This is a genomic window from Arthrobacter sp. TmtSoilC48, from assembly GCF_059739425.1.
This window is the reverse complement of sequence record NZ_AP046049.1, coordinates 1,762,035-1,989,597: the sequence shown is the minus strand read 5'-3', so window position 1 is coordinate 1,989,597 and position 227,563 is coordinate 1,762,035. Positions and strand designations below refer to the sequence as shown.

The window sequence follows — 227,563 nt, the reverse complement described above, 5'->3', positions numbered from 1 at the left end:
AACCACCCAGACGATCTGGAGGAGGACAAACATGACGACGACGGTTCCCCTGTATGCCTTGGACCTGGACAGCAGCGCCGCACCGAGGGCAAGCGGGAAAAGAGGAAGCAACATCCGGAAAGTACTGGTCTGGGGATGCAGGAATACCAGCAAATAACCCATGTAGCAGGCGCACCAAAGTCGCATTTCCGTTCCCAGTGCGCGAACAGGCTTTGAAATCATCAGCAGCACGAACAAGCCGACGAAAACGAAGGGCGCCAACACGCCAAGAACCGGACCGAACAGCATCCGTCCGGTATCGAACCACGGCTTGAAGGGCACCAGATCGTGTCCTCGCCAGGCAGTTTCCGTCCGCGTGTAGGCGCTGGGATCCCCCGTGACTGCCCAGGCTATGGCTGGCCAGGCCAGGGCTCCGAGTCCGGTTGCCAGCACCAGGGCGCCCAGGGACAGGAGTTCCGGCGCGGACGAAGCCATTGCCCGGGGCTGGTCATCATTTTCTGATGGCCTGAAGTGCTGCCAGAGCCGCCAGACCAGGAGGAGGCCCAGCATGGCAGCGAAGGGGACTCCCGTGGGCCTGGACAAACACATCAACAGCACTACAGGTATGGCTGTCACGTAGCGTCGCCGGACCACCAGAAGCAATGAGCCGGACAGCAGCAGGAGGTTCAGGGATTCTGCGTAGGGCACCTGGAGAATTGGGGAGACCGGGAATGCGGACACGAAGATGACGCCCCACATCGCAGTGCGCCGGCTGGCTGCTTCCCTGAATAGTTTGAAGATCACCAAGGCAGCACCGAGGCCCGCAACCATGGCTATGGCAGTGAGGGCCTGCAGAGTCCCGAGTCCCGTAATGGCGGAGAGTCCCCGTCCAAGAAACGGGAACAGGGCATAAAAGGCCCAGGCGTTCTCCTTGACTACCCCGTTTGCATCCACCGGGAGCACGGAGGGGTAGCCGTTGTCCGCTGCCTGGGAATACCAGCGCGCATCCCAGATAGTGATGAAGTTCCAGTAGTCGGGGGCGGGCGGGAACCAAGGATTCACTCCCTGATGAACGGCAGCCGCCATAAAGATGCAGGCACTGACCACCCGGGCCACGACAAAAACCAACGAAACCTGCAGCCACCACGGCCACTGTGCCATCCGGGCTCCCGCGGCGGAGATACCGCGCGACAGGCGGGCAGTAGGTCCCTCCCCGCCAAAACGGATACGTGGAGTTGTACTCACGGCGTGGTCCGCTGGGCGCCGCCATTCTCAAGCTTTGATTGGACCAACGCGCTGAGTCTCTCGATCTCACGGTCCTTGGCCACCAGTTGGTCCCGTAACTCATCAAGGACCTGGTCCACCTGGTCCATGCGGTAACCACGCAGCCCCAGCGCAAAGCGCACGGCGTCGATGTCTGTGGCTGCGGCCTTCTCCGGGAGCAGCACCGGAGGCAAGTTGGGCACCGGGTCATCCAGGCCCGCTCCGACGGAGCCGCCACGGATGATGGCGGCCCCAAAATACAATGCGGCACCAATGAGGACAATCGCGACAAACACCAGGAAAAAGCTCACAGCCACCATCGTGCCAGAAACAGCCGCCTACTCCGGGCGCTGGTTTCCATTGGTGGTGGCCGGAAGCGGAGCACCGTGCAAGACGCGGTGGACGGCATCGGCAGGGTCATCCACCAGTTGGATCAGGTCCAGGTCCTTTTCAGACACCATCCCTTCAGCAACCAAAGTGTCCCGGATCCACTCAATCATTGGACCCCAGAAGCGGACACCCAGCAGCACGATCGGGAACGATGTCACCTTTCGTGTCTGTACCAGGACCATTGCCTCGAACAGCTCGTCCAAGGTTCCAAGTCCGCCGGGCAAGACGACGAAGCCCTGGGCGTATTTCACGAACATGGTCTTGCGGGCGAAGAAGTACCGGAAGTTGATGCCCAGGTCCACCCACTGGTTCAAGCCCTGCTCGAACGGCAACTCAATGCCCAGCCCGACGGATACGCCGTTGCCCTCAACAGCACCCTTGTTGGCGGCTTCCATGGAGCCCGGACCGCCGCCGGTGATCACTGCGACCCCGGCTTCGGCGAGCTTGCGTCCTACATCCACTGCCATCTCGTAGTACTCGGTTCCCGGTTTGGTGCGGGCAGAACCGAAAACACTGACCGCCGGGCCAATATCGGCCAATGCGCCAAAGCCCTCAACGAATTCGCTCTGAATCCTCAGGACGCGCCAGGGATCGGTGTGGATGAATTGCCCGGCACCGCTCGTGTCCAGCAAATGCTGATCGGACATTCCCGTGTCTGCCTGTTTGCGTCGCAGTTCCAAAGGACCCTTGTGCTTGGCCGGTGGAATCTCCGAAGGCAGGGGCACATGGACGCCCGCGACGTGGCCATTCGCGTCGGGGCCGGGAATCGGGTGCTGGCTAATGCTCATTGCCCAAGGCTAGCGCGGATGAATGCAAGCGAAGACGCTACGACGCGGTTCTTGCATTGCAGTCTGGTATATCGCTGGAGGGCAGGTTTCTGTTCAGTCACGATCTGGAGGAACTTGCCGTGACCGTGGTCATAATTGTGTCTTTGTTCGCTAGATTCGTCCTATGACTACTCAAGTGTCCGGCGATGCGCTCGTCTCCCTGAACAGCGTCAACAAACACTACGGTCAATTGCACGTTCTCAAAGACATCAACCTCCAGGTTAGGAAGGGTGAAGTCGTCGTGGTCATCGGGCCGTCCGGCTCCGGAAAGTCCACGTTGTGCCGTGCCATCAACCGTTTGGAAACGATCGACGACGGCGACATCGCGATCGACGGGAAGAAGCTCCCGGAAGAAGGCAAAGAACTCGCCCACCTGCGTGCAGACGTGGGGATGGTCTTCCAGTCCTTCAACCTGTTCGCCCACAAGACGATCCTTGAGAACGTCACGCTGGGACCGATCAAGGTGAAGGGCGTCGCCAAGGGCACGGCGGAAAGGGAGGCCATGGCCCTCCTGGAACGTGTCGGCGTCGGCCACCAGGCTCCCAAGCTCCCCGCGCAGCTCTCCGGTGGCCAGCAACAGCGTGTGGCCATTGCCCGCGCACTTGCCATGAAGCCCAAGGTGATGTTGTTCGACGAGCCAACCTCGGCTCTGGACCCCGAAATGATCAACGAGGTCCTGGACGTCATGATCCAGTTGGCAAAGGAAGGCATGACAATGATCGTGGTTACCCACGAGATGGGCTTTGCCCGCAAGGCAGCCGACCGCGTCGTGTTCATGGCCGATGGCCAGATCGTGGAAGATTCAACACCCGAGGAATTCTTCACCAATCCGCAGAGCAACCGCGCCAAGGACTTCCTGTCCAAGCTTCTGACCCACTAGCTCCCTGCTGACCCGCATCCAGGCCCGCACGGACCGCACCCAGGCCGTACGACGGCCAACCAATGAAAGGAATGTCATGAAGAAGGCTTTTATTACCCGGAGGAAATCTCTCCTGGTGGCCGCTTCGGCTGCACTGGCCCTCTCGCTGAGCGCCTGTGGTGGAGGCAGTGGCACCACCACTCCGCCTGTTGCCTCGGCGAGCTTCGAGGCCGGTACCACGATGGCGAAGTTGAACCAGGCCAAGAAGATCACCATTGGTACCAAGTTTGACCAGCCGCTGTTCGGCCAGAAGGGCCTTGACGGCAAGCCTGTCGGCTTCGACGTCGAAATCGGCAAGGCCATCGCCGCCAAGCTCGGCATTGAACCTGACAAGATCGAATGGGTGGAAACTGTTTCCGCCAACCGTGAACCGTTCATCGAGCAGGGCCGCGTTGACATCGTCATTGCCACCTACACGATCAACGATGCTCGCAAGCAGAAGGTCGCCTTCGCGGGTCCGTACTACGAAGCCGGCCAGGCTTTGTTGGTGAACAAGGACGACAACTCCATCACCAAGCCCGAAGACGTCAAGGGCAAGAAGGTCTGCTCCGTTACGGGTTCCACGCCAGCCAAGACCATCGTTGAAAAGTACGGCGCCGAACTGGTTCCGGCCGCAAACTACACCGCTTGCCTGGAGCCGTTGCGCAACAAGCAGGTTGTCGCCGTCACCACGGACAACGTGATCCTCGCCGGTTACGTTGACAAGGAACCGGACGCCTTCAAGCTCGCATCGGACGAAACCTTCACGAAAGAGCCTTACGGCATCGGCCTGAAGAAGGACGACACGGTCTTCCGCAACTGGATCAATGACCAGTTGGAGGAATTCGCCAAGGACGGCACCTACAAGAAGGCCTGGGAAGCAACAGCAGGAAAGGTCATCAAGACCGCTCCTGAGCTGCCCAAGATCGACCGTTACTAGTCGGAAGCCGGTGGCTGCCGTCGTCCCCCTGGCGGGGAGGGCGGCAGCCACCGACCTTTAGGATTCAATCCCTTTCCGCCGCAGCCGAAGGAAGCCAATGGACGCCATCTTCGAAAGCCTCCCCCAATATTGGGACGGATTTCTCCGAACCCTGTTTCTAGCCGTCGTGTCCGGCGTGATCGCACTGGTTGCAGGCACCCTCCTCGCCGCGATGCGTGTCTCGCCCGTGGCAGCCTTACGGGGCTTCAGCACGTTCTACGTGGAAGTCGCCAGAAACACCCCACTCACAATTATTTTCTTTTTCTCAGCAATCGTGCTTCCGCGGCTTGGCGTTAAGTTCGAACAGTTTGAAGTCGCCGCCATCATCGCTTTGAGCAGCTACACGGCAGCGTTTGTTGCTGAAGCTGTACGATCCGGCGTCAACAGCGTCCCGGTGGGACAAGCCGAAGCAGCCCGCAGCATCGGCATGACGTTCACGCAGGTTTTGGGCCTGGTGGTCCTGCCACAGGCCGTTCGCACCGTAGTACCCCCGCTGATCAATATCATGATTGCCCTGGTAAAGAACTCATCCGTCGCGGGTGCATTCTTCGTCCTGGAGCTCTTCGGCTACGGCCTGCAGTTGTCAAACAGCCATGGTGACGCAGTCATGTGGATCTTGATCGGTGTGGCGTTCTTCTACCTGCTGATCACAGTGCCCCTGGGCTTGTTGGCCCACTTCGTCGAGAAAAAGGTGGCGATTGCCCGATGACTTCGGTTCTCTATGACGTACCAGGCCCCAAGGCCCGCCGCGTTTCCCTCATTGGTTCGGTTGTCGGTTCCATCATCATCGCCGGTGGCGTGGTGGGAGCCATCGTCATCCTGTCTTCGCAGGGCATCTTCAACGCCTCCCGTTGGGAAGTCTTTGTTAACGAATCTGCCAAGGATGTTTGGACGCAGCTCGGCTACGGCGTCCTTGCCACCCTGCAGGCAGCCGGCGTTGCAGCCGTCATTGCCTTCCCCCTCGGAGTCGCACTGTGTTTGCTCCGTATTTCGCTGATCTCGTGGATCCGGGTGCCCACGCAAGTGGTCCTTGAGTTCCTCCGCGGCATGCCAGTGGTGCTCATGATCCTCTTCGTGCTGCTGGTGTTCGCCACCAGCCCCTTCGTAGCAGTTGTCAGCGGCCTGGTCCTCTACAACGCGGCGATCTTCGCCGAAATTCTGAGGGCAGGCATACAGTCACTTCCGAAGGGACAACGCGAAGCAGGTTTGGCCATTGGCCTGCGCAGCTTCCAGTCCAGGATGAGCATCGAATTCCCCCAGGCAATCCGCCGCATGCTCCCCTCACTCATTGCACAGTTGGTCGTCCTCCTCAAGGACACCTCGCTTGGCTACATCGTGGCCTACGAGGAACTGCTGCGTAAGGTGAAGCTGATCTCGGACCTGGAACCCAGCCTGTTGTTCTCCGCCTTCTTCGTTGGCGCCGCGATCTACATCCTGATCAACCTGTCAGTTTCCCGACTTGCGATCTGGATCGAAAGGCGCGGTTCCAAGAAGGCCGCAGGAGGTATGGCTTCGGCCATCAAGACCGTTGACCTTGAGGTAAACGTCCCGGGATCTGAAGCGAAGTAGAACCGGAAACATTCCTTTAGTCATGAAAAGAAGGTCCGCAGCCGTTCATTCGGCTGCGGACCTTCTTTTTCATGTGCTTGCAGAGTGCATTTGGACCTTAGCGAACCAGCCACGTCCGGAGTACACGAAGGCATTCCCGGACGGCACCGGCGTCGACGTGTTCATTGTCCTTATGTGCCAGCAACGGATCCCCGGGTCCGAAGTTCACGGCCGGGATGCCCAGCTCACTGAAACGCGCGACGTCGGTCCAACCGTATTTGGGCTTTGGTTCCGCGCCTACTGCGGCCACGAAAGACGCAGCTGCGGGGTGGTTCAGTCCGGGCCGGGCGCCGGCAGCAGCGTCCGTGCGGACGACGTCGAATCCCTCAAGGAGCTCCCGCACGTGGGCCTCAGCCTGGTCCGGCGTCTTGTCCGGAGCGAAGCGGTAGTTGATCTCTACGACGCAGCGGTCCGGGATGACGTTGCCTGCCGTGCCGCCATTGATCCTGACCGCATTGAGGCTCTCCCGGTAGTCGAGGCCGTCGACGTTGATGGTCCGGGGCTCGTAGGCTGCGAGGCGGGCGAGGATTGGTGCAGCAGCGTGGATGGCGTTGCTTCCCATCCATGCGCGGGCGGAGTGTGCGGCTTCGCCGATGGTGGTCGCTTCGAACCGGCTGGTTCCGTTGCAGCCCCCTTCAACAGTGCCGTGCGTGGGCTCGAGGAGAATGGCGAAGTCCCCCAGGAGCAGGTCGCCATGGTTGCGGACCAGCCTGCCCAGGCCACTCTTGACTGCCTCCACTTCCTCGTGGTCGTAGAAGACAAAGGTGACATCCTTGTCCGGCTCCTTGCCGTCGTCGAACAGGGTCGCCGCGAGTGCGAGCTGCACGGCAACGCCGCCCTTCATGTCGGTAGTCCCGCGGCCATAAAGCACACCCTCCCCGGGGATGCCCGACTCCCACGTCGCCGGAACGGTGCCCAACGAGCCTTCCACCGTGGGCAGCGGCACAGTGTCCAAATGTCCAGCGAGGATGACGCGCTCGGAGCGGCCAAGTTCGGTTCGGGCAATGATGGCGTCGCCGTCGCGCACCACGGTGTATTCGGGGATGGCGCGCAGACCGGCCTCGACGAGATCGGCGAGCTTAGTCTCGTTGCCGGAGACACTGTTGATATCTATGAGCGCGGCGGTCAGCAAGGCGACGTCCTGGCGCAGGTCCAGGAGGGCGGGGGCAGGGTTAAGGGTCACCACTCCACCTTAACGCTCCAGGCCGCTGTGTTTCGGGCAACAAATGCGACCTACCCCGGGGTGAGACGGGTTTCAGCCGTGCCATGGGCGGTCGATACACTGGGGCCATGACTGAAACTGCTTCCTCTGCTGTGCCCGCAAACCACCGATCAGCCTACGGATTCGGCCTCGCCACCATCGCAACCTCGCCTTCAGGGGAAGCAACCGTGCTGGATGTCTGGTACCCGGCGCCTGCCCTGGGCGTAGCCGCTGAAACCCTTCGCGACGTCGAGAATGCCGATCCCGCACTCACCGCCCTGGCCGACGATGGCAAAGACGCCGATCGCGGTACCGAGCAAAAAGTGGTCTTCGCCCAGATCGACCTCGACGCCGCGCCGGCCGACACCGCCGATGCTTACCTGCGTCTTCACCTCCTTTCGCACCGCTTGGTCAAGCCCAACAGCATCAATCTGGATGGCGTCTTCGGCAAGCTCCCCAACGTCGTATGGACCAACTTCGGTCCAGCCGCCGTCGAAGGTTTTGAAATGACGCGTGCGCGCCTGCGTAAGCGCGGCAACGTCGTGGTTTACGGGGTTGACAAGTTCCCGCGCATGGTTGACTACGTGGTCCCCACAGGCGTGCGGATCGCCGACGCTGACCGCGTCCGTTTGGGTGCGCACCTCGCTGAGGGCACCACTGTGATGCATGAAGGCTTCGTGAACTTCAACGCCGGAACCCTCGGCACGTCCATGGTGGAAGGCCGCATCTCCGCTGGAGTGGTGGCCGGTGACGGCACGGACGTCGGCGGCGGCGCCTCCATCATGGGTACGCTCTCCGGCGGAGGCAAAGAAAAGATTGCCTTGGGCGAGCGCGTTCTGCTTGGTGCAAACTCCGGCGTCGGCATCAGCATCGGCGACGATTCCGTGGTGGAAGCCGGCCTCTACGTCACCGCCGGCACCCGCGTCCGTGTGCCTGGTCCCAAGGATGAGAACGGCGAAGATACCAGCAAGATCATCAAAGCCGTCGAGCTTTCCGGTGTTCCCAACCTGCTGTTCCGCCGCAACTCCACAACCGGTGGCGTGGAAGTCCTGCCCCGCAAGGGCCAGACCGTGGAGTTGAACGAGGCACTCCACGCCAACTAGCAGAAGACAAGCAATGCGCCGGTTCCGCCGCGCCATTGTTGCGGTGCTTGCGCTGGCCCTCGTGGCCGGTGCCATCTACGCGATAGTTGCCATACTGCAGCGCTCCGAGACCCTGGTCTCGGAGCGCTGCCTCGCCGTCATGGGTTCCGAAAGCTACGAGTTGGCTACCGACCAGGCGGCCAACGCCTCGCTCATCACGGCTATCTCCGTACAGCGCGGACTTCCACCAAGGGCTGCAAGCATCGCCCTCGCCACCGCGATGCAGGAATCCAAGCTACGGAACATCAATTATGGTGACGATGCAGGACCTGATTCCCGCGGGTTGTTCCAACAGAGGCCATCGCAAGGCTGGGGAACCGAGGCACAGGTCATGGACCCCGCCTATGCGACAAACGCCTTCTATAACGGCCTCATCAAAATTCCCGGTTACGAGACCATGGAAATTACCCAGGCAGCCCAGCAGGTCCAGCGCTCCGCGTTCCCCCGGGCATACGCCCAGCACGAGAACATGGGGCGCGCCTTCGCTTCCGCCCTCACCGGTCATTCCGAATCCGCGCTGACCTGTGAACTCCGGATGCCTGAAGCAGCTGGTGACCCTGCCGCCGTCGTACAAGAACTGACGACGGCGTTCGGCCCCCAGCGCGCCACAGTCCAGGGCCGCTCGGTGCAACTGGATATCACCGGCACGCAAGCGTGGGCAGTTGCCCATTGGGCAGTGGCCAATGCCAAGTCCCTCTCCATCACGCAAGTGGATGTTGGCGGCCAGACGTGGAACAGGGAAAAACGCAGCGGATGGATTGCATCGGCGGCACCGTCTGAGTCAGTGACCATCACGGTCTCGGCACCCACTACCTAATTGGTACATAGGGGGTGCAAAGCCGCTACTTAAGCCAGAATCTCCACCACAGGCTGGACATAACTGCGGAAGACATCGGGCTCGGACAGCAGCTTGTGGCTCATGATCATGGTGCTGGGCTCCAAATACCAGGCACGGGGTTCGTTGAGCGGCAACTCGATGATGGTGAGATCAAAGTCCCGCGAACTACGCCCGACTTCCAAAAGCCGGTCCTCCACCATCTCGTTCAGGACTCCCGTGACCCCGTTGGCTTCACGCTCCGCCTCGATCTTGGCGTATTCATCGATCCTGTCCGTTGCCCATCCCAAAGCTGAGCCAAAGTGTGCCTGCAGGACACGCTGGAGGGCAGGCGAATTGCCGAAGGCCTTGAAACTGGGTGGCGCGAGCTCAAGTGCGGGGTCGGGATAGGTCTTCACGAGCTTTTCCCACCAGGCCTCCCACTCGGTTTTCAGGGCGTTGATTCCGCCCACATCCGAAGTGAGGTGACTATGGTCGGCATGGCGGACCTTGGGAGCAGCGTGCGACAGCAACGGCTTTCCGGCACCGTCGAGTCCAGCTACATCGCGCAAGTACAGGGCGATGAGCATCGGCCCGGACGTGTCCATGGTGATGCGCCATCCCGGGCCGCCTGACTCATGCATCCGAATTCCTCCCTTGGCAGGTTCCCGACATGTCCCAGTCTATTCCCGTTGGCTTGCTACGGTAACGGTGCGGGACGCACTGCTTGTCGGGCGGCACATTGGTCTTCCTGCGGACATTCGCGGGGAGGCCGAGACAGTCAATGGCGTGGCTGGACTGCCTATGGCGTGGCCGGTCAGTCTATGGCGTGGCCGGCGCCGGAGCGAAAGCCGCGAGATGAGCCGTGAGGACGTCACTGCACATCTCGGCCGTCATCCATTCCGGCTGGAGCAGGGCGTGCATGCAAAGGCCGTCCATGGTGGCCAGGAGCCGCTCAGCCTCTGTGACGAGGCTTTGCCGGGCTGCGGCCTCGCCGGGGCTCAGCAGCATGATGAGGCGTCCCACAATGGCAGCGACTGCGCGGTGGCTACGTTCGGCCTCGGCAGCCAGGGCGGGTTTGATTCGCGCAGCGTGGCGGAAGGCCATCCAAACGCAGGCGTCCATAGCGAGCTCTTCGTCCAAGGGAAGGAACTGACCCAAGAGGTTCAACACCGCGGCGTGCTGCCCGGCGCTGCCCGGGCTTTCGCTTTCAACGGCAAGAAAAGCTGACTCCAGCCGGGCGCTGATGCGGTCGATGACGGAGGCAAAGGAGAACGCGAGAAGATCGTCGCTGCTGGCAAAATAGTGCCGCACTGAGCCGACGGCCAGACCGGCTTCGTCAGCTACTTCACGAAGGGATGCCCGCTCCAAACCGTCGCTTGCGATGATCCTGAAGACAGCTTGGACAACTTCCTGGCGCCGGACTTCGGCATCAACAATTTTGGGCACCAGTATTTTTTAGCACGAACGTGCTTCAACAACGCTCAACACTGAGCGGCGTGGCTCCGATTTCCGATAGCGTAGACACCATGAAAATTCTTGTCACGGGTGGCACCGGCTACATCGGTTCACACACCGTTCTGTCCCTTCAGGAAGCCGGCCATGACGTCGTCGTGCTCGATAACCTCGTGAACTCCAGCGAAGAGTCCCTGCGTCGGGTTTCCGAGCTCACTGGAAAGACAGCGGCCTTCCACAAGGTCGACCTGGTGGACGAGCCCGCCGTCGAGGCCGTCTTCGACCAGCACCAGATCGACGCCGTGATCCATTTCGCAGGACTCAAAGCCGTGGGCGAATCCGTTCAGGAGCCATTGGCGTACTACTACAACAACATCGTGGGCACGCTGAACCTGCTCCGGGCCATGGACAAGCACAACGTCCGTTCCATCGTGTTCAGCTCCTCCGCAACCGTCTATGGCGAGCACAATCCCATCCCCTACATCGAGAAGATGGAAATCGGGGCCAACAACCCGTACGGCCGCACCAAGGAACAGATCGAGGACATCCTCTCGGACCTGGGCAATGCGGACGACCGCTGGCATATCGCACTGCTGCGCTACTTCAACCCGGTTGGCGCGCACCCGTCCGGACGCATCGGCGAGGACCCCCAGGGCATCCCCAACAACCTTGTCCCCTTCATCGCCCAGGTTGCCGTGGGACGCCGCGAGAAGCTGATGGTTTTCGGCGGCGACTATGACACCCCCGATGGAACAGCCCAGCGCGACTACATCCACGTCGTGGATCTCGCCGAAGGTCACGTAGCGGCACTGAACTTCATCGCTGACCGGGCGGGAGTCCGCCGCTGGAACCTTGGCTCGGGCCGCGGTTCGTCCGTTCTGGAGGTCCTGCGTTCATTCGAGAAGGCCGTAGGCCGGCCGATTCCATACGAGATCACCGACCGCCGGGCCGGTGACCTCCCCGCCTTCTGGGCTGATGCTTCTTCCGCCCTCGCAGACCTCGGATGGTCCACCACGAAGACTGTGGACCAGATGTGCGAGGACCACTGGCGCTGGCAGAAGAACAACCCCTACGGGTACAACGCTTCCTAATAGCAACGCGGGGTCACTTAGGGCCCATTTCGGCCTGCTTTATGGGCCCTAAGTGACCCCGCGTTGCTTTATCACAGGCGGAACCAACGACGGCGGCCGCCCACCTCGCGCGAGGTGGGCGGCCGCCGTCGTGATTGACGCTGTTGCCGTATCAGTTGGCCGGGTAGTTGCGCTCCGGCTCCCCTGTGTAGAGCTGCCGCGGGCGGCCGATCTTGGTCTGGGGATCGTTGATCATTTCGCGCCACTGGGCAATCCAGCCCGGGAGGCGGCCGATGGCGAAGAGGACAGTGAACATCTTCTCCGGGAAACCCATCGCCTTGTAGATCAGGCCAGTGTAGAAGTCCACGTTCGGGTACAGCTTGCGCTGGATGAAGTAGTCATCAGCCAGGGCCTTCTCTTCAAGGCGCATGGCGATGTCCAGCAGTTCGTCGTTGCCGCCGAGCTTGCCCAGGACCTCGTGGGCCGTTGCCTTGATGATCTTGGCACGGGGATCGTAGTTCTTGTAGACACGGTGACCGAAGCCCATGAGGCGGACGCCGTCTTCTTTGTTCTTGACCTTTTCCATGTAGTCCTCGGGCTTGATGCCCTCGGCCTGGATCTGGCGCAGCATCTTCAGCACGGCTTCATTGGCGCCGCCGTGGGCGGGACCGAAGAGGGCGTTGATGCCAGCGGATACCGAGGCGAAGAGGTTCGCGTTGGAGGAACCTACCAAGCGGACGGTGGAGGTGGAACAGTTCTGCTCGTGGTCAGCGTGCAGGATGAGCAGCAGGTCAAGGGCCTTGACCACAACAGGGTCCAGCTCGTACTGCTCGGCCGGGAGGCCGAAGCTCAGGCGCAGGAAGTTTTCCACGAGGTTCATGGAGTTATCCGGGTAGAGCATCGGCTGGCCAATGGACTTCTTGTGGGCGTAAGCGGCAATAACTGGCAGCTTGGCCATGAGGCGGATGGTGGAAACTTCCACATGCTCCGCGTTGAAGGGATCCAGCGAGTCCTGATAGAACGTGGACAACGCCGAAACAGCCGAGGAAAGCACCGGCATGGGGTGGGCGTCGCGCGGGAATCCGCCGAAGAAGCCCTTCAGTTCCTCATGCAGGAGCGTGTGGTGGCGGATGCGCTGATCGAAGGCTTCCAGCTCCGTGGGAGTGGGAAGGTTGCCGTAGATCAGCAAGTAGGAAACTTCCAGGAAGCTCGAGTGCTGGGCGAGCTGCTCGATCGGGTACCCGCGGTAGCGCAGGATGCCCGCGTCGCCATCGATGTACGTGATGGCCGAGGTGGTGGCCGCTGTGTTCATGAAGCCGGGGTCATAGGCAACGGCGCCCGTCTGCTTCAGCAGCTTGGAAACGTCATAACCTTCGTTTCCTTCTACAACCTGGATGCGCGGCAGTTCAAGTTCGCCGCCGGCATGGCGCAGTGTCGCGCTGGTGGTCTCAGTCATGGAGTCCCCTTCATGAGGCCTCTGGGCCTCTATAGAACGCTTGTCCAACCAACTTCTGGTGACGCCGTTTTCGGCCCCACTGTTGCAGGGCTCCAACGACCGCAGTGCTTTCTTATTGAAGGCCACCATTGATAGTCAGTTAAAAAGCTACCGCCAGTAACCCCCCGGAACTAATCCGTTCCGTCCGGTTACCGGCGGAATGACGCGGCTTGTGGCACAAGTCACAGCATTGTTATGAGCTTGCGCTTAACCTCTCCGCGGCTGCGTCAATGCGTTCATCGCTGCCGGTTAGTGCCACCCGGATGAAGCCGTTACCGGCGTCACCGTAGAAGACACCGGGACCTACGACGATTCCCAGCTCAGCAAAACGGGCCACCGTATCCCACGTAGCTTCCCCGGCCGTAGACCATAGATAGAGGCCGGCATTGGACTCATGGATCTGCAATCCGAACTTCTCAAGAGCCGGAACGATCCTCTCCCGACGTCCGCGGTAGAGATCCTTCTGTGCAAGGACGTGGTTCGAATCGCCCAAAGCGACGCGCATCGCTTCCTGCACCGGATAGGGCACGATCATTCCTGCGTGCTTCCGGCTGTTAACAAGGTTGGCCATAATCGCGGAGTCGCCAGCCACGAAAGCAGCCCGGTAGCCGGCCAAGTTGGACTGTTTGCTCAACGAATAGACGCACAGCAGGCCATCCGTGGAACCACCGGAAACCCGTGGGTCCAGGATGCTCGGGACAGCTTCTCCCCCACGCTGAACATCCCATTCGCCCCAGCCAAGCTCGGCGTAGCATTCGTCGGAGGCTACAACGGCGCCGACTTCGCGTGCCTGGCCCACGATCTCCCGGAGCGATTCGACACTCCGGACGCTGCCCGTGGGATTGCCCGGCGAATTGATCCACACCAGGCGAACCCTTGCGCGCGTGGCGGCATCCAGTTCGTCCAGGCTGTCAGCCGCCACGGCAGTGGCTCCTGCCAGCATCGCACCGATGTCATATGTGGGGTAGGCAACGGTAGGCCTGACTACGACGTCCCCGTTGCCAAGGCCCAGCAGGAAAGGCAACCAGGCGACGAGTTCCTTGGAACCCACCGTGGGCATAACGTCCTTCGGATCCAGGTTGACCACTCCGCGGCGGGCGGCAAACCAGTCCACGACAGCCTGCCTCAAGGCTTCCGTGCCATGCACCGTTGGGTAACCGTGCGCATCCGACGCCGCTGCCAGCGCATCCCGGATCAGGCCGGGAGTGGGGTCGACCGGTGTTCCGATGGACAGGTTGACTGCTCCCCCGGGATGCTTGGCGGCCGTGGCGACATACGGTGCCATGGCCTCCCACGGGTAGTCGGGCAGGTTAAGGCCAAAGGCCGGTGCCGCGGAAATCAAGGAAGCAACCGCCCTTAGTGGTCTTGGTTCTGCGGGGGCAGGGCGGCAATGAACGGGTGGTCCTTGCCAGTGTTGCCGATCTTCGCAGCGCCGCCCGGGGAACCGAGGTCGTCAAAGAATTCGACGTTGGCCTTGTAGTAGTCGGCCCACTCTTCCGGGGTGTCATCCTCGTAGTAGATGGCTTCCACGGGGCATACGGGTTCGCAGGCACCACAGTCGACGCATTCATCGGGGTGGATGTAGAGGGAACGCTCACCTTCGTAAATGCAGTCGACAGGGCATTCTTCGATACATGCCTTGTCCTTGACATCTACACACGGCTGCGCGATTACGTACGTCACGTCCCAGACCTCTCCACGGTTTGTCCCGGCCACAGCCGGGGTAATACGGCCGGCAGCATGCCGGACACTCAACTTCTGAGCCTATTATCCAACAGTGCTATGACGCCAACCTAGCCCGCGTCTTAGTATGAAACGGTGACTCCCCCGCATTTGCCACCCAGACAATTTCTGCTCAAGGCCCAGCCGGGCATCCGGGTGGTGGTGCGCTACAGGATCGAAGACGGGCTGACGGATGCACTGGGGTACCTGGTGACCACCACGGAAAGCAGCTGCACCGTACGAACGCGGACCTCCGACGTCGAAATTCCGCTGGGGTTGGTCATCGCGGCGAAGGAAGTTCCTCCTCCTCCACCGCGGCGCGGGCAGCGTTAGCGGCTGAGTGCCAGACGCTGCGTATTAGCAGCGCCGCGCCAGCGTATCCGTAGCCGGCTGGCCACCACAAGCATGATCAACGTGACCGCGGCAATGCCAAACACCCAGATGTTGCCCATGGCGTCGCCCAGCAACAACTGTTTGCTGGGTCCTCCGGACGACAACGCACCGACGGCAGCATAGGCCACTACGCCAGCTACCGCCGTCGGAATAACTGAAACCGACCATGCCGCCAACCACAACTGGACGGACGCAAGCAGCAACAGCGCTGCGCCGACGCCCCAGGGGACGTCGACGCCGGAGAGCACCACGGTTTGCCGGTGCAGTGCCGTGCCTGCCGCAGCAACAAAAAGAGCCGCCGGCACGGCCGTGGCGATGCCACGGGCCGCACTGGCGACTCCTTTGTTCATTCTGGTACAGCCGGATTCGTCCGGGCTGGACTATGCCTTGGCGCGGGCGCGGTTGGCCTTGGCGCGCTCGTTCGAATCCAGGATGACCTTACGGATACGGATGTCCTCCGGCGTCACCTCGACACACTCGTCCTCACGGGCGAATTCGAGGGATTCCTCAAGGGTCAGATCGCGCGGCGGCGTCAGGTTCTCGAAGGTGTCCGAGGAAGCAGCACGCATGTTGGTGAGCTTCTTTTCCTTGGTGATATTGACGTCCATGTCGTCGGCGCGTGAGTTCTCGCCCACGATCATGCCTTCGTAAACCTCAGAGGTGGGCTTCACGAAGAAGGAACCGCGCTCCTGCAGGTTGATCATGGCAAACGGGGTGACGACACCGGCGCGGTCGGCAACCATCGAACCGTTGGTGCGGTATTCGATGGGACCGGCCCACGGCTCGTAGCCTTCGGAGATGGACGCCGCGATGCCCGCACCGCGGGTGTCGGTGAGGAACTTGGTGCGGAAGCCGATGAGGCCACGGGCCGGGACGATGAATTCCATGCGGCACCAGCCGGTGCCGTGGTTGGCCATGTTGGTCATACGGCCCTTGCGGGCTGCCATGAGCTGGGTCACGGCACCGAGGTATTCTTCGGGGACGTCGATGGTCATGTGTTCCATCGGCTCGTGGATCTTGCCGTCGATGGTCTTGGTGACTACCTGCGGCTTGCCAACTGTCAGCTCGAAGCCTTCGCGACGCATCTGCTCAACGAGGATTGCCAGGGCGAGTTCGCCACGGCCCTGTACTTCCCAGGCGTCGGGACGCTCGGTGGGGAGAACCTTGATGGAGACGTTACCGATCAGTTCCTTGTCCAGGCGGTCCTTCACCTGGCGGGCGGTGACCTTGGCGCCCTTGACCTTGCCGGCCAGCGGCGAGGTGTTGATACCGATGGTCATGGAGATCGCCGGGTCGTCCACCGTGATCAGCGGCAGCGGCTGCGGGTTCTCGGCGTCCGTAAGCGTTTCACCGATGGTGATTTCCTCGATGCCTGCGACAGCAACAATCTCACCCGGACCGGCCGACTCGGTAGGAACGCGGGTCAGTGCCTTGGTGGCCAGGAGTTCGGTGATCTTGACGTTCTTGAGTTCACCGTTGGCGCGGGCCCAGGCAACGGTCTGGCCCTTGCGGAGCGTGCCGTTGTAGATGCGGAGCAAGGCGAGGCGGCCAAGGAACGGCGAAGCGTCCAGGTTGGTCACGTGCGCCTGGAGCACTCCATCCGGGTTGTAGGTGGGAGCAGGGATGTGCTCGATGATGGTCTTGAAGAGCGGCTCAAGGTCCTCATTCTCCGGGGCGGAGCCGTTGTCCGGCTGGTCCAGGGAGGCGCGGCCAACCTTGGCGGCAGCGTAGACAACCGGAACCTCAAGGACCTTGTCCAGGTCCAGGTCCGGAACTTCATCGGCAAGGTCCGAAGCCAGGCCCAGGAGCAGGTCCATGGACTCGTGGACAACCTCATCGATGCGAGCGTCGGGACGGTCCGTCTTGTTGACCAGGAGGATCACCGGAAGGTGCGCGGCAAGGGCCTTGCGGAGCACGAAGCGGGTCTGGGGCAGCGGACCCTCGGAGGAGTCGACCAGAAGGACGACGCCGTCGACCATGGAAAGGCCGCGCTCTACCTCGCCACCGAAGTCGGCGTGGCCGGGGGTGTCGATGACGTTGATGGTGATGGTTTCGCCGTTGGACGACGGGCCGTTGTAAGCAACCGTGGTGTTCTTGGCGAGGATCGTGATGCCCTTTTCGCGCTCAAGGTCACCGGAGTCCATGACGCGGTCCTCAACCTCACCGTGGGAAGCGAAGGAGTTGGTCTGCTTGAGCATGGCGTCGACCAGGGTGGTCTTGCCGTGGTCAACGTGTGCGACGATCGCGACGTTGCGCAGATCGCTCCGCGACGCAGTGTTGGTGATGGTTTCAGACATGCGTTGATGACTCGTTTCAGTGGTGAAGTCAGTTGTTTGTATCCGCGCGCATACCTGATCACCTGATCGGAACACACAACGAAAAGACCCCGGGACACAGGGCACCTACAGCAAGTCTAAACGCAGTTGCATTTATCAGCCTAAAAAGCAAGCCATTTAGGCCCAAATTGTGGCGTCCATCACAGCACATCACGCTTTAGTAACCGGCAGTCAAGATGCTGGATTTTCTGTTTCCTTTGCCCCATGATTGCTGCAGAACCAGTGCCATACGGAGACCAACGATGCGCAAAGCCTCGGCCGCGTTCCGCCTGCTCGCACCCTTGATCGCCGTTGGCGTTCTGGTGGTCGGCTGCGGACCAAACCAAGCAACCCCACCATCCACCCCCTCGCGCTCAGCCGCGCCCGTTCCTGCCGAGACGTCCGCCGCGGACAAACCCCGTACGATAGCGCCCACCCCGGGTGCCCTGGACCTGCCAGTGGGTTCGCTCTACAGGAATCCGTCGAACAACCGCGACGAAGTGGTCCTGGCCGACGTACGCCACACGGCCGTGTTGATTGGCGATTCACAAGCCATGCCCAAGGACTCATGGCCGCAAAGGGGAATTTCCGCGCTTGGATACAAATTGCACGTGGTGGGCATGGGCGGCACGGGATTCGTTGCCTCCAACGGCAAAACGGGCAATTACATCGACGCCCTCCAGCGCGGGGACTGGTTGTTGCCCTATGGAGATCCGCCACTGATCGTGGTCCAGGGTGGCGGCAACGACGCCTCACAAAGGGCCACCGATGCCCAGATCACCAGTAACGCCGAACGGCTCCTCGCTGCGCTCAGGAAGCGCTATCCGGGGGCACGTCTGGCGATGATCGGGACGTTGGCCCGGGGAGCCGAGAATGGTGGCGGCCGCCGGTCCGAGGTGGACGCACTCCTTGGCCGGATCGCCGCCAAGCAAGCGATCCCGTTTGTCAGCGCGGGCGACTGGCTGACCCGCTACGATGCCGTTGCAGACCTCCAGGACGGCGTCCACATGAAGCCGTCCGGCCACGCGAAGTTGGGCAGTGTTCTGGCGCGGGAATTGACCGCGCTCGGCCTCACAGCCCGCCCGGACACCGCCGCGTCGGTGTCAGCCGGATAGGGCACCGTTGTGGGGCCGACTCCTTAACGGCAAGAGCCGGTGGTTCCCACATGTGGGTACCACCGGCTCTTGCTGTTCTCTCGTCGGCGGAGAGTACGACGGCGGTCAGGCCACCGCGGGCGGCAGCAGCAGCGAACCGCCAGGAATGGCATCCAGCAAGGCCTGCGTGTAAGCCTCGCGCGGGTTGTCGAAGACATCGTCCGTGCTGCCCGTCTCAACAAGCTTGCCCTTTTCCATCACGCAGACGTGGTCCGCGATCTGGCGGACCACGGCGAGGTCGTGAGTGATGAAAAGGTAGGTCAGGCCCAGGTTGTCCTGGAGGTCTGCCAGGAGGTTCAGCACCTGGGCCTGGACCAGGACGTCCAGTGCCGAAACGGCCTCATCGCAGATGATCACTTCGGGATCCAAGGCCAAGGCCCGGGCAATGGCAATGCGTTGCCGCTGCCCACCGGAAAGCTCGTTCGGATACCTCTGCATCATGGACTGGGGCAAAGCCACCTGGTCCAGCAGTTCGCGGACCTTCTTTTCGCGACTGGCCTTGGTACCGATCTTATGGGTCCGCAGCGGCTCTTCAATAGTCCGGAAGATGTTGTACATCGGATCCAATGAGCCGTAGGGATCTTGGAAAATCGGCTGCACCCGGCGACGGAATTTGAACAGGTCTTTACTGTTCAACGTTGACGTGTCCACACCGTCGAAAATGATCTTGCCCGAGGTGGGTTCCAACAGATTTAGCACCATCTGGGCCACGGTCGACTTTCCGGATCCCGACTCGCCCACGATTGCCGTGGTTGTCCCACGGCGCACGGAAAACGATACCGAGTCCACGGCCTTGAAGTCCGTCGTCTTGCCAATACCGCCACGAAGCTTGAAGACCTTGGTCAGGTCCTCAACCTTCAGCACTTCCTCCGGGAGCGCTGATTCCACGATCACCGGCTCGGTGGGTGCCAACAGGTCGTCGGATTCAACACCCTGCTCCTTGGCAACCTGGATGCGACGTGATGCGAGGGAAGGCGCTGAAGCTACCAAACGCTTGGTGTAAGGGTGCCTCGGATTGCGCAGCAGTTCCAGCGAAGGCCCGGACTCAACGACCTGGCCCTTGTACATCACCACGACTTTGTCAGCCCGCTCGGCCGCCAGACCGAGATCGTGGGTAATAAGCAGTACTGCGGTCCCCAACTCGGACGTCATCTTGTCCAAGTGATCCAGAATTTGGCGCTGGACCGTGACGTCGAGGGCCGACGTCGGCTCATCCGCGATCAGCAGGCGCGGCTGGCAGGACAGGCCAATGGCGATGAGGGCGCGCTGGCGCATACCGCCTGAAAACTCGTGCGGGTACTGCTTGGCCCGACCCGCCGCGTCAGGCAAGCCAGCCTCAGACAGCACTTTGGCGATGTCGTCCGGCCCGGAGGGAAGACCGTTGGCCTTCAGTGTCTCCTTGACCTGAAACCCGATCTTCCACACTGGGTTGAGGTTGGACATCGGATCCTGGGGCACCATGCCGATGGAATTGCCGCGAAGCTCGATCATGCGCTTTTCGCTGGCGTGGGCGATATCTTCGCCGTCGAAGAGGATCTCTCCGGCGGCTACGCGACCATTGCCCGGAAGCAACCCAATAGCGGCGAGGGCGGAGGTGGATTTACCTGAACCGGACTCCCCCACGATCGCCACGGTCTCCCCTGGCATGACGGTGAAATGCGCGTTTCTGACGGCGTTCACCTCACCGTTGCTCGTGGCGAAGTTAATGGCCAGATTCCTGATCTCCAGCAACGGACGGTCAGAGCCGGCTGGTTCTTCCTTGATGTGAACTGAAGAGTTCATTGCTTGGCCTTTCATCGTTTGCGCGCCTTCGGATCCAGGGCATCACGAAGGGCGTCGCCCAGCATGATGAAACTCAGGACTGTGGTCGAAAGTGCAATAGCCGGGTACAGCAACGGCATGGGGTTGGACCTCAACGATGCCTGTGCTGTCTGGATGTCGTTACCCCACGACATAACGCTCGGGGGCAGACCGATTCCCAGGAATGACAGGGTGGATTCGGCCACAATGAATGTACCCAGCGAGATGGTGGCCACCACAATGATCGGAGCCAAGGAGTTGGGCAGAACGTGGCGGAGCAACGACCGGAAGCGCGAAACACCCAGGGACCTGGCAGCCATCACGAAGTCTGCGTTTCGTACCTCGATCACAGCGCCCCTGGTGATGCGGGCTATTTGCGGCCACCCGAAAGTGATCAAAATGAGGATCAGCGTCCACACAGTCCGGTTGGCCCGGAACACGGGGAGCTGCATCATGACAATTGCGCCAAGGATCAGCGGCAGAGCAAAGAAGATGTCTGTCAGTCGCGCCAAAAGGGCATCAGCCCAGCCACCGTAGTAGCCGGCAAGGGCACCGATGGTTCCACCGAAAATGACAACTCCGAGAGTAGTGAACAGGCCAACGGTGACAGAAGATCGTGTTCCGAAAATGACACGGGCATAAACATCGCAACCCTGTTTGTTGAAGCCCAAGGGATGTCCATTGACCGGTCCGCCGTTCGAGTTGGCAAGCTGGCAGGCTTCGCCGGAGGGATCGATCGGTGAGAACAGCCCGGGGAACAGGGAGACCACAACAACAGCCAGGATCATGATGGCCGAAATGATGAAGAGCGGCTGCTTGCGAAGGTTCTTCCAGGCCTCTCCCCAAAGGCTGGAGGGCGCCTGGTCCTCTTTCACCTTATCGGTGGCTTGCAGTGGCGTCTCTTCGAGGTCAGCAACGAAGTGCTCGATGTGACGCGGGGCTGTGTCCTGCCCCGTCAGGTTGTTATCAGGAGTCATAGCGGATCCTCGGGTCAAGCCAGGCATACAGAAGGTCAACAATCAGGTTCGAGACACAGTAGACAAGGACCAGAACTGTGACGATTGATACCACGGTAGGTCCTTCCCCGGAGAGAACTGCCCGGTACAACCTGTTGCCGACACCGGGGACGTTGAAGATGCCCTCAGTAACGATAGCGCCACCCATGAGGGCGCCAAGGTCGGCCCCAAGGAACGTGACCACCGGGATCAAGGAATTCCGCAGGATGTGGACATTGACGACCCGGAAGCGTGTGAGCCCCTTGGCCGTGGCCGTCCGAACGTAATCGGCGTTCATGTTCTCGATGACGCTGGTCCTGGTTAGCCGGAGGACGTAGGCGAAGGACGCCAGGCCGAGGACGATCGCCGGAAGAATGAGGTCTTGAACGGTCGCAGCTGAACTGACGGTGGGTTTGGCCCACCCCAACTGGACGCCGATGAAGAACTGAAGAAGGAAGCCGAGAACGAAGATCGGGATACCGATGACGATCAGGGACGCGATCAGTACAGTTCCGTCAAAAAGCTTGCCCTTGCGGAGTCCGGCAACTAGACCGAAAGCGATACCGAAGACGCCTTCAAAGATGAGCGCCATGATGGCCAGGCGGGCCGTTACGGGGAACACCTCGCCAAGGACCGCGGCAATGGGCCGGCCGGAGAAGTCCTGGCCGAGATCAAAAGTAAAGATGCTCTTGAGGTATAGCAGGTATTGCACAATAAACGGCTGGTCCAGGTTGTATTGGGCCCGGAGTTTTGCCGCTACTGCTTCATTGACGGGTTTGTCCCCAAAGAGCGCAGCAATAGGGTCACCCGGGAGGCTGAACACCAGGAAGTACACAAGGAGGGTTGCTCCAAGGAACACGGGAATCAGCTGGAGGAATCGTTTCAGGATGTATGTGGCCATTAGCGCGATACCTCCCTAACAGCGGGCACCCGATCCAGGGGTGCAGCGGAGTTGTTCATCGAAGAACCTTTTCGATCGATGTGCAGGCTTTCCCGGTCAAGGTCCGAGAATGTCTGCACAAGGACGCCCAACCGGAGTTGGGCGTCGTTGATGTGAAACGCGATGAGGCGGCGGCAGCGCTCAATGAGCGCCCCCGCCGCCGATCGTCATTTACTTGCCAGTGATGTTGTAGTAAAGCGGGACGCCGTCCCAGCCGTAGTCAACATTCGTGACGCCTGTGCTCCAGCCGCCCTGCGACACCTGGTACCACAGCGGGATGGCCGGCAGGTCCTGGAGGAGGATTTCCTGCGCCTTGTTCATGGCCTTGTTACCCTCAGCAACCGAAGGAGCGGAGAGACCGTCAGAGATTGCCTTGTCGAAGGTCGGGTTCTCATAACGGGCATCGTTCGAGCCAGCACCGGTCTTGTAGATCGGGCCCAGGAAGTTGTACAGCGACGGGTAGTCTGCCTGCCAACCTGCACGGATCGCGCCGGTCAACTTACCGGAAGTGGCGAGGTCGCGGGCTTCCTTGAAGGTAGCGAACGGAAGTCCCTCTGTCTTGATGCCGAGGTTGTTCTTCAGCTGGTTGGTAACGGCCTCCACCCATGCCTTGTGACCACCCTTGTCAGCGTTGTACGCGATGGTGAAGACAGTGTTGGGATCCCACTTCTGGATGGCGTCAGCCTTGGCCCAGAGGTCCTTGGCCTTGGCGGCGTCGAACTTGAGGTTGTCCGAACCCGGGATGCTGTCGCTGTAACCATCCAGGACGGGAGCCGTGAAGTCCTTCGCCGGCTGACGGCCACCGCTGAAGATCACCTTGGTGATCTCTTCACGGTTCATGGCCATGGAGATGGCCTGACGGCGCAGCTTGCCCGCTTCACCACTCCACTCCGGGAGGTACTCCGGGATGGCGATGGTCTGGTTGCCGGCGTACGGCTTTTCGATGAAGCGATCGCCGAGGTCCGTCTTGAAGTTCGCGAGGGCACTGGTTGGGATCGTCTGGAGGATGTCCAGGTTGTTGCCCAGGAGGTCCTGGTAAGCGGCATCATCGTTCTGGAAGATCTTGAACGTCACACCACCGTTCTTGGCCTTGCGCGGACCGTTGTAGTCCGCGTTCGGAACAAGCTGGATCTGTACGTTGTGCTGCCAGCCATTCTCTGCCATCTTGTACGGGCCGTTGCCTACCGGCTTTTCGCCGTAGGTCTTCGGGTCTGCAAGTGCTGCGGCAGGGACCGGCATGAAGGCGGTGTAGCCAAGTCGCAGCGGCCAGTCGGACTCGGGCTGCTTGAGCTCAACGGTGAACGTGGTGTCGTCCACAACCTTCAGGCCGGACATGGTGTCGACCGTCGAACCCTTGGCGCTGGTCTCGTCGTAGCCCTTGATGCTCTCAAAGAATGTTGCGCTCAACTGAGCGTTCTTTGCTGCTGCACCGTAGTTCCAGGAGTCAACAAAGGTCTTGGCCGTGATGGCTTCCCCGTTGGTGAACTTCTGGTCCTTCTTGATCTTGATGGTGAAGTTCTTGGCGTCAGGCGCCTCGATTGACTCAGCCAATTCGTTGACCGGCTTGCCGGAGGGGTCGTAGCTGACAAGGCCGGAGAAGATCAGCGTGGCGACCTTTCCGCCGCCAACCTCGTTGATGTCCGCAGGCATCAGCGACCGCTGCGGCTCTGAACCGTCAGCGATGATGACCTTGTTGGGGTTTCCGGATGCACCGGAGTCATTGTTGCCGCCGCCGCCGCAACCGGTCATTGCGAGGGCGATTACCGCCGCTACGCCTAGAGCTTTGGAAGTGCGCGAGAAACGCATTCCGCCTCCTATGAGTCGTGGAGTTGATCAGGGGAAATTCGTGATGACCCCCAGGCGCAGACACAGTTTCCTACTGTGACGTTGCCTACATGTGTGTGTAAGCCTACCCACATTGTGTCCGGATGTTGGGACTCGCTGGCCAAACTGTAACCGTTCCGCAACCTCTACATGCCTAAATCGACAGGGATTTCAAGTCAAAAGCTACTGGGTGGTAATATTCGCTGTCTGACAGCAGGACAAGCTGTTTTTCGGCACAAAAAAGGGCCTCGGTTCATGTTCTGAACCGAGACCCTTTACAACATCGCTGCCCAGGGCAGCATCCTGGTTTAGACGTTGAAGCGGAACTCCACCACGTCGCCGTCGGCCATAACGTACTCTTTGCCTTCGATGCGGACCTTGCCGCGGGACTTTGCCTCGGCCATGGAGCCGGCGTCAATGAGGTCGTCGAAGGAGACAACCTCGGCTTTGATGAAGCCACGCTGGAAGTCAGAGTGGATCACGCCCGCGGCCTGGGGCGCGGTGTCACCTTGGCGAATGGTCCATGCACGGGTTTCCTTGGGGCCGGCCGTGAGGTAGGTCTGCAGGCCAAGGGTGTGGAAACCAACGCGTGCCAGCTGGTCCAGGCCGGATTCGCTCTGGCCGTTCATTTCCAGCATTTCGCGGGCTTCTTCCTCGTCCAGTTCAACGAGGTCGGATTCGAGCTTGGCATCGAGGAATACAGCATCTGCGGGAGCAACCAGGGCACGCAATTCATCCTGCTTTTCCTGGTCACCAAGGATGCCTTCATCGGCATTGAAGACGTAGATGAAGGGCTTTGCAGTGAGAAGTCCGAGCTCCTTGAGGTGCCCCATCTCCAGCTTGTCGCTCTTGATTGAGCTAAAAATTGTGTCGCCGCGCTCCAGAACTGCCTGGGCAGCCTTGATGACGGCCAGTTCGGCTGCTTCGCGCTTCTTGATCTTGACTTCTTTTTCGATACGCGGGATCGCGTTTTCGATGGTCTGAAGGTCTGCCAGGATCAGCTCGGTGTTGATGGTCTCCATGTCGGAGCGCGGATCAACCTTGCCGTCTACGTGGATGACATCGGGGTCGTCGAAGACACGCACAACCTGCGCGATTGCCTGGGCTTCGCGGATATTGGCGAGGAACTTGTTGCCCAGGCCCTCGCCCTCGGATGCGCCCTTCACGATGCCGGCGATGTCCACAAAGGACACAGGAGCGGGAAGCAACTTCTGGGAACCAAAGATCTCCGCCAGCTTGGCCAGACGGGGATCCGGCAGGTTAACCACACCGACGTTCGGTTCGATCGTTGCGAACGGATAGTTCGCAGCAAGCACCTGGTTGCGGGTCAGTGCGTTGAAAAGAGTTGATTTGCCGACGTTGGGCAGTCCGACGATGCCAATAGTAAGAGCCACGAGCATTTATTCTACCCGTTGCCGCGATAACCATGCTTGTTCGCTCCTGAAGACAACACCGTCAACTGACCTTCGCTAAAACTGTCGGACCCCTATGACAGGGTTGCCTCATGGATGGATTTGGATTTGTTTTGGCATTGCTCATGCTGCTCATCGGGGCCGCAGTGGGACTCAGCAGTGCGTATGTAGTCTTTCGACGCCGGACGGCCGGCTTGGAGGAGGACTTCGACGCCGTTTCATCGCGCCTTTCGGACGTGACGGCCCAGCTTGCAGCCGCCGACGCCGAACGCCGGCTTCTGTTCGCACAGAACCGGGAGCTGAGCGAATCAAGGACCTCAGACGGCAGCGTGTTGCGCGCCCTGGGGCCCGTGGCCGAAAAGCTCACTGCCGTACAGCAGCAGGTCTCGCTCCTGGAACGCGACCGAGTGGAGCAATATGGCCAACTCGCACAGCAACTCCAAGACGCCAGGCTCTCCGACGAACAGCTTTTACGGTCCACGCATGCCCTTGCGTCCGCACTCCGGTCCAACAGTGCCCGCGGACAATGGGGCGAGGTTCAGTTGCGCAGGGTTGTCGAAGCCTCTGGAATGCTCCGTCACGTGGACTTCCACGAGCAAGTGCACTCCGGCCGGAGCGAGAACACGCTGCGCCCGGACCTGGTGGTGCAGTTGCCAGGCGGCAAGCAACTCGTGGTGGATGCCAAGGTCCCGCTGGCTTCCTACCTGGCGGCGCAGGAACAAGTGCACGGCGAAGGCTCCATGGGTGAGTCAGTCGGGCCAGCGGCCAATCATGATTCCAAGACGCTCCTGGCACAGCACGCCAAGGCACTCAAAGCCCACATCGATGCCCTCGCAGCCAAGAAGTACTGGGACATTCCGGGCAACTCCCCGGAGCTCGTCATCTGTTTCCTCCCCGCGGAGTCGATTTTGGCTTCAGCCCTTGAGGCTGATCCGGCGTTGTTGGAGCATGCCCTTTCCCGGAACGTCGTCCTGGCCTCGCCGGGGACACTGCTGGCGGTTCTCAAGTCGGTGGCATTCACATGGCGGCAGGATGTCTTGACGGACAGCGCCCACGAACTCTTGGAACTGGCCAAACAGCTCTACGAACGCATGGGCACGCTGGGCGAGAATGTCGGGAAACTCGGAAGTTCCTTGAAGACATCGGTGGACCGCTATAACGCGATGGTCGGCACACTGGAGGCACGTGTACTCCCTACTGCCCGCAAACTCAACACTATGGACGACGCCGGACTGGCCACTCCCCTGTCCGTCGAAGCAGTGCCCCGGGCCTTGGCTGCGCCCGAACTGCTCGCGGTGGACTCCCTGGATGCTGCAGCCCAAGAGGAGTCTGCAGCTTAAAGGGACAGGCCCGCTGTGGCAGCTTCCGAAAGGGTGGCTGCCACAACGGGCCTGCTAAGTACATTCAGGATACGTACATTCAGGATAAGTACGTTCAGGACGTAGGGCGGTTCCCGCGGCCACCGAGGGCCCGGGTCACGTCGCCAGCCTCCTTGAGGGTAGCCCGCAATTCCTTCGGCAAAGAGAAGAGAAGGTCCTCCTCGGCCGTGACGACTTCCTGGACTTCGCCATAGCCGTAGTCCGCCAAAAGCCGGAGGACGTCCTGAACGAGCACTTCCGGGACGGAAGCCCCGGAGGTAACACCTACCGTGGCGACGCCCTCGAACCAGCTTTCATCCACCTCGTTCGCGAAGTCCACGCGGTAGGAGGTCCGTGCCCCATACTCAAGTGCCACTTCAACGAGGCGCACCGAGTTGGACGAGTTGGCCGAACCCACCACAATGACCAGGTCAGCCTGGGGAGCGATCTTCTTGATGGCCACCTGGCGGTTGGTGGTGGCATAGCAGATATCGTCGCTGGGCGGATCCTGCAACGTGGGGAACCGGTCCTTGAGCAGGCGGACGGTCTCCATGGTCTCGTCCACACTCAGGGTGGTCTGCGAGAGCCAGATGGTCTTCTCCGGATTCCGCACGGTGACTCTGTCTACCTCGTGGGGGCCGTTGATGATCTGGATGTGCTCGGGGGCCTCGCCGGCTGTTCCTTCGACTTCCTCGTGGCCTTCGTGGCCAATCAGCAGGATGTCGTAGTCCTCCTTGGCGAAGCGCACGGCTTCACGGTGAACCTTGGTGACCAGCGGGCACGTCGCGTCGATGGTGCGAAGACCGCGGTCTTCGGCGGACTGGACTACAGCAGGGGAAACGCCATGTGCCGAGAAAATCACCAAGGCGCCTTCAGGAACCTCATCCGTTTCTTCGACGAAAATGGCGCCTTGCTCTTCGAGGGAGCTCACTACATGCACATTGTGGACAATCTGCTTGCGGACATATACGGGTGGTCCGTAGTGTTCCAGGGCTTTCTCAACAGCAATGACAGCCCTGTCCACGCCGGCACAATAGCCACGCGGAGCCGCCAGTAGAACCTTCTTGGGTCCAGTAACCGGGGCCGCCGCCTGAATCTCTTCCGGTGATCGCCGTCTGCGGGGCACCGTGGGCATCGGAATGGAAACTGCTGTGCTGGTCATCCCTCCATGCTACCGGCCCGGCCCCTGGCCGCTCGCAGAAGGTGATCTCCGTCTCGCGGACAGAATCCAGGCGATGACGCCCAGTGCCAGGAATGCACCTGACACCACAGCAGCGATGATAATCCATTCACCGAAGCCCGTCCGCACGGCCGAAAAGAACTCCTGCTCGAACAGTTCTGCAACACCGTTGCCACTGGAGAGGCTTCCCATCAGTCCGCCAGCCAGATCCACCGTCGCCGACCACAGCGCAGCAAGCACCAACCCGCCAAGTCCGAGGGAGACCATCACCAGGGAGCGGCGACGCGCAGCAGCGAGGGCCAACAGGACCGAAACAACAGCACCGACGGCGGCAAGCCACCAGAGCGGGGCAAAGGCCGCCACCCGATCAACCAATTGCTTTTGGGATGGTTCACCCATGGTCACCAAACTTTCCGCCGGGACCTCAATCTGTAGTCCGCTGGCGGAGGATAGACGGTCGCGGATAAGCCTGATGAGTGGGCCAATGTCCAGGAGCAGTGCTGTATGGGACACCGTCTCCTCCGGCTGCTTCCCTCCTCCGAAGTTCAACCGATGACTGTTCCTGGCCGTTTCTTCCCATGCTTTGGGGTACTCAGGCCATGACTGCATTCCGGATGCAGCTTCCCCGAGGGCATCCGCCGCCACCGATTTCAGTGGTTCCGGAAGATTTACGGAGGATTCGAAGTTCCCCGCTGCGGCTGTAGCAAGCCGGCTTTGGAACTCGGGATCCCTGCCCAGCGCGCTGGCCAGGTGGACGAAGCCGTCCTCCTGGACCACGTTGACGTCCGCCCAAGCGGCCGGAACTGCGACGGCCGTGAGCAACAAGGCGAGGACCACTGCCACCGCGGAAATGAAACTGCGCAAAAGTCATCCTCGGGGGTAAGGGGCCAGTGCCACCATCCTAGGTCTGTCCACAGGATAGGAAAAATGTCGGGGTCCACTGCTAAAGCTATGGATAGAGTTGGAAGGCCGGCCCGGTACTGATTGCGTGCGGGACCGATTGGCCGCGACCACGGCCGCACAGCTAGCGAGGATATACACATGCAGGTAAACGCACGGATCACCCATGGCAGCTGACGCGAGCCCGGAATCAACGCTGCCCGGTACCGCTGCGGAGACCAGCCCCGACAACCCCTGGCCCCTGCAGTTGCTATCCAGGAAGCTAAAGGCCCACATCGAGCGTGCGCCCGCGGCGTGGATCGAAGGCCAGGTCATCGAACTCAACCGGCGTGGCGGGAACGCCTTCCTGACACTCCGTGACGTCGATGCTGAGATTTCACTGCCGGCATCCGTATGGTCCACGGTCCTGGATCGCCAGAAGATACCCCTTGAACGTGGTTCCCGGGTGGTCGCCCTGGTCAAGGCCGACTTCTGGGTCAAGACCGGGCGCCTGAACATGTCCGTCAAGGACATCCGGCCCGTGGGCCTGGGTGATCTCCTTGCCAGGATCGAGCGGCTGCGCCAGGCCCTTGCCGCAGAAGGCCTGTTCGCCGACTCCCGCAAACGGAAGTTGCCCCTCCTCCCCCACCGCATCGGGCTCATTACAGGGCGGGATTCGGATGCCAAGAAGGACGTCCTCCGTAATGCGGCACTCCGCTGGCCGGCCGTTGAATTCGACGTTCGCGAGGTAGCTGTCCAAGGCAATACGGCCGTTGCACAGATCCTTGCCGCGCTCCGTTCGTTGGATGCCGATCCACACATCGACGTCATCGTCCTCGCCAGAGGTGGGGGCGCCTTGGAAGATCTTCTGCCGTTCAGCAATGAGGACCTGATCAGGGCAGTGGCAGCGGCAACAACGCCGGTGGTCAGCGCCATTGGCCACGAAGCGGATCGTCCCATCCTGGACGACGTGGCTGATCTGAGGGCATCGACACCCACCGACGCCGCGAAACGCATCGTTCCTGATGTCAGTGAGGAACTCGCCATGGTCCGCCAGGCCCGGGACCATCTTCGCCGGAGCATTGGCAGAATGGTGGACAGGGAGACGGACCGGCTTCACGCCTTGAGGTCGCGGCCCGTCCTGGCAACGCCGGACACCATGGTCGCAGCAAGATCAGAGGAGATCACCCGGCTTCAGCGAAGGTCGCATGCAGCCGTCAGCACAGCGGTGGTCCGGGCGCTTGACCAGGTCCACCACCTGCGTGCCCAGGTGCGGGCATTATCTCCGCAGAAGACCCTGGACCGCGGCTACGCCGTTGTCCAGATCGTCGGTGAAGACCAAGCCGGACACACAGTGGTCAGCAGCCCGGCACAGACTCCCGAAGGCACGCCCCTGGCCATCAGAGTGGCAGAAGGCCGGTTCAGGGCTGTCTCCAGCGGCCAAGCACAACTCGCCGAGCGCTGATTTCGCGGCAGCTGCACGGCACAAACACTCACCATCGAATGCGAAGGACCACCATGACAGAGAACAATCCCACAGCACCTTCAACGGATTCCCTGGATTCCCTCAGCTACGAGGAAGCCCGCGAACAACTTATGGCAGTGGTCAGCCGGTTGGAAGCAGGCGGAGCCAGCCTTGAGGAATCGCTGGCGCTCTGGGAGCGGGGCGAGGCGTTGGCAAAGCGTTGCGAGGACTGGCTTGAGGGCGCCCGCAAACGGCTGGCAACAGCCAGGGACGCTACCAACGACGCCGGGGCTGCCGCCGGCACAGACCAGCCGCGATGACGGTTCCCTGAAGCTCAGGATTCCTCAACAAGGGCACGTTCCGTCGCGACGTCGAAGTCCGCCTTTGGCCATTCCAGGGACAAGCCCTCCAAGGCGTCCAAAAGCAACTGCTGGACGGCGATCCGGGCGTACCACTTCTTGTTCGCCGGAACAACGTGCCATGGGGCGACGTCAGTGGACGTCTTCGCAAAGGCCATGTTGTAGGCATCCATGTAGTCATCCCAGAACGCCCGCTCCGCGAGATCGCCCCGGCTGTATTTCCAGTGCTTGCCGGGATCATCGAGCCGCGCCAGCAGGCGCTTCTTCTGCTCATCCTCGCTGATGTTGAGCATGACCTTAACGATGGTGGTTCCCTGTTGGGCCAGCCTGGACTCGAAATCGTTGATAGCGGCGTAGCGCCGTTCCAATTCCGCGGAGTCCGCCCATGCGTGGACGCGGTGGATCAGGACGTCCTCATAATGTGAGCGGTCAAAGACTCCCACCATCCCAGCAGCGGGTGACTCTTTCTCGATCCGCCACAGAAAGTCGTGCGACTTTTCCTCATCAGTGGGTGCCTTGAATGCCTTCAGCTGGACACCCTGGGGATCCATTGCGCCCACGACGTGGCTGACGATGCCTCCCTTGCCGGCAGTGTCCATGGCCTGAAGTATCAGCAGGAGCCGCTTGTTGCTCCCGAACTTCCCCTCTGCGAAGAGCTTTTCCTGAAGTTCTGCAAGCCTGGCGTCCTGTGCAGCCAACAAGGACTTGCCGTCGGCCTTTGTTCCGGCGTAGCCAGGCGTGGCCTGGGGATCCACGCCGGCCAACGAAAAACCCGGCCCAACCTTCAGCACCTTGGCTGGACTCTCGGCGAACTCCACTGCAACGGGCATGGCTTGCCTTTCTGCCTGACGCGACCTCGTGACGCGGCCATGCACCACAGGCTAGTTCCCGGGGTACCTCGACAGGAAGTCCGCCATGCGGCCAATTGCCTCTTCAATGTCCTTGACGTTGGGCAATGTCACCATCCGGAAGTGGTCCGGCCGCACCCAGTTGAAGGCACGTCCGTGGGAAACCAGGATCTTCTGCTCCTTCAGCAGGTCCAGGACGAACTTCTCGTCATCCCGGATGTGGTAAACCTCTGGATCCAGCCTGGGGAACAGGTAGAGGGCACCCCTGGCCTGCTGCGTGCTGACACCCGGGATCGCGTTCAGGAGGTCATACGCTTTGTTGCGCTGCTCCAGGAGCCTGCCACCGGGAAGGATGAGATCGTTGATGCTCTGGTAGCCGCCAAGCGCTGTTTGTATGGCGTGCTGTGCCGGGACGTTGGCGCACAACCGCATATTGGCCAGCAGGTTGATGCCTTCAAGGTAATCGGCAGCATCCTTCTTGGGACCGGAAATGGCCATCCATCCGGCGCGGTAGCCACAAACGCGGTAGGCCTTGGACAAGCCACTGAACGTCAGGCACAGGACGTCGTCGCCGGTCAGTCCGGCAAGGTTCACGTGGACAGCGTCTTCGTAGAGGATTTTCTCGTAGATTTCATCGGCAAACAGGACCAGGCCATGCTTCTCGGCCAAAGCAACGATCTGCTTGAGCGTGTCCTCGGGGTAGACGGCGCCCGTGGGGTTGTTCGGATTGATGACCACGATGCCCTTGGTCCGCGGCGTGATCTTGGACTCCAGGTCCTCCAGATCAGGTTGCCATCCCGACTCCTCGTCACAGAGGTAGTGGACGGGCCGGCCGCCGGCCAGGGCAACGGAAGCCGTCCACAGGGGGTAGTCCGGCGTGGGAATCAGCACTTCATCGCCATCTTCGAGAAGGGCCATGAGGGACATGGTGATGAGTTCGCTGACCCCATTGCCGAGGTAGATGTCATCAACGTGGATGTTCTGGATTCCGCGGGTCTGGTAGTACTGCGAGACGGCCGTCCGGGCCGAGAATATGCCGCGTGAGTCGCTGTAGCCCTGGGCATTGGGCAGGTGGCGGATCATGTCCACCAAAATGGCGTCAGGCGCTTCAAAGCCGAAGGGAGCCGGGTTTCCGATGTTCAGTTTGAGGATCCGGTGACCCTCTGCCTCCATCTGCTGGGCGGCCTGAAGAATCGGTCCACGGATGTCGTAAAGGACATTATGAAGCTTGGTGGACTGCTTGAAATTCGCCATTCATCAAATATGCCACACCGGTGATGGACTTCAGTTGAGACTTAACTCACAGATACGACGACGGCGGTGACAGACCCGCACGGGTCCGCCACCGCCGTCGTACGCGGTTTACGTCAGGCGCTACTTAACGATGCCCTTGTCTTTCAGCCATGCGGCCGCGGCATCTTTGGGGCTTTGCTTCTGGTCCCCGCTGACTGCCCGGTTAAGGTCCACAAGGTCATCGGTGGTCAGGATCCTGGACACATTGTTGAGCGCGTCCTTGGCCTTGTCCGTCATTTTGGCCTTGTTGTAGAGCGGCAATACCTGCTGGGCCTTGAAGTTGTTCTTGGGGTCTTCCAGAACCACGAGGTCGTTGTCGGCGATGGATGGTGTGGTGGTGTAGATGTCGGCCACCTGGACTTTGTCCTCCAACAGTGCCTGGAGCGTCAGGTTCCCGCCGCCGTCGTTGAATGGCTGCAGGCCCTTGAGCTCGCAGTTGTAGTTCTTCTTCAGCCCGGGGAAGCCGTAAGCACGGGTCTCGAATGTTGCGGGGGCCGCCATCGTGAAGTCCTTGCAGACCTTGGCGAGGTCCTCGATGGACTTGAGCTGGTACTTTTCGGCAGTGGCCTTGGTGACCACCATGGCATCCTTGGACTCCGCCTTTGCCGGATCAAGCACCGCCAGTCCCTCCGGAAGCTTGCCAGGAAGCGCCTTGTACACGTCCTCAGCCGAGACCTCCGTGGCCTCTGGATCAACGTAGGAGAGCAGGTTCCCGGAGTAGTCCGGGACGAGGTCCACGGACCCGTCCTGGACAGCCTTGAAGTAGATTTCGCGCGAGCCGATGTTCGGCTTGGTAGTGGCCGTAACACCGGCCGCGTTCAGGGCGCCCGCATAGACCTCGCCAATCACCTGGCTCTCTGGAAAGTCGGCCGATCCAACCACAAGGGGCCCACTGGATCCGCTGGATCCACCGGGAGCAGAAGTGGACGGGGTGGCCAAAGGGCTGCCGCCGCACGCGCTCAAGGCGAGGGCCACACCGACGCCGGCCGCGAGGCCGCCGAGTCCACGGCGCGTAAGGGTCATGGGAACGGAATTTTTCATGGTGTACCTCCTTGAACGGCAGCCGCGGCGGGAGCTGCGGCTGTGAGATCGTCGGCCGCCGTGTGGCGTCCGCTTGAGTCGAGGGTGAGGCCGGGCGGGAGGACCAGCCTCTGCAAGGCGGCCAGAACGAGGTCCACCGCAATGGCAAGGGCAGCGATCAGCAGCGATCCACCAAGCATCCGCGGAAAGTCCTGCAGGACAAGCCCATCGAATAAATACCGTCCCAGGCCACCCAGCGGCAAGTACGCAACTACCGAAACGGTTGCAATCACTTGCAAAACAGCTGTCCGGATGCCACCGAACATCACCAGGAGCCCGTTGGGGAGCTCAACACGGAACAGGATCTGAAGCTCCGTCATGCCCATGGCCCGGGCTCCGTCCACCACCGTGGCATCCACGCTGGAGATGCCCGCATATGTCCCCGCAAGCAATGGTGGAACCGTTAGGATCACCAGGGCCCACACCGGCGGCATCAAACCGCTGCCGGCCAACAAGGCAAAGAGGACCAGCAGACCCAGAGTGGGCAGGGCCCGCAGGGCGCCCGCAATGGCCACGGCAACCACCCTGCCGCGTCCCGTGTGGCCAATGTAAAGACCCACAGGTACTGCAATGGCCGCAGCGATGAGGAGCACCAGCCCGCTGTACTGCAGATGCTCGGACAGCCGCGTGGGGATGCCTCCGCTTCCCGTCCAATGAATGGGATCCGTCAACCACGCAATGGTGTCCGTAAAAACGTTGCTCATGCCGATGCACCCGGATCCGGCCGTACTGGGGCGTGGGGCAGGTGTGGTCCGGTTTTCGGTTCAGTGAGCAAGGCGGTGCCGTTCTTGCGTTCGCCCGTGCCGCCGCCTGCCGCCCGTGTCCACGGCGTCAGGAGACGCTCCAGCACCACAAGGACTGCATCCATCAGCAAGGCCAGGATAAGGATGGCGATGATGCCAACCACTACTTCGGTAACGAAGGTCCTCTGCAAGCCATCAGTGAAAAGGATTCCGAGATTGCCGACTCCCAGCAGGGCAGCAACGCTGACCAGCGAGATGTTGCTGACTGACACGACGCGGAGCCCGGCGAAAAGAACCGGCAGTGACAGCGGGAGGTCCACCTGGAAGAAACGGGCCGAGGGCTTGAAGCCCATGGCCACGGCAGCGTTGCGGAGATCGTCGTCAACAGAGTCGAACGCATCCATGGCGGCACGGACCAGCAAGGCCACCGCATAGATCGTCAGGGCGACGACAACGTTGAGGGGATCCAGGATCCGTGTTCCCAGGATGGTGGGCAGGATGATGAAAAGCGCCAGGGACGGGATGGTGTAGAGCAAGGACGTCGCCGTGGCCACCACAGACCTCAGGGTACTGTTCCGCCGGGCGAGCTGCGCCAGGGGAATTGAGATCACCAGCCCAAGCAGCATCGGGATGAGTGCGAGCACAAGGTGCTGGCCGGCCAAGCCGAGAACCAGGCCAATGTTCGCCAGGAACCACTCCATCAGGTGGCGTCCTCCCTGTGGCGGCGGACTTCCTCGATCAGGGCAAGGACTTCCGGCGCCTTCAAGACCCCGGCTACCCTGCCGTCGTCGTCCACGGCAACGCCCAAACCCGATGGCGAGGACAACGCCGAATCCAGCGCCCGGCGCAAAGTGTCTCCCTTATGGAAGAGGGAACCTCCGGGGACCAGCCCGGCACCGTCCCGGGGTGAGGACCACCCGAGGGGACGTGATTCGTCGTCCACCACCAGCGCCCACTCCCCCGAACGGCGTCCGGCGTTTTGGCCCTCGGTTTGTCCCACCATGGTGACGGGGTGGAGTCTCACGGAGTCGGCGACGTCGAAGGCAAGGTGGCGGAAACCACGGTCCCTGCCCACGAAGGAGGCCACGAAATCGTTGGCCGGTGCCCGCAGGATTTCTTCAGGGGCGGCATACTGGGCAAGCTTGCCGCCAACAGCAAAGACTGCCACTTTGTCGCCCAGCACCGTGGCCTCGTCAATATCATGCGTGACAAACACGATGGTTTTAGCCAGCTCGCGCTGCAGGCGCAGGAGTTCCTGCTGGAGTTCGTCGCGTACCACCGGGTCCACGGCGCTGAAGGGCTCGTCCATCAGAAGCACAGGCGGGTCGGCTGCGAGCGCGCGTGCCACTCCCACGCGCTGCTGCTGACCGCCTGACAGCTGCGAGGGATACCGTTTGCCGAGCACCGAAGCCAGCCCAACGACGTCGAGAAGTTCTGCGGCACGTTTGCGCGCATCCGCTTTGGATACGCCGTTAAGCCGCGGAACCGTAGCGATGTTATCCAAAACGGACCGGTGCGGGAGCAGCCCGGAGGACTGCATGACATAGCCCATGGAGCGGCGAAGCTGTGCTGCGGGCACTGTGGAGACATCCTTGCCTGCCACCGTGATGGTGCCCGAACTTGGTTCCACCATGCGGTTGATCATGCGCAGGGACGTCGTTTTGCCACAGCCCGACGGACCGACGAGGACGGTGATGGCCCCCTTGTCGATGGACATGGTCAGGTTGTCGACGGCCGGCTGGCCGCCTTGGTATTGCTTGGTCACGCTCTGGAACTCAATCATGGCTTCTGCCATACCCGGGCCTATCTTCGGCGGACGATCTTCACCCAGCGTAGCCAGCACCACCGACGATGTCAGCGACGCCACGTATTCCGTAATGAATCGGCAATGTTCAGCGTTTGCGTCGTTTGCCGCCCTTTGCTGCGCGTTCCTGGGCTTGATCGTGCCGGTGTCTTTCCGCGGCACGCTGTCCCCTGTCCGCCGACATCACCTTTTGATGCCATTCGCGCTGATAGGCCCGCCTGGCTGCGGCATCGTGTTTCCGGTTCAGGGCCGCCAGTTCGCGTTGCAGTTTGAGGTAGCTGCCCCACCGGCGCTCGTCCAGGGTTCCGTCGGCGAGCGCCTCCAACACGGCGCACCCCGGCTCGGCTTGGTGGGAGCAATCGGCGAAGCGGCATCCGGCGAACAGCCCCTCAAGGTCGCCGAACATCTCCTCCATTCCGTCTTCGGCGTCGAACAGCCCAAAGCCACGGACACCTGGAGTGTCCATGAGCACGGCACCGCCTGCCAAGGGGACCAGTTCCCGGGAGGTAGTGGTATGCCGCCCCTTGCCGTCACCGGCACGCACCTCACCCGTTGCCTGGAGATCGCGTCCGGCGAGGGCGTTGATGAGCGTGGATTTGCCGGCACCCGAAGGGCCGAGCAGCACCAGCGTAGCCCCATCCGGGATGTGCTGCCTGAGGTCCTCAATGCCGTCGCCCTGCTCTGCTGACGTGGTGACCACCTCCACGCCGGCAGCCTGGAGGATGACTTCACCTACGACGTCGTCTGCCAGGTCCGCCAGGTCGGCTTTGGTAATGACGACCAGCGGAGTTGCGCCGGAATCCCATGCGGCCACGAGCGTCCGCTCCAGCCGGTTATGGGTAAGAGGCCGGTCCACGGGAACCACTACCGCCACGATGTCGATGTTGCTGCCCAGGATTTGTTCTTCGGAGGATGCCTCGAAAGCGCGCTTTCGGCTCAGGGCCGAATGCCGGGGAAGAACCTCGACGACGGATGGCTCACCGGCGCTGTTATGCCCCAGCCACACCCAGTCACCAGTGGCGGGCACCAAACCATGCCCGGGATAGGGAAGATGGAGCAGGCCACTGCTCGAGGCTACGAGCACACGGTTCCTGTCGAGGCGGACTACCCGTGCCGGAGCGTTGTGGCTGGTGTGGCCGTCCGTAGCCGGGTTGGCGCGGAAGAGTTCAGCGGTGCTTTCGGTATAGCCGTAGTCTGTTGGGCCTTGGAGACGGTGGCCGTCGGCTGCGTCGCTGAAACTGTTTTTTGGGTCGCTTGAAGAAGCGTAAGTATTCACGTTTGGTACCTCTGCTGAGGCCCGGCCGCCTAGCCTTGGCTGGCTGATGCCGGGACAGGAATGGTGGTGTGATGACGGTGCGCCGCGCGTGGGTGCGGGGCGCGCAGGATTATGGCAATCATCAGTTCCACCTCCTCAGCATCCGGGCCGGCAGCTGGCGGGCCGGCAACGTTCTACAGCGTAGCCAAGCCACTGGGCCTTTGGCTAGGTCTTTTGGGAGGCCTTTAGTCGAGCTTCCCGTCGGCTGGCCGCTCATTGTGCAGACGTATTGCCACGTCCACCAGGGAGACCCGGTTGAGTTTGCCGATATCTTCCAGGGGAATCCACGCCGCATGGGTAGTGCTGCCATCCACCTCGTGCGTCAGCTCGCCACCGACGATCGTGGCCTCGTAGACCAGCCGGAGCGCCTGGAAGTCCCGTAGCGTACCGTCCTGCCTGGCTTCCGCGGGCCAGTGTCCGACGTCGATGCCGAGCATGCGATCGATGCGGGCCTCATAACCGGTTTCTTCATAGACCTCACGGCGGCATCCGTCCACGGGATGCTCCGCAAGGTCCAGTCCGCCACCCGGCAGAGTCCAGCCTTCTTTGCCGTCCTGCTTCCAGTAGGCGAGAAGAATCCGGTCCTCCTGAATGATGATGGCGTAAGCGGCGGGGCGGGTGTCGAACTCCAGGGTCATGGTGCCAGCTTAGTAGGCAGCTACTTCCCAGCCGGTCTGCACTAAGGCAATTCGGCCGCCATGATCGGCCCGGCTTCTTCCGGGCCGAGGTCCGGTCCTTCGCGGAGCTCGACGACGGTCCCCGCTTCGGCGAGCTCCAGCACCTTGATGCTGTTGAGGCCACGCTTCACTAGAGGCGCCGGGGCATACAGGGTTACCTGGGGCCCTTTGTCCCAGTACCGGCCCAACAGGAAGCCGTTGAGCCAGACGAAGCCCTTTCCGGAACCAGGGAGCGCAATATATGTATCCGCCGGTTCCGCAACCAAGAACTCCGCTCCGGATAGTCCCTCGAGCTCCTCTGCCGCCCATTCAGCCAACGGTACTGGCGTTTGCGTCCAGTGGAAGGTGTAGCGCTGGTTGATCAGGACACCGCCCTGGATTCCTTTGCCATGCCCGGTCAGGGGACCGTAGTTGATGCGGCCCAGGTTCTCCACGAGGATCTCCAGCTTGGCCGGGACGCCGGTTCCGGTGACAGCCAACCCTTCGGCCCCGTTCACATCGTCGAGGACCCCGGCAAACTGACCATCCACCCAGATGTAGGCACGGTCATTCAACCCTGTGATTTTGAGGCGGCTCTCTACTGGGGCCCCGGGGCGTCCCGGGAGAGTCGCCTCGGCCGCATAAAGGACCATGCCGGCGTCGAGTCCCAACTGTTCAAAAGTGAGCGGTTTGACGCTGGTAACCGGCTTGCCCGAATCGCGGACGAGCTCCAACAGGTCCCGGCCTTCCGTCAGGGCCAGGGACTGCGCTGGAAGGACCGGGGCGTCCGTGAGCAACCCGGCAGGCAGTTCAGGAAGGTCCTCGATGCCCTGGGCGCGGTAGAACTCCTTCCTGAAGGCATGGAACTTTGGCGTTAATGCTCCGTTCTCGGCAATGGGGGCATCGGAGTCGTAGCTGGTGACCGTCGGCTGGAGCATGGTGCCATCGTGGTTGCTGCCGGATCCCAGGCCAAAGTTGGTGCCTCCATGTGCCATGTAGACGCACACCGATCCACCAGCATCGAGCATTTTCCGTGCTTCCGCCGCGGCGTCGTGGGCGTCGCGGCGGTGGTGGTGTTCGCCCCAGTGGTCAAACCAACCACCCCAGAATTCGACATTGAAGAACGGCTCGTCCGGTCGGCGCCTCTGCCATGTTGCGATAGCCTCGTCACCCCGGCTTCCCAACGTGGCTGTCGCCCAGGTCCCCTCGACGGAGCCGCCGTCGAGGAAGTAGTCAGTGCCGCCGTCGGCGGTGAACAGCAGCTCAGTGATCCCGCGCTCCTCCAAAGCACGGCGGTTCCAGCGGATGTACTCGTGGTCGTCGCCGTAGCTGCCATATTCGTTCTCAATCTGGACGGCGACGACCGGGCCGCCCGCAGATGCCTGCCGTGAGGCGATCTGCGGGAGAAGGTGATCGAACCACTCCTCGATCGCGGCCGTAAACTGTGGATCCATGCACCGCAGGCCGATCCCGGGGATTCCGGTGAGCCAGGCCGGGAAGCCGCCGTTGTCCCACTCCGCGCAAATGTAGGGGCCTGGCCGGACAATGACGTCCAAACCTTCCTCCGCGGCGAGATCGATGAAACGGCCAATGTCCCGCCAGCCTGTAAAGTCCGGCGCCTCTTCGCGCTTAGGCTGGTGGAAGTTCCAGGCGACGTAGGTGTCAACAGTGTTGGCGCCCATGGCCTTCAGCCGACGTAGGCGGTCCTGCCACAAATCGGGGTGAACCCGGAAGTAGTGGATGGCTCCCGCAAGGATGCGATACGGTTCACCCGAACGGTAGAGGACGGCGTCGTGGTAGCTCAAAAGGGCGTTGTTCACACGGAACAGATTAGCTCAATTTCCAACATTTATGCACAGGTGATGAACACATGACCAATCTTGATACTTCGCCGGCGGAACAAGTCTGCCCCGCCGCCCATGAAGGACAAGGCCCGTGCGTGCAGTTATGGCCCGAGCGTGAAGTTCCGCTGGGCGGCGTCCGTGCCATGAACGTGTTCCGCACCTTGCCCCAGCGCGGTTTGCCCACCGTTGGCGCTTGGTGCTTCCTGGACAGTTTTGGGCCGGACCGTGTGGCAATGAGCGTTCTCCCCCACCCCCACTGCGGTCTCCAGACGGTAACATGGCCGCTGGAAGGGGCCGTTAGGCACCGCGACAGCGTGGGAAGCGATGTTGTGGTCAAACCCGGTGAACTGAACATCATGACCGCCGGCCACGGAATCTCGCATTCGGAATTCTCGGTCCTGCCTGCGGCTACGGTGGCCGGAACGGATGACGGGATTCCCATGTCGCGGGGACTCCAGTTGTGGGTTGCACTCCCCGACGAGCACCGGCACCGCGAACCCTCCTTCGAGCAACACAGCGAGCTTCCAGTCGCTGTTGGCGAAGGCTACACGGCAACCGTGATGGTGGGTGAATTCGCTGGCCAGCGCTCACCCGCCACGATGTTCAGTCCCATCGTTGGTGCGGACATCACCGGCGCAGGTACGCTCCAGCTTCCGCTTCGACCCGAGTTTGAGCATGCAGTGTTGGTGCTGGACGGCCACCTGGTCATCGACGGCGAAGACATCGAACCAGGCCCCTTGGCCTATCTGGGTGCCGGCAGGAACAACCTGATCGTGGGGGCCCAACCGGATACCCGTTTCATGCTTTTGGGTGGCGAACCGTTCGGGGAAGACCTCTTGATGTGGTGGAACTTCGTGGGACGCACTCATGAAGAAGTGGAAAAAGCGCGTTTAGAATGGGAAGCCGAAGGCCTGCTGGACGACGACGCCGCCGCCACGTCACGCTTCGGATTGGTCCAGGGCCATGGTCCTGACGCAGGACCGGAAGCCGGACGCATCCCCGCGCCGCCACTTCCGGGCGTTAAGCTCCGGCCCCGTACCAGGGGCTGAGTCAAGCGTTACGCCCGCTGCTCGGCCACAAGCCGGGGGACGCCGAACACAGGGTCCTGTTGGAGAATCCGGACATCGACGATGCCCCGCTCGGCCAGCCGCGCCTTGAATGATTCCTGCAGGCGGCGGACGTTCATGCCCAGTCCACTGCCCAGAATCACGGGACCGTCCAAGCCCAGTTGTCGAACGACCTGCTCGGCCAGGTCAGCCAGGTCCTTGCCCGCCTGGTCCACCAGCTTGGCGCTGGCTTCATCACCGGCGTCCGCAGCCTCGACGACCAGGCGCGCTTGTTGCGCCCAATAACGGCGACCGGTTTCCGGGGAGTGGAACAAGGCGATCAGTTTGCCAGGCTCCTCCACACCACAGGAGTCCAGCAAGGCACGACTCAGGGTGTCCGGCTCAAGTCCCTGGTTCATCCGCCGCAAGCTGTGGCGCACGGCTTCGCGGCCCAGCCAGTAGCCGCTTCCCTCGTCGCCCAGAAGATAACCCCAGCCTCCGGCGCGGGCTTCCTCACCGGCCGCGTTCCGTCCCCACGCGGCAGAACCGGTTCCGGCAATCACCGCGACGCCCGTGCTTGCTCCCCCAGCCGCCAGAAGCAGCCTGGAATCGTGAACCACGGTGATGCGCGCCCCGGGGACGTGTGGGGAGATCAAGTCGGCGAGCGCTTGCGCGTCCTCATCGGTATCAATTCCTCCGGCGCCCGCGTAAACCTGGTCAATGTCACCGCCGCCGATCTTTCCGAAGAGTTCGGCGAGATTTGCCATGGCCTGCTCGCGGCTCACATTCTGCACATTGGAGCTTCCGGCGCTTTCGTCCAGGACGGGAACGCCATCTTCGAACCTCACGCCGCGCGTTTTCGTTCCGCCGATATCCAGCCCGATCACGGTTCCGGTGAGTGCCTGCGGGGACGCGTGGGAATGCATGGCAGAGTCAAGATTGTTCACCGTGAAAGACTAGCTTGGAGCGCCCCGAGGAGAAACTGCACATGTCGCATTCCCTGTTTGATACGCCTTTCATTGCAGCGCCCATGGCTGGTGGAACGTCCACTCCCGCACTCGTGCAGGCAGTCCAGGCCGGCGGAGGCTTGGGTTTTCTGGCGGCCGGCTACAAAAGTCCCGAGGCCATGGCAGCCGAGATCGCAACAGCGCGTGCCATGGGCATCCGGTTCGGAATGAACGTTTTTGTACCGGACACGGTGCAACTCTCCCCGTCCGCCGGGGCGCGCGCGAGGCTGGAGGCGTACCGGACGGAACTTGAAGCAGAGGGCGCCCGCTACGGCGTGGCAATCCCAGCCCTCCGATTTGACGACGACGACGCCTGGCAGGACAAAATCGACGCGCTGATCGCGGATCCTGTGGAGTTCGTCAGCTTCGTCTTCGGGCTTCCGGGACGCTCTGTGGTCAAGGCCCTGCAGAAGGCCGGAACTGCTGTCATCTCCAGTGTGACCAGTGTCGCCGAGGCCCTTGCAGCCGCGGAAGAAGGCCCGGATGCCCTTGCGGTGCAGCACAGTTCCGCAGGAGCACACAGCGCGACGTTCTTGGCAGCCGACCCAGGAGAAAACAGCACGACGGCGGGTCTCATCGCCGAGGTGCGTACCGCCGTCGACCTTCCGCTGATTGCGGCCGGTGCGGTGAGCGACGGTACAGCGCTTCGCGAAGTCCTGGCTGCTGGTGCGTCAGCCGCGCAAGTTGGTACGGCGCTGGTACGAACGGAGGAAAGCGGAGCCCGGCAACCGCATAAAGATGCCCTGGGCGACCCGCGCTTTACGGAGACGGCCAGGACCCGGGCCTTTACGGGACGATACGCCCGTTCACTGGTCAACGCGTTCGTTCGCGATCACGCGGACGCGCCAGAGGGTTATCCGGCAATCCACCACCTGACGGCGCCGATCCGGGCAGCAGCATCGGCGGCGGGTGATCCTGACCGCCTCAATCTGTGGGCAGGCACTGGTTGGCGATCAGCAAAGGAAGGATCCGCAGCGGATGTTGTCAGGGGTTTCCTGAGCGGGCTCTGACAAGCTCGGCCAGCAATGCTTCGCCCTCCGTTACCACCAGCTCACGGAACAGCCTGACGGCGTCGGGTTCGAAGGTGCGCTCCCGCCATGCCATGCCGATTTGCCGGAACGCAAGGTCGGATTCGATGGGAACTTCCACAAGTCCCAACTCGGCCCCTGGCAGGAACTGGCCAGTTCCGGAGCCGGGCCCGGCGGGAGGCAGGATGCAGAAGCCCAGCCCGGCCGCCACCAGCCCCCTGGCAGTGTGGGATTCCTGGACTTCAAAGGCGGTCCGCGGACGGAAGCCCGCTTCGCGCAACAGCGCTTCGCCCAAGGCCCGGAGCCCGACGCCAGCCGGCAGCGTCACATAAGGGTCATGCCGCAGCTCGGACAGGTGCACGCTGGGGCGGCCCGCGAGTGGGTGCCGATAATGCAGCACCACACGCAGTGGCTCCCTGTAGAGGGGCAGGGAGTGGATTCCCCTGCCTTCCGGGGCGATCGGTGCAGTGAGGGCGAAATCTGTATCGCCCCTGGCTAGTTCGTCCAGGCAGTCGTCGCGCGGACCCTGCCGTAGCTCGAAGACCGTATGCGGATGCCTGCCACGGTATGCGCTGATGAGCAGGGGCAGAGTCGCTTCACCGAACGTGTGCTGGAACGAGATGCCGATGCGTCCCCTCACCACGTCCGATTCGTGCCTTACCCTGTCCAATCCGGCTTGGAAGTCTTCCAACGCTGCTTCGATGTAGGGCAGCAACGTCCTTGCCGCCGGAGTCAGGCGGATACCACGCCCATCACGAACAAGAAGATCCATCCCCACAATCGCGCTTGCCCTCGCCACTGCACGACTCACCGTGGACTGGGGAACGCCGAGGAGCTCGGCCGTCTCCGTCATATGCTCCGTCCGGCCCAGTTCTGCCAGGACGGGAAGCAGCGGCAGGAGCTGCACAAGCTGTTGGTGATCCGGTTCCATGTGCCTGCCGTTCCGCTCCAGCATCAGTAGGACAATCATGCAGTTATGCATGAATCATAAGCGAATGATGCATTGGATCACCCAATCCAGGAAGCCTAATCTGGGCCAGTGACTAAAACAGCCGTGAGCGTTACACCATGGGAAGGACACGCCAAGGGTTCCCGTGGCTATCGACGCGTGCTTGCCGCGTTGGCCTTGGCCGGGGTTGCGACGTTCGCCCAGCTGTACTCAACCCAGGCAGTCCTGCCACTGATGGCCGCCGACCTCCAAATCTCCGCAGCTGAAGCCGCACTGAGTATCTCGCTGGCCACCGTGGGACTTGCCGTGAGCGTCCTGCCGTGGTCCTTCGTCGCAGACAGGATCGGCCGGGTTCGCGCAATGGCCATCGGCATCGGAGCTGCGACGGTACTGGGGCTCGTTGTTCCACTGGCACCGACTGTTCCACTGGTCCTGGGACTACGGACTCTTGAAGGCATGGCCCTGGGCGGAATCCCAGCCATAGCCATCGCATATCTGAACGAAGAAGTCACAAAAATCCACACGGCACTGGCGGCCGGAAGCTACGTTGCCGGAACCACGCTCGGCGGACTTGCCGGACGCTTGGTCGCGGGTCCAGTGGGAGAACTCTGGGGGTGGCGGGCAGCCGCGCTGGCAGTGTCCCTGCTGGCCACCGTCTCGGCGGTACTGTTCGTGGTGCTGGTTCCCAAACAGCGACGCTTCATGCCCGCGCCGGCCAGAGGATTCCGAGGAGCCTTGCGCACGCTGGGGACCCATTCCAGAAACCCCAAACTGTTCTCCCTTTACCTTCAGGCATTCCTGCTCATGGGCGGATTTGTCGCGGTCTACAACTACCTCGGGTTCAGGCTCCACGCGGAACCATTCGGGCTTCCCACCACGGTGGTGAGCCTCATTTTCCTGGCCTATCTGTCCGGAACCGTAAGCTCCCGGTGGGCGGCCGGACTCACCACGCGCTTCGGGCGGCGCAACGTCCTGCTCTTTGGGATTGTCATTATGATCACGGGCCTCGCCCTGACGTTGGCAGAGAACCTCGTGGCAACGTTGATCGGCCTCGTGGTGTTTACTGGAGGCTTTTTCGCAGCCCACAGCGTGGGCTCCGGCTGGACCGGTGCCATCGCCACAACAGGCCGCGCCCAAGCGGCATCACTCTATAACCTCTCCTACTACTTGGGGTCCAGTGTCATCGGCTGGGCGGGAGGCCTGGCTTTCCAGGCGTTCGGGTGGCCGGCTTTGGCCTGGAGCGTCATGGCGCTTGCCTTCACGACGGCGGTAATCACCGCCGTCGTGCATCGCTCACCGACCCCGCAAGAATAATCCACGCTGTACCGGGTCGACCCTAGGCAAATATTCGGGAACAACGGGCGGGAACGAATGGATGGCCGGGATTTCAATGATTATGATGAATGAAAGGCAATTTCAGGAGGATCCGTGAGCAACCCCGCGAAGAATGTTCGGCCACATTCAGGCAGCGCCGAGCCGCTGGACGCTATTGATGAACGAATCCTCGCCGCCCTGGTAGAGGACGCCCGCATCTCCAACAAACAATTGGCGGAACTCGTGGGAATCGCTCCCTCCACTGCTCTGATGCGGACCAGGGCCCTGTCCGAACGCGGGATCATCGAAGGCTTTGAGGCGATCCTCAGCCTGCCGGCGATCGGCCGCTCGGTGCAGGCGCTCATTGCTGTCCGTCTCCGCGCCCATGATAGGGATCAGATCGACCGCTTCACCGCACGCGTCCCTAAGCTGCCGGCAGTGATCTCCACCTTCCACACCACAGGCTCCGTGGATTATCTTCTGCATATTGCCGTCGCCAACACCGACGACCTCCGCAACTGGCTGCTCGATAACCTCGCTACTGATCCAGTGGTCGGACACACGGAAACCACCATGGTCTTCCAGCACATCCCCGGCAACCGAGGTCCGCTTCCCGAGTAGCCCGGCTCAGGCGCGCAGGGCGCCCCGGACTGATGCCGCAGCGAGCGCCAGCGCCGCAACCCCGCATAGCACCGTAAAACCAACGACGGCGGTCTGCAAGCCCAACGCCGACACCGCCAGTCCCAAGCCAATCACCGGAACCGCGCTTCCCAGATAGGTGACGACGTACACCGTACTGATGACCTGCGCATGCCGGGCCGCCTCTACCTTCCCGGCGACGTCGTTGAACACCTGACGGAACGCGATGCCCTGCCCTGCACCGGCGGTCACGCTGGCGGCCACCAGCACCAACGGGCTCGACCAAGCGGCGGCAGCTCCCACCAGGACTATGGAGACGCCCAACACCGCCAGGGCAACGGGGACCAGGTAGCGTCCGCGTACTCCCACCAACTGGCTGAGCGCCGATGCGCCCAAGGTCACCCCCGCCATCAGCCCGACAAGGGGCCTGGAATCGGCATGCACCACCGTTGCGAAATATCCCGGAGCCAGCGACAAACAGAAGCCAAAGACTGCGAAGCTTAGGAAGCCCACCGCGGATGCCATCCAAAAGGCACCGCGTGCATGACTGGAAATAGCGGGCTTTCGTGGAGCGAGAACCTTCAGCGCCGGCTTTCCCTCAGCGGGGGCAATCGCGGGCCTTGCCTTGAGTAGCCACAGTGGAATGAGTGCGGCGAGAAGCACCCCGGAGTGGATGTAGTAGGGCGTTCGAGTAGGGTCCGGAAGCAGCGACAGGAGACCACCGATTGCGGGTCCGGCAGCCACGCCACCAGCCGAGGAGAGCAACGTGAAGCGCGAAGCCCAGTCAGGCCTCTGGGGCAACAGTTCACGCAGGGCTGCGGAGCTGGCCCCGGTGGCCAGCCCTACTGCCACGCCTTGGAAGGCCCTGCCGAGGGACAGCATGCCAAGGCTGTCCGCACTCGCGAAGATGATGCCACCCAGCAATCCCATGACGACGGCAAGCACCAGTGCCGCCCGCCTTCCAATGTGATCGGACCAGTGCCCCGCCACCATGAGAACCACAACCAGCGCCACAACGTAGCTGGCAAAGGCAACCGTGACGTCCAAGGGGGACATCCCCAGCCTGGCCTGCAGCAAAGGATAGAGAGGTGTGGCCAGGTTTGCGCCCACCAGCAGGGTGAAGATCACGATGCCGGCCAGCACCAACCTTGCAGTGGTGGTGGCATCCCAACTCCAGGCTCCGGCTTTGGCCGGACGCATGCGGAGTTCGCTCAAGACAGTCATTTCCGTGCCCTTGATTCGGGGCTGCGCGCGGGTCCTTGTGGGATGGAGGGCGCAGCCAGGTTTCGGTAGCAACAGATTGCCGTAGACCTGCGCTCGATGAAGCAGAAACGTGGGAAAATTGAGCAAAATAGTCAAACTATTGTTGTCTCAGTGAGCCGGAGTGACCATTTGAATACCTTGGACCCCATGGACTTGAAGATCCTGCTGGAACTCATCAAGGATCCCCGCATCCAAATCGCCGAGCTCAGCGACTCACTCGGCATCGCCCGCAATACTGCGCAGAGCCGCTTTAAGCGGCTGCTTCGGTCCGGGGTCCTTCAGGCAGCAGGCCGTGAAGTGGACCTGGAAAAGGTGGGGTACGACGTCGTAGCTTTCATCACCATCGAAGTGACGCACCGCGAACTCGATGGCGTCATCGGTGCCCTGCGGCTGATTCCACAAGTGCTGGAGGTCCACGAAATCTCCGGACGTGGAGATCTCTGGTGCCGCGTGGTGGCAACCGATACACATAACCTGCAATCCGCGCTGAGGTCCGTCCTGCGTACCAAGGGCGTCATCCGAACAGAAACTGTCCTGGCGCTCCACACACATATCCCCTACCGCACGGAGCCTTTGATGGAAAGGTTGGCCGGTTCCACCAACACGCGGTCAGCATGAGCGTTTGAACGCGGTTCCAGGGGTCGCAGCCGTTTAGGCTTTTGACCATGGATTGGCTCTCACACATATTGCAGATCAACTGGCTCGCTGTTCTCCTGGCCTTCATTTCAAGCATGGTGATCGGCTTCGTTTGGTACATGCCGGCCGTCCTTGGGCGCAGGTGGATGCAAGCGATCGGCAAAACCGAAGAGGACCTTAAGAACATCGATGGTGGAGCCGGCATCTGGATTCCCATGATGCTTGCCGCCGCGCTCACCAGCATTCTGCTGGCCATCCTGATCAGTGCCCTGGAGCTCAACACGTTCCTGGCAGGTGGCTTCTTCGCCCTCATCCTGGCTTTGGTCTTCCGTGCCGGAGGACATGTCATCCACAATGGTTTCGCGGGGCGTCCCTCGGAGGTGACCGTTATTGATGCGGGGCACGATATCCTCGCCATGACCGTTGCCGGCGCCATCATCGGTGCCATGCAGTAGCGTTCACTCGTGACCATCATTGATAACGCCGTCTATGTAGAAGGCGTACGCACAGCCACCCCACGTAACCTTGAGCAGACTTTCGAGACACTCTCGGAGCAAGGTGGCATGGCGTGGATCGGTCTCTACCGGCCCACCCGGGACGAAATGACCGCTGTCGCCCATGAGTTCGGCCTCCACGAGCTCGCTGTGGAAGACGCCGTTTCAGCACACCAGCGGCCCAAACTGGAGCGCTACGACAACAACCTCTTCACAGTCCTGCGACCCGCCCGCTATCTGGACGCTTCCGAGACGGTGGAGTTCGGCGAGCTGCACATCTTTACAGGTCCCAATTTCGTAGTGACCATCCGCCATGCCGAGACCGGCGGAGTTGCGCGTGTCCGCCACCGTTTGGAGCAGCGGCCGGACCTCCTGCGGCATGGACCGGAAGCGGTACTCTACGCCCTCCTGGACCAGGTGGTGGACGATTATGCACCTGTCGTTGCCGGGCTCGAGAACGACATCGACGAAATTGAGGACCAGCTCTTCAGCGGCGATACAGCAGTGTCCAGGCGGATCTATGAACTTGCCCGTGAAGTCATTCAATTCCAAAGGGCCATCCAGCCTCTTCCGGACATCATGGTGCTGCTGGAGAAGGGCTTCGAGAAATACGGCGTGGACATCGAGCTCCAGCGCTCCCTCCGTGACGTAGAGGACCACGTCCAGCGCGTCATCTCCAGGGTGAACTCCTTCAGGGATCTCCTGCAGAACGCCCTGACCCTCGACGGCACCCTGACAGCGAACCGCCAGAACGAGGCGAGCGCTGCCCAGAACGAACAGGTCAAGAAGATTTCCTCGTGGGCCGCCATTCTGTTCGCGCCCTCCTTTGTGGCAGGCGTTTACGGCATGAACTTCGACCACATGCCGGAGCTGCACTGGGACTTCGGCTATCCGATGGCCATCGGACTCATGTTCGGAGCAGCACTGCTCATGTATCTCATCTTCAAGCGGAAGGGCTGGCTGTGACGCCCCCATTCCTCCCGCAACCGGGGAGCCTCCCGCAACGTGGAAGACTCCCGCAACGAAGAAGACAGGGCAACCGGGAAACTGTCCTGGCGCTCGTGGAGGGCATCACGCACGACGCCGGACGGCTGGGTTTCCAGCTTGAGCCCAGCCAGCATGAAGCAGCGCAGCGGTTGGCGTCCTTTGGTGCAGAGGTAACTGCCCGCCGTCGAGCGCGTCAGCGAAGGACGCCGCGAAGTATCTATCTTCACGGACCTGTGGGTCGCGGCAAAACGTGGCTCATGGACAGTTTCCACGACAGGCTCCGCGCCCGGAAACGTCGCGTCCACTTTCATGATTTCTTCCGAGGGCTCCACGCCGGGACCCGCCGTTCCGGTTCCGCGGATGGAACAGCCATCCAGCACTCGGTGGATGTGCTCCTGGCGGACATCGACGTCCTGTTCTTCGATGAGTTCCATGTCCATGACGTTGGGGATGGGATGTTTATCGCGCGATTGCTGCGAACCGCGGCGCAGCGCCGGATTCCCTTGGTGGTGACGTCCAACTACGCCCCGGACGATTTACTGCCCAATCCGCTGTGGCACGACCATTTTGTGCCCACCATCGAAGCCATCAAAGAGATGATGGATATTGTGGAGGTCAATGGCCCCGCCGATTTCCGGCGGTTTCCTGCAGCAGGTTCCCAACCCAGCGCCGCGCCCAAAGCCTTTAGCTCTGGCCGGATCATCACACCGGGGACGCCCAAACAACTGGGACGGTTGGGGCTCTTCCGGCCATCGGTATCCCAAAGCCGCGTCCTGACCCCAACAACGCAGCCGATCGTGGTCAAGAACGCTGACCGGGACCTGCTCTGGGTGGGGTTTCCGGAATTGTGCGCAGGGCTGACCTCCACTGCGGACTTCCTGGCCTTGGCGCACAGTTTCAAGACCTGGGTGATCGACGACGTTCCCTCCCCTACCGGGGGCGACCCTGCTTCCGCGCCCGCATGGCAGCGGTTCAGCAATGCCATGGATGTGCTTCACGATCAGGACATCACACTGTTCCTGATCGGCGCCGGACCCCTGGACTGGGACGCGGAGCCCTCCGGCAGCGTCCCTCCCGTGGACCTGGCCCGCATTGCCAGCCGCCTGTCCCTGCTAGGCAGGTCCGACCCTGACGATGCCCTGGCAATCGAAGAGGCCGCCGGAAGCTGAGCTTCGGGCGGCCCCTTGGTTTTTTGCAGCTAGATCGCGCCGCCGGCAGCAGACGGTGCACTGGAATCATGCCCGCCATCGCCAACGCTCTCACGCGCAACGTAATTCTCGATATCGAAGAGGTTCTCCGCCCGCTCCGTGATGTTGAGAAGCGTGGTCATGGAGGCAACTTCCTCAACCTGTTCCTTCAGGAACCACAGCATGAACTGCTCGCCCAAGGCGTCGCCCTCAGCACGGGCCGCGCGGAACATCTCCTCGATGTTGCGCGTAACTTCCCTTTCCTGCTCAAGGGCCAAAGCGATAGGTTCCTTGGCGTTGGTGAAGTTGTTGCGGACCGGGGCGATGCCCGGGATCTCGACGGGCACGTTGCGGTCCAGCATGTACTGGACCATCATCATGGCGTGATTGCGCTCCTCGAGGGACTGGCGGTAAAAATGCCGGGCAAGCTGCGGCAAGTCCTGACCGTCAAAATACACGGCTACTGCAATGTATTGCTGGGAGGCCGCAAACTCATTGGCGACCTGAACGGACAACAGCTCATTGAATGTCTTGTTAGCCATGGCACCGATCCTACAGCCGGGCCAAGACAGCCAGACAGTCTTCTTTAAGCCAGCAGCAGAGCGAACCAAACACCGGCCGCGGCAGCCGCGACGCTAACGGCCATGGAACCCAACCCGTTGACGAGCGCCAGCCCCATCCGCCCACTCTGCACCAGCCTGATGGTCTCCAGACTTGCCGTGCTAAACGTCGTATAGCCGCCCAGGAAACCAGTGCCGAGGATGAGTTGAAGGGATTCAGGCGCCTGCCCTTCCATCACCAGACCTGCCAGGAACCCCAGGAGCAAGGAACCGGAAACATTGATGAAAATGGTGGCCCATGGCAGGGCAGTACGTACGCGTGCCCGGATGAGCCCGTCCAGCATGAACCTAACAGCCGCGCCCAGTCCTCCCGCGAGGGCCAACAGGATGACTGTCATTTCGTACGCCTGTGATGCCATGCGGCGAACCAGATTCCCGCCATGGTTGCGAGCGCCCCACCCAGCAGGCTCAGGCCCAGATAACCCAGGGCAGCAGTCGTGTCACCTGAGGTGAACAGGTGCACCGCATCCAAGGCGAGCGTGCTGTACGTGGTGTAGGCACCCAGGAAGCCCGTACCCAAGGCGAGGCGCAACGCCCGGCGACGGCCGACGTCGGGCCCCCTCCTGGCAAGTCCCTCCAGCAAAGCGCCCAGGGCCAAAGCGCCGGAAAGGTTGATCAGAAGGGTGGGCAACGGCCAGGATCCTGGCGAAGGAATCATAAGTCCGAGGCCGTAGCGGGCGAGTGCCCCGAACACGCCACCCGCGGCCACAATTCCGATGAACCCCCAGTGAAGATGGACGGGACGCCTGGCGTCAGTCGTCATCATCCACCGGTACCCGTGGCTCCACGGGTACAACCAACACAGGGCGATCCTGGCGGTGGAAGAGCTGACGGGCAATGGAGCCCGCCGTCAGCTCTTTAATGGCCGAACCGAGCTTGCGGTCCCTGGAGCCCACCACAATCATGGACGCGCCGATATCTTCGGCCTCACGGGCCAACGCCCGTGCCGGTTCGCCTGCCAGGGAAACGATGGACCAGCTCAAGTCAGCTTCGGCCAACTGGGTGGCAATAACTGTCCGCAAGGATTCCGGGACGTTCTCGGCATCATCGTCCACGCCGTCGGGATCAATCGGAGCAGACGGCCCGCCCGTGGTTCCATCCACGGGATAAACGGTCACATCAACGAAGGCGCACACCAGCGGCAGCCCGGCGCTAAGCGCCACCTCGGCGGCACGCTCTACGACGACGGGACGCTGCCCGGGCATGACGCCTACCAGGATGGGGCCGATGAGGCCTTTGGGTACTGGGGTCCCCGTCATCGTAAAGCGCCTCCCGTCAGACTTTCTTCACAACGCTGGACTTGAGCTGCATGGGGCCGAACCCGTCCACCTTGCAATCAATATCGTGATCCCCCACGCCGTCGACCAGCCGGATGTTCCGCACTTTGGTGCCGACCTTGATGGCCGTGGCGCTGCCCTTCACTTTGAGGTCCTTGACCACCGTGACGGTGTCGCCGTCACTCAGGATGTTGCCCACCGCGTCCTTAATGACATTCCCCTGCTCGTCGCTCCCGCTCATTGGTGACCATTCGTGGGCACATTCAGGGCAAACCAACAGCGCGCCCATCTGGTAGCTGTATTCACTGGAGCATTCGGGGCACGGAGGCAGAGAGTCGTTCACAGGGTAATTCTAAGGGGGCATCCACCGCTGGCCGGCCCTTCCAACCACGGCCCGGAAGCCTACCCCGGCACAAGGACATTAAGAAAGGCGCGGCAGAATCTGTTGCCCCATGTCAGATCGACACATAGGCTCAATAATGTGAGTGGCGGGGACGGTGATCCGACAAGCGGTACCGACCAGCTACCCGTGAAGGAAAACAAGCATGGCTACAGGCACAGTGAAATGGTTCAACGCTGAAAAGGGCTTCGGATTTATTGCCCCGGACGACGGTGGACCGGATGTATTCGCCCACTATTCAGCAATCACGTCCAGCGGATACCGTTCCCTGGACGAGAACCAGAAGGTCCAGTTCGACATCACCCAGGGCCCCAAGGGACCTCAGGCGGAGAACATCCAGCCCCTCTAAACTCCCACAAAAGAAACCGGCCAGGCATGTTGTGCCTGGCCGGTTTTGTTGTTGCCGGAATCCGTGGAGCTAAGGAGATTCGAACTCCTGACCTCTTCGATGCGAACGAAGCGCTCTACCAACTGAGCTATAGCCCCTGGGCACGGCGTCTACGGCCGGGCCAGTGTCCTTAGGCTACAAAGTTTCCGAGCGCTTTTCCAACCACGACACGAACGTTTCAGTGCCATATCTTTGCTCGGGCATAAGGTTGAGTCCCGCACGCAGGTAGGCGCCCATGGCGCCCGGGAGCGGGACTTCCAGAACCTTGCCTCGCGCGCCGGTAATGGCTTTCCATGACTCCGCCATGTCCTTCATGGCCAGCACTTCGGGCCCGCCAACGGTCCTGACGCGATGCCGCTCGGGAGAAGGCACCTCCAGCGCAGCTTCCAGCAATGCAGCGGCGGCTTCCTTGGGTGAAATCGTTTGGAAGCGCACTCCCTTGAATGCCGGAATCAACCGCACTTTTGCACCTGCAGCAAAGATCATTTCCACCAGGCTGTGGAATTGTGTGGCTCTGATAACCACCGTTTCCAGTTTGGCCCTCGCATAGACCCGTTCCTTGTCTGCCTTGGAAACGTAGAAGGAATACGTGCTCTGGTCACAGTTGATAATCGACAAGGCCACAGCCTTGCGCACCCCTGCCCGGTGAGCCGCGTCAAGAAGACGAGCGCCGCCGTCGGCGAATTCCTTTTGGGCCTTCCCGAACCGGCCTTCAAGGCAATCAATAACGACGTCGGCACCCGCCACCGCGGCCGCCAAACCATCACCCGTAGTGACGTCGCCGGCAAAGTAGGCCGCGCCGTCGTGATGCTTCTCCGAACCGGGAGGCGGCACGTGGCGACTCAGGGCGGAAACCGTGTGCCCGGCGTCGAGCGCCTGGCGAACAACTTCACGGCCGACCTGGCCAGTGCCACCTGCAACACAGAGCGCGGTCATGCCGGGCTATGCGCGGCGACGCTGCAGGACATCGTCCAGATTGCTCAGGGCACTCTGTCCCTTCGATGCAGTACGCACCTGCGCAACTGCTGCGGCCTCCGTCTGCTCAACACTTTGCTTTAGCACCGGCTTGCCCACAGGCTTGGGAGCTTCAGGAAGATCCAGGGGCTCCGGAGCGGGGCGCGGCGCCTTGGCGGCACCAACGTAAGTGGGCTTGGGAACCTCAACCGGTTCCCAGCTGGCATCTTCGGAACCAGCGGACTTGTCGCCAACAGAGTTGTTGCCGTCGGACTTGTCACCAGCTGACTTGTCCCCAGCTGCCAAGGCAACAGCCAGGGCAGCCTGGCGTAGTTCCACGGCAGAGAGACGTGCGGCCTCGGACTTTCCGGCCTCGGCGTCGAAAACCCGTGTTTCCTTGGCTTCGACAGGCGGTTCCTTAGGCAGGTACCGCGCGGGTGTCTGGATGGGCACCACCGGCGCAGCCCGACGCGCCCGGCGTTCGCGGAGATCCCGGAGGGCGAGCCGCCGCAAAGTCACCACGGCAAGTACCGAACCCGCGAACGACACCAACGGCAGCCAGACAGTACCCGTACCGAACAGCCGCAGCACGCCCGAAACAATGGCAGTCAGCAATAAAGCAAGGCCGGCCAAGGCCAGAGTGAGCCGGGCATAACGGATCGTAAAGGGAGTTGTGGGTGGCTGCCTGGCAGACGACTCAGCCACGCGGGATTCCTGGGGCGACGCCGGTGCTTTGCTGTGCATGGTCTCCATCGGTTTCTCCTGCCGGGGTGCCAAAGTCAGTACCACCCCTGCCTGCGTTTCGTCTGGTTCGTCGTCAAATGCCTCTGCTGAAACAGCGGCCGCCTGGACCTGCTGCCGTCTGTTCCGAAGAACGTAAGGAGCGACCCATACCATCCAAAGCGCGACAGTGACCACGAGTATCACTGAGCTGCTGAGAGGGAAGTCCACATTCAAAACCGTAGAAGCAAATCATCAGGGGCGGCGGCATTGCGGTCGGTGTGTCGCCGGCGAGTCCGCAAATGAATGGAGATACGGCTCAAAAGGGCCTATGACCTGCCCGTTCTTCCCCTGAGCCACCAGTCAAGGAGTCCCTGCGGAACTTCCTCCGACGTAAGCGCGAAAGACCGGTGATCCGCCCACTCGCCATTGATGTGCAAGTATCTCAGCCGGTAGCCCTCGTCCCTGAATCCGAGTTTTTCCACCACCCGAAGACTTGGCGCGTTCTCAGGCCGGATATTGATTTCCATCCTGTGCAGGCCAAGGGTCCGGAAGCAGTGGTCCGTAGCCATCGCAACTGCAGTTGGAGCGATACCGTGCCCGGCGCGTTCCTTATCAACCCAGTAGCCAAGGGTCGCCATCATTGCCGAACCCCACACGATGGATGAGACCGTCAACTGCCCCACAATTTGAGGATCACGGAAACCCTCGGTGCGCTCCGTGATGAGGAAGGGCAAAGCCGTGGCCTGCCGGGCTTGCGCATTCAGGGATGCCACCATTTGACGGTAACTGGGCAGGCGCCCACCCGGTGCGGGATTGGACGCCTCCCAAGGTGCAAGCCATTCACTGTTCCGCGAACGGACTTCAGACCACTCCCGCTTGTCGCGGTAACGGATTGGCCGGAGCACCAAGGCTCCGCTTTCCAGCGTTACCGGCCAGATCGCAGAGCCGTACACCGGTGTTATTTGGGAAGACCGGCAGTGAAGGTGGGCAGCCACTCGCGGAGCTCGGGGCCCAGGTCATCGCGTTCGCATGCCAACTCGATGCAGGCTTTCAAGTAGCTCAACTTGTCACCGGTGTCATAGCGGCGTCCACGGAAGACAACGCCATAAACGCCGTAGCCTTCGCCTTCCCCGGCAGCCAGAACTTCAAGGGCATCCGTCAGCTGGATCTCTCCGCCACGTCCGGGAGCGGTGTTTTCCAGGACGTCAAACACTGCCGGATGGAGAACGTAACGGCCGATCACCGCAAGGTTGGATGGAGCTTCCTCGGGGGACGGCTTTTCAACGAGCTGCTTGATGCGGACGTAGCCGTCCTCATCGCTATCCTCGACGTCGGCGCAACCATAGGCGCTGATCTTGGAAGGCTCAACTTCAATGAGGGCAACAACGGAACCGCCGGTTTTTTGCTGGACAGCGATCATTTCGCTCAGCAGGTCCTCACGGGGATCGATGAGGTCATCGCCCAGCAAGACCGCAAAAGGCTCATGCCCGACGTGCTGCTTTGCACGAAGGACTGCATGGCCGAGACCGTTGGGATCGCCCTGGCGGACATAGTGGATGTCACCCAGGTTGGTGGCGGACTGGATGGCTTCAAGCTTGGCAGTATCGCCCTTCTCTGCCAGCGTTGCTTCCAACGCCGGCACACGGTCAAAGTGATCTTCCAGGGCGCGCTTGCTGCGCCCGGTGATCATCAGGACGTCGTGCAGGCCAACCTTCACCGCTTCTTCGACGACGTACTGGATGGCTGGCTTGTCAACCACGGGCAGCATTTCCTTCGGCATCGCCTTTGTGGCGGGGAGGAACCTGGTACCAAGACCCGCTGCGGGGATGACGGCCTTACGGACAGCATTGTTATCGAGAGTCACCGGACTAATGTAACGGAAGGAATACATCAACGGGTAAACCCCCGCCGTGGCAAGACGCAGAAACAGCCCCTGAACTGGAGCGGATTTGCTGCTTTAGGCACACCACGGTGGCCCGCGGGAATCTCATGATCGGACAAAAATGGCATCCAAGGAAGACATCCGCAGCAGCCGACGCCTGTACAGGCGCAGCCTCACCAAGGAGCTTGTAGCCCAGGCCGGCGAATCAATTGCACGGCACGGCTTGGCCTGGGCCCGGAAAATTTCGGCCGGATCGCCCACGACCTTCGCCATCTACGTGGGCGTCTCCCACGAGCCCCCAACCATGCCCTTGATCGCAGGGCTCCACAACGCCGGCCACCAGGTCCTGCTTCCTGTCTGCGAGGCCGGCCGCCAGTTGAGCTGGGTGTACTGGACGCCGGAGACAGCCTTCGTCCGGTCCGACTACGCACCCATCGACGAACCCGAAGGCGAACGTTTGGACAGTGCTGTGGTGAGCTCTGTTGCGGGCATCTTCATGCCCGCCACGGCCGTCGACCGGGATGGCAACCGCATCGGACAGGGTGGCGGCTACTACGACCGGCTCCTCCAAGGCCTGGACAATTCCGGCGGGCGGCCACCCACCATTGCAGTGGTGTACGACGACGATGTGTTGCCTTCGGGAGCTATCCCCGCAGAGCCTTTTGACCGGCCGGTGCCGGAGGTGCTGACGCCCTCAGGAATCATCACGCTTGGCCGCGGGAGTGATCTCGATTGACCCATACGTGAAGTCCCGCATTTATATGCAGTTGGGAGATAGCGAACGAGCCGGATGCGGATGATAGAATTGGCACTCAGGCCCTGCGACTGCTAATGCGGAGATTCTCCGCCATGGCTCCGCAGGACCTGAACTTTGTCCTGAAGGAGGAACTCAGTGCCCACATACGCATACGCCTGCAAAGACTGTGACCATGCCTTTGACATCGTCCAGTCCTTTTCTGACAGCTCCCTGACGGAGTGCCCTGAATGCCAGGGCGCGCTCCGCAAGAAGTTCAACAGCGTCGGCGTTGTCTTCAAGGGCTCGGGCTTCTACCGCACGGATTCGCGCGATGCCAAGGGCAGCACCGTCTCCGCCGCGCCCTCCTCCCCGGCGACTCCGGCCCCTGCTGCCACGCCTGCACCGGCGGCCGCAGCCGCTGCCAGTTAGCCAGCACTTTTCCACATAGGGCACCCGGCCGCTGTTGGGTGGCCGGGCCCGGTGGCTAACGTGGCGTCATGCCACTAAAGACAACCACTTCCCCAGTCCCCCGCCGCGAACGCCCCAGTCCCCCTGTCCGGGGCCGTGATGGCCCCCGGAACAAGCCCACAACCACGGCTGGCCATTTCCTCCTCCGGAAGCAGGGGCCACATCGCCAGATCAGGCTGGGCCGCAGGCAGAGCCTCAAGTTCTGGGTAACCCGGAACCGTCGGCTGACAGTTGCACTGCTGCTCTGCCTCGCCACAGGCATTACTGTCCAACAGCTAACCCCTGCCTCTGAGCAGCGCGTCAGCATTCTCGTCGCTGCCCACGACCTCGCAGCAGGCACCAACCTCACCGAGTCAGACTTCACCAATGTTGGTGTGCCGCCGGACCTCGCAATTTCCGGAGCCCTCCTGGATCACGTTTCACTGGTGGGCCGCCAGCTCGCCTCGCCTTTGGCCAAAGGGCAGATTCCCACTGAATCCAATCTTCTGGGGCCGGGACTTCTCACAGGGGCACCCGTAGGCTCAGCTGCGGTCCCCCTTCGAATGGCTGACCCTTCATCCATCCAGCTGCTGTCCCCGGGACAGCTGGTGAATGTAGTACTTACCGCCGCCGGGACATATGACGAATCCCGGCAAACTGAAGTCCTTGCCGCCTCCGTCCCTGTCCTATGGACATCTGCCCAAGGGGGTAAACCCGGCCAATGGCTGGGAACCAGCGACACAGACGGGTTGGTGGTAGTGGCTGCAAATCCTCCACAAGCAGAAAAGCTTGCCGGCGCATCAACGCAAGGCAAGCTTTTCTTTGTTTTGGTCAATCCCTAGGTTCGGTCAATCCCAGCGTTTGGTCGATCTCTATTGCCGGGCCTGGATTCGATGACGCAATCAGCCCCAATGCGGTGGCTTCTGCTCTTTCAACCACTGCTCATGGTCATAGTTGCCTTCGTCGCCCCAACGGCGGGGGTCGTCTTCAGCGGCCTTGGTGGGCAAGATGCCACCGGAGGCTTGCTTCGCCGCAGGAGTCTTTGTCTCCGCGGACTCTTCAGCGTTTTCGGCGCTTACGGCTGCGGTCTGTTCGTCAGAGCCGCTTTCGTTGCCGGTTCCCTGTTCTTTCACTGGTGCTTCAGTCCCATCCTCTGGATCACTGGGGGTTGGAGTGCTGGCTTCTGCGTTGCCCGGTTCGCCACCTGGCCCCCTGCGATTGTCCACACCTGCCTGCCCGGGCAGCTGGGATTCCACCGATGCCTGGGCGCCTCCCGGGCTTTGCCGATGCGAGGCCCGGCTGTAGGAGGAACTGCTTGCGGAGGAACTGCTGTGCGGGGAACTGCTGTAGGAGGAGCTTGCGTACGAGGAAGCCGCATTGTCCAGATTCAATTGTTCAACATCCATATCCAGGAAGCCATGCTCCGCTGGGGGTACGGCCTGGGGAACATGGTTTTCAAGTCCCAAATAGGATCCGATTCGATCCGCGCAGGACGAGGGATCCGTGAACACTTCGATGGTCCACAGGGACATGTAACGCCAGCCCATGCGTTCCAGCAGCTGGGGCCTCAGACGGCTGCGTTCGCGGACGCTCATGCGCCGGTAGCGTTCCGTGCCGTCGGACTCGATTGCCACCGGGGTGGGAATCTCGGCACCCTCCCGTCCAATGGTGTGGACGGGATCGGCAGCGGCGGCAATGTCCAGGACACCGTCATAGAGGTGCCAGACGCGGGCACCCCTGGCCCGCAACCTCTCGCCGAGATCGGCAACCAAGGGGTCCTCCCCCAGAGCCTGTTCGCTGGCAACGGCGCGCGAGGCAGGAGTTCCAAGGTTGCTGTTCCCCGACAGTTCACGGTCCAGCAGTTCGTAAAAGTCCACAGCCCCGTGCGCCAGTCGATCCAGATCCAGATCTTCCGGGCGGAAGCAGCTCAGGACGTGCATGGAACGGCGGGCGCGGGTCATAGCCAAGGCAAAGCGGTTTCGTCCGCCCTCCGTGGACAGCGGTCCGAACGAGTGCAAGGCGCGGCCATGGGGTGTCCGGCCGTAGCCGAGGGAGAAAATGACATGGTCACGCACCAGGCCTTGGGCTCGCTCAAGGTCAACTACGCGGAAGGACTCGGGGCCAGCACCGAAGAAGGCGGACAACAAGGGGTGGTTGGGCAATTGAAGCCTGATTGCCTCGCCAATCCGCGCAGCATGGCGCAGGCTGGCCGTGACCACAGCCAGGGAAGTCCGTGGCCGAAGCCTGGCGTGCTCGAAGACAAGGTCCACTACCCGGTTGACCTCCGCCGTAACGGACTCAACGCCCTCATGGTCGGCGCCCGGGAGTCCGGTTCCATCGGGGATGTACTCCACCAGGATCGAACGATCCAGGCCCGTCACCGAACTGCCATCGGGCAAACGCCGGAGGCCGCCGTCGTAGTAGTTCTTGCTCAACTGCAGGATGAGGTCCTCATCGACCGCCCGGTAGACCCAGTTCAGCTGCCAGGTGGGCAGGACGCGTGCCAGGGCCTTGAACGCACTGTCCACGGTCTCGTGGCTTGCCACTCCCGCCACTGGAGGTTCCACGGCCACGCTGAAGGTGCGGGCATTCGCAATCTTCGCATCACCGAAGGCTATGACTTGCCGGGCTCGCGCAATCGCCGGAAGGACGGCCTGGAGCGAGGTCGATTCAGCGTCGATGACGATCACCGCGTCAAACTTCTGCTCCGCGGGAAGAACCCCCGTCAACAGGTAGGGACTTACAGACCACACCGGAACAAGCATTGGTACGAGGTCGGGAGCCTGGGCACTCAGAGCCGGCAGCGTAACCCGACCATCCTTGAGCAGGGCCCGAAGCAACTCAGCCTGCCGGGGGTGCTCAACTATCCCCTCGCTCCACTTCCGGGCCAACTGCCACCGCAAACGCGCAGCACCACTGGCAATGTGGGCTTGGTCCGCAAGGCGGTACTCAGCTTCCAGGCGGCGGAGCGAGTCGCCGTCGGACATGGCGAGGTAGTCGTCACCACTGATCATTGCTTCCAAAGCAGACTGCCACCAGGCGAGGTCCAGCTCGGCCGCCACCGAAGCGGCAGGCACTTCACGGGCAGCAAGGTCAGCGAGCAGTTCGCCGAGGCCGTGCTCGCGCATCTCCTCAATGAGCAGCGTGCGCTCCGGGAGCGTTTCGAGCGTGGCAGTATCCGCTACCAGCCGTTCCAGCCGCTCCATCAGTTCCAGGTACGGTGTCTGGTGCAGCGAACCACCGGCAGAGGTGTGCTTGAGTGCCTCACCAAGGCGGCGAAGCTCGCCATCCAGTTCGCGATACAAGGACCCGAGGTCCGCGAGTCCGGACGGCACGGCCGGGTGGCGCTGGGTGGTGGCGTACCCTGCCCACAGGGCACGCTGCTCCTGGACGAGGACCAGGGAGCTGTGAAGGTCCGCGATGTGAACACCGGGCCGCACATACTCTTTTGCCACCCGCCGCAGCCTCGAACGCTGCATTGAAGGCATCTCCAGGTTGCGCTCGCGTCGCCACGCAGAGCTTGCAGTTGCAGAGATGAGGTCATGCACCGGGCGATCGAAGATATCCGGAGTGAACTTGTCCAGGCTTTCGCGCACGGCAATCAGCAATTCAAGCTGAGCGCCCCACTCCGTGAAGGTGTCCGCCAAACGGATCTCGGCGTGATCCGAAAGCTGCTTCATGCGATCGCGCAGGACGGGAAGTTTCTCCTCGGCGATTCGGGCAAGCTGTTGGGCCTCTTCTGTCTCCTTGCGGGTTACGAGGCGTGCACCATACCAGGGGCTGGAGGTGGAAGCCCGGCTAAAGCTGCCCAGCTCGGCAGCGCGACGCAAGCGGCCAGCCAGTTCTTCACGGTCCTTGATGTTATCCAGCACACTGCGCTTGAGGCGCACCGTGGTGGACGGCGCCGGGTGGATGGACGTCAATTCGGCCAACGATTGCATGGCCTGGTACGGCGAGCAGCCCCAGCGTTCGCGGACGTTGTGAAGCGACGCGACATGGTCCATCAGGGCATGCCGGTGTCCGACCAGCGTCTGATGGAGGTTCCCAAGCTGCGGTTCCAGTGCCTTTTCATTGCGCATGATGGCCGGGACCAACTGGCCCTTTAGCTGCTGTGGTGTGGTGCCGTTGCCCGGACGGAACAACATCGAATCCAGGCCCAGCGCTTCCAGGTGCGCAGAAAGTCCCGCCAGGCTGGACTGCCGGTCCCCCACCACGAGGACGGATTTGCCTTCGCTGACCAATGCGCCAATGGCATTGATGGCTGTCTGCGTCTGGCCGCTCCCTGGAGGGGTGCTGACAACAAGCGAATCTCCTGCGCGAACAGCGTCCACCACGTACTGCTGGTCAGTGTCCGCGTCGAGCAGGAGGAGCTCGTCCGCCGGATCACGTTCATCCAGGCTTGGGAACCGCCCCGCTTTAATGGGTTCGGGCTCGATGTCGCCACCATTGGCGGCAGTTGCCAGGGCCGCCACGGTGGGATTGTTCATGTTGATCCACGGATCGTCCAGGTTTCCCGAAAGATCAGCCAAAGTGGTCACGAGCAAGTTGAATTCAACCTCGGCGCCGTGAATCGGCTGAACCAGGGTGGCCAGGCGATCCAGGACCGGCTGGGGGTCCAGCCTGGCAGTGTTGTAGGCCATGCGGGCAACTGCATTGACGTCGAAGACGATGCCGTGGACGGTCTTCAGGTGGCGCACCAAAGCCGGGTTCATGCGTGCCTGCTCGGTGAGCTGCAGCTCGAAATCGTCCTCGCCCGGGCGAACGGTCAGGACAATGGAGGTCAGCATGACAGGGGCCGAAACCCGCTGGGGTTTGCCACCTACGGCCGAAGTCCACACCACCGTGCCCGCAGAGAGGTACCCCGCCTCGATGCCGCGATCATTGCTGAGCTCAAAAATCTTGGACCGGATGTTGCGCGCAGCCCGTGCCGCCACCAGGTATTGCTGCCTGTCTCGGATAAGCGTGGACAACCTCGTTCTACGCCCCGCCAGCAGCTGTGCGAGTCCCGAGGGATGTGCGTTGCTGAGATCGATGGCGCCTTCGGGGGTCTTCACGAAACGCAGCATCGTGTCCGCCCCTGTAACGGGCTTAAGTCCGGACAGCCATTTCCGGAGCTCTTCGGAGCCCTCTTCCTGGCCTTGACCTAATGACACAACTGCTGCCTTCTTTTCTGTACTAGCTTTAGACGCCTTGGACCATACCGGCATACTTTCGAGGGTAGCGGGAATACTCCTTCAGCCCGCTCCGCAACACTGTGGCAATGCGAAATTCGCCGTCATTTCACAGCTGAAAGAACAGTGGCCGGCCTCCCAAGGGAGGCCGGCCACTCAAAATGCTATTCCCACTCGATGGTTCCCGGCGGCTTGCTGGTGACGTCCAGCACCACGCGGTTAACTCCATCCACTTCGTTGGTAATGCGGTTGGAGATGCGGGCCAGGAGGTCGTACGGCAAACGCGACCAGTCGGCCGTCATTGCGTCCTCGGACGATACCGGACGGAGAACGATCGGGTGGCCGTAGGTGCGGCCATCGCCCTGGACGCCGACGCTGCGTACGTCAGCCAGCAGAACCACCGGCATCTGCCACACATCGTTGTCCAGGCCGGCAGCGGTCAGCTCGGCACGGGCAATCGCGTCAGCCTTGCGAAGCAGGTCAAGGCGCTCCTTGGTTACTTCACCGACGATGCGGATACCGAGGCCAGGGCCGGGGAACGGCTGGCGGCCAACGATTTCCTGAGGCAGGCCAAGTTGGGCGCCGACCGCGCGGACTTCGTCCTTGAACAGGGCGCGCAGCGGCTCGACCAGTTCGAACTGCAGGTCCTCGGGAAGCCCACCCACGTTGTGGTGGCTCTTGATGTTCGCGGCGCCCTCGCCGCCGCCGGACTCGACGACGTCCGGGTACAGAGTGCCCTGGACCAGGAACTTGATCTTCTCGCCCTCGGCTGCTGCCTGGGCGATGATGGCCCGCTCCGCTTCTTCGAAGGCACGGATGAATTCCCGGCCAATGATCTTGCGCTTGGTCTCGGGATCGCTGACTCCGGCCAATGCAGACTGGAAGCGCTCTTGCTCGTTGGCAACATACAGATTGACGCCCGTGGCAGCGACGAAGTCGCGTTCAACCTGTTCTGCTTCGCCTTCGCGAAGGAGACCGTGATCCACGAAGACACATGTCAGCTGGTCTCCAACGGCCCTCTGGACCAGGGCTGCGGCTACAGCAGAATCCACACCACCGGAAAGACCGCAGATGACCTTGGAATCGCCGATCTGCTGGCGGATACGTTCCACCTGCTCTTCGAGGATATTTCCTGTGGTCCAGTTGGGGCTCAGGCCAGCGCCCTTGAACAGGAAGTTCTCCAGGACGTGCTGGCCGTGCACGGAGTGCTTGACCTCCGGGTGCCACTGCACACCGTAGAGGCGCTTTTCCTCGTTGGCGAAGGCGGCTACCGGCGCGCCAGCCGTGGTGGCCAGCACTTCGAAGCCCTCGGGAGCTTCATGGACGGAGTCGCCGTGGCTCATCCAGGTGTTCTGTGAAGATGGCACGCCATCAAGGATCGAGCGGGCATCGCCAACCACCAGTGCTTCGGTGGCGCCGTACTCCCGGAGGCCCGTCTGGGCTACCTTGCCGCCCAGTGCGTTGGCCATGGCCTGGAAGCCGTAGCAGATACCAAAAACCGGCACCCCGGCTTCAAACAGGTCCGCTCCAACACGCGGAGCACCTTCTGCGTAGACGCTGGAAGGTCCGCCGGAAAGGATGATGGCTGCCGGGTTTTTGGCCAGAAGCTGCTCGGTGGTGAAGGTATGCGGAACAATTTCCGAATACACATTCGCTTCGCGGACGCGGCGTGCAATCAGCTGCGCGTACTGGGCACCGTAGTCAACAACCAGCACCGGCTTCTGGGAAGTCTGGGGTGCGGTGGGAGTAGTCACCAACCAAGACTACTTTGCCGGGCGGCCCCCGTGCACGTTGACAGCGGCCCGAAGAGGTCAATTACGGGCTCGTCGTTAGGCATCTCACACCCTAACGCCCCGGTGGCTGGAGCTGCCGCGGCTAGTAGCGCTTTGACGCCTGGGGGTTGGCTGCCAGTTCCGCTTCAACCTGTGCGTGGAACTTCTTCTCCACGATGAACGACATCAGCGGTACGACACCACCCAACGCCAGCAGGACCAGCTTGGAGAACGGCCACCGCATGAGCGACCACAAGCGGAAGTTGGACACCAGATAGACCACGTACATCCAGCCGTGGACGATCAATACGGTGGTGGAGATATTGAAGCCACCGATCACGCCCTTGGGCTCAGACTCGGCGAATCCGAAGCCAAAGGGCTTACCCGTGATGGCGTCCGTGCCACCGGCAAAGAGCGATACACCGAAACCGTAACGGGCAATCAGCTCAGCGCAGAGCAGCAGGAGCATGGCACCGGTCAGGTAGGCCATGACCTTGTAGAACTTCAGTGCCGAACGGATTTGGGCTTCCGTTCCGCCAAACCTGCGCTTCTTCGGCTTGGGTCCGGACTGCTCGGGCTGGATGGCCGGCTTGGGCTCAATCATTACTGCACCTTTTGTTCTGGCCCAGGTTGCTGGGGTTCAGGGCTTGACGGTTCATTGGGGTGGTCTCTGTCATCGTCGAATCCATCGTCGAATCCGTCGTCGTTTGCGTCGAACTCGTCGTCTTCGAGGTCGCGACGATAGTCGTCTGCCACCATGCGCCACCAGATGTACAGCGCGAATCCTGCGAAGACCACCCACTCAACGGAATAGAACAGGTTTAGCCAGTTGATCTGTTGGGCGGGCGGCTGTGCTGGGATGTTGAGTGCCTTCACCGCTTGGTCCGCGGCGACGGGAACACCGCCAACTGCTTCGGACGTCGCGGCAATGAAACCCTGGTAGCTGGAGACGTCCCAGATGTTGATAAGTTCGGCAACTGCCACTGCGGACGCCCGGCCTGGACCGGCGTCGACGTTTGGCACCGGCGCTTCAGAGGGCAGCAGGCGGCCGGTCAGCGTGATGGTGCCCGACGGCGGCGGACCGGCCTGGGCGGCATCGGCCACCCATCCCCGTGCTACTGGAATCCAGGTGTTGGGCGAGGCTGCCACACCGCTCAGTTTGGGAGCATTGTCCACCGCGAAAGCCGAGACAATCCAGAATCCCTTCTGGCCGTTGTACAGGCGGCCCTCAACCAGGACCTGCTTGGCAGGATCGTAAGATCCGGTGGCGCTGACCATCTGGTCCGAAGCAGAACCGGGGAAAAACTGCCCCGGCTGCAGGACGTCCACCAAGGGCTTGACATCTTCAATGCTGGACGAAACGGGAGCTTCGTGTTGGGTGGACCTGCTGAGCTGCCACTGGCTGAGCAGCACAAACACCGCGGACAGGAGAAGCGCAAAGACGAGTCCTGCGATCCAGCGGGGTTTCAGCGCGGTTTTCAACACGCCTTAACCGTACTTCGTCCGGCTGTAGAACAACGAAACGAGCGGTAGGGACCTTAGCCCTGGAACTGGTCCGTGGGCGCCTGTTCTCAATGGTCGAAGAACACCAGGCTGGAGTTGATGAGTTCGGAAATAACCTCGGTATCGTGTGCCCGGCGCAGGGACTCCCGGAATGACTCTTTGGAGAGCGAACGCGCCAAAGTAGCCAGGACTTCCAAATGATCCGAGAAGGAACTGGCCGGCGTGGCAATGAGGAGGATCAGCGTGGCGGGGCCATCGGCAGCACCAAAATCCAGGGCATGGCCGAACTTTGTGACGCCCACGGCGATGGAGATCCGGTCTACGAATTCACTCCGCGCATGTGGCAGTCCAATGCCACCGGGAAGCCCGGTAGCCAGTTGGTGTTCCCTGGAATGGACCTGCTCCAGGAAGCCCTGGAGGTTGGAAATCCGGCCAGCCGCGTGAAGCCGTTCCGCGAGTTGAGCCGCTGCGTCGATTTTGTCCTCGGCAACAAGTTCCAGGATGACGGTGTCCGGCGTAGTCAGTTCCGCGTCATACCGGTCAAGTGGTTCAGCCAAGTTGTGTTCCCTCCAGTGTGGCCTCCCGGCCGCAGGTCCTGTGTTGCTCAGCGAAGGGGAACGATGTCATCGACTCCCATGCGCGCGGCGTCAGCTGATTCGTCGTCGGGTTGTTGCTGGCTAAGCCGTTCAGCTTCCACCCGGGCCAGATAGTGCTTGATTTCGCTTTCCCGCTGTGTGTCGCTCCAGCCAAGGATTTCTCCCATCAGCTTAGCCACTACAGGCACTGCTGACACACCCCGGTCCCACGCTTCGATCGAGATCCGGGTGCGGCGCGTCAAAACGTCGTGAACATGACGGGCACCCTCATGGGTGGTGGCGTAGACCACCTCCGCGGCGAGGTAATCGTCGGCCCCGGGAAGCGGCTCCCGGAGTTCGGGTTGCCCAGCGATGAGATCCAGCACTTCCGAGGCCATGGACCCGTAGCGGTTGAGCAGGTGTTCCACGCGCGCAACGTGGACGCCGGCTTCTTCCGCGGAACGCGCGCGGCGGTTCCAAGCGGCTTTGAACCCCTCGGCACCGAGCAACGGGATCGTTTCCGTGCAGCTGGAGGGAACGCGTTCATCCATGGCCCGCGTGGCCTCGTCAACGGCATCTTTGGCCATGACACGGTAAGTGGTGAACTTGCCCCCGGCCACCACTACCAGGCCAGGCACCGGATGAGCCACGACATGTTCGCGGGAGAGTTTGGCGGTGGAGTCGTTTTCGCCTGCGAGAAGCGGGCGGAGTCCGGCGTAAACGCCTTCCACGTCCTCACGGGTGAGGGGCCGCTTCAGGACCTTGTTGACGTGCTCCAGGACGTAGTCAATGTCCTTGCTGGACGCGGCCGGGTGCGCCTTGTCCAGTTTCCAATCCGTGTCCGTAGTCCCGATGATCCAGTGGCGGCCCCAGGGGATCACGAAGAGCACTGACTTCTCCGTGCGAAGTATCAGCCCAACGGTGGACTGGAACCTGTCCCGCGGCACCACCAGGTGGATGCCCTTGGATGCCCTGACTTTGAGCTGTCCGCGGTCCGTAACCATGGCTTGGGTTTCGTCCGTCCAGACTCCCGTGGCATTGACTACCTGCTTGGCACGCACCTCGAAGACGCTCCCGTCTTCCTGGTTTTCAAGCTTGGCGCCCACCACGCGTTCGCCTTCCCGGAGGAAGTCCACCACACGCACCCTGTTCACAGCGTGGGCACCATAATGCGCTGCGGTCCGGACAACGTTGACCACCAAACGGGCGTCATCCACCTGGGCATCGTAGTAGCGGATGGAACCAACGAAAGCATCGTCTTTCAGGCTCGGAGCCGCCCTCAGGGTGCCGCGCCTGAAGAGATGCTTGTGCATCGGAACCCCGCGGCTGTGCCCGGACGTGAGGCCCAGAGTGTCGTAAAGCATGATGCCCGCGCCCACATAGGGGCGTTCCCAGAACCTCCGGGTCAGCGGATAGAGGAAAGGGACAGGGCGGACCAGGTGGGGTGCGATCTGCTGGATCAGCAACCCGCGTTCCTGCAGGGCCTCCTGGACCAGTCCGAAATCAAGCATTTCAAGGTACCGGAGGCCACCATGGATGAGCTTGGACGAGCGCGAGGATGTCCCTGAGGCCCAGTCCCGCGCCTCGACGATGCCGACCGTAAGGCCCCGCGTCACCGCATCCAGGGCTGCTCCAGCCCCCACCACGCCTCCGCCGACAATCAGGATGTCCAGCTGTTTGCCGGCTTCGGCAGTGGCTTTCAGGACTTCAATGGACGCGGCACGGGATTCCGGGCTTAATGCTCCCGGAGAATTCACTTGCGGACCGCCTGCGACATTGCTCATCGGACCCCTCCTCAAACGCAACAGCTGGTAGTCCCCTACCCTACTTGTTGCCCGGTCCGATTGGCAGAAGTCCCGATTGGCAGAAGTCTTAGTTGCCCGCGTAAGGGGATACTACGACGTCCACGCGCTGGAACTCCTTGAGGTCGGAATATCCTGTGGTCGCCATGGACCGGCGCAGTGCGCCAATGAGGTTGGACGTGCCATCGGTGTGGTGCCCCGGCCCGAAGAGGACTTCCTCCAGGGATCCGACCGTGCCAACGTTGACGCGGTCGCCGCGGGGCGATTCGAGGTGGTGCGCCTCCGGACCCCAGTGCCAGCCGCGGCCCGGAGCTTCTTCGGCGCGTGCCAGGGCGCTGCCCAGCATTACTGCATCCGCTCCCATCGCGATGGCCTTGACGATGTCGCCCGACCTGCCCATGCCGCCGTCGGCAATGACATGGACATAACGCCCACCGGACTCATCCATGTAGTCACGGCGGGCCGCAGTGACATCTGAGATAGCCGATGCCATGGGTGAATGAATGCCCAGCGCACGGCGGGTGGTGGTGGTAGCACCCCCACCGAAGCCAACGAGGACGCCGGCGGCACCCGTGCGCATGAGGTGCAGGGCCGGTGTGTAACCAGCCGCTCCACCAACGATCACAGGGACATCGAGTTCGTAGATGAACTGCTTAAGGTTCAGCGGCTCATGATTCTTGGACACGTGCTCCGCGGAGACGGTGGTTCCACGAATGACGAAAATATCGACGCCGGCGGCCACCACGGTCTTGTAGTGTTCCTGTGTCCGCTGCGGGGTCAAGGAACCGGCCACCGTGACGCCTGCGGCGCGGATCTCGGCGAGGCGGGAGCTGATGAGCTCTGGCTGGATGGGCGCCTGGTACAGGTCCTGCATCCGGCGGGTGACGGCCGGGCTGCTGGTTTCATTGGCCAGGCCGGCGATCTCGTCGAGCACCTTCTGTGGGTTTTCGTACCGGGTCCAGAGGCCTTCAAGGTCCAGGACGCCAAGACCACCCAAACGGCCCAAGGCAATGGCCGTGTCCGGCGACATCACAGAGTCCATGGGGGCGGCAATCACCGGCATATCGAACTTATAGGCGTCGATCTGCCAGGAGACAGAGACGTCCTTCGGGTCACGCGTCCGACGATTCGGAACGATCGCGATGTCATCCAGGGAGTAGGCACGACGCCCACGCTTGCCACGGCCAATCTCAATCTCATAAGTCACTGCTCGAGTTTATCCCACCAAGACCAAGCCACCGTTTTGTTCCAACTTGCTCCTACGGGGTGTTCTGGCTGGTCTCTTCCACTGTGAGCTGGGATTCGAACATCCGGAAGTAGCGGCCCCTCAACGCCACAAGCTCCTTGTGGGTCCCCTGTTCGGCAATGCGACCGTCCTCGAGCATGTACACAACGTCCGCCTTTTCGATGGTGGCCAGCCGGTGGCTGATGGCAATGATGGTGCTGTTCCGGTCCGCGAAAAGGCGTGTGAAGATCCGGTGCTCAGCCAAAGCATCAATGGCCGACGTTGGTTCGTCCATGACCATGAAGGAGGCATCCCGGTAGAAGTTCCGGGCCATGGCCAGTCGCTGCCATTGCCCGCCGGAGAGGCCACTCCCCTTGCGTCCGCGGGGATCCTCCATCCAATTGCTCACATGGTTTTCCAGGCCATTGGGCAGTTTGTTGATGAACTCCATGGCCTCGGCGTCCGATGCTGCCCTTCGGATCCGTTGCTCGTCCCGCGGTTGATCGACATCGCCCAGGTAGATGTTCTCCGCCGCGGTTGCGAATTCATACTTCAGGAACTCCTGGCTAAGGACCGCGAGGTGCCGGTGCCAACTGGTCACGTCGATACCGGTGAGATCGACGCCGTCGAGCAGTACTTGGCCTGAGTCCGGCCGGTACAGGCCAGCCAGGATCCGGATCAGCGTGGACTTTCCTGCGCCGTTCTCACCAACTATGGCAATGTGCTGGCCCGCCCTGATGGTCAGGGATATGCCCTTGATAACCTCAATGTCACTCCCCGTATAGCTGAATCGAATGTCCCGCATTTCCACTACGGAAGGCGACTTCACCAGGGGAGGCTCGTGGCCGCTGGGCACAGGAAGCGCCATGAAAAGCTCGTAGTCTTTGAGGTTGGCAAGGTCTTCGTCGATGGAACTCAGTGAGGAGACCAGGTTGTTGGCGGTGGATAGAGCCCGGCTGACGATCTGCTGGATGTAGAGGAACTGCCCTACCGGCTGCGCCCTGGCGATGATTTGTCCCACCACCCAGATCAAGGACACAACTTCGGCACCATACTGCAGCGCGTCCGCTGCGAGTTGCTTGGGGATGTAGCGCTTCTGGAAGTCCAGCCGCCTGCGCTCGTCAGCGTCCCGAAGCCGGGACCGCAGGTCCATCAGATAGCCCACGATCCCGTAAAGCCGCATCTCGGCAATGTGCTGGGGACGCAGGAGGTTCGTCTCGATCATGCGCCGTTGCCGCCGGGAATCCACCTGGGTATTCCAGTGGGCTATTTGCTCTCTTGAGAGCTTGAACTGCAGGTAGACGCTCGGGACGATTGCAATGAGGACAATGACGGCGATCCACCAACTGACCAACAACAGCGCACCGACTGCCAGGATGACTGAAACCAACTGCGTAAAGATGGCCGCGATCCTGTCCAGGACCCGGGCGTAGGAATCGGAGAACCGCTTGGCGCGATCGTAGAGGTCCACCGTTTCTTTGTCGTCATAGCGCCAGAACTCCAGCGCCAGAAAGCGCTCATACATCATGTCGCCAACGATTGCCCCCACTTTGAAGCTCATCAGCTGCTGGATGTACCGGTCCACGCTGCTGAAGGCGCCCCAGAACAGCCCCAGCGCCGCAGTTATGATGACGTACAGTACCGCCCGCGGACCGGCGTCGGGATCTCCCGCGTAACCGGCGGCCAACGCGGTGGTGGTCAACGCGGCGAAGTAGGTGGTGACCAGCGGCAGCGTGGCCGAAATCAAGGACCCGGCCACTTTCATGATGACTGCAACAGGTGATGCCTTGAAACTGACCTTCAGGACCTGCCCGACGGCGCGTGCGTACGGCCGGAGGGCAAGCTTGCGGGGCGCTGTGCCTGAATTCAGCCGGACTGACTCCGGGTGCCGCGGTTGTGCGGGCTTTTCGGACATGTCCCCAGCCTATTCCTACCCACGGACATTTCCGTTGCGGCCCTTAAACAGCTGTTCCCCATGGAAGGATCCACAGGGAACAGCCGGGAGGAACTGATGATGGTTAGCGGGAACCGTAGTTCGGCGCCTCTACGGTCATCTGGATATCGTGCGGGTGCGATTCCTTCAGGCCGGCAGGCGTAATCCGGACGAACTTGCCGCGTGCCTTGAGCTCGGCAATGGTGGGGGCGCCGGTGTAGAACATGGTCTGGCGGAGGCCGCCCACCAGCTGGTAGGCCACGGATGCCAGCGGACCACGGAACGCGACGCGGCCTTCGATGCCTTCCGGGATGAGCTTGTCATCGCCGGAAACGTCGGCCTGGAAATAGCGGTCCTTGGAGTAGGACGTGTTCTTTCCACGCGACTGCATGGCGCCCAGGGAGCCCATGCCGCGGTAGCTCTTGAACTGCTTGCCGTTGACGAAGATAAGCTCGCCGGGAGACTCTTCACAACCAGCCAGCAGTGAGCCGAGCATGACGGTGTCGGCACCGGCGACCAGCGCCTTGCCGATGTCACCCGAGTACTGGAGGCCGCCGTCGGCAATCAGCGGCACGCCCGCCGGAATGGCAGCCTTCGCGGATTCGTAGATGGCCGTGATCTGGGGAACGCCGACACCGGCAACAACACGGGTGGTGCAGATGGAGCCCGGACCAACGCCTACCTTGATGCCGTCGGCACCGGCGTCGATCAGTGCCTGGGCACCTTCGCGGGTGGCAGCCTGGCCGCCAATGATGTCCACGTGCGCAGCAATCGGATCCGACTTCAGGCGACGGATCATGTCCAGCACACCTTGGGAGTGGCCATTGGCCGTATCCACGAACAGGGCGTCCACACCGGCGTCGATGAGCTTCATGGCGCGCTCCCAGCCATCACCGAAGAAGCCGATGGCGGCACCTACGCGCAGGCGGCCTTCGTCGTCCTTGGTGGCCAGCGGGTACTGCTCTGCCTTGGTGAAGTCCTTGGTGGTGATGAGGCCCTTGAGGCGGCCCTGCTCGTCAACGAGAGGGAGCTTCTCAATCTTGTTGGTGGCCAGCTTGTGCGAGGCTTCCTCGCGGCTGATGCCCACATGGCCGGTGATGAGCGGCATCTTGGTCATGGCATCGCTGACGCTGCGCAGCGGGAATTCAGATTCGGGAATGAACCGGGTGTCGCGGTTGGTCACGATGCCCAGCAGGCGCCCGTCCGTGTCCACCACGGGAAGGCCGGAGACGCGGTAGCGGGAGCACAGCTCGTCCAGTTCCTGCAACGTAGCCTGCGGGCCAATGGTCAGCGGGTTGGTGATCATGCCGGACTCGCTGCGCTTGACGCGGTCAACGTGCTCAGCCTGGTCATCGATGGACAGGTTGCGGTGCACTACGCCCAGGCCACCCTGACGGGCCATCGCGATGGCCATACGGGACTCCGTGACGGTGTCCATGGCAGCAGACAGCAACGGCGTCTGCACCGTAATCCGCTTGGAAATGCGGGAGGACGTGTCCGCGTCCGAGGGGATGACGTCGGTGTGCCCGGGCAGGAGCAGGACGTCGTCGTAGGTCAGGCCTACGAAGCCAAAGGGATCGTGTTCGGGCTGGGTCATGAGTGCGGCCTCTTACCTGGGTTCCGGGGGCTATAACTGGTAGGGGTTGCAACTGATGACCAGCCCGTCATTACGGGACTGGCCTGTGCATAAAGTACTGGCCTGTGCATGAGGTACTGCAAGGCAAAGGTGCTTCGGGTATTGAATAAATAGTAGAACCTCCGCGGCGATCGCCATATTCCGCGACGGCTGAGTGTGAGCAACGGCACTGGCGGCAGGCCGGCGTCGTGCGTTGCATGCTCCTGCGGATGGCGAGGCTAGCGCTCAGACCAGCCCGTCGCGGCGAGGAGCCGCTCCTCGAACATGGGAATCATGCTCTGTACATAGGTCTTGGTGAGATGGTTGTCGTCCTTGTAGACGTACACATTCCCAACCACTGCCGGACACGTGCCCTTTTCACAGATGAAGTCGCTCATGTCCATCAGGTACAACCGATCCACCTTGCCCACGTAATCGTCCAAGGGCGAGGACGCAGCCAGGGAATCCTCCAAGGGAGGGTTGCAGTCAGGCGAATCGGGGCCCTTCTTCTGCACGCACTCGGGCATGTTGATGCTGAACCGCGGGTTGTCGCGCACGCCGACGACGTCGATTCCGGCATCCGTGAAGGGCTTGATGCCTTCCAAATAGCCGGGCACTTCGGTCTCGAAAGGGGCCGTGACATGAGTTAGTGACGCCACAGTGAACACTGCATCGGGTTTGTGTTCCATGACGTAGGCGGCACTTGCCTTGTTGAAGTCGTTGCATTCGCTGGTGCGTTCAGGAGAGTCCGCACCGAACCGGCAGTTCCCCTTCAGCAGAGTGACCACTTCCCAACCATGCTCCTTGGCGATGGGTCCCAGGGCGGCCATGTACTGCTGGGCATGGGAATCGCCCAGGACCACGATCCTCTTGGTCACCACTGCCGGTTCGTTGTTCTGGAGGCAACCCTGCAGCAACGGATCTGACGGGACGTTCGCGCCAGTACACAGGCCATCGATGTCCGCCCATTCATCGTTCATGGCGGCGGGTGCGGGAATGATCATTGCCTCGGGCGTCGGTTGGCCCGCGAACCCAGGCGACAGCGCTGCGGCACCGGGCGTCAGTTCCTTGGGCTGGTCCGCAATCGCCACACTTTCGGCGGCGATGGCACCCTGCCAGGCGGTCATCGGAAGCGCCAGCAGCGCACCGCAGGAAACAACGACGACGGCGGCCCGCCAGGACCGTGCGTCCGGCCACTGCCAGCGGCGCATGGGCACCTCGACATACCGTGTGGTGGCAACGGCCAACATCATGGATACCGCCATGATGCCCAGGCCCTGCAGGAGGTTGGGACTTGTGGTCTCCGTGACGAGCAGGAAGAACACCAGGACAGGCCAGTGCCACAAGTACAAGGCATAGGAATTGTTGCCCACCACGACCAGGGGCTTTGAGCTGAGTACGCGGTCCGCACCAAAGCGGCTGTTGCTCTGGCCGGCGACGATAACGGCCGCGGCGGCGAGCGTGGGCCAGAGGGCCACGAATCCCGGGAAGGAACGGTCGACAGTCAGGATCAAGCCACACGAGAGCATGGCGGCCAGCCCTGCCCAACCCAGGAATACCCGGAGCCGCCGTCCCGGTTTGAGGTACGGGAGAGCAAGCGCCAGCAGGGAACCCAGCGCAAATTCCCACAGCCTTGTCCGGGTATCGAAATACGCATAGGCCTGGTTGTTCGCCGTCTGGTCGATGGAATACACCAACGAGGCCACAAAAACCAGGCCGAACGCCATGAACAGCAACTGCCGGTGTTCCATGACCCTTCGGCCTGGGAACAGCTTTGCCAGTTGCGGCTGCAGCAGGGCTACGACGCCGAAAATGAGCGGCCACAGAATGAAGACCTGGCCTTGGACGGACAGGGACCAAAAGTGTTGAAGGGGACTGGCCCCGGAGTGGTCCTGGGCATAATAATCAACGGCAGAATCCGCAAGCTGCCAGTTCTGCCGGTACAACAGGGAGGCCCACGCCTCCGCGAGCACATCCGGCCACCGGCTCTGCGGGACAAAGGCCCACGTTGCGGTCAGAACCGCCAACAAGACAACGACGACGGCGGGCAGCAGCCGCTTGAACACGTGGAGCCAGTGCTGCAGGAGCCTCAGGGGCTTGTGGTTTTCGAGCTTCCGCGTAAAGGACAGGGTCAGCAGGAAAGCCGAGATGAGCAAAAAGACGTCGACACCACCGGACACCCGGCCCAGCCAAATGTGATAAGCCGCCACCATCAACACAGCCAAGGCCCGCAGGCCCTGGACCTCGGGACGAAAGGTGCGTTCCGCCGTCGTGGGCCTCGCTGTGGTGGGGTTGCCACCCAAAGGTGCAGTTGTTTTCACGTTGTCGCTCATCGCTCCCACCCCGTTGCGGCAAACCACCTTTCATCGAACATCTCACCCATGCTGGTGACGTAGGTCTTGGACAAGTGGTTATCGTCCAGGTAGACGAACACATTTCCTACGACGCTGGGGCACTGGACACCATTGCAGAGGAGATCCGTCATATCCAGGAACGCGGCATTTCCAAACTTTCCCTGCACGGCCGCGAAAGGGCTCTCCGCTGCCAGGACGTCATGCTGGTCGGATTTGCAGTCAGGGCTGTCCACGCCCTTGGACAGGGCACACTCGGTGACGTTGTGGTCATAGCGGGGGTTGTCACGGATGGCCACCACCTGGATGCCGAGGTCGTTGAAGTTGGTGACCGACTGTTCAAAGCCGTACACCAACTCCTCATCCGGTGATGACGGGGCAGCCTTGGTGCCCACCATGAACACGGAATCCGGGGTGTGCGCTGCCACATACTTGAAAGCCGCCGAGTTGAAATCATTGCAGTGCTGGTCAGCGTCGGGGTTCTCCGGCATGAACGGGCATCCGCCCAAAAGGAGGGCCGTGACCTTCCAGTGCTCAGCCTCAGCGAGGGGACCGAGCGCGGCCAGCCACTGCTGGGCATGGGAATCACCCAAGACAATGATGCTCTTGGTGGCGTCATCGCCCACGCCGTTTTGCTGGCAGTTCTCCTGCAGGGTCTTGTCTTCCGGCTGGGACGCTCCCTCGCACGTCCCACCCAGATGTGCCCAGTCCTCAGGTAGCTGCTCTGCGGTAGGAAGCGTTTTGGCGTCAGGGCTGACCTGGTCCACGTACCCGGGCAGGAGGGCATGTGCTCCCGGGTTGTCGTTGAATGCCTGCGTGTCAGCGGCCTTCTGGTCCAGGTACTGCTTGTACTGGAAACCGAGCAACGGCGTGCACGCCACGGCAAGGCACACCGCGATCGAGATGGCTGCCCGGCGACGCTTCACCTCGGGCCACTTCCACTCCCGGAATGGCTTCTCCACATACTTCGTGGTCAGGAACGCCAGGACCAGTGCCAACGCCACAATCGCCGTGCCGGAAAGCCAACCCGCATGATCCTTGCCGCTCCAAGCCAACGCGATCACCAGGATGGGCCAGTGCCAGAGATAGAGGGCATAGGAATTGTCGCCCAGCCGAACAAGGAATCTGGAGCTCAGGATCCGATCCACGCCGAAGCGGCTACCGGTCTGTCCCGCTGCAATCACCGCAACGGCAGCCAGGGTAGGCCAGAGTGCAACAAAGCCCGGGAACGCCGTCTGGACCTGCAGCAGGATGCCGCAACTGAGCATGGCGGCCACGCCGATCCACCCCATCGCCACGCGGACAGGTTTGGAAAAGTCCAAGGCAGGCAAAATCAAGGCAACAAGGGTTCCGAGGGCAAACTCCCACAGGCGGGCGAAGGTGTCGAAGTACGCCACCGCCTGGTTGTTGGCCGTAAAGATGATGGAGTACGTCAGGGAAACGACGAAGATGAGCGCAAAAACGTACGCGAGCGAAGCCCGGTACCGGAGATCGAATTTGCGGCAGATGACCGCCATCACGGCGAAGATCACCGGCCAGAGAATGAATATCTGGCCCTGGATGGAAAGCGACCAGAAGTGCTGCACTGGACTGGCCAGGCTGTGGTCCGTTGCGTAGTAGTTGACCGCAAGAGTCTGCAGGAGCCAATTCTCGTAGTAGAAGAGTGAGGCCCAAGCCTGATTGACCACTTCTACCCAGCGGGTGGGAGGCAGGAAAGCAAAAGTAGCAGCCAATGTTCCGAAGAGTACAACCACGACTGCCGGGAGGAGGCGCCTGAACAAGTGCAGCCAGTGCCGCAGCAAGTCCATCGGGCGCCGCTGTTTGAAGCGGCTGGTGAACTGAAGAGTCATGAGGAATGCCGAGATCAGCAGGAAGACATCTACCCCGCCTGACACCCGCCCAATCCAGATGTGGTAGCTCACCACCATGAGGACAGCGAGGGAGCGGAGGCCCTGGATTTCGGGCCGGAAGGTGGACTTTACAACGGGACCGGTAGCCCGCCTGTTGGGACGGGCGGGCGTTCGGATCGTTGATGTAGTCACGTTAGGCAGTTCCTCAAGGCTATTGCACAAAGCATCCATCATACGCTGTTCCGGGCTCCGGCCCCAGTTGGGCCGGTCTGCGGAACCGCCTTACGAGTGTCTATTAGCTCAGGTTGGACTATGCATTTGCAAAGATGAAACTGTGCGTTGCCTGTGCCAAGGCACTGTGTCTGAAGGCCCGGAAAACTAGGTCAAGGCCGGCCGACGCCCCACCGTCAGCTGCCGGTCGACTGTGATTCGTTGTGCCAGATAACGGGCATCCCGGCCAACTCCTGGAAGCGTTGCCGAGACTGCAGCGAACAGGAACTCCTGGCCGATGAAATAGAGTCCAGGGACAGATTCCACTACTCCCCTCTTGTGGGCCGGCGCTCCCTCTCCGTCCTGGTACGGGAGCTTCAGCCACGAGTAGTCCTCCCGGTATCCGGTACACCAAATGACGTTCGCCACGTCCAGCGTCCGGCCCTCTTCCAGCAACGGTTTGCCCTGCTTTACGCCGGCTATCCTTGGCAGCAGTTCCACCTTCGCCTCGCGCAGTTCCTTGGTACGTGTTCGGATCAAAGGTGCCGCCATCATCCTGAATGCCGGCGCCACCTTCCGGCCAACCGGTGTGTTGAGCGTCAGGACGTGAAGGCCTGCGAACCGGATCACAGGCAGCACAAACCGGGCTGCAGCGCGTCCATGGCGAACAGGGATTTCGCCACTGGCTTTGCCCGCCAACAACGTGGTGTGGGTCCTGCTGGCTTCGAGGGCAATCTCCGCGCCGGAATTGCCGAGCCCGACAACGAGCACTGGTCCAGGTTGGAGTTGCCCGGGATTCTTGTATTCCTGCGAGTGAAGCTGCACGATGCCCGGATCCAGCTCATTCGCGAATGCCGGCCGCTTGGGCAGGCGATACACGCCGGTGGCAACCACTACGTTGTTGGCGGTCCATGACCGGTCACCGGAGCTCACAAGGAAGCGATCACCCTCTTGTGTCACTCCATCAACATGGACCCCGGGAACCACCGGAAGACTGAACCGCTGTGCATAACCTTCCAGGTAGTCCGCCAACTCATTCTTGCTGGGGAACGCCAGACGGTCCCCTGGGAAGGGCATGCCCGGCAAACCGTCGTACTTGGCCGGGGTGAAGAGTCGGAGCGAATCCCACCGCTGGCGCCACGAATCGCCGGTCCTGGCGTTCTCGTCGAGGATGACGAAGTCGTGGTGCCCTTTGGCCAGCCAATAGCCGAGCGCCAAGCCGGCCTGGCCACCGCCTACGATCACGGTATCGAACTGTGGGTCACTAGCTTTTTTCATGGCTTTTCCTTTCTCATTACTGGTCAACGCGGGGTCACTTATGGCCTATGGCAGCGGCCGACATGGGCCTTAAGTGACCCCGCGTTGCTGGGGTTTCAGTTGCTGGGGTTCCAGTGGGAGCCTTCCGGTATCGCAGGCACCACACCAACATCAGTGCCGACGTCACCACATAGAAGGTGTGGAGCAGCCACACCGGCCCCGCCGGAAGGTCGAAGACGTAGAACGAGTGCACGGCATTGGCGATGTTGGTCAAGGTGATATTGCTCAAACTGTAGGAGGCCAGGTCCTTGGTCCGGACTGCCTTGAACAACATGGGCAGCATGCTGGATGCAAAAAGCACGGTGGATACGGTGCCGGCGAGCAGTGGAATGTTCATAAGCCCAAGGTATGAGTCCGGCGCCCCTTGCCGCGTCGGCCAAATGACGCATCCTGCAGGAATGGGCATGGGTATTTATGCGCATGCCGGGAAGTGAGAGAGCGTTCGGGAAAACCCTGCGGTATGTGAGAGAAGATCGGGAGAAAAGCGGTGGGAAGTGATAGAGCATCAGTTGGTTAAGTGGTGCTCAAACGCGTATTTGGTGGCAGCAACCCTGGATGGCAAGGAGAGCTTGCTGAGGATGTTGCTGACGTGACGGGCAACGGTCTTTTCACTGAGATACAGTTCCCGGGCAATGGACTTGTTGGCTTTTCCGTCGGCGACGAGCCTCAGGACTTCCAGTTCACGGGCGGTCAGTTCACGGGCAGTCAGTTCAGGGGCGGAGAGCACGGAACCATCGCCGCCACTCACCGTTCCGGCTCCCGCTTTGAGACCCAGCACCCCGGCCAGGGCAGGCGCTGCGTCGAGTTCTGCGAACTCGGCTGCGGCCGCTTCGAATTCCATGGCGGCGGAGTCGGGGTCGCCCAGCCCGGCGCATGCACGGCCAGCCAACAACCGGCACCGGGCAGCTTCATACGGAGCCTCGAGGCTGTACCAAAGCCGCCAAGCCTTCCGGGCGGTCATCAGTGCGGCTTCGGCACTCCCCTCGGCCAAGAGAACGCTCGCTTCCGCCTGGGCTGATAGCGCCCGCTCCAAGGGGCGGCTGGCTTCGTGGAGCGGTGCTGCGAGTTCATTCGCGGCCTCTCGGGCTGCGACGACGTCCCCCGCCGCAAGCTCCACCTGGACCACCGCCGGAAGCAGCCTGCAGCGGTTGGCCGGATCCGCTCCGGACATCGCACGGTGCAACATGGCCTGCGCCTGGGACGTTTTGTTTTGGGCCATACGTAGAAGCGCAAGGCCAGGCAATGGCTCAAAGCCGGTCTCCCCGGCCTTGGCGTAGGCTGCGTCGGCCTCGTCAAACCTGCCCCTGAGGCGGAGGACTTCCCCCTGTTGGTACCAAGCTCCCCAGGCCGCTTCCGGATCGCCCCGACGCGAACGGTCCTGGGCGATGCGGGCCGCAGCCAAGGCCTCGTCCCAGGCGCCATGCAGGATGAACAGCTCTGCGCGGTGCGATTGGCATTGCCCACTGAACATCACCATGTCCGGCCGGTCTCCGCACCACCGCTCCAAGGCTGCCGTCCATTCCTGGGCGCGGTGGACGTCCAAAGCGAGCCGGCAGCTTCCAATCACCGCACAGTAGATGATCCCGGAAGGTATGGGCGAGACCTCGCCGGCGGTGACGGACAACATCACTTCATCGAGGAGCTGCAATCCCTCGTCCGGGGAGCCGAGGGTAATCCTGGCCGTGCCCAGGCCCAGCTTGCCCAACGCCATGAGATCCCTGTCGTGGAAACGCCGGCCCACTTCAAAGGCCCGGCCAAACAGCTCGTGACTGGCCTCCGGATTTCCTCCGTAAAGTGAACCCAGGGCGGATGGGATGAGGAGATAGCCCTCCGCTTCGGTGGGCTCTTCCATTTCGGCAATCAGATGCTGGGCGCGGGACATCCAACCGGAACTTCGCGCGGGCTCCCCGATGTCCATGAGGAACAGCACCAGCCACGCCGCACAGCGCGCCGCACCGGCCATGTCGCCCAATGTCAGGAATTCCTCATGGGCCCGCGTCAGGTACTTCACTCCGTCATCGTCATGGCCCAGCAGCATTGCCACGGATGCCACCAGTTCCATGTCCCGGGCAGGCAAGCCGCCTTCGGAATCGGCCCGGGCAAGGCAGTCCAGCGCATCGCTCCAGCGACGCTCGGAGAATGCCGAGCGTCCCATATCCAAGGCTGTGACCGACATAGTGAACACTCATTCCGCGACCGGGAGCAACCCGGTTGGCGCACCCAAGCCGCCGTATTAGCGTCAGGGTACCGCCGCCGTCGTAAGTCCCACAATAGGTCCCCGCGGCTCCGGGGAACCTGCGGGTTGCTGACAAAAAAGCCCTGGCCACACGAAGGTGACCAGGGCTTTTTTGAACAGGCTGTTAGTGCTGGTGGCCTGCGTGTGCGTCTTCTTCCTCGGCCGGCTTTTCGGCAACCAGGGTCTCAGTGGTGAGAACCAGGGCAGCGATGGAAGCGGCGTTGCGGAGTGCGGAGCGGGTGACCTTGACGGGGTCGATCACGCCGGCGGCGATCAGGTCCTCGTACTCGCCGGACTTGGCGTTGAAGCCGTGGTTGGCTTCGAGTTCGGAGACCTTGGAAACGACGACGAAGCCGTCGAAGCCGGCGTTCTGCGCGATCCAGCGCAGCGGCTGGATCAAGGCGCGGCGGACGATGCCAACAGCTGCTGCCGCGTCACCTTCCAGGGCCTTGACGGCCGGGGACTCGTCCAGTGCCTTCAGGGCGTGGATGAGCGCGGAACCGCCACCGGAAACGATGCCTTCTTCAAGGGCTGCACGCGTGGAGGAAACGGCGTCCTCGATGCGGTGCTTCTTTTCCTTCAGCTCAACCTCAGTGGCTGCGCCAACCTTGATGACACCGATGCCGCCAGCCAGCTTGGCAAGGCGCTCCTGCAGCTTCTCGCGGTCCCAGTCGGAGTCCGTGCGGGTGAGCTCGGCACGCAACTGGGCCACGCGGTCGGCAACGTCCTGCTCGGTTCCGGCGCCATCGACGATGGTGGTGTTGTCCTTGGTGACCGTGATGCGGCGAGCCGTACCCAGTACCTCAAGGCCAACAGTGTCCAGCGAAAGTCCAAGGTCCGGGGAAACAACCTGTGCGCCAGTGAGCGTAGCGATGTCCTGCAGCATGGCCTTGCGGCGGTCGCCGAAGCCGGGAGCCTTGACGGCGACGACGTTCAGGGTGCCGCGGATGCGGTTGACGATCAGCGTGGACAGGGCTTCGCCTTCGATGTCCTCGGCGATGATGAACAGCGGCTTGGAGGCCTGCAGCGCCTTCTCCAGCAACGGCAGGAATTCCTGCAGCGAGGAGATCTTGCCCTGGTTGATCAGGATCAAGGCGTCTTCGAGGACGGCTTCCTGGCGTTCTGCGTCAGTGACGAAGTACGGGGAGAGGTAGCCCTTGTCGAACTGCATGCCTTCGGTGAGGACGAGTTCGGTCTGGGTGGTGGAGGACTCTTCGATGGTGATGACGCCATCCTTGCCCACCTTGCCGAAAGCCTCGGCCAACAGTTCGCCAATTTCGTCGCTCTGGGCGGAGATAGCGGCAACGTTGGCAACCTGGGTGCCTTGCACTTCGCTGGCGTTCTCCAGGAGGCGGGCTGCGATGGCTTCGATGGAAACCTCGATGCCACGCTTGATCTCGCCAGGAGCGGCACCAGCAGCAACGTTGCGCAGGCCTTCCTTGACCAGTGCCTGCGCCAGCACCGTAGCGGTGGTGGTGCCGTCGCCAGCGACGTCGTTGGTCTTGGTGGCTACTTCCTTGGCCAGCTGCGCACCAAGGTTCTCGTAGGGGTCATCAAGCTCAACTTCGCGGGCGATCGTCACGCCATCGTTGGTGATCGTGGGAGCGCCCCACTTCTTGTCCAGCACGACGTTGCGGCCGCGCGGGCCAAGCGTCACCTTGACAGTGTTGGCGAGCTTGTCGATACCGGCCTCAAGAGACCGGCGGGCAGCATCGTTAAAAGCAAGCTGCTTTGCCATGGTTGTGTCCTTTCAAGACAGAAAACCCGCACCGCAGAAGGTCGGAATGATTCCAACGCGGCTGCGGTGCGGGGCTCCAGGAAGTTACTTTACGACGATCGCAAGGACGTCGCGGGCGGACAGAACGAGGTACTCGTTGCCGCCGGTCTTGACTTCGGTTCCACCGTACTTGGAGTAGATAACGACGTCGCCAACAGCTACGTCAACCGGCACGCGGTTGCCGTTGTCATCGAAGCGGCCGGGGCCGATTGCAACAACTTCGCCTTCCTGCGGCTTCTCCTGTGCGGAGTCCGGAATTACCAGGCCGGAAGCCGTGGTCTGCTCTGCTTCGAGCGGGCGAACAACAATACGATCCTCAAGAGGCTTAATCGAGACCGACACTCGGACTCTCCTTTTCATGAGCTGATTCATGGACTAAGAACTAGGGTGCCGTGGCGTGCAACCGTCGTCGCGGTGCCGGTGGACGCCTGGCGTGATTAGCACCCTCCGGGGGAGAGTGCTAACAAGACTCTATGTAAGCGTTAGCACTCGGTCAAGGTGAGTGCCAGAATTTCGTCGTTGGTGAACTCCCGTTACCGCCCGGTGAGGTCATCCAGATCGTAGTCTTCGCCGTCGTCATCCTCATCCACAGGTACCGATCCGCGATTCAAATACAGCACGACGGCGGCTGCCAGGGCCACGACGCCGGAAATCACCAGGGCGATAATCCCGCCAATGCGGGCCCCGCTGTAGAGGTCCCGGATATCGCGGGCTTCATCAGTAGCGTCGTTCACGCTCTTGCCTGTGACGGAGTAGGCAGCTGCGTTGAATGAGTCCAGGACGAAGATGACGATCAGCAGGGCAACGCAGATTACCGCGATCACGGCCCCCGCGATCAAGGCAGGACGGGCAAACGCCACAAGGGACCGGCCGGCGGAATGCTCTGAAGCTCCCGGGGCAGCGGGGCGGTTCCCGCCCGGGTTGTTCGTGTCGGAGGGCTGCGGAGCTGCGTTGTCTTCCATGAAAACAACCCTATCGGGCTGATTCCCAACTCACGGCGTCAAGGCGCGCCCCGTTAGGCTTGATCCCATGTCTCATGCACCGCAGGAACAGATCGCACCCTTGCTGACCACTGAAGGATGGGAACTCCTTGCCTCGCTGGGGCCGTACCGCGAAGCCGATGCGTTCAGCATGAACGCCGATCTTCGAAAGGCTGGCCACTCCCCTGAGCTGGTGGCCGCTGTACTCACGCAGTCCCGGCTCCGAACCCGCGCCGAGGCCAAGTTCGGCGAGTTCGCCCGCCAGATGCTGTTCACCCAGGCCGGACTCGAGCAGGCGACGCGCCTCAACGTCGCGGCCCGGCACGCCGAGCGTTTTGCCAAGGCCGGCATTTCCCACGTAGCAGACCTTGGCTGCGGTCTTGGAGCCGACTCCATGGCCTTGGCCTCGATGGACATTGCCGTGACCGCGGTGGAGATGGATGAAACCACCGCGGCCTGCGCCACGATCAACCTCATGCCCTTCCCGCACGCCACAGTGGTGCATTCGGATGCCACGTCAGTGGAACTGGACGGGATCGACGGCGTGTGGCTGGATCCCGCACGGCGCACAACCTCGACGTCCGGGACAAAGCGGATCTGGGATCCGGAAGCATTCTCTCCCCCGTTGTCGTTCGTTGAAGGCCTGGCCGCAGCCGGCCGTGCGGTCGGCGTCAAGATGGGTCCTGGCATGCCCCACGACTCGGTTCCGGCGAACTGTGAAGCGCAGTGGGTCTCCGTAGGTGGCGACGTCACGGAGGTCACCCTGTGGTTCAACGCCGTGGCCCGCCCCGGGATCCGGCGCGCGGCACTTGTCATCGGCTCCCAGGGCGCTGCCGAGCTCACCAGCGGTGAGGATTTCGACGGCGGCCCGGTAGCCGCCGTCGGGCCGGTTGAGGGGTTCCTCTACGAACCTGACGGTGCGGTCATCCGCGCAGGCCTGGTGGCCGACGTCGCAGAACGCCTGGGCGGGCACCTGGTGGATGAACATATCGCCTACATCTGCGCCCCGGAACTCCATGACTCGCCTTTTGCCAAGGCTTACAGGGTGCTGGAGGTCATGCCATACAACGTCAAAGCCCTCAAAGCCTGGGTCAAAGCGAACGGCATCTCGGTGCTGGACATCAAGAAGCGCGGCACCGCTGTCACTCCCGAAGAACTGCGGAAACAACTACTTCCATCCAAGCGCGACACCAAGCCCGCGAAAACGGCCACCCTGGTCCTCACCAGGATTGGCGAGGAAAGAGTGGCCGTAGCGGTGGAGCCCGTGACGTTCTAGTCCGCGTCAGCGTCGGGAGAATTCCGAGGCCTCACGGACCTGGTCAGCACTCGGGCGGACGCCCGTGTACAGGACGAACTGCTCCTCCGCCTGGATGGCAATCACTTCCGCTCCAGTGATCACCGGCTTGCCTGCCTGCCGGGCAGCCGTGATGAGGGGCGTCTCCGAGGGTAGGGCTACGACGTCGAACACTATCTTTGCCGCCGCAATGGTTGCGTCGTCAAAGGACTGTGCCCTTTCGTCCGCACCAGCCATGCCCAGGGGCGTGACATTGATGATCAGGTCCGCCGTGGATCCGTTGACGTCGTCCTGCCAGGCGAAACCGTAAAGGTCCGCGAGCGCACGTCCTGTGGTTTCGTTGCGGGCAACGATGGTCACGGACGTAAAGCCTGCATCGCGGAGGGCTGCGGCCACCGCTTTCGCCATTCCTCCGGCTCCTCGCAGCAGCACGGTGTGGCTGCTGGGTACTTTATGGTCCTTCAGCAGGCGGGCAATGGCGATGTAGTCGGTGTTGTATGCGGTCAGGACGCCGTCGTTGTTGACAATCGTGTTGACCGAGTCGATGGCCTTTGCCGAGGGATCCATCACGTCCACAAGCGGGATGACCGCTTCCTTGTAGGGCATGGAAACCGCGGCTCCCCTGATGGGGAGGCCGCGGATGCCAGCCACTGCAAGAGTGATGTCCGCCGGGGCGAATGCCTTGTAGACAAAGTTCAGTCCGAGCAGGTCGTACAAATAATTGTGGAACCTGGTCCCAATGTTGCTGGGCCGGGCCGCGAGCGAAATGCACAGGGACATGTCTTTGTTCAGGATTGGCATTCACCCATTAAACAACGGGCCCCTTGCGCTTCCGCGCCGTTAGCCCTGGCGGGCCTTCATTCGCGGGTTGTTCTTGTTAATGACGAACGTGCGCCCACGGCGTCGGACGATCTGTGCGCCCGGAATCTTCTTGAGGGCACGCAGTGAGTTCCTGACCTTCATGGTTTTTCTCCTTGTTATTGGTGGTTGGTTTTTGGGGTGGCTGGCTAAAATGCTTCGCTAAGTTCCAAGGGGTCCTCCCAGACACCAAAGTCGAGTTCCATCTCGGCCTCCGTCAGTTGGCAGCCCTCCAGAAGGGCGCGGATTTCCTGGGGGTCGATGTCCTCGGAGCGTCCGGTAATGGCCAGGACCGTTCCGCGGTCCCCGTAATTCGGGTGCCAGTCAAGGAAGGCGTCGACGTCGGCTCCCACCCTGCCTTTGCGACCTGCGGCAGGTGCGTCCGCCAGCCAGGTTCCGGTGCTCTCAAGCCACACCCGGGGACCAATTCCCTGTACCGCAATCCGGATCTTGGCAGCCGAGGCGATCCACAGGCGTCCGCGGAGCCAGTGGGTTCCGGCCGCGAGTTGGGGAAGTGCTTCACGGAAACGGCCGGGGTGCAGCGGCCGCCCGGCCTTGTGGAGGACTGTTCGGAAGGAACCGGGAGAATCATCCAAGGGCACGCAGACCACTCCGGGCCGGGTACGTGCGGCCGCTTCGGCGTCGTCGAAGCAGCCCGATCTGAAGTCATCGGCCGCACCGATTGCTGCAGCGTGCGGTGCCAGCTGCCCAAGCAGCTCCACGCCAGTCACCCATTCTTCGGATCCCATGCGGGGATTTCCGGACAATTCCGCTCCCAAGCCCGGGTGCAACATGACAGTATCCACCTGCCCGAACTCGCCGATCAGGAACTCGCCGCTGGTCCGTTCATCCTCCGGCATCGATGTGAAGCCGGATTCAAAGAGGGTGTGCCGGTCCCAGATGTGATCGTCGAGATCCACGGGGTCCAAGGCCAGGATGGCGTTGTCCATGACAGCAGGCCGGGTGAGGCCGCGCCGGAGTTCCGCGACTGCCATCCCTGCCGGGACGCCGGGTGGCAGGCCCAGGACCACGTGGTCGAACCCGCAAGCGGCGAGGCGCTCCGCCGTCGGTACGACATCCAGCTTGACCGTACAGCTGAGGCAACCGTGTTCCAGAACGGTTGTTTCACGCTCAAACAGCTGGCCTCCCCTATAGACGCGCCGCATGACCAAGGAACCATCCAGGAGGTCGTGAAGAACGACGACGGAGTTCGTGTGGGTTCGACCAAGCCGGGCGGTGGCCGCATCGCGGCACTGACTGTCCAGGGAGCTGACAACGGTGAGGTGCATGGAAGGATTCTAATTGAAAACCATTCTCATTAGCAATTCGCTTGCGATGTGTCGCGGCGCTTAACTTCGCCCTGTCCGCAATCAGCCATGCTCCGGCTGCACTAGACTTGAGCCGACCGCTGACGGCCCCGCAGCGGGTTGCGTCCAGCAGAAAGTCCAGCAGAAACAAGCAACGAGGGGACTACGTGCAGATTGAGTTTGCGCCATCCAGGCAATCGACACTGGGTGTGGAATGGGAGTTGGCGCTCGTCAATGCACGCACCGGAGAACTGGTTTCAGTGGCGAACGACGTCCTCAAGGGTGTCGCTGCGAACCATCCGGACCTCAACGAAGACGACGAACACCCCCACATCAAGCGCGAACTGCTCCTGAACACGGTGGAACTCGTTACCGGAATCTGCGAAACGGTCAAGGAAGCAAAAGAGGACCTCAACCGCTCCCTCGCCGCTGTCCGCGAAGTCACCGACCCCATGGGAGTGGAGGTGTTCTGCGCAGGCAGCCATCCCTTCAGCCCTCCCCTGCTCCAGCCGGTCACCGACAAGGAGCGTTACGCCAAGCTGATCGAGCGGACCCAATGGTGGGGACGCCAAATGGTCATCTATGGTGTCCACGTCCACGTAGGCATCGATCGCCGGGACAAAGTACTCCCCATCCTGGACGGCCTGGTCAACTACTTCCCGCACTTCCAGGCACTGTCCGCCTCCAGCCCCTTCTGGGCCGGCGAAGAAACCGGCTACGCATCCCAGCGGGCCCTCATGTTCCAACAGCTCCCCACCGCTGGCCTGCCGTTCCAGTTCGAAACCTGGGAAGCATACGAGTCCTATGTCCAGGACATGTTCACCACAGGTGTCATCGACGCCATTTCCGAGATCCGCTGGGACATCCGGCCTGTTTACAACCTGGGCACTATCGAGATGCGCATTTGCGATGGCCTCGCCACCCTTGAGGAAGTGGGCGCCATCGCCGCACTCACACAGTGCCTCGTGGACGAGTTCTCCTCCATCCTCGACGCCGGCGGGAGCATCCCCACCATGCCGCCCTGGCACGTCCAGGAGAACAAGTGGCGTGCAGCGCGCTACGGCATGGAAGCCATCATCATCCTCGATGCCAAGGGCAACGAGCAGTTGGTCACCGAGCACCTCGCAGAAACTGTGGCACGCTTGGAACCCGTGGCAGCCAAGCTTGGATGCTCTGAGGAACTGGCCGACGTCATGAAGATCATTGAACGCGGCGCCAGCTACCAGCGCCAGCGCCGGGTGGCCGCCGAACACAACGGGGACCTGCAGGCAGTGGTCATGGACCTCGTACAGCAGATGCGTAAAGGCCCCGACGCATAGTTGGGTGGAGTTACGCAGCCACCGAAACCGTAGTAACGGGCATGGAGGAATCCGGCGCGAACGCTATTCCGCTGGGCCCGATTCCGGCCATGACCAGTTGAGCACCGAGGGCTGCCACCATGGCACCGTTGTCCGTGCAGAGGTCCAGTGGCGGCACGTGCAGCTTGATGCCCGCCGATACACACCGTTGGCCGGTCAATTCGCGCAGCCTCGAGTTGGCAGCAACACCTCCACCAAGGAGCACGTCGGTAATGCCGTGCTCCCTGCAGGCCAGGACCGCCTTTGAACTGATGACGTCCACCACGGCCTCCTGGAATGCCGCTGCGATATCGGCTACGGGTACTTCTTCCCCGCGGGCTTCGAATTGCTCCACGCACCGGGCCACCGCGGTTTTGAGGCCGCTGAAGGACCAGTCGTAGCGGTGCGGTCCTTTCTCCTCCGCGGTGCCCATGTATTTGGGCTGGGTGAGGCCGCGCGGAAAGCGGATGGACTTCGGGTTGCCTTGGCGTGCCAGCTTGTCGATGGCGGGCCCACCGGGGTAGCCAACGCCCAGGATCCGGGCAACTTTGTCGTAGGCTTCACCGGCGGCGTCATCGATGGTGGAACCAAGGAGCTCCACGTCGTCTGTAATGCTGCGGATACGGAGGATCTCCGTGTGGCCACCGGAAACCAGGAGTGCACCGAGGTTCTGCGGCAAGTGGCCGGCACCCAGGCCGGCGGCAGCACCGGCGTCGGGCCTTGAATCCAGCAGCCCCACGCCAACGTGCGCTACCAGGTGGTTGATCGCGTAGAGCGGCTTGCCCGTAGCGACGGCCAGGGCCTTCGCGGCGCAGACACCAACCATGAGGGCGCCCGCCAGGCCCGGCCCGGATGTGACAGCGATGGCGTCGATGTCCTCCAGAGTCACTCCGGCTTCATGCAGCGCCTCCTGAAGCGTGGGGACAAAGGCATCCAAATGGGCACGCGAAGCGATCTCAGGGATGACACCACCAAAGCGCACGTGCTCGTCCATGGAGGAGGACACCGTGTTGGTCAGCAGCGTTGTACCGCGCACGATTCCAACGCCGGTTTCGTCACAGGACGATTCGATGCCCAGCACCAACGGCTGCTTCGGCTGTTCTGGATAAGGGCCGCTCACGCGTTGGCTCCTTCTGTGGAATGTGGCGTGTTCAGTGTCATGGGTTATTCAGGGGCAGGCGCATGATCAACGCATCCGTACCGTCCCGGTAATACCGCGGCCGGACATGGATCTGTTCGAATCCGAAACGCAGATACAGCTGCTGTGCACGGGGGTTGTCCGCGCGCACCTCCAGGAGGACGTCCGCCGCGTGACGCCGCCGCGCTTCCTCGATCAGCTCGGTCAGGATGGCAGAACCGATGCCTTTGCCTTCGAATTCGGGAACGACGGCGATCGTCTGGACGTCCGCGATCGGCTCAATGCACATCAAGCCGGCGTAGGCCACGATCTGGCCCTCAACCTGGGCCACCACATAGCGGCGCGTCTCCGGCTGTGACAACTCGTCGAAGAACATCTGCAGGGGCCAGGCATCCACGGGGAACAGTCGACGTTCCAAGGCTTCGACGGCCGGGACATCAGTCTCGGTCATATCTCGCAGGGAAACTCCTGCGAGCTCCAGTTTGGGTGGGAGTTTCATCGGTCCACTTCCATCACAGGGCACGCTTCCTGGGACCCGGCACCTGGGCGTCCGATTCGCGCAAGTACAAAGGTGTGGAGTCCAAGAGCTCCTGCCCTGCCGTTATTCTGGCAAGCGCGAGCTGGCCAAGGGACGCCGCGTCCGGTTGGGCCTCGGCAAAGCCTTCGTCGGCACGGAGGACGTCGGCGTACAGTCCAGCGCCGGCCCCAAACACGGGCAGGTCCGGTAAGTCCGAGGCGAAACCCACATGCGGCCCGTCGATGAGCTGGGGAAGCTGGCCCTCCTCAAGGACGTACCGCGCCCAGTAGACCTCTTTGCGCCGCGCGTCAGTGGCCACCAGGAATTCGGGAACAGCCGCAGTGGACTCCGCTACTTCGAGGGCGATCGCGTCAAGGCTCATCAGCCCATACAGCGGCTTGTTCCAGACGAAAGCCAGGGTCCGCGCGGTGGCAATACCTGAGCGCAGCCCGGTAAACGGTCCGGGGCCCACCCCTGTGACGATCACGTCAATGTCCGCCCCGGTAACGCCGGCACCGGCCAGCAGCTTCCCGATGCCCGGCGCAAGGACTTCGGCATGGCTTCGGGTGTCCTCGGTGGAAAAGGAATCCACCACGCCTTCCATGGCAACATCCGAAATCAGCGCAGCACTGGCCACTGCCGAGGTGTCGATAGCCAGGATCAGCATCAGTGGCCTCCTTCGGAGATCGTGGTTTCAAGAAGCTTCGGTGCCTCGGCCCAGCGGGGGCCAAAACCGCGGAAAATGATGGTGCGAGGTTCGTCGTCGTCATCAGTGTCAAAGTCCAGGACCGTGCCGCTGTCCTCGACGTGGATAGCCGGCACAACGCCTGCGCCACCCACAGACCGGTGAAGGTCCACTTCCAGGCGGCTGTCCGAGAGGTGCTCAACCCGGTCCCTCCCCCACTCCACTACGGTGACGGACGAGTCCATGGTGTTCTCCAGATCGATGTCATCGATCTCAGCAGCTGATTCCAGCCTGTAGGCATCGACGTGGACCAGGTCCGGGCCACCGGGGCGCGGGCCATCCGGAAGGTTGGGATGGATCCGAACCAGCACGAACGTAGGCGAGATGATCCCGGCACGTACGCCCAGGCCCTCTCCCAGCCCCTGGGTGAAGGTCGTCTTCCCCGCACCCAGCTCTCCGGTCAGGACAAGGAGATCTCCCGCCTCAAGCACCCCGCCCAGTGCTGCACCGAGCGCGTGGGTTTGTTCCGCCGTCGTGACCTTCAGGCTGCGTTCCCAGAATGGTTCGCCGCCTTTCAATGGTTCGCTTGGTTCGAGCAGTGGTTCGTTCATAGCGTCGCCGATTCCGATGCTGCCTGGGTGCCCTGGTGTACCTCCGGCAGCGCCGGAACCTCGTTGACGTAACTGCGGGGCACCCGCGGACTAATGCGGGTCACGATCTCATAGTTGATGGTTCCCGCTGCCGCCGCCCAGTCATCGGCGGTGGGGCCGCCATCGGCACCGTCGCCGAACATCACGGCTTCGCTGCCCTTAAGCCCGGCCGCTTCTTCAGGGGTGAGCGGTCCAAGATCAATCACCATCTGGTCCATCGCGATCTGGCCCACCACAGGGTAGGTGACGCCGTTGACGCGAACCGGACCGCCCGTGGCGATGCGCGGGACCCCGTCGGCGTAGCCCAGGGGAACCAGGCCCAGCGTGCTCTCCTGGCTGGTGTGGTACTTCAGGCCGTAGGAAACGCCTTGCCCCTCCGGGACCTTTTTGCAGTTGGAGAGGAGTGTGCGGACGCTCATGGCAGCGTGAAGGCCAAGTTCGCCGGAAGTGACTCCTTCGAAGGGCGACAACCCGTAGATGCCGAGCCCCACCCGGATGAGGTCGAAGTGCGAATCCGGCCGGGACAGCGCAGCGGGAGTGTTGGCGATGTGCCTGACCTCGGTATCGACGCCGGCATCCTCAGCGATGGCGAGCGCGTCACGGAAAACCGCCAACTGCTGGTCCGTTTCGGGCCGGTGCGGTTCGTCGGCCACCGCAAGGTGGGAGAAAATGCCCACAACGCGAAGCAGGCCCTCATCCTGGTATTCCATGGCCTGGCCCACCAGCTGGTCCCATTCGGCGATTGGGCAGCCGTTCCGGCCGAGCCCTGTGTCCACCTTCAAATGGACCCGCGCGGGACGCTCCTGTTCGCGGGCGGCCGCCACCACGGCGTCGAGTTCCCAACCGGAAATCCCGACGTCGATGCCGGCGGCAACTGCGGCTTGGAAGTTGCTTTCACGGGTGTGCAGCCACGCCAACAACGGTGCGTCTACGCCCGCTGCACGCAAGGCGAGCGCCTCTGAAATGTGGGCGACGCCCAGCCAGGCCGCTCCGGCGTCGAGGGCTGCACGTGCAACCTGAACCACGCCATGGCCATAAGCATCGGCCTTCACCACAGCCATCACGGAGGCCGGGGAGGCGATCGCGACAAACTGACGAACGTTGTGCCGCACGGCATCAAGATCGATCACGGCGGAACGCTCAAGGACCGCTGACTTTGCTATGGAGGCCTTGGACCCGATCCCGATATCTGCAGCTGCTTCGTAAGTCACCCTAGAGATTCTAGTGGTGCCGGGGAACGGGGGTTCAATTCCCCCCGTTCCTACTGGGCGTCGGACAAGTGCGCGATCGTGGCGCGGGCGCGTCGTTGTGCTTCAGCGGGGATGTCCTTCACGATCGGCTCAAGGAAGGCAAAGCGCCGCAGCCACTGGCTCGATTGGCGTTCCTTCCGCGCGTTGGCACGCTGCCACCAATCCGCGATGTCGCCCCAGCCAGGCGCTGCCAAAGACCCACCTACTTGTTGGACGGCCAGCGAGGCACAGAGGTTGGCGAACCGCAGGCGGTCCCCCAATCGCCATCCTGCCAGGCACCCCACAATGAAGGCCGCCCCGAAACAATCGCCGGCGCCGGTCGGATCGTAGGCAGACACGGGCAGCGATGGCACCCATTCCTCTTCGCCCGTCTCCGAGTCCACGGCCATAGCCCCCTGCGCGCCCAACGTCACAACAGCCACTGGAACGCGATCGGCCAAGGAATAGAGCGCCGCCCACGGATCGGTCTTGCCCGTGAAGGCCATAGCCTCCGGCGCGTTGGGCAGGAAAGCGTAAAAGTGTTCCAGTTGCTCCAACCTGCGCTGTGACCACTCTCCACTGGGGTCCCAGCCCACCACGCCGAAAAGTTTGGTTCCGGCGGACTTCGCCGCAAGCATCCAGGGTTCCAATTCCTCGCCCAGATCCGCGACGGCCGCCAGCGCCTTGGGTGGCTTTCCGATCAGGTCCGAGGCTTTGATCGGCGCGGGGTGCCCGTGGGTGACCATGGATCGATCCTGGTTCACGCACATGGACACGGTAACCGGCGAGTGCCAGCCAGGGACGCGACGCGACAGGGATAAGTCCACATGCTCCTGGCTTTCAAGGATCTGCCAGTTGTAATCCCCGTAACCGTCGTCGCCAAAGGCTGCCGCCAGGTTGGTCCTCAGGCCAAGCCGTGCTGCAGCGATCGCTTGGTTGGCAACCCCGCCCGGGCAGCTGCCCATGCCCTCGCTCCACACTTCAGTGCCGGGCTCGGGAGAGTGCGGGAGTCCGGTGAAAATGATGTCCTGGAAGACCGTTCCTGCCAGGAGAAGGTCGCATTGGCCGTCGCCCTCGGTGCGCACGGCGGCAAGGGGGTCAAAACGTCGCTGGGGCATTGCGTCCATGCACGGCACACTACGCTGCGCCTTCCGGGCTGCATAGACTCGGATCATGCGGCTCATGATCGCCGGTGGCGGCGGCTTCCGGGTACCCCTTGTGTACCGTGCCTTATGCACGGGTCCATTCGCGGGACTGGTGCACGAGGTGGTGCTCTACGACGTCGATCCCGCGCGTCTCGCCGCCATCCAGGCAGTCCTCCGCGATATGCCCACGACGGAAGGTTCCCGGCCCGCCGTCGTGATTTCAACTGACCTGGGGCAGGCACTCACCGCCACCGATATGGTCTTCGCCGCGATCCGCCCGGGCGGAACGGCAGGACGGATCGCCGACGAACGCGTGGCCCTGGATCTCGGTTTGCTGGGCCAGGAAACCACGGGTGCGGGCGGCATCTCCTACGCCCTCCGCTCCATTCCGCACATGCTGGAGCTCGCCGGGGGAATGCGGCACTATTGCCCGGATGCATGGCTCATCAACTTCACCAACCCCGCCGGGATGGTCACCGAGGCGCTGGTGCCGGAGCTGGGACCAAAGGTGATCGGTATCTGCGATTCCGCCGGCGGCCTGGTCCAACGCGCCGCACGGGCCGCCGGTTCACCCCTTCAAGAAGGAATGCTCGACGGCGTGGGCTACTTCGGGTTGAACCACCTCGGGTGGCTTTACAAGTTGGCACCCGACGGCCGGGATCTGCTGCCGGAGCTGTTATCGGATCGTGGGGCGCTCGAAAAGCTGGAAGAAGGGCGTTTGTTCGGCCAGCACATTCTGGAGAAACTCGGTTGCCTGCCCAATGAATACCTTTACTACTACTACCAAACCGAACAGGCGACGGAAGCCATCCTGAAGCAACGTGAAACGCGTGGGGCGTCCATCCACCAGCAACAGAGCTCGCTCTATCCTTCCCTTGTGGAAGCCTCGAACGCCTATGCCATGTGGGATGCGGCCCGGCGCTCCCGCGAAGAAGGCTACCTGGCCGAGGCCCGCACACATGGGGAGCACCGCGACGAGGAAGACCTCGCCGGGGGCGGCTATGAGCGTGTGGCTTTGTCCGTGATGCGGGCTCTATCCGGAGGCGGGACGGCGCAGCTGATCCTCAATGTGCCCAATTCACCCGTCGCCGGCTCTTCGGCACATGAGGCGGAAGTCGCCGTGCCCGGGCTTCCGGGGGACGCCGTCGTCGAAGTTCCGTGCGAGGTAACACCCGACGGCGCCCTGCCGCTTGCGCAGGAACGGCCAGGAGGCCAGTTCCTCACCTTGATGCGACACATCAAGGAAGTGGAACGGCTGACGGTCAGGGCTGTGCGGGATGGTGACAGGGAGGCTGCACTGCAAGCCTTTGCTGCCCACCCGCTGGTCGGTTCGGCGTCGCTGGCCGCCCAACTCCTTGACGGCTACGAGGCAGCCTTCCCGGAACTGCGCGGACTCTGGAAGTGATTTCTAGAGCTTCCGGAACATCACGTGCAGGCCGACGTACCCAATTTCAGGGTGGTCGAAGGCCTCGGGCACCGTGGCCAGGATGCGGAATCCCATGGATTGCCACAACCACACTGCCCTGACGTTGCTCTCCACCACAGCGTTGAATTGCATGGAGCGGAATCCTGCCGCTTTGGCTTCCTTTAACGAGTAGGCACACAGCGCCCGTGCAATTCCCTGGCCCGAATGCCTGGAGCTCACCATATACCCGGCGTTGGCCACATGGCTGCCGCCGCCTGACTGGTTCGCATGGAACTCGCCAGTGCCCAGCACCTCGCCTCCCGGGTGCGGCCCATCCGCATTGCGCACGGCCACGAACGTTTGGCCGGGCGCTTCCTTTAACCATTTGGCACGGGCAGCTTCTTCAGTGGTGTTGCGATCCCAAGTGAAGGTCTCCCCCTGACGGAGGATCGGCTCCATGACGGACCAGATGCCGGGCCAATCTTCGGGCGTGGCTGGGCGGATATCGAAAAGGGTTTCTTGGCTCACAGCGCACACGCTAGCAGCCTTATCCACATAGCCGGGATTGGCGCCATGTAGTGCCCGGCTTCAGGAGTAGTGTTTTCTGCAGGGCAAAAGTGGTTTGGCTTCACAAGTTGGCTTCACGGCAAGGAGGAAAGTGTGCCATTGATCCGTAGGGTGGCATTCCTTTCACTGCACACCTCCCCAATGGAACAGCCAGGGGCCGGAGACGCTGGTGGAATGAACGTCTATGTGCGGGCTTTGGCCATGGCGCTGGCCGAGTCCGGTGTGGAGGTGGAGATCTTCACCCGTTCCACCAAAGCCGGCCAGGCCGCCGTCGAGCATCCCGGACCCGGCGTATGCGTCCACAACGTGATGGCCGGACCCCGCCGGAAAGTCCCCAAGGAAGAATTGCCCGCCCTCCTCCACCAGATGGTGGAGGAGATCGATCGGATCCGGCAGCAGCAACCCCACGGCCGTTACGACATCATCCATTCCCATTACTGGGTGTCCGGGGTTGCGGGACTGGAATTGTCCGAGCTCTGGGGCGTTCCGCTGGTCCACACCATGCACACCATGGCCAAGGTCAAGAATCTTGTTCTTGAGTCCGGCGAGCGGCCCGAGCCGCGGCGTCGGGAAGACGGCGAGCAGCGAATTGTTGATGGTGCCGCCCGCCTCATCGCCAATACTCCAGCCGAGGCAGAAGAGCTTGTCTCCCACTACGGAGCCGACATCGACAAGATTGACGTCGCACCTCCCGGCGTGGACCTGAAAGTATTCACGCCATCCTTCCGTCGCAAGTCGCGCGCCCAGCGGGATGTCAGGCCGGACAGTTTCCACATACTCTTCGCAGGCCGGATCCAACGTCTCAAGGGTCCCCAGGTCTTCGTCAAAGCGGCCGGTCTCCTGCGGAAGCGCAGGCCTGACATCGATCTGGAAATGACCATTCTGGGCTCGCTCAGCGGCGCCAAGGACTTCAACCTGCAGCACATCATCGAGGAGGCCGGTCTGGCCGACGTCGTCACGCATCGCCCGCCCGTTGTAGCGCCCGAGCTCGCCAGCTGGTTCCGCTCCGCAGACGTCGTGGTGATGCCCTCGTTCAGCGAGTCATTCGGACTCGTGGCCTTGGAAGCACAAGCGTGCGGCACCCCCGTAGTGGCCACCAACGTTGGTGGGCTCTCACGCGCAATTTCCGATGGCCGGACGGGCATCCTGGTAGATGGCCACGATCCTTCCGACTGGGCTGATGCCCTCGAGGATTTGTACGACGACGTACAGACACGCGAGGACATGGGCCGTTTGGCCGCGACCCACGCCGAATCCTTTGGCTGGCAGCGGACTGCTGCGATCACCTTGGAAAGCTATCGCGAGTCTGTTGGCGGCCTGCTGGTCCCCGGGCGGTGAACCTCACGCGGTTACTGGCTGGCGCCTGATAGATTGTCGCGCACAGCGTAGGCAGGGCGCCGAGCGTCAGCCCACACAGCGTAAGCACTAAGCCGAAGGACAACGATGTCTGAAAACAAGGGCCTGAGCGATCTTGAGATAGCCCACAACGCCACCATCCTGCCCATCGAAGAAATTGCGCGACGCGCGGGCATCAACGTGGACGCACTGGAACACTATGGGCCTTATAAAGCCAAGATCACTCCGGCCAAGCTTGTGCTCCCCGAGGGCAAGGCGCCCGGCAAGGTAGTCCTCGTTTCAGCCATGTCCCCCACCCCTGCCGGCGAAGGAAAATCGACAACCACGGTCGGTCTGGCCGATTCCCTTGCACGCGCCGGCCACAAAGTGATGATCGCGCTCCGGGAACCGTCACTGGGACCCATCCTTGGCATGAAGGGCGGAGCAACCGGCGGCGGATACTCCCAGGTACTGCCCATGGACGATATCAACCTTCACTTCACCGGCGACTTCCACGCCGTCACCTCGGCCAACAACGCCCTCATGGCACTCGTGGACAACCACATCTTCCAAGGCAACCAGCTCGGAATCGACCCCCGCCGCATGACGTTCAAACGCGTCATCGACATGAACGACCGCTCCTTACGGGAAATCATTATCGGGCTCGGCGGCCCTGCCCAGGGCGTACCCCGGCAAGACGGCTTCGACATCACCGTGGCCTCCGAAATCATGGCCGTATTCTGCCTGGCCGCGGACCTGGACGACCTCCGAGCGCGCTTGGGCCGGATCACCTTCGGCTACACCTTCGACCGCCAACCGGTAACTGTTGCGGATCTTGGTGTCGAAGGTGCCCTGACATTGCTCTTGAAGGACGCCATCAAGCCAAACCTTGTCCAGACCATCGCCGGGACACCGGCACTGGTACACGGTGGCCCCTTCGCCAACATCGCCCACGGGTGCAACTCCATCATCGCAACGCGGACTGCACAGCAACTGGCAGACATCGTGGTCACCGAGGCCGGATTCGGCGCGGACCTGGGTGCCGAAAAGTACATGGACATCAAGTCGCGCATCGCTGACGTGGCGCCGTCCGCCGTCGTTGTTGTAGCAACGATCCGTGCGCTCAAGATGCAAGGCGGAGTTCCAAAGGACAAACTCAGCGAACCCAACGTGGACGCCATAGCCGCCGGAGTGGAAAACCTCAAACGACATGTTGGCAATGTCGCCAAGTTCGGCATTTCACCGGTCGTTGCCATCAACAAGTTCGCCACCGACACCGCCGAAGAACTTCAGTGGCTGCTGAACTGGTGCGCAGCGGAAGGCGTGGAAGCCGCCGTCGCCGATGTCTGGGGCCGCGGCGGCGGAGGCGACGGTGGGGATGAACTCGCGGCCAAGGTGGCAGCGGCAGTGCAGGGGCCCTCAAATTTTCACCACTTGTACCCACTGGAACTTTCTGTGGAGGACAAGATCCGGACCATCGTGCAGGAGATCTACGGCGCCGACGGCGTTGAATTTTCCGTTCCGGCACAGAAGCGGCTGGTGGACATCCAAAAGAATGGGTGGGGCGGGCTGCCCGTCTGCATGGCCAAGACGCAATACTCATTCACGGACGATGCGTCCAAGCTCGGGGCGCCAAAGGGATTCCGGGTACACGTGCGCGAACTCATTCCCAAAACGGGTGCAGGCTTCATAGTCGCCCTGACCGGAGCCGTCATGACCATGCCCGGGCTGCCCAAAGAACCGGCCGCCATGCGCATGGACGTCGGTCCCGACGGCAACCCCACTGGCCTCTTCTGACCTCCTTAAAAGCAACGCGGGGTCACTTACGGCCCATCCGATGGTCAATCATCGGCCGTAAGTGACCCCGCGTTGCTTGTGCTGTTGCGGTTTAGCGCTCGATATCGCCGCGGATGAAGGCTTCCACCTTGTCGCGGGCGATGTCGTCGTTGAACTGCTCCGGCGGGGACTTCATGAAGTAGCTGGACGCGGAGAGCAGCGGGCCGCCGATGCCGCGATCCAGGCCAATCTTGGCCGCGCGGATGGCGTCGATGATCACACCAGCGGAGTTCGGGGAATCCCATACTTCGAGCTTGTATTCGAGGGAAACGGGAGCATCACCGAAGTTGCGGCCCTCGAGGCGGACGAAGGCCCACTTGCGGTCGTCAAGCCAGGCAACATAGTCGGACGGCCCGATGTGGACGTCGTCAGCGTGAAGGTCTGCCTCAACGTTGGAGGTGACGGCCTGCGTCTTGGAGATCTTCTTGGACTCGAGACGATCGCGCTCAAGCATGTTCTTGAAGTCCATGTTGCCGCCAACGTTCAACTGGTACGTGCGGTCCAAGGTGACGCCGCGGTCCTCGAACAGCTTGGCCATCACGCGGTGGGTGATGGTGGCACCGATCTGGCTCTTGATGTCGTCGCCCACGATCGGAACACCGGCCGCAGTAAACTTGTCAGCCCACTCCTTGGTGCCGGCGATGAAGACGGGGAGAGCATTGACGAAAGCCACGCCAGCGTCGATGGCGCACTGGGCGTAGAACTTGGCAGCCTGCTCCGAACCAACGGGCAGGTAGCAAACCATGACGTCTACGTTGGCTTCGCGGAGGGCAGCAACGATGTCGACGTCCTCCTCGGGAGCTTCGACGATGGTCTCGCGGTAGTACTTGCCCAGGCCGTCAAGGGTATGTCCACGCTGAACGGTGACTCCGGTGGCAGGGACGTCGGCGATCTTGATGGTGTTGTTTTCGCTGGCGCCGATGGCGTCGGCAAGGTCCAGTCCAACTTTCTTGCTATCGACGTCGAAAGCAGCAACGAACTGAACATCGTTGACGTGGTACTGGCCGAACTCGACGTGCATCAGACCCGGAATCGTGGCCTTGGGGTCAGCGTCGCGATAGTACTGAACACCTTGGACCAGCGATGCGGCGCAGTTTCCTACGCCGACAATGGCAACACGAATCGGATGTGAAGACACGGAACTCCTTTTGAGAACTAAACCTCAGGTGCCAGGCGCAAACTCTGACTGAGCTCAGAGCACGACTGATTGGCACGGCGCCAGTTGGCGCACACTTGCATTGTAGCCAACAGAGAAGGGGCCGGCTTTGTTCCCGCCAGCCCCTTCTGTTTTATGTCTTTCCCCTGGGTTTACTCCTGCGCCCACAGATTGATGTCGGATTCGACGGCGAACTCATCGATCGCAGTCAGCTCATCAGTGGAGAACTTCAGGTTGTTGATGGCGCTCAGCGTGTCTTCAAGCTGCGAAACGCTGGACGCTCCAACAAGCGCGGATGTTACGGGAGAGCCCTTCGGCTGGTCCCGGAGAATCCATGCGATGGCCATCTGCGCGAGGGTCTGTCCACGGCCCTCGGCGATAGCGTTGAGTCCCCGAACGCGGTCCAGCTTGTCCTCCGTCAAGGCGGATTCGGAGAGGAACCGTTCCTTCGCGGCCCGCGAGTCAGCCGGAACACCGTTGAGGTAGCGGTTGGTCAGCATGCCCTGGGCAAGAGGCGAGAAGGCGATGGAGCCGGCGCCCACCTGGTCCAGTGCCTCGTAGAGGTTCGGCGAGCCATTCTCGGTCCACCGGTTCAGCATGGAGTAGCTGGGCTGGTGGATCAGCAGAGGCGTGCCGAGCTCCTTCAGGATCCGGGCTGCCTCGAGTGTTTGCTCGGGGGTGTAGGAAGAGATACCTGCGTACAAGGCTTTGCCGGACCGGACCGCGTAGTCCAGCGCCCCCATTGTTTCCTCCAATGGAGTCTCAGGATCCGGACGGTGGCTGTAGAAGATGTCCACATAGTCCAGGCCCATGCGCTGCAGGGACTGGTCAAGGCTGGAGATCAGGTACTTGCGGGATCCCCATTCACCATAGGGGCCCGGCCACATGTAGTAGCCGGCCTTGGTGGATATGACGAGCTCGTCACGGTACGGCTTGAAGTCTTCCTTTAGGTGGCGTCCGAAGTTCGTTTCCGCCGATCCATCCGGCGGGCCATAGTTGTTGGCGAGGTCGAAGTGGTTGACGCCCAGATCGAAGGCACGGCGCAGGATGGCGCGCTGTTCGTCGAACCGCCTGTCGTCGCCGAAGTTGTGCCAAAGGCCCAGCGAGATAGCGGGGAGCTTGAGCCCACTGCGTCCGACGCGGCGGTAGGGCATGGTTTCGTAGCGGTTTTCCGCAGCCGAATAAGTCATACGTACCATCCTGCCACTGCACAGATCACCGTGTTCGGGCTGTCCGCAATGTGGGCGCCGTCACCCTTTTCACTGCTCGCCTTGCTGGACGCGCACGACGGCGGCGCTCCCACCGGGCAGGGTCAGCGAACCGTCGTCGAGAGCTACTTCGGTGTCGGTTGCCAGCAGCAGGGACCCAGCCATAGGCGAATCCAACGGCTCGTCTCCAAAGTTGCACACCACGCGGATGGCACCACGGGTCAACTCCAGCCAGTGCTCGTCGTCGTCGAACTCCACCGTGGTCTCGCCGAAACCACCGTTCACAAGCTCCGGCGTATTGCGGCGCAGCTGTGCTAAATCCCGATACAGCCGCAGCAGGCGTGCGTGGTCCCCGATGCTTGGCTCGCTCCAGTCCAGCTTTGAACGCTTGAAAGTTTCGGGGTCCTGGGGGTCCGGCACAACGGCAGGGTCCCAGCCCATCCGTTCGAATTCCTTGATCCGGCCCTTCGCTGTGGCCTCCCCCAATTCCGGTTCGGGGTGGGAGGTGAAGAACTGCCACGGCGTGGAAGCCCCAAATTCCTCGCCCATGAAGAGCATGGGCGTGAAGGGCGATGTCATGGTCAGCACTGCGCCGATCGCCAACCGACCAAATGACAGTGATGCCGTGAGCCTGTCACCGGTGGCGCGGTTGCCGATTTGGTCGTGGTTCTGCAGGCAAACCACCAATGCGGAAGGATGCGCGAGGTCGTGCCGGATCGGCCGGCCGTGGTGGCGTCCCCGGAAACTTGAGTAACTGCCATCGTGGAGGAAGCCGTGCTCGAGGACCTTGGCGAGGACAGCGAGGGACTCGAAGTCGGCGTAGTATCCGGTGGTTTCACCGCTAAGGTTCACGTGGAGGGCGTGGTGGAAGTCGTCGCTCCATTGGCCTTCCAAGCCATAACCGTTGTCCTTGCGGGGATAGATCAGGCGCGGATTGTTCAGGTCCGATTCCGCGATGAGCGTCCGCGGAATGCCGGACTCCGCCTCGATCTGGTCCCCCAGCGCGCCAAAGTCCTCAAGGATGTGCACGGCACGTTCGTCGCGCAGGGCGTGCACGGCGTCCAGCCTGAGCCCGTCTACGTGATAGTCACGGAGCCACATCGCCGCATTCTCCAGAATGTACCGGCGAACCTCATCAGAGCCCGGGCCATCGAGGTTTACCGAATCGCCCCAGGTGTTCCCCTCCCCCGATTTCAGGTAGGGGCCAAATTTGGGAAGGTAGTTGCCGCTGGGTCCAAGATGGTTATAGACAACGTCCTGGATGACCCCCAAGCCAGCGGCGTGGGCGGCGTCGACGAACCGTTGATAGGCCTCGGGGCCACCGTAGGGCTCGTGGATGGCGTACCAAAGCACGCCGTCGTAACCCCAGTTGTGAACTCCGTTGAATGCGTTGACCGGCAGCAGTTCGATGAAGTCGACGCCCAAGTCGACCAAATAGTCCAGTTTCCGGGCGGCAGCGTCAAGTGTGCCTTCGGGAGTGAACGTGCCCAGGTGGAGCTCGTAGATGACGGATCCCTTGAGGCTGCGCCCCTTCCACTCGCCATCCCCCCAGTGGTAAGCGGCAGGATCGAAGGTGGCCGACAGCCCATGCACCCCGTCCGGCTGTCGCCTTGAGCGTGGATCGGGAAAGGGTCCCTCGCCGTCCACGATGTAGCCGTACGCTACCGCGTCGCCTTCGTTGCCGGTGACCTCGGCGGACGCGCGCCACCAACCGGTAGCGCCGCCGTCGTGAATTTGTTCCATCGCGTGCTCGCTACCTCCGGCGAGCAGTTTCACTGACCCGGCGTTGGGCGCCCAGACGTCGTAGCGGTTTTTTCCAGCAGCGTGCTCCAGCATCGTGTCCCCTGTGCTTGTTTTAGCTTGCGTTGCAGTGGCGGTGTTGGTGGTGTTCGTGTTTTCAGCGGATCAGTCAGTGGGCACCAGCAGGGCCACCGGGTAATGCTCCAGCAGCGTAGCGACCGCGACCGAACCGGCGTCATAAATGGTCCCGGTCAGTTCGTCATGACAGTTCACCGGCAAGTCGATAGCCGTGTCCCGCCAGCCGCCTTCGCGGGCGAGCCGCTTGGGCAGCCGCGTGCCAACGGTGACCACGCCAGGTGCGTCCGCCCCACGGTTGAAGGCAACTACGTGATCAGCGGCGGCGCCGCTCGCGTGCACGGGCTGGTAACCAGCAAACAGTTCCGGCCGGTCACGACGTAACCTGAGCGCCCTGGATACCACCAGCAGTTTGGCGGCTTCCTCTGTGAAAGCGGGCCGCGCACCAGTATCGAGTTCTGCGAGCGCCGCGATCCGGGCTTGAAAGTCTACTGGCCGCCGGTTGTCGGGGTCGGTCAATGAACCGTCCCGGAACTCTGTGCCCTGATAGACATCCGGAACGCCCGGCATGGTCAGTTGGATGAGCTTGGCCGAGAGTGAGTTCGACGTTCCAAAAGGTTCCAGTTCCTCGACGAAGTTCTCCAATGCGGCAGCGACCTCAGGGACGTCAAAAACGGCGTCGACGGCGGCAGCCAAGTGACGCTCGAAGTCCAGGTTGGGATCGGTCCAGTTGGTCGAATTTCCGGCTTCGCGGGCGGCCTTGAGCGCATACGATTGGAGGCGCCCACGGTCGGCGGGCCAAGCGCCCGCAATTGACTGCCAAACGAGGGCTGCCAGCGGACCGTCCGGGATGGGCGCCAGCTCCTGGACAGTGCCGAGGAAGAGTTCCCATTCGGGGACGGATTCGGAAATGACCGAAATCCTGGCCCGGGCGTCCTCGCTGCGCTTGGTGTCATGCGTGCTCAGCGTGGTCATGGAAAGCGGGATCTCTGCCTGACGCCGTGCCATGCGCTCATGGAACCCGTCAGGGGAAAGCGCAAATTCAGTGGGATCAGCTCCCACTTCGGTTAGCGTCCCCAAGCGTGTGTAGCGGAAGAACGCGGTGTCCTCCACGCCCTTCGCCATAACCATTCCTGAGGTCTGTTGGAAGCGACGTGCCAGTTCCCCGGTGGGATCAACCAGGAGCGGGCGCAACCCGTTCAGCACAGACAGGAGCCCGGGCCGGTGTTGCCCGGCGCGCTCTATGGCTTCTTCCAGAATCTCCTGGCCGTGCGGCAGGTAGGTCCTGTAGATGGGGAACCAACAAATAATCTCGGCCAGCGCATCGGCTACCTCGGCGCGCGGCAATTCCGGCGACTCGGGAACAAGCCGGGACAACCGGAGGATCTCGGACCTCAGGATGCCATCGGCGATGCGACGTTTGGTCCCGTGGATCATGTCCTCATAGTCAGCGGGCCGGGCTGCATCCCGCAGCCGGGCGTCGAGGGAATCCAGATATTCCTCTGCTGCGGGGTCGACGAACAGACGGTCTACGTCCGCCAGTGCGTCATACCCTGTGGTGCCTTCGCAATCAAAGGTTTCCGGCAGTTTCTCCCCCGGCTCAAGGATCTTCTCCACCAGGAGGTACGCCCCGCCTGTCTCCTTGCGAAGCCTCGCCAGATACCCTTCCGGATCGGCCAGCCCATCGGGGTGATCGATCCTGAGACCATCCACCAGCTCTTCCCGGAACCACCGCACGATTTCCTCGTGCGCCTCATCGAAGACCCACGGAACCTCGACGCGCACGCCTGCCAGCGTGTTCACTGCGAAGAAACGGCGGTAGTTCAGTTCAGCGTCCGCGCGGCGCCAGCCCACGAGTTCATAGTTCTGCCGCGCATGAACGTCCTGTGGGCTGTCTCCGGCACTGAAGCTGCCCTCGGCCAACGGGAAACGGTGATCGTAGTAGTGCAGTTCGCCGTCCACCACCGTGAGTTGTTCAAGGTCGTCATCGCTGCCGAGCACGGGGATGCGGATCTTTCCGCCACCAAAGTCCCAGTCGACGTCGAACGCTTCTGCGTACTTGGACGAGCGCCCCTCTTTCAGGAGCTGCCACCACCAGGCATTCTGTCCTGGTGAGGCGACACCCATATGGTTGGGAACGATGTCCGCGAGGATGCCAAGTCCCTTCGAGCGGGCGGCCTTGGACAACGCAGCGAGGCCCTCGGTTCCGCCCCTGGCCGGATCCACGGAGGAAGGATCCGTGACGTCATAACCGTGGTCTGAACCCTCCTCCGCTGTGAGGATCGGGGATACGTAGACCCAATCAACCCCGAGGTTGTGCAGGTACCCGGTGAGTTCCGCAGCGTCCTGAAGCGTAAAGCTCCGGCGGATTTGCAGCCTGTACGTTGAAACGGGCGTCCTCATGAATCCGCCTTCTTCGACGTACGGCGCTTCCGGGTGGGTTTTGATTCCGCAGTGGCCGCATCTCCCCCATCGGAAGAGGTGCCCGCCTCTGAGGCATCCAGTGATCGAGCGTTCGCCGACGAATCTGTCGGCAGCGAGTTCACCGCAGGTGCCGTGAGCGACGCAGTTTCGGGGGTGCTTGTCTGGCTGAGCGCAGCAAGGGAGGCGGCCACTGAATGGTCCGGCTCGGACTCGGGTGTGCTGTGGGCACGAAGCACTACCAATGACTTGGCAGCGATCATCAGGATCTGGTCTGCCTTCACGACGTCTGAATCTGCGCCTTCACCGCCGGTGTCGATCATGACGTCCCAGGCAGGGGCATATTCGTCCGACGGCACCCTGAACCCAACCTCGTCCTCGTCCGCATTGAAGTACAGCAGGAAGTTGACGTCGGTGATCCGGCGACCTTGAGTGTCGCGTCCGTGGATTCCGTCACCGTTCAAGAACACGCCAACAGAACGGCCCAACGCGGTGTCCCAGTCCGAGGGCGTCATGGTGCTGGCATCGGCATCCAGCCATACGATGTCCGGAAGCCGCTCGCCCTCGCCTCGCAGCACGGGCCGTCCATCGAAGAACCTGCTTCGGCGAAGGCTCGGGTGTTTGGCCCTCAGGGCGCTAACAGCAGCCGTGAACTCCACCAACGGCTGGTCAACGTTATCCCAATTGATCCAAGTGAGCTCGGAGTCCTGACAGTAACCGTTGTTGTTACCCTGCTGCGTCCTTCCAAGTTCATCGCCGTGCAGGAGCATGGGGACGCCCTGTGACAGGAAAAGCGAGGCGATGAAGTTCCTCTGTTGTCGGGCCCTGAGGCCCAGAACCTTCGGATCGTCCGTGGGGCCCTCAACGCCACAGTTCCACGAACGGTTGTGCGATTCGCCGTCGTTGTTGCCCTCACCGTTGGCCTCGTTGTGTTTCTCGTTATACGACACGAGGTCGGCCAACGTGAAGCCGTCGTGGGCAGTGACGAAGTTGATCGAGGCCACGGGCCGGCGACCCGAGTGCTCGTAGAGGTCGGCGGAGCCTGTCAGACGCGAGGCGAATTCACCAAGGGTGGAGGGCTCTCCCCGCCAGAAGTCGCGGACAGTGTCCCGGTATTGGCCATTCCATTCCGTCCATTGGGGCGGGAAGTTTCCCACTTGGTATCCACCCGGACCAACATCCCACGGTTCGGCGATGAGCTTCACTTGGGACACAACAGGGTCCTGCTGGATGAGTTCGAAGAAGGTGGAAAGCTTGTCCACGTCATAGAATTCGCGGGCCAGCGTGGACGCGAGATCGAACCGGAACCCGTCCACGTGCATCTCCGTCACCCAGTAGCGGAGCGAGTCCATCAGCAGCTGGAGTGAATGGGGGCTCCGGACATTCAATGAGTTCCCGGTGCCTGTGTAGTCCATGTAGTACTTTTGGTCGTTCTCCACCAGGCGGTAGTACGCGGAGTTGTCGATGCCCTTGAAGGACAACGTGGGCCCCAGATGGTTGCCCTCGGCCGTGTGGTTGTAAACGACGTCCAAAATGACTTCGATCCCGGCGTTGTGCAGGGAACGCACCATGGCCTTGAAGTCCTGGACCTGCTGGCCTGTATCGCCCTTGGAGCTGTAACTGTTGTGCGGGGCGAAGAAGCCGATGGTGTTGTAGCCCCAGTAGTTGTTCAGGCCCTTATCCTGCAGGATGCCATCGTTGACGAACTGGTGCACGGGCATGAGCTCGATCGCAGTAATACCCAGCTTTTGAAGGTGGGAAATGACTGCGGGGTGGGCTACACCTGCGTAGGTTCCGCGCTGTTCCTCGGGAACTTCCGGGTGCAGCTGGGTAAGTCCCTTGACGTGGGCCTCGTAGATGACCGACTTGTGGTACGGAATCTTCAGGAGTTTGTCGCCGTCCCAGTCGAAGAAGGGGTTGATGACCACGCCCAGCATCATGTGCGGTGCGGAGTCAGCGTCATTCCGGGAGTCCGGGTCCCCCATGTTGTAGGAGAACAGGGCCGGGTCCCAATCGATCTGACGATGGATGGCCTTGGCGTACGGGTCCAGCAACAGCTTGTTGGGGTTGAACCGTTGGCCGGCGTCGGGGTCGTAGGGTCCGTGCACCCGATAGCCATATTTCTGTCCGGGTTGGACTTGCGGCAGGTAGCAGTGCCACACGTAGCCGTCTACCTCGGTGACATCTACGCGGACTTCCCCGCCGTCGTCGTCGAAGAGGCACAGCTCCACTTTCTCGGCCTTCTCGCTGAACAGCGCGAAGTTGGTGCCGGTCCCGTCAAAGGTGGCTCCAAGCGGATAGGCCGATCCAGGCCAGACTTCCATGCGTTCTCCTCTGGGTGATGCGGATAACTTGCTGCAAGCCTACTCATGACCCCCGACACGGACAGTAACCTTACGGTCTTGTAGGGTCGTATTCCGCAGTCAGCGAACCTACGACGCGCGGTACAGCCGCCATGATCGCTGACGCTGTAAGGGGGCCACCATCAAAATAGTTCGACGCGATCGAGCCAGCGCGGCCGTGAACGCTGGCGGCGACCGCCGCCACAGCAGCCCAGCGGTCGTCCAGTTTCAAGCCCAGGGCTGCGTACGCGCCGTCGTCGTCCCTGACAGAGTCCACAGATTGCGCCAGCAAGGCTCCCAGGATGCCTGCAAGGACATCGCCGCTGCCTGCAGTCGCCATCCAGGCAGTGCCCTCGGACTGGCTGAAAACAACGCCCGACGGCGAGGCCACCAGTGTGGTGGCACCCTTCAGCAGGACTGTGGCACCGGTTTGCGCGGCTGCTTGCCGTACGAAGTGCAGCGGCCGGGACTCGACGTCCTCACGGGTCACGGCAACCTCGCCGGTGGACGGAAGGGCTGCAAGGAGCGTCGCCAGCTCCCCGGCGTGCGGGGTGAGGATCCAATGGGCGGGACAATGCTCGGGCAGGATACTCAAGGCTCCGGCGTCGACGACGACTGGCAATTCAGCGTCAAGCGCCAACCCTGCGGCATCCTTGGCACGTCCGAGTTGGTCCTCCCCGTCGACGCCGGGACCAAGCAACCACGCCTGGACCCTGCCGGGATCCCCGGTCTCCCACAGGGCCTCCGGAGTCCGGGTCAAAACCTGGCGTGCCGCAGATTCCGGTCCTACATAGCGGACCATGCCTGCGCCAGCCACGGCTGCCGCATGGACGGTTAGTACAGCCGCCCCGGCAAAACGAGGCGAGCCAGCGACAACGCCCAACACGCCACGGGAGTATTTATGGGAGCGGCGGCCCGGCTTGGCGAGCAAAGACTTCAGGTCCGGGGCCTCAAGCCGACGCAACTCAGGGGTATCCAGGGAGTCTTCGATCCCAATCGGTACCAGCACCGCGCGCCCCGCACAGCCTTCGCCGGGGTCCGTCATCAGCCCGGCCTTGATGCCACCGAAAGTCACTGTGACATCGGCATCCAGCACCGGCCAGTGGACTTCGCCCGTATTGGCATCCAAACCGCTGGGGAGGTCGCACGCCACCACGCAACGCGGCTTCAGCTCCTGAAGGGAAGCAACCAACTCAGCCGAAGCATCACGCAATCCGCCGCGCGCGCCGGTGCCCAGGAGGGCGTCGATAATGACATCGTCGCCAGCGCACAGGACAGCAAGTTCTTCGGCGTTTCCGGAATCCAATCGCAGCACGCGGCCACCTGCCGACTGAAAAGCCGCCAGAGCCTCGGTATGGACTTCCGCTGAGGCGAGTACCGCCGTCGTCCGCATGCCGCGGCGGGCAAGCATGGAAGCCGCGAAGAGTCCGTCACCGCCGTTGTTGCCCTTGCCTGCCAGGACCGTGACGCTGGCACCGGTCAGCTTGCGCCTGGCCTTGACCACGCGCACCACTTCCTGCGCCAAGCCGTAGGCGGCCCGTTGCATGAGAACAGCGCCCTCACCGGAGTCCAGGAGCGGTTGTTCCGCATCCCTGATCTGTTGTCCGGTGAAGGCGCTGATCATCGTTATATAAAGGTCCGTTTAGCCCTCGGCGAGGACATACGCCGTAGCGATGCCGCCATCGTGGCTCATGGACAGGTGCCAGCGCTTGACGCCCTTGGCATCGGACACGGCCAATACCGTTCCTTTGACCTGGACGGTAGGACCATTCTGGTCAAGACCAATCCAGCAGTCCTGCCAGTTCATGCCAGCGGGAGCACCCAGGACCTTGGCTACTGCTTCCTTGGCAGCGAAACGCGCAGCGAGTGACCTGGTGTTGAGTTCACGCTCCGCAGGAACGAAAAGTCTGTCCCGCAGTCCGGGGGTCCGCTCCAGTTGCCGGGCGAACCGCTCGATGTCTACGACGTCTACTCCAATGCCAACAATCATGCGGTTATTCTACGGTCACGCTCTTGGCGAGGTTACGCGGCTGATCGACGTCGTAACCCTTTGCCCCGGCCAGTTCAGCAGCGAAGATCTGCAGTGGCACGGTGGTGAGCAGCGGCATGAGCAACGTGGGCGTCTCCGGGACGTAGAAGACGTGCTCTGCGTAATCCTTGACCGACTCGTCGCCTTCCTCAGCAATGACCAGGGTGCGTGCACCACGTGCGCGGACTTCCTGGATGTTGCTGACAACCTTGGAGTGCAGGGAGTCACGACCACGCGGGGACGGGACAACCACGAAAACCGGCTGGCCGTCGTCAATCAGGGCGATCGGTCCGTGCTTGAGTTCCCCGGCAGCGAAGCCCTCAGCATGGATGTAGGCGATTTCCTTGAGCTTCAAGGCGCCTTCCAGCGCAACCGGGAAGCCAACGTGGCGGCCCAGGAACAAGACGGACTTTTCGTCCTTCATGCTGCGGGCCAGTTCACGCAAGGGGCCTGCGTTGTCCAGGATCTTCTGAATCTTGGCCGGGATCTTGTTCAGGTCAGCGAGGACGTCCTTGATCTGGCCGGAGAAGATGTTTCCACGCAGCTGGGCCAGGTAAAGACCAAGCAAGTAAGCGGCAGTGATCTGGGCGAGGAACGCCTTGGTGGATGCCACAGCGATCTCCGGACCAGCGTGGGTGTAGAGCACGGCGTCGGATTCGCGCGGGATGGTGGAACCGTTGGTGTTGCAGATGGAGATCGTCTTAGCGCCCTGTTCGCGGGCGTAGCGGACGGCCATGAGCGTGTCCATGGTCTCGCCGGACTGGCTGATGGAAACCACCAGGGTGTTGGCGTCCACGATCGGGTCGCGGTAACGGAACTCGTGTGCGAGCTCCACTTCCGTGGGGATGCGGCACCAGTTTTCAATGGCGTACTTGGCCACCAGGCCAGCGTAGGCTGCGGTTCCGCATGCCAGAACGATGATCTTGTCAACCTGCTTGAGGAGCTCAGGATCGATGCGGACTTCGTCCAGCGTCAGCTTTCCGTTGAGGTCCGAGCGTCCCAGGAGAGTCTGGGCCACAGCATCGGGCTGGTCGTGGATTTCCTTCTCCATGAAGGAGCTGAAGCCACCCTTTTCGGCAGAAGCCGGGTCCCAGTCAACGTGGTATTCCTTGCCTTCGGCGGGAGCACCGAAGAAGTCGGTGATCTCCACGGAGTCCGCGGTGATGGTGACGATCTGGTCCTGGCCGAGTTCCACGGCGCGGCGCGTGTAGTCGATGAAGCCGGAGACGTCCGAGCCGAGGAAGTTCTCGCCGTCGCCAAGGCCGACCACGAGCGGGGAGTTACGACGGGCGGCCACGACGACGTCGGGCTGGTCCGCGTGGACGGCGAGGAGGGTGAAGGCACCCTCGAGACGCTGGCAGGCCAGGCGCATCGCCTTGGTGAGGTCGCCGCCGTTGCCATTGAGTTCGTTGCGGAAGATGTTGCCAACCAGGGCGGCAGCCACTTCGGTGTCGGTTTCGGACTCGAACGTGACGCCCTTGCCCAGCAACTCCTGCTTGAGCTCTGCGAAGTTTTCGATGATGCCGTTGTGAATCAGCGCCAGACGCCCCCCGTCGGAAAGGTGGGGGTGTGCGTTGCGGTCGGTGGGGCCGCCATGCGTGGCCCAACGGGTGTGGCCAATGCCGGTCAGGGATTCAGGAACCGGGTTTGCTTCCAGTTCACTGATCAGGTTGCTCAACTTGCCGGACTTTTTACGGGACGAGATGGTTCCATCAGCCACCACTGCGACGCCGGCGGAGTCATAGCCGCGGTACTCAAGACGACGCAGCCCCTCCACGACGACGTCAAGGGCGCTGTGACCAGCTGCCTTACGAGACGAATTGCCAACATAGCCTACGATTCCACACATGGGTATAAGCCTAACGGCTAGGTCAAACAACTGATGTGGGACGTCCCCCCTTCCGCTCTTGTCTCTGACGCGTTAATCACTCAGAATTCACCCTCACGTCGTCCCGCATTTCCTGATCCGCCGGGCTAAGGGCAGAATCAGAACGTGACTTTGCAACGCACCGAAGCAAACGGCGACGGCGCTTCCCCCTTTGTTGAGCTGGACCGCCAAACGTGGTCCCGGCTGGCAGCACAGATGGAGCAGCCCCTCAACGAAGAGGACATTTTCCGCCTGCGGGGCCTCGGCGATCCCCTGGATATGAAGGAAGTGCGGGAGGTGTACCTCCCCCTTTCGCGGCTTCTGCACCTCTACGTCGAAGCTTCACATCAGCTTCACGCGGCGACAACAACGTTCTTGGGCGAGCAAACACAGCGCACCCCGTTCGTGATCGGCGTGGCCGGTTCCGTTGCTGTTGGAAAGTCCACCATCGCCCGCGTGCTTCGTGAAATGCTGCGGCGCTGGCCGGGAACACCGAACGTGGAACTCATCACCACGGACGGCTTCCTCTACCCGTTGGCCGAATTGAAGCGCCGCCATTTGCTGGAACGTAAAGGTTTCCCGGAGTCCTACGACCGCCGGGCGCTGTTGCGTTTTGTGTCGGAAATCAAAGGTGGAGCCGAGGAAGTCCGGGCACCGTGGTACTCCCACGTCACCTACGACATCGTCCCGGGCAAGGAAGTCGTAGTGCGCCGGCCTGATGTGCTGATCGTGGAAGGCCTCAACGTTCTGGCCCCTGCCAGGCCCCGCATGGATGGCAAGCAGGGACTTGCGCTGAGCGACTTCTTTGATTTCTCCATCTACGTTGACGCCAAGACTTCCTATATCGAGGAGTGGTACGTGGACCGGTTCCGAAAGCTCCGCAGTACAGCCTTCGCGCAGCCGGAGTCCTACTTCCACCGGTACGCCACACTGTCCGACGAAGATGCCGAGTCAACAGCCCGCGGCATCTGGAAGCGCATCAACGAGCCGAACCTCGAAGAGAACGTGCTCCCCACCCGTGGCCGCGCCCAGCTGGTACTTACCAAGGACGCAGACCATTCCATCCGTCGCATGCTTTTGCGGAAGGTCTAACGTGGACACCCAACCCCGGCCGATGCCCAGCCGGAGGGCATTCGCGGGACTCCTCACAGTTGGCGCAGGCCTGGCCGCCCTGACGGCCTGCACTCCGGATGGCCCCTCCCCGTCCCCTGCCGGGGCTTCGGCGACGCCGTCCGGCGCTGCCTCGAGCGCCACGCCAACCCAAGTCACTGCCGTTACGCCCGCTGCCGCTACCGAGCCTTCCAGCGCACCGCCCTCACACGCCGCAGCCAGGCAATTCTCGCTGACCGATCCAGCGAGCCCTTGGGTGGTGGTCAACAAGCACAGGCCGTTGAACCCTCAAAACTATGTGCCGGCGGATTTAGTTCAGCCGAACATCCGGCTCGCCGTCACTGGCGAAGCCACACTGATGAACAGCACGACGGCGGCTGCCGCAGAGAAGATGTTCGGCGCAGCGGCGGCCGAAGGCGTCATCATGGCATTGGCGTCCGGCTACCGTTCCTATTCCACCCAGGTCACCACTTACAACGGCTACGTCACCAACAGTGGCCAGATTGCAGCCGACCGGGCCTCCGCACGCCCGGGTCATTCGGAACACCAAACGGGCTGGTCCTTTGACATAGCCGACGGCGGGGGTGCCTGCAGTTTCCAGCCCTGCTTCGCCGAGCAGCCCGCGGCTATTTGGGCCAAAGCCAACGCGCATCAATTCGGTTTCATCGTCCGCTATCCATGGATGTTCCACGAAACAACCGGATACTTTTACGAGTCCTGGCACCTGCGCTACATCGGCGTAGAAGCAGCGACGGAGATGAACACCCGAGGCATTGCAACACTTGAGGAGTACTTCGGGTTGGAAGCAGCGCCGGACTACCTGTAGCGCAGGTCCTTATAAAGCCGGTCCGTTTAAACCAGTACGGCCCGCTCCCTGGTAATCCGGTCAAACCGGTAATGCAGGAAAGCGGGCCGAAGCTGTTTGGGTTCTTAGACAGCCAGTTCGCTGGGAGCGCTCAGGCGTTCTTTGACCACGGCAGCCAGGCTGTTGCAAATCCGCTCGGCCGTTTCCATGTCCGCTGCTTCCACCATGACGCGGACCAGGGCCTCGGTCCCGGACGGGCGGAGCAACACACGGCCGGTTTCACCCAGTTCGAGTTCAGCAGCGGCTACTGCTGCAGCCACGCCTTCGTCTGTGGCGGCACGGGCCTTGTCCACGCCCTTGACGTTGATCATGAGCTGCGGGAGCTTGGTCATCGCCGTTGCGAGTTCCTTCAAGCTACGGCCCGTGAGTGCCACCTGCGCAGCGAGCTGCAGCCCGGTGAGTACGCCATCGCCGGTGGTTGCGTAGTCGGAGAAGATCACGTGGCCGGACTGTTCGCCGCCCAGGTTGTAGCCGCCGTCGCGCATTTCCTCCAGCACGTAACGGTCGCCAACAGCGGTTTCGCGGATGGTGATGCCGGCATTGCGGAGGGCAATCTTGAGTCCGAGGTTGCTCATGACCGTGGCAACCAGGATGCTGTCCTTGAGCTTGCCCGCTTCATTGAGTGCCAGCGCCAGGATCGCCATGATCTGGTCGCCATCTACTTCGTTGCCTTCGTGGTCTACAGCGAGGCAGCGGTCGGCGTCGCCGTCGTGGGCAATGCCAAGGTTCGCGCCGTGCTTGACCACCGCTTCCTTCAACGGACCCAGATGGGTGGAGCCCACGCCGTCGTTGATGTTCAGGCCGTCCGGCTCGGCGCCAATGACGACGACATCCGCGCCGGCGTCCTTGAACACCTGCGGCGAACAACCACTCGCCGCGCCGTGGGCGCAGTCCAGGACAACCTTCAGGCCCTCGAGGCGCTTGGGGAGGGTGCCGAGCAGGTGGACAATGTAGCGGTCCTCAGCGTCGGAGAAGCGCTGGATGCGTCCGACGTCGCCGCCCACGGGTCGCTGGGGCTCTTTGCCCAGCTGTGCTTCGATGGCGTCCTCGACGTCGTCGGGCAGCTTCTGGCCGCCTCGGGCGAAGAACTTGATCCCGTTATCAGGGGCCGGGTTATGGGAGGCCGAGAGCATCACGCCGAAATCGGCGTCGAGGTCTGCCACCAGATAGGCCGCAGCCGGGGTGGGCAGCACCCCGGCGTCATAGACGTCGATGCCGGAGCTGGAGAGCCCCGCTTCGACGGCGGCGGCAAGGAACTCGCCACTCGCTCTGGGGTCCCGGGCGACTACGGCGCGTGGCCGCTTGCCATCGGTTGTGCGGTCATGGCCGAGTACGACGGCGGCGGCCTGGGCCAGCTGCATAGCCAGCTCGGCGGTGAGCAATCCGTTCGCGAGACCGCGCACGCCATCTGTTCCAAATAATCTAGACATCGGCTCAAGTTTAGACGACGACGGGACACCACCCGTCCAGCAGCGTGTCGGAAGGTCATGTGCGCAGGTCACATCCGCCTCTCAGCTTGCATCTTCGAACTGCTTGAAGTGCAACTTCTTAAACGGCGAAAGCCCGCCCCGCCGAAACGGCGGAACGGGCCTTCGAGTAAGCGCAGATTAACGCTTGGAGTACTGCTGAGCCTTGCGTGCCTTCTTGAGACCAGCCTTCTTACGCTCGATGACGCGGGCGTCACGGCGCAGGTAACCGGCCTTCTTGAGGGTGGCGCGGTTGTTGTCGACGTCGATCTCGTTCAGCGAGCGGGCCACACCGAGGCGCAGTGCACCGGCCTGGCCGGAGATGCCACCGCCGTGGATGCGGGCGATGACGTCGTAGGCGCCTTCAAGATCAAGGATCTTGAAGGGCTCGTTGACGTCCTGCTGGTGCAGCTTGTTCGGGAAGTAGTTCTCCAGCGTGCGGCCGTTGATGATCCACTTGCCGGAACCCGGGATGACGCGAACGCGTGCAACGGCTTCCTTGCGGCGGCCAACAGCGGCACCGGCAACGGTCAGTGCCGGGCGCTCCTTCTTGGGCGCATCTTCAACAGATGTGCTTTCAGAGGTGTAGCTGGTGAGGGTTTCCTCAGCCTCGACGGCTTCGGCGGTCAGTTCTTCGTTCTGAGCCACGGTTCTCCTTGTAATGAAAAGTTGTTTGGTGGCCAGGACTACTGGGCGACCTGGGTGATTTCGAAAGTCTTCGGCTGCTGTGCAGCGTGCGGGTGCTCGGGGCCTGCGTAGACCTTGAGCTTGCCCAGCTGCTGAGCGGCGAGGGAGTTCTTGGGGAGCATGCCCTTGATGGCCTTCTCAACAGCGCGAACCGGGTTGGATTCCAGCAGCTCGGCGTAGTTGACGGAGGTCAGGCCGCCCGGGTAGCCGGAGTGGCGGTATGCGCGCTTCTGCTCCAGCTTGGCGCCGGTGAGGGCAACCTTTTCAGCGTTGATGATGATGACGAAGTCGCCCATGTCCATGTGGGACGCAAAGGTCGGCTTGTGCTTTCCGCGCAGCAGTGTTGCGGTCTGGCTGGCAAGACGACCAAGGACAACGTCGGTGGCGTCAATGACGTGCCACTGGCGGTTGATATCGCCGGGCTTCGGGGTGTACGTACGCACGGTTTTGCCTCGTTCTTGTTCTGGCGTTCATGTTTTAGGCGACACGCAGTGAGGCGTGTACCTACTATGTATGCGTTACCGGAGCAGAGGTGAGGGCTCTATAGACCAGTCATCCCAGAATCTCGATATGCCTCTTGAGTTAGCGACCCTGCAACTGGATCCCCGAGAAGGCATGTGTCATCGAGATAGGACACGCACAACGACTATAAACAATACCTTCAACGGGCCGTCCGGGTCAAAATGGGGTATCCGCCCCTCGGGGTCGCATGCGCTTTGAGGGAGAGTACATGACCAACGGTCCCGTTTTCCTGATCCTGCTTGCCATCGCCGGCTTGCTGTTGAGCCCGGCCGTCGAGTTTGTGATCTCCCGCGGCCTTCCGCGCCTGGGCGGACTCCCCTCCCCTGCCGTCCGGATCACGACGGCGGCAATCACCGCGCTGCTCTTTGCGCTGCTGGGGTGGCGCTTTGGTTTTACTCCGGAATTGCCGGCGTTCCTTTTATTGGCACTTGTTGGGGTGCAGCTTTCGAGAATTGATTTCACCCTCCATTTGCTGCCAAACCCCCTCGTTTTGTTCCTGCTGGGGGGCGGTTTTGTTCTCCTTGCCACGTCCGCGGCACTGGATCCCGCCTGGCCCGAGCTGCTCCGAGCACTCGCCGGAGGCCTCATACTCTTCGTTTGCTACCTGATTCTGGGACTTATTTCGCCGAGAAGCCTCGGAATGGGCGATGTGAAGCTCGCAGCACCCGTCGGACTGTACTTGGGGTACTTGGGTTGGAAGCAAGTACTCTACGGCGGACTACTGGGATTCGTGGTGGGCGGGGTGCTCACGGTGCTGATGTTGCGCCTGAATCACAAGGAAAAGACAGTGGAAACGGCGCACGGGCCGGCGATGGTTATCGCGGCACTTGGCGTGACCCTCCTACTTCAGTAGTCCTGGTTCTCCCGGGTTTCCGCGGGCCCTGCATGGGCTCAAAAATATAAGGCTGCTGTCGATTCCAAGTAGTCGCTTGCCTTTTTTGACCTCTCAACTGAGTACTCCCCTGCCCTTCTACGGGTGACCGCGTCATATGCGTTGCAGGAATTCGAGTACGACTACGCATTGTTCAGCAGCGCGTCCAGGGTGAATTCTTATCTCATCGAATTCCGAACCGCTAAAGGCAACATGGGGGTAGTTCGGGAATCGAAAGCAAATTCCGATAATTTGCTGGACCTATATCCATAATTTACCAAACCCAAAAAATTCATCTGGGAAGGATTTTCCAATGTCTGCTCTTATGTTCACCATCACTTCGTACATCGCCGGCGTCAAGTCTCGCCTCACCTCCGAGGAGAAGGGCGCGACGATGGTTGAATACGGCCTCATGGTCGCCCTGATCGCGGTAGTGGTTGCAGTGGCGGTCGGTCCCCTGGGACTGGCTATCCAAGGCTTGTTCGGCGGCGTCACCGCATCGCTCTGACAACAGTTGAAGTGGCCGGTGGCCGTGGCATAAACACAGTCACAGCCGCCGGCCACTCCTCTTAAGCGCTATTACCGCAAACCCCACTGGGGATCCGGGTCTGGGAGACAGTCGTGAAATCGAAAAAGAATGAGCGCGGAGCAGTAGCCGTGGAAATGGCAATCCTGTTGCCGCTGCTGCTGCTGATCTTAATCGGGATTATGGAATTCGGGCGGGTGCTCAACGTCCAAGTGTCCCTCACGCAAGCAGCGCGGGAGGGCGCCCGTTATGCAGCCGTTCACTACCAGGATGGTGGTCTGAACGTATCCGGTACGGCTTTGGCTGCAGCACCGTCCCTTGACGGCCTGGGAGTTTCAGTTAGCGATAACGCGTCAAGCTGCGCCCCCGGCTCCAACGTCACAGTGACAACGAGTGTCTCCCTGACTTCCATGTCCGGCTTCCTTGATGCCGGATTCTTTGGCGGTCCTGGCATTTTCCCGCTGAACATGACTGGAGTAGGAGTGATGAGATGCGGCGGCTGAATTTTCTTCGACCGGGTTTAGTCCAAGAGGACGCCAAAGAAACCAAGGAGCGCGGCGCTGCCACGGTCATCGTCGCCGGTCTCATGGTGGTCCTTCTGGGCTTCGCCGCGATCGCCGTTGATGTCGGAGCCCTTTATGCGGAAAAGGCGCAACTTCAAAATGGAGCTGATGCCGCCGCCCTGGCTATTGCAACTGACTGCGCCGGCGGCAGTTGTGGTAACAGCACCTCAACCGGAAACCAGTTCGCCAATAGCAACGCTAATGACAACTCCAGCGGTGCCGTCGTCACTTTTCCGGCCGCTACAACAGTTCGGGTAGTGACAAATGCCCGGGATGCAGGCTCGGGCGCTAACAGCTTCTCGCTGTTCTTCGCCCAAGCCTTTGGAGTGCAGACCGCGGCTGTGAATGCTACTGCGGAAGCGTCCTGGGGTGCACCCTCAAGTGCAACCACACTCCCTTGGACTGTCAGTGAGTGCGTCTTCAAGAAGTACCTCTCGCCAACACAACTTGCCTCGCTCAATTCCACAGGCACATTTACCGGCGATCCAATACCCACCCACGTCACGCTTCGTTACGACACGAACGCTCCTGCGGTTGGTGGCTGCGTGGCACAAAATGGCTACCAACCCGGCGGTTTTGGCTGGCTTGAGACCACCTCGGGCTGTTCGACCGATATAAGCATTAGCGCTGTAGTTCAGGGCCAACCTGGCAACCACTTCCCTAACGCAGCAACCTGCGATTCAGTGCTTGCCCACATCATGGACGAGCCTGCGCTCATACCACTCTTCAAAACGGCTGCGCAGAACGGCAACAAAACAAAGTACACCCTCATCGGTTTTGCAGCCTTCCAGGTGACTGGATACAAGTTCGATGGCGGCCAGCAGTTGGATCCCGCAGCACCCAGCTGCACAGGCAATTGCCGGGCTCTCCAAGGCTATTTCACCCGCTTCGTGTCACTCGAAGAGGGTTCGCAAATGTCGGGGGGCATTCCCAACTATGGAGCGTCAGTTGTAACGCTCACCGAATAGGCGCCCTTGGGCGTCTGCTATCAACCTCATGAGAACTCGAAGGGAGTTACAAAGTGAAAACACGCCTACTGGGAGGCATTGCAGCACTGCTATTAGCAGTCATTGGCACCGTCTTGCTGGTCACCTATGTTCAGGGGGCCGACAAGCGGGCGCAGCAAGGGCTTGATCCCGTCAGCGTACTTGTGGTGAAGGAACGTATTCCGGCCGGCACCAAAGTCGAAGAAATTCAATCGAAGGTCAAGGCGGAGACGCTGCCGCAATCCGCGGTTGCACCAGGCACCATCAACGCCCTTACCGATCAAAAGGGCAAGGTCACTTCAGCGGAGCTTCAGCCCGGCGAACAATTGCTGGGAGTGAAACTGGTTGATCCCAAGGATCTGGCTCCGGGAACGGTGCCCGTGCCGGAGGGTTTGCAGGAATCAACCTTTGTCCTCGCTCCCGAGCGCATACTCGGCGGTCGGATCGAAGCCGGCGACACCGTCACGGTGTTTGCCTCATTCAAGTTGGACGACGCGGTTCCTGCCGGCGCCAACCTCCCAGCCGGTCTGACGGGCTGGAAAAACTTCACTGAGCTGCTTTACCACGATGTTCTCGTCACTGCTGTCCAACAAGCGGCCCCTGACGCGGAAAAATCCGCCGGGGCAGACAAGGGAGTAGCCCTCCCGAACGGTTCAGCCTACGTGACGGTGGCCCTGAGTGATGCCAACGCCGCCAAAATGGTTTTCGGTGCAGAGTTCGGGACGTTGTGGCTCTCCAAGCAGACGGACAAAACCGCAAAGAGCGATCCACCGACGACAACCTTCGGAGGGCTGGTCCAATGAGCCGCTTTGTAGCCATCACTGCAGTTCGTGATTTTGAAGGCCGTGTGCGCCAGGCCATCGCCGGGGCACTCCATGGGGACCTGCAAACGCTCGCCCCCGACGTACTCCGGGGTGGGACGGATGACGTCTTCAAGGAACTCACAGGGGCGCCACCGGAGGTGATGATTCTGGGACCGGGCGTGAGTCCGGACGACGCTTTGAAGCTGGCCACGGTCTTCGACCTCCAGTATCCGGAAATCAGCCTGTTGCTGGTGGCCGAACCCAGCCCCGAAATCGTTCTTCGTGCCATGCATTCGGGCATCCGGGACGTTGTTACACCGGAAATTGAGGTTAACGAGCTGCGGATACTCCTGGAACGAGCCTGCCTGGCCTCCGCCAGCCGGCGTCGTGGAATGCAGCCAGCTGCTGAATCCGGTCAGGACAGAGGCCGCGTCATTGCCGTCATGTCCCCGAAAGGCGGAGTCGGCAAGACAACGGTTGCAACAAATTTGGCGGTCGGTCTTGGAGCCCTGGCGCCTATGAGCGTGGTCATTGTTGATCTTGACCTGCAATTCGGCGACGTCGCCTCTGGACTGCTGCTGGAACCAGAACACTCGATTACCGAGGCTGTTCATGGTGCGGCTGCCCAGGACTCGATGGTGCTCAAGGCATTCCTCACCGTCCACCCGGCGGGAATCTATGCACTTTGTGCACCGCAGAAGCCATCGGAGTCGGATTACATCACAGCTGACCACGTCACAAGGCTCCTCAACCAGCTGGCCACGGAATTCAAGTACGTGGTGGTCGACACAGCACCGGGACTTGGCGAACACTGCCTGGCGACTCTTGAGCTTGCCACGGACGGGGTCTGGGTCTGCGGCATGGACGTCCCCAGCATTCGTGGGCTCCGGAAGTGTTTCAGCGTACTGAGGGAACTTCAGCTCTTGCCACAGGGCAGGCACACAGTGCTGAACTTCGCGGATAGAAAGAGCGGCATCTCGGTACAGGACGTTGAGGCGACCATCGGTGTCCCTATTGATACCGTCATCCCCCGTTCCCGGAACCTGCCGTTCTCCACGAACCGGGGTGTCCCAGTGCTCCAAGGCACCACTCGGGATTCAGCCACGAAGGGGCTCAAAAAGCTTGTTGAGCGATTCGATCCCCGCCTGGAAACAGTTACTCCGAGCAAGCTGCACCGGAGGGTGGTGGTGTCATGAAACTGTCAGAAAGGCTCACGAGGAACAACCCGCTTGCCGCCGTCGAAATCAAGGAAGCCGAGCCTGCAGGACAGGCCGCCAGCGTAGCGCCAACAGCGAATTCTCCGATGTTGGGAGGGGCTCCGTCTGCACCGGTGGTCGATGCCCTTTCAGGCCTTAAGCAAAGGGCCGCTTCGGCACTCTTCGAGCGAATGGGCTCAAGGCTTGGGGACGCCTCCTCGTCGGAGGAAGAGCTTCGGTCCTTCGCCGTGGACGAACTTTCAGCTGTCATTGATGACGAGCAAGTGCCACTTTCACCCGAGGAGCGCCGCCGGCTGATCCGCGAGATTTCGGATGAGGTCATGGGCTTCGGTCCCCTGCAGCGTCTCTTGGAGGATCCCTCGGTTACGGAGGTGATGGTCAACCGCTTTGACCAGATTTACGTTGAGCGTCACGGTCACCTGGCATTGACTGACCTGCAATTCAGCTCGGACGCGCACCTCAGGAAAGTCATCGAACGGATCGTGTCCAAGGTCGGACGACGGATAGACGAGTCTTCCCCGCTTGTTGATGCGCGCCTCGAGGACGGCTCCCGCGTCAATGCGATTATCCCGCCGCTTGCTGTCAACGGACCCTCGCTGACCATCAGGAAATTCAGCCACGTTCCACTCACCGTCCGTAACCTGATCGAGTGGGAATCCATCAGCCACGAAATGGCGGAGCTACTGAGTGCCTGTGTGTTGGCCCGGCTCAATGTCATCGTCTCTGGGGGCACCGGAACAGGGAAGACGACTCTCCTGAACGTCTTGTCTTCCTTCATCCCGGAGTCCGACCGCATCGTCACTATTGAGGACGCGGTGGAGCTTCAATTGCAACAGCGCCACGTGGTCAGGTTGGAGAGCCGCCCGCCCAATATCGAAGGCAAGGGCGCCATAACCATTCGGGATCTGGTCCGCAACTCCCTCCGCATGCGGCCCGACCGGATCATCGTGGGCGAGGTTCGTGGCGGAGAGTCGCTGGACATGTTGCAGGCGATGAACACCGGCCACGATGGCTCATTGTCCACCGTCCATGCAAACTCGCCGCGGGATGCGATCGCGCGCCTTGAGACGCTCGTCTTGATGGCTGGTATGGACTTGCCGCTCAGGGCCATCCGCGAGCAGGTGTCCTCTGCCGTGGACGTGATCGTCCAAGTGACACGATTGCGGGATGGCAGCCGCCGCGTCACGCACGTGACCGAAGTGCAGGGTATGGAGGGCGACGTCGTCACGCTGCAGGACGCTTTCCTCTTTGACTATTCTGCTGGCTTGGATGCCCAAGGGCGTTTCCTCGGGAGGGCTCTGCCAACGGGTATCCGGCCAAGGTTCCTGGACCGTTTTGCAGAACTCGGTATCACGGTATCGCCATCCGTGTTTGGCGTCGCTCCCGTAACTGCGGGGAGGCGATAGCCATGGATACGCCGGCGCTTTTTGTTACAGCCATCGGCCTTTGCTTCGTTGCCCTCATGGTGCTCGTCATCGTCGTCCTGAAGCCACGCAACGGAAGCATTCCCTTGGAACGCCGGCGCCTGGGCACAGCGCCTGACGATTCCGCAGTGGGCCGCGTTTCACAGTCTGCAGTCCAATTTATGGACACTGCACTGGGCCGCTCCGGTGGACCGTTTAATCGCGACGTCTTATATAACGCAGGAGTCAAGCAAGCACCTGCCGACTTCACCGTTATGGTTGTCGTCGGCACGGTGGTCGTGGGCGTCATCGGCAGCTTCCTCATCAATGTGTTTATCGGTATCTTGCTGGCACTGGCCACGCCATTCGTTGCGAAACTGCTGCTGGTGTTCAAGACCGAAAAACGCCGCGGGAAATTTGAGTCGCAGCTAACGGATACCATCCAGATGTTGATTGGTGGCCTCCGCGTCGGCCACAGCATCATGCGGTCATTCGAAGCAGCTGCACAGGAAGCACAAGCACCCACCTCGGAAGAATTGGGCCGGATCGTCAATGAAGTGAGGATCGGCAAGGACGCCCGCCAAGCCATCGAAGACTGCGCGGACCGCATGGACAGCGAGGACTTCCGCTGGATTGGCCAGGCCATACAAATCAATCGCGAAGTGGGCGGTGACTTGGCAGAGGTACTGGAGCAAGTCGCCGGCACCATCCGGGAGCGCAGCGAAGTCAAGGGACACGTGCGTGCCCTCAGTGCCGAAGGCAAGATGTCGGCCGTCATTCTCATGGCGCTCCCGGTGGCAGTCGGACTGTTCGTGACAGCCATCAACCCGGGCTACATGAGGGTCTTCGTTCAACATCCCATAGGAATTGCCCTGATGGTTGCCAGCGCGATCCTGTTCACCGTCGGTGGCTTCTGGATGAGCCGCACCGTAAAGATTAAGTTCTAGGAGGCTGTGCCCATGACTCCCATGGCTTGGCTGATCATCGCTGTGATCGTCCTCCCCATTGCCTATTTCGCGTGGTCGTTAGCCACCATTGACCGCAAGTCCGTGGTGGCAATTCAGACAAATCTTGGTTCCGGATTCGCCCAGGGCACTGGCGTGAATATCCACCGCCCCCCGATTTTGTTAGGGCTGGCCCGGAAACTCACCCCTGGCAGTTACGAAGCCAAGCTTGATCAATGGCTGGCGCTTGCCGGACGCCCCAAGTCGATGCCCCTGACCAAACTCATCGCCATCAAACCAGCTCTCGCCCTTGCGGGCGCTGTAGGCGGAGTCCTGCTGGTCGCCAGCAACCCGAGCCCCACAATGATCGGCCTTGGGTTGTTCCTGACAATCCTGTTGTACTTCCTTCCGGATCTCTTGATCTACAACACCGGGATCAAGCGCCAAGAGGCCATACAGCTGGAATTCCCGAACACGTTGGACCAAATGCTCATCTCCGTTGAGGCAGGACTCGGTTTCGAAGCGGCAATGGAACGGGCCTCCTCTTATGGCACGGGACCTTTGGCCCTGGAATTGATGCGAACACTCCAAGACATCCAAGTGGGCCGTCCACGGCAGGAAGCCTATGAGGCCATGGCCGAACGATCCACTGTCCCTGACGTCCGCAGCTTTGTCCTCGCAGTGATCCAAGCTGACAAATATGGCATCGGCATCGCCAACGTCCTCCGTGCACAAGCCAAGCAAGCCCGGGTCAAGCGTCGTCAGAAAGCAGAAGAGAAAGCGATGAAGTTGCCCGTCAAGGTGCTTTTCCCGCTGATGTTCTGCATATTTCCGGTGCTTTTCATAGTCCTTCTGGGTCCCGCTGTCATCAAGATCATCCAGATGTTCACCTGATCTTGGCCTTCGGGAAATAGACCGGCCGTTCACGGATCCCAGACCGCGGACGGCCACAACGGCCCCCTTCCGGTACCCAGAGCCGGGAGGGGGTCCTCCAACGTCCGGACTTACTCGCGCCGGGCCCTGGTCAACTCAGCCCGCGCCAGCAGCTCGCTGTCCGACGGGTACGCAACTTCCTCCAACACCAAGGGGTGGGGTGCAGCCAACACGGACTTGGCATCACGCTTACGTTCCAGCAGACGTTCATGCAGCCAGCCTGGTTGCTCCAGGCCTTCGCCCACGCGCAGGGCCGAGCCCACCAAGGACCTGACCATGTTGTGGCAGAACGCATCGGCCTGAACGGTGGCGACAATGACCCCGTCGCTCCCCCGTTCGAACTCAAACTTCTGTAGTTCGCGGATGGTTGTGGCGCCCTCGCGGGGCTTGCAGTAGGAGCGGAAGTCCTGGAGCCCCAGCAACTGGGAAGCGCCGTCGTTCAAGAGAGAAATGTTCAGCGGCGCCTTGTGCCACAGCGTAATTCCTCGAAGCACGGGATCCCAGCGCTCGGCGCCATCAGCAATGCGGTAACTGTAACGACGCCACAACGCGGAGAACCGGGCGTCGAAACCTTCGGGCGCCAGACCGGCGTCGTGCACTTCAATGGCACCGGTAAGATCGCCGAGGACGCGGCTGAGGGCGCCGCGAAGGCGCCGCAAAAGCGCGACGGCGGGGTCCAGCTCGTGTCCACGCGGAAGTCCGAGCCACTCGGCTTCAGTCAGATCGAGATGGACGACCTGGCCGCGGGCGTGGACACCGGCGTCGGTGCGGCCGGCAACCGTGACCCGCACGGGACGGCGCACGAGGAGCGCCAAAGCTTCCTCAAGTGACCCCTGAACTGTGAGCAGACCGGGCTGAAGGGCCCAGCCGTTGAATGGTCCGCCGTCGTAGGAAAGATCCATCCGGACACGCAAAAACCCGCCGCCCTCCAAAGCGGGGGCAGCGGGTTTTCGTTCGTTCATAGACTTAAGTCTACTAAGAAGAATTCAGTGAATTACTTCTTTTCCTCAGCGGCCGGAGCCTCTTCGGTTTCAGCAGCTTCAGCGTCAGCAGCCTCAGCCTCAGCGGCCGGAGCCTCTTCGGTTTCAGCAGCTTCGGTCTCTACAGCCTCGGTCTCAACAACCTCTTCCTCAGCAGCCGGGGCAGCCTTGGCAGCAGCAGCGGTTGCTTCAGCAACTACGGCCTGCTTCGGGGAAACCGGCTCGAGGACGAGCTCGATGACAGCCATGGGAGCGTTGTCGCCCTTGCGGTTGCCGATCTTGGTGATACGGGTGTAGCCACCATCGCGGTTGGCAACGGCGCCGGCGATGTCGGTGAACAGCTCGTGGACGATGCCCTTGTCGCTGATCAGGCCGAGAACGCGGCGGCGGGACGAGAGGTCGCCACGCTTGGCGAAGGTGACCAAACGCTCTGCGTACGGCTTCAGGCGCTTGGCCTTGGTGACCGTGGTGGTGATGCGCTTGTGCTCAAACAGAGCAGCTGCCAGGTTCGCGAGCATCAGGCGCTCGTGAGCCGGGCCGCCTCCGAGGCGCGGACCCTTAGTGGGGGTAGGCATAATAATTTCTCCTGTTGTGTAAGCCGGTCAGGTCCATCGCTGGACCTGACGGCCAAGATCTGCTTTTTAGAGCTCGTCGTCGCTGAACGCGGCGTCGTCCTCTTCGATGGCTGCGGCGCGGGCTGCGAGGTCGAAACCGGGAGGGGAGTCCTTGAGGGACAGACCCAGTTCGACAAGCTTTGCCTTGACCTCGTCAATGGACTTCGCACCGAAGTTACGGATGTCCATCAGGTCAGCCTCGGAGCGGGCAACGAGTTCACCCACGGTGTGGATGCCCTCACGCTTGAGGCAGTTGTAGGAACGGACGGTAAGGTCCAGATCCTCGATCGGCAGAGCCATGTCCGCTGCCAGGGCAGCGTCCGTCGGCGACGGGCCAATCTCGATACCTTCAGCTGCGGTGTTCAGCTCACGAGCCAGACCGAACAGTTCCACCAAGGTGGTGCCTGCAGAAGCAACGGCGTCACGCGGAGCGATTGCCTGCTTGGTCTCGACGTCGACAATGAGCTTGTCGAAGTCAGTGCGCTGCTCAACACGGGTAGCTTCCACGCGGAAGGTTACCTTCATGACCGGCGAGTAGATCGAGTCAACCGGAATACGGCCGATCTCGGAGTCGCCGGACTTGTTCTGAGCTGCCGAAACGTAGCCACGGCCGCGCTCGATGGTCAGTTCGAGTTCGAACTTGCCCTTCGAGTTCAGGGTGGCAATGTGCAGATCCGGGTTGTGGAATTCGACGCCGGCCGGCGGAGCAATGTCCGCGGCGGTGACGACTCCGGGGCCCTGCTTGCGCAGGTAAGCAACAACCGGCTCGTCGTGCTCGGAGGAAACCGAAAGGTTCTTGATGTTCAGGATGATCTCGGTGACATCTTCCTTGACACCCGGAACCGTGGTGAACTCGTGCAGCACGCCATCGATCCGGATGCTGGTTACAGCGGCACCGGGGATGGAGGAGAGCAGGGTACGGCGGAGGGAGTTTCCGAGGGTGTAGCCGAAGCCCGGCTCCAGCGGTTCAATGATGAAACGGGAGCGGTTCTCGGATACAACTTCTTCAGACAGGGTGGGGCGCTGTGCAATGAGCACTTAGGTTTCCTTTCGGCGAGCATCCGCTATATGACGCAACACAGGTGGTGGAAATCGGCTTCGGTTTCCAGCCTGACCAGCCGGGCCATGCTTGTAGATGGTCTAAACCATGTACAGCAGGCCCGGCCGGTCAGACAGGGAATACCTAATTAGACGCGGCGGCGCTTCGGCGGGCGGCAACCGTTGTGGGCGCTGGGGGTGACGTCCTGGATGGAGCCAACCTCAAGGCCAGCAGCCTGAAGCGAACGGATTGCGGTTTCGCGTCCGGATCCCGGACCCTTGACGAATACGTCAACCTTGCGCAGACCGTGCTCCTGAGCGCGCTTTGCAGCAGCTTCAGCAGCCATCTGGGCAGCGAACGGGGTGGACTTACGGGAGCCCTTGAAGCCAACCTCACCGGCGGAAGCCCAGGAGATTACAGCACCGTTCGGGTCCGTGATGGACACGATGGTGTTGTTAAAGGTGCTCTTGATGTGCGCCTGGCCAAGCGCAATATTCTTCTTATCCTTGCGACGCGGCTTACGAACCGCTCCACGAGTCTTCGGGGGCATTGTTTCTCCTACAGAAAGTTATCGGGGGAAAACCAGGTCAATCCCGAGGGATTAACGTCCGGCCTTCTTCTTGCCGGCGACGGTGCGCTTCGGGCCCTTGCGGGTACGAGCGTTGGTCTTCGTACGCTGTCCGCGTACGGGCAGGCCCTTGCGGTGGCGCAGGCCTTCGTAGCTGCCGATCTCAACCTTGCGGCGGATGTCAGCGGCTACCTCGCGGCGAAGGTCACCCTCAACCTTGTAGTTGCCTTCAATGTAGTCACGCAGCTGGACCAGCTCGGCGTCAGTCAGGTCCTTGACGCGAACGTCAGCGCTGATGCCGGTGGCAGCCAGGGTTTCGTGTGCACGGGTCTTGCCCACGCCGTAGATGTAAGTAAGCGCAATTTCCAACCGCTTTTCGCGGGGAATGTCTACGCCAGCGAGACGAGCCATAGTGGCGGTACTCCTTGAATAAACCGGAGGTCGTAGGCAGTACACCCACACGATCCGTGTGGCCCCAGCCTCCGACCGGGGGTACGTTGACCAGGCTCTGTAATGCAGTCCTGGCACAACTTGTGCTGCCTTTATTTACTTGCGTGGGCTAGCAACCCAGGTTTGCCCTTGCGGGCGCTGATTCCCTGAAGGGGAATTAGCCCTGGCGCTGCTTGTGGCGCGGGTTCTCGCAGATCACCATGACCCGGCCGTTACGGCGGATCACTTTGCACTTGTCGCAGATCTGCTTGACGCTCGGCTTGACCTTCATGGCGTTCCTTTGCGTGTTTTGCAGTTGATCTGCTGGAGCGGCTTGGCACTATTGCCTGGGCCGCCCAGCAATTTACTTGTAGCGGTAGACGATACGACCACGTGTGAGGTCGTATGGGCTCAGCTCCACCACTACCCGGTCCTCGGGGAGGATTCGAATGTAGTGCTGACGCATCTTCCCAGAGATGTGTGCGAGAACGACGTGCTTGTTGGTGAGCTCAACACGAAACATCGCATTGGGCAGCGCCTCAGTCACAACGCCCTCGATCTCAATGACCCCGTCCTTCTTGGCCATATCCTCCGCTAACTGTTGTTTGCCGCTGTCCTCCGGTTAGGCACCGAAAATCCAACGGACGTTTTTTGTTTGCTTGGCCCTCTTGGAACCACGACACTAAAAAGGGCGTGGCTGCACAGACAACCAACAAATAACTCTACGCCAATGGGGCCGGAAAGTTAAATCCGTCCATGGTAGCGCACGTACCGCCGCCCGTCACTCCCCTACGGTCCGGTAAGCAGGGAAGTCTCCTGCCGCCGTCGTGACACTTTCGGCGGCTTCAACACCGTCCAGGATCGCCAAACGCACGGCCTCAGCTGCGGCGCTTTGGAGCGTTATGAGCGATACCTGCCGTGCCTGCTCACTACTGCGATCAAGCCCGACGGCGCCGGTCGCCAGAGTGAAAACGGTGTCACCGTCTGCCAAAGTGTGGGACGGATCCAACGCCCGCGCGAGCCCGGCGTGCCCAGCGCTGGCGGTCCGCTTGCACTCAGCAACGTCCAGAACAGCATTCGTAGCGACAACGACGAGCGTTGTGTTGAGACCTTGGGGAGAAACGACCGGAGCAGAGGGAGACGTGCCCTGGGGGCCCGGAACCCGGCCGCGCGCGTCCAAGGGAGGAACGACCGAGCGCGCAGAGGGTTGTGGGCCCCCACTCACGGGCGCACCCAGCGCGTTGACTACTGCTATGGCACCGACGATGATCCCACCGTCGAGCGTAATCGAGGATGTTCCGACGCCACCTTTGTACTGTCCGCGCGCAATCACCGCGCCAGTGCCTGCGCCAACGTTTCCGCGCCCGACGGCGGCGTGGTCACCTGAGGCGAACGCTGCGGCGGCTGCCTGGTAACCCATGTCCGCGCCTGGTCGCGCTTTGACGTCACCACCGCGTCCGAGGTCGAAGATGGCTGCTGCCGGAACGATCGGTACGACGGTTCCGGGAACCGCAAAGCCCCTGCCCTGCTCCTCACACCAGAGCTGGGCACCAGCAGCTGAGACGAGGCCGAACGCACTGCCACCCGTCAGCACGATGGCATCGACCGTGGATACCAACGTCGTCGGATCGAGAGCATCAGTTTCATGCGTACCTGGACCTCCCCCGCGAACGTCCACCGACCCCACGGTTCCCACAGGCGGAAGGACGACGGTCACGCCACTGAGCCACCCGCCGTCGTTCTTCTGGACGTGGCCAATACGGATGCCCGGTACATCGGTGATTTGGGACGACATGAGGCCATTCTGCTCTACGTGAGCCCGGAAGCCTACGTACTTCATTAGCTTCCGGGCGGTCACGTCAGCGTGCTATTGCGCCTTCCACAATGCCGAGGCGACCAAGCGTGGCGCGCAGGGATTGGGCCGAATCGTGGATGAACCGTTCACCGTCATACGGGACGGCCCGTAGCTCGCTCAGCGGGAGTGCCTCGCCATCCTCCACGCGGGTCTGGTATTCGGCGGCCATTTCACGGATCCGGGCAACCTCCCCTTGGTCAAGATCCGGATGCACGGCCAGCCATTCGGGATCCTCCAGGCCGATTGGCAGGTGCAGGGCCGGGCCGGCGTTTTCAATGGACAGCGGAAGGTCCGGATTCGCGTCGTGCAGAATGCCCAGAACGGCATCCCAATCGATGCTGCCCTGTCCGATCGGGGCAAACACGCGCCCGAATACCCCCTCCTGGTCCCCGAGAACGAAGTCCCTGAGGTGGGTCGCCCTTGTATAGGGAGCCACCCGCCGGGCCGCGGCCACGGGATCCTCGCCGCGGACTACTACGTTGGCGGTGTCGAAGGTGACGCCCAGGACGTCCGAGCCCACGGATTCCACCAGCCGAACCACTTCGTAGCTGGTGATCTCTTCATGCGTTTCAATGTTCAGATGGACCCCGTGGTCCCTGGCCACCGGTGCAAGCAGGCGGAGGAATTTCTCGATCGCCACAAGCTGGTCCGGCCAGGGCGCGTCCGTACGGAAGCGGTCGAACACGTAGTAGCCAGGCATGCCGCGCTGGTAGTTGGCGCACGCCACCCAGAGCTCGGTTACGCCAGCGGCCTCGTGCGCAGCCTCGATCATCCTGACCATGCCACGGGTGTAGTCACCGTCGCCGAGTCTGCGGACCTGCGGGGCCTCGGCAGAAGCGTAAGGATTGACCTTGGCCAGGCCCATTTGCAGATAGAGGCCCAGCTCATCGGCACATGCACGTACTTCCTGGAGCACTGCCCGGTCAAGCGTGGGTGAAACGTCCATCACAGTACGGAAATAGACGCCTTCCATGCCCATCGCGTGGGCACGCTCGAGGATACTGACCGCAGAGTCATCGGCCTCGTGGGGAATCTTGCTTCCATCAACACCAATTCGCATTTTTTGTCCTTAATAAGTTCTGGATGTCTTCTCTTGTCCGCGTACCGGCACGGCTACCTGCAGGCCGGGCCGCTAGCGTCCCCAGTTGTAGAAAGAGAAAGTCGGCGAGTAGTCGAAGTGCTTGACCGAATCCGAGAGCACCGCCGTGAACTGCGCCCGGTAGAGGATGATGGTGGGAGAATTGGCCCGCCAGGAATCCACGAGCGCATTGATATAGGGCAACTGCGATTCAAGGTCCGGTGCCCCGTTGAGCTTTTCCATGAGTTCAGGGGTTCCGGAGATACAGATGTGCTGGTTGTTGAAGGAGCTGCCGCAGGTCATCTTCTTGCGCAGCTCATAGGCGGCCACGGCTCCGCCGGTTTCGAACAAGAGCGCCGACTGGTATTTGCCCGTGTTGAACCTGGTGGCGAAAGCCGTAGGTGTCTGCGAGTCAATGTTTACCCGCACCCCGATTTCCTCCCACGACGACTTAAGGATCGTCGCCAGCGTGGACACTCCGGGCGACGAGGGATTGATCATGAGGTCTATCTGTGGGTCCTTGAGCCCGGATTCAGCGACCAACGCCTTGGCCTTTTCTTTGTCCAAGGGCCGCGGAGCCGAGCGTTCAGCGTCGAAACCCGGAATACCGGGAACGAAGGGGCCATAGAAGCTGTCTGCATAGCCGTAGGCCACGCTTGCTTTGATCTGCTCATACGGCACCGCGTAGGTGAGTGCCTCGCGCAGTTTCGGATTGGCAGTTGTGCCCGAGGAGTTGTCCAAGGAGACGGTCACCGGCGCGAAAGCAGGGGCTGCGGTGACCCGGCAGCAATCCTCCTGACTCAGCTGGTGCACCACGTAAGGGGGCAGGCCAAGCGTTACGTCGGCCTCGCCACGGCGGGCCTGCAGCATGAGGGTGGGGATTGAAGTAATGAAGTTCACCCTGACCTCAGCTTCCTTGGCCGGTTCTCCGTAGTAGTTCGGGTTCCGGGTAAGGACGGCATAGTTGTTGGCCACGTATTCGTCCAGGACGTAAGGCCCGCTGCTGCTGGCTGTGTGTGAGGCCAACCATTGGTTGGGAACGCCCTTCTTGTCCTCGCCGTGCTCCTTGATGACCTTCGGGTCATAGATCGAACCACGGCTCTGGGCCAGTGTCACCAGGATTGCCGGATACGGTCGCGATAATTCCAGGCGTACTGTTTGCTGGTCCAGCACCACGACGTCGCTGATCAGCGGCGGGTCGGTGAGGCCGATCTGCAATCCGAGGGCACCGCAGCCGCCGATGGTGAGGTTCCGCATGATTGAGTACCGCACGGCCTCGGCGTCCAGCGGGTTGCCGTTGGCGAACTTCGCTCCAGGGTGCAGGGAGAAGGTGTAGGCCTTCCCATCCGGTGAGACCGTCCAGGACGTAGCGAGATCCCCACTCACCCGCTCGGGGTCGTTGATGGCCACGCGGGTTCCATCGGCCTGGGCCTCCTGGTCGAGCTTGACCAGTCGCGCATAGAAGTTGGTTGCAAAGCTGTTCTCATTACCCGCGCATACAAACGCAGGATCGATGTTGGTCAGGGACGCGGCCCAGTTCACGGTGAATGGCCTGTCGGCCGCGCCAGAAGGCACGCCGGGCTGCGCACAGCCGGCGAGTGCTAGCAGGCCCACGGTGGCGACTGCCGCCGTCGTTCGCCTTACGGCTGTCATCCATCTCGGGAATAGTTTCATGTCAGTTTCCTTCCATGGCGTTACCTGTTCCCGCCGCTGCGAGCGCCTTCGCCCGTCGGCGGGCACCCGGCACGGCATCCAGCAGCGCACGGGTGTAGGGATGGGTGGTGTTGTCAAAAACCTCTGCGGCGGTACCGGCTTCCACGATCTCGCCGGCGTTCATGACGGCGATGTTGTGGCTCATGAGCCGGGCAACGGCGAGGTCGTGGACGATGAAGAGGTAGGTAAGTCCGAGTTCGTCCTGCAGGTCGCTGAGGAGGTTCAGGACCTGGGCTTGAATGGAGACATCCAAGGCGCTCACAGGCTCGTCCAGCACCACAAGGTCCGGGTTGAGGACAAGGGCACGGGCGATCGCGATGCGCTGGCGTTGGCCGCCGGAAAACGCGAAGGGAAAACGCTGCGTCTGCTTGACACTGATGCCCACAAGATCCAGGACTTTGGCCACCCTTCGCGAACGTTCCGCTGAATCGGAGATGCCGTGCACTATGAGCGGCTCTTCCACCAGGTCCCCCACCGTGAATCGCGGGTCGAGGGATCCGTTGGGGTCTTGGAAAACCATCTGGATCCTGCGGCGCATCTTGCGCATTCCGGGTTTGGAGAGGGTGGTGAGATCTACGCCGTCGAATTCGATCAGGCCGCTGTCAGCGTCGGTGAGGCCCATGACGCAGGCCGCTGTCGTCGATTTGCCGCTGCCTGACTCCCCCACAAGGCCCAGAGTCTGGCCGCGGAGCAGTTCGAACGAGACGTCGTGCAGGATTTGCGTCTTGTGCCGCTTTCCAAATCCCTTGGCGTAGGACTTGTTGAGCTTTTCCACCCGAAGGAGCGTGGGTTCGTTGGCGATGCTCATGCCGGGACTCCTTCGGGATCGTTTGCGAAGTGGCAGCGGACGACTGCCCCGTTGGACAGGGTGCGGGGCTCCGGCCTTTCGATGGCGCAGCGCTTTTGGTCCCGGCCGATCGGGCACCGGGGTGCGAAGGGGCAGCCGGGTTCGTCCACCGAGAGGTCCGGCGGAGACCCTGGGATGGCAGGCAAGGCGCCGCGCCGCGCGGTGGCGGGATCGATGACGCAGTCCAGGAGGGCTTTGGAGTATGGGTGGCCGGGGGCGGCGAACAACGCTTCGGTAGTGGTGGATTCGACGAATCGTCCGGCATACATGACGTTGACGCTGTCGCAGAGTTCCTCAACGATCCCCAGATTGTGGGTGATCATCACCAAGGCATTTCCGCGCTCGTCGCAGATCTTGGCCAACAGATCCAGCACCTGCGCCTGGGTTGTTACGTCCAGGGCGGTGGTGGGTTCGTCTGCGACCACCACCGAGGGGTCATTGGCGATGGCCATGGCAATCAGGACGCGTTGCCGCATGCCCCCTGAATATTGATGCGGATAGTCGGAGATCCGGCGGTCAGGATCGCTGACGCCTACTTCGCCCAGAAGCTCACAGGCCATTTTTCGCGCGGCCTTGGATGAGACATCCTGATGAACGCGGATGGTCTCCACGAATTGGCTTCCGATGGTCTTCAGCGGATCCAGCGCCGCCATGGGGTCCTGGAACACCAAGCTGATGTCCTGGCCACGGACCTTGGAGATTGCGGCGTCATCGAGGCCCACAATTTCCTTGCCGTTGAGCTTTACGCTGCCGCCGACGACCTGGCCCGGCGGAGGCACAAGCCCCATTAGTGACATGGCCATGGCGGACTTTCCGGACCCCGATTCACCCACGATTGCAAGTCGTTGGCCTCTGCGGAGATCGAAGGAAACATCTCGGACGGCGTGTACGGTTCCCAAGGCCGTCACGAAATCCGTGCGAAGTCCACGGACGCTGAGCACGGGGTCCGGGTCAGCTTTGGATGACAGTTCAGGCGCGGGAAGGGAGAGTGCATTGCTTTGCATCAGCGTGCTCCTACTCGTGTGCGGGGATCGGCTGCGGTCATCAGGACGTCTGCCAGGAGGCTCACAACCACGTAGAGGACTGCTGCCATCAGTAGTACGGCTTGGACCACTCCAAAGTCTTTTTGGATGATGGCGTCCGCAGTCATGGACCCGATGCCCGGCCAGCCGAACACTTTCTCCACCAGCAGGCTTCCTGCGAGGAGGTCTGCGAAGAGGAGCGACGCCGCTGGCAGCAGGGAAAGGAGGCCGTGGGGTGCCACGTGCCGGTTGTACACCGGGAACCGGCGGAGACCGTGGCTCTGGGATACGGCCACGAAGGTTTCCCGCAAGGTGCCCCGCAACTGGTTGCGGTAGAGCCTGCTGAGGAAGGCGAAGGGACCGAGCGCCACGATTGTCGCAGGCAGGATCAGGTGCCAGGCTGCGTTGGCGAAGGTTCCCCATTGTCCGGCCAGCAGGGCATCGATGGTGAACATTCCAGTAACGTTTGGAGGTTTGAGCATTCCTGGAGATAGCCGTCCTTCAGGTCCGGGAAAGATGCCCAGCTGGATCGAGAAAATCATGAGGGCCAGCAACGCAATCCAGAAGGGCGGCGAACCCATGGCCAGGGAGGAGGCAAAGCGGACGAGCTGATCGGGCCACCGGCGCCTGGAGTACACCGCGAAACTTGCCGCGAGCACCGCGGCGACGATCGCAATAATGACTGACAACAGACCAAGCTCCAGCGTTGCGGGGAGCCGCTGGCTCAGGAGTGTGCCCACGCTGTTTCCGGTGCTGTATGAGAAGCCGAAGTCGCCGCGGAGCAAGGAGCCCATGTAGTTTCCGTATTGGACCACCAGGTTTTCATCCAGGCCCATGGATTTTCGCAGGGCTGCAATGGTTTCTTCGGTTGCGGTGTCACCGGCAATGGCACGTGCGGGGTCGCCCGGAACTTTGCGGAGCAGTATGAAGGTGAAAATCGAAGCGCCGAAGACGGTGGCGAGTGCCACGCCGAGGCGTTTGAGGAGTGCGTTGATCATTGGAGCCTCACTTCGCCTGGATGAATTCGCCGCGGGGATCCAGGACTTCACGGGCCCTGTCCGCGATGACTGTGGTGAGGGTGACTGCAATCAGCAGCCCCAAGCCCGGGAACCCGGCGATCCACCACTGCCCCGTCAGGAAGAACTGCTGGCCTTCGGTGATCATTTCGCCCCATTCTGCGGTGGGCGGCTGGGCCCCCAGCCCGAGGTACCCAAGAGCTGCCAAGGACAGCACGGCGGCCCCGAACACGGCTGCCATTTGCAGGATCATGATGGGTATCAGGTGGGGCAGCACATGCCGGAACAACACCCTGGCCGGGTGGGCGCCGATCGCCATGGTGGAACGGATGAAGTCCTGCCCATAGAGGCGCATCACTTCGCCCCGGAGGGTTCGCATGTACCACGGGAAGGAGTGCAGCGAGAGCCCAATGACCGCCGCAGTAACACCGGGTTTGAGTGCCATCGCAATGGCCATGGCTAGCAAGAGCGCCGGGAAGCAGAGGATGGAATTGGTGAGCCAGGTGAAGACCGTGTCCACCCAGCCGCGCATTGAACCGGCCAGGAGCGCGGTCACGCAACCCACCATTGCACCGATCACGGCAATTGCAAGTCCGGCGAGGATCGAGGTCTGACCACCGGCCAGGAAACGGGCCAGCACGTCACGGCCCGTGTCATCGGTACCCATGGGGTGGGCGAAACTCGGGGCTTGGAGGACCGCACCGAGGTTGATGGCATCGGCCTGGAGCCGCCAAAGCAGCGGACCAAGCAGCGTCACTACAACAAGGGCGGCCAAGAGGGACAGGGTGAGGGTGAGCTTCCGATCGCGCTTGAGGAAGCTTCTGAAAGGTCGGCGCCTGGGCGCTGCAATAACCTGCGGGGCGACTATCGCTGTCATGAGAGTCCTTCCTCTCCGGAAAGGATCGCGGCCGGAGACGCAATGCCGGCACCGATCGATGTGAGGATTTGCCGCAACGTTGCGGCGCTGATGAGCAATTGCTGGCGGCGCTCGGCGGGCGTAGGGTCCTCGTCCCAATCGGCAAGCGCTGGGATGTCCCCCCGTGCCACACCGTCGTGCGTTAGCATGCCTAGCCGGGCCAACTGTCCGACCCCTTCGGCGTCAAGGTGGGGCTCATGGCGGAACCATGAACGGTCGAAAATTGGTGTGTCGAACTTTCCACGATGCTGTTCCACGGTGAAATCGCGCACTCCGGCGGCCAGTAGGCTTCCAAGCAGCTCTTTCCAGTCCAGGACGCCTCCGCCTACGGCGCGCAGCCGGCGGCGGTACCCATGCGGGACCTGGAAAAGAACAACATCTTCGAGATGGGTCATCCGGATGGAGGGTCCCAGGGCTCTGGCCACTTCGTGAGGGTCTTCCGCACGCACCACGAGGTTCGCCACATCAAGTCCGATGCTGAAGACGGCCGGGTCCAGGCTCTCCACCAAGGACAGGACCTCCGTTGAGGCGAGGTCCTCGTGGGTCTTCACGTTGACCCGCACGTTGTGGTCCCGGGCCTGTTCTGCCAGGGACTGGAGGTTTGCCCGAATCATCCGGAGCTGTGCAGGGTGGTCAAGAAAGCGGCCCTGATCCGCCATGCCCTCCCGCACCGACCGCGTGTACACGAAGAACTCCTTGAGGCCGAGTTCCAGACCACGTGCCAAGGACTTGCTCAGTTCGCGTCGGATCGCTGCTGGTTCGCCCACAGGACCGGCGCATCCGAGTCCGAGTTGGAGTTCGACGCCGGCGCGCCCGGCTTCCGCCGCTACCTCGTCCAAGGAGTCCGGCATCTCGCCCGAAAGTTCCGCGGTGATGTTGTTGAGCACGACGAGTGTGAAGCCGTCCTCAATCGCCTGCCGCAGGGAAGCAAGCAGTGGGAGCTCCTCCATTCCCGGGTAGCGCGTGAACTGGACACCGAGGCGGACGCCTCGGAAATCGTCGTCTTGTAAAGACCTCAAGCCATGGGTTTGTTGTGTGATCTGGGTCATGCTCAACAAGGTACACTCGTAAGACGTCTTACGAAAGGGTGGATTTTGGAACTTCGATGTGAGACGCTTCGTGGACGTAGGAAAACTGAGGGGGCACCATGGCGGTGAACGGCAAACGCAGTGTGGTCGACGAAGCAATCGATGACATCCGTCATCGGATTCGCCAGGGCGAATGGGGTCTGGGCGACCGGATTCCGCCCGAACCCGAGCTCGGCAGGGCTTTGGGGCTGAGCCGCGCTCCCTTGCGCGAAGCTCTCCGTGCGCTGGTGCACGCCGGGCTCCTCGTGACCCGGCAAGGCGACGGGACCTTCGTTGCAGCAGTCGATGAACAGGAGATCGCCCTTCGAAAAGGCTTCCAGGACGCGGACCCTTTCGAGGCGGTCGAGGTCCGGCGAAGCCTGGACGTGCCGGCCGCTGCTTTGGCCGCGCAACGCCGGGACCAGGCAGACCTGGACAAGCTCCAGGACGCCCTTGACCGCCGTCGTGCTGCCGCCGAATCACGGGACGATGACGGCTTCCGGGAGGCCGACATCGACTTCCACCGTGCTGTGGTTGATGCCGCACACAACCAACTCCTGGCTGGCATCTACGGTTCGCTGGCCGCCAGCATCGACGGTTCCTGGACCTCCCCCGCAGGCTTGGACCGTGCCGCAAGCACAGGACATGACCATCACGACGACCTCTTCGAAGCCATCCGCGATGGCTCAGTGCAAGACGCGATGCTCGTGGCCGGGACCATCCTGGACAACCAGGCGTCCGATCTGGAGAACAAGTGATCACACGCGTCAAGGCGGCGTTCGTGATCGGCTACGCGGACGGCGACCACTGCATCATGCCTGATGCCGAACTGGTCCACGACGACGGAACCATCCTGTTCGTGGGCCGGGACTACGACGGGCGTGTGGACGTTGAGATTAACGCCGGGCAAGCCGTTGTGTCCCCTGGTTTCATCGACCTCAACGCGCTGGCGGACATCGACCACGCAATCTTCGATTCCTGGCCGGATGCCTCCCGCCGCCTGGGTCTGATGTGGTCTGAGGAATACCTTAAGGACCACGGAGCCGTCTTTACCCGGGAGCAAGCACGTTTCCGACGCGAATTCGCTCTATCCCAACTGGTCCGCAACGGCATCACCACCCTTATGCCCATCGCCTCGGAGAGCTATCACGAATGGTGCGAGGACTACCAGGACATGGCGGACACAGCCGGGGCTGTGGAGGCGATTGGCCTCCGCGCCTACTTGGGCCCGAGCTACCGCACAGCCGTCCCCTACACGGATGGCAGCAATGCGCTGCTCCACGAGGACGAACGGCGCGGCCTGGACGGACTTGAGGATGCCATCCGCTTCGCCCAGGATTTCGAAGGACGTGCCGGCGGGCTGATCAACACGGCTTTGCTTCCTTCGCGCATAGAGACCCAGACCGAACAAACATTGCGCCTGACCCGCAAGGCAGCGGACGAACTGGGTATTCCGGTCCGCCTGCACGCCGCACAGGGGCTTTTCGAAATAGAAACCATGATTGCCCGCACCGGCAAGCGTTCCCTGCCCTACCTCGCGGATCTGGGCTTCCTCAGCGGGAAGACCTTCATTCCCCATGCATGGACGGTTCCGGGGCATCCACTCATGCCCGAGGCCTTCGGCACCGGGGATGACCTCCAACTGCTCGCGGAATCCGGCGCGAGTGTCCTGCTGTGTCCCATTCCGATGGCCCACTATGGCGGCATGCTGGACAACTATGACTCTTACCGCGAAAGGGGCATCCGGGTAGTGCTGGGGACGGACTCCGCCCCGCCAAACATGATCCGCGCCATGGATCTGGCCATGGGTATGACCAAGTCGGTCACGGGCGACCGCACAAGCGCCCAGGCTGCGGATCTCTTCCGATCAGCCACCCTGGACCCGGCAGAAGCGCTGGGGCGTACGGATCTCGGCCGTCTGGCGGCTGGAGCCCAGGCAGACTACTTTGTTCTGGATCTGGCTGGCCAGCACATCGGACCGTATGGCGACCCCATCCGCACCATGGTGATGAACGCCGATGGCCGTGACATCTCGCGCGTCGTGGTGGCCGGCCGCACCATCGTCGAGGATGGTGAAGTAGTCACCGTCGACACCACCGGTTACCGTGCGCGCGCACAGGAATTCCTGGACCAATACATCGCTTCACTGAGCGTCTCGGACCATGCCAAGCGGCCAACGCACCAACTGCTCCCACCCAGTTTCCCATTGCTCTGAGCCGGCGCAGCACGCCGACCGGGAGCCGGCCCGCCCGGTTACGGGATCGGGACGGGCACGACGCCGAGCGGCGCCAACTGCTCGGCGCCTCCGTCCGGGGCGGACAGGACCCAGATGCCCTTTTCGTGCACGGCCACCGAGTGTTCCCACTGGCAGGAGCGCTTGCCGTCGGTGGTGACAACAGTCCAGTCATCATCCAGGGTGGCAGTCTCGATGCCACCGCGCACCAGCATGGGTTCAATGGCGAGGCACAGTCCCGGGCGGATCTTCGGGCCGCGGTGATTGGTGCGGTAATTCAGGACGTCGGGGGCCATATGCATTTCCGAACCGATGCCGTGGCCCACATAGTCTTCCAGGATGCCCAAGGGCTTGCCGGGGACGGAAGAAACGTAGTCATCAATCGCATTGCCGATGTCGCCGACGAACTTGCCCTTGGCCAGCGCGGCAATCCCTCGCCACATGGCGGTCTCAGTGACATCCGAGAGGCGCTGGTCCTCAGGGTCTGCCGTGCCAACGATGACAGTGCGGGCGGAGTCCGAGTGCCATCCGTCCACGATGCAGCCGCCGTCGATGGAAATAATGTCGCCATCGTTGAGGACACGGTTTCCTGGGATGCCGTGGACCACTTCCTCGTTCACTGACGTGCAGATGGTGGCGGGAAAGCCGTGGTAACCAAGGAAGTTTGACTTGGCCCCGGCGTCATTCAGGACTGCCGCGAAAACGTCGTCGAGGTCCTTGGTGGTGACGCCTGCCTTGGCCGCCGCAACGGCAGCGTCAAGGGCACGGCTGAGGACCAATCCGGCCTCGTGCATCTTGCGCATTTGCTCGTTGGTTTTGTACTCGATGCGGGGCTGACCGAACGCCATGTTCTCCTCTGGATGGTTTGCTGTAGGAGCCCATCAGGCCCCGTGCTCCAACCATTTTCCCGCATCGGAGAGCGTGGTCGAAATTGGTTCGATTCCCAGCTCTTCCCGGAGCCGGTCCAAACGGTAGGTTCTGTCCCGTCCGAGCTGGCTGACGGCGTAGCGCGTGAGGCGTGGTGCCCGGCCGGAAACGCGGGCAACGGCTTCGGAAATGCCGGCAAGTGCCATGGCGGCAGGCTCCGGAATGTACCTGATACCCGCCCCGGCGTGGCCAGTAACAGCAAGTACCTTCCTCAACACGGTCCCAAGCTCCACAGGCTCCGCGTCGGCCACGTTGATGGCTCCTCGGGCATCGGACTGGCAAGCTGCCAGCGCTGCCTCTGTCAGGTTGTCAACATGCGTGAGCTGATGACGAATACCGGTATGGCCCACGGTGAGGAGCCGTCCGTGGCGTACGTTGCTGATCAGGCGCGGCATCAGCGTCCGATCGCCCGGTCCATAAACTCCGTGTGGCCGAAGAACCACGGCATTGCGATGCCGTCGGGCCTCCACGTCGGCGAGCGCCTTGCTGCTTGCGTAGGCGTTGAGGTGGCGCACAGCCACCTCAACTTCCCCGCGGTTGGTACAGGGCTCCCACCACGGGTAGACGCTTGAACTGGAAATGTGCACCAGCCGAGTTGTTGGGTAGGCCTCAACCACGGCACGGGTACCCAGCACATTCGTGCGGTAGAACATGCGGGCGGCGCCCCAGTCCGCCACGTGGGCGGCGGCATGGACCACCGCGTCCACGGCCGGCATTCGGCCAGGCGGCACACCCGTTAGGTCCCAATACGTCAGCCCAGGGCCTTGGCGCCGTGCGAAACGAACAACGTCCCACCCCTTAGCCTCGGCGGCAGCGGCGACTGCTCCCCCTATGAAGCCAGTGGCCCCGGTAACCGCGATTTTCACTGCGCCGCGGCCTTCACAGCGCTACGCCTTTATCAGCGGACTTGCGGGCAAATTCGCGTCGAAGCGCTTCCCGGTCCGGCTTCTTGTGGCGTCCGCCGACAGGGATGGCATCCAGGATTTCGATGTGGTCGGGGAGAGCGGATTCGTCAATCATCTCCGGGAGGACCTTGGTTAGTTTTGCTTTCAGCCCTCCGTCCGCCCCTGGGTTCCCCTGTGCAGCCACGACGGCCAGCCACACAGCTTCATCACCGATCCCGTCGGGCACCCCGACCATGACGGCCTGCTGAACTCCTGGCACGGAAGTGATCAGCGGTTCATACAGTGCAGGGTAGATGTTGGTTTTGCCCCGGATGATCATGTCCTTCTTGCGCCCGATCATCACCAAGCGCGCGGGACCGGTTCCGGGGCCTGCCGTACCGTGGTCCAGCCGCACCAGGTCTCCGGTGGCGTGCTCAATCATGGCTTCCTCACCCAGATATCCGTGACACATGTTCGGTCCCCGGGCGTACAGTTCGTGGTCCTCCCCTACCCGGATGCCGACGGCGGGCAGTGGCTCTCCGAGGAAATCGCCTTCGCCACTTCCATCCGGCGACGTAAATTCGGCATCAGCGCCGGACGCAAAGGCCAGCTTCTCCGTGCCATCGGCGACGGCAATCGGCAGCAACTCCGTCATGCCGTAGATGAGTTCGAACTCGACGCCGGGAAGCAGTGCCGTTGCCCGTTTCAGGAAGGGAGCAAGCACCGGCGCGGCCCCAAGCATTACTGTCCGCAGTGTTGCGGGGAGCGTGACGCTGCCATCCTCGACCGCATCCAGGATGGGCGCCAACTGGGACGGCACAAGGAAAAGGTGCGTCGCGCCGTCGTACGAGTCCTCTTTGCCAGCCACCGGCCCAAGCTCGCGTGCCAAGCGAAGGGGGTCGATGTGCGCTGAGAAGCCATAGCCGGGCATGGTCCAGTGCGCGCCGGCGATGAGTGCCGGCAAGCCCATCATGAGCTGCTCGGAGTGGATGCGATCGCCCTCGCCAAAGGTACAGCGCTGGCTGAGCTGCTCGAATCCTGCCCCAAGCGAACGCCGGGTGTGTACTACGCCCTTCGGCGCACCGGTGGTCCCTGACGTAAAAATGATCACTGCTTCCTGCCCGGAGGAAGCGCCCGCGGAGGGCGGAACGATATCTCTGGGAAGCGACGGACTGGCGAGTCGCTTCACCGGGGTCGCGCCTCGGGGAACACCGGGGAGCCAGAGGCCGGAATAGTAGTGCCGGACGTCCATGGCACCATAATCCGGCAGCAGCAATCCCCTCCGCCGGGCCAGAGGCAGCAGTGGGCTCCGCGTACTGAGGGCGTACAGAAGGGACTCAGAGGCAGCCCACCTCGGGGCAGCCAGCCTGGCCCGGTCATGGAAAAGCGACGGTCCGATTCCTGGATCGATGAACACTACGGAACCACCGGCGCGGACGGCCCCCAGGGCCAGGATGAACGCTGCCGGGCTGGGGCGGACCGAGAAGAGCATCCGTTCACCGGCACCAAAACCGTCATCATGGAGGTGCCGGGCCGTAGCATCTATGCCTTTGACCAATTCGCGGTAAGTGATGCTCCGTCCTGGTCGGAGCCGGCCGGGACGCCGTAGTCGCCCTGGAACATGGTTCCAGAGGGAAAATCTGCCAGGCGCCGTGATCGCGGGGCTCTCTGGCACGCGCCCGGCTGCGGCGTAGACGGCTTCGATAAGATCGGTGCCGGACGAAGTACCTTCCCACAATGCGTCATCAGGCATTGACCAGCTCCAACTTTCTGTATCCGGGAATCAGCACACCTTTGCTCACTTGCCGGGACGAGACGAGCCACGGGTGCCGGGCATACCTGTCCAGGAGCAAAGACAGCGTCGCATTGATCTCGGCCATGGCCAACGGCATGCCGATGCAAAAGTGCGGACCCGCACCGAACCACAGCTGACGCGCCTGCGGCGGGGTGGGAATCCCGGGTTCGAATCTGCCCAGGCTCTTGGAGGCGTGAACAGTCGATAGCAAAAGACGGTCCCCCGCTCGGATAGCGACTCCGCCAAGGGTGCAAGGAGAAAGAGCATCCCTCAGCATCATCGGGGACGGCACGGTGAACCGTAATGCCTCGTTCACGGCCGAGGCAACACCGGAGCGATCCTCAACCAGACCCGCAAGGCGTCCACTGTCAGCGAGCAGGGCAATCAGCCGCGGAACGAAGGACACCAGCGTCTCAGTTCCCACCATCACAAATGCGCTGATGATGCCCATGGCCTCCTCCTCGGTCATGCCGAGTGCGCGCAGCCTGCCTGGAAACGTTTGGGGGTCGCTCTTCCGGTACGCTTCCCGCGCCGGTCCTGCCAAAACCCCGACGGCGGATCTTCCCTTGGCGATCTGCCTCACCGTCAGCGTGGGGCGCCCCAGGCGGACGAGGGAAGAGATGGAAGACCCTAAATTGAAGAGTTCCCTATTGGGCAACCGGCCTGGTGCATCATCCGGCACGCCCAGCAGCCTGGAGATGACTCCCCCGGCAAGTTCCTTGACGCAGTCCACCAGATCCACGTGCCCACCTGCGTCCAGTCCGTGGTGTAAGCGGTCATGAAGCGACGCAGCCGCCGGCTCGACAATCGCCGCCACCGAGCCTGGAGTGAAGAGGTCGGCGAGCTTGCGCCGCAGCTCCCTGTGCTCCGTGCCGTCCATGTTCACCAACGCCTTTGGTCCCACTACGGGAGTCCAGAGCGCACCTGAACCCGACGGACCATTCTTGATGAACCGCTGGGTATCCATGAGAACGTCACGCACCAGTGCGGCTTCGCTGACAAGGATTCCCAGACCGGGCAAACGCATCACCGGCCGCATGCTGCCCAGCCCACGAATCGCCGGGTAGAGCAATGGATGCGCCCCCAGTTGAACACGCTGTTCCCAGCGTTCGGCCTTGCTCATGAGGCCGCTGGATATCCTGCCGCTGGGCTTTCTTCCGTTGGTTATCACGGCGTCACCGGATGTCCACGTGCTCTGGCCGGTACCGGTGGTCCGCATACCAAGCCAGGGTGTTCTTCAAACCCCAGGCTTTGACCCGCCGTGAGGAGCCGTACACCACAACATCCCGGCGCAGCGCGTAATTGCGGGTCAGCTTTCGCACGCGGTTGGACAGTGCGCGGTCTTCATGGAGGTCTTCTATGCTGGTCCTCGGGAACCCACCTGAACGGTGATACATATCTGCCGTGATCGCCATATTGCACCCTGGAAGCATCTGATAACGGCCCAGATATCCGTCACCTTTGTTGCCGGGGCGAATACGGCCGAAGAAGGATGCGATCTCAACTGCCAGGAGCATCATCCTCCGCTCCCCCGCACTGATGCCTTCATCATCACGGGGCACAAGCTGGCCGGCGATGAGTTCCAGGCCGTCGTTGAAGGCCCGGACAATCCTCGCGGTCCAATCCGGCGCAGCGAGGCAATCGGCATCCGTCCGGGCCAGCCACCTCGCGCCATGCTCCACACCGAAGCGCATGCCGGTATCCGCGGCCGCGCCCGTCCCCTTCTCGGCTTCATGGACAAGCCTGATGTCCATAGTGGGATGGGCTGCGGCGAACTCTGCCACGATCGAACAGCTGGAGTCCGTGGATCCGTTGTCTACAACCACCACCGTGAAGTCCGGGTGCTCCTGGGCCGCAAGAGAGTCCAACGTCTGCCGGACAAGCTTCTCTTCGTTCAGCATGGGCAGGGCGATGGACAGCGGCCGGGTAGGGGCCGTGCTTCCGGGATTGTGTTCCGGCGTCACAGCCGCACCACCCCCATACCCAGGCTGACGCCACCGGCGAGTCCCACCAAGGCCACAAGATCTCCCGGACCGCAGCGTCCACTGTCCACGGCGAGTTTCAATTGCAGGGGCAAGCTAACTGAGGCCAAATTTCCGAAGTCCTCTACCGAAGGAACCAGCAACTCACGCGGAACACCGGCCCGTTCCGCAAAGACCTCCCGGTACGGTGCACTCACCTGGTGCACGCAAACCACGGCGAAGTCCGTCCACTGCAGACCCAGGCCGTCCAAAGTTTCGTCCAGGACGCCGCAGCCCAAATCCAGAAAAGCGTCCTTGAGCTTCTCACCGTCCATGGTGAAATAGGTAGCTTCCGGATCGCGCGGATAAGCAGATCCACCTGCAGCCAAGGTGCCGACAGACCAGTGGCTGCTGCGGGCAGTGAAGCCCATACCAAGAATGCCTGCCGGCCCCGCCTCCAGTCCGTTCGACGCCATTGCCGCCGGACCCGCGGGTTCAAGCAACACTGCCGCACCGCCGTCGCTCATGGTGTACCCGGGAAAGCTTGACGCGAAAGTGCCAAAGTCCGGAACCCTCCAACGGACCGCCCGCGACGGCGACTCCCCCGTGACCACCAGGACCCTGGCATACCGTCCCGTGGCAATCAGGGCATCGCCCACTTCCAGGCCGTTCAGGAAACTGTTGCACGCATTCTTCACATCCATCACAGGGCAGCAAAGTCCGAGTTTGGCGGCGGCCATGTGGCCCGTAGCCGGTTCCACCATGTCCTGGCTGGCGGACGCGAAGATGAGGAGGTCTATGTCCGGGGCCTGCAGGCCACATTCAGCAAGGAGCTTCGCCGCAGCATTGGCCGCAAGGTCCGATGCTTGCTCGGAGTCTGCCATGACGCTCCGGGAGCGGATCCCGGTAACACGGGAGATCAAGCCCTTGGGTACCCGGAACCCCGGACTCGACTCACCAATACGGCGTTCGACGGCGGAAGTCTCCAGTCGCGCAGGTGGAAGGTAAACCTCCAAACCCGCAATCCTGCTGTGTCCGGAAAGAGCTGTTTGCATGCGGTTCCCCCAAAAACTGCCGCGAAACGAAAAGGGTGTGTCCCGCACCAATGGTACGGGACACACCCTTTGCTCCAGCGCCGACGATCCGGCTATGTGGAAAGCCCTCGCTAGACGGCCTTGGCCGACTCGATGGCGGTGAGAACGCGGTCGGTGACTTCGTCGATGCCGCCGATTCCGTCCACCTGCGTCAGGATGCCGCGCTCGGCATACTTGGCAACAACGGCCTCAGTCTGCTCGTGGTAGAGGTCCAGCCGGTGACGGATGACGGCCTCATTGTCGTCAGAGCGCCCGGTTTCCTTCGCACGGCCCAGCAGGCGGGACACCAGTTCTTCGTCGTCGGCAGTCAGCTGGAGCACGACGTCGAGCTCCTGCTCGCCTTCAGCGAGGATCTGGTCCAGGTAGTCGACCTGCGCGGTGGTGCGCGGGTAGCCGTCCAAAAGGAAGCCGTTCTCGACGTCGCTCTGGCTCAGGCGGTCACGAACCATGTTGTTCGTGACGCTGTCCGGAACGAAGTCCCCTGCATCCATGTATTTCTTGGCTTCAATGCCCAAAGGGGTTTCGCCCTTAACGTTGGCACGGAAGATGTCGCCGGTGGAGATGGCGACTACGCCGAGGCGCTCGGAAATCCGCTCAGCCTGCGTACCCTTACCCGAACCGGGAGGTCCAATGATCAGCATTCTCGTCATCGCAAAAGCCCTTCGTAGTGACGTTGTTGTAGCTGCGCATCAATCTGCTTGACGGTTTCCAGGCCGACACCCACCATGATCAGGATTGACGTGCCACCAAACGGGAAGTTCTGGTTGGCGTTGATCAGGACGAGTGCAACCAGCGGAATCAACGCCACGAAGCCCAGATAGAAGGCTCCCGGCAGGGTGATCCTGGAAAGCACGTACTGCAGGTAGTCCGCGGTCGGTTTACCCGCCCGGATGCCCGGAATGAACCCGCCGTACTTCTTCATGTTGTCCGACACTTCTTCAGGGTTGAAGGTGATGGCCACATAGAAGTAGGTGAAGAACACGATCATGGCGAAGTACAGCGCCATGTAGATGGGGTGGTCGCCGCGGGTGAGGTTGTTGTTGATCCACTCAACCCAGGGCGCCAGCTGCTCCCCTGGCTTCGGCTGGTTGAACTGCGCAATCAGGCCTGGCAGGTACAGCATGGAGGAAGCGAAGATGACGGGCACGACGCCGGCCATGTTCACCTTGATGGGGATGTAGGTGCTGGTGCCACCCACGGTGCGGCGTCCGATCATGCGCTTGGCATATTGGACCGGAACCCGCCGCTGGGACTGTTCCACGAAGACCACCAATGCCACCGTGAGCAGACCCACAGCCAGGACGGTGAAGAACGTTCCCGGCCCCTTGGAGGTCCAGATGGAACCCAATGATCCAGGGAAGCCTGCAGCGATGGAGGTGAAAATGAGCAGCGACATACCGTTGCCCACACCCTTTTCCGTGACGAGCTCGCCCATCCACATGATGAGGCCGGTACCGGCCGTCAGCGTGATGATGATGAGGATGGTGGTAATGATGCTCTCATCAGGAATGATCGGGAGGTTGCAGCCCGGAAGCAGCTGGCCGGAACGGGCCAAGGACACCAGGGTGGTGGCGTTCAAGAGGCCAAGCGCGATGGTGAGGTACCGGGTGTACTGGGTCAACTTCGATTGGCCCGAAGAGCCCTCTTCGTAGAGCTGCTGGAACCGGGGAATGACCACCCGGAGCAGCTGCACGATGATGCTCGCCGTGATGTAGGGCATGATGCCCAGGGCAAAGATCGAGACCTGCAGCAACGCGCCGCCGCTGAACAGGTTAACCAGCTGGTAGATGCCCTGCGAGGTGTCACCGGTGTTCAAGCATTGCTGGACATTCTGGTAGTTCACACCAGGCGAGGGGATGAAAGCTCCCAAGCGGAAGATTGTGATGATTCCCAGCGTGAACAACAACTTGCGTCGCAAATCAGGCGTCCGAAACGCCCGGCCGAATGCGCTTAGCAAGCGTCCTCCTGAGTAGAAAGTACAAGGATGTGGATGGGCTCAATGAAACCCAACAACCGAGTCTAGCTGCTTGTGACGCCGTCGTAATAATCGAGAGTCCACTTTCACGCAAAAAATCCCGGCATACGGGGCCGAAGCCCCGCATACCGGGATCTTTTTTACAACGGGCATCAGCCCCACTGGCTCTTAGAGAGCAGTGGTGCTTCCACCTGCTGCAGCAATCTTTTCAGCAGCGCTGGAAGAGAAAGCGTGGGCGGTGACGTCAACCTTGACGGTGATGTCGCCGGTGCCCAGGACCTTGACGGGCTGGTTCTTGCGAACGGCACCCTTCTCAACCAGGGACTCAACGGTGACAGCGCCACCTTCCGGGAACAGCTCGTTGAGCTTGTCCAGGTTCACAACCTGGAACTCAACCCGGAACGGGTTCTTGAAGCCGCGCAGCTTCGGCAGGCGCATGTGCAGCGGCAGCTGGCCGCCGGCAAAGCCAGCCTTTACCTGGTAGCGGGCCTTCGTACCCTTGGTACCGCGACCAGCGGTCTTACCCTTGGAGCCTTCACCACGACCAACACGGGTCTTGGTGGTCTTGGCACCCGGGGCGGGACGCAGGTGGTGGACCTTCAGAGCGTTCTGCTTCTCAGCAGCCTCTGCAGCGGTCTTGTTCTCGGCCATTACTTCGCCTCCTCTACATTCACGAGGTGCGGAACCGTGTTGAGCATTCCAACGGTCACGGCGTCGGCGTCACGGACAACAGTGTGTCCGATGCGCTTCAGGCCGAGGGACCGGAGGGTAGCCTTCTGGTTCTGCTTGGCGCCGATGACGCCCTTGATCTGGGTGATCTCCAACTTGGCGTCGGAGGGAGTCAGGTTCTTAGCCATGACTAAACACCTGCCTTCTGGTTCTGGAGCGCGCGCACCAGAGCAGCAGGAGCAACCTCGTCCAGCGGCAGGCCACGGCGGGCAGCCACCGAAGCGGGCTCTTCGAGCTGCTTCAGAGCGTCAACGGTCGCGTGAACGATGTTGATCGCGTTGGAGGAACCGAGCGACTTGGAGAGGATGTCGTGGATACCCACGCACTCCAGTACCGCGCGGACCGGACCACCGGCGATAACACCGGTACCGGCGGAAGCCGGACGCAGCAGGACAACGCCTGCAGCAGCCTCACCCTGCACACGGTGCGGGATGGTGTTGCCAACGCGGGGAACGCGGAAGAAGGACTTCTTGGCCTCTTCGACGCCCTTTGCGATAGCAGCGGGAACTTCCTTGGCCTTGCCGTAGCCGACGCCAACCATGCCGTTGCCGTCACCGACGACGACGAGTGCGGTGAAGCTGAAGCGACGACCACCCTTGACGACCTTGGCAACGCGGTTGATGGTTACAACGCGCTCTACGAACTGGCTCTTCTCGGCTTCGCGACCGCCGTCGCGGCCACCACGGCCACCACGGTCGCCGCGGCCCTGGCCACGCTCGCCGCGCTCGCCACGACGTCCGCCGCGGCGGTCGTCGGTAGCGGGTGCGGTCTCAGTTGCTTCAGCAGCTACAGCTTCAGTCACCTGAATGTCCTTTTCGTTATTTTCAACGGTCACAGTGCCAGCCCACCTTCGCGAGCACCGTCAGCGACGGCGGCGATGCGGCCGTGGTACTTGTTACCGCCACGGTCGAAGACAACAGCTTCGACGCCTGCAGCCTTGGCACGCTCGGCAACGAGCTCACCCACGCGCTTGGCCTTGGCAGTCTTGTCTCCGTCGAGTGCGCGAAGGTCAGCTTCCAGGGTGGAAGCGTAAGCCACGGTTACACCCTTGCTGTCATCGACAACCTGGACGAAGATGTGGCGGGCCGAACGGTTGACGACCAGACGAGGACGTACAGCCGTGCCGGTGATGCGCTTGCGGATACGAAGCTGGCGACGGCTGCGTGCAGCAGACTTGCTCTTGTTCGTACGCTTCTTGTTAATTGCGATGGCCATGGTTTACTTACCAGCCTTTCCGACCTTGCGGCGGATGACTTCGCCGGCGTAACGGACACCCTTGCCCTTGTAGGGGTCAGGCTTGCGCAGCTTGCGAATGTTGGCAGCAACCTCGCCGACCTGCTGCTTGTTGATACCCGCAACAGAGAGCTTGGTCGGACCCTCTACTACGAAGGTGATGCCTTCGGGTGCCGAGACATTAACCGGGTGGCTGAAGCCAAGAGCGAACTCCAGGTCAGAACCCTTTGCCTGAACGCGGTAACCAGTACCAACGATTTCAAGCTTCTTCTCGTAGCCCTCGGTAACGCCCTGGATCATGTTGGCGATCAGGGTGCGGGTCAGGCCGTGCAGCGAACGCGAGTTGCGCTCGTCGTTCGGGCGGGTGACCGTGAGAGTGTTCTCTTCCAGGGAAACCTCGATCGGGCTGGCTACAGTGTGGCTCAGCTCTCCCTTGGAACCCTTGACGCTGATGACGGAGCCATCGAGCTTGACCTCAACTCCGGCAGGAACGGTGATGGGGAGACGTCCAATACGTGACATTATTCTCTTCCTTTCCCGTTACCAGACGTACGCGAGGACTTCGCCGCCCACGCCCTTCTTGCCGGCCTGCTTGTCAGTCAGGAGGCCGGAAGAGGTGGACAGGATAGCGATACCCAGGCCACCCAGCACGTGAGGCAGGTTGGTGGACTTCGCGTATACGCGGAGGCCGGGCTTGGAGATGCGGCGGACGCCAGCGATGGAACGCTCGCGGTTCGGACCGAACTTCAGGTCGATGGTCAGCTTCTTGCCAACCTCGGCGTCTTCTTCCTTCCAGCCGGCAATGTAGCCTTCTGCCTTCAGGATGTCAGCAACGCGTGCCTTCAGCTTGCTGTACGGCATGGTCACGGTGTCGTGGTATGCCGAGTTTGCATTGCGCAGACGCGTGAGCATGTCTGCGACAGGATCTGTCATAGTCATTTGGGCTATAGCCCTTCCTCATAACGGTTTCCGCAGCGCCCGCTCTTGCGAGCCCCGCTGCCGGACCTGTTACGTAGTTAGTTTTCGGTCTTGAACGGGAAACCAAGCGCCTTGAGCAGCGCGCGGCCTTCGTCGTCGGTCTTGGCAGTGGTGACGACCGTGATGTCCATACCGCGAACGCGGTCGATGGAGTCCTGGTCGATTTCGTGGAACATAACCTGCTCGGTCAGACCGAAGGTGTAGTTGCCGTTGCCATCGAACTGCTTGCCGTTGAGGCCGCGGAAGTCACGGATACGCGGCAGAGCCAGCGAAACCAGACGGTCCACGAATTCCCACATGCGGTCTCCACGCAGAGTTGCGTGTGCACCGATCGGCATGCCTTCGCGCAGCTTGAACTGTGCGATCGACTTGCGGGCCTTGGTTACCTGCGGCTTCTGGCCGGTGATCAGGGTGAGGTCGCGGACAGCGCCGTCGATCAGCTTGGAGTCCTTGGCGGCATCTCCAACACCCATGTTCACAACAACCTTCACCAGGCGGGGAACCTGGTTCACGTTCGCGTAGCTGAACTCGTCCTGCAGGGACTTCTTGATGGTCTCTGCATACTTCGTCTTCAGACGAGGAACGATCTTCGTTTCGACGGTGGTCTCAGACAGTGTCTCACTCATCAGATGTCCTTCCCGGTGGCCTTGGACACGCGGATCCGGACGGTCTTGGTAGCGCCATCCTTCTCAACGGTGTCGAGACGGAAACCAACACGGGTCGGCTTCTTGGTCGACGGGTCAACCAGAGCAACGTTGGAAACGTGGATCGGGGCCTCAACAACCTCGATGCCACCGGTCTTGGTGCCGCGCTGCGACTGACCGACCTTGGTGTGCTTGGTGACGCGGTTGATTCCCTCTACCAGCACGCGGTTGGTGTCCGGGAATACGCGCAGGACCTTGCCCTGCTTGCCGCGGTCGCCGCCACGTTCCTGCTTGGCGCCGGTGATGACCTGAACGAGGTCACCCTTTTTGATCTTAGCCATGGACTAAAGCACCTCCGGGGCCAGCGAAACGATCTTCATGAACTTCTTGTCGCGAAGTTCACGACCAACCGGGCCGAAGATACGGGTACCGCGGGGGTCACCGTCGTTCTTCAGGATCACAGCTGCGTTTTCGTCAAACTTGATGTAGGAACCATCCGCACGGCGGCGTTCCTTCTTGGTACGGACGATGACCGCCTTGACGACGTCGCCCTTCTTTACGTTTCCGCCGGGAATAGCGTCCTTGACGGTAGCGACGATGACGTCGCCAATGCCTGCGTAGCGACGACCGGATCCACCGAGAACGCGAATGGTAAGGATTTCCTTAGCACCCGTGTTGTCGGCGACCTTGAGTCGCGACTCCTGCTGAATCAATTTTTACTCCTTGCGTCGCGCCGGTTCTCAGACCGAAATCATGCATACGGAATGAGCCTTGCGGAACGGTTGATCGGGGTGTCTCTTGACCTGCCTGGATTTTGCCAGAACAGGCCTAAACGCCCGTGCCACGAGCATCAGCTTCCCTTGCAGAAAACTCTGCGCGGGGCAGTATGCAGCGGCACGATTGTTTACGAGGTAGTCGATGACGCACAAATGGCGCCATACAAACTCAATATCCTAGCATGTTTCGCTGGTCTTTCCGAAACGCGCCGGGAACGCGGAAGGGCCCGCGTTCCATACAGAACGCGGACCCTTCCAGTGAATCCAAACCGGGCAAGCCCGGCGTCGGATTTACTTGGCCTTTTCGAGGATCTCCACCAGGCGCCACCGCTTGGTAGCGGACAGCGGGCGGGTCTCAGAGATGAGAACGAGGTCGCCGATGCCGGCGGTGTTCTCTTCGTCGTGAGCCTTGACCTTCGAAGTGCGGCGAATAACCTTGCCGTACAGAGCGTGCTTCACGCGGTCTTCAACCTGAACAACGATGGTCTTTTCCATCTTGTCAGAGACAACGTAGCCGCGACGCGTCTTACGGTAACCGCGCTGTTCAGCGCTGGCTGCTGCTTCCGTCACAGTTTCCTTCTCGCTCACTTGGCGTCCTCTCCAGCTTCAGCTTCGGCAGTTTCAGCCTTGGCAGCCTTCTTGGACTTCTTTTCTTCCTTGGCTTCCACAACCGGTGCGGCAACCTCGGCACGAATGCCCAGCTCGCGCTCACGCAGAACGGTGTAGATGCGTGCGATGTCCTTCTTTACCGCACGCAGGCGACCGTGGTTCTCCAGCTGACCGGTGGCGGACTGGAAACGCAGGTTGAACAGCTCTTCCTTGGACTTGCGGAGTTCTTCAACGAGACGCTCGTTGTCGAAACCGTCCAGCTGTGCGGGTGCGAGATCCTTCGACCCTACTGCCATTTCTATTCACCACCTTCGCGACGCACAATGCGTGCCTTCAACGGGAGCTTGTGGATTGCCAGGCGCAGGGCCTCGCGAGCTACCTCTTCATTGACACCGGAGAGTTCAAAGAGAACCCGGCCCGGCTTGACGTTTGCGACCCACCATTCCGGAGAACCCTTACCGGAACCCATACGGGTTTCAGCAGGCTTCTTCGTCAGCGGACGGTCCGGGTAGATGTTGATCCAGACCTTACCGCCACGCTTGATGTGGCGGGTCATCGCGATACGGGCGGACTCGATCTGACGGTTCGTCACGTATGCCGGGCTCAGGGCCTGGATACCGTACTCACCGAAGCTGACCTTGGTGCCACCCGTTGCAGCGCCGGAACGACCCGGGTGGTGCTGCTTACGGTGCTTGACTCGACGTGGGATAAGCATTTAAGCCTCTCCTCCTTCTGCTGCAGGAGCAGCAGCTTCAGCGGCCGGTGCTTCAACGGCAGCGGGTGCTGCCTCAGCTGCCGGACGGTCGTTACGACGACGGCGGTCGCCACCCGGGCGGCCCGGACGGTCTCCTGCGCGGCCACGGGACGGAGCAGCAGCTGCCTGCTGAGCCAGTTCCTTGGCGGTTACGTCACCCTTGTAGATCCAAACCTTCACACCGATGCGGCCGAAGGTGGTCTTGGCTTCGTAGAAGCCGTAGTCGATGTTCGCGCGGAGCGTGTGCAGGGGCACACGGCCTTCGCGGTAGAACTCCGAGCGGGACATTTCTGCGCCACCCAGACGACCCGAGCAAGCAACACGGATACCCTTGGCACCCGCACGCTGTGCGGACTGCATGGCCTTCTTCATCGCACGGCGGAAAGCCACGCGGGAAGTCAGCTGCTCAGCGATGCCCTGGGCAACAAGCTGTGCTTCCATCTCGGGGTTCTTGACCTCGAGGATGTTCAGCTGAACCTGCTTGCCAGTGAGCTTTTCGAGCTCGCCGCGGATGCGGTCTGCTTCGGCGCCACGGCGACCGATGACGATACCCGGGCGTGCCGTGTGGATATCCACGCGGACACGGTCACGGGTGCGCTCGATCTCAACCTTGGCGATGCCGGCGCGCTCCATGCCCGTGGACATGAGCTGACGGATCTTGATGTCCTCGCGGACGAAGTCCTTGTAGCGCTGTCCGGCCTTGTTGCTGTCAGCAAACCAGTGCGAAACGTGGTCGGTGGTGATGCCGAGTCGGAACCCGTGCGGGTTTACTTTCTGTCCCACTTAGCGAGCCTCCTCTTTCTCCGGGGTTGCGACGACCACGGTGATGTGGCTGGTCCGCTTCCTAATGCGGTAGGCGCGGCCTTGGGCACGCGGCTGGAACCGCTTCATGGTCGGGCCTTCATCAACGAATGCTTCGCTGATGAACAGGTCGCTGTCGTCGAATGCAACGCCGTCACGGTCCGCGAGGACACGTGCGTTGGCCATTGCCGACTGAAGTACCTTGAATACCGGCTCCGAAGCTGCCTGGGGGGCAAACTTCAGAATTGCCAGAGCCTCATTCGCTTGCTTACCACGAACAAGGTTGACGACGCGCCGGGCCTTCATAGGCGTTACGCGGATGTGACGCGCAATAGCCTTGGCTTCCATTGCTTTCCTTCTCTCGTCTAAGACGTAAAGTCAGGCGCCTAGCGGCGCTTGCCCTTACGGTCGTCCTTAACATGGCCGCGGAATGTCCGCGTGGGAGCGAATTCGCCGAGCTTGTGCCCGACCATCGACTCAGTGACAAACACCGGGATGTGCTTGCGTCCGTCGTGTACGGCGATCGTGTGCCCGAGCATGTCGGGGATGATCATCGAACGGCGGGACCAGGTCTTGATGACGTTCTTGGTGCCCTTATCGTTTTCCCGTGCGACCTTCACAAAGAGGTGCTGGTCAACGAAAGGACCTTTTTTCAGGCTGCGTGGCATGTGTCCAGGCTCCTATCGCTTGTTCTTGCCAGTACGGCGGCGACGAACAATAAGCTTGTCGCTCTCTTTGTTCGGACGGCGGGTACGGCCCTCGGGCTTGCCGTTCGGGTTAACCGGGTGACGTCCACCGGAAGTCTTACCTTCACCACCACCGTGCGGGTGGTCAACCGGGTTCATGGCTACACCACGGACGGTCGGGCGAACGCCCTTCCAGCGCATACGGCCGGCCTTGCCCCAGTTGATGTTCGACTGCTCGGCGTTGCCGACCTCGCCGACGGTTGCGCGGCAGCGCACGTCAACGTTGCGGATTTCGCCGGAGGGCAGACGCAGCTGGGCGAAGCGGCCTTCCTTGGCAACGAGCTGTACCGAAGCACCTGCGGAACGTGCCATCTTGGCGCCGCCACCCGGACGCAGTTCAACTGCGTGGATTACGGTACCAACCGGGATGTTGCGCAGCGGCAGGTTGTTGCCCGGCTTGATGTCAGCGTCGGGACCAGCCTCGACGAAGTCACCCTGGGACAGCTTGTTGGGAGCGATGATGTAACGCTTGGTGCCATCAACGTAGTGCAGGAGTGCGATGCGAGCCGTGCGGTTCGGGTCGTACTCGATTTCGGCAACGCGGGCGTTGATGCCGTCCTTGTCGTGACGACGGAAGTCGATCAGACGGTACTGGCGCTTGTGCCCACCACCCTTGTGACGGGTGGTGATCTTACCGGAGTTGTTGCGGCCGCCAGTCTTGTGCAGCGGACGCAGCAACGACTTTTCCGGAGTCGATCGCGTGATTTCAGCAAAGTCGGCTACGCTCGAGCCACGACGGCCCGGGGTAGTCGGCTTGTATTTACGGATTCCCATAATTTAATTCCTCGTTAAAGTGGTCTCCGCTACGCGAGCGGACCGCCGAAGATGTCGATTGTGCCTTCTTTGAGGGTGACAATTGCACGCTTGGTGCTCTTGCGCTGTCCCCAGCCGAATTTGGTGCGCTTGCGCTTACCGGCACGGTTGATGGTGTTGATCGAGTCAACTTTGACCGAGAAGATCTTCTCTACGGCCAATTTGATCTCGGTCTTGTTCGAGCGGGGGTCCACCAGGAAGGTGTACTTGCCTTCGTCGATCAGACCGTAGCTCTTTTCCGATACGACGGGTGCAAGCACGACGTCGCGCGGGTCCTTGATGGTGGTTACGCTCACTTGGAGGCCTCCTCGTTCTTGGCCTTGTCAGCGACGAACGCCTCGAAAGCAGCCTTGGTGAAGACCACGTCGTCGGAGATGAGAACGTCGTAGGTGTTCAGCTGGTCTGCGTACAGAACGTGAACATCTGCGAGGTTGCGCACGGAGAGTGCAGCGACGTCGTTGGCGCGCTCGATAACAACGAGCAGGTTCTTGCGCTCGGAGACTGCACGCAGCGAAGCCAGTGCTTCCTTGGCGGACGGCTTGGTGCCGGCAACCAGTTCAGCGATGACGTGGATGCGACCGTTGCGGGCGCGGTCAGACAGGGCGCCGCGGAGAGCAGCAGCCTTCATCTTCTTGGGGGTGCGCTGGCTGTAGTCACGAGGGGTCGGACCGTGGACAACGCCACCGCCGGTCATGTGAGGAGCACGGATGGAACCCTGACGGGCGCGGCCGGTGCCCTTCTGCTTGAACGGCTTGCGACCTGCACCGGAAACCTCGGCGCGGGTCTTCGTCTTGTGGGTACCCTGGCGGGCAGCAGCGAGCTGTGCGACGACGACCTGGTGCAGCAGCGGCACGTTGGTCTGGACGTCGAAGATCTCTGCAGGCAGGTCTACCTTGACAGTGCTAGTCATCTAACTAGGCTCCCTTCACGGCGGTGCGTACGAGTACGACCTGGCCGCGGGCACCGGGGACGGCACCCTTGATAAGGAGCAGCGACTTCTCAACGTCAACAGCGTGAACCGTGAGGTTCAGCGTCGTGTGACGCTCGGCGCCCATGCGGCCGGCCATTTTCAGGCCCTTGAAGACGCGGCTCGGGGTGGATGCGCCACCGATGGAGCCAGGCTTACGGTGGTTCTTGTGGGCACCGTGGGAAGCGCCAACGCCGTGGAAGCCGTGACGCTTCATAACACCGGCAAAGCCCTTACCCTTGGAGGTTCCAACGACGTCGATCTTCTGGCCGGCTTCGAAGATCTCGACAGAGAGCTCCTGGCCCAGCTCGTAGGATGCGGCGTCTGCGGTACGCAGTTCGACAACGTGGCGGCGAGGAGTTACGCCAGCCTTTTCAAAGTGACCAGCCAGCGGCTTGGTGACCTTGCGGGGGTCGATCTGGCCGTAGCCGATCTGGACGGCGACGTAGCCATCTACCTCTGCGTTGCGCAGCTGGGTGATGACGTTGGAGTCAGCCTGGACGACAGTTACCGGGATGAGCTTGTTGTTCTCGTCCCAGACCTGGGTCATGCCGAGCTTCGTGCCCAGCAGGCCCTTTACGTTACGGGTTGCGGTCATAGTCTCTCAGCACCTCCCTAGAGCTTGATTTCGATGTTCACGTCTGCAGGCAGGTCGAGACGCATAAGCGAGTCAACAGCCTTCGGCGTGGGGTCGATGATGTCGATCAGACGCTTGTGAGTACGCATTTCGAAGTGCTCACGGCTGTCCTTGTACTTGTGCGGAGAGCGGATAACGCAGTACACGTTCTTCTCCGTCGGAAGCGGCACCGGGCCGACTACCGTTGCGCCTGCGCGCGTGACCGTCTCAACGATCTTCCGCGCTGAAACATCAATGACCTCGTGGTCATATGACTTCAGCCGGATGCGGATTTTTTGTCCCGCCATGTCGCCTGACTCTCTTTCAGCTAGTGCTGCTCTAGTTAGGGCTGCTCTGTTTACTTACCTGTTGGCGTGGCCGCCGAAGCGTTTGAGGTTTTACCACCACACGCCGCACAAGCTGAATCCGGATCATTCCGGGTTCCTCAACCTGCCGGCGCACCGACCCCCGCGGTCGGGCGTGTCGCGATTTTCACGCAAACTCGACCGCATTCCATGGGGTTCAGGGTTATGTTTGGGCTTCAGCCTGGACCCTGACACCCGGCATTATCCGGATCGGGACACGAAGAAGCGCTTGAACAACTCATCCAGTATGCCGGAAATAAAGGCCAAAGGCCAATCGGGGCCCGGACGGGCATTGCCACAGCAGCCACCCGATAGGGATGATAGTGGAATGACCGCCCAGGATATGGGTTCCGTGGAAGATCTGGCCGCGCGCCTACGTCCCGGGTTCACGCTGGGGGTCGCGGCCGCTGCCTTCCAGATTGAAGGTTCCGTAACCGCTGATGGGCGGGGACCTTCGGGCTGGGATGCGTTCGCGCAGAAGCCGGGAGCAATCGTCGACGCCGACTCGCCCACCATAGCCTGCGATCACTACAACCGCGCCGACGAAGATATCAGCCTGATGCAGGAACTCGGCATCGATTCGTACCGTTTCTCCCTTTCCTGGCCCAGGATCCAGCCCGGCGGCACGGGCACAATCAACCAGCGTGGGCTGGACTTCTACGATCGCCTGATCGACAAACTCCTTGCTGCCGGCATCTCCCCCATGGTCACCCTGTTCCACTGGGATACTCCCCTGGAACTTGAACACTCCGGCGGCTGGATCAATCGGGATACAGCGGAACGCTTTGCTGTTTATTGCAGCGCTGCAGCGGAGCGCTTTGGGGACCGCGTGGAGCACTGGGTCACTATGAACGAACCAGTTTCCGTCACGCTCCAGGGCTATGCTTTGGGCGTCCACGCGCCCGGCCGCCAGTTGTTGTTCGACGCCTTGCCGGCCGCCCACCATCAACTGCTGGGCCATGGGTTGGCAGTGCGCGCCCTGCGTGACGCCGGGGTGAAGGGGCAGATCGGCATCTCCAACATGCACTCCCCCGTCCGCCCAGCGAGCAACAGCCTCTCGGACCGTTTGATGGCCCAGTCCTTCGATCTGCTCCTCAACCGCATCTATGCTGACGCGGTCCTGCTGGGGCAGTACCCCCGGCCACCCTTGCCCATGAAACCTTGGTTCCGCTCGTTGGGAACCATCAGGGATGGTGACCTTGAACTGATCAGCCAGCCACTGGACTTCTATGGGCTCAACTACTACTACCCGGTCAAGGTTGCTGCGGGGCGAGGGCCGGCGGAGATCCCCACGGGCACGGCTGTCGAAATGACGAAAGTGCCATTTCACCTGGCCGCCTACCAGGAGTACGAAACGACTGGATTCGGCTGGCCGGTGGCGCCGGAGCATTTGGCAGTACTGCTCCGCGAGATGAAGGACCGCTACGGCGATGCCCTTCCACCGGTCTACATCACTGAAGGAGGGGCCAGTTTCCCGGAGCCTTCGCACGTGGATGGGCCTATACAGGACCATAACCGGATCAGTTACCTGGCGGAGCATCTTGGCCACGCACTGACTGCTACGGGACCCGGCGGGATCGCCGAGGACGTCGAACTCCGCGGCTACTACGTGTGGACGCTACTGGACAATTTCGAGTGGGCGGCAGGGTACTCGCAACGTTTCGGCTTGGTGCACGTGGACTTCGACACCTTGGAGCGCACACCCAAAGACTCGTTTTACTGGTACCGGGCACTGGGCCGTGCACGCCATCGGGAACACTAGCCCACGTGGGTTAACTCCGGATTGGGCTACTTGTTCTTGTTGGCGCGGTTGATGCGCTTGGCCCGCTCAATTTCATTGCGGAAGTACTTGCGACCCCACAGCACTCCGCCGCCGATCACCGCGATGATGGCAAGGAAAATCAGGAATTCCATGGTGCTCCTCTCATTGGGTTCAACGTTAGCGGATTCCATCCCGGCTGGATGCAGGTGAGGGTTCCGGTGTTGGATTGTTTCCGTCGGTTGCAGGCGGTTTTCGGTTCAGCCTCCATACCGCCAGGACGATGAGGGCCAAGGCGACGAGTGCCAGCATGGCGAATGCGTAACTGCGCAGCGCCCACATGATGCTGGCTGCCACACCAGCTGCGCCCCACCACACGAACATTCGCTCAGCCAGGAGCAGTCCGGCCACCAGGAGCACCACATGAGCCACGAGGACGTATATCTGCTGGGACGATGTTCCCACGAAACTTGTCCCCACGGCCGTCAAGGACAGCAGCCCTGCTGTGAGGGCAAGCCGCAAATGTCCCTCTGGACGCTGGAAGCCCATGTAGCGCACCCCTGCCATAACCGCGCCCGCGACGACGTACCATTGCGCGGCCCAGAACCAGTCAGGTGAGCCGCCATCCACAAACAGCACGGCCCGTTGGAACCCCGCAAGGGTTGCCAGTGCAGTGATTTCCCCGGCCAGGCGCTTGCCGTTCGGGACCTCGATGACCACCAACACTCCGGCAACCAGGATCAAGCCCGCACCCACCAGCGAGGTCTCGTCCCGTGCCAGGCCGGTGGCCGCAGCTGCGCCAAGCCCCGTGATCGAACTTATCACCAGGGCGTTCCGCCGCCAGGGATGTGAGGTGATGGAAGGTCCGCCCAGTCGTCGGACCACATACATGGCCGCCCCGGTTCCCATTGCGCCTATCAGCCATGGAAGGAAGGAGTCCCAGGCAGTCGGTTCGCGGCCATCCAGCAAGCCGTCGACGGCGGTCACGGCACCAACCAGCGCGGCGGGCGCGGCCGCGGCATAGAGGGAAGGCATGCCCTCAAAGTGCGACGCAGCGAACAGCACCGACGCCAGAACCAGGACGGCAAAACCGCTCAGCGACAGGGACGTGGTCAGAGCCAACAAGCCGCCCGCCGTGGTGAAGGTGAGTGCCGAAATCAACCACAGCAATCGTTCGGCCACAGCGGCGGGTGAACCGTCGCCGGTCCTGACAGTCCCCGCGTTCACGGGCGGGAAAACTGCCCTGGCAACCACGGCAGCCACAGCCAGCGCAAGCAGTACCCAGGGCACTTGATACTTATCCAGCAACGGCTGATACAACCACGTGTCGGATGGGAAGCCCAGGGAGGGTCCAGCGGCAATCACTCCTGCCGTGACTGCAGCGATCCCAAAGTACTGCGCTCCCCGGGCACCAAAGGTGCGCCACGCGATCGCGGCCGTTACCGGAACGAATGCCAACTCCGCGAGGAGCACCCAACGGCCACCGCCGTCGTAGTCTTCTGCGAGGAAGTAGACCAGTGGGAGAAGTAGCTGTGCACTTGGAACGGCCCAAACCATTGCCTTCTGGAAGGGGTCATCGCTGTGCCGCCCCTGGAGAAAGGACTGCAGAAGGAACTGCACCGGCAACTGCAGGATAAGGATCAGCGCGACGGTGACAGATGTAGCCGCAGCCGACCCCGTGAAGTCGGCCACCACCAGTGTGACCAAGGCCCCGGAGAGAATGCGCACAGCCAACAGGTAGCCACCACGGGCGAGGCGTTGACCGGTGACACCAACCATGAAGCCGCTATATGCCGTAAAGATGCCCAGCAGGAGTTCCAGATCCTTGACGTTTCCAAGCCGGAGGGCGAGCAGCAGAACCATTGCCGCAGGAGCGAACAACCATCCCGGTTTGTGGGCTCGAAGCGCGGTACTCATGGCCACGGCCGCCAGTGCCGTCAGCGTGGCAGCGGCACCTGGTTGCCAGCCCTCGCGACCCCCCGGAACCCCATCCATGGTGAGGAACATACTGCACAGAACCATGCCGGCAAGCACCACTCCAGCATCAATAATGGCCGGGCGCGGGAACTTCGCAACATAACCCGCACGCAGAGGCAGGATCAGCTGCAGGGCGAGAACGACTGTGACAGTCAGGCCGACGCCAACCTCTTCACCGGCAATCCGGAATCCGGCATCCTTCGTTGTGTCGTAGTAGGCCGAGGCAGCCAACAGGGTTCCTGCAGCGCGCGCCAACCACCAGTAGCTTTGCCTATGCAAGGAAGCGGGCAGCCGGAGGGCTGTGGCGCAGAAGTAGGTGACAGCCGCCAAGAGAACAACGTTACCCAGAGTCCGCGACACAGCAACCACAGCCACGATGCCTGCCACCGTAGCGGCGGTCGGAGCAAGGAACTCCCCCATGGTCGGACGCCAGGTCAGCACGCCACCACCTGCGGGGCCGGAACCACTGCTGCCCTTACCCTGGGGGAACAGCAACCAGCCGGACACCAAGCCTGCGGCAACCACCACCCCCACAGCAACCGCCACAATGGGCCGCCCGGGTGCGGCATCGAAAAGAGGCAAAGCAAGAAGTCCTGCCATCGCCACACCGCCGAACCCCGCCGTGGACGCCTGTGCTCCCACGGTGCGGACCCCGTTGCCCTCAAGCAAGGCACTCACCAGCTGCTGTACGGCACACGCCGCTACGAAAACGAACAACGTATAGGCAGACCTGTCCGGATGGTCGGTGAAGACGCTCGCAGCCGAAGCCGTTACAGCCAGCGTCACGGCGACCCGCCCGCCCAGGACGTAGACATGTCGAAGTGGCCCTGGCCTGATGGCTCCCAGAAGGAACCAATAGAGGCCGGCGACAGCGAGCAGCACGGTCACAGGCCACGCACCCAGCAACCCAACGAACGGTATTGCCACAACAAGTACGGCGGCCGGTGCCAACTCTGCCCCCTGGCCCAGCTTCCACCCCACCACCATGGAGGTCGATATCGCGATGAAGAGCGGCAGGAACTCCGGCAGCTGGAAGTTTCCCACGCCAACCATGACCATGAGCACAACCGAGGCAACAATTTGCAGCCCGAGGCACCAGACGGCGTCGTACCACCACGTGCGTGGAACCAGGCGTTTTCCGCCGAATGCGACTCCAACCGATTGGAGACCCAGGCAGATGATTCCTGCCAGCAGCACGTGGCTTGAATCCGCAGATACATCCCACACAAAACCCAACACAGCCAAGGTGGAGGCGGCGCGGGCGCAATAGAAGTTGAGCAAACGGTGCTGGCCTGACCTCACAAGCAGCATCACCGCAAAGTACAGCGCGCACATCACCATGACCATGGGGTACTCCCCCTTGGCCAGGAAGCTGGGCGTCATGGTTACCGCGAGCCCCACGAACGGCACTACAAACGGATGCAGTACCACCAAAGGACGCATAAAGAGCGGAGGGATCCAACGGGGGTGAACCAGTGCAGCCAGCGTGAAGAGAATGGCAACGCCAATCAGCGCCGTGAAGTACCAGACCAGGGCCCCGCCAAGCACTGATACTCCGGACCACGCCGTGGAAACCACGAAGGTAAGTGACAGCAACGCCAGCACCTTGTTATCGAGGCGCAGAGCAGCGTAAACGTAGGCAGCAGTTCCCAGCAATGAAGTGACCAGCCATGCCATGGGGCCGTCATGGAGGGCAAAGTTGTACATGGCCAAACCTGTAACCGGGACCAGGGCCAGCCCTGTTCCCGTAAAGGCCATGGCTGCCGGGCGAAGCCGCGGCACCCTTCGCTGGATGATGAGTCCTGACGCATAGAACAAGATGGTGATCGCCCAAATAGCCACAAACCGAAAAACCCCAGGAAGACTGGTTCCAACAAACAGGGCGCCGGCGGCAACAAGCAACAGACTCGCGACGTACAGGGTGATGTTGATGTTTTGGCGGTCGCGCTTCTCCTTTCTCGCCGCTACCGTTTCCGGGCTCTCACGCGGAGGAAGCGTCGGCTGGAATTGCCGCTGTTGTGGCGTAGGAGCAAAACTTGGCACGGGCACAGGCCCGCGACTGTGGGACGGTTGAATCCCGGGCTGCGCCGAGATTCCCACGCTCTGCTGAACGGCAGGAGGCAGAATCACGGGCTGGAACGGCGTCGGCTGCAGTATTACAGGCGGTTGCTGTACTCTCCCCGGTGTCTGTATTGTCCCTGGCTGCTGTACTGTCGCCGGTTGCTGCGGTGCCGCCGGCTGCTGCCGCACTGCGGGCCGCCGGCTTTGCCCCCGCGCGTCCTCCCAACCTGCCAGATGGCCGGCGAGATACCCCGCACGGTAAGTGGCGGCGTCGTCGGCTCTGACAGTCGGCGTCGAACGGGCGGCCTCCCGTCGGCCCCGCACCAAACCCAGCGCATAACCAATGACACCAATAACGGCCAAAAGCAGCAGTACAAGGCCCGTCGTCAAGAATCCCAGCATGGAAGCTCCTACGGTGAAGCCGGGCGCAAGGCCTGCACGGCATTAATCCAATCGATAGATTAATCATAGCAAAGAAGAACCCCACCGCATAAGCGGTGGGGTTCTTCTTTGGCTAGCTACCGACCAGGCCGGAAGTTTGCCGATCTACAAGTAGAAACTACTTGATGATCTTGGTAACACGTCCCGAACCAACGGTGCGGCCGCCTTCGCGGATAGCGAAGCCGAGGCCCTCTTCCATAGCGATCGGCTGGATGAGCTCAACGGTCATCTCAGTGTTGTCGCCAGGCATAACCATTTCCGTGCCTTCCGGCAGGGTGATAACGCCGGTTACGTCCGTGGTACGGAAGTAGAACTGCGGGCGGTAGTTCGAGTAGAACGGGTTGTGACGTCCGCCTTCGTCCTTGGAAAGGATGTAGACGTTGGCCTCGAAGTCGGTGTGCGGGGTGATGGAACCCGGCTTGACGACAACCTGGCCACGCTCGACGTCGTCGCGCTTGAGACCGCGGAGCAGGAGGCCACAGTTCTCGCCGGCCCATGCTTCGTCGAGCTGCTTGTGGAACATCTCGATACCGGTAACCGTGGTCTTCTGGACCGGGCGGATACCGACGATCTCGACCTCGGAGTTGATGGCGAGGGTTCCACGCTCGGCGCGGCCCGTAACAACGGTGCCACGACCGGTGATGGTGAAGACGTCTTCGATCGGCATCAGGAACGGCTTGTCGCGGTCACGTACGGGGTCCGGAACGGACTCGTCGACAGCTGCCATCAGGTCCTGGACGGACTTGACCCAAACCGGGTCGCCTTCCAGAGCCTTCAGACCGGAAACGCGAACAACCGGAGCTTCATCGCCATCGAAGCCCTGCGAGCTCAGGAGCTCACGAACTTCCATTTCGACGAGGTCGAGGAGTTCTTCGTCATCAACCATGTCCGACTTGTTCAGTGCGACCAGCAGGTAGGGAACACCAACCTGGCGGGCGAGCAGAACGTGCTCGCGGGTCTGGGCCATCGGACCATCGGTTGCGGCAACCACGAGGATTGCGCCGTCCATCTGGGCAGCACCGGTGATCATGTTCTTGATGTAGTCAGCGTGACCGGGGGCGTCAACGTGTGCGTAGTGACGCTTCTCGGTCTGGTACTCCACGTGGGAGATGTTGATGGTAATACCGCGCTGGCGCTCTTCCGGAGCAGAGTCGATGGACGCGAAGTCGCGCTGCTCGTTGATGTCCGGGTACTGGTCGTACAGCACCTTGGAAATGGCGGCAGTCAGCGTCGTCTTACCGTGGTCAACGTGACCAATGGTGCCGATGTTGACGTGCGGCTTAGTCCGCTCGAACTTTGCCTTTGCCACAGGTTCCTCCTAGAACGATTTCAAGTGAAGTGCTCCTCGGCCGCGCTTTTCGCGGCAGAAACTTTAGCAAGTCTACTTGGGGGCTTGGTTTTGGTGAAATTGCAGATTCAGGAACCAATACTAGTTCCTAGAGCCTGTTCGCGCAGGGGCCGGGCCACGGCTTTCGCCGCAGCCCCGCCTCACACGCTAAGATGCCCTCCCGGAACCGGAATAGCATCCGTTGCCGGGAGATTACTCTCCGCGGGTTTTCTGGATGATCTCGTCGGCTACAGCCTTCGGGACCTCCGCGTAGCTGTTGAACGTCATGGAGTACACGGCACGGCCCTGCGTCTTGGAACGGAGGTCGCCAATGTAACCGAACATGCCGGACAGCGGAACGTGTGCACGGATAACCTTCACACCTGCTGCGTCCTCCATGGACTGCATCTGGCCACGGCGGGCGTTCAGGTCACCAATAACATCACCCATGTATTCCTCAGGTGTGCGGACCTCAACATCCATCAGCGGTTCGAGCAGAACAGGGTTCGCCTTGCGTGCAGCTTCCTTGAAAGCCATACGGCCGGCGATCTTGAACGCCATTTCCGAAGAGTCAACATCGTGGGACGCGCCATCAATCAGCGTGGCCTTGATGCCGACAACCGGGTAGCCGGCCAGGACGCCGTCGTTCAGTGCATCCTGGATACCAGCGTCAACGGACGGGATGTATTCGCGCGGAACGCGGCCACCGGTGACCTTGTTCTCGAACTCGTACAGCTCGCCGGAAGAGGTGTCCATCGGCTCGATCGCGATCTGGATCTTTGCGAACTGACCCGAACCACCGGTCTGCTTCTTGTGCGTGTAGTCGTGACGCTCTACAGCGCGCTTGATGGTTTCGCGGTAAGCAACCTGCGGCTTGCCAACGTTTGCCTCAACCTTGAATTCGCGGCGCATGCGGTCCACCAGGATGTCCAGGTGGAGCTCGCCCATGCCGGCGATGATGGTCTGGCCCGTGTCTTCGTTGAGGGAGACCTGGAAGGTCGGGTCCTCAGCGGAGAGCTTCTGGATGGCCGTGGAGAGCTTCTCCTGGTCACCCTTGGTGTTGGGCTCGATGGCAACCGAGATCACGGGCTCCGGGAAGCTCATGGACTCGAGGACGATCTGCTGGTTGGCATCACACAGGGTATCGCCCGTTGTGGTGTCCTTCAGACCGATGGCTGCGTAGATGTGGCCGGCGGTAGCGCCCTCAACGGGCATTTCCTTGTTGGCGTGCATCTGGAACAGCTTGCCGATGCGTTCCTTCTTGCCCTTGGTGGAGTTGACCACCTGGGCGCCGGCCTCGACGTGACCGGAGTACACGCGGATGAAGGTCAGCTGACCGAAGAACGGGTGCGCCGCAATCTTGAAGGCGAGGGCCGAGAACGGCTCGTCTGCAGAGGGCTTGCGGGTGAGTTCCTTCTCTTCGTCGCGGGGATCGTGACCGATCATCGCGGGGACGTCGAGCGGGTTCGGCAGGAAGTCGACAACAGCGTCAAGCATCGGCTGTACGCCGCGGTTCTTGAAGGCAGAGCCACAGAACACGGGGTAGAGCTCGGAGTTGATGGTCATCTTGCGGATGCCGGCCTTCAGTTCCTCAAGGGTGAGTTCTTCACCTTCGAGGTACTTCTCCATGAGCTCTTCGGATGCTTCCGCAACGGTCTCTACGAGCTGTGCACGGTACTCTTCAGCCTTGGCCTGGAGGTCCGCCGGAATTTCCTGCACTTCGTAGGAAGCGCCCATGGTGACGTCACCCTTTGCGTCGCCAGGCCAAACCAGGGCACGCATTTCGAGGAGGTCAACCACGCCGATGAAGTCGTTCTCAGCGCCGATCGGGAGCTGCATGACCAGCGGCTTGGCACCAAGGCGGGAAATGATGGTGTCAACGGTGAAGTAGAAGTCCGCACCCAGCTTGTCCATCTTGTTGACGAAGCAGATACGCGGAACGTTGTACTTGTCAGCCTGGCGCCAAACAGTCTCGGACTGCGGCTCCACGCCTTCCTTGCCGTCGAACACAGCGACAGCACCGTCGAGGACGCGCAGGGAGCGCTCAACCTCAACCGTGAAGTCCACGTGGCCCGGGGTGTCGATGATGTTGATCTGGTTCTGGTTCCAGAAGCAAGTCACGGCGGCAGACGTGATGGTGATGCCGCGTTCCTTTTCCTGTTCCATCCAGTCGGTCGTCGAGGCGCCGTCGTGCGTCTCGCCGATCTTGTGGTTCACACCCGTGTAGAACAGGATGCGCTCGGTAGTGGTGGTCTTGCCGGCATCGATGTGGGCCATGATGCCGATATTGCGGACCTTGTTAAGGTCGGTAAGCACGTCCTGTGCCACGGGGTCTCCCTTTCGGATGGACTACACGTTCGCCGCCGGCTCGGTTGAGCCGACGGCGCCCGGGAGGATTTACCAGCGGTAGTGTGCGAAGGCCTTGTTGGACTCGGCCATCTTGTGGGTGTCTTCGCGACGCTTGACAGCGGCACCGAGACCGTTCGAGGCATCCAGGATTTCGTTCTGGAGACGCTCGGTCATGGTCTTCTCGCGGCGGGCCTTGGAGTAGCCCACGAGCCAACGCAGGGCGAGGGCGGTGGAGCGACCCGGCTTGACCTCAACCGGAACCTGGTAGGTGGCGCCACCAACACGGCGTGAACGCACCTCGAGGGAAGGCTTGACGTTGTCCATGGCCTTCTTGAGGGCAGCAACGGGGTCGCCGCCGGACTTGGCACGTGCACCTTCGAGGGCGCCGTAAACGATGCGCTCTGCGGTGGACTTCTTGCCGTCAACCAGAACCTTGTTGATCAGCTGAGTGACCAACGGGGAGCCGTAAACGGGATCGGAAACTAGCGGCCGCTTCGGGGCCGGACCCTTGCGAGGCATATTACTTCTTCTCCATCTTTGCGCCGTAACGGCTGCGGGCCTGCTTGCGGTTCTTGACACCCTGGGTGTCGAGTGCGCCGCGGACGATCTTGTAGCGGACACCCGGAAGGTCCTTCACACGACCACCACGGACGAGCACGATGGAGTGCTCCTGGAGGTTGTGGCCAACGCCGGGGATGTAAGCGGTAACTTCAACGCCACCGTTGAGGCGCACACGTGCCACCTTACGAAGAGCCGAGTTCGGCTTCTTGGGGGTGGTGGTGTAGACGCGGGTGCAAACACCGCGGCGCATCGGGCTGCCCTTCAGCGCGGGAGCCTTGGTCTTGGAGACCTTAGGCGTGCGGCCCTTGCGGACCAGCTGGTTAATCGTAGGCACTTTCGTGTTCTCCGTTGTTTGATCTCTGCCCCCACACATAGGCGCCAGCCAGTGTAAACGTGGGAACTTTGGCGTTGCTCATGCGGCCGGCCGAAACATCCGGTAGGCGTGCAAAAGTGCGGCATTCGTTGCGCATGTTGCCCGCAACCCGGAAACAGGCTCCACCCAGCACCATGAGAACAAAACCAAAATGATGCTGCGGCGGCCTTCATCCACTGCCACACAGAACAATTACCAAAATTCTAGCACGGCTTGATCTGAGGCCTTAATCGGGTGTATGGCGTCCCGTTAACGGGATGGGCCCCGCACTCAAGAGTGCGGGGCCCATCCTTCAGCCATTAACTACTGCTGGTTTCAGCGGAAGTCGTTGCCGAGATCGTAGTCATCCAGCGGGATGGCGTGGAACTCGGGAGCACCGTCGCCGCCCAGGGCGTCATAGGAGAAGTCCGTGAAAGCGCTGGGGCCCGTGAACAGGCTTGCCTTTGCTTCCTCGGTCGGCTCAACCGTGACCTCCGTGTAACGGGGCAGGCCCGTACCGGCCGGGATGAGCTTACCGATGATGACGTTCTCCTTGAGGCCGAGCAGAGGATCGCTCTTGCCTTCCATGGCCGCCTGCGTCAGGACGCGGGTGGTTTCCTGGAAGGAAGCGGCCGACAGCCAGGACTCGGTTGCCAGGGACGCCTTGGTGATACCCATGAGTTCCGGACGACCCGAAGCCGGGGACTTGCCCTCGGACACGACGCGGCGGTTCTCGTCTTCGAAGCGGGAGCGCTCTGCAAGCTCACCAGGGAGCAGGTCGGAGTCGCCGGATTCGATGACGGTCACGCGCCGCAGCATCTGGCGGACGATAACCTCGACGTGCTTGTCGTGGATACCAATACCCTGGCTGCGGTAAACGCCCTGGACCTCGTCCACAAGGAACTTCTGTGCGGCACGGGGACCCATGATGCGCAGAACCTGCTTCGGGTCCACAGGACCGTTGATCAGCTTCTGGCCGACGCTGACGTGCTCGCCATCCTCGATGAGGAGACGGGAACGGCGCAGCACCGGGTAGGCAATCTCTTCGGAACCATCGTCCGGAGTGATGACCAGGCGCATCTGGCGCTCGGACTCTTCGATGGTGATGCGGCCGGCTGCTTCAGCAATCGGTGCGACACCCTTCGGAGTACGGGCTTCGAAGAGCTCCTGGATACGGGGCAGACCCTGGGTGATGTCGTCGCCACCACCGGCAGAAACGGCACCACCGGTGTGGAACGTACGCATGGTCAGCTGGGTACCGGGCTCGCCGATGGACTGTGCGGCAATGATGCCCACGGCCTCACCGATGTCCACGGTCTTGCCAGTTGCCAGCGAACGGCCGTAGCAGAGTGCACAGGTGCCGACCTTGGACTCACATGTGAGTACGGAACGGACCTTGACTTCAGTGATGCCTGCAGCCAGCAGCTGGTCGATAACGACGTCGCCGCAGTCGGTTCCACCGGCAGCCAGGACGTTGCCCTGGGCATCGACGACGTCGACGGCCAGCGTACGTGCGTAGGCGCTGTTCTCGACGTTCTCGTCCAGGACGAGCTCACCGTTGGAATCCGGCACGGCGATCGGCGTGAGCAGACCGCGTTCGGTACCGCAGTCCTCTTCGCGGACGATGACGTCCTGCGAAACGTCCACCAGACGACGGGTCAGGTAACCCGAGTTGGCGGTACGGAGAGCGGTATCGGCCAGACCCTTACGGGCACCGTGCGTGGCGATGAAGTATTCCAACACCGACAGGCCCTCGCGGTAGGAGGACTTGATCGGGCGTGGGATGATCTCACCCTTCGGGTTGGCCACAAGACCACGGATACCCGCGATCTGGCGAACCTGCATCCAGTTACCACGTGCGCCGGAGGACACCATGCGGTTGATGGTGTTCATCGGGGACAGGCTGTCACGCATCGCCTGGGCGATCTCGTTGGTGGCCTTGTTCCAGATCTCGATCAGTTCCTGGCGACGCTCGTCGTCGTCGATCAGGCCCTTGTCGTACTGGCCCTGGATCTTGGCAGCCATGTTCTCGTAACCAGCCAGGATGGCGGGCTTGGAGGTCGGCACCTCGATGTCGGAGATAGCCACGGTAACGCCCGAGCGGGTTGCCCAGTAGAAACCGGCATCCTTCAGGTTGTCCAGCGTGGCAGCCGTGACAACCTTCGGGTAGCGCTCAGCGAGGTCGTTGACGATCCGGGACAGTTCGCCCTTGTCGGCAACAGCCTCAACCCACGGGTAATCCTCAGGCAGCGTCTGGTTGAAGATGACCTGGCCCAGGGAGGTCTGGACGAGAGCAGGCTGACCCGGCTCCCAACCTTCCGGAGCTTCCCAACCGGCGTAAGGCACGAAGTTGTCCAGACGGATCTTGACCTGGGAGTTCAGGTGCAGATCACGGGCGTCGTACGCCATGATGGCTTCCGAAACCGAGGAGAAGATGCGGCCTTCGCCGGCAGAGCCGACGCGCTTGGTGGTCAGGTGGTACAGGCCGATGATCATATCCTGCGAAGGCAGGGTAACCGGGCGGCCATCGGACGGCTTCAGGATGTTGTTCGAGGACAGCATCAGGATGCGGGCTTCGGCTTGGGCTTCCGGGCTCAGCGGCAGGTGCACTGCCATCTGGTCGCCGTCGAAGTCAGCGTTGAAGGCGCCACAAACCAGCGGGTGAAGCTGGATTGCCTTGCCTTCCACAAGCTGCGGTTCGAAGGCCTGGATGCCGAGGCGGTGAAGGGTAGGTGCACGGTTGAGCAGCACCGGGTGTTCGGTGATGATCTCTTCCAGCACGTCCCAAACCTGCGGACGGTAACGCTCGACCATGCGCTTTGCCGACTTGATGTTCTGTGCGTGGTTGAGGTCAACCAGGCGCTTCATCACGAACGGCTTGAAGAGCTCCAGCGCCATCTGCTTGGGCAGACCACACTGGTGCAGCTTCAGCTGCGGGCCAACGACGATGACCGAACGGCCGGAGTAGTCGACGCGCTTGCCGAGCAGGTTCTGGCGGAAACGACCCTGCTTGCCCTTGAGCATGTCGCTCAGGGACTTCAGCGGACGGTTGCCCGGACCCGTGACGGGGCGGCCACGACGACCGTTGTCGAAGAGGCTGTCAACAGCTTCCTGAAGCATGCGCTTCTCGTTGTTGACGATGATCTCCGGAGCACCGAGGTCAAGCAGTCGCTTGAGTCGGTTGTTGCGGTTGATCACACGGCGGTAGAGGTCGTTGAGGTCGGAGGTCGCGAAGCGGCCACCATCCAGCTGGACCATCGGGCGCAGTTCCGGCGGGATCACCGGGACGGCGTCCAGAACCATGCCGAGGGGGCTGTTGTTGGTGGTCAGGAATGCGTTGACAACCTTCAGGCGCTTCAGGGCACGCGTCTTGCGCTGGCCCTTGCCGTTCTGGATGGTGTCGCGCAGCGACTCGGCTTCAGCCTGCATGTCAAAGGTCTCAAGGCGCTTCTTGATGGCCTCGGCACCCATGGAGCCTTCGAAGTACATGCCGTAGCGGTCACGCAGTTCGCGGTACAGGCCCTCGTCACCCTCAAGGTCAGCGACCTTGAGGTTCTTGAAGCGGTCCCAGACCTGCTCAAGGCGCTCGATATCGGCGTCGGCACGCTTGCGGACGTTCGCCATCTGGCGGTCTGCGGAGTCGCGGGCCTTCTTCTTGTCGGCAGCCTTGGCACCTTCACCTTCAAGACGGGCAAGCTCGTCTTCAAGGTCGCGGGCGATCGTAGCGATGTCGCTGTCGCGGTTGTCCACGAGCTGCTTCTTCTCGAGGTCGTGCTCGACCTGGAGGTTCGGCAGTTCAGCGTGGCGGTTTTCCGTGTCAACGCTGGTGATCATGTAGGCAGCGAAGTAGATGACCTTCTCAAGGTCCTTCGGAGCCAGGTCCAACAGGTAGCCCAAGCGCGAGGGAACGCCCTTGAAGTACCAGATGTGGGTTACAGGCGCAGCCAGTTCGATGTGGCCCATGCGCTCACGGCGCACCTTGGCGCGGGTGACTTCAACGCCACAACGCTCACAGATGATGCCCTTGAAGCGGACGCGCTTGTACTTGCCGCAGTAGCATTCCCAGTCGCGGGAAGGACCGAAGATCTTCTCGCAGAAAAGACCGTCCTTCTCAGGCTTGAGGGTGCGGTAGTTGATGGTTTCCGGCTTCTTGACCTCACCGTAAGACCAGCCACGGATGTCTTCCGCGGTGGCGAGGCCGATCTGCATGAGGCCGAAGGAGGATTCGCTGGACATATGGTCCCTGTTCTCTCTTGTTCTCTAAATTCTGAAGTCTTGGTTACGGGAAGAGGGAGCTGTCCCGGTGGGCAGCTAAGTACTGCTGCCCACCGGAACGGCTACTAGACCTCTTCTACGGAACTGGGCTCTGCACGAGACAGATCGATGCCCAGTTCTTCCGCAGCCGTGAAGACTGCGTCATCAGAGTCACGCATTTCGATCGTGGTTCCGTCGGTGGAAAGAACTTCCACGTTCAGGCACAACGACTGCATTTCCTTGATCAAGACCTTGAAGGACTCGGGAACGCCAGGCTCAGGGATGTTCTCGCCCTTGACGATGGCTTCGTAGACCTTCACACGACCATGGATGTCATCGGACTTGATCGTGAGGAGTTCCTGAAGCGTGTAGGCAGCGCCGTAAGCTTCGAGCGCCCACACTTCCATTTCACCGAAGCGCTGGCCACCGAACTGTGCCTTACCACCCAGCGGCTGCTGCGTGATCATGGAGTACGGGCCGGTGGAACGCGCGTGGATCTTGTCGTCCACCAGGTGGTGGAGCTTCAGGATGTACATGTAACCGACGGAGATCGGGTCCGGGAACGGCTCGCCGGAGCGGCCATCGAACAGACGGGTCTTGCCGGAGGAATCGATCAGGCGGTCGCCATCGCGGGTCACGTTGGTGGAGTCAAGCAGGCCCGTGATTTCTTCTTCGCGGGCGCCATCGAACACCGGGGTGGCAACGGTGGTCTGGCCGGTTTCACGGGGCAGGTTGGGCAGGTTCTTGACCCACTCCGGCTCGCCTTCGATCTTCCAACCGGTCTTCGCAACCCAACCGAGGTGGGTTTCCAGGACCTGGCCAACGTTCATACGACCCGGAACACCAAGCGGGTTCAGGACGATGTCCACCGGGGTACCGTCTGCAAGGAAGGGCATGTCCTCGATCGGAAGGATCTTGGAGATAACACCCTTGTTGCCGTGACGGCCGGCGAGCTTGTCGCCGTCGGTGATCTTGCGCTTGGCTGCAACATAGACGCGGACCAGCTGGTTCACGCCCGGGGGCAGTTCGTCGTCGTTGTCGCGGTCGAAGACGCGGACGCCGATGACCGTACCGGACTCGCCGTGGGGAACCTTCAGGGAGGTGTCGCGGACTTCGCGGGACTTCTCACCGAAGATGGCGCGGAGAAGACGCTCTTCCGGAGTCAGTTCGGTTTCACCCTTGGGTGTGACCTTTCCGACCAGGATGTCTCCTGCTTCAACCTCTGCACCGATGTGGATGATGCCGCGCTCGTCCAGGCCTGCCAGGACTTCCTCGGACACGTTGGGGATGTCACGGGTGATTTCCTCGGCACCAAGCTTGGTGTCGCGGGCATCGATCTCGTGCTCCTCGATGTGGATGGAGGAAAGAACGTCCTCAGCAACAATGCGCTGGGACAGGATGATGGCATCCTCGAAGTTGTGGCCTTCCCATGACATGAATGCCACGAGCAGGTTCTTACCGAGGGCGAGTTCACCCTGGTCCGTTGCGGGACCATCGGCGATGATGCCGCCGACTTCCAGGCGCTGGCCTTCGTTGACCAGGACACGGTGGTTGTAGCAGTTGCCCTGGTTGGAGCGGGCGAACTTGTTGATGCGGTAGTTGGTCTCCGTGCCGTCGTCGTTGATCATGACAACGAGCTCAGCGGAAACCTCGGTGACTACACCGGCCTTCTTCGCGATGACAACGTCACCGGCGTCGACTGCTGCTGCGCGCTCCATGCCGGTACCCACGAAAGGAGCCTCGGAACGGACCAGCGGCACAGCCTGGCGCTGCATGTTGGCACCCATGAGTGCACGGTTGGCATCGTCATGCTCGAGGAACGGGATCAGGGCGGTTGCCACGGACACCATCTGGCGCGGGGAAACGTCCATGAACTGAACTTCGGCAGCGGGAACCAGGACCGGCTCGCCTCCACCACCACGGGCACGGACAAGGACGGTCTCTTCCGAGAACTTCTTGTCAGCGTCCAGCGGAGCGTTGGCCTGTGCGATCAGGACTTCAGCTTCGTCGTCCGCGGTGAGGTACTGGACCTCGTCCGAGACCACGCCGTTGGAAACGAGGCGGTAAGGCGTCTCAATGAAACCGAACGGATTGATGCGGCCGTAGGAAGCCAGCGAACCGATCAGACCAATGTTCGGGCCTTCAGGGGTTTCGATGGGGCACATACGTCCGTAGTGGGACGGGTGAACGTCTCGAACTTCCATGCCTGCGCGGTCACGGGAAAGACCACCCGGGCCAAGAGCCGACAGGCGGCGCTTGTGGGTCAGACCCGAAAGCGGGTTGTTCTGGTCCATGAACTGCGACAGCTGGGAGGTTCCGAAGAACTCCTTGATGGCAGCGACAACCGGGCGGATGTTGATCAGCGTCTGCGGCGTGATGGCCTCGACGTCCTGCGTGGTCATGCGTTCGCGAACAACACGCTCCATGCGGGAAAGGCCGGTGCGGACCTGGTTTTCGATCAGTTCGCCAACGGCGCGGATGCGACGGTTGCCGAAGTGGTCTATGTCATCGATCTCGACGCGGAGCTCGTGGTCTTCGCCATCGCGCTTGCCCATGAGGGTCTTCTCGCCGGCGTGCAGCGCAACGAGGAACTTGATCATGGCGACGATGTCTTCGACGTGCAGTACCGAAGCTTCCTTGTCACCAAGGGAGCGGTCGATGCCGAGCTTGCGGTTGATCTTGTAACGGCCAACCTTGGCGAGGTCATAACGCTTGGCGTTGAAGTACAGGTTGTCCAGCAGGGACTGGGCAGCCTCGACGGTGGGCGGCTCGCCCGGACGCAGCTTGCGGTAGATGTCCAGAAGCGCGTCTTCGCGGGTTTCGGTGGCGTCCTTCTCCAGCGTTGCACGCATGGAGTCGTACTGGCCGAACTCTTCCAGGATCTGGCCTTCGGTCCAACCGAGGGCCTTCAGCAGAACGGTGACCGACTGCTTGCGCTTGCGGTCGAGGCGGACGCCGACCTGGTCGCGCTTGTCGATTTCGAGTTCGAACCATGCACCGCGGGACGGGATGATCTTCGCAGTGAAGATGTCCTTGTCACTGGTCTTGTCCGCAGTGCGCTCGAAGTAGGCGCCCGGCGAGCGGACCAGCTGGGAGACAACGACACGCTCGGTGCCGTTGACGACGAACGTTCCCTTTTCAGTCATGAGGGGGAAGTCGCCCATGAACACGGTCTGCTGCTTGATTTCGCCCGTGTTGTTGTTCATGAACTCGGCCTTGACATACAGCGGTGCCGAGTAAGTGGCGTCACGGTCTTTGCATTCGGCCATGGTGTACTTCGGATCAGCGAACTCCGGCTCGGAGAAGCTCAGGGACATAGTGCCCTGGAAGTCCTCGATGGGGGAGATCTCTTCGAAGATGTCGGCAAGTCCGGAGGTGGTGGCGACGCTGAGGTCGCCCTCCTCGACAGCCTTCGCTACCCGCGCCTGCCAGCGTTCGTTTCCGACGAGCCAGTCAAAGCTGTCCGTCTGCAGGGCGAGAAGATTCGGAACATCAAGGGGTTCGTGAATCTTTGCGAATGAGAGGCGGCGAGTGGCACCATCGGTGCTTGCCGTGTTAGCGGTTTCGTTATTAGAGGTGCTCGAGGCGACCAAGAGGGATCCTTCCACAGACCTTCAGGCGTTTTCAGATCTCCCCCGTTTGCATGATGCAGAGTGCTCCGCAGCATACTTATTCCGGTTCCGCTATATGACCCGGACCCAGTCCGCACATGGCAGTGCACGTTGTGAACGGCACGTCAATGTCGCAGCTGAGAGGTAAAGCCCACCGCTATATGAAGGCTGAAGGTTAACAGGGAAGACGCAAATATCTACGATACGGCAAAGTAGCCTTCCTGTCTACCCCAGATTGTCCGTGAATGCAAGCACTGTTGCCGCAGGCACCTATGCGCGGTCCACGGACCTTGCCCGGAGCATCTGGCGGACCAAGGCACCGGGCCCGTCGTGAAATCTCCCGGCATGGAATCCAGCGACAGGTACGAGCGTTGAAAAGGATAGGCTGGCGCACGCAGCGCGATAGCCTTGGCTACACCACCACGGATCGGAAGAGAGACCATGAACAACTCCGCTGACGACAATGACGTTGTCATCCTTGCCGCTTCCCGTACCCCACAGGGTCGGCTGAATGGGCAGCTTGCCGGATTCACCGCCGTCGACCTCGGCGCCCACGCCATCAGCGCCGCACTGGCGGCCAGCGGCGTAAAAGCCGAACAAGTGGACGCCGTCATCATGGGACAGGTGCTGCAAGCGGGCGCTGGCCAGAATCCTGCACGGCAGAGCGCTATCGCGGCAGGCGTTGGCTGGAACATCCCTGCCGTCACCATCAACAAGGTTTGCCTCTCCGGCCTCACGGCTGTCATTGATGCCGCCCGGATGATCCGCAGCGGGGACGCCACCGTAGTTGTGGCCGGCGGCCAGGAATCGATGACGCGCGCCCCGCACCTGCTCCCCGGTTCCCGGCAGGGTTGGACCTACGGCGCGATCCAGGCGTTGGACGTTGCCGCCCATGATGGACTCACGGATGCGTTCGATGGCCAGTCCATGGGCTTGTCCACAGAAACCAAGAACGTAACGCTGGGCATTGACCGCCGTGCGCAGGACGAAGTTGCTGCGGCTTCCCACCAGCGCGCTGCTGCCGCAATCGCTGAGGGAATTTTCGACGTCGAAATCGCTCCCGTGAGCGTGAAGCAGCGCAAGGGGGATCCGGTAACCCTCACCTCGGACGAGGGCGTTCGTCCGAACACGACCCTGGAAACCCTTGCCCCTTTGAAGGCCGCCTTCGCCACGGACGGCACCATTACCGCCGGCAACTCCTCTCCCCTGTCCGACGGCGCCTCCGCACTCGTGCTGACAAGTCGCCGCTTTGCCACGGACAACGGGCTGGAATACCTTGCGGTCGTAGGCAAACCCGGCCAGGTGGCCGGCCCGGACAACTCACTGCACTCCCAGCCATCCAACGCTATTTCGCAAGCATTGAAGCGGGCCGGATGGACTGCCGAGGACCTGGACTTCATCGAGATTAACGAAGCCTTCGGCTCTGTGGCGGTCCAATCATTGAAGGACTTGAGCTACCCGCTGGAGAAGTGCAACATCCACGGTGGCGCAATCGCGCTCGGGCATCCGATCGGTGCTTCCGGCGCCCGGCTGGCCCTGCACGCGGCCCACGAACTCAAGCGCAGGGGAACCGGCAAGGCTGCTGTATCCCTCTGTGGCGGCGGTGGCCAGGGCGAAGCTCTCCTGCTGTACCGCGATTAATGGCACAGGACGTGGTGGAACCTCAAATGAACGGGGCCGAACGGTTCCTGTCCGACGCCGCCGCGCGCGGACTGGACGTGGACGTCGTCGAGCGCCCTGCCGCCAAAAGCCTTGAGGAGGCCGCAGGCATCCTCGGGATCAGTCCCGGGGACATCGTGAAGTCGCTCGTGGTCAAGCATCGCGACGGCAGCTTCCTCTTCGCGCTGATCCCCGGCGACCGGCAGATCTCCTGGCCCAAGTTGCGGGCATTGGTGGGCGTCAACAAGCTCTCGCTGCCGCACGCCGATGTTGCCCTGGCCGCAACCGGCTATGAGCGCGGGACCATCACTCCCCTGGGAAGTACCACGCCCTGGCCAGTGTATGCGGATGCCACTATCACCGGACGCCGCATCTCGATGGGTGCCGGAGCCCATGGCAGGAGTGCATTCGTGGACGCGGACGCCCTCACGTCCGCGCTCAATGCCATCGTTGCGGACATCAGCGAACCCGCTTAAGGCAACGCGGGGTCACTTACGGCCGGTAATTCCCCATGGGATGGGCCGTAAGTGACCCCGCGTTGCTTGTTTAAAGCAGGAAGCCCCGCCCGGCGAACCGGACGGGGCTTCCACAAGCAAGACGAGTTACTTGAGGGTAACCGTTGCGCCAGCTTCTTCGAGCTGAGCCTTTGCCTTCTCTGCGGCTTCCTTGGTGGCGCCTTCGAGAACAGCCTTCGGTGCGCTGTCAACCAGGTCCTTGGCTTCCTTGAGGCCGAGGGAAGTGATGGCGCGAACTTCCTTGATCACTGCGATCTTCTTGTCGCCAGCAGCTTCGAGGATGACGTCGAAGTCAGTCTTCTCTTCAGCAGCTTCAGCAGCACCGCCAGCGGCGGGGCCGGCAACTGCAACAGCAGCAGCCGTAACTTCGAAGGTCTCTTCGAAGAGCTTGACGAACTCGGAGAGCTCGATGATGGTCAGTTCCTTGAAAGCTTCAATGAGCTCTTCGTTGCTGAGCTTCGCCATGGTGGCGTCCTTCCATTAGTTGGTGCAGATCCGGGCAAAGCCGATCCATGCACCTGAGTTTGATTGGGGGGAGAACTTAGTTCTCTTCGGTTGCGGCTTCAGCGGCTTCGGCCGGAGCCGCAACCTCTTCAGCAGCAGCCTCTTCAGCCGGGGCTTCTTCAGCGGCCGGTGCAGGTGCGCCGCCCTCTTCTTCAAGCTTGAGGCGCAGAGCGTCAATGATGCGGGCAGCAGCGGAAGCAGGAGCCTTAAGGACACCAGCAACACGTGCAAGCTGCAGTTCGCGGGACTCGAGGGCTGCCAGTGCGGCAACACCCTGTGCATCCAATGCCTTGCCTTCGAAGTAACCGGTCTTGATAACCAGCTGCTTGTTGGCCTTGGCAAAGTCCGTCAGGCTCTTGGCAGCAGCAACAGCGTCACCCTTGATAAAGGCGATTGCAGTGGGGCCTGCAAGCTGGTCGTTGAATGCTTCAACTCCGGCTTCCTTGGCCGCAATGGCACTCAGGGTGTTCTTGACGACCGAGAACTTGGTGTCCTGGCCGAGCGCAACACGCAGTTCCTTGAGCTGTGCAACAGTGAGCCCGCGGTATTCGGTCAGGACAGCCGCGTTCGATTCCTTGAAATCGTTGGTGATCTCTGCAACTGCGGAGACCTTGCTAGGCGTTGTCATAACCCTCCTTCCGGGGAATAAAGCCGGTCTTCCGGGTCCCCGCTCACGAGAGCTAAAACTAAAAACGCCCCGCGCAGATGCACGGGGCTTGGCTCAACACAGTTTGCACTGCGGAGACTTGCTTCGTTCACCTGCGCCGGCCGCCCTATGTTCAGGGTCCTTCGTCAAGGAATGCACTTTGTTCTCAGGGGCGTCGCTGCAGAATTGAGCTGCGCTCGAAAGAGTGGATTCCCATCAACCGACGGTCTTTGGTACTTCAAGGTTACGGGAGACCGATCAGCAAACCAAATCGACGTCGCGCTCCCCCCCGTGGGATGCCTGGCTGGCTACTCCGACGACGTGACCTTCGGCCCCCGATCGGGAAGCTCCTTTTGCCAGAGCCCGGTGACTCCCGCCGTCGTAAATCCCAATTGCTTGTTCACGGTCAGGAGGTACCGGTTTTCCGGTGCGTTCCAGGTGTAAATGACCCGGGCATCAGGAAATTGCTCGCTGAGCCTTTCCATGTTTGCCACCTTGATCAGCAGGCCCAACTTGTTGCCGCGGTGTTCCTGCAGGACCAAAGTATCGTCCTGGAAAACAACGTCCTGACGGTGCGCGAGGACGCTGATGGTGGTCAATCCGGCCAGCCGCCCGCTCTCAATATGCTCGACGGCGGTAACCACCGTGCGCCGGCCCTGCGCCAATGCGGCGTCTTCGGTTTCGCGTAAAACCGCGGCGTCGAAGACCATGCCGGTAACCTCAACAGCGGAGTCTTCTTCCTCGCCGTCCTCACCGTGGACAACCTCCCCCGCGGCGTTTTCCAGCTCAGCCACGGCCTCCAACCAAGCCTCAGGGCACCGGTCAGTCCAATGGTGCAGCCTGTAGCGGTCAGCGTTCGCTTCCTCGGCCTCTGCTTGAAGATCCGCAACCAGCTTGGAATCCAGCGGCAGCACGCAGGAACTGAATTGCTCGATGTGCTGAAGGGTGTAACCGGCCCGCTGGGCAAAGTCCACTTCCCTGCTGCTGACAGGAACGAAGCCCGGGCCGCTGCCGGGAATCAACTGGTCTTCAGGTATCTCGGTGAGCGAAGTTGCCGGGTGGTTCGTGTCCACCAAAACCATGGTGCGGCCCTCAGAACGTGCCAACTGCTCTGCGGCCTCCAGGAGTTGACGTCCAACTCCCTGGCTCTGATACTCCGGGAGAATATCCAGGGTGAACTCCGCAAGGTCCATGTTGTCCGCGAGCGGCAGCGCAATGTCCACTGTTCCCACGATGACCCCGTCCACCTTGGCTACCAGGATGATCTGGCGCTCATAGGGGTCGGAGAACTCAAGCAGCTTCTCCAGGGGTGTGTAAGCCAGGTCATCGCTGCCCCAGGTCTGCATCCGGACCCGTCGCGCCACTTCCACGGCGTCCAGGAAATCCCTTGCCTTGGGGCTGTCCAGATTGTCCGGCACCCATAGCTGCTCGACAACAACGGTCTTCGCCTCGTGTACAGTCATCCCAGCCGTTTCTGCCATTCGCCTTCAAAACCGGAAGGCTTGAATCCAAGGGCGATATTTATGGCCAGCATATGCCGGTTTTCATTGGCGTTCCATGTCATGACGCCTGTGGCGTCCGGCCAAAGACTTTCTGCCCTCCGAAGATTGGCGATTTTGACCAGCATGCCAAGGCCGTGTCCCCGGTGGCCGGGAGCCACCAGCGTGTCTTCCTGGCTGACGACCGCCGGCAGCGCCTCACGGTGGGTCAGGACCGTATAGGCCGCCAGCTCCCCGCTCGGGCGGTGCCGGGCAGCAGCCACAACCGAGTCCATGCCACTTGCCCGCCACGTGGATTCCTCACGCCGAACCCGCACGGCGTCCCACTCTTCGCCTTCCCACCCCAGACCGGCAATGGGCACCTCCGTGCTCATGAGGCTCTTGAGCCTGGCAAAACTGTCCACGAGTTCGTCCGGGCATTCGTTCATCCAACCGACGATGTTGTACTCAGTTGCCCGGCGCAGCGCCTCGACTTCGAGTTCAACCAGGTGCGCCTCATCAACCGGCAGAGTCAAGATGCTGCTGGTTTCGACCTGTTCCAGGGAATAGCCATGGTGCACGGCAAAGCGGGTCGATGCCGCGTTCAGGGGCACGCCACCCGTGCCGGACTTTGCCTCCAACAGCGCCTCGCCCGCAATAACAGGCCCGATTGGCTCGCCGCAGTATCCGTCAAGGGAAGTACGGTTCCGCTCCACTGCCGCCTTTTCGAGAACTTCAAGGATCATCGTCCCGATGCCGCGCCGCCGGAAAGCTGCGTCAACGACGACGTCCACACCCGCCGTCGTCGTGTTCTCGCTCAACGGCAGGGTCAGCGATCCGCTGCCCACCATAATGCCGTCCAAGCGGGCCAGGTAGACGTGCCGCTCCTCGTATTCGTTGCCCTGCCAGAACATGAACGACTCGGCCAATGTGGCCGAATGGTCCAGGTTTCCCCACAAAGCAAGCTCATGGGCGATGCGTAACGCATGGAAGGCTTTGAAGTCCGTTGAGGCAGTGGCCTCCGGACCGTGCGGAACAGGAAGCCTTTCTATGGTGAGCCCGCCGTTGGCGGAAAAGTTCGACGACGACGCCACGCCCCACAGCCTACGGCCGCTTGGGGTGGCAAACAAGTCACGGCCAGCCTGCACGAACCCATGAAAAAGGGACCGCCCGGCAATGCCGGACGGTCCCTCTCAGAGTTTGAACTCGCGAAGCTTACGCCTCGGTGAGAACCTTGGTGACGTTCGGGTCAACGGTGATGCCCGGACCGAACGTGGTTGCAACCGTAGCCTTCTGGATGTAGCGGCCCTTGGAAGCGGACGGCTTCAAACGAAGCACCTCTTCCAGTGCAGCTGCGTAGTTCTCAGCCAGCTTCTGGGCGTCGAAGGACACCTTGCCGATGATGAAGTGCAGGTTCGAGTGCTTGTCGACGCGGAAGTCGATCTTGCCGCCCTTGATGTCGTTGACAGCCTTGGTGACATCCGGGGTAACCGTACCGGTCTTCGGGTTCGGCATGAGGTTACGCGGGCCGAGGACCTTACCGAGGCGGCCAACCTTACCCATGAGGTCAGGGGTTGCCACGGCGGCGTCGAAGTCGGTCCAGCCGGCTGCGATCTTTTCGATCAGGTCATCAGAACCAACGAAGTCGGCGCCGGCAGCAATTGCTGCCTCAGCCTTGTCGCCGGTTGCGAAAACGAGGACGCGGGCGGTCTTACCGGTGCCGTGCGGCAGGTTGACGGTGCCACGGACCATCTGGTCGGCCTTACGCGGGTCAACGCCCAGACGGAAAGCGACCTCAACGGTTGCGTCGAACTTGGAAGGGTTGGTGTCCTTCGCGAGGGTGATTGCCTCGAACGGGGCGTAGACCTTGTCTGCCTCGATCTTGGCTACGGCTGCCTCATATGCTTTGCTGCGCTTTGCCATGCTGCTTATTTCTCCTTGTGCAGTTGTGGTCTGCGGACCGCGCTGGGCCCTGCCACAAGTCGTGGATCCGGCAAGGATCCTGCGACATTTTAATGTTTCAGATGCCGGTTGCCCGGCGGGTGAAGGCTGAAATTAGCCCTCTGCTGCGTCTATTTGTCGAAAGTCTCCGGGACTCACTTCCGGCGAGTGCTTCGTTCCTCAGCCCGCACCGTCCGTGCATTCCTCGACTATTCGACGGTGATACCCATGGAACGGGCGGTACCAGCGATGATCTTGGCAGCAGCCGCGATGTCGTTGGCGTTCAGGTCTTCCATCTTGGTGGAAGCAATCTCTTCGACCTGGGCCTGGGTCAGCTTGGCAACCTTGACGGTGTGCGGGGTAGCCGAACCCTTGGCAACGCCTGCAGCCTTCTTGATGAGCTCTGCAGCCGGCGGGGTCTTGGTGATGAAGGTGAAGGAACGGTCTTCGTAGACCGTGATTTCAACCGGGATAACGTTTCCGCGCTGGGATTCCGTTGCAGCGTTGTACGCCTTGCAGAATTCCATGATGTTGACACCGTGCTGGCCAAGCGCAGGACCGATCGGCGGAGCCGGGTTAGCGGCACCTGCCTGGATCTGCAGCTTGATGAGGCCGGTGACCTTCTTCTTGGGAGCCAATGTAGGGTCCTTCTCTCAATAGCTTCCTGGGACACAGGAGCGCGTCCCAGGTTTGTGGCCGCCATGGCAAGGCGGCCGGCCGCTTCCGAACCGCAAAGCAGGCGGAACGGGAGCGAAATCTTGGAATCAGCTAGATCTTGGTGACCTGGTTGAATGCGAGCGTAACCGGGGTTTCGCGCTCGAAGATCGAGACCAGGACCACGAGGGTCTGGGACTCGGGCTTGATCTCGGAGATCGTTGCCGGAAGGGTCTCGAACGGGCCTTCCTTGACGATGACGGACTCGCCGACCTCGAAGTCGACAGCCACGGGAGCCTGGCTCTGCTTGTTGACCGGCTTGCCCTTCTCGGCCTGCTCTTCTTCGAAGACCGGGGCGAGCATGGAGAAGACCTCGTCAAGGCGCAGCGGGACCGGGTTGTGGGCGTTGCCAACGAAGCCAGTGACGCCGGGGGTGTGGCGAACGGCGCCCCAGGAAGCGTCGGTCAGGTCCATGCGGACCAGGACGTAACCGGGGATGCGGACGCGGTTGATTACCTTGCGCTGCGCGTTCTTGATCTCGACGACTTCTTCCATCGGGACCTGGATTTCGAAGATGTAATCTTCCATGTCCAGCGTCTGGATGCGGGTCTCGAGGTTGGCCTTCACGCGGTTTTCGTAACCGGCGTAGGAGTGGATGACGTACCAGTCACCCTCCTGGCGGCGAAGCTTGGCCTTGAATTCCTCAGCCGGATCCGCGGGCGCTGCAGCGGCAGCGGCTTCCAGCGAGACATCCGCAGCGTCGACGTCGGACTCGTCGTCAGAGTCGGACTCGTCATCAGACTCAGCGTCTACGTCGGACTCGAAATCCTCTTCGGAATCATCGACGTCGGCAGATTCGGGCGCAGCAGAGTCAGCCTCCGACTCTTCCGCAGCCTCAGCCGCGGCGTCGTCCGTGCTTTCAGCGGGCCCATCCAGCTCAGCCTCGTTTACCTCAAGCTCCTGCTCAGACACTTGGTCTCCTGCTTCCTCATTGCCTAACATGCCTATTTAAATGGCTCAATTCCGCAAACCCCACAAAATTCCTGAGTTACCAAGGAATTTCGCGCGGTTTGCGGACAGATCCGCTCAGCGGTCCGTAGCGCCTGACCCACCGAAGACCCAGCTCACTCCCGTGCCGAACGCAAGGTCCAGCAGGGTGACGATGAGCATCATGATGGCTACGAACACCAGCACCACGACCGTGTAATTGATCAGTTCCTTGCGGGTCGGGGCAACGACCTTCTTCAATTCGCCGATAACCTGGCGGATGAAGAGTGCAATTCGGGCAAAGAAGCCGGCATCGGCTTTCTTGGCAGGACGGCCCTTTGAGCTGCTAGCAGCCGTTTCGGTCACCTGGTCCTCACTCACCTTGCAAAGTCGTTTGACCCGGCTCTGATCAGAGCCATGGTTGCTGCGCTTGCCCCGGCGTTTCCGCCGGAACAGCTTGCGCAGGGCAGACAGGACTCGAACCTGCAACCTGCGGTTTTGGAGACCGCTGCGCTACCAATTGCGCCACTACCCTATGGATCGAATCCATGTTTCAGGCCGCACTTCAGCCTGTGGTGCTTTTCAACACCGGTGAACCAGTCTACGCAAGAACTTCGCGATAGTCGAACCGGACTAATTTCGGGCCTTCCGGCCGCTTATGAATCAATGTGAGCAGCATTATCAGTCACATTGTCCAGCAGGCGCCCGGGAGCTCCGCAGAACAGCATAAGGTAGTTTACGTCGAATCCCATCATCCAGCCCACGAGCTGCCTGCGAAGAACGGTACATAGATGTCTGCCGGAACACCTGCCGCCCGCATTTCACAACGAATCTCCGCTATTGCCGAGTCCGCCACCCTTGCCGTTGACGCCAAGGCCAAGGCACTGAAGGCCGCGGGGCGCCCCGTGATCGGTTTCGGAGCCGGCGAACCCGATTTCCCCACCCCGGATTACATCGTCAAGGCAGCAATCGAGGCTGCTGCCCAGCCGAAGTACCACCGCTACTCCCCCGCTGCCGGGCTTCCCGAGCTGAAGAAGGCCATCGCCGATAAAACCCTCCGGGACTCCGGCTACAAAGTGGACCCGTCGCAGGTCCTGGTGACCAACGGCGGCAAGCAGGCTGTCTACAACACCTTCGCCACCTTGGTTGACCCGGGCGACGAAGTCATCATCCCCACGCCCTTCTGGACCACTTATCCGGAGGCCATCCGTCTCGCGGGGGGCGTTCCGGTGGAGGTATTCGCCGGACCCGAGCAGGGCTACCTCGTGACCATCGAGCAGCTTGAAGCCGCTGTCACGGACAAGACCAAGATCCTGCTGTTCGTGTCCCCGTCCAACCCGACCGGCGCTGTATACAGCCCGGAGCAGGTTGCGGAGATCGGCAAGTGGGCCGCTTCCAAGGGCCTGTGGGTTGTCACCGACGAAATCTACGAGCACCTGACCTATGACGGCGTGAAGTTCACCTCCATCGCCACCGCAGCACCGGAGCTTGGCGACAAAGTTGTCATCCTCAACGGCGTGGCCAAGACCTACGCCATGACAGGCTGGCGCGTGGGCTGGATGATCGGCCCGGCCGACGTCATCAAGGCTGCCACCAACCTGCAGTCGCACGCGACATCCAACGTTTCGAACATCATGCAGGTCGCGGCCGCCGCTGCCCTCACGGGTCCGTTGACCGCCGTCGACGAAATGAAGGTCGCGTTCGACCGCCGCCGCAAGGCGATCGTGGCCGGCCTGAACGCGATTGACGGCGTGGAATGCCCGACGCCGACCGGCGCCTTCTACGTGTACGCGGACGTCCGCGGTCTGCTGGGTAAGGAATTCGAAACTTCCAACGGCCCGGTCCGCCCTACGACATCCGCGGAACTCGCCACGTTGATCCTCGACGAGGTTGAAGTAGCGATCGTTCCCGGCGAGGCATTCGGCCCGTCAGGCTATGTTCGCCTGTCCTACGCACTTGGCGACGACGATCTCGCCGAGGGCGTCCGCCGGATCCAGGAATTCCTGGGCAAGGCGAAATAGCTTATGGCCCGGTAGCGCTTCGACGTTGCCGGTTGAATGCTCCCGCACCAATGTTTGTTGGTGCGGGAGCATTTCCGTTTAAGCGGCGGGATCTGAGAGAGCATCCGTCAAAAGGGCGACGGAACTGAGAGAGCATCCGTCAAAAGAGCGACGGATCTGAGAGAGGATCGGTCAAAAGGGCGACGGATGTGGGAGAGGATCAGAGGAGGCGGCGCTCGGCGGCCCACTTGGTGAGTTCGTGGCGGCTGGAGAGCTGCAGTTTCCGGAGCACGGCGGACACGTGCGTCTCCACGGTCTTGATGGAAATGAACAGCTCCTTGGCCACTTCCTTGTAGCTGTATCCGCGCGCGATGAGCCGCATGACTTCCAGCTCACGCGCCGAGAGACGGTCCAATTCGTCGTCCGCGATGTCTGCTGGCGCCGTACCGAAGGCGTCCAGGACGAAGCCAGCGAGGCGCGGCGAGAAGACGGCGTCGCCGTCCGCCACGCGGATCACGGCATCGGAAATACCGGCACCGGAAATCGTCTTGGTGACATAGCCGCGGGCACCGGCCCTGATCACTGCCACGACGTCCTCGGCTGCGTCTGAAACACTCAGTGCCAGGAAGCTGGTGGTGCCCAGGAGCGCGGCAGACCCTGCGATGACCTCGCGCCCTCCGCCGCCAAGGCCACCGGGAAGGTGCACGTCCAGCAGGACAACTTCAGGCCGGGTTTCCGCAATGACAGCAATGGCCTCCTCAACCGTGCCTGCCTCGCCCACGACGTCCATGCGGTGATCGAGATCCGCCTTCAGCCCGGAACGGAAGATCGTGTGGTCATCGACGATCACCACCCGTACACTGCGCGGCTCACCGCTTTGGGAGGTGTTGTTCATTACCGTGGTTCTCCATTCCGTACTTCGCCGCTGTGCACATCTCCGAAGCGCGTATCCCCGGAGCGCACGTCTCCAGTGCGCACGTCTCCAGTGCGCGTATCGCCACCATCGGCGTTTATCGAGGGGAGGGCCAGCCGGACTTCGGTTCCGTCCCTGCTGCTGTTGATCGTGGCCGTGCCTCCGTGACGCTTCATGCGGCCGATGATTGATTCCTTGACTCCCAGCCTGTCATCGGGGACGGACTCAAGGTCAAATCCCGGACCGCGGTCCTTGATGAAGACCTCGGTGTTTCCTGCTGTGCTCTCCATGTAGACGGATACCGTTCCCCCGCCGTGCCGGGCAGCATTGAGCATGGCTTCCCTGGCTGCCTGGACCAGGGCTTCGTGCCTGTCAGTCATATCGGCGTCGCCCACGGTAACCACCTCCACGGCCTGGCCGTGGGCATCCTCCACTTCGGCGGCTACGGCTTTGATCCGCTCGGCCAGCAGTCCGGCATTCTTGGCGGCATCAGTGAAGAGCCAGGACCGAAGTTCACGTTCCTGGGCCCTCGCCAGCCGGACAACGTCTTGCTCAGAGCTTGCCCTGCGCTGGATCAGCGCAAGGGTCTGCAACACCGAATCGTGCAGGTGGGCTGCGATCTCCGCGCGCTCGGTTTCCCGTACACGTCCCGCCCGTTCAGTCTCGAGGTCCTTCCAGAACTTCAGTCCCCACGGCAGCAGGACCAGTGCAACGCCACCCAGCACAGCAACGGACGCCAGGAGCGCCAGCCAGGTCTGCTCCCAGGATCCCGATCCGGACACCATGACCAGGACACCGGCAACTACCAATGCAAGGCCGGCGGCCAAGCGGACCCAGCCACCAGCCTGGTCGGCCTTGGTCTTGTCCACCAAACCGGCCCTGCGCGTCTCGTCGAGTTGCATCCATGCGATTGCAGCGCCGCCCAGGATGGCAGCTGCCGGAATCAGTGTTCCCAAGGGCACATCGACGCCGAACTGGCGGGCAATCAGGATCACAGCGACCAGAAGCAGGCCGGCTCCGAGCAGGATCTCCTTGCCATACTGGATTCTTCGAAAGTTGAACCGGGAGACCGGTGATGCGGGGCCTCCGGATTCGGCCGAGCCGCCGGCAGGAGCCGCCGTGCTGCCGCTGGTTGCCCCACCAGACAGTTGTTCACCAAGCGGTGGGCTACCGAGCGGTGGGCTGGCAAACTGTGGACCAAAGGCACCCGCGGCGTCGGGTCCGGGCAGGTTTCCACCCACCGCTGGAGAGCCGGCCACCGGCGGTGCGGGTCCGGCGTCGGGCGCTTTTGGTATGGACTCAGTGGCAGGCGGAAGGCTGACTGCGGGAGCAATAGGCGACGCCGGGCGCCGGGCATTGCGGCGCGCGGCCTCATCAGCGGTGGGAACCATGGTCCACAGCCAGGCGTAGAAGGCCAGCCCCGCTCCCCCGGCGAAGCAGGCAAGGATCATGCCCAGCCGGACGTACTTCACGGGCCAGCCCAAATGGTCGGCAAGTCCGCTGCAGACGCCGGCGATCATGCGGTCGCTGCTGCGGACCAGCGGCGGGCGTTGTACAGCGGTTGTCATGTACCAATCCAAACACGGATCAGGGTTGCCCGGACCTGAAACCGGCCTGATTCGGGGGTCCCTCAGGGATCATTCAGGGTATCCCCCAGTAGAGGGCAGGGTACCCGGGACGGGAGGATCGAGGTATGAACGCGAACAGCATGAACCCAGAGGAATCCGGAACGCCTGGCGACGCCGGCACACCCAATCCTGGCGACGCCGGCACATCCGGTCCTGGCGCCAACACCGGCACATCCGCCGGCGCCCCGGGGGAACCGTCCCCCCACGCCTATCCTTCATCCGAAACCGGTCCCGGTGCACCCCGCACTGCACCACAGCCCCGCACCGAGCCCCAACCCCGCACTGCACCCCAGCAGAACTTCTTCGACTGGATCCGCAGCCAGGGCGTCCGCCGTGGGCCGGACCGCTGGATCGGTGGCGTCTCCAGCGGAGTGGCGCACCGGTTCGGCATCGACCCCCTGATTGTCCGGGGGATCTTCATCGTCCTGGCACTCTTTGCCGGCATTGGCGTCCTCCTTTACGGCCTGGCGTGGGCCTTGCTGCCTGAACCGGACGGCCGCATCCACGTTCAGGAAGCAGCCGCCGGGCGTTGGTCAGGTGGCATGACAGGAGCGTTAATCACCACGATCATCGGTCTGCCTGGCCTGGGCCGCGGGTTCTGGGGCTGGGGCTGGAACGGCCTTCCCGGCCTGTTGTGGACGCTGTTCTGGGTGGGCGGCGTCATCTACCTCATCTACTACCTGGTGCAGCGCAACAAGGGATCGAAGGTGGGCCAGCCCATGAACCAACAGAACTTTGCAAGCACTTCTTACGGAGTGGCTACTGCCTACGGAGCGCCCACGGCATACGGAGCGCCAACAGCAACCGGGACAAACACTGATACCGGCATGAACACAGCTGCCGGCACCAACAGCGGTGTTCCGGTCTACGGCCAAGGCCAGCCAGGCACCAAACCCCAGGGTTATGGGGCTGGCTCCTACGAGCCATCAGGCCCGCGGCCGCCCTTCGGCCCCACTCCGCCCCAGGGCGGACAGCCTTTTGGCGGCCAGCCGCACAACGGTGAATCCAAACCGCCCCGCGCAAGGCGCAGGGGTCCCGGGGCAGCGATAGTTGCCGTCACCGCGGGTGTGGCACTGCTGGTTGGGGGTACCTTGAAAGCGCTGGACGCCGGCAACATCATCGAGCTCGGCCACTCAGCCAACGCCGTGGTGTGGGCCGCGGGCGCAGCGGTCCTGGGTTTGGGCATCCTCATTGCGGGGTTGCGGGGACGAACCTCCGGTTTCCTCGGTTTCCTGGCGGTAGTGGCCTTGATCATCGGTGGGATCTTCAACGTCGTCCCAAGGAATGGCGATCGCTTCACCTTCCATGACGTGGACTGGGCACCACTGAGCATCGAGCAGGCCCGGCAGGGGGTCGACGTCACTGGCGGCAAGGGAACAGTGAACCTGGACGACCTGGCCCTGACGGCTCCGCTGACCACCGAAATCGTGGTCCCCGTGGACGCGACCTTCAGCAACGTCACCGTCATCATCCCGGACGACGTACCCGTTGAGGTCAGGGCCGATATGACCTTCGGCAACCTCAACGAACACGGCTCGGACCGCGGGGGCCGCCTCCAGGACGAGCGTTCGGTCTACAACGCCGAAAAGCCCGGAGCCAACCTCGTGGTGGAGATCGATGGCACTTTCAGCAACGTGACCATCCAGGAAGGAAACTGACATGAGCACGAACGAGTCAAGCAACGCACGTGAAGCAGCGGAATCGAATGAGCCCGCACCCGCACCGCGGCTCCAGCCAATACCGCTCACGCCACCGCTTGAGCCCAGCTATCGGGTGGAACCGGCCATCGACGACGAACCGCAGCAGGCGCGGATCGGCACCGTGGTGTGGGGATTGATTGTGATTGCCCTGGCCGCTTTGTTGGCAATCTCCACCCTTGGTTGGGTGGTGCTGGACGGCACGTATGTGCTGATCGGCCTCATGATCGGCGCAGGCGCAGCCTTGGTCATCGGAGGAGTCCTCGCCGCCCGCAAGAGTGCTGGTAAAACCAAGAGCCCCGCAAGGTAACCGCCAACCCATCCGGACAGGTACCAACGTGACAGGTACCAACGTGACAAGCAACCAGCGTGACAAAGCCACCACAACAAGGAAGTCTGTAGCCATGGACAAGTTCTTCAGCATCGTCAGGGGCTTCGGCCTGAAGCGTGGACCCCAGCGCTGGTTGGGTGGTGTCTGCGGTGGGATCGCTGCGAAGCTCAGGGTGGACGTGGCATACGTCCGCGTCGCTTTCCTGCTCTTCTGCCTCTTGCCCGGGCCGGCTGCAGTGTTCTATATCCTCGCTTGGCTCATCCTGCCGGACCAGAAGAACAGGATCGTGCTGGAGTCGTTCATCAGCCAGCGTTCCCGTTAGGGTCACAACGATCAACGACTTCGACGCCAGCGACACAAAGCGCCCCGCCGCTGCGGGGCGCTTTCGTTGTTTTCAGGGAGATTTCCAATACCGCACGGCCGGGGTCGAAAGTAACCATTTGTGTCCCACCCCACATCCACGTCTACAATCGTTGGGAGCTCAGCGTGGCGCTCTACACGTATTCCTCCAAGCCATGAGTGAGCAAACATGAAAATTGGCATTCTTACCAGCGGTGGCGACTGCCCCGGACTCAACGCAGTAATCCGGGGAGCGGTCCTGAAGGGGATCGCAATCCACGGCCAGGAGTTCGTGGGTTTCAAGGACGGCTGGCGCGGCGTTGTGGAAGGTGATGTCATCGACATCCCCCGCACCTTGGTCCGCGGTATCGCCAAGCAGGGTGGCACCATCCTGGGCACCTCCCGCACCAACCCCTTCGAGAACGGCGGCGGACCGGACGTCATCAAGGCCCACATGGAACGCCTGGGCATTGACGCCATCATCGCTATTGGTGGCGAAGGCACGCTGGCGGCGGCAAAACGGCTCACCGACGCCGGACTGAAAATTGTTGGTGTTCCCAAGACCGTGGACAACGACCTCGACGCAACCGACTACACCTTCGGTTTCGATACAGCGGTTGAAATCGCCACCGAAGCAATCGACCGCCTCCGCACCACAGGTGAGTCCCACCACCGCTGCATGATCGCCGAGGTCATGGGCCGCCACGTAGGCTGGATCGCGCTGCACGCCGGAATGGCCGCTGGTGCACACGCCATCCTCATCCCGGAACAGACGGTCAGCATCGAGCAGATTACCGAGTGGGTCCAGGAGGCCCACGACCGCGGTCGCGCGCCCCTGGTGGTGGTAGCTGAGGGCTTCGTTCCGGACCACATGGAATCTCCCCACTCCGAGCGCGGACTGGACACTTTCGGCCGGCCCCGCCTGGGCGGAATCGCGGACCAGCTCGCCCCGGAAATCGAAGCACGCACGGGCATAGAGACCCGCGCCACCATTCTTGGCCACATCCAGCGTGGCGGCGTACCAACTGCCTATGACCGCGTTCTGGCAACCCGTCTGGGCATGGCAGCTATCGATTCGGTGGTGGAGGGACGTTGGGGCACCATGGTCGCCCTGAAGGGGACGGACATCTCCCACGTTGGTTTCGAAGAAGCACTGGGCAAGCTCAAGACCGTTCCGCAGCACCGCTACGACGAAGCGAGTGTGTTGTTCGGCTAGGCTGAATCCATGACTCTTGAGCCCACGTCCGCTGCCATTATCCAGCTGGCGTGGGCTCGGCATTTGGGGTTCGACGACGACGCTTTCGCCGCCGCTGCGGCCCGGGTCACCACTTCGGAGGTGGATCCAAGCGACCCCTCAAACCGCATCACCCTCGCCGACGAATCGGCGCAGGCAGTCGTTTTCCTCCGCCTTTTTGGTGCCTCAGCGCTGGTGGGACCCCAGTGGGTCCTCGACGCAGCCGCTGGAATTCCAGACACTGAGCTTGCCCAGCATGTCACGCTGTTGACCCTCACCCGGTCCCACGGTGGACACGGCCTGGGGTCCTCCGCCTTGTTCTTTGCCGACGACCTCCCACTCAATCAACCATCCGAAGACCTCACGGTCTCACGGGGCAATCCAGAGGCGATCGCGCTGGAAGGGCTGTGCCCCCCGGATGACGTCAACGAAGTGGGCCTGCAAGCCCTTGAGCACCGCTTCACCATCATGCATCCCGAAGAAGAACAGCCCACCCCCGTGGCGTGCGGGGCCTACTCCGAGTGGGAGGGAATCCTGGCCAACATGGGCGTCCTGGTAGCTCCGCCCTGGCGTCGGCGTGGCCTGGGAACGCTCGCTGCATCGATTGCTGCCCACGAAGCCCTGGCCGCTGGTCTGACGCTCCAGTGGAAGGCCGATGTCAGCAACAGCAGCGCACTCGCGATGGCGCGAAGCTTGGGATTCGCCACTGGCGGACTCCATGCGAGCGTGCTGCTCGGCTGACAAGGACCGAACCGGCCCAGCCTTGGTCTGGGATGGCACCGGTCCTGCCCCTGCGTCCGGGGCAGGACCAGCCAAAAGTGGGCTGGCCCCCGCCGTTTTCCACGCTACTTCCGGACGGATTCCTGAGGAGCCCCACTTGAAGCAGCAGCTCCCCAGCCTTCAACGGACTTCGGTTTGGCAAAGAACACGGCCACCACTGCCCCGACGAGGATCGCACAGGCGGGCAGCACGATCGACTGGCTCATCGCCGTCGAGAATCCTGCATGCAGTGCCCCGGGAAGGGCGCCGTTCATGGACGCTTCGTTCGCCGGAGCTCCTGCTGGCGCCGCGGGCAGCTCGGCCGCAAGCCGCGCCTGGATCAGCGCGGCAATGGCCGCCGATCCAAGGACTGCGCCGATCTGGCGGGTGGTGTTGAACACGCCCGAACCGGCGCCCGCTTGGCGCGGTTCGAGGTTCCGTGTTGTCGCATTGGATACCGGCCCCCAAATGAAGCCATTGGCAACGCCCTGCAGGGCACTGGGAAGCAGGAACATCCAAATGGGAGTATCCGGCCGTAGAAGTGAAGCTGTCCAGAAGAGCGCTCCTGCCAGGCAAACCAGGCCGAAGGATGCGAACCAGCGCGGGTTGGCACGGTCGATCAGCTTACCCACGACGGGTGCCAGGCCACCGGAGATCACCGCCATGGGAATCATGAGCAACGCTGATTGAGTGGGGGTCAAGCCCCGCACAACCTGGTAGTAGAAGATCGTGGGCAACGGAAACGCCGTCACTGTGAAGCCGACCACCATGATGGTGGTGTTGCCCAGCGAGAAATTGCGGTCCTTGAACAAAGCGAGCGGCAGCAGCGGTTCCCCGCCGCGCCGGCCCAGCAGCCACTGCCAGAGAACAAAGAGACCCAGGACCACGAGCCCTGCGATGATCAAGCCCCAAACAGTAACGGCACCGGTGACCGTTCCCCACTTATAGGTTTGGCCTTCCTGGAGACCGAAGACCAAAAGAAACATGCCGACGGCGGAAAGCACCACGCCCGCGACGTCGAATGAATGGCTGTGTGTCGTCAGCTTCGGGACGAAACGGGTGACCATAAAGAAGGCGACAATTCCGATCGGGACGTTGACGAAGAAGATCCACTCCCATCCCAGTCCGTCCACCAGGACCCCGCCCAGAATGGGACCCACGAGGACAGCCATGCCGGCTGTCGCTCCCCAAAGCCCCATGGCGGCACCCCGGCGGTCCGGAGGAAAAATACGCGTGATGACAGCCATGGTCTGGGGCGTCATCATGGCCGCGCCGAACCCTTGGACCGCGCGGGCGGCGATCAGCATGGTGATATCACTGGAGAGGCCGCACCACAGCGAAGCCAGGGTGAAGACCACCAGGCCGATCAAGTACAGATTCTTCGGCCCGAAACGGTCGCCCAGCCTGCCCGTGATGAGGAGGGGTACCGCATATGCCAGGAGGTAGGCGCTGGTAACCCAGATGACGGCATTGATATCCGTCTTGAGGCCTTCCATGATTCGCGGATTCGCGACCGACACGATGGTGGTGTCGATAAGGATCATGAAGAAGCCTATGACGAGGGACCACAGCGCGGGCCACGGCTTGGCTACGTTTTCCAAGGGATTCCTTCGGCTGGTATGAAAGTTCTCTGATCCCGCACTCATCAGTACGGTTGTCGCAGCTGCCGGGCTTTACCGGAACCCCCTCGCGCCTTAGCCCAGAAGGGCCAATATTTCGGCCCTGGCAAACATCCTGGCCGCTTCGCGCGCGGTGGGAGTTCCGGCGTCGGGGTCTGCTCCTGCGTCCAGCAGCGCCCGGGCGACGCCCGTGTATCCCTTGAATACCGCTCCGGCAAGCGGCGTCTGACCACGGTCATTGGGGGTATTCACATCGGCGCCGTGGTGCAGGATCAATTGCACGGTTTCCTCGTGCCCATGGTAGGCAGCAAGCATCAGCAGCGAATCTCCGGAGGCGTTGGTGAGCGTGGCCGGGGCACCGGCATTCAGGTAGCTCCGAAGCATCTCGGTGTTGCCTTCGCGGGCGGCATCGAAGAGCGTGTGGGCCAAGGCGACTGCTTCGTCGTCGGCGCCCGTATCGGTGGCGGCAGAGTCGGCTTCGGATCCGGTGCTGTGACTAGGTTGGCTCATCGATGGGGTCCCTTCAGGAATCCGGTTTGGCGCCCGACCACCTGGCCGGCGTCGGGGGCGACGATCACTTCCTGGGCTGCGATATAAGGCTCCTCGCCGTCCATGACTGTCAACGTTTCATCCGCCGGAACGGAGCGCTTGATGACAGCCAAGGCCACAGGGCCCATCTCGAAGTGCTGCGCCACAGATGTCAGAGTACCCACCTTGCGCTCCCCCGCAAATACAACACTGCCAACGGCCGGAAGAGTGTGTTGCGAGCCATCCAGCTGCAGGAAGACGAGGCGCCGCGGCGGATGGCCGAGATTGTGAACGCGTGCGATGGTCTCCTGGCCCTTGTAGCAGCCCTTGCTCAGGTGAACGGAGGTGCGAATGAGGTCCAGCTCATGCGGAATGGTCCTGTCATCGGTCTCCGCACCGAGACGTGGCCGCCACGCGGCAACCCGCAGGGCGTCGGCCGCCATGGCACCAGCCAAGGGCAAGCCTTCGACCACGGATTCCAGATCTGCCGCCGGGACGAGGTATTCGAACCATGGGCGTTCAAGGCCAGGGTGCAACTCCTCCGGGACAGTGCTGTAGGAATAGCCGCCCGGGCCTACATGCGGCCACGGATCTTCCCAAACCAAGTAACCGCCGAGCTTCTCCACGGGCTTCGTGGAACCAAGGACAGCCCACTGCCCGGACACATCCGTGACCTCCACGCGCAGCATGAACTTCATCTTGTTCAACCACTCGGCCAACGGCTCCGCTTCCGCGGCCTCGACGATCAGCCAGGTGGTTTCACCGTCATCGATAACCCGCGCATCGAACTCGATGCGGCCCTGGACACTGAGCAGCAACAGTTCGCTGCCAACACGGGGCTGGAGGTTGGTCACCTGCTGGGATGAAAGCGTGTTGAGCCAGCTGAGTCGGTCCGGTCCGGACACCGTCACCACGCCGCGGTGGGAAAGATCCACGACGGCGGTACCGGTTGCCAGAGCGCGTTGCTCCCGCAGCGGCTCGCCATAGTGGGCCGCGACGCCGGCATCCAGACCAGTGTCTTCGACAGCGCCAGGGCGCGACAACAGGGGGCTCTTGTAAGTCATATGTAGTAGAAGTCCTTGCGGCTCAGTGGTATTCCGGAATCCGGTGATATTCCGGAATCCGGTGGTATTCCGGAGTCAGCGGTATTCCGGGTTCTCGAAATCGAATCGCGTGCCGGCTTTCCATTCTTCCGGAAGGTTGCCATAGGCAGGGATGCCGCCTGCATCCCTGAGCAGGCGGGCCATGTGCATCAGGTTCCAGGACATGAAGGTGGTGTTCCTGTTGGTAAAATCACTCTCCGGACCACCGGACCCTTCATCCAGATAGCTTGGCCCTGGGCCTACAGGGCCAATCCAGCCGGCATCAGCTTGCGGAGGAATAGTGAAGCCTATGTGCTGGAGGCTGTACAGCACGTTCATGGAACAGTGCTTGATGCCATCTTCATTTCCGGTGATGAGGCATCCACCCACTTTCGGGTAGAACGCCCACTGGCCCTTGTCGGTCAGTTCGCCGGAGTGGGCGTACAGACGCTCAATGAGCTTCTTCGTCTGGGAAGAGTTATCGCCCAACCAGATGGGACCGGCCACCACCACGATGTCGGCCTCAGCGACCAACGGATAGATCTCCGGCCATTCATCGGTTTTCCAGCCGTGCTCCCGCATGTCCGGATAGACACCGCTGGCGATATCGTGGTCGACAGTCCGGATGAGGCGGGTGGTGACGCCCTGCTTTTCCATGATGTCGCGGCTGATGCGGATCAGCCCATCGGTGTTGCTGACCTGAGGTGAAGGTTTCAACGTGCCGTTGAAGAACACGGCCTTGAGTCCCTCGTAGCCTCCCGGTTTGAGGTTGTTATTCACTAGCTGCTCCTTTTGCTGGTTGCGTGTGGAACGTTCAGTGACACCTCGCGCCGGGCGTCAGGAAACCCTGTGAAGGAACGCCGAGGCGTGTGGTTCCAATGCCTTGCCGTTGGCGGCAACATCCCAGCGCCAGAGGAGATTGCCATCCACCAGGCCAAAGATCCGTGTTGCGGCGGTGTACTCCTTTGAGTGGCTGCCGCGCATCACCATATCCGTGGTGAGCTGGATCTGTGGTCCCTTGATCTGGCCGTAGTAGAGCTCTGTGATTCCGCCAGGGTGGGCAATTGAAACGGAGATATCGAAGCCGCCTTCTTTGTTCCGGCGTTCTTCGACCTCATCGGCGGTCTTGAGCACGGGCACAATGTCCGCCGGGATAAGCCCGGGACCCCCGTCGCCTTCCTGGAGCTTGCGTTCCAAGGCCCAAAAGCCGGTTTCAACGGTCAGTGGGCGCAACTTTGCGCCGGCGTCGTCGCTGATCCAGGTCTCGGCCCTGTACTGCAGGTACGGCAAACCGTTATGGGTGAAGGAAACGTGTTGGACGAAATGCTCCGAATCCTCATCACCACTGCCAAGCCGGCCGCGGCCTTCCCACTCACCAATGAGCCAGGAAAGCGGGACGAGTTCAGGCGTCAGGTCTGTTGGAATCTCAATAGGCACAACGACTACCTCTTTTGGACTGCAGGATCAGAAGGCTTTACTTCTGGCCCTTGAAAAGGCGGTAAACAACGAAACCCGCAAACCACGCCATGGCAATGCTTGCCAGGCCAAGGAGAACGAGGAAGAAGATTTCAAATGCGAGTACAGACATGATGCAATCCTAACCGTTAGTAGATGAGTAGTTTGTCTATGAAGTAGGCCAAGGCTCCCACAGCCCAAACCGGTGCGACGCCCATTCCCAATGCTGCCGGAATATTGAGCCGCCCGCGCCTGAGAGTAGTCATCCGCCGGAAGCACACGAGGACCGACCCGACCACGACGCCCACCAAGGCAGCAGGCAGCACGGCGATATCGGAAAAAACAAGTCCGGCCAAGGGGCCCATGAGTCCGGCCATGACGATGCCCAGGGGAGCCACAATCCGGTCCGGCCAACGAATGACGCCCACCAGGAGTGCCACTGCGGCGCTCAACCCGGCCACCAGGACCATCTCCTTGACGCCGTTGAACCGGGCGCCGGCGATCCATCCTGCACCGAGGCAATTCAACAGGACCCCGGCACAACAGCCGAGCGTGGACTCCAGGCGCTGCGCCTGCCCCGTTCCCCGCACGAGCTGGATGATGAACACCGCCATGACGCCCAAGGCAATGAAGGCGGGGGTACCATCCAGAAATCCAGGTGCCGGCATGTAAGCTGCCGTCAATGCCGACCCGGCACCGGCCAGGGCAATGACCGAGGCCAGGGTTTTCTTGGCCGGGACCGCAAGGAAATGCGGCCAACCAAGCCCTACAGCCGCGGACGCCACAATGCCAATGCCCACCATGGCTTCCCGGGAAACGAAGGTGCTGGCCACGATGGCTGCGAGCGCCACGAGTCCGAATACCCCGATGCTCCAAGACTTCACTGTGTGCCCGACCTCAATTCGATGCGCCTTACGACCTCCCGACAATCCTGCCCTATGGCGGGCGAATATGTCGTAATTCCGGTGGCAGCCCGTCACGAATCCCTGACTGGCGGGGCTCGGGTGGGTATACTCGGACTTCAACGGCCCACACTGTTTGCCTTGATTCCGTTACAACGGGCCAAGGCTTGCCAGCTGCCGTGACCGGCCGGTGAAATTCCGGTTTCGACGCCCGATGATGCGCGTACAGCCCATTGGAGGAACTATGTCGCACATCCTGCTCCTGACGAACAGCACCGGCTCTTCGGTGGACATTCTGCCTGCCCTTGAGCTGCTCAACCACCGTGTTCACATCCTCCCGGCAGAACCGACTGCGCTGCTCGAAACCGACCCCACGGACATCGTCTTCCTGGATGCCCGCAAGGACCTGGTGGGGGCACGCTCCCTGACGCAACTATTGAAGGCCACCGGACTCAGCGCACCGCTCATGCTGATTCTTACCGAGGGCGGCATGGCAGCCGTTTCCTCTGCATGGTCAGTGGATGACATCGTGCTGGACTCCGCAGGCCCTGCTGAGGTCGAGGCGAGAATCCGTCTGGCCATGGCCCGTGCTGTACCAGGCGAAGAGGAGACCCAGACGGAGATCCGCGCCGCCGGCGTCGTTATCGATGAAGCGAGCTACACCGCCCGGGTCAGCGGCCAACCCCTGAACCTGACGTTCAAGGAATTCGAGCTCCTCAAGTACCTCGCCCAGCACCCCGGACGCGTGTTTACCCGCCAGCAGCTGTTGACCGAAGTCTGGGGCTACGACTACTACGGTGGCACCCGGACGGTAGACGTGCACATCCGACGCCTCCGCGCCAAGCTCGGTGTTGACCACGAGAATCTCATCAGCACGGTCCGCAACGTCGGTTATCGCCTGACCTTGGTCAGGCTCCCGGATGACGAACTCTCGGAAGCGTAGACCGCGCGTCGACTGTGAAACGAAAAGAGGCCAGGATTCACATGAATCCTGGCCTCTTCCCTTTTCCGTGGAGGACATACGGGTCGAACGTATCGAGGCCACCCCACTGGTGGATCCCCCCTGTGTTGACTGCACGGTGGGCTACAGAGCCGCCGCAAAGCCGAACGAGATAACGAGCCTACAGCCGTTTCAAGGGGACTTCAAATTACAGTGCTTGCCCCGGACGTATAGCCTTGCATCATGAGTCAAGCGCACCCTGAGAACTGGCCAGTACTGCTCGTCACCGGCGCCCTCGATCCCGAACTCCTCACGGACTTCAGGACACTCGCAGCGGCCGCCGAGGAATCCGACGGCAACCCTCCCCTGTCTGAACAGACATTGGTCATGTTGCGTGGCGCCGATGCCGGCGATCACTCCGTCCTGTCACTTGCGCTTTATGCCCCGGATGAGGATTCAGATCCGGCGACCGGAGAAGACCTGGCGGGAATCGCCGTCGTCGTTGAAGCGCCCGGCCCATCGGGAACAACGGGTGTCCTCGAATTGGCAGTCCACCCCACCTACCGCAACCAAGGTGTAGCGGGCCGCCTGCTGGAGGCGCTGGAAGGCAAACGCGGTTTTGAGGGCTTGAGCGCCTGGTCCCACGGCAACCACGAGGCCGCGGCGGAGCTGGCCACCCGTTTTGGCTACGGTCCCGTGCGTGAACTGTGGAAGATGCGGCTGATGTCCTCCACGTCCGCACTGCCCGACGTCGGCCTCCCGGACGGGGTCTCATTACGTCCCTTCGTGCCGGGCCAGGACGAGGACGCTTGGCTTGCAGCCAACCGCGCGGCCTTCTCGCACCATCCCGAGCAGGGCTCCATGACGCGGGCCGATCTTGAGGCCCGCAAGGCCGAAGATTGGTTTGATCCCGCCGGCTTCCTCCTGGCCGTTAGTGACGCAGGCGAACTGCTGGGATTCCACTGGACCAAGGTTCACCCGCGGCAGGGGCCCCATCCCGCGATCGGCGAGGTGTACGTAGTGGGTGTCACGCCCGGGGCGCAGGGCCTGGGGTTGGGCAAGGCACTCACCGTGGCCGGGATCAGGTACCTGCAGGACAAGGGCCTGCACGCCGTCATGCTTTACGTCGATGCCGACAACCGGGCCGCGGTATCCCTATACCAGAAGCTTGGCTTCATCCGTTGGGACACCGATGTGATGTATGGACCTTTAACCAAGAATTAACCTCAGCATCCCGCTGCAAGGAAAGCCCGGGACTTCTTGGATTCGGGCACCGGAATTGCTTGTAATGTGGGAGGAAACCCAGTCCTGAGCTTAGGAGAACCCCCATGCAGCCGGACCCCGTCGGCACCGCCGGATCCACTTCGAAGGGCGCCACACTGCCCCCACGCTTCGGATCATCGGAAGTGCCGGCTTCACGAGCCACCCAGGACCGCATTGACATCCCGGAATTTGCGCCGAGCCTGGAACCCGAAGGCGACATCACGCCGGACCGTTTCCTGGACCGTGAACTCAGCTGGCTTGCATTCAACTCCCGCGTTTTGGAGCTCGCGGAGGATCCGGACCTCTTCCTCCTGGAACGCGTGAATTTCCTGTCGATCTTTGCCTCCAACCTCGACGAGTTCTTCATGGTCCGCGTTGCCGGTTTGAAGCGGCGCATCGCCACCGGACTTGCTGTTCCCTCCCCCGCCGGCCTGAGCCCCATCGAGGTGCTGGAGCAGATCGGCCAGGAGGCGCACAAGCTGCAGGAACGCCACGCGCGTGTCTTCGCCGAACAGATCCGTCCTGCCCTGGCTTACGAGCACATCCACATCATGCACTGGAATGAATTGGATGAAGATGCCCGTCACCGGATCAGCATCATGTTCCAGGAGAAGGTCTTCCCGATCCTGACGCCCCTGGCCGTGGATCCCGCACACCCCTTCCCCTACATTTCCGGCCTCTCGCTGAACCTTGCGGTGATTGTCAGCAACCCCATCAGCGACAAGGAACTCTTCGCCCGTGTAAAGGTTCCGGACCAGCTGCCGCGCCTGATCTCCGTGGACGGCCCCCGTGCAGGTGCCATTCCTGGCCGTGTTGCCCGCTTCATTGCGTTGGAAGAAGTCATTGCAGTCCACCTGGACAAGCTCTTCCCCGGCATGGAAGTCCTGGAGCACCACACCTTCCGCGTCACCCGCAACGAGGACCTTGAGGTAGAGGAAGACGACGCCGAGAACCTCCTCCAGGCCTTGGAGAAGGAACTCCTTCGCCGCCGCTTCGGCCCTCCTGTGCGCCTGGAAGTCACCACGGACATCAACCCGAACATCAAGGCCCTGCTCATCCGGGAACTCGGCGTTGAAGAGTCCGAGGTCTACTCGGTTCCGGCGCCCCTGGACCTCCGTGGCCTCTCTGCGATCAGCGCCATTGACCGCCCCGACCTCCACTACCCCAAGCATGTCCCGCACACGTCCCGGTATCTCAATGAATCCGAAACGTCCAAGGCGGCCAACGTGTTTGCTGCCATGCGCCGCCGGGACATCCTGCTCCACCACCCGTACGACTCGTTCTCCACTTCCGTTCAGGCATTCCTTGAACAGGCCGCCGCGGACCCCAAAGTCCAGGCCATCAAACAGACCCTGTACAGGACGTCCGGCGACTCCCCCATCGTTGACGCGTTGATCGATGCCGCAGAAGCCGGCAAGCAGGTCCTTGCCCTGGTGGAGATCAAGGCCCGCTTTGACGAGCAGGCAAACATCTCCTGGGCCCGGAAGCTGGAACAGGCGGGCGTACACGTCGTGTACGGCATTGTGGGCCTGAAGACCCACTGCAAGTTGTCTTTGGTGGTCCGGCAGGAAGTGGATGGCCTGCGCCGCTATTGCCATATCGGTACCGGCAACTACCACCCTCGGACCGCCCGCTACTACGAGGACCTCGGCTTGCTCACGGCGAACGAGCAAGTGGGCGAAGACCTGTCCAAGCTGTTCAACCAGCTCTCCGGATACGCACCGAAGTCCACGTTCAAACGGCTGCTCGTGGCGCCGCGTTCCGTGCGTGCCGGCCTCATCGAGAGGATCGAAGCGGAAATCCGCAACGCCCGCGCCGGCGTTCCTGCCCGCGTCCAGATCAAGGTCAATTCCATGGTGGACGAAGCCATCATCGACGCCCTCTACCGCGCCTCGCAGGCCGGTGTGATGGTGGACGTGGTGGTCCGTGGCATCTGCTCCCTCCGGCCGGGCGTACCGGGCCTGAGCGAAAACATCACGGTCCGCTCCATCCTCGGCCGGTTCCTGGAACACTCCCGCGTCTTTGCTTTTGCGAACGGTGGGGACCCTGTGGTTTACATCGGATCCGCAGACATGATGCACCGCAACCTGGACCGGCGTGTTGAGGCACTCGTCCAGTTGGCCAGCAAGGAAGACACCGCCACGGTCGTGGACCTCATGAACCGTTATGTGGACGACGGAACCGCGAGTTGGCACTTGGACAACCAAGGTCATTGGACCAGGCACCACCTTGACGAGGACGGAAAGCCTCTGTTGGACATGCAGTCCTGGCTCCTTGCATCCCGGTCACGCCAGCGTGCAGCGGCCCGGCGGTAAGGGAACCTGTTGAAAAGCGATACCCCCGTGGCGGATCAGACGGACCACCCCGGTGAACGGGTGGCCGTTGTTGCGGCCGGTGCCATTCCTTGGCGGGTTCAGAAGGGCGCCCTTGAGGTGCTCCTGATCCACAGGCCCCGCTACGATGATTGGTCCTGGCCCAAAGGAAAGCTCGACGACGGCGAAACAGTTCCGCAGTGCGCCGTCCGTGAAGTGCATGAAGAGATCGGCCTCAACAGTTCGCTCGGCGTGCCGTTGCCACCCATTCATTACCATGTCAGTGCTGGCCTGAAAGTTGTGCACTACTGGGCCATGCGGGTCAACGGCGAACAGCTGCGGCCCGACGGCAAGGAAGTAGACAGCGTCATGTGGTGCAGCCCGGACAGGGCTGCGTCCTTCCTCAGCAACCCCACCGATGTGGAGCCCCTCGAGTACCTTGAGAAGGCCCACATCCGGGGCGAATTGGATACGTGGCCGCTCGTATTGATCCGCCACGCAAAGGCAAAGCCCAGGTCCTCATGGACCAAGGCTGAGGGGGAGCGTCCGCTGGCCGCCACTGGGCAACGCCAGGCGGCGGCCGTCCAGCGCCTGTTGGAAGTGTGGAAGCCACAACGGATAGTTACCAGCCCGTGGACCCGCTGCGTAGCAACCATTGCCCCCTACGCCAAGGCAAGCGGAGCGAAGGTAAAGCTGGCTGAAGCCCTTACCGAGCACAACCACAACCGGTCACCCAAGAAAACGGCCGCCACAGTGGAGGCCCTGTTCGATAAGCAGGTGCCAATCGCCGTGTGCACCCATCGCCCGGCGTTGCCCACCGTCCTGAACCAACTGGGCCAGCACATGTCAGCCGCCTTGCGGGGGTTGCTGCCAACGTCCGATCCGTTCCTTTCTCCGGGCGAGGTCATCGTCTGCCAGGTTGCCCGTGGTTCCGAGCGGAAGATTGTGTCGGTGGAACAGGTCAAGCCTTTCGACGACTAGCCACGCCGCAGCCTGGCGGCAAATCCCGGGGTTGCCGCCGCGCGCGCCTACAAGGGTTTCGGTCTGCGGCGTCGGTGATGAGACACTCATCGATCCACTGAGGGCTGGCATGGTCCAAACCAGTAAGCTGGACTCGTGAGCATCCCCACCCCGTATGAAGACCTCCTGCGCGACGTCATGGCCAATGGCACGCATAAGTCGGACCGCACCGGAACCGGAACGCGCAGCGTCTTCGGGCGTCAATTGCGCTTCGACCTCGCCGAAAGCTTCCCGCTCATCACCACCAAGCGGGTCCACTTCAAATCCGTGGCAGTGGAGCTCCTGTGGTTCCTTCGCGGCGATTCGAACGTGAAGTGGATGCAGGACCAAGGCGTTTCCATTTGGGACGAATGGGCGGACGCCGACGGCGAACTCGGCCCCGTGTACGGTGTGCAGTGGCGCAGCTGGCCCACACCCGACGGTGGGCATATCGACCAAATCTCCGAGCTCATGGCCAACCTGGCTGCCAATCCGGATTCCCGGCGACACATCGTTTCCGCGTGGAACGTCGCCGAGCTCAAGGACATGGCGCTCCCGCCCTGCCATGCGTTCTTCCAGTTCTACGTGGCGGACGGAAAGTTGTCCTGCCAGCTGTACCAACGCTCCGCGGACACGTTCCTGGGCGTTCCCTTCAACATTGCCTCCTACGCCCTGCTGACGTGCATGGTCGCCCAGCAGTTGGGCCTGGAGCCGGGCGAGTTCGTCTGGACAGGCGGTGACGTCCACATTTACGACAACCACGTGGAACAAGTCACCGAGCAGCTCACCCGTGAACCGTACGAGTATCCACAACTGAAAATCCTCCGCAAGCCGGACTCGATCTTCGACTACACCCTGGACGACTTCGAGGTTGTGGGCTACCGGCACCACCCCACCATCAAGGCGCCGATCGCCGTATGAGCACTCCCTCATCCGAGAATCCTTCCCAGCTTCCGGGCGTCATCTTCACCCAGGAAACCGCAGCCAAAATGACCGGTATCGGCATGATCTGGGCCCAGACCAAAGCCGGTGTCATTGGCAATGACGGCTCCATGCCGTGGCACCTCCCCGAGGACCTCAAGCACTTCAGCCAGCTGACCACGGGACACCCCGTCATCATGGGCCGCAAGACCTGGGAATCGTTCCCGGACAAGTACCGTCCCCTGCCCGGGCGCACCAACATTGTGGTGACCCGCAACCCGGGGTGGGCTTCCACGCCTGAGGCCGAGGGCGCCGTCGTGGTTTCCTCCCTGGATGCAGCCCTGCTGGAATCCCAGTTCGCGCCCGGTGGCCAAAAGGTTTGGATCATCGGCGGCGGCCAGATTTTTGAACAGTCGATGGGAATTGCCAATGTTGCCGTCATCACCATCATCGATGCAGACCTCGACGGCGATACCTTCGCGCCTGAACTCGGCGACGACTGGACTTTTGATACTGCCGCGCCGGACGAAGGCTGGCTGACGGCCAAGAACGGCACACAATACCGGTTCACCACGTGGCGCCGGACGGAAACCTAGAAACCAGGACATGCTCCGAATGCTGAAGAAACCCGAAACATTGTTCGTACTGGGATACATGCTGCTGCCGCTTTTCGCGCTGATCTCAGCCATTGTTGGACTGACCATGATTCTTGGCGGCAACCGCATCGTCGGCATCATCGTGTTGATCGTGGTCACACAGGTCTTCACGTTCGGTGCGTTCTTTGCCTTGCGCAAGCGCAAAGCCGTGCTGCTGCAAGGGCCCGACGCCGGGAACTAGCCGCGGCGGTCGGCCTGCCTGCCGCTGGGGCGAGTGCCGGCGTCGTGCGTTGCGTGCGTGACGTAACCAACAGCGGCTCTTCGCCGCAAAAGTTTAGACTGGGTAAATGACTACAGCAGCTAATCCGTCCGTTGGACTGGTCGGTTGGCGTGGCATGGTCGGCTCCGTCCTGATGCAGCGCATGCAGGACGAGAACGACTTCGCCAACATCAACCCGGTATTTTTCTCCACCTCGAACGCAGGAGGTGCCGCCCCTTCCTTTGCTGACGGGGCTGGCAAGCTCGAGGACGCGTTCGATATTGAGACGCTTGCCAAGCTGCCGATTATTGTTACCGCCCAGGGTGGCGACTACACCAAGCAGGTTCACGGCGAACTCCGCAGCCGTGGCTGGGATGGCCTCTGGATCGATGCTGCCTCCACCCTGCGCATGAACGACGACTCGATCATCGTTCTGGACCCCATCAACCGCGACGTCATCGACGCCGGCCTGTCCGGCGGCGTGAAGGACTACATCGGCGGCAACTGTACCGTTTCCTGCATGCTCATGGGCCTTGGCGGACTGTTCAAGAACAACCTGGTCGAATGGGGCACCTCCATGACGTACCAGGCTGCCTCCGGTGGCGGCGCCCGCCACATGCGCGAGCTCCTGAACCAGTTCGGCACCCTCAACAACGAGGTAAGCAGCGAACTTCAGGATCCGGCCTCGGCAATCCTGGAAATCGACCACAAGGTTCTCGCCGCTCAGCGCACTGGCGTTGACGCCACCCAGTTCGGCGTTCCGCTGGCCGGTTCGCTCATTCCCTGGATCGATGCCGACCTCGGCAACGGCCAGTCCAAGGAAGAGTGGAAGGCCGGGGTCGAGACCAACAAGATCCTCGGAACGGGCAAGGGCACCGCGGGCAAGGACCACATCGCCATGGACGGCCTATGCATTCGCATCGGCGCCATGCGCTCCCACTCCCAGGCCCTCACGCTCAAGCTGCGCGAAGACCTGTCCGTCACGGAGATCGAGAACCTCCTGGCCAAGGACAACGAGTGGGCCAAGGTTGTTCCGAACACCAAGGAAGCCTCCATGGCGGACCTGACTCCTGTGGCTGCTTCCGGCACCCTGGACATTCCCGTTGGCCGTATCCGCAAGCTCGAAATGGGCCCGGAGTACATCAGCGCCTTTACCGTGGGCGACCAGCTCCTGTGGGGTGCAGCTGAGCCGCTGCGCCGCATGCTGAACATCGTGACAGGCAAGCTCTAGGCCCCGTCCGCGCTTTTTCGTCGTCAACCCGCTGTTCCGTTGCTGCCCAGCAACGGAACAGCGGGTTTTCCGCGTTCTACCCGCGATCCGCCCAACGCCTCCCTGAGCTTGCGGTCGACGTCCCATGGCCTGCTGAGATCGTCCCATTCGATGCGGACCACTTTCCACCCTTGGGCTTGGAGTGCCTTCTCCCGGCGTCGCTCCTGAAAGACCACTTCCTCCGTGGGTGCGTAATCGAAGTATTTGGCACGGCCGTCAAACTCCAGAATCACCTTGTTTTCCGGCCAGCCGAAGTCTCCCCGGTACCGGCCTATGGGTGTATCGACTTCGAGCTGAAGCACCGCTCCGTGGATCCCCAACTTGTCCAGAAGCACTCGTGTGCGGGTCTCCCCCACGGATTCCGAACGGGCATCCATTGCGTCGAGAACCCGACGCAAGCGTCGTGCACCTCTTGTGATTTTGCCAGTATCCACATAGCCCTGCATCAAAAGCGGATCAGCGCCCCTGCGTACAGCTTGGTCTGCGATCACCAATGCCCGTTCAAAAGCCAGGGTCCGTGCACAGTCCACCACCGTGCGCTCAAGGCTCGTGACTTTGACGGGTCGTCGCCACGCCGCCTGCAGCTCAACGATCTCCGCGGACTCCAGTGGACCACCGTGCGCCGATACATCTTCCCCGGAGCTCGCCTGTGCTGGCCAGAACGGCGTGGTGACATGCACCAGTGGGCCACCATCCCACGGTGAGCATCCATGAAGTCGCGCGGCACTCAGATGGCTGTAGATGTTGGCGACACGTGATCCGCTCTGATGCGCTTGGATCCTCAGCATGTCCTGCTCCCAAGGACTTCGCCGGCGCCAGTCCACAGAACGGGCGTACACGCCACGTCTTAGCCTGATCAGCTTTCCCGATCGCACACCCGCCGTAAGCACGCGGTCGCCGAGACCATTCTCGGCGAGGTCCGCTGTCACAGCGATCATGTTATCCGGCCAGTTGCCGGCGATCAGGGCGTCAAGTTTTTGTGGCTTCATGGGGTCCATCGTGCGTCTGGCGTGGGCCTCCCGGACAGCCTTTCAGGGCCGTATGTGGACAACTACGGCCCGTCGGCAATGGATACTCCAATGCCCCACGTCGCTGGATCTCCATGCCCAGTCGTGGACCCGCTAACCCGTTGTTGGCCCTCCACGTAATAGCGGCCAAGCCACAGGGAAGCGGGCAACCCACGGGTTTCCCAGCCGCAGCCCTCAGACCTGCCCTGCCCGGCCATAAGGACCTGATGCCAACAACGTCGTGGACCCGCTAACCCGTTGTTGGCCAACGACGCGGGAGCGGGCAAACCACCGGGAAGCGGGCAACCCACTGGCTAGGACAGTGTCGGGGCAGGTGCAGGGCAGTGTCAGGACAGGGCAAGCCCGGCCTCAGCCCGCCATGAACTTCAGGTAAGCCCGCCCCTGCGCCTGGAACGAACGCTCCGCGGCCGGGCCCAGCTGTCCTTCGAAGGGGTCAGGAACAACGCCGGGCGCCTTGCCGTTGCCGGTCCTGGCCCACGTGCCCACCACTTCTCCCCCGGCCACGATGATTCGTTTGAACACTCCGTTCCTGCCTGGCACCACCAATTCAGCATGCTCTGGTGCAAGGACCAGGCTTCGGTCCTGGTAACCGAGCAGGAATTCATCGAAGCCAGGAAGAGCCAGCAACGCGCGCGAGCCGGGGACGCCGTCGTCGAGCAGTGCTGCTGTTTCAGGCGAAAGCCAATAGCTGGTACCGCCAAACGGCAGCTCCACCAATCGATCCTGAACCGAGCCAAGGGCCTTGCGCGCTTCCGTGAGGGGCACTTGGCTCCACCAGGCGAAGTCCTTCACCGTCGCAGGCCCGTGGCTGCGGATGTAACGGAAGAGAAGCTCCGCAATGCCTTCCTCGCGATCAAGGTCCCTGGAGTCCTTGATCCACTCGTCGAAGGGCACAAACAACTGTTGGACGCCCACCTTGCCGCGTGAACCAGCCATGGGGCCTTGAACAAGCCATGCACGCTGGCACAGGCTTCCAAGCAGATGGATGCCACGCTGGGCCTTGGTGATCTGGCCTGCTTCCTCGAAGGCGTCAAAGAGTTGCTCGCGCGTGGCCCCGCGTCCGCCGTCGGCCGTCCTGAGGGACTCCAACGTCTTCAGTGCGATGTCCCGGCAATGGCTGATGTCCTCGGCGGTGATGCCAAGCTCCCGGTGCCGCCCTGCCACCATGTTCATGAGTCGTGGGCTGGTGATTCGCAGGATCCAGCGGAGATCCTCCGGTGCCAGCAGATGCAGCGTTCCCCGCATTGGCCACGACCGGACTATGGTTCCGGAGTCAATGGCTGCGCGGACGTCGGAAGCGGCAGATCCCGGGACACGCTGCCCCACCGCCCAGAGCGCGGACCCGAGATCCTGCGCCTGCATGGCTGTCATCCACCGAACCGCTTCCGGCACTGAGGCAAAACCACCATTCAGGAGTCCCTGGCCAGCCAGCCGCAGGCGGCCCATGATTCGCGAAGTGATAGTGACAGGGCGCGCTTGGGGTGCAGGCATGCTCCATCCTAAAAGCGCCCACCCGGTACAGGGAACCTTGCAGCACCTCCCAGCAGCCTTCCAGCACAGTTTCCTAGGATGGCTGCATGCTCTTTGGTGATCTTGCTCCGCTTGTGCGGCCGCTCAGCAGGTGGTTGGCGGCGGCTGGCTGGTGCTGCACCGTCGTCGGGCTTGGAACGGGCCTCGTTGTGGCCGTTGGTACAGGAGTCAGCCTCACGCCTGCCATGCAGGTCATCCAGATGGCAGGGCTGGTGGCGACTGCCACTGCCGCGCTGCTCATCGGCACCGCAGCCGCCATCCAACCTGTTGCCGACCCCGGGGACGACACCCCGGAGCCCTGGTTCTACCCCGCGGCCGCAGCACAAGTACGCAGCTTCCTGCTGGGTGCCATCGTGATGCTCCTGGGCCTGGTGGGCTTCGCCATGGCAGGGCTCTTCATGCCCAGCGGCCCCTCACCCCAAAGCATTGCCTTCAGCCAGATCTTCTTGCTGGGATCGGTGAGTTGCGGGCTGACCTTCCTGCTCCTCAACAAAGTCCTGCCCATCGCCGCACGACGCACACGCTAAGCCCGTCGCGGACTGCTGTGTCGGGCTAGAGGGAAACGCCAATCAGCAACGGTTCCGGGTGCAGCTCAATTCCGAAGCGATTCACGACGCCGGCACGCACTTCGCGCGCGATAGCCACCATGTCCGACGCCGAGGCCGAGCCGCGGTTGGTGATCGCCAAGGTGTGCTTGGTGGACAAGGATGCCCTGCCACCGGACACGCTGGTTGCATCGAGTCCAAAACCCTTGCCGAATCCCGCGTGATCGATGAGCCAGGCAGCGGAAAGTTTTACCAGTCCGTCTTCACCTGCCGGATACTTCGGCGCGTTTTCCGGCAACCCTGCGGCGCGTTCGGCCGGGATGATCGGGTTGGTGAAGAACGAGCCCGTGGAGTAAGTGTCCCGGTCTGCGGCGTCCAAGACCATGCCTTTGGACGCGCGGAGCCGGAGGACTTCCCGGCGGACATCGTTGGAGTAGGCACGTTTGCCGGCTTCCACGCCCAGCACGCGGGCGAGTTCACCGTACCGGATGGGGGCGCTCATTCGCCCCAGCGGCAATTGGAATTCAACAGTCAGCACCACGTAGCGCGGCGAACCTTCCACGGTGGTCTGCTTCAGGATGGAATCGCGGTAACCAAACTTGAGTTCTGAGTTGGTGAACGTCTGAACCGCGTTGCGTTGCCGGTCCCAGGTCCGCACGGCGGCGATGGTTTGTGAGACATCCGCCCCATACGCGCCAACGTTCTGTACCGGCGTGGCACCTGTGGCCCCCGGGATGCCGGACAGGGCCTCAAGGCCGGACCAAGCATGCAGGACCGAGTACTCCACCAACGCGTCCCAATTATGGCCGGCCTGAACCACCACGGACACACCGCCGCAGCTGTCTTCCGAATCCACGGTGAAGCCCTCGGACGCTATCTTCAGGACCGTGCCTGGGTAGCCTTCGTCCGAGATCAGCAGGTTGGAACCCCCGCCAATGATGAGGAGTTTCTCCCCCGCAGCGTCAGCCGACCGCACGGCGTCGATGATTTCAGCCTCAGTGCGGGCCTCTACATAGTTTCCTGCCGGGCCGCCGACGGCAGCCGTGGTCAGGTCGGAAAGCAGCGTCTGGGTCACCCATCAAGCCTAACGGGGATTGAAGTGCTCACATGATTCAAGAGACCTTCACCACTGCTTGGGACTTCATGAGGACCTTCTGTCCGGCGGCTACAACCGTTAGGTCGATGCGCACGGTGCCTGCCTCGGCGTCGAGGGCTCCCACTACCCCGGTGACATCGATAACTGCACCGGCCTCGTCCGTTCCGGTGGTGTCAGCCACCAGGACGGGCTTGGTGAAGCGCGTCTGGTAATCAACGACGGCGGCGGGGTCCCCGGCCCAGTCGCTGACAAGCTGCACAGCCGAGCCCATGGTGAACATGCCATGGGCGATCACGCCGGGCAGCTCAACGGATGTGGCAAATGCTTCGTTCCAGTGGATCGGGTTGAAGTCCCCCGAAGCGCCGGCGTACTTGACCAGGTCCTGGCGGGTGACCTCAATGCTGCGTGTGCCAATTTCCTGGCCGACCGTCAGTTCTTCGAATTTTGGGCTCATGGTTACTGTCCCTCTCCGCGTACCAGGATGGACGAGGTGGTGGTGGCTACTTTTTCACGGTCATCGTTGCCGCCGAGGGCGAAAATCTCAGAACGCGTTGTGATCATCGCGCCGCCGCCCATGGCACGCACTCCATCAACATGCAGTTCAGCCACGAGGCGGTCCCCGGCCACAATGGCGCGGTGATGCGTAAAGCGCTGGTCCGCGTGGACCACGCGGGAGAAGTCGATGCCGGACTCGGGGTCCTCCACAAGCTGGGCGTCGGCGCGCTGGGCAACAATGATGGCAAACGTGGGCGGGGCTACAAGATCGCTGTGCCCCATGGCCCGTGCAGTCTCAACGTCAAAGTGCGCAGGATTGCTGGCCTTCACGGCCTTCGCAAATTCGCGGATCTTCTCGCGGCCGACGTCATAAACTTCTGCGGCAGGGTAGCTTCGGCCCTGCAGGTCCGGATTGATACTCATGGTCCAACCCTATCGGGCCGAGGACCCCAGGGTGGTGTTGCGACTACTTCTTGTAGGTCTTGCGGATCTTCTGGCCGCGGACTATGAGCCCTGTGACGTGGAGCAGCAGCCCGACACCGATCACGGGCAGTGATGCAATGGCCAGTCCCTGGTTGCCGGTCGTGTTCCCGGCAATGGAAAGGATGAGTCCGACGGCGATGAGCCCCATGGCGCTGAAAACCAGCGTTTTGTAGGCGGTGGACGAGGTGGCCCAGAATTCGTTCAGCACCGTCCAAGTCTACCGGTGCCCGTTGCAAGGCCAGCTCTGCGCCCCAAAACCCACAAATAACACGCAGACCAGGCCCCACAAGGAGTTAGAACAAAGAATCCTGCAGCGCGGGGATTTCCGTGATGTGGGGGCCGAACTCGATCTTGCGTCCCTTCAAGGCACCCAGGTCTGCCACGAAACTTCCCTGAACCAGGTTCCCGGAAGCATCAGGCAGACCGGCCAAGGCTATGGCACCGGAAAGTGAGTGGATCCGAAAACCATGCCCGCCGCCGTCGAACGCTGCCGGGTAGGGGTGGCGCGACGAACCGGCGGCACGAACGGTGCAGAGCCGGTCAGCCAAAGCCGGCCGCTCCCACTCTTCCTCCACAACGGCGAAGCCGGTCATGGCAAGTCCGCCCAGCAACGCGCGCACCTGCGCGGCATGCCGGCGATTGATGGCAACAAGCTCGACGTCGGGACGCGGCTCAACAAGCCACGCCGCCTTGGCAGCGGAACGGACCTGCTGGACGAGTCAAGCTCGCGGGTCACGAGATCCTCAAGCACTCGAACAACCCGGCCGTCCTCGGCAAGGGCAACATAGGCAGCCTGCACGGCACCCTGCTCGGCCAACCGGTTCCACTTGCGCGGAGCCGAGGCAGTCCCGATCTTGGTTGCCCCATTGGCGAACGTTGCAACGTACAGCCAGTGTGGCTGCATGAGGTAAGCGCGAAGACCGGCGGGCACAGAGCTGCCTCGGTGGAAATCATGCATGAGCCGGGAATCGTCCCGGGCAAAGCAGGCCCCGCACTGCTTCCCACGCTCGGCTGGGGAACCGCTGCGGCAAGGAACATGGGTGCGCTTGCCCGGCCCGTGGACTTTGGTATGGCCGAGGCACCACATCCCTGGCATGACGCGCAGGCCCAGGGTTGAACCCGGGGCCAGCGCAACGTCGGTGAACTCCCCGTCGGGCTGCAATAACCTCAAAGCCGGTGAGGAAGAGTCCCAAGCTATGCCGTGGACCAGCATGGCTACAGGGAGGGCTGAACCCCGAAGGCAACTGCGAGCTTCATGATCTTCTCGGCCCGGCCAAGGCGTGGAAGGTCCGAACCGTCCCGGATCACCCTGCCGTTGGCTTCGAAGTCGCTCATGAAGTCGGTGGCCCACGCAACGTCCGACGGCGTGGGGCTGATGACCTCGTTAATCACGGTGGTCTGGTCGATTGCCAGGCACAGCTTGCCGGTCATGCCCATGGTTACGGTGATGCCGGTCTGCTCGCGCAGGATGGGGTGGTTGGTGCCGACCGTGGGGCCATCAATGGGGCCGGGCAGGTTGCCGACACGGCTGGCAACGACGAGCTTGGCGCGCGGGTAGGCCATGGCCTCGGGGGTGGCGGCCATGCCGGTGTCGCGGCGGAAGTCACCTGAACCGAACGCCAGGCGGAACGCGCCCTGGGCGCGGGCAATGTGGTTGGCTTCCTCGATGCCGAGGGCGGACTCAACCAGTGCAATCACGGGGGTCTTGCCGTCCATGCGGTGGTAGGACTCCGTAACCTGGTCCGCGGACTCGGTCTTGGCGAGCATCACTCCGAGCAGGCCCGGGGTGCCGCGGAGGCCGGCGAGGTCGTCTGCCCAAAAGGGGCTGGTGGCGTCATTGATGCGAACCCAGGCCTGACCGCCGGACCTCAGCCAGTTCACGACATTCTCGCGGGCCGTGTCCTTCTGGGATGGGTCAACGGCGTCTTCGATGTCCAGGATGATGGCGTCTGCCCGTGAACCCGCGGATTCGTCAAAAAGTTCCGTCTTCATGGCGTTCACGAGGAGCCAGGAGCGGGCGATATCGGCGGGAATATTGCGGGTAGGCCGAATGGATTCGGCGGCGATGCTAGACGTCATGTATCTACCGTATCCGGCAAGCGGCCCGGAGGGCGAAGAAATCTGCCCGGTTGTGAGGATCAATACGAACTAAAGCCCTTATGACTGTGCCCTCCCCCAGTATGACTGTCCGACGGCGGCACGCGGCTTTCGTTTCCAGCGCACGCCGCACGGTGGGTCATTGAACTCAAGAGTGTCGTCATTGGGGTCAGCAGTGTCGTCATCCGGCTCAACACAATCTTCATCCGGCTCAACGCTGCGACTTTGTTTCCGTCGATTGCATTTCATGGCTTCGCGTTGCGCCCGGTTGCCCGCTGTTTCAGAGCGTTTCCCGCGGTTTCCCGCGGTTTCCCACTATGAACACCCCGCTTTCCACGGGCCACACGGATGGGCTTACATCGTTCCCAAGCCGGTGAACATACGGCTCCCCAACCGAAACACAATCACTCGAAAGTAGCTCCCATGAAACTGCACTTGCCCCTGCTGAGCGTCGCGGCCGCCGTCGTACTAGCGCTGACGGTGTCCGGCTGCGGCGGTGCAGCCGAAGCCGGACAAGCCAACCAACCCGGCAACGAGGTCAAGGAACTCCGCTACCAAGGCTCGGCCAACAACGTGACCTTCCCTGAGCTTGCTGCAGACCTCGGATACCTGGGCGATCTGAAGCTGAACTGGGTGGGCAACACCACCAGCGGCCCGCAGGACATCCAGTCCGCGGCTACCAACCAGACGGACTTCGGGGGCGCATTCTCCGGAGCCGTGGTGAAGCTCATCGAAGCGGGCGCCCCCGTGAAGGCCGTGGTCAATTACTACGGCTCGGACGAGAAGACCTTCAACGGCTATTACGTGAAGGCGGACAGCTCCATCAAGGGACCCCGTGACCTGATTGGCAAGAAGATCGCAGTCAACACACTGGGCGCACACCACGAGGCGGTCATCAATACGTACCTGACGCAGAACGGTCTCAGCCCGGACGAGATCAAGCAGGTCCAGCTCGTCCCCTTGGCGCCGAACGATACGGAGGAAGCCATCCGCCGAGGCCAGGTGGACGCGGGCACCCTTGGCGGAGTGCTGCAGGACAGGGCCGTTGAGGCCGGCGGACTACGTTCACTGTTCAGCGATGTGCAGTTGTTCGGCAACTTTGCAGGCGGCCAGATCGTGCTCCGGAACGACTTCATCGAAAAGAACCCAAACACCACCCGCACGTTCACTACCGGCGTTGCCAAAGCCATCAAATGGGCAGCGGAAACACCGCGCGACGAAGTCATTGCCCGCTTCACCAAGATCATCGAAAACCGCGGACGCAATGAGAGCACGGCCAACCTGAAGTTCTGGAAGAGCCCTGGGGTTCCGGACAGCGGTGTGATCAAGGACGAGGACTTTACCCGCTGGGAGGCGTGGCTGAACTCTGCCGGGATCGTGAAGGACAAGCTCACGCCGTCCAAGTACTACACCAACGAATTCAACGATCTCGCCGGTGCCACGAACGGCACAGCTACTGACGCAGCCAAGACTGACGCAGCCAGGAAGGGATAGCCATGACAGCCAAAATCAGCCTCCGCAACGTGACCAAGCAATTCACGGTCCGGGCTACGAAGTCCACTGCCGCAACGACGCTCACGGCCATCGATTCGCTGAGCCTGGACGTGCGCGACGGTGAGTTCCTCACCTTGGTTGGGCCAAGCGGTTCCGGCAAGACCACGCTGCTGGACTTGCTCGCGGGTCTCTCAACGCCCACGTCCGGGGAGGTTCTCGTTGACGGCAAGCCCGTGACGGGTCCCGGCAAGGACCGCGCTGTGGTGTTCCAGCAGTACGCACTGTTCCCTTGGCGGACAGCTTCGGCCAACGTGTCCATCGGCCTGGAAGGACCAGGGCCGGACGGCAGGAAATTGAACCGGCGCGAACGGGCAGCCAAGGCCAGGGAGTACTTGTCACTCGTCGGGCTGGCCGGGTTCGAGGACCGCTATCCCCATGAGCTCTCCGGGGGCATGAAGCAACGGGTCGCGATTGCCCGCAGCCTGGCTTACGAGCCCGACGTCCTGCTGATGGACGAGCCTTTCGCGGCATTGGACGCCCAAACCCGCGAGCAGTTGCAGGACGAACTGCTGCGCATCTGGAAGGCCACCGGCAAGACCATCGTGTTCATCACGCACGGCATTGACGAGGCCGTCTACCTCGGCGGGCGCGTGGCAGTTCTGAGCGCCCGTCCCGGCCGGCTGAAGGAAATTGTGGACATCAACATCCCCGATCGCGACGGGGAGGACGACATCCGCTCCCACCCGGCGTTCGTCGAGCACCGGCACGAGGTATGGACGCTCCTGCACGATGAGGTCCGTCGCGCGCAGGATGCCGGGCACCGGAAGATCCTCCCGGACGGAAGCGCACCGGATGAACCGTCAACCCTGACCAAAGAGGGAACCGCCACCAATGAAAGGACTGCGGCCTGATGAGCACCACATTGACGCAGACAGAAACCGCGGCGGCAGCGCGCAAGGCAAGCATCACCACCGAGTCGGGCAACGCCGTCGGACCTTCCGGTACTGCGGCCGCACCCGCCCGGGACGGTATCGCGCAACGTTCGACGCCGGTCCTCGCCACCGTGCGCAGGGTTACGGCAGCAGCCGGTTCAGGCGTGTGGAAGTCCGCCGGCATCCTTGCCTTCCTGGCGCTGTGGGAATTTGGCCCGACGTATCTGGCCAGCCCGTCCACCAGGGTATTCCTGCCACCGTTGCACGACGTTCTGTTGGCATGGGGCAAGCTCTTTGAAGCCGGCACCATCCAAGGCCACATCGCGGCCAGCCTCACCAGGTCTGTCACCGGTTTCGGCGCGGCCCTCGTTGGAGGCGTGTTGCTGGGACTCCTGATCGCCTGGTACGGACGGCTCAACGCAGTCCTCAACCCCTTGCTGGAGCTCTTCCGCAACACGGCGGCATTGGCCCTGCTGCCTGTGTTCACTCTGCTGCTGGGAATCGGCGAGGAATCCAAGATCAGCATCGTGGCTTACGCGGCCTTCTTCCCGGTGCTACTGAACACGATCGCCGGAGTGAAAACCGTGGATCCGTTGCTCATACGGGCTGCGCGCTCGCTGGGACTGAACAGTTTCCGACTCTTCCAGAAAGTCATCCTGCCATCCGCCGTACCCACGATCTTCACTGGTATCCGGATGGCCGGCACTGCGTCAATCCTGGTGCTGATTGCCGCCGAAATGGTCGGCGCCAAGGCCGGACTTGGCTACTTGATCGTGAACGCGCAGAGCAGCTTCCTGATCCCTGATATGTACGCGGGCATCCTGACAGTCTCGCTGCTGGGCCTTGGCGTGAACTTCCTGCTGGTCGCCCTGGAACGCCACTTCTCCCGCTGGCGGACGGCAGTAGGCGCGGACGCCCCCTGAAAACCACCCCCGTGGCACCCGCCACAACCCATCACAAAGTAAGGAAAGAACAATGACCCTCATTACCGAAACCAAGCTTGAATTTGCCAAGCTGGGCTCCCGCATCGGCGCGGAAATCCGGGGACTCGATATCAGTGGAGACCTCAGCGAGGACACGATCGCCCAGATCCGGGGCGCGTTGAACGAGCACAAGGCCCTGGTATTCCGGGAGGCCAACATCCTCACCGACGAAGCCCAGGTGAAGTTCGCCAGCCATTTCGGACCGCTTACCAAGGCACATCCCACGGTTGCGTCCGTGGAAGGTGAAGAAAACGTCTTGCCGGTGGACAGTGAGAACGGCTCCGCGAATAACTGGCACACGGACGTTACTTTCGTGGTCAATCCGCCGCAGGCCTCCACACTGCGGAGCATCGACCTGCCTGCCTATGGCGGGGAGACGCTCATCGCTTCCTCCGCTGGCGCTTACCAGGACCTGCCGGAGGAACTGCGCAACTTCGCGGACACCCTCTGGGCCATCCACACCAACGATTACGACTACTCCGTGCCCAAGAACCTTGAGCACCAGAATGCCGAGGAGCGCCGCAAGGAGTTCACCCGCCTGAAGTTCGAAACCGCCCACCCCGTGGTGCGGGTCCACCCGTTGACCGGCGAGCGCGGATTGTTCATTGGGGGCTTCGCGCAGCGGCTTCGGATCGTGGGCTTGTCCAACACAGAATCCCGGGACATCATCAGGCTCCTGCAGGCTTATGTGACGCGCCCGGAGAACGTGGTCCGGGTGAATTGGGAGCCCAACCAGGTTGTCTTGTTCGACAACCGGATCACCCAGCACTACGCCCCGGACAACTACGACGGACAGCCGCGCAAGCTCAATCGCGTCACCATTGCCGGCGACATTCCCGTGAGCATCGACGGCAAGGCAAGCCAGGCCATCCAGGGTGATTCAAGCACCTACTCGGTGGTGGCCCCGGTCGCTCGCGTTTCGTAGGGGCCCGTATGTGTTGCTGTTGTAGCCCATCTGAGTCGCAGTTAAGCGCGTTTTGAGACGTCATAACGCGCACAACTGCGACTCAGTTGGGTAAAACGCGCTTTAGGGGATGTTGCTTCCCCGGGCCGCCAGCCACAGGCCGTACCACTCCTCCCTGGACATTGCGGCAGCCACGGAGGCGGCATCATAGCAGGCAGCGATCCGCCCGGGGTTGGTGGTTCCCAGCACGGGAGAGATCCGCGCCGGATGCCGCATCAGCCACGCCAGCAGTACTGATTCAGGCGTGGTGCCTTTCTCCCGCGCGAGCCGCTGAAGCATTTCAGCCGTAGCGGACTCGGCCGGCGACATTTCCCCGGACGGCGCCCCTGTGTAGCGCCCTTGAGCCAGGGAGCCGTAGGCCTGGAGCTCAATCCCCTTGGCCATGCATAGCTCCAGGGTCCCATGCGGAAAGTTGAAGCCCAGCCCGTCCGCATGGTTGACCAGTACGGTGCTTTCCAGCCAGTCCCGCCGCAGCAGGCTCATCTCCAGTTGGTTGGCGATGATGGGCATCTCAAGGGAGTCCTGCAGGAACTTGATCTGCGCGCCGGACATGTTGGACACACCCAGCTGCCGCACCTTGCCTTCCGTAACAAGCTGCCCGACGGCGTCCGCCACCTCGCGGGGATCCATCAAGGGATCCGGGCGGTGCAGGAGAAGGACGTCTACGTAATCCGTTTGAAGGCGCTTCAGGCTTTCATTGACCCGTTCAAGGATGGCTTCCCGGCTGAGGTCGTAGTGCGTGTCCAGCCCGCGCTCCCCCAGCCTGATCCCGCATTTGGTTTGCAGCAGGATCTTCCCGCGCAGGCCCTGCGAACGGGCGAGGACTTCCCCGAAGACGGCTTCGGACTTGCCGCTGCGGTAGATGTCAGCATGATCGAACAATTCAATGCCGATACCTTGTGCTGCCTCGATGACTGCGGCAGCCTGTTCAATCTCCGCGGCACTATAGGACGTTCCGTCCCAGGGACCGCCAAGACCCATGCAGCCGTAGATCAGGCGCCCGCGCCCGTTCGCATTATTCATCCATGTATTCAATCAGTTGGCTGCCCGGCGCTTACGCGTCGCGGACCACCCAGGCAGTGGTGTCGGCCGGGAGCAGGCCGCCTTCCAGCGGTCCGCTGCTCACGACGACGGTGCCTGCCGGAAGCGCGAAGGGCTCGCTTCCGAAGTTGGTTACCGTTTCCCAACCGCCCGGACGGCTGAAGTGCAGAACGTCCTGGTTTCCGGTCTCAACCCATTCGAGTTCCTCGTCGGTCTGCAGTTCCCTGCGCAGGCGCAGTGCTTTGCGGTAGAGCTCCAGCGTTGAGCCTTCACGTCCTTCCTGCTCGGACACCGCGTACTTCGCGAACCATTCCGGCTGCGGCAGGTGTGCCTTGCCTTCTCCGAAGCCAAAGGAGGGTCCTTCTGCGGTCCACGGCAGCGGAACGCGGCAACCATCGCGGCCGATTTCCACGCCTGGGTTGCGGTAGAAGGACGGGTCCTGCCGCTCGGAGTCCGGAATTTCGGTTACTTCCTGCAGACCAAGCTCTTCGCCTTGGTAAAGGTAGGCGGAGCCGGGTAGCGCGAGGAGCAGCAGCGTGGCGGCGCGGGCACGACGCAAGCCCAGTTCGACGTCGAGCTCTTCCGCCGGCGCGCCGGCCAGCAGCCAGCCTTTGCCGTCCTGGCCCTTTGGCTTGCCGGCCGAGACATCCTGGGCAGCGTTGGTTCCCTTGGCAACTGAACCGCCCTTGGGCAGTCCATAGCGGGTGGCGTGCCGAACGACGTCGTGGTTGGAGAACACCCAGGTGGAGGACGCCCCGGTTTCCTTGGCCGCGATCAGGTTTTCCGTGATGATGGTCCGGAAGGAAGGCGCATCGAAGTCGGCCTGCAGGAGGTCGAAGTTGAAGGCTTGGCCCAGTCCCTCAGGGCTGGCATAGCGGGCGCGACGCGATTCGTGGACCCAGGCCTCGGCTACTGCAGTGCGCGGCGGGTTGTACTCGTTGAAGAGCTTGCGCCACTCCGCGTAGACCTCGTGGACTTCGTCACGGTCCCAGAACGGGTGTGACCCGTCTACGAAACCGTCCGTGCCGTGGGCCCGGGCCTCGAGGTCTGCCTTCATCGGCAACGGCTCGGAGAGATCCTTGGCCATGCCGTGTGCGACATCGATGCGGAAGCCGTCCACGCCGCGGTCGGACCAGAACCGCAGGGTCTTCAGGAAGTCCTCGCGAACCTCGGGGTTGTCCCAATTGAAGTCGGGCTGCTCCTTGGCGAAGATGTGCATGTACCACTGTCCGGGAGTGCCATCGGGCTCGGTGATGCGTTCCCAGACCGGTCCGCCAAACACGGAGTCCCAATCCGAGGGCGGAAGCTCGCCGTTTTTCCCCTTGCCGTCACGGAAGATGTAGCGTTCCCGCGCTGCAGAACCCTTGGGCGATGCCAGGGCCTCCTTGAACCATTCATGGCGGTCCGAAGAGTGGTTGGGCACGATATCGGCCACCAGCTTGATGCCGGCGGCATGCAATGCTGCGGCCATCTCATCGAAATCTTCAAGCGTCCCCAGCTTGGGGTCCACGTTGCGGTAGTCATCGACGTCGTAGCCACCGTCCGCAAGCGCCGATGGGTAGAACGGGCTCAGCCAAACGGCGTCGATCCCCAGTTCCTTCAGGTACGGGACTTTGGCGGTGATGCCCTTGAGGTCACCGATGCCGTCGCCGTTGGAATCGGAGAAGCTGCGCGGGTAGATCTGGTAAACAGCCGCCTGGCGCCACCAGTTGGGATCAGCCATTCGCTCTGCGTCGGTACGGTGTGCCTGAGTGGCGGAAGTGCTCACGAAACTCCTTTGATTTAGAATCTAAATTTATATCCCGGACCAGTATGAAACGCTGGGCACGGAAGGTCAACATCCACTAGCCCTTAACGGCGCCTTGTGTCACGCCCGCCATGACCCACCTCTGCGTAAAGAGGTACGCGACGATCGCGGGCGCCATCGCCATCAGGTAGGAGGCGAAGGACACGTGGTAGTTGTTGCTGAACTGGGTTTGAAACAGGTTTTGCCGTACCGGCAGGGTCTGCAGTGCCGGATCGGAAATGATCAACGACGGCATCATGAAGTCATTCCAGGCATAGAGGAAGGCGAAGATACCCACGGTGGCGCTCATCGGCGCCAACAGCGGGAAGATCAGCTTCCAGAATGTCTGCCATGTCGTAGCGCCATCGATCCGGGCACTCTCTTCCAGTTCCATGGGTATGGAACGCAGGAATGCGGTGAAGAGCAGCACGCTGAAGCTCAGTTGGAACATGGTGGCCAGGAGGATAACGCCGAACGGGTTGTCCAGCCCAAGACGACCGGTGAGCTGGATCTGCGGCAATGCAACCACCGGGAACGGAATGAACATCGCTCCGAGAAGGTAGAAGAACGAGTACCTGAACAACCGGCGTTCCCAGTTGCGCACAATCGCATAGGAGGCGAATGCAGCAAGGACGATGGTGGCGAGGACAGTCCCTGCAGTCACCAGCAATGACATGGCGGCACCCACGGGAAAGTTCGTCAGGGTCCAGGCCTGGATGAAACCGTCGAGGCTGAAGGGGGCGGGAAATGAGAAGGCGTTGCCATCCACAGCCTGCCCCTGGGTCTTGAAGGCCATGGACACCGTGACATAGAGGGGAAGCAGCACGGTCACTGCGCAGAGGACGAGCACTGTGGTTGCCGGCCAGTTGACCCGCTCGATCGCCGGAGCCGACCGCCGTCGGCTGGTTGGAGCGGTGATGGTTTCAACGTGGGAGGAGTCCTCGATTGCGAGGGTGGTTTGTTTGGTCATCAGAGTGCATTCCGTCCGCGAGTCAGCGAAAGCTGCAGGAGTGAGATAAGGATGGCGACCACGAAGAAGATCGTCGCGTTGGCCATCTGGTAGGCGTAGTCGCCGCCATTGAAGCCGGCAATGACAGTCATCGCAATGCTCCGGGTGGAGGTCCCGGGGCCACCGTTCGTCAGCCCGACGATGATGTCGTAAGCATTCAGGAAGCCCTTGAACCCGAGAATGATATTGATGACCACGTAACCGGCCACCAACGGAAGGGTGATCTTCAGCAGCTGCTGGAATTTGCCCGCGCCGTCGATTTCCGCGGCCTCATAGACGTCCCCGGGCACTGCAACAAGTCCCGCAATGTAGATGAGCAGTGCCCCGGGTACCGCCTGCCATGCCGTGACAACCACAATCGCAATCCACGCGAGGTCCGGGTTTGCCAGGAGGCTGCTCTCCAACCAGGGGATCCCTGCCGCAGCCCCCGCGGCAGGCAGGGAGTTCGAGAACAGGAAATTGAACACGTAGGCGATGATGATGCCGGAAACCACCATCGGGATGACGAAGATGGTCCGCAGTGCCGACTTCATCCGGATGCGCGCGGTAAGGCCGACGGCAAGGAGGAAGGCGATCACGTTGACGGCGATCACTGTAACGATGGAGAAACCGAAGGTGAACAGGTAACTCTGCAGGATAGCGGGGTCGCTGAAGATCGCTATGTAGTTTGTCAGGCCGATGAACTCCCAATCACCAATTCCGATGGAGTCCGTGAAGCTGAAGAAGATACCGATGATGCCCGGAATCGTGATGGCGAGCGTGAACAGGATGAGGCTGGGTACCAGGAAAAAGTAGAAGATCGGTTCCACACGCCGCCTGCTGCGCTGCCCTTGGCGGCTCTGCCCGGATGTGGTTGAGGTGCTGATGCTGGACATGATTCTGACTTCCTATGTTCTGCACTACTGGCGGAAGGCCAGGCGCGCCCAATCTGCGTCGAGTGTGCGGAGGGTGGATGCAGGGGACGCGCCGAACACGATTGCCTGCGTGTAGTTCATGATCGGTATGGTGCGCGGAACGAGTACCGAGGGGCCCTGGTAAACCTGCGATTTCTCGTAGTACTCCACCATTCCCTCGATCCGGGGATCCGGAACATTTGCAGAGTCCTTGGTGGGTGTGAAGCCCAACTGCGACTTGTTGTAGGCATCGATCACCTCTGGCCGGTACAGGTACTCGAGGAAGGTGCGCGCAGCGTCCTTGTGCTTGGACGCCTCGGGAATCCAGGCCGCGAGGTCCACATTGACCCGGACGCGCAGGTCCTTGGGGTCCTCGGTCATCGGGAGGGGAAAGGTTCCGAGCTTGAGGTCCGGGGCAGTCTTGGCGATCTCGCTGAATGCCCAGGGTCCCTGCAGATACATGGCCGCCTTGCCCTGCGAGAAAGCAAGATTACCGTCACCGTAGGCGCGGCTTGCAGCATCCTTGTTGACGTAGTTCTTCGCGAGCGTCAGCATCTTCTCAACTGGCTGGTTGAAGTCCTTCTGGAATGACACCGGGGATTCCGGACCAACTTTCGTGCCCTCGGCAGCAAGCTTCCTGAAGAAGTCAATGGTGTCCACCTGCCCGCCTACGGAGTAGTCAAACCACCCCTGGGCGATCGTCCAGTCGTCCTTCCATGTGGCATAGAACGGCGTCACGCCAGCGGCTTTCAGCGCTTCACACGCCGCGATCATCTCGCTCCAGGTCTTCGGCACGGCGATGTTGTGCGCAGCGAAGATCTCCTTGTTGTAAATCACCGAGGACGCCATGACTGAGTAGGGCAGGGCACTGGTGCGCTCCGGATAGGAACCGTACTGGTCCATCAGCGGCTGGAGGTCTTCGCGGACGCGGGAGGCGGCCTGGGTGCCGGACAAGTCGCTCAACGCTCCGCGCTGGACGAAGCGGGACGTCTCCATGTTGTAGTTCGCAAGCGCGATGTCCGGTGGATTGCCGCGGACGAAACTCGCGGACACGACGTCGACGCCCGAGGTGTCCAGGACCACCTCGGTTTCGTTCTGGGAAGCGTTGTAGTCGGCAACCAGCTTGGTCATGAATCCGATTGCCTCCCGCTTGCTGAAGGTGAAGCGGATGGTCTCTTTGCCCGGTTCC

Annotated in this window: 220 protein-coding genes, 2 tRNA genes and 1 pseudogene (2 of these 223 only partly in view); 64 read left to right on the top strand and 159 right to left on the bottom strand. The window is 61.8% G+C overall.

Annotation, left to right across the window (positions count from 1 at the left end):
- The 3 genes from AC6I97_RS09435 to AC6I97_RS09425 form a co-directional block, all read right to left on the bottom strand.
- Positions 1 to 1,140: the 5' portion of a putative hexosyltransferase gene (locus AC6I97_RS09435; RefSeq protein ID WP_497947008.1), read on the bottom strand. Its footprint begins 51 nt before the window's first position; the window shows 1,140 of its 1,191 coding nt (coding positions 1–1,140); the start codon lies at positions 1,138 to 1,140; the stop codon falls past the left edge of the window.
- Between the two features lie 80 nt (positions 1,141 to 1,220).
- Positions 1,221 to 1,562 (bottom strand): DivIVA domain-containing protein, encoded by a 342-nt coding sequence (locus AC6I97_RS09430; protein WP_224088198.1) that lies wholly within the window; start codon positions 1,560 to 1,562, stop codon positions 1,221 to 1,223.
- A gap of 18 nt (positions 1,563 to 1,580) precedes the next feature.
- The gene (locus AC6I97_RS09425) at positions 1,581 to 2,420 is read right to left on the bottom strand and encodes an LOG family protein (RefSeq protein ID WP_309928682.1); all 840 of its coding nucleotides are present in this window, start codon (positions 2,418 to 2,420) and stop codon (positions 1,581 to 1,583) included.
- Between the two features lie 163 nt (positions 2,421 to 2,583).
- Between AC6I97_RS09425 and AC6I97_RS09420 the strand changes: the two genes are divergently transcribed.
- From AC6I97_RS09420 to AC6I97_RS09405, 4 genes are all read left to right on the top strand, one after another.
- On the top strand, positions 2,584 to 3,339 hold the full coding sequence (locus tag AC6I97_RS09420) for an amino acid ABC transporter ATP-binding protein (protein ID WP_216924118.1): 756 nt from the start codon (positions 2,584 to 2,586) through the stop codon (positions 3,337 to 3,339).
- Positions 3,340 to 3,415: 76 nt separating this feature from the next.
- On the top strand, positions 3,416 to 4,297 hold the full coding sequence (locus tag AC6I97_RS09415; RefSeq protein ID WP_497944757.1) for a glutamate ABC transporter substrate-binding protein: 882 nt from the start codon (positions 3,416 to 3,418) through the stop codon (positions 4,295 to 4,297).
- A 97-nt stretch (positions 4,298 to 4,394) separates the two neighbouring features.
- Positions 4,395 to 5,045 (top strand): amino acid ABC transporter permease, encoded by a 651-nt coding sequence (locus AC6I97_RS09410; RefSeq protein WP_497944756.1) that lies wholly within the window; start codon positions 4,395 to 4,397, stop codon positions 5,043 to 5,045.
- On the top strand, positions 5,042 to 5,905 hold the full coding sequence (locus AC6I97_RS09405; protein WP_497944755.1) for an amino acid ABC transporter permease: 864 nt from the start codon (positions 5,042 to 5,044) through the stop codon (positions 5,903 to 5,905). Before AC6I97_RS09410 ends, AC6I97_RS09405 begins: the two co-directional genes overlap by 4 nt.
- A gap of 97 nt (positions 5,906 to 6,002) precedes the next feature.
- Here AC6I97_RS09405 and dapE read toward each other — a convergent pair whose 3' ends face one another.
- Positions 6,003 to 7,127, bottom strand: coding sequence for a succinyl-diaminopimelate desuccinylase (dapE, locus tag AC6I97_RS09400; protein ID WP_497944754.1), 1,125 nt, complete (start codon positions 7,125 to 7,127; stop codon positions 6,003 to 6,005).
- A 107-nt stretch (positions 7,128 to 7,234) separates the two neighbouring features.
- Between dapE and dapD the strand changes: the two genes are divergently transcribed.
- On the top strand, positions 7,235 to 8,248 hold the full coding sequence (dapD, locus tag AC6I97_RS09395) for a 2,3,4,5-tetrahydropyridine-2,6-dicarboxylate N-succinyltransferase (protein WP_224088202.1): 1,014 nt from the start codon (positions 7,235 to 7,237) through the stop codon (positions 8,246 to 8,248).
- Between the two features lie 13 nt (positions 8,249 to 8,261).
- Positions 8,262 to 9,104 carry a transglycosylase SLT domain-containing protein gene (locus tag AC6I97_RS09390; protein ID WP_497944753.1) on the top strand — a complete coding sequence of 281 codons (843 nt, stop codon included), beginning with the start codon at positions 8,262 to 8,264 and terminating at the stop codon, positions 9,102 to 9,104.
- 29 nt (positions 9,105 to 9,133) lie between these two features.
- Here the strand turns inward: AC6I97_RS09390 and AC6I97_RS09385 are convergent, their stop codons facing one another.
- Together AC6I97_RS09385 and AC6I97_RS09380 are read right to left on the bottom strand one after the other, a co-directional pair.
- The gene (locus tag AC6I97_RS09385) at positions 9,134 to 9,745 is read right to left on the bottom strand and encodes a hypothetical protein (protein ID WP_224088204.1); all 612 of its coding nucleotides are present in this window, start codon (positions 9,743 to 9,745) and stop codon (positions 9,134 to 9,136) included.
- Positions 9,746 to 9,923: 178 nt separating this feature from the next.
- Complete coding sequence (locus AC6I97_RS09380) at positions 9,924 to 10,550, bottom strand: TetR/AcrR family transcriptional regulator (protein WP_497944752.1); 627 nt, start codon at positions 10,548 to 10,550, stop codon at positions 9,924 to 9,926.
- A gap of 80 nt (positions 10,551 to 10,630) precedes the next feature.
- Between AC6I97_RS09380 and galE the strand changes: the two genes are divergently transcribed.
- Positions 10,631 to 11,647 (top strand): UDP-glucose 4-epimerase GalE, encoded by a 1,017-nt coding sequence (galE, locus tag AC6I97_RS09375; protein ID WP_224164864.1) that lies wholly within the window; start codon positions 10,631 to 10,633, stop codon positions 11,645 to 11,647.
- A gap of 151 nt (positions 11,648 to 11,798) precedes the next feature.
- Here galE and AC6I97_RS09370 read toward each other — a convergent pair whose 3' ends face one another.
- The 3 genes from AC6I97_RS09370 to fdxA all read right to left on the bottom strand — a co-directional run bounded on the left by AC6I97_RS09370 (position 11,799) and on the right by fdxA (position 14,804).
- Positions 11,799 to 13,082 carry a citrate synthase gene (locus AC6I97_RS09370; protein ID WP_224088206.1) on the bottom strand — a complete coding sequence of 428 codons (1,284 nt, stop codon included), beginning with the start codon at positions 13,080 to 13,082 and terminating at the stop codon, positions 11,799 to 11,801.
- 232 nt (positions 13,083 to 13,314) lie between these two features.
- On the bottom strand, positions 13,315 to 14,463 hold the full coding sequence (dapC, locus tag AC6I97_RS09365) for a succinyldiaminopimelate transaminase (protein WP_497944751.1): 1,149 nt from the start codon (positions 14,461 to 14,463) through the stop codon (positions 13,315 to 13,317).
- Between the two features lie 14 nt (positions 14,464 to 14,477).
- Positions 14,478 to 14,804, bottom strand: a complete 327-nt coding sequence (gene fdxA, locus AC6I97_RS09360) for a ferredoxin (protein ID WP_018776555.1) — start codon at positions 14,802 to 14,804, stop codon at positions 14,478 to 14,480.
- 135 nt (positions 14,805 to 14,939) lie between these two features.
- On the opposite strand from fdxA, the gene AC6I97_RS09355 reads away from it, so the two are divergent.
- Positions 14,940 to 15,176: a putative acetyltransferase gene (locus AC6I97_RS09355; RefSeq protein WP_224088207.1), complete on the top strand. Its 237-nt coding sequence runs from the start codon at positions 14,940 to 14,942 to the stop codon at positions 15,174 to 15,176.
- On the opposite strand, the gene AC6I97_RS09350 is transcribed toward AC6I97_RS09355, so the two are convergent.
- Both AC6I97_RS09350 and typA read right to left on the bottom strand, forming a co-directional pair.
- Positions 15,173 to 15,586 (bottom strand): hypothetical protein, encoded by a 414-nt coding sequence (locus AC6I97_RS09350; RefSeq protein ID WP_497944750.1) that lies wholly within the window; start codon positions 15,584 to 15,586, stop codon positions 15,173 to 15,175. The genes AC6I97_RS09355 and AC6I97_RS09350 overlap by 4 nt on opposite strands.
- A gap of 30 nt (positions 15,587 to 15,616) precedes the next feature.
- Positions 15,617 to 17,533: a translational GTPase TypA gene (typA, locus tag AC6I97_RS09345; RefSeq protein WP_223933779.1), complete on the bottom strand. Its 1,917-nt coding sequence runs from the start codon at positions 17,531 to 17,533 to the stop codon at positions 15,617 to 15,619.
- A gap of 281 nt (positions 17,534 to 17,814) precedes the next feature.
- Here typA and AC6I97_RS09340 point away from each other — a divergent pair, with 281 nt between their 5' ends.
- Entirely contained in the window at positions 17,815 to 18,666 is an 852-nt protein-coding gene (locus AC6I97_RS09340; RefSeq protein ID WP_497944749.1) for an SGNH/GDSL hydrolase family protein, read from the top strand.
- Positions 18,667 to 18,771: 105 nt separating this feature from the next.
- Here AC6I97_RS09340 and AC6I97_RS09335 read toward each other — a convergent pair whose 3' ends face one another.
- From AC6I97_RS09335 to ychF, 5 genes are all read right to left on the bottom strand, one after another.
- Positions 18,772 to 20,487, bottom strand: a complete 1,716-nt coding sequence (locus AC6I97_RS09335; protein WP_497944748.1) for an ABC transporter ATP-binding protein — start codon at positions 20,485 to 20,487, stop codon at positions 18,772 to 18,774.
- Between the two features lie 11 nt (positions 20,488 to 20,498).
- Positions 20,499 to 21,482: an ABC transporter permease gene (locus tag AC6I97_RS09330; protein WP_497944747.1), complete on the bottom strand. Its 984-nt coding sequence runs from the start codon at positions 21,480 to 21,482 to the stop codon at positions 20,499 to 20,501.
- Positions 21,472 to 22,401, bottom strand: coding sequence for an ABC transporter permease (locus AC6I97_RS09325; RefSeq protein WP_497944746.1), 930 nt, complete (start codon positions 22,399 to 22,401; stop codon positions 21,472 to 21,474). Before AC6I97_RS09325 ends, AC6I97_RS09330 begins: the two co-directional genes overlap by 11 nt.
- 210 nt (positions 22,402 to 22,611) lie before the next feature.
- A complete protein-coding gene (locus AC6I97_RS09320) occupies positions 22,612 to 24,246 on the bottom strand; it encodes a peptide ABC transporter substrate-binding protein (protein WP_497944745.1) in 1,635 nt (544 codons plus the stop codon).
- A 326-nt stretch (positions 24,247 to 24,572) separates the two neighbouring features.
- Entirely contained in the window at positions 24,573 to 25,658 is a 1,086-nt protein-coding gene (gene ychF, locus AC6I97_RS09315; protein ID WP_497944744.1) for a redox-regulated ATPase YchF, read from the bottom strand.
- Positions 25,659 to 25,768: 110 nt separating this feature from the next.
- Between ychF and AC6I97_RS09310 the strand changes: the two genes are divergently transcribed.
- Positions 25,769 to 27,016, top strand: coding sequence for a DNA recombination protein RmuC (locus AC6I97_RS09310; RefSeq protein WP_497944743.1), 1,248 nt, complete (start codon positions 25,769 to 25,771; stop codon positions 27,014 to 27,016).
- Between the two features lie 94 nt (positions 27,017 to 27,110).
- On the opposite strand, the gene AC6I97_RS09305 is transcribed toward AC6I97_RS09310, so the two are convergent.
- Positions 27,111 to 28,196 carry a 4-hydroxy-3-methylbut-2-enyl diphosphate reductase gene (locus AC6I97_RS09305; RefSeq protein WP_497944742.1) on the bottom strand — a complete coding sequence of 362 codons (1,086 nt, stop codon included), beginning with the start codon at positions 28,194 to 28,196 and terminating at the stop codon, positions 27,111 to 27,113.
- Positions 28,197 to 28,205: 9 nt separating this feature from the next.
- Positions 28,206 to 29,078: a hypothetical protein gene (locus AC6I97_RS09300; RefSeq protein WP_497944741.1), complete on the bottom strand. Its 873-nt coding sequence runs from the start codon at positions 29,076 to 29,078 to the stop codon at positions 28,206 to 28,208.
- Between the two features lie 202 nt (positions 29,079 to 29,280).
- Between AC6I97_RS09300 and xseA the strand changes: the two genes are divergently transcribed.
- Both xseA and AC6I97_RS09290 read left to right on the top strand, forming a co-directional pair.
- The gene (gene xseA / locus AC6I97_RS09295) at positions 29,281 to 30,558 is read left to right on the top strand and encodes an exodeoxyribonuclease VII large subunit (protein WP_497944740.1); all 1,278 of its coding nucleotides are present in this window, start codon (positions 29,281 to 29,283) and stop codon (positions 30,556 to 30,558) included.
- A 53-nt stretch (positions 30,559 to 30,611) separates the two neighbouring features.
- Complete coding sequence (locus AC6I97_RS09290; RefSeq protein WP_497944739.1) at positions 30,612 to 30,878, top strand: exodeoxyribonuclease VII small subunit; 267 nt, start codon at positions 30,612 to 30,614, stop codon at positions 30,876 to 30,878.
- A 14-nt stretch (positions 30,879 to 30,892) separates the two neighbouring features.
- On the opposite strand, the gene AC6I97_RS09285 is transcribed toward AC6I97_RS09290, so the two are convergent.
- The 9 genes from AC6I97_RS09285 to AC6I97_RS09245 all read right to left on the bottom strand — a co-directional run bounded on the left by AC6I97_RS09285 (position 30,893) and on the right by AC6I97_RS09245 (position 40,476).
- On the bottom strand, positions 30,893 to 31,747 hold the full coding sequence (locus tag AC6I97_RS09285) for a polyphosphate kinase 2 family protein (RefSeq protein ID WP_224164899.1): 855 nt from the start codon (positions 31,745 to 31,747) through the stop codon (positions 30,893 to 30,895).
- 51 nt (positions 31,748 to 31,798) lie between these two features.
- Positions 31,799 to 33,019, bottom strand: a complete 1,221-nt coding sequence (locus tag AC6I97_RS09280; RefSeq protein ID WP_224088221.1) for a pyridoxal phosphate-dependent aminotransferase — start codon at positions 33,017 to 33,019, stop codon at positions 31,799 to 31,801.
- 120 nt (positions 33,020 to 33,139) lie between these two features.
- Positions 33,140 to 34,099: an ABC transporter substrate-binding protein gene (locus AC6I97_RS09275; protein WP_224164907.1), complete on the bottom strand. Its 960-nt coding sequence runs from the start codon at positions 34,097 to 34,099 to the stop codon at positions 33,140 to 33,142.
- On the bottom strand, positions 34,096 to 34,842 hold the full coding sequence (locus AC6I97_RS09270; RefSeq protein ID WP_224088222.1) for an ABC transporter permease: 747 nt from the start codon (positions 34,840 to 34,842) through the stop codon (positions 34,096 to 34,098). Before AC6I97_RS09270 ends, AC6I97_RS09275 begins: the two co-directional genes overlap by 4 nt.
- On the bottom strand, positions 34,839 to 35,582 hold the full coding sequence (locus tag AC6I97_RS09265) for an ABC transporter permease (RefSeq protein ID WP_224164909.1): 744 nt from the start codon (positions 35,580 to 35,582) through the stop codon (positions 34,839 to 34,841). Before AC6I97_RS09265 ends, AC6I97_RS09270 begins: the two co-directional genes overlap by 4 nt.
- Complete coding sequence (locus tag AC6I97_RS09260) at positions 35,582 to 36,676, bottom strand: ABC transporter ATP-binding protein (RefSeq protein ID WP_276573608.1); 1,095 nt, start codon at positions 36,674 to 36,676, stop codon at positions 35,582 to 35,584. The genes AC6I97_RS09265 and AC6I97_RS09260 overlap by 1 nt, the downstream gene beginning before the upstream one ends.
- 97 nt (positions 36,677 to 36,773) lie before the next feature.
- Positions 36,774 to 37,961 (bottom strand): ribosome small subunit-dependent GTPase A, encoded by a 1,188-nt coding sequence (rsgA, locus tag AC6I97_RS09255; RefSeq protein ID WP_497944738.1) that lies wholly within the window; start codon positions 37,959 to 37,961, stop codon positions 36,774 to 36,776.
- A gap of 224 nt (positions 37,962 to 38,185) precedes the next feature.
- A complete protein-coding gene (locus tag AC6I97_RS09250; protein ID WP_497944737.1) occupies positions 38,186 to 38,638 on the bottom strand; it encodes an NUDIX hydrolase in 453 nt (150 codons plus the stop codon).
- A 41-nt stretch (positions 38,639 to 38,679) separates the two neighbouring features.
- Complete coding sequence (locus tag AC6I97_RS09245) at positions 38,680 to 40,476, bottom strand: glycoside hydrolase family 35 protein (RefSeq protein ID WP_497944736.1); 1,797 nt, start codon at positions 40,474 to 40,476, stop codon at positions 38,680 to 38,682.
- Between the two features lie 50 nt (positions 40,477 to 40,526).
- Here AC6I97_RS09245 and AC6I97_RS09240 point away from each other — a divergent pair, with 50 nt between their 5' ends.
- Positions 40,527 to 41,549 carry a pirin family protein gene (locus AC6I97_RS09240; RefSeq protein ID WP_497944735.1) on the top strand — a complete coding sequence of 341 codons (1,023 nt, stop codon included), beginning with the start codon at positions 40,527 to 40,529 and terminating at the stop codon, positions 41,547 to 41,549.
- A gap of 8 nt (positions 41,550 to 41,557) precedes the next feature.
- On the opposite strand, the gene AC6I97_RS09235 is transcribed toward AC6I97_RS09240, so the two are convergent.
- The gene (locus AC6I97_RS09235) at positions 41,558 to 42,493 is read right to left on the bottom strand and encodes an N-acetylglucosamine kinase (RefSeq protein ID WP_497944734.1); all 936 of its coding nucleotides are present in this window, start codon (positions 42,491 to 42,493) and stop codon (positions 41,558 to 41,560) included.
- Between the two features lie 41 nt (positions 42,494 to 42,534).
- On the opposite strand from AC6I97_RS09235, the gene AC6I97_RS09230 reads away from it, so the two are divergent.
- Entirely contained in the window at positions 42,535 to 43,563 is a 1,029-nt protein-coding gene (locus AC6I97_RS09230; RefSeq protein WP_497944733.1) for a nitronate monooxygenase, read from the top strand.
- On the opposite strand, the gene AC6I97_RS09225 is transcribed toward AC6I97_RS09230, so the two are convergent.
- Positions 43,538 to 44,512 (bottom strand): LysR family transcriptional regulator, encoded by a 975-nt coding sequence (locus AC6I97_RS09225; RefSeq protein WP_224091106.1) that lies wholly within the window; start codon positions 44,510 to 44,512, stop codon positions 43,538 to 43,540. The genes AC6I97_RS09230 and AC6I97_RS09225 overlap by 26 nt on opposite strands.
- 108 nt (positions 44,513 to 44,620) lie before the next feature.
- Between AC6I97_RS09225 and AC6I97_RS09220 the strand changes: the two genes are divergently transcribed.
- Positions 44,621 to 45,844 carry an MFS transporter gene (locus tag AC6I97_RS09220; protein ID WP_497944732.1) on the top strand — a complete coding sequence of 408 codons (1,224 nt, stop codon included), beginning with the start codon at positions 44,621 to 44,623 and terminating at the stop codon, positions 45,842 to 45,844.
- A gap of 114 nt (positions 45,845 to 45,958) precedes the next feature.
- Positions 45,959 to 46,465 carry an Lrp/AsnC family transcriptional regulator gene (locus tag AC6I97_RS09215; protein ID WP_224088233.1) on the top strand — a complete coding sequence of 169 codons (507 nt, stop codon included), beginning with the start codon at positions 45,959 to 45,961 and terminating at the stop codon, positions 46,463 to 46,465.
- Between the two features lie 6 nt (positions 46,466 to 46,471).
- Here the strand turns inward: AC6I97_RS09215 and AC6I97_RS09210 are convergent, their stop codons facing one another.
- Positions 46,472 to 47,707: an MFS transporter gene (locus AC6I97_RS09210; protein ID WP_497944731.1), complete on the bottom strand. Its 1,236-nt coding sequence runs from the start codon at positions 47,705 to 47,707 to the stop codon at positions 46,472 to 46,474.
- A gap of 186 nt (positions 47,708 to 47,893) precedes the next feature.
- Between AC6I97_RS09210 and AC6I97_RS09205 the strand changes: the two genes are divergently transcribed.
- The 4 genes from AC6I97_RS09205 to zapE are packed head-to-tail and all read left to right on the top strand — an operon-like array spanning position 47,894 to position 51,032.
- A complete protein-coding gene (locus AC6I97_RS09205) occupies positions 47,894 to 48,364 on the top strand; it encodes an Lrp/AsnC family transcriptional regulator (protein WP_497944730.1) in 471 nt (156 codons plus the stop codon).
- A 47-nt stretch (positions 48,365 to 48,411) separates the two neighbouring features.
- Complete coding sequence (locus AC6I97_RS09200) at positions 48,412 to 48,837, top strand: DUF1761 domain-containing protein (protein WP_224164924.1); 426 nt, start codon at positions 48,412 to 48,414, stop codon at positions 48,835 to 48,837.
- A gap of 9 nt (positions 48,838 to 48,846) precedes the next feature.
- Positions 48,847 to 49,842 (top strand): magnesium/cobalt transporter CorA, encoded by a 996-nt coding sequence (corA, locus tag AC6I97_RS09195; RefSeq protein ID WP_224164925.1) that lies wholly within the window; start codon positions 48,847 to 48,849, stop codon positions 49,840 to 49,842.
- Positions 49,839 to 51,032, top strand: coding sequence for a cell division protein ZapE (gene zapE, locus AC6I97_RS09190; RefSeq protein WP_497944729.1), 1,194 nt, complete (start codon positions 49,839 to 49,841; stop codon positions 51,030 to 51,032). Before corA ends, zapE begins: the two co-directional genes overlap by 4 nt.
- Positions 51,033 to 51,061: 29 nt before the next feature.
- Here the strand turns inward: zapE and AC6I97_RS09185 are convergent, their stop codons facing one another.
- From AC6I97_RS09185 to AC6I97_RS09165, 5 genes are read right to left on the bottom strand one after another with little or no spacing between them, the layout of a single operon-like run.
- Positions 51,062 to 51,592, bottom strand: coding sequence for a ferritin (locus AC6I97_RS09185; RefSeq protein WP_224088238.1), 531 nt, complete (start codon positions 51,590 to 51,592; stop codon positions 51,062 to 51,064).
- A 44-nt stretch (positions 51,593 to 51,636) separates the two neighbouring features.
- Positions 51,637 to 52,008 carry a fluoride efflux transporter CrcB gene (crcB, locus tag AC6I97_RS09180; protein WP_497944728.1) on the bottom strand — a complete coding sequence of 124 codons (372 nt, stop codon included), beginning with the start codon at positions 52,006 to 52,008 and terminating at the stop codon, positions 51,637 to 51,639.
- On the bottom strand, positions 52,005 to 52,436 hold the full coding sequence (locus tag AC6I97_RS09175) for a fluoride efflux transporter FluC (protein ID WP_497944727.1): 432 nt from the start codon (positions 52,434 to 52,436) through the stop codon (positions 52,005 to 52,007). The genes crcB and AC6I97_RS09175 overlap by 4 nt, the downstream gene beginning before the upstream one ends.
- On the bottom strand, positions 52,423 to 52,929 hold the full coding sequence (locus AC6I97_RS09170) for a universal stress protein (protein ID WP_497944726.1): 507 nt from the start codon (positions 52,927 to 52,929) through the stop codon (positions 52,423 to 52,425). The genes AC6I97_RS09175 and AC6I97_RS09170 overlap by 14 nt, the downstream gene beginning before the upstream one ends.
- A 16-nt stretch (positions 52,930 to 52,945) precedes the next feature.
- Positions 52,946 to 53,290: a zinc ribbon domain-containing protein YjdM gene (locus AC6I97_RS09165; RefSeq protein ID WP_224088246.1), complete on the bottom strand. Its 345-nt coding sequence runs from the start codon at positions 53,288 to 53,290 to the stop codon at positions 52,946 to 52,948.
- A 202-nt stretch (positions 53,291 to 53,492) separates the two neighbouring features.
- Between AC6I97_RS09165 and AC6I97_RS09160 the strand changes: the two genes are divergently transcribed.
- The gene (locus tag AC6I97_RS09160) at positions 53,493 to 53,696 is read left to right on the top strand and encodes a cold-shock protein (RefSeq protein ID WP_144648155.1); all 204 of its coding nucleotides are present in this window, start codon (positions 53,493 to 53,495) and stop codon (positions 53,694 to 53,696) included.
- Between the two features lie 64 nt (positions 53,697 to 53,760).
- On the opposite strand, the gene AC6I97_RS09155 is transcribed toward AC6I97_RS09160, so the two are convergent.
- The 5 genes from AC6I97_RS09155 to galU form a co-directional block, all read right to left on the bottom strand.
- Positions 53,761 to 53,833 (bottom strand) — tRNA-Ala (locus AC6I97_RS09155).
- 37 nt (positions 53,834 to 53,870) lie between these two features.
- Entirely contained in the window at positions 53,871 to 54,671 is an 801-nt protein-coding gene (locus AC6I97_RS09150) for an SDR family oxidoreductase (protein WP_497944725.1), read from the bottom strand.
- 6 nt (positions 54,672 to 54,677) lie between these two features.
- Complete coding sequence (locus AC6I97_RS09145; protein ID WP_497947000.1) at positions 54,678 to 55,607, bottom strand: hypothetical protein; 930 nt, start codon at positions 55,605 to 55,607, stop codon at positions 54,678 to 54,680.
- A 131-nt stretch (positions 55,608 to 55,738) separates the two neighbouring features.
- Positions 55,739 to 56,365, bottom strand: coding sequence for a GNAT family N-acetyltransferase (locus AC6I97_RS09140; protein ID WP_224088250.1), 627 nt, complete (start codon positions 56,363 to 56,365; stop codon positions 55,739 to 55,741).
- A 5-nt stretch (positions 56,366 to 56,370) separates the two neighbouring features.
- On the bottom strand, positions 56,371 to 57,303 hold the full coding sequence (galU, locus tag AC6I97_RS09135) for a UTP--glucose-1-phosphate uridylyltransferase GalU (RefSeq protein ID WP_396133430.1): 933 nt from the start codon (positions 57,301 to 57,303) through the stop codon (positions 56,371 to 56,373).
- Positions 57,304 to 57,415: 112 nt separating this feature from the next.
- Between galU and AC6I97_RS09130 the strand changes: the two genes are divergently transcribed.
- The 3 genes from AC6I97_RS09130 to cpaB (AC6I97_RS09120) all read left to right on the top strand — a co-directional run bounded on the left by AC6I97_RS09130 (position 57,416) and on the right by cpaB (AC6I97_RS09120) (position 59,319).
- Positions 57,416 to 58,030: a 5-formyltetrahydrofolate cyclo-ligase gene (locus AC6I97_RS09130; RefSeq protein WP_309925909.1), complete on the top strand. Its 615-nt coding sequence runs from the start codon at positions 57,416 to 57,418 to the stop codon at positions 58,028 to 58,030.
- 156 nt (positions 58,031 to 58,186) lie between these two features.
- The gene (locus AC6I97_RS09125) at positions 58,187 to 58,459 is read left to right on the top strand and encodes an FmdB family zinc ribbon protein (protein WP_309925907.1); all 273 of its coding nucleotides are present in this window, start codon (positions 58,187 to 58,189) and stop codon (positions 58,457 to 58,459) included.
- Positions 58,460 to 58,527: 68 nt separating this feature from the next.
- Positions 58,528 to 59,319 carry a Flp pilus assembly protein CpaB gene (cpaB, locus tag AC6I97_RS09120; RefSeq protein WP_497944724.1) on the top strand — a complete coding sequence of 264 codons (792 nt, stop codon included), beginning with the start codon at positions 58,528 to 58,530 and terminating at the stop codon, positions 59,317 to 59,319.
- Between the two features lie 60 nt (positions 59,320 to 59,379).
- On the opposite strand, the gene AC6I97_RS09115 is transcribed toward cpaB (AC6I97_RS09120), so the two are convergent.
- The 17 genes from AC6I97_RS09115 to AC6I97_RS09035 all read right to left on the bottom strand — a co-directional run bounded on the left by AC6I97_RS09115 (position 59,380) and on the right by AC6I97_RS09035 (position 84,776).
- On the bottom strand, positions 59,380 to 63,684 hold the full coding sequence (locus tag AC6I97_RS09115) for an AAA family ATPase (RefSeq protein ID WP_497944723.1): 4,305 nt from the start codon (positions 63,682 to 63,684) through the stop codon (positions 59,380 to 59,382).
- A gap of 128 nt (positions 63,685 to 63,812) precedes the next feature.
- Positions 63,813 to 65,402, bottom strand: a complete 1,590-nt coding sequence (gene guaA, locus AC6I97_RS09110) for a glutamine-hydrolyzing GMP synthase (RefSeq protein WP_224088257.1) — start codon at positions 65,400 to 65,402, stop codon at positions 63,813 to 63,815.
- A gap of 121 nt (positions 65,403 to 65,523) precedes the next feature.
- On the bottom strand, positions 65,524 to 66,024 hold the full coding sequence (locus AC6I97_RS09105; RefSeq protein WP_224164947.1) for a DUF3817 domain-containing protein: 501 nt from the start codon (positions 66,022 to 66,024) through the stop codon (positions 65,524 to 65,526).
- Positions 66,024 to 66,905 (bottom strand): SURF1 family protein, encoded by an 882-nt coding sequence (locus AC6I97_RS09100; RefSeq protein ID WP_497944722.1) that lies wholly within the window; start codon positions 66,903 to 66,905, stop codon positions 66,024 to 66,026. Before AC6I97_RS09100 ends, AC6I97_RS09105 begins: the two co-directional genes overlap by 1 nt.
- A gap of 86 nt (positions 66,906 to 66,991) precedes the next feature.
- A complete protein-coding gene (locus tag AC6I97_RS09095; protein WP_224164951.1) occupies positions 66,992 to 67,480 on the bottom strand; it encodes a PTS sugar transporter subunit IIA in 489 nt (162 codons plus the stop codon).
- 47 nt (positions 67,481 to 67,527) lie between these two features.
- Positions 67,528 to 69,282 (bottom strand): glycerol-3-phosphate dehydrogenase/oxidase, encoded by a 1,755-nt coding sequence (locus AC6I97_RS09090; RefSeq protein WP_309925894.1) that lies wholly within the window; start codon positions 69,280 to 69,282, stop codon positions 67,528 to 67,530.
- An 88-nt stretch (positions 69,283 to 69,370) separates the two neighbouring features.
- A complete protein-coding gene (locus AC6I97_RS09085; RefSeq protein WP_224088261.1) occupies positions 69,371 to 70,507 on the bottom strand; it encodes a GuaB3 family IMP dehydrogenase-related protein in 1,137 nt (378 codons plus the stop codon).
- 52 nt (positions 70,508 to 70,559) lie between these two features.
- Positions 70,560 to 72,440 (bottom strand): ABC transporter ATP-binding protein, encoded by a 1,881-nt coding sequence (locus tag AC6I97_RS09080; RefSeq protein ID WP_309925892.1) that lies wholly within the window; start codon positions 72,438 to 72,440, stop codon positions 70,560 to 70,562.
- A gap of 103 nt (positions 72,441 to 72,543) precedes the next feature.
- A complete protein-coding gene (gene guaB, locus AC6I97_RS09075; RefSeq protein ID WP_223933862.1) occupies positions 72,544 to 74,055 on the bottom strand; it encodes an IMP dehydrogenase in 1,512 nt (503 codons plus the stop codon).
- 257 nt (positions 74,056 to 74,312) lie between these two features.
- Positions 74,313 to 76,406: an acyltransferase family protein gene (locus AC6I97_RS09070; RefSeq protein WP_497944721.1), complete on the bottom strand. Its 2,094-nt coding sequence runs from the start codon at positions 76,404 to 76,406 to the stop codon at positions 74,313 to 74,315.
- Entirely contained in the window at positions 76,403 to 78,505 is a 2,103-nt protein-coding gene (locus AC6I97_RS09065) for an acyltransferase family protein (protein WP_497946999.1), read from the bottom strand. The genes AC6I97_RS09070 and AC6I97_RS09065 overlap by 4 nt, the downstream gene beginning before the upstream one ends.
- A gap of 147 nt (positions 78,506 to 78,652) precedes the next feature.
- The gene (locus AC6I97_RS09060; protein WP_497944720.1) at positions 78,653 to 79,762 is read right to left on the bottom strand and encodes a flavin-containing monooxygenase; all 1,110 of its coding nucleotides are present in this window, start codon (positions 79,760 to 79,762) and stop codon (positions 78,653 to 78,655) included.
- 34 nt (positions 79,763 to 79,796) lie between these two features.
- Positions 79,797 to 80,138: a hypothetical protein gene (locus tag AC6I97_RS09055; RefSeq protein WP_224164957.1), complete on the bottom strand. Its 342-nt coding sequence runs from the start codon at positions 80,136 to 80,138 to the stop codon at positions 79,797 to 79,799.
- A 168-nt stretch (positions 80,139 to 80,306) separates the two neighbouring features.
- Positions 80,307 to 81,977, bottom strand: a complete 1,671-nt coding sequence (locus tag AC6I97_RS09050) for a LuxR C-terminal-related transcriptional regulator (RefSeq protein WP_497944719.1) — start codon at positions 81,975 to 81,977, stop codon at positions 80,307 to 80,309.
- 184 nt (positions 81,978 to 82,161) lie between these two features.
- Entirely contained in the window at positions 82,162 to 83,775 is a 1,614-nt protein-coding gene (groL, locus tag AC6I97_RS09045) for a chaperonin GroEL (protein ID WP_216925135.1), read from the bottom strand.
- 84 nt (positions 83,776 to 83,859) lie between these two features.
- Positions 83,860 to 84,156 carry a co-chaperone GroES gene (groES, locus tag AC6I97_RS09040; protein WP_011775524.1) on the bottom strand — a complete coding sequence of 99 codons (297 nt, stop codon included), beginning with the start codon at positions 84,154 to 84,156 and terminating at the stop codon, positions 83,860 to 83,862.
- Positions 84,157 to 84,347: 191 nt separating this feature from the next.
- Entirely contained in the window at positions 84,348 to 84,776 is a 429-nt protein-coding gene (locus AC6I97_RS09035; RefSeq protein ID WP_497944718.1) for a hypothetical protein, read from the bottom strand.
- A 67-nt stretch (positions 84,777 to 84,843) separates the two neighbouring features.
- Between AC6I97_RS09035 and AC6I97_RS09030 the strand changes: the two genes are divergently transcribed.
- Entirely contained in the window at positions 84,844 to 86,070 is a 1,227-nt protein-coding gene (locus AC6I97_RS09030; protein WP_497944717.1) for a THUMP-like domain-containing protein, read from the top strand.
- A 6-nt stretch (positions 86,071 to 86,076) separates the two neighbouring features.
- Here the strand turns inward: AC6I97_RS09030 and AC6I97_RS09025 are convergent, their stop codons facing one another.
- From AC6I97_RS09025 to AC6I97_RS09015, 3 genes are read right to left on the bottom strand one after another with little or no spacing between them, the layout of a single operon-like run.
- Complete coding sequence (locus AC6I97_RS09025; RefSeq protein ID WP_309925875.1) at positions 86,077 to 86,889, bottom strand: shikimate 5-dehydrogenase; 813 nt, start codon at positions 86,887 to 86,889, stop codon at positions 86,077 to 86,079.
- A gap of 39 nt (positions 86,890 to 86,928) precedes the next feature.
- A complete protein-coding gene (gene ykgO, locus AC6I97_RS09020) occupies positions 86,929 to 87,051 on the bottom strand; it encodes a type B 50S ribosomal protein L36 (protein ID WP_011775528.1) in 123 nt (40 codons plus the stop codon).
- A 44-nt stretch (positions 87,052 to 87,095) separates the two neighbouring features.
- Positions 87,096 to 88,235 (bottom strand): CobW family GTP-binding protein, encoded by a 1,140-nt coding sequence (locus AC6I97_RS09015; protein ID WP_497944716.1) that lies wholly within the window; start codon positions 88,233 to 88,235, stop codon positions 87,096 to 87,098.
- A gap of 185 nt (positions 88,236 to 88,420) precedes the next feature.
- Here AC6I97_RS09015 and AC6I97_RS09010 point away from each other — a divergent pair, with 185 nt between their 5' ends.
- Positions 88,421 to 89,572 carry a glutamate--cysteine ligase gene (locus tag AC6I97_RS09010; RefSeq protein WP_224164962.1) on the top strand — a complete coding sequence of 384 codons (1,152 nt, stop codon included), beginning with the start codon at positions 88,421 to 88,423 and terminating at the stop codon, positions 89,570 to 89,572.
- 10 nt (positions 89,573 to 89,582) lie between these two features.
- On the opposite strand, the gene tsaD is transcribed toward AC6I97_RS09010, so the two are convergent.
- Genes tsaD through AC6I97_RS08980 form a run of 6 tightly spaced genes read right to left on the bottom strand, consistent with a single transcriptional unit; the run spans position 89,583 to position 94,936 of the window.
- Positions 89,583 to 90,710 (bottom strand): tRNA (adenosine(37)-N6)-threonylcarbamoyltransferase complex transferase subunit TsaD, encoded by a 1,128-nt coding sequence (gene tsaD, locus AC6I97_RS09005; protein ID WP_497944715.1) that lies wholly within the window; start codon positions 90,708 to 90,710, stop codon positions 89,583 to 89,585.
- A 37-nt stretch (positions 90,711 to 90,747) separates the two neighbouring features.
- On the bottom strand, positions 90,748 to 91,227 hold the full coding sequence (gene rimI, locus AC6I97_RS09000) for a ribosomal protein S18-alanine N-acetyltransferase (protein ID WP_497944714.1): 480 nt from the start codon (positions 91,225 to 91,227) through the stop codon (positions 90,748 to 90,750).
- A 13-nt stretch (positions 91,228 to 91,240) separates the two neighbouring features.
- Positions 91,241 to 91,912 (bottom strand): tRNA (adenosine(37)-N6)-threonylcarbamoyltransferase complex dimerization subunit type 1 TsaB, encoded by a 672-nt coding sequence (tsaB, locus tag AC6I97_RS08995; RefSeq protein ID WP_497944713.1) that lies wholly within the window; start codon positions 91,910 to 91,912, stop codon positions 91,241 to 91,243.
- Positions 91,912 to 92,541, bottom strand: a complete 630-nt coding sequence (tsaE, locus tag AC6I97_RS08990; protein ID WP_497944712.1) for a tRNA (adenosine(37)-N6)-threonylcarbamoyltransferase complex ATPase subunit type 1 TsaE — start codon at positions 92,539 to 92,541, stop codon at positions 91,912 to 91,914. The genes tsaB and tsaE overlap by 1 nt, the downstream gene beginning before the upstream one ends.
- Entirely contained in the window at positions 92,538 to 93,791 is a 1,254-nt protein-coding gene (alr, locus tag AC6I97_RS08985) for an alanine racemase (RefSeq protein WP_497944711.1), read from the bottom strand. The genes tsaE and alr overlap by 4 nt, the downstream gene beginning before the upstream one ends.
- Positions 93,792 to 93,841: 50 nt before the next feature.
- Positions 93,842 to 94,936: a carbohydrate kinase family protein gene (locus AC6I97_RS08980; protein ID WP_224088279.1), complete on the bottom strand. Its 1,095-nt coding sequence runs from the start codon at positions 94,934 to 94,936 to the stop codon at positions 93,842 to 93,844.
- Positions 94,937 to 94,982: 46 nt separating this feature from the next.
- Here AC6I97_RS08980 and AC6I97_RS08975 point away from each other — a divergent pair, with 46 nt between their 5' ends.
- A complete protein-coding gene (locus AC6I97_RS08975; RefSeq protein WP_497944710.1) occupies positions 94,983 to 96,359 on the top strand; it encodes a 6-phospho-beta-glucosidase in 1,377 nt (458 codons plus the stop codon).
- Positions 96,360 to 96,362: 3 nt separating this feature from the next.
- On the opposite strand, the gene AC6I97_RS08970 is transcribed toward AC6I97_RS08975, so the two are convergent.
- Positions 96,363 to 96,896 (bottom strand): GNAT family N-acetyltransferase, encoded by a 534-nt coding sequence (locus AC6I97_RS08970; RefSeq protein ID WP_497944709.1) that lies wholly within the window; start codon positions 96,894 to 96,896, stop codon positions 96,363 to 96,365.
- A gap of 123 nt (positions 96,897 to 97,019) precedes the next feature.
- On the opposite strand from AC6I97_RS08970, the gene mshA reads away from it, so the two are divergent.
- Both mshA and AC6I97_RS08960 read left to right on the top strand, forming a co-directional pair.
- Positions 97,020 to 98,264 (top strand): D-inositol-3-phosphate glycosyltransferase, encoded by a 1,245-nt coding sequence (gene mshA, locus AC6I97_RS08965; RefSeq protein ID WP_224164970.1) that lies wholly within the window; start codon positions 97,020 to 97,022, stop codon positions 98,262 to 98,264.
- A gap of 105 nt (positions 98,265 to 98,369) precedes the next feature.
- Positions 98,370 to 100,058 carry a formate--tetrahydrofolate ligase gene (locus tag AC6I97_RS08960; RefSeq protein ID WP_497944708.1) on the top strand — a complete coding sequence of 563 codons (1,689 nt, stop codon included), beginning with the start codon at positions 98,370 to 98,372 and terminating at the stop codon, positions 100,056 to 100,058.
- A gap of 91 nt (positions 100,059 to 100,149) precedes the next feature.
- Here the strand turns inward: AC6I97_RS08960 and AC6I97_RS08955 are convergent, their stop codons facing one another.
- The 8 genes from AC6I97_RS08955 to glmS all read right to left on the bottom strand — a co-directional run bounded on the left by AC6I97_RS08955 (position 100,150) and on the right by glmS (position 112,917).
- Complete coding sequence (locus AC6I97_RS08955) at positions 100,150 to 101,235, bottom strand: inositol-3-phosphate synthase (RefSeq protein ID WP_224088285.1); 1,086 nt, start codon at positions 101,233 to 101,235, stop codon at positions 100,150 to 100,152.
- A gap of 170 nt (positions 101,236 to 101,405) precedes the next feature.
- The gene (mgrA, locus tag AC6I97_RS08950) at positions 101,406 to 102,443 is read right to left on the bottom strand and encodes an L-glyceraldehyde 3-phosphate reductase (protein ID WP_497944707.1); all 1,038 of its coding nucleotides are present in this window, start codon (positions 102,441 to 102,443) and stop codon (positions 101,406 to 101,408) included.
- A gap of 69 nt (positions 102,444 to 102,512) precedes the next feature.
- Positions 102,513 to 104,297 carry a malto-oligosyltrehalose trehalohydrolase gene (gene treZ / locus AC6I97_RS08945; protein WP_497944706.1) on the bottom strand — a complete coding sequence of 595 codons (1,785 nt, stop codon included), beginning with the start codon at positions 104,295 to 104,297 and terminating at the stop codon, positions 102,513 to 102,515.
- A 69-nt stretch (positions 104,298 to 104,366) separates the two neighbouring features.
- Positions 104,367 to 106,679, bottom strand: coding sequence for a malto-oligosyltrehalose synthase (gene treY, locus AC6I97_RS08940; RefSeq protein ID WP_497944705.1), 2,313 nt, complete (start codon positions 106,677 to 106,679; stop codon positions 104,367 to 104,369).
- Positions 106,676 to 109,021, bottom strand: a complete 2,346-nt coding sequence (glgX, locus tag AC6I97_RS08935; RefSeq protein ID WP_497944704.1) for a glycogen debranching protein GlgX — start codon at positions 109,019 to 109,021, stop codon at positions 106,676 to 106,678. Before glgX ends, treY begins: the two co-directional genes overlap by 4 nt.
- Positions 109,022 to 109,091: 70 nt before the next feature.
- Entirely contained in the window at positions 109,092 to 110,663 is a 1,572-nt protein-coding gene (locus AC6I97_RS08930) for an NAD(P)H-hydrate epimerase (protein ID WP_497944703.1), read from the bottom strand.
- An 18-nt stretch (positions 110,664 to 110,681) separates the two neighbouring features.
- Positions 110,682 to 111,029, bottom strand: coding sequence for a holo-ACP synthase (locus tag AC6I97_RS08925; protein ID WP_216925115.1), 348 nt, complete (start codon positions 111,027 to 111,029; stop codon positions 110,682 to 110,684).
- A 4-nt stretch (positions 111,030 to 111,033) separates the two neighbouring features.
- Complete coding sequence (glmS, locus tag AC6I97_RS08920) at positions 111,034 to 112,917, bottom strand: glutamine--fructose-6-phosphate transaminase (isomerizing) (RefSeq protein ID WP_224164977.1); 1,884 nt, start codon at positions 112,915 to 112,917, stop codon at positions 111,034 to 111,036.
- A gap of 144 nt (positions 112,918 to 113,061) precedes the next feature.
- Between glmS and coaA the strand changes: the two genes are divergently transcribed.
- On the top strand, positions 113,062 to 114,027 hold the full coding sequence (gene coaA, locus AC6I97_RS08915) for a type I pantothenate kinase (protein WP_216925113.1): 966 nt from the start codon (positions 113,062 to 113,064) through the stop codon (positions 114,025 to 114,027).
- 22 nt (positions 114,028 to 114,049) lie between these two features.
- Positions 114,050 to 114,871, top strand: coding sequence for a M15 family metallopeptidase (locus tag AC6I97_RS08910; RefSeq protein ID WP_497946997.1), 822 nt, complete (start codon positions 114,050 to 114,052; stop codon positions 114,869 to 114,871).
- A 104-nt stretch (positions 114,872 to 114,975) separates the two neighbouring features.
- Here AC6I97_RS08910 and glmM read toward each other — a convergent pair whose 3' ends face one another.
- The 3 genes from glmM to rplM form a co-directional block, all read right to left on the bottom strand.
- Positions 114,976 to 116,340, bottom strand: coding sequence for a phosphoglucosamine mutase (glmM, locus tag AC6I97_RS08905; protein ID WP_497944702.1), 1,365 nt, complete (start codon positions 116,338 to 116,340; stop codon positions 114,976 to 114,978).
- A 177-nt stretch (positions 116,341 to 116,517) separates the two neighbouring features.
- Entirely contained in the window at positions 116,518 to 117,024 is a 507-nt protein-coding gene (gene rpsI, locus AC6I97_RS08900; protein ID WP_216925110.1) for a 30S ribosomal protein S9, read from the bottom strand.
- A 38-nt stretch (positions 117,025 to 117,062) separates the two neighbouring features.
- Positions 117,063 to 117,506: a 50S ribosomal protein L13 gene (gene rplM / locus AC6I97_RS08895; RefSeq protein WP_011775554.1), complete on the bottom strand. Its 444-nt coding sequence runs from the start codon at positions 117,504 to 117,506 to the stop codon at positions 117,063 to 117,065.
- Positions 117,507 to 117,793: 287 nt separating this feature from the next.
- Between rplM and AC6I97_RS08890 the strand changes: the two genes are divergently transcribed.
- From AC6I97_RS08890 to AC6I97_RS08850, 9 genes are all read left to right on the top strand, one after another.
- Positions 117,794 to 118,438 carry a prepilin peptidase gene (locus AC6I97_RS08890; RefSeq protein ID WP_224088290.1) on the top strand — a complete coding sequence of 215 codons (645 nt, stop codon included), beginning with the start codon at positions 117,794 to 117,796 and terminating at the stop codon, positions 118,436 to 118,438.
- A 331-nt stretch (positions 118,439 to 118,769) separates the two neighbouring features.
- The gene (locus AC6I97_RS08885) at positions 118,770 to 118,964 is read left to right on the top strand and encodes a Flp family type IVb pilin (RefSeq protein ID WP_224088291.1); all 195 of its coding nucleotides are present in this window, start codon (positions 118,770 to 118,772) and stop codon (positions 118,962 to 118,964) included.
- Positions 118,965 to 119,077: 113 nt separating this feature from the next.
- Positions 119,078 to 119,485 carry a TadE/TadG family type IV pilus assembly protein gene (locus tag AC6I97_RS08880; protein ID WP_497944701.1) on the top strand — a complete coding sequence of 136 codons (408 nt, stop codon included), beginning with the start codon at positions 119,078 to 119,080 and terminating at the stop codon, positions 119,483 to 119,485.
- Complete coding sequence (locus tag AC6I97_RS08875; RefSeq protein ID WP_224088295.1) at positions 119,473 to 120,513, top strand: pilus assembly protein TadG-related protein; 1,041 nt, start codon at positions 119,473 to 119,475, stop codon at positions 120,511 to 120,513. Before AC6I97_RS08880 ends, AC6I97_RS08875 begins: the two co-directional genes overlap by 13 nt.
- 53 nt (positions 120,514 to 120,566) lie before the next feature.
- Entirely contained in the window at positions 120,567 to 121,334 is a 768-nt protein-coding gene (cpaB, locus tag AC6I97_RS08870) for a Flp pilus assembly protein CpaB (RefSeq protein ID WP_223933928.1), read from the top strand.
- Positions 121,331 to 122,530, top strand: coding sequence for a CpaE/TadZ family protein (locus AC6I97_RS08865; protein ID WP_497944700.1), 1,200 nt, complete (start codon positions 121,331 to 121,333; stop codon positions 122,528 to 122,530). The genes cpaB (AC6I97_RS08870) and AC6I97_RS08865 overlap by 4 nt, the downstream gene beginning before the upstream one ends.
- Positions 122,527 to 123,957 carry a TadA family conjugal transfer-associated ATPase gene (locus tag AC6I97_RS08860; protein ID WP_224088300.1) on the top strand — a complete coding sequence of 477 codons (1,431 nt, stop codon included), beginning with the start codon at positions 122,527 to 122,529 and terminating at the stop codon, positions 123,955 to 123,957. The genes AC6I97_RS08865 and AC6I97_RS08860 overlap by 4 nt, the downstream gene beginning before the upstream one ends.
- 2 nt (positions 123,958 to 123,959) lie before the next feature.
- Positions 123,960 to 124,901: a type II secretion system F family protein gene (locus tag AC6I97_RS08855; RefSeq protein ID WP_224088301.1), complete on the top strand. Its 942-nt coding sequence runs from the start codon at positions 123,960 to 123,962 to the stop codon at positions 124,899 to 124,901.
- Positions 124,902 to 124,913: 12 nt separating this feature from the next.
- A complete protein-coding gene (locus AC6I97_RS08850; protein WP_223933936.1) occupies positions 124,914 to 125,792 on the top strand; it encodes a type II secretion system F family protein in 879 nt (292 codons plus the stop codon).
- Between the two features lie 110 nt (positions 125,793 to 125,902).
- Here AC6I97_RS08850 and truA read toward each other — a convergent pair whose 3' ends face one another.
- The 15 genes from truA to AC6I97_RS08775 all read right to left on the bottom strand — a co-directional run bounded on the left by truA (position 125,903) and on the right by AC6I97_RS08775 (position 138,957).
- Positions 125,903 to 126,793, bottom strand: a complete 891-nt coding sequence (gene truA / locus AC6I97_RS08845; protein ID WP_497944699.1) for a tRNA pseudouridine(38-40) synthase TruA — start codon at positions 126,791 to 126,793, stop codon at positions 125,903 to 125,905.
- A gap of 32 nt (positions 126,794 to 126,825) precedes the next feature.
- Positions 126,826 to 127,386: a 50S ribosomal protein L17 gene (rplQ, locus tag AC6I97_RS08840; protein WP_224164988.1), complete on the bottom strand. Its 561-nt coding sequence runs from the start codon at positions 127,384 to 127,386 to the stop codon at positions 126,826 to 126,828.
- Between the two features lie 66 nt (positions 127,387 to 127,452).
- Entirely contained in the window at positions 127,453 to 128,463 is a 1,011-nt protein-coding gene (locus tag AC6I97_RS08835; RefSeq protein WP_011775567.1) for a DNA-directed RNA polymerase subunit alpha, read from the bottom strand.
- 149 nt (positions 128,464 to 128,612) lie between these two features.
- A complete protein-coding gene (gene rpsK, locus AC6I97_RS08830) occupies positions 128,613 to 129,014 on the bottom strand; it encodes a 30S ribosomal protein S11 (protein ID WP_014922380.1) in 402 nt (133 codons plus the stop codon).
- A 51-nt stretch (positions 129,015 to 129,065) separates the two neighbouring features.
- Positions 129,066 to 129,443 (bottom strand): 30S ribosomal protein S13, encoded by a 378-nt coding sequence (rpsM, locus tag AC6I97_RS08825; protein WP_011775569.1) that lies wholly within the window; start codon positions 129,441 to 129,443, stop codon positions 129,066 to 129,068.
- 196 nt (positions 129,444 to 129,639) lie between these two features.
- On the bottom strand, positions 129,640 to 129,753 hold the full coding sequence (rpmJ, locus tag AC6I97_RS08820; protein ID WP_011775570.1) for a 50S ribosomal protein L36: 114 nt from the start codon (positions 129,751 to 129,753) through the stop codon (positions 129,640 to 129,642).
- A gap of 72 nt (positions 129,754 to 129,825) precedes the next feature.
- Positions 129,826 to 130,047 (bottom strand): translation initiation factor IF-1, encoded by a 222-nt coding sequence (gene infA / locus AC6I97_RS08815; protein WP_011775571.1) that lies wholly within the window; start codon positions 130,045 to 130,047, stop codon positions 129,826 to 129,828.
- A 195-nt stretch (positions 130,048 to 130,242) separates the two neighbouring features.
- A complete protein-coding gene (locus AC6I97_RS08810; protein ID WP_497944698.1) occupies positions 130,243 to 131,256 on the bottom strand; it encodes a P1 family peptidase in 1,014 nt (337 codons plus the stop codon).
- 64 nt (positions 131,257 to 131,320) lie between these two features.
- A complete protein-coding gene (locus AC6I97_RS08805; RefSeq protein WP_497944697.1) occupies positions 131,321 to 132,376 on the bottom strand; it encodes a sugar phosphate isomerase/epimerase family protein in 1,056 nt (351 codons plus the stop codon).
- 72 nt (positions 132,377 to 132,448) lie between these two features.
- Positions 132,449 to 134,068, bottom strand: a complete 1,620-nt coding sequence (locus tag AC6I97_RS08800; RefSeq protein WP_497944696.1) for an ABC transporter substrate-binding protein — start codon at positions 134,066 to 134,068, stop codon at positions 132,449 to 132,451.
- 1 nt (position 134,069) lies between these two features.
- On the bottom strand, positions 134,070 to 134,915 hold the full coding sequence (locus tag AC6I97_RS08795; RefSeq protein ID WP_497944695.1) for an ATP-binding cassette domain-containing protein: 846 nt from the start codon (positions 134,913 to 134,915) through the stop codon (positions 134,070 to 134,072).
- Positions 134,912 to 135,958 (bottom strand): ABC transporter ATP-binding protein, encoded by a 1,047-nt coding sequence (locus AC6I97_RS08790; RefSeq protein WP_497944694.1) that lies wholly within the window; start codon positions 135,956 to 135,958, stop codon positions 134,912 to 134,914. The genes AC6I97_RS08795 and AC6I97_RS08790 overlap by 4 nt, the downstream gene beginning before the upstream one ends.
- Positions 135,958 to 136,974, bottom strand: coding sequence for an ABC transporter permease (locus AC6I97_RS08785; protein ID WP_497944693.1), 1,017 nt, complete (start codon positions 136,972 to 136,974; stop codon positions 135,958 to 135,960). Before AC6I97_RS08785 ends, AC6I97_RS08790 begins: the two co-directional genes overlap by 1 nt.
- 7 nt (positions 136,975 to 136,981) lie before the next feature.
- Positions 136,982 to 137,869: an ABC transporter permease gene (locus AC6I97_RS08780; protein WP_497944692.1), complete on the bottom strand. Its 888-nt coding sequence runs from the start codon at positions 137,867 to 137,869 to the stop codon at positions 136,982 to 136,984.
- On the bottom strand, positions 137,866 to 138,957 hold the full coding sequence (locus AC6I97_RS08775; RefSeq protein WP_497944691.1) for a sugar phosphate isomerase/epimerase family protein: 1,092 nt from the start codon (positions 138,955 to 138,957) through the stop codon (positions 137,866 to 137,868). The genes AC6I97_RS08780 and AC6I97_RS08775 overlap by 4 nt, the downstream gene beginning before the upstream one ends.
- A 98-nt stretch (positions 138,958 to 139,055) precedes the next feature.
- Here AC6I97_RS08775 and AC6I97_RS08770 point away from each other — a divergent pair, with 98 nt between their 5' ends.
- Positions 139,056 to 139,733: a FadR/GntR family transcriptional regulator gene (locus AC6I97_RS08770; RefSeq protein ID WP_497944690.1), complete on the top strand. Its 678-nt coding sequence runs from the start codon at positions 139,056 to 139,058 to the stop codon at positions 139,731 to 139,733.
- Entirely contained in the window at positions 139,730 to 141,190 is a 1,461-nt protein-coding gene (locus AC6I97_RS08765; RefSeq protein WP_497944689.1) for a chlorohydrolase family protein, read from the top strand. The genes AC6I97_RS08770 and AC6I97_RS08765 overlap by 4 nt, the downstream gene beginning before the upstream one ends.
- A gap of 38 nt (positions 141,191 to 141,228) precedes the next feature.
- On the opposite strand, the gene map is transcribed toward AC6I97_RS08765, so the two are convergent.
- From map to rpsJ, 28 genes are all read right to left on the bottom strand, one after another.
- Positions 141,229 to 142,056 carry a type I methionyl aminopeptidase gene (map, locus tag AC6I97_RS08760; protein ID WP_497944688.1) on the bottom strand — a complete coding sequence of 276 codons (828 nt, stop codon included), beginning with the start codon at positions 142,054 to 142,056 and terminating at the stop codon, positions 141,229 to 141,231.
- Between the two features lie 33 nt (positions 142,057 to 142,089).
- Positions 142,090 to 143,001 carry an NAD-dependent epimerase/dehydratase family protein gene (locus AC6I97_RS08755; RefSeq protein ID WP_497944687.1) on the bottom strand — a complete coding sequence of 304 codons (912 nt, stop codon included), beginning with the start codon at positions 142,999 to 143,001 and terminating at the stop codon, positions 142,090 to 142,092.
- A 13-nt stretch (positions 143,002 to 143,014) separates the two neighbouring features.
- Positions 143,015 to 144,772 carry a class I adenylate-forming enzyme family protein gene (locus AC6I97_RS08750; RefSeq protein ID WP_497944686.1) on the bottom strand — a complete coding sequence of 586 codons (1,758 nt, stop codon included), beginning with the start codon at positions 144,770 to 144,772 and terminating at the stop codon, positions 143,015 to 143,017.
- Positions 144,765 to 145,937, bottom strand: a complete 1,173-nt coding sequence (locus AC6I97_RS08745; RefSeq protein WP_497944685.1) for a cytochrome P450 — start codon at positions 145,935 to 145,937, stop codon at positions 144,765 to 144,767. The genes AC6I97_RS08750 and AC6I97_RS08745 overlap by 8 nt, the downstream gene beginning before the upstream one ends.
- Positions 145,938 to 145,989: 52 nt before the next feature.
- A complete protein-coding gene (locus AC6I97_RS08740) occupies positions 145,990 to 146,778 on the bottom strand; it encodes a glycosyltransferase family 2 protein (protein ID WP_497944684.1) in 789 nt (262 codons plus the stop codon).
- Positions 146,775 to 147,830, bottom strand: coding sequence for a 3-oxoacyl-ACP synthase III family protein (locus tag AC6I97_RS08735; protein WP_497944683.1), 1,056 nt, complete (start codon positions 147,828 to 147,830; stop codon positions 146,775 to 146,777). The genes AC6I97_RS08740 and AC6I97_RS08735 overlap by 4 nt, the downstream gene beginning before the upstream one ends.
- A 110-nt stretch (positions 147,831 to 147,940) precedes the next feature.
- The gene (locus AC6I97_RS08730) at positions 147,941 to 148,510 is read right to left on the bottom strand and encodes an adenylate kinase (RefSeq protein WP_224091119.1); all 570 of its coding nucleotides are present in this window, start codon (positions 148,508 to 148,510) and stop codon (positions 147,941 to 147,943) included.
- Positions 148,511 to 148,515: 5 nt separating this feature from the next.
- The gene (gene secY / locus AC6I97_RS08725; protein WP_497944682.1) at positions 148,516 to 149,826 is read right to left on the bottom strand and encodes a preprotein translocase subunit SecY; all 1,311 of its coding nucleotides are present in this window, start codon (positions 149,824 to 149,826) and stop codon (positions 148,516 to 148,518) included.
- A 186-nt stretch (positions 149,827 to 150,012) separates the two neighbouring features.
- Positions 150,013 to 150,495, bottom strand: coding sequence for a 50S ribosomal protein L15 (gene rplO, locus AC6I97_RS08720; RefSeq protein WP_224164997.1), 483 nt, complete (start codon positions 150,493 to 150,495; stop codon positions 150,013 to 150,015).
- The gene (gene rpmD, locus AC6I97_RS08715; RefSeq protein WP_216925092.1) at positions 150,495 to 150,701 is read right to left on the bottom strand and encodes a 50S ribosomal protein L30; all 207 of its coding nucleotides are present in this window, start codon (positions 150,699 to 150,701) and stop codon (positions 150,495 to 150,497) included. Before rpmD ends, rplO begins: the two co-directional genes overlap by 1 nt.
- 2 nt (positions 150,702 to 150,703) lie before the next feature.
- Complete coding sequence (gene rpsE, locus AC6I97_RS08710) at positions 150,704 to 151,375, bottom strand: 30S ribosomal protein S5 (RefSeq protein ID WP_216925200.1); 672 nt, start codon at positions 151,373 to 151,375, stop codon at positions 150,704 to 150,706.
- 29 nt (positions 151,376 to 151,404) lie between these two features.
- The gene (rplR, locus tag AC6I97_RS08705) at positions 151,405 to 151,788 is read right to left on the bottom strand and encodes a 50S ribosomal protein L18 (protein WP_223933973.1); all 384 of its coding nucleotides are present in this window, start codon (positions 151,786 to 151,788) and stop codon (positions 151,405 to 151,407) included.
- A 3-nt stretch (positions 151,789 to 151,791) separates the two neighbouring features.
- Entirely contained in the window at positions 151,792 to 152,328 is a 537-nt protein-coding gene (gene rplF, locus AC6I97_RS08700) for a 50S ribosomal protein L6 (protein ID WP_144659422.1), read from the bottom strand.
- 18 nt (positions 152,329 to 152,346) lie between these two features.
- Positions 152,347 to 152,745 (bottom strand): 30S ribosomal protein S8, encoded by a 399-nt coding sequence (rpsH, locus tag AC6I97_RS08695; RefSeq protein WP_216925090.1) that lies wholly within the window; start codon positions 152,743 to 152,745, stop codon positions 152,347 to 152,349.
- 77 nt (positions 152,746 to 152,822) lie between these two features.
- Positions 152,823 to 153,410, bottom strand: a complete 588-nt coding sequence (gene rplE, locus AC6I97_RS08690; protein ID WP_223933975.1) for a 50S ribosomal protein L5 — start codon at positions 153,408 to 153,410, stop codon at positions 152,823 to 152,825.
- A complete protein-coding gene (gene rplX, locus AC6I97_RS08685) occupies positions 153,410 to 153,769 on the bottom strand; it encodes a 50S ribosomal protein L24 (protein ID WP_062073171.1) in 360 nt (119 codons plus the stop codon). The genes rplE and rplX overlap by 1 nt, the downstream gene beginning before the upstream one ends.
- A gap of 3 nt (positions 153,770 to 153,772) precedes the next feature.
- Positions 153,773 to 154,141 carry a 50S ribosomal protein L14 gene (rplN, locus tag AC6I97_RS08680; RefSeq protein WP_003803789.1) on the bottom strand — a complete coding sequence of 123 codons (369 nt, stop codon included), beginning with the start codon at positions 154,139 to 154,141 and terminating at the stop codon, positions 153,773 to 153,775.
- A 354-nt stretch (positions 154,142 to 154,495) separates the two neighbouring features.
- A complete protein-coding gene (rpsQ, locus tag AC6I97_RS08675; protein WP_142938371.1) occupies positions 154,496 to 154,792 on the bottom strand; it encodes a 30S ribosomal protein S17 in 297 nt (98 codons plus the stop codon).
- Complete coding sequence (gene rpmC / locus AC6I97_RS08670) at positions 154,789 to 155,109, bottom strand: 50S ribosomal protein L29 (protein ID WP_275959788.1); 321 nt, start codon at positions 155,107 to 155,109, stop codon at positions 154,789 to 154,791. Before rpmC ends, rpsQ begins: the two co-directional genes overlap by 4 nt.
- A gap of 2 nt (positions 155,110 to 155,111) precedes the next feature.
- Entirely contained in the window at positions 155,112 to 155,528 is a 417-nt protein-coding gene (gene rplP / locus AC6I97_RS08665) for a 50S ribosomal protein L16 (protein ID WP_003803795.1), read from the bottom strand.
- Complete coding sequence (gene rpsC / locus AC6I97_RS08660; protein WP_224088313.1) at positions 155,529 to 156,350, bottom strand: 30S ribosomal protein S3; 822 nt, start codon at positions 156,348 to 156,350, stop codon at positions 155,529 to 155,531.
- Complete coding sequence (rplV, locus tag AC6I97_RS08655) at positions 156,351 to 156,716, bottom strand: 50S ribosomal protein L22 (protein ID WP_090817766.1); 366 nt, start codon at positions 156,714 to 156,716, stop codon at positions 156,351 to 156,353.
- A 38-nt stretch (positions 156,717 to 156,754) separates the two neighbouring features.
- Positions 156,755 to 157,036 carry a 30S ribosomal protein S19 gene (gene rpsS / locus AC6I97_RS08650; RefSeq protein WP_011775591.1) on the bottom strand — a complete coding sequence of 94 codons (282 nt, stop codon included), beginning with the start codon at positions 157,034 to 157,036 and terminating at the stop codon, positions 156,755 to 156,757.
- Positions 157,037 to 157,048: 12 nt separating this feature from the next.
- A complete protein-coding gene (gene rplB / locus AC6I97_RS08645; protein WP_011775592.1) occupies positions 157,049 to 157,888 on the bottom strand; it encodes a 50S ribosomal protein L2 in 840 nt (279 codons plus the stop codon).
- A 29-nt stretch (positions 157,889 to 157,917) separates the two neighbouring features.
- Complete coding sequence (rplW, locus tag AC6I97_RS08640; protein ID WP_011775593.1) at positions 157,918 to 158,223, bottom strand: 50S ribosomal protein L23; 306 nt, start codon at positions 158,221 to 158,223, stop codon at positions 157,918 to 157,920.
- The gene (rplD, locus tag AC6I97_RS08635) at positions 158,220 to 158,837 is read right to left on the bottom strand and encodes a 50S ribosomal protein L4 (RefSeq protein ID WP_223933977.1); all 618 of its coding nucleotides are present in this window, start codon (positions 158,835 to 158,837) and stop codon (positions 158,220 to 158,222) included. The genes rplW and rplD overlap by 4 nt, the downstream gene beginning before the upstream one ends.
- Positions 158,838 to 158,841: 4 nt before the next feature.
- Complete coding sequence (gene rplC / locus AC6I97_RS08630) at positions 158,842 to 159,492, bottom strand: 50S ribosomal protein L3 (RefSeq protein WP_026539807.1); 651 nt, start codon at positions 159,490 to 159,492, stop codon at positions 158,842 to 158,844.
- Positions 159,493 to 159,509: 17 nt separating this feature from the next.
- A complete protein-coding gene (gene rpsJ / locus AC6I97_RS08625) occupies positions 159,510 to 159,818 on the bottom strand; it encodes a 30S ribosomal protein S10 (protein ID WP_003803825.1) in 309 nt (102 codons plus the stop codon).
- A gap of 385 nt (positions 159,819 to 160,203) precedes the next feature.
- Between rpsJ and AC6I97_RS08620 the strand changes: the two genes are divergently transcribed.
- Positions 160,204 to 161,637: a GH1 family beta-glucosidase gene (locus AC6I97_RS08620; RefSeq protein ID WP_309925787.1), complete on the top strand. Its 1,434-nt coding sequence runs from the start codon at positions 160,204 to 160,206 to the stop codon at positions 161,635 to 161,637.
- A 26-nt stretch (positions 161,638 to 161,663) separates the two neighbouring features.
- On the opposite strand, the gene AC6I97_RS08615 is transcribed toward AC6I97_RS08620, so the two are convergent.
- The 8 genes from AC6I97_RS08615 to rpoB form a co-directional block, all read right to left on the bottom strand.
- Complete coding sequence (locus tag AC6I97_RS08615; RefSeq protein WP_263422265.1) at positions 161,664 to 161,789, bottom strand: hypothetical protein; 126 nt, start codon at positions 161,787 to 161,789, stop codon at positions 161,664 to 161,666.
- 25 nt (positions 161,790 to 161,814) lie between these two features.
- Positions 161,815 to 166,074: a hypothetical protein gene (locus AC6I97_RS08610; protein WP_497944681.1), complete on the bottom strand. Its 4,260-nt coding sequence runs from the start codon at positions 166,072 to 166,074 to the stop codon at positions 161,815 to 161,817.
- Between the two features lie 157 nt (positions 166,075 to 166,231).
- Entirely contained in the window at positions 166,232 to 167,422 is a 1,191-nt protein-coding gene (gene tuf / locus AC6I97_RS08605) for an elongation factor Tu (protein WP_224088318.1), read from the bottom strand.
- Between the two features lie 231 nt (positions 167,423 to 167,653).
- Positions 167,654 to 169,768: an elongation factor G gene (fusA, locus tag AC6I97_RS08600; protein ID WP_224088320.1), complete on the bottom strand. Its 2,115-nt coding sequence runs from the start codon at positions 169,766 to 169,768 to the stop codon at positions 167,654 to 167,656.
- Positions 169,769 to 169,837: 69 nt separating this feature from the next.
- Complete coding sequence (gene rpsG / locus AC6I97_RS08595) at positions 169,838 to 170,308, bottom strand: 30S ribosomal protein S7 (protein ID WP_003803829.1); 471 nt, start codon at positions 170,306 to 170,308, stop codon at positions 169,838 to 169,840.
- Between the two features lies 1 nt (position 170,309).
- Positions 170,310 to 170,684 carry a 30S ribosomal protein S12 gene (gene rpsL / locus AC6I97_RS08590; protein WP_009358312.1) on the bottom strand — a complete coding sequence of 125 codons (375 nt, stop codon included), beginning with the start codon at positions 170,682 to 170,684 and terminating at the stop codon, positions 170,310 to 170,312.
- Positions 170,685 to 171,038: 354 nt separating this feature from the next.
- Positions 171,039 to 174,938 carry a DNA-directed RNA polymerase subunit beta' gene (locus AC6I97_RS08585; protein WP_224165000.1) on the bottom strand — a complete coding sequence of 1,300 codons (3,900 nt, stop codon included), beginning with the start codon at positions 174,936 to 174,938 and terminating at the stop codon, positions 171,039 to 171,041.
- A gap of 104 nt (positions 174,939 to 175,042) precedes the next feature.
- Positions 175,043 to 178,549 carry a DNA-directed RNA polymerase subunit beta gene (gene rpoB / locus AC6I97_RS08580; RefSeq protein WP_223933989.1) on the bottom strand — a complete coding sequence of 1,169 codons (3,507 nt, stop codon included), beginning with the start codon at positions 178,547 to 178,549 and terminating at the stop codon, positions 175,043 to 175,045.
- 459 nt (positions 178,550 to 179,008) lie between these two features.
- On the opposite strand from rpoB, the gene AC6I97_RS08575 reads away from it, so the two are divergent.
- On the top strand, positions 179,009 to 180,208 hold the full coding sequence (locus tag AC6I97_RS08575) for an acetyl-CoA C-acetyltransferase (protein ID WP_224088322.1): 1,200 nt from the start codon (positions 179,009 to 179,011) through the stop codon (positions 180,206 to 180,208).
- Positions 180,209 to 180,234: 26 nt separating this feature from the next.
- Positions 180,235 to 180,702, top strand: coding sequence for an aminoacyl-tRNA deacylase (locus AC6I97_RS08570; RefSeq protein ID WP_497944680.1), 468 nt, complete (start codon positions 180,235 to 180,237; stop codon positions 180,700 to 180,702).
- A gap of 126 nt (positions 180,703 to 180,828) precedes the next feature.
- Here AC6I97_RS08570 and rplL read toward each other — a convergent pair whose 3' ends face one another.
- From rplL to AC6I97_RS08525, 9 genes are all read right to left on the bottom strand, one after another.
- Positions 180,829 to 181,206 carry a 50S ribosomal protein L7/L12 gene (gene rplL / locus AC6I97_RS08565; RefSeq protein WP_223933995.1) on the bottom strand — a complete coding sequence of 126 codons (378 nt, stop codon included), beginning with the start codon at positions 181,204 to 181,206 and terminating at the stop codon, positions 180,829 to 180,831.
- A gap of 76 nt (positions 181,207 to 181,282) precedes the next feature.
- Positions 181,283 to 181,873, bottom strand: coding sequence for a 50S ribosomal protein L10 (rplJ, locus tag AC6I97_RS08560; RefSeq protein ID WP_223933997.1), 591 nt, complete (start codon positions 181,871 to 181,873; stop codon positions 181,283 to 181,285).
- 326 nt (positions 181,874 to 182,199) lie between these two features.
- Entirely contained in the window at positions 182,200 to 183,372 is a 1,173-nt protein-coding gene (locus tag AC6I97_RS08555; protein ID WP_497944679.1) for a GNAT family N-acetyltransferase, read from the bottom strand.
- Positions 183,351 to 184,463 (bottom strand): GNAT family N-acetyltransferase, encoded by a 1,113-nt coding sequence (locus AC6I97_RS08550; RefSeq protein WP_497944678.1) that lies wholly within the window; start codon positions 184,461 to 184,463, stop codon positions 183,351 to 183,353. The genes AC6I97_RS08555 and AC6I97_RS08550 overlap by 22 nt, the downstream gene beginning before the upstream one ends.
- Before the next feature lie 121 nt (positions 184,464 to 184,584).
- On the bottom strand, positions 184,585 to 185,292 hold the full coding sequence (rplA, locus tag AC6I97_RS08545) for a 50S ribosomal protein L1 (RefSeq protein WP_216925076.1): 708 nt from the start codon (positions 185,290 to 185,292) through the stop codon (positions 184,585 to 184,587).
- Between the two features lie 227 nt (positions 185,293 to 185,519).
- A complete protein-coding gene (rplK, locus tag AC6I97_RS08540) occupies positions 185,520 to 185,948 on the bottom strand; it encodes a 50S ribosomal protein L11 (protein ID WP_021474784.1) in 429 nt (142 codons plus the stop codon).
- Positions 185,949 to 186,078: 130 nt separating this feature from the next.
- Complete coding sequence (gene nusG, locus AC6I97_RS08535; RefSeq protein ID WP_309925774.1) at positions 186,079 to 186,936, bottom strand: transcription termination/antitermination protein NusG; 858 nt, start codon at positions 186,934 to 186,936, stop codon at positions 186,079 to 186,081.
- 114 nt (positions 186,937 to 187,050) lie between these two features.
- Positions 187,051 to 187,332, bottom strand: a complete 282-nt coding sequence (secE, locus tag AC6I97_RS08530; RefSeq protein WP_216925074.1) for a preprotein translocase subunit SecE — start codon at positions 187,330 to 187,332, stop codon at positions 187,051 to 187,053.
- 81 nt (positions 187,333 to 187,413) lie between these two features.
- Positions 187,414 to 187,486, bottom strand: a tRNA-Trp gene (locus AC6I97_RS08525).
- Between the two features lie 256 nt (positions 187,487 to 187,742).
- Here AC6I97_RS08525 and AC6I97_RS08520 point away from each other — a divergent pair.
- Entirely contained in the window at positions 187,743 to 188,972 is a 1,230-nt protein-coding gene (locus AC6I97_RS08520) for a pyridoxal phosphate-dependent aminotransferase (RefSeq protein WP_224088330.1), read from the top strand.
- A gap of 199 nt (positions 188,973 to 189,171) precedes the next feature.
- Here the strand turns inward: AC6I97_RS08520 and AC6I97_RS08515 are convergent, their stop codons facing one another.
- Positions 189,172 to 189,846: a LuxR C-terminal-related transcriptional regulator gene (locus AC6I97_RS08515; RefSeq protein WP_224088332.1), complete on the bottom strand. Its 675-nt coding sequence runs from the start codon at positions 189,844 to 189,846 to the stop codon at positions 189,172 to 189,174.
- Positions 189,846 to 191,432: an ATP-binding protein gene (locus AC6I97_RS08510; protein WP_497944677.1), complete on the bottom strand. Its 1,587-nt coding sequence runs from the start codon at positions 191,430 to 191,432 to the stop codon at positions 189,846 to 189,848. The genes AC6I97_RS08515 and AC6I97_RS08510 overlap by 1 nt, the downstream gene beginning before the upstream one ends.
- A 125-nt stretch (positions 191,433 to 191,557) precedes the next feature.
- Between AC6I97_RS08510 and AC6I97_RS08505 the strand changes: the two genes are divergently transcribed.
- From AC6I97_RS08505 to AC6I97_RS08485, 5 genes are all read left to right on the top strand, one after another.
- Positions 191,558 to 193,150, top strand: a complete 1,593-nt coding sequence (locus AC6I97_RS08505) for a PspC domain-containing protein (protein ID WP_497944676.1) — start codon at positions 191,558 to 191,560, stop codon at positions 193,148 to 193,150.
- Position 193,151: 1 nt separating this feature from the next.
- The gene (locus tag AC6I97_RS08500; protein WP_497944675.1) at positions 193,152 to 193,499 is read left to right on the top strand and encodes a hypothetical protein; all 348 of its coding nucleotides are present in this window, start codon (positions 193,152 to 193,154) and stop codon (positions 193,497 to 193,499) included.
- 94 nt (positions 193,500 to 193,593) lie between these two features.
- Positions 193,594 to 193,842 (top strand): PspC domain-containing protein, encoded by a 249-nt coding sequence (locus tag AC6I97_RS08495; RefSeq protein WP_224088338.1) that lies wholly within the window; start codon positions 193,594 to 193,596, stop codon positions 193,840 to 193,842.
- A gap of 207 nt (positions 193,843 to 194,049) precedes the next feature.
- Positions 194,050 to 195,075 (top strand): ATP-dependent 6-phosphofructokinase, encoded by a 1,026-nt coding sequence (locus tag AC6I97_RS08490; RefSeq protein ID WP_223934019.1) that lies wholly within the window; start codon positions 194,050 to 194,052, stop codon positions 195,073 to 195,075.
- A gap of 9 nt (positions 195,076 to 195,084) precedes the next feature.
- The gene (locus AC6I97_RS08485; protein ID WP_224165009.1) at positions 195,085 to 195,834 is read left to right on the top strand and encodes a GNAT family N-acetyltransferase; all 750 of its coding nucleotides are present in this window, start codon (positions 195,085 to 195,087) and stop codon (positions 195,832 to 195,834) included.
- Between the two features lie 104 nt (positions 195,835 to 195,938).
- Here the strand turns inward: AC6I97_RS08485 and AC6I97_RS08480 are convergent, their stop codons facing one another.
- The 6 genes from AC6I97_RS08480 to AC6I97_RS08455 form a co-directional block, all read right to left on the bottom strand.
- Positions 195,939 to 197,453 (bottom strand): DHA2 family efflux MFS transporter permease subunit, encoded by a 1,515-nt coding sequence (locus AC6I97_RS08480; RefSeq protein WP_497944674.1) that lies wholly within the window; start codon positions 197,451 to 197,453, stop codon positions 195,939 to 195,941.
- Between the two features lie 93 nt (positions 197,454 to 197,546).
- Entirely contained in the window at positions 197,547 to 197,981 is a 435-nt protein-coding gene (locus AC6I97_RS08475) for an ankyrin repeat domain-containing protein (protein ID WP_224088342.1), read from the bottom strand.
- Positions 197,978 to 199,063 carry a CAF17-like 4Fe-4S cluster assembly/insertion protein YgfZ gene (ygfZ, locus tag AC6I97_RS08470; RefSeq protein ID WP_497944673.1) on the bottom strand — a complete coding sequence of 362 codons (1,086 nt, stop codon included), beginning with the start codon at positions 199,061 to 199,063 and terminating at the stop codon, positions 197,978 to 197,980. Before ygfZ ends, AC6I97_RS08475 begins: the two co-directional genes overlap by 4 nt.
- Before the next feature lie 75 nt (positions 199,064 to 199,138).
- On the bottom strand, positions 199,139 to 199,861 hold the full coding sequence (locus AC6I97_RS08465) for a flavodoxin family protein (RefSeq protein ID WP_224088346.1): 723 nt from the start codon (positions 199,859 to 199,861) through the stop codon (positions 199,139 to 199,141).
- A gap of 57 nt (positions 199,862 to 199,918) precedes the next feature.
- Positions 199,919 to 200,518, bottom strand: coding sequence for a nitrobindin family protein (locus tag AC6I97_RS08460; RefSeq protein WP_224088348.1), 600 nt, complete (start codon positions 200,516 to 200,518; stop codon positions 199,919 to 199,921).
- Between the two features lie 167 nt (positions 200,519 to 200,685).
- Positions 200,686 to 201,420, bottom strand: coding sequence for a permease (locus AC6I97_RS08455; protein ID WP_224088350.1), 735 nt, complete (start codon positions 201,418 to 201,420; stop codon positions 200,686 to 200,688).
- 262 nt (positions 201,421 to 201,682) lie between these two features.
- Here AC6I97_RS08455 and AC6I97_RS08450 point away from each other — a divergent pair, with 262 nt between their 5' ends.
- From AC6I97_RS08450 to asd, 8 genes are all read left to right on the top strand, one after another.
- Positions 201,683 to 202,381, top strand: a complete 699-nt coding sequence (locus AC6I97_RS08450) for a winged helix-turn-helix transcriptional regulator (RefSeq protein WP_216925061.1) — start codon at positions 201,683 to 201,685, stop codon at positions 202,379 to 202,381.
- A 240-nt stretch (positions 202,382 to 202,621) separates the two neighbouring features.
- Positions 202,622 to 203,602: a mycothiol synthase gene (mshD, locus tag AC6I97_RS08445; protein ID WP_224165013.1), complete on the top strand. Its 981-nt coding sequence runs from the start codon at positions 202,622 to 202,624 to the stop codon at positions 203,600 to 203,602.
- 104 nt (positions 203,603 to 203,706) lie between these two features.
- Positions 203,707 to 205,956 carry an RNA degradosome polyphosphate kinase gene (locus tag AC6I97_RS08440; RefSeq protein ID WP_224088354.1) on the top strand — a complete coding sequence of 750 codons (2,250 nt, stop codon included), beginning with the start codon at positions 203,707 to 203,709 and terminating at the stop codon, positions 205,954 to 205,956.
- 9 nt (positions 205,957 to 205,965) lie between these two features.
- Entirely contained in the window at positions 205,966 to 206,934 is a 969-nt protein-coding gene (locus AC6I97_RS08435; protein ID WP_224165014.1) for an NUDIX hydrolase, read from the top strand.
- Positions 206,935 to 207,069: 135 nt separating this feature from the next.
- Positions 207,070 to 207,873 carry a thymidylate synthase gene (locus AC6I97_RS08430; protein ID WP_224165015.1) on the top strand — a complete coding sequence of 268 codons (804 nt, stop codon included), beginning with the start codon at positions 207,070 to 207,072 and terminating at the stop codon, positions 207,871 to 207,873.
- Entirely contained in the window at positions 207,870 to 208,469 is a 600-nt protein-coding gene (locus AC6I97_RS08425) for a dihydrofolate reductase (RefSeq protein ID WP_224165016.1), read from the top strand. Before AC6I97_RS08430 ends, AC6I97_RS08425 begins: the two co-directional genes overlap by 4 nt.
- Before the next feature lie 19 nt (positions 208,470 to 208,488).
- The gene (locus AC6I97_RS08420; RefSeq protein ID WP_224165017.1) at positions 208,489 to 208,710 is read left to right on the top strand and encodes an NF038396 family protein; all 222 of its coding nucleotides are present in this window, start codon (positions 208,489 to 208,491) and stop codon (positions 208,708 to 208,710) included.
- A 106-nt stretch (positions 208,711 to 208,816) separates the two neighbouring features.
- Positions 208,817 to 209,959, top strand: coding sequence for an aspartate-semialdehyde dehydrogenase (gene asd / locus AC6I97_RS08415; protein WP_224165018.1), 1,143 nt, complete (start codon positions 208,817 to 208,819; stop codon positions 209,957 to 209,959).
- Positions 209,960 to 209,982: 23 nt separating this feature from the next.
- Here asd and AC6I97_RS08410 read toward each other — a convergent pair whose 3' ends face one another.
- Together AC6I97_RS08410 and AC6I97_RS08405 are read right to left on the bottom strand one after the other, a co-directional pair.
- Positions 209,983 to 210,987 carry a DUF559 domain-containing protein gene (locus AC6I97_RS08410; RefSeq protein WP_224165019.1) on the bottom strand — a complete coding sequence of 335 codons (1,005 nt, stop codon included), beginning with the start codon at positions 210,985 to 210,987 and terminating at the stop codon, positions 209,983 to 209,985.
- 387 nt (positions 210,988 to 211,374) lie between these two features.
- Positions 211,375 to 212,517, bottom strand: coding sequence for a winged helix DNA-binding domain-containing protein (locus tag AC6I97_RS08405; protein ID WP_497944672.1), 1,143 nt, complete (start codon positions 212,515 to 212,517; stop codon positions 211,375 to 211,377).
- 86 nt (positions 212,518 to 212,603) lie between these two features.
- On the opposite strand from AC6I97_RS08405, the gene AC6I97_RS08400 reads away from it, so the two are divergent.
- Positions 212,604 to 213,083 (top strand): hypothetical protein, encoded by a 480-nt coding sequence (locus AC6I97_RS08400; protein ID WP_224088359.1) that lies wholly within the window; start codon positions 212,604 to 212,606, stop codon positions 213,081 to 213,083.
- Between the two features lie 25 nt (positions 213,084 to 213,108).
- Here AC6I97_RS08400 and AC6I97_RS08395 read toward each other — a convergent pair whose 3' ends face one another.
- The 6 genes and pseudogenes from AC6I97_RS08395 to AC6I97_RS08370 form a co-directional block, all read right to left on the bottom strand.
- Positions 213,109 to 214,176, bottom strand: a complete 1,068-nt coding sequence (locus AC6I97_RS08395) for a UDP-N-acetylmuramate dehydrogenase (protein WP_497944671.1) — start codon at positions 214,174 to 214,176, stop codon at positions 213,109 to 213,111.
- Between the two features lie 37 nt (positions 214,177 to 214,213).
- Positions 214,214 to 214,651 (bottom strand): MaoC family dehydratase, encoded by a 438-nt coding sequence (locus tag AC6I97_RS08390; protein WP_216925049.1) that lies wholly within the window; start codon positions 214,649 to 214,651, stop codon positions 214,214 to 214,216.
- A 2-nt stretch (positions 214,652 to 214,653) separates the two neighbouring features.
- Positions 214,654 to 215,115, bottom strand: a complete 462-nt coding sequence (locus tag AC6I97_RS08385) for an FAS1-like dehydratase domain-containing protein (protein ID WP_224165023.1) — start codon at positions 215,113 to 215,115, stop codon at positions 214,654 to 214,656.
- A 43-nt stretch (positions 215,116 to 215,158) separates the two neighbouring features.
- A complete protein-coding gene (locus tag AC6I97_RS08380) occupies positions 215,159 to 215,383 on the bottom strand; it encodes a DUF3188 domain-containing protein (protein WP_497944670.1) in 225 nt (74 codons plus the stop codon).
- A gap of 85 nt (positions 215,384 to 215,468) precedes the next feature.
- Positions 215,469 to 216,388 (bottom strand): annotated as a pseudogene (locus tag AC6I97_RS08375) (DUF2797 domain-containing protein).
- Between the two features lie 2 nt (positions 216,389 to 216,390).
- Positions 216,391 to 217,254 (bottom strand): HpcH/HpaI aldolase/citrate lyase family protein, encoded by an 864-nt coding sequence (locus tag AC6I97_RS08370; protein ID WP_224088372.1) that lies wholly within the window; start codon positions 217,252 to 217,254, stop codon positions 216,391 to 216,393.
- A gap of 441 nt (positions 217,255 to 217,695) precedes the next feature.
- Here AC6I97_RS08370 and AC6I97_RS08365 point away from each other — a divergent pair, with 441 nt between their 5' ends.
- From AC6I97_RS08365 to AC6I97_RS08350, 4 genes are read left to right on the top strand one after another with little or no spacing between them, the layout of a single operon-like run.
- Positions 217,696 to 218,766: an ABC transporter substrate-binding protein gene (locus AC6I97_RS08365; RefSeq protein ID WP_224088374.1), complete on the top strand. Its 1,071-nt coding sequence runs from the start codon at positions 217,696 to 217,698 to the stop codon at positions 218,764 to 218,766.
- Positions 218,767 to 218,768: 2 nt separating this feature from the next.
- The gene (locus AC6I97_RS08360) at positions 218,769 to 219,677 is read left to right on the top strand and encodes an ABC transporter ATP-binding protein (RefSeq protein ID WP_224165026.1); all 909 of its coding nucleotides are present in this window, start codon (positions 218,769 to 218,771) and stop codon (positions 219,675 to 219,677) included.
- Positions 219,677 to 220,621, top strand: a complete 945-nt coding sequence (locus AC6I97_RS08355; protein WP_224165027.1) for an ABC transporter permease — start codon at positions 219,677 to 219,679, stop codon at positions 220,619 to 220,621. Before AC6I97_RS08360 ends, AC6I97_RS08355 begins: the two co-directional genes overlap by 1 nt.
- A 52-nt stretch (positions 220,622 to 220,673) precedes the next feature.
- Entirely contained in the window at positions 220,674 to 221,606 is a 933-nt protein-coding gene (locus tag AC6I97_RS08350; RefSeq protein ID WP_224088380.1) for a TauD/TfdA dioxygenase family protein, read from the top strand.
- Positions 221,607 to 221,708: 102 nt separating this feature from the next.
- On the opposite strand, the gene AC6I97_RS08345 is transcribed toward AC6I97_RS08350, so the two are convergent.
- The 5 genes from AC6I97_RS08345 to AC6I97_RS08325 form a co-directional block, all read right to left on the bottom strand.
- Positions 221,709 to 222,668 carry an aldo/keto reductase gene (locus AC6I97_RS08345; protein ID WP_497944669.1) on the bottom strand — a complete coding sequence of 320 codons (960 nt, stop codon included), beginning with the start codon at positions 222,666 to 222,668 and terminating at the stop codon, positions 221,709 to 221,711.
- Between the two features lie 31 nt (positions 222,669 to 222,699).
- On the bottom strand, positions 222,700 to 224,454 hold the full coding sequence (locus tag AC6I97_RS08340; protein ID WP_497944668.1) for a glycoside hydrolase family 13 protein: 1,755 nt from the start codon (positions 224,452 to 224,454) through the stop codon (positions 222,700 to 222,702).
- A 76-nt stretch (positions 224,455 to 224,530) separates the two neighbouring features.
- Positions 224,531 to 225,442: a carbohydrate ABC transporter permease gene (locus AC6I97_RS08335; protein WP_309925722.1), complete on the bottom strand. Its 912-nt coding sequence runs from the start codon at positions 225,440 to 225,442 to the stop codon at positions 224,531 to 224,533.
- Positions 225,442 to 226,356: a carbohydrate ABC transporter permease gene (locus AC6I97_RS08330; RefSeq protein ID WP_497944667.1), complete on the bottom strand. Its 915-nt coding sequence runs from the start codon at positions 226,354 to 226,356 to the stop codon at positions 225,442 to 225,444. Before AC6I97_RS08330 ends, AC6I97_RS08335 begins: the two co-directional genes overlap by 1 nt.
- A 24-nt stretch (positions 226,357 to 226,380) precedes the next feature.
- Positions 226,381 to 227,563, bottom strand: partial view of an extracellular solute-binding protein gene (locus AC6I97_RS08325; RefSeq protein ID WP_224165032.1) — the 3' portion only. Its footprint extends 92 nt past the window's final position; 1,183 of the gene's 1,275 nt are visible here — the last part of the coding sequence; its start codon lies off the right edge, out of view — the gene reads right to left on this strand; the stop codon is at positions 226,381 to 226,383.

Bases quoted from the DNA above. Each gene is read 5' to 3' on its own strand.
- AC6I97_RS09415 (WP_497944757.1), top strand. From the start codon at position 3,416: ATGAAGAAGGCTTTTATTACCCGGAGGAAATCTCTCCTGGTGGCCGCT.
- rplF (WP_144659422.1), bottom strand. From the start codon at position 152,328: ATGTCACGTATTGGACGTCTCCCCATCACCGTTCCTGCCGGAGTTGAG.
- AC6I97_RS08495 (WP_224088338.1), top strand. From the start codon at position 193,594: ATGGACAAGTTCTTCAGCATCGTCAGGGGCTTCGGCCTGAAGCGTGGA.
- AC6I97_RS08570 (WP_497944680.1), top strand. From the start codon at position 180,235: ATGAACGGGGCCGAACGGTTCCTGTCCGACGCCGCCGCGCGCGGACTG.
- AC6I97_RS09170 (WP_497944726.1), bottom strand. From the start codon at position 52,929: ATGACGGGGACCCCAGTACCCAAAGGCCTCATCGGCCCCATCCTGGTA.
- AC6I97_RS08805 (WP_497944697.1), bottom strand. From the start codon at position 132,376: ATGCGAATTGGTGTTGATGGAAGCAAGATTCCCCACGAGGCCGATGAC.
- rplO (WP_224164997.1), bottom strand. From the start codon at position 150,495: ATGGCCGAGAACAAGACCGCTGCAGAGGCTGCTGAGAAGCAGAACGCT.
- rplX (WP_062073171.1), bottom strand. From the start codon at position 153,769: ATGGCTAAGATCAAAAAGGGTGACCTCGTTCAGGTCATCACCGGCGCC.
- AC6I97_RS08410 (WP_224165019.1), bottom strand. From the start codon at position 210,987: ATGAAGCCACAAAAACTTGACGCCCTGATCGCCGGCAACTGGCCGGAT.
- AC6I97_RS09150 (WP_497944725.1), bottom strand. From the start codon at position 54,671: ATGACCGCGCTCTGTGTTGCAGGTGGCACTGGCCAGGTCGGCCGTGAA.
- rplC (WP_026539807.1), bottom strand. From the start codon at position 159,492: ATGACCGCAACCCGTAACGTAAAGGGCCTGCTGGGCACGAAGCTCGGC.
- AC6I97_RS09250 (WP_497944737.1), bottom strand. From the start codon at position 38,638: ATGACCCTGGAGTTCGACACCCGCCCCGCCGCTTACGCCATCATCATT.
- AC6I97_RS08885 (WP_224088291.1), top strand. From the start codon at position 118,770: ATGTCTGCTCTTATGTTCACCATCACTTCGTACATCGCCGGCGTCAAG.
- AC6I97_RS08785 (WP_497944693.1), bottom strand. From the start codon at position 136,974: ATGATCAACGCACTCCTCAAACGCCTCGGCGTGGCACTCGCCACCGTC.
- guaB (WP_223933862.1), bottom strand. From the start codon at position 74,055: ATGACCCAGCCCGAACACGATCCCTTTGGCTTCGTAGGCCTGACCTAC.
- AC6I97_RS08400 (WP_224088359.1), top strand. From the start codon at position 212,604: ATGCTCTTTGGTGATCTTGCTCCGCTTGTGCGGCCGCTCAGCAGGTGG.
- truA (WP_497944699.1), bottom strand. From the start codon at position 126,793: ATGAACGAACGAAAACCCGCTGCCCCCGCTTTGGAGGGCGGCGGGTTT.
- AC6I97_RS09305 (WP_497944742.1), bottom strand. From the start codon at position 28,196: ATGACCAGCACAGCAGTTTCCATTCCGATGCCCACGGTGCCCCGCAGA.
- AC6I97_RS08505 (WP_497944676.1), top strand. From the start codon at position 191,558: ATGAACGCGAACAGCATGAACCCAGAGGAATCCGGAACGCCTGGCGAC.
- typA (WP_223933779.1), bottom strand. From the start codon at position 17,533: ATGTCTGAAACCATCACCAACACTGCGTCGCGGAGCGATCTGCGCAAC.
- rpsK (WP_014922380.1), bottom strand. From the start codon at position 129,014: ATGCCCCCGAAGACTCGTGGAGCGGTTCGTAAGCCGCGTCGCAAGGAT.
- ykgO (WP_011775528.1), bottom strand. From the start codon at position 87,051: ATGAAGGTCAGGAACTCACTGCGTGCCCTCAAGAAGATTCCGGGCGCA.
- AC6I97_RS09280 (WP_224088221.1), bottom strand. From the start codon at position 33,019: ATGGCGAATTTCAAGCAGTCCACCAAGCTTCATAATGTCCTTTACGAC.
- AC6I97_RS09340 (WP_497944749.1), top strand. From the start codon at position 17,815: ATGCGCAAAGCCTCGGCCGCGTTCCGCCTGCTCGCACCCTTGATCGCC.
- AC6I97_RS08850 (WP_223933936.1), top strand. From the start codon at position 124,914: ATGACTCCCATGGCTTGGCTGATCATCGCTGTGATCGTCCTCCCCATT.
- AC6I97_RS08370 (WP_224088372.1), bottom strand. From the start codon at position 217,254: ATGACGTCTAGCATCGCCGCCGAATCCATTCGGCCTACCCGCAATATT.
- AC6I97_RS08800 (WP_497944696.1), bottom strand. From the start codon at position 134,068: ATGAAACTATTCCCGAGATGGATGACAGCCGTAAGGCGAACGACGGCG.
- AC6I97_RS08735 (WP_497944683.1), bottom strand. From the start codon at position 147,830: ATGCAAACAGCTCTTTCCGGACACAGCAGGATTGCGGGTTTGGAGGTT.
- AC6I97_RS08910 (WP_497946997.1), top strand. From the start codon at position 114,050: ATGCCCAGCCGGAGGGCATTCGCGGGACTCCTCACAGTTGGCGCAGGC.
- AC6I97_RS08750 (WP_497944686.1), bottom strand. From the start codon at position 144,772: ATGCCTGATGACGCATTGTGGGAAGGTACTTCGTCCGGCACCGATCTT.
- treZ (WP_497944706.1), bottom strand. From the start codon at position 104,297: ATGCTGGAGCACGCTGCTGGAAAAAACCGCTACGACGTCTGGGCGCCC.
- galE (WP_224164864.1), top strand. From the start codon at position 10,631: ATGAAAATTCTTGTCACGGGTGGCACCGGCTACATCGGTTCACACACC.
- AC6I97_RS08520 (WP_224088330.1), top strand. From the start codon at position 187,743: ATGTCTGCCGGAACACCTGCCGCCCGCATTTCACAACGAATCTCCGCT.
- AC6I97_RS08365 (WP_224088374.1), top strand. From the start codon at position 217,696: ATGAAACTGCACTTGCCCCTGCTGAGCGTCGCGGCCGCCGTCGTACTA.
- AC6I97_RS08980 (WP_224088279.1), bottom strand. From the start codon at position 94,936: ATGGACGCAATGCCCCAGCGACGTTTTGACCCCCTTGCCGCCGTGCGC.
- AC6I97_RS09025 (WP_309925875.1), bottom strand. From the start codon at position 86,889: ATGCCAATCCTGAACAAAGACATGTCCCTGTGCATTTCGCTCGCGGCC.
- AC6I97_RS08575 (WP_224088322.1), top strand. From the start codon at position 179,009: ATGAACAACTCCGCTGACGACAATGACGTTGTCATCCTTGCCGCTTCC.
- mgrA (WP_497944707.1), bottom strand. From the start codon at position 102,443: ATGACTTATTCGGCTGCGGAAAACCGCTACGAAACCATGCCCTACCGC.
- AC6I97_RS09030 (WP_497944717.1), top strand. From the start codon at position 84,844: ATGTCTCATGCACCGCAGGAACAGATCGCACCCTTGCTGACCACTGAA.
- AC6I97_RS08500 (WP_497944675.1), top strand. From the start codon at position 193,152: ATGAGCACGAACGAGTCAAGCAACGCACGTGAAGCAGCGGAATCGAAT.
- AC6I97_RS09210 (WP_497944731.1), bottom strand. From the start codon at position 47,707: ATGACTGTCTTGAGCGAACTCCGCATGCGTCCGGCCAAAGCCGGAGCC.
- groL (WP_216925135.1), bottom strand. From the start codon at position 83,775: ATGGCAAAGCAGCTTGCTTTTAACGATGCTGCCCGCCGGTCTCTTGAG.
- AC6I97_RS09205 (WP_497944730.1), top strand. From the start codon at position 47,894: ATGGACTTGAAGATCCTGCTGGAACTCATCAAGGATCCCCGCATCCAA.
- AC6I97_RS08775 (WP_497944691.1), bottom strand. From the start codon at position 138,957: ATGACCCAGATCACACAACAAACCCATGGCTTGAGGTCTTTACAAGAC.
- AC6I97_RS08745 (WP_497944685.1), bottom strand. From the start codon at position 145,937: ATGAGCAAGGCCGAACGCTGGGAACAGCGTGTTCAACTGGGGGCGCAT.
- AC6I97_RS09070 (WP_497944721.1), bottom strand. From the start codon at position 76,406: ATGAGCGACAACGTGAAAACAACTGCACCTTTGGGTGGCAACCCCACC.
- AC6I97_RS09335 (WP_497944748.1), bottom strand. From the start codon at position 20,487: ATGAACTCTTCAGTTCACATCAAGGAAGAACCAGCCGGCTCTGACCGT.
- AC6I97_RS09015 (WP_497944716.1), bottom strand. From the start codon at position 88,235: ATGCACCTCACCGTTGTCAGCTCCCTGGACAGTCAGTGCCGCGATGCG.
- AC6I97_RS08490 (WP_223934019.1), top strand. From the start codon at position 194,050: ATGAAAATTGGCATTCTTACCAGCGGTGGCGACTGCCCCGGACTCAAC.
- rpsJ (WP_003803825.1), bottom strand. From the start codon at position 159,818: ATGGCGGGACAAAAAATCCGCATCCGGCTGAAGTCATATGACCACGAG.
- rplQ (WP_224164988.1), bottom strand. From the start codon at position 127,386: ATGCCTACCCCCACTAAGGGTCCGCGCCTCGGAGGCGGCCCGGCTCAC.
- AC6I97_RS08360 (WP_224165026.1), top strand. From the start codon at position 218,769: ATGACAGCCAAAATCAGCCTCCGCAACGTGACCAAGCAATTCACGGTC.
- AC6I97_RS09065 (WP_497946999.1), bottom strand. From the start codon at position 78,505: ATGGATGCTTTGTGCAATAGCCTTGAGGAACTGCCTAACGTGACTACA.
- rpsM (WP_011775569.1), bottom strand. From the start codon at position 129,443: ATGGCTCGTCTCGCTGGCGTAGACATTCCCCGCGAAAAGCGGTTGGAA.
- AC6I97_RS09200 (WP_224164924.1), top strand. From the start codon at position 48,412: ATGGATTGGCTCTCACACATATTGCAGATCAACTGGCTCGCTGTTCTC.
- AC6I97_RS08425 (WP_224165016.1), top strand. From the start codon at position 207,870: ATGAGCACTCCCTCATCCGAGAATCCTTCCCAGCTTCCGGGCGTCATC.
- AC6I97_RS08875 (WP_224088295.1), top strand. From the start codon at position 119,473: ATGCGGCGGCTGAATTTTCTTCGACCGGGTTTAGTCCAAGAGGACGCC.
- rpsG (WP_003803829.1), bottom strand. From the start codon at position 170,308: ATGCCTCGCAAGGGTCCGGCCCCGAAGCGGCCGCTAGTTTCCGATCCC.
- AC6I97_RS09325 (WP_497944746.1), bottom strand. From the start codon at position 22,401: ATGGCCACATACATCCTGAAACGATTCCTCCAGCTGATTCCCGTGTTC.
- AC6I97_RS08485 (WP_224165009.1), top strand. From the start codon at position 195,085: ATGACTCTTGAGCCCACGTCCGCTGCCATTATCCAGCTGGCGTGGGCT.
- AC6I97_RS09310 (WP_497944743.1), top strand. From the start codon at position 25,769: ATGGATGGATTTGGATTTGTTTTGGCATTGCTCATGCTGCTCATCGGG.
- AC6I97_RS09330 (WP_497944747.1), bottom strand. From the start codon at position 21,482: ATGACTCCTGATAACAACCTGACGGGGCAGGACACAGCCCCGCGTCAC.
- AC6I97_RS08610 (WP_497944681.1), bottom strand. From the start codon at position 166,074: ATGCTGGGATTCTTGACGACGGGCCTTGTACTGCTGCTTTTGGCCGTT.
- AC6I97_RS08555 (WP_497944679.1), bottom strand. From the start codon at position 183,372: ATGGCAGAAACGGCTGGGATGACTGTACACGAGGCGAAGACCGTTGTT.
- rplJ (WP_223933997.1), bottom strand. From the start codon at position 181,873: ATGACAACGCCTAGCAAGGTCTCCGCAGTTGCAGAGATCACCAACGAT.
- xseA (WP_497944740.1), top strand. From the start codon at position 29,281: ATGGCAGCTGACGCGAGCCCGGAATCAACGCTGCCCGGTACCGCTGCG.
- AC6I97_RS09265 (WP_224164909.1), bottom strand. From the start codon at position 35,582: ATGGAGTGGTTCCTGGCGAACATTGGCCTGGTTCTCGGCTTGGCCGGC.
- AC6I97_RS09260 (WP_276573608.1), bottom strand. From the start codon at position 36,676: ATGGCAGAAGCCATGATTGAGTTCCAGAGCGTGACCAAGCAATACCAA.
- AC6I97_RS09285 (WP_224164899.1), bottom strand. From the start codon at position 31,747: ATGCCCGTTGCAGTGGAGTTCGCCGAGAGTCCAGCCAAGGTGCTGAAG.
- glmM (WP_497944702.1), bottom strand. From the start codon at position 116,340: ATGTCTAGATTATTTGGAACAGATGGCGTGCGCGGTCTCGCGAACGGA.
- tsaB (WP_497944713.1), bottom strand. From the start codon at position 91,912: ATGCTGATCCTGGCTATCGACACCTCGGCAGTGGCCAGTGCTGCGCTG.
- rpmC (WP_275959788.1), bottom strand. From the start codon at position 155,109: ATGGCAGTAGGGTCGAAGGATCTCGCACCCGCACAGCTGGACGGTTTC.
- rplV (WP_090817766.1), bottom strand. From the start codon at position 156,716: ATGGAAGCCAAGGCTATTGCGCGTCACATCCGCGTAACGCCTATGAAG.
- AC6I97_RS08780 (WP_497944692.1), bottom strand. From the start codon at position 137,869: ATGACAGCGATAGTCGCCCCGCAGGTTATTGCAGCGCCCAGGCGCCGA.
- galU (WP_396133430.1), bottom strand. From the start codon at position 57,303: ATGTATTCCTTCCGTTACATTAGTCCGGTGACTCTCGATAACAATGCT.
- rplD (WP_223933977.1), bottom strand. From the start codon at position 158,837: ATGACTAGCACTGTCAAGGTAGACCTGCCTGCAGAGATCTTCGACGTC.
- AC6I97_RS08790 (WP_497944694.1), bottom strand. From the start codon at position 135,958: ATGCAAAGCAATGCACTCTCCCTTCCCGCGCCTGAACTGTCATCCAAA.
- AC6I97_RS09425 (WP_309928682.1), bottom strand. From the start codon at position 2,420: ATGAGCATTAGCCAGCACCCGATTCCCGGCCCCGACGCGAATGGCCAC.
- AC6I97_RS09115 (WP_497944723.1), bottom strand. From the start codon at position 63,684: ATGCCGGTATGGTCCAAGGCGTCTAAAGCTAGTACAGAAAAGAAGGCA.
- AC6I97_RS08925 (WP_216925115.1), bottom strand. From the start codon at position 111,029: ATGATTGTTGGCATTGGAGTAGACGTCGTAGACATCGAGCGGTTCGCC.
- AC6I97_RS09230 (WP_497944733.1), top strand. From the start codon at position 42,535: ATGTCGCATTCCCTGTTTGATACGCCTTTCATTGCAGCGCCCATGGCT.
- treY (WP_497944705.1), bottom strand. From the start codon at position 106,679: ATGAGGACGCCCGTTTCAACGTACAGGCTGCAAATCCGCCGGAGCTTT.
- map (WP_497944688.1), bottom strand. From the start codon at position 142,056: ATGGCGTTCGGTCAGCCCCGCATCGAGTACAAAACCAACGAGCAAATG.
- rplP (WP_003803795.1), bottom strand. From the start codon at position 155,528: ATGCTTATCCCACGTCGAGTCAAGCACCGTAAGCAGCACCACCCGGGT.
- AC6I97_RS08960 (WP_497944708.1), top strand. From the start codon at position 98,370: ATGTCTGAAAACAAGGGCCTGAGCGATCTTGAGATAGCCCACAACGCC.
- AC6I97_RS09240 (WP_497944735.1), top strand. From the start codon at position 40,527: ATGACCAATCTTGATACTTCGCCGGCGGAACAAGTCTGCCCCGCCGCC.
- AC6I97_RS08930 (WP_497944703.1), bottom strand. From the start codon at position 110,663: ATGATCAGCGCCTTCACCGGACAACAGATCAGGGATGCGGAACAACCG.
- AC6I97_RS09105 (WP_224164947.1), bottom strand. From the start codon at position 66,024: ATGATTGAGCCCAAGCCGGCCATCCAGCCCGAGCAGTCCGGACCCAAG.
- AC6I97_RS09390 (WP_497944753.1), top strand. From the start codon at position 8,262: ATGCGCCGGTTCCGCCGCGCCATTGTTGCGGTGCTTGCGCTGGCCCTC.
- AC6I97_RS09160 (WP_144648155.1), top strand. From the start codon at position 53,493: ATGGCTACAGGCACAGTGAAATGGTTCAACGCTGAAAAGGGCTTCGGA.
- dapD (WP_224088202.1), top strand. From the start codon at position 7,235: ATGACTGAAACTGCTTCCTCTGCTGTGCCCGCAAACCACCGATCAGCC.
- AC6I97_RS08440 (WP_224088354.1), top strand. From the start codon at position 203,707: ATGCAGCCGGACCCCGTCGGCACCGCCGGATCCACTTCGAAGGGCGCC.
- tsaE (WP_497944712.1), bottom strand. From the start codon at position 92,541: ATGAACGAACCACTGCTCGAACCAAGCGAACCATTGAAAGGCGGCGAA.
- AC6I97_RS08355 (WP_224165027.1), top strand. From the start codon at position 219,677: ATGAGCACCACATTGACGCAGACAGAAACCGCGGCGGCAGCGCGCAAG.
- AC6I97_RS08450 (WP_216925061.1), top strand. From the start codon at position 201,683: ATGTCGCACATCCTGCTCCTGACGAACAGCACCGGCTCTTCGGTGGAC.
- rplL (WP_223933995.1), bottom strand. From the start codon at position 181,206: ATGGCGAAGCTCAGCAACGAAGAGCTCATTGAAGCTTTCAAGGAACTG.
- AC6I97_RS09410 (WP_497944756.1), top strand. From the start codon at position 4,395: ATGGACGCCATCTTCGAAAGCCTCCCCCAATATTGGGACGGATTTCTC.
- AC6I97_RS08405 (WP_497944672.1), bottom strand. From the start codon at position 212,517: ATGCCTGCACCCCAAGCGCGCCCTGTCACTATCACTTCGCGAATCATG.
- AC6I97_RS08585 (WP_224165000.1), bottom strand. From the start codon at position 174,938: ATGTCCAGCGAATCCTCCTTCGGCCTCATGCAGATCGGCCTCGCCACC.
- AC6I97_RS09185 (WP_224088238.1), bottom strand. From the start codon at position 51,592: ATGGCTAACAAGACATTCAATGAGCTGTTGTCCGTTCAGGTCGCCAAT.
- crcB (WP_497944728.1), bottom strand. From the start codon at position 52,008: ATGACAGTCATCCTGTTGGCCCTCGCGGGAGGACTGGGCGCGGCTGTT.
- AC6I97_RS08860 (WP_224088300.1), top strand. From the start codon at position 122,527: ATGAAACTGTCAGAAAGGCTCACGAGGAACAACCCGCTTGCCGCCGTC.
- AC6I97_RS08770 (WP_497944690.1), top strand. From the start codon at position 139,056: ATGGCGGTGAACGGCAAACGCAGTGTGGTCGACGAAGCAATCGATGAC.
- AC6I97_RS08330 (WP_497944667.1), bottom strand. From the start codon at position 226,356: ATGTCCAGCATCAGCACCTCAACCACATCCGGGCAGAGCCGCCAAGGG.
- rplE (WP_223933975.1), bottom strand. From the start codon at position 153,410: ATGAGTGAGACACTGTCTGAGACCACCGTCGAAACGAAGATCGTTCCT.
- AC6I97_RS08865 (WP_497944700.1), top strand. From the start codon at position 121,331: ATGAGCCGCTTTGTAGCCATCACTGCAGTTCGTGATTTTGAAGGCCGT.
- AC6I97_RS08475 (WP_224088342.1), bottom strand. From the start codon at position 197,981: ATGAGCCAACCTAGTCACAGCACCGGATCCGAAGCCGACTCTGCCGCC.
- AC6I97_RS09175 (WP_497944727.1), bottom strand. From the start codon at position 52,436: ATGATGACGACTGACGCCAGGCGTCCCGTCCATCTTCACTGGGGGTTC.
- rplA (WP_216925076.1), bottom strand. From the start codon at position 185,292: ATGGCAAAGCGCAGCAAAGCATATGAGGCAGCCGTAGCCAAGATCGAG.
- AC6I97_RS09035 (WP_497944718.1), bottom strand. From the start codon at position 84,776: ATGGAAGACAACGCAGCTCCGCAGCCCTCCGACACGAACAACCCGGGC.
- AC6I97_RS08345 (WP_497944669.1), bottom strand. From the start codon at position 222,668: ATGAATAATGCGAACGGGCGCGGGCGCCTGATCTACGGCTGCATGGGT.
- glmS (WP_224164977.1), bottom strand. From the start codon at position 112,917: ATGTGTGGAATCGTAGGCTATGTTGGCAATTCGTCTCGTAAGGCAGCT.
- AC6I97_RS09090 (WP_309925894.1), bottom strand. From the start codon at position 69,282: ATGAGCAATGTCGCAGGCGGTCCGCAAGTGAATTCTCCGGGAGCATTA.
- AC6I97_RS08620 (WP_309925787.1), top strand. From the start codon at position 160,204: ATGACCGCCCAGGATATGGGTTCCGTGGAAGATCTGGCCGCGCGCCTA.
- AC6I97_RS08515 (WP_224088332.1), bottom strand. From the start codon at position 189,846: ATGAACAACACCTCCCAAAGCGGTGAGCCGCGCAGTGTACGGGTGGTG.
- AC6I97_RS09405 (WP_497944755.1), top strand. From the start codon at position 5,042: ATGACTTCGGTTCTCTATGACGTACCAGGCCCCAAGGCCCGCCGCGTT.
- AC6I97_RS08975 (WP_497944710.1), top strand. From the start codon at position 94,983: ATGCGGCTCATGATCGCCGGTGGCGGCGGCTTCCGGGTACCCCTTGTG.
- rpmJ (WP_011775570.1), bottom strand. From the start codon at position 129,753: ATGAAGGTCAAGCCGAGCGTCAAGCAGATCTGCGACAAGTGCAAAGTG.
- AC6I97_RS09350 (WP_497944750.1), bottom strand. From the start codon at position 15,586: ATGAACAAAGGAGTCGCCAGTGCGGCCCGTGGCATCGCCACGGCCGTG.
- cpaB (WP_497944724.1), top strand. From the start codon at position 58,528: ATGCCACTAAAGACAACCACTTCCCCAGTCCCCCGCCGCGAACGCCCC.
- AC6I97_RS08890 (WP_224088290.1), top strand. From the start codon at position 117,794: ATGACCAACGGTCCCGTTTTCCTGATCCTGCTTGCCATCGCCGGCTTG.
- AC6I97_RS08730 (WP_224091119.1), bottom strand. From the start codon at position 148,510: ATGCTGATCATTGGACCTCCCGGTTCGGGTAAGGGTACGCAGGCTGAG.
- glgX (WP_497944704.1), bottom strand. From the start codon at position 109,021: ATGGAAGTCTGGCCTGGATCGGCCTATCCGCTTGGAGCCACCTTTGAC.
- AC6I97_RS09130 (WP_309925909.1), top strand. From the start codon at position 57,416: ATGGCATCCAAGGAAGACATCCGCAGCAGCCGACGCCTGTACAGGCGC.
- AC6I97_RS09290 (WP_497944739.1), top strand. From the start codon at position 30,612: ATGACAGAGAACAATCCCACAGCACCTTCAACGGATTCCCTGGATTCC.
- infA (WP_011775571.1), bottom strand. From the start codon at position 130,047: ATGGCCAAGAAGGACGGGGTCATTGAGATCGAGGGCGTTGTGACTGAG.
- AC6I97_RS09420 (WP_216924118.1), top strand. From the start codon at position 2,584: ATGACTACTCAAGTGTCCGGCGATGCGCTCGTCTCCCTGAACAGCGTC.
- mshD (WP_224165013.1), top strand. From the start codon at position 202,622: ATGAGTCAAGCGCACCCTGAGAACTGGCCAGTACTGCTCGTCACCGGC.
- AC6I97_RS09080 (WP_309925892.1), bottom strand. From the start codon at position 72,440: ATGTCCGAAAAGCCCGCACAACCGCGGCACCCGGAGTCAGTCCGGCTG.
- AC6I97_RS08855 (WP_224088301.1), top strand. From the start codon at position 123,960: ATGGATACGCCGGCGCTTTTTGTTACAGCCATCGGCCTTTGCTTCGTT.
- AC6I97_RS08810 (WP_497944698.1), bottom strand. From the start codon at position 131,256: ATGTCGTCCCAAATCACCGATGTACCGGGCATCCGTATTGGCCACGTC.
- AC6I97_RS09320 (WP_497944745.1), bottom strand. From the start codon at position 24,246: ATGCGTTTCTCGCGCACTTCCAAAGCTCTAGGCGTAGCGGCGGTAATC.
- AC6I97_RS09270 (WP_224088222.1), bottom strand. From the start codon at position 34,842: ATGAGCAACGTTTTTACGGACACCATTGCGTGGTTGACGGATCCCATT.
- AC6I97_RS08510 (WP_497944677.1), bottom strand. From the start codon at position 191,432: ATGACAACCGCTGTACAACGCCCGCCGCTGGTCCGCAGCAGCGACCGC.
- rplB (WP_011775592.1), bottom strand. From the start codon at position 157,888: ATGGGAATCCGTAAATACAAGCCGACTACCCCGGGCCGTCGTGGCTCG.
- AC6I97_RS09055 (WP_224164957.1), bottom strand. From the start codon at position 80,138: ATGAACATTCCACTGCTCGCCGGCACCGTATCCACCGTGCTTTTTGCA.
- AC6I97_RS08795 (WP_497944695.1), bottom strand. From the start codon at position 134,915: ATGAGCATCGCCAACGAACCCACGCTCCTTCGGGTGGAAAAGCTCAAC.
- AC6I97_RS09050 (WP_497944719.1), bottom strand. From the start codon at position 81,977: ATGTCGGTCACAGCCTTGGATATGGGACGCTCGGCATTCTCCGAGCGT.
- AC6I97_RS08385 (WP_224165023.1), bottom strand. From the start codon at position 215,115: ATGAGTATCAATCCGGACCTGCAGGGCCGAAGCTACCCTGCCGCAGAA.
- AC6I97_RS08615 (WP_263422265.1), bottom strand. From the start codon at position 161,789: ATGGAATTCCTGATTTTCCTTGCCATCATCGCGGTGATCGGCGGCGGA.
- AC6I97_RS09225 (WP_224091106.1), bottom strand. From the start codon at position 44,512: ATGGAACCGGATCACCAACAGCTTGTGCAGCTCCTGCCGCTGCTTCCC.
- AC6I97_RS09385 (WP_224088204.1), bottom strand. From the start codon at position 9,745: ATGCATGAGTCAGGCGGCCCGGGATGGCGCATCACCATGGACACGTCC.
- rpsH (WP_216925090.1), bottom strand. From the start codon at position 152,745: ATGACTATGACAGATCCTGTCGCAGACATGCTCACGCGTCTGCGCAAT.
- AC6I97_RS08420 (WP_224165017.1), top strand. From the start codon at position 208,489: ATGCTGAAGAAACCCGAAACATTGTTCGTACTGGGATACATGCTGCTG.
- rpmD (WP_216925092.1), bottom strand. From the start codon at position 150,701: ATGGCTAAGAACCTGACTCCCTCCGACGCCAAGTTGGAGATCACCCAG.
- AC6I97_RS09275 (WP_224164907.1), bottom strand. From the start codon at position 34,099: ATGAAAAATTCCGTTCCCATGACCCTTACGCGCCGTGGACTCGGCGGC.
- rplR (WP_223933973.1), bottom strand. From the start codon at position 151,788: ATGGCCATCGCAATTAACAAGAAGCGTACGAACAAGAGCAAGTCTGCT.
- asd (WP_224165018.1), top strand. From the start codon at position 208,817: ATGACTACAGCAGCTAATCCGTCCGTTGGACTGGTCGGTTGGCGTGGC.
- rpsS (WP_011775591.1), bottom strand. From the start codon at position 157,036: ATGCCACGCAGCCTGAAAAAAGGTCCTTTCGTTGACCAGCACCTCTTT.
- ygfZ (WP_497944673.1), bottom strand. From the start codon at position 199,063: ATGACTTACAAGAGCCCCCTGTTGTCGCGCCCTGGCGCTGTCGAAGAC.
- AC6I97_RS09370 (WP_224088206.1), bottom strand. From the start codon at position 13,082: ATGACTGAGACCACCAGCGCGACACTGCGCCATGCCGGCGGCGAACTT.
- AC6I97_RS09430 (WP_224088198.1), bottom strand. From the start codon at position 1,562: ATGGTGGCTGTGAGCTTTTTCCTGGTGTTTGTCGCGATTGTCCTCATT.
- rimI (WP_497944714.1), bottom strand. From the start codon at position 91,227: ATGAAACTCCCACCCAAACTGGAGCTCGCAGGAGTTTCCCTGCGAGAT.
- AC6I97_RS08335 (WP_309925722.1), bottom strand. From the start codon at position 225,442: ATGACCAAACAAACCACCCTCGCAATCGAGGACTCCTCCCACGTTGAA.
- AC6I97_RS08350 (WP_224088380.1), top strand. From the start codon at position 220,674: ATGACCCTCATTACCGAAACCAAGCTTGAATTTGCCAAGCTGGGCTCC.
- AC6I97_RS08390 (WP_216925049.1), bottom strand. From the start codon at position 214,651: ATGAGCCCAAAATTCGAAGAACTGACGGTCGGCCAGGAAATTGGCACA.
- AC6I97_RS09060 (WP_497944720.1), bottom strand. From the start codon at position 79,762: ATGAAAAAAGCTAGTGACCCACAGTTCGATACCGTGATCGTAGGCGGT.